The 230,686-nt window shown below is 63.5% G+C and carries 225 protein-coding genes, 1 tRNA gene, 4 pseudogenes, 1 riboswitch and 1 other annotated feature (1 of these 232 only partly in view); of the genes and pseudogenes, 128 read left to right on the top strand and 102 right to left on the bottom strand.

Features of this window, described 5'->3' with window-relative positions:
* The 3 genes from R2823_04510 to R2823_04500 all read right to left on the bottom strand — a co-directional run.
* Positions 1–4,296 carry the 5' portion of a 2-oxoacid:acceptor oxidoreductase family protein gene (locus R2823_04510; GenBank protein MEZ5175450.1) on the bottom strand. 384 nt of this gene lie to the left of the window's left edge, so only the first 4,296 of its 4,680 coding nucleotides appear in the window; its start codon is at positions 4,294–4,296; its stop codon lies off the left edge, out of view.
* A 63-nt stretch (positions 4,297–4,359) separates the two neighbouring features.
* A complete protein-coding gene (locus tag R2823_04505) occupies positions 4,360–5,331 on the bottom strand; it encodes a DUF4268 domain-containing protein (protein MEZ5175449.1) in 972 nt (323 codons plus the stop codon).
* Between the two features lie 54 nt (positions 5,332–5,385).
* Positions 5,386–5,952 carry a 1-acyl-sn-glycerol-3-phosphate acyltransferase gene (locus R2823_04500; protein MEZ5175448.1) on the bottom strand — a complete coding sequence of 189 codons (567 nt, stop codon included), beginning with the start codon at positions 5,950–5,952 and terminating at the stop codon, positions 5,386–5,388.
* Between the two features lie 88 nt (positions 5,953–6,040).
* Here R2823_04500 and R2823_04495 point away from each other — a divergent pair, with 88 nt between their 5' ends.
* Entirely contained in the window at positions 6,041–7,312 is a 1,272-nt protein-coding gene (locus tag R2823_04495; protein MEZ5175447.1) for a hypothetical protein, read from the top strand.
* Here R2823_04495 and R2823_04490 read toward each other — a convergent pair.
* On the bottom strand, positions 7,304–7,729 hold the full coding sequence (locus tag R2823_04490) for a c-type cytochrome (protein ID MEZ5175446.1): 426 nt from the start codon (positions 7,727–7,729) through the stop codon (positions 7,304–7,306). The genes R2823_04495 and R2823_04490 overlap by 9 nt on opposite strands.
* Before the next feature lie 97 nt (positions 7,730–7,826).
* On the opposite strand from R2823_04490, the gene R2823_04485 reads away from it, so the two are divergent.
* From R2823_04485 to R2823_04465, 5 genes are all read left to right on the top strand, one after another.
* The gene (locus tag R2823_04485; GenBank protein MEZ5175445.1) at positions 7,827–9,041 is read left to right on the top strand and encodes a cysteine desulfurase-like protein; all 1,215 of its coding nucleotides are present in this window, start codon (positions 7,827–7,829) and stop codon (positions 9,039–9,041) included.
* A 102-nt stretch (positions 9,042–9,143) separates the two neighbouring features.
* The gene (locus R2823_04480; protein MEZ5175444.1) at positions 9,144–9,458 is read left to right on the top strand and encodes a hypothetical protein; all 315 of its coding nucleotides are present in this window, start codon (positions 9,144–9,146) and stop codon (positions 9,456–9,458) included.
* Between the two features lie 81 nt (positions 9,459–9,539).
* Entirely contained in the window at positions 9,540–10,259 is a 720-nt protein-coding gene (locus R2823_04475) for a sulfite exporter TauE/SafE family protein (protein ID MEZ5175443.1), read from the top strand.
* Positions 10,260–10,361: 102 nt separating this feature from the next.
* On the top strand, positions 10,362–12,095 hold the full coding sequence (locus R2823_04470; protein MEZ5175442.1) for a VanW family protein: 1,734 nt from the start codon (positions 10,362–10,364) through the stop codon (positions 12,093–12,095).
* Between the two features lie 59 nt (positions 12,096–12,154).
* Complete coding sequence (locus R2823_04465) at positions 12,155–13,843, top strand: winged helix-turn-helix domain-containing protein (protein ID MEZ5175441.1); 1,689 nt, start codon at positions 12,155–12,157, stop codon at positions 13,841–13,843.
* A 16-nt stretch (positions 13,844–13,859) separates the two neighbouring features.
* Here the strand turns inward: R2823_04465 and R2823_04460 are convergent, their stop codons facing one another.
* Complete coding sequence (locus R2823_04460; protein ID MEZ5175440.1) at positions 13,860–14,777, bottom strand: hypothetical protein; 918 nt, start codon at positions 14,775–14,777, stop codon at positions 13,860–13,862.
* Between R2823_04460 and R2823_04455 the strand changes: the two genes are divergently transcribed.
* The 4 genes from R2823_04455 to R2823_04440 all read left to right on the top strand — a co-directional run bounded on the left by R2823_04455 (position 14,776) and on the right by R2823_04440 (position 20,078).
* Entirely contained in the window at positions 14,776–14,994 is a 219-nt protein-coding gene (locus R2823_04455) for a hypothetical protein (protein ID MEZ5175439.1), read from the top strand. The two genes, R2823_04460 and R2823_04455, sit on opposite strands and share 2 nt — an antisense overlap.
* A gap of 224 nt (positions 14,995–15,218) precedes the next feature.
* Positions 15,219–16,598: a tryptophanase gene (locus R2823_04450; GenBank protein ID MEZ5175438.1), complete on the top strand. Its 1,380-nt coding sequence runs from the start codon at positions 15,219–15,221 to the stop codon at positions 16,596–16,598.
* An 85-nt stretch (positions 16,599–16,683) separates the two neighbouring features.
* A complete protein-coding gene (locus R2823_04445) occupies positions 16,684–18,351 on the top strand; it encodes a TM0106 family RecB-like putative nuclease (GenBank protein ID MEZ5175437.1) in 1,668 nt (555 codons plus the stop codon).
* A gap of 116 nt (positions 18,352–18,467) precedes the next feature.
* Entirely contained in the window at positions 18,468–20,078 is a 1,611-nt protein-coding gene (locus R2823_04440; protein ID MEZ5175436.1) for an LCP family protein, read from the top strand.
* A 110-nt stretch (positions 20,079–20,188) separates the two neighbouring features.
* Here R2823_04440 and R2823_04435 read toward each other — a convergent pair whose 3' ends face one another.
* The 8 genes from R2823_04435 to nosZ form a co-directional block, all read right to left on the bottom strand.
* Positions 20,189–21,778: a plastocyanin/azurin family copper-binding protein gene (locus R2823_04435; GenBank protein MEZ5175435.1), complete on the bottom strand. Its 1,590-nt coding sequence runs from the start codon at positions 21,776–21,778 to the stop codon at positions 20,189–20,191.
* A 152-nt stretch (positions 21,779–21,930) separates the two neighbouring features.
* Entirely contained in the window at positions 21,931–22,338 is a 408-nt protein-coding gene (locus R2823_04430) for a cytochrome c (GenBank protein ID MEZ5175434.1), read from the bottom strand.
* A gap of 12 nt (positions 22,339–22,350) precedes the next feature.
* Positions 22,351–22,893 carry a nitrous oxide reductase accessory protein NosL gene (locus tag R2823_04425; GenBank protein MEZ5175433.1) on the bottom strand — a complete coding sequence of 181 codons (543 nt, stop codon included), beginning with the start codon at positions 22,891–22,893 and terminating at the stop codon, positions 22,351–22,353.
* Positions 22,893–23,756, bottom strand: coding sequence for an ABC transporter permease subunit (locus R2823_04420; protein ID MEZ5175432.1), 864 nt, complete (start codon positions 23,754–23,756; stop codon positions 22,893–22,895). Before R2823_04420 ends, R2823_04425 begins: the two co-directional genes overlap by 1 nt.
* Positions 23,753–24,607, bottom strand: a complete 855-nt coding sequence (locus R2823_04415) for an ABC transporter ATP-binding protein (protein ID MEZ5175431.1) — start codon at positions 24,605–24,607, stop codon at positions 23,753–23,755. The genes R2823_04420 and R2823_04415 overlap by 4 nt, the downstream gene beginning before the upstream one ends.
* Positions 24,604–25,998 (bottom strand): nitrous oxide reductase family maturation protein NosD, encoded by a 1,395-nt coding sequence (locus tag R2823_04410; GenBank protein MEZ5175430.1) that lies wholly within the window; start codon positions 25,996–25,998, stop codon positions 24,604–24,606. Before R2823_04410 ends, R2823_04415 begins: the two co-directional genes overlap by 4 nt.
* A gap of 4 nt (positions 25,999–26,002) precedes the next feature.
* The gene (locus tag R2823_04405) at positions 26,003–26,656 is read right to left on the bottom strand and encodes a cytochrome C (protein MEZ5175429.1); all 654 of its coding nucleotides are present in this window, start codon (positions 26,654–26,656) and stop codon (positions 26,003–26,005) included.
* A 20-nt stretch (positions 26,657–26,676) separates the two neighbouring features.
* Positions 26,677–28,695, bottom strand: coding sequence for a Sec-dependent nitrous-oxide reductase (nosZ, locus tag R2823_04400; GenBank protein ID MEZ5175428.1), 2,019 nt, complete (start codon positions 28,693–28,695; stop codon positions 26,677–26,679).
* 526 nt (positions 28,696–29,221) lie between these two features.
* Between nosZ and R2823_04395 the strand changes: the two genes are divergently transcribed.
* The 3 genes from R2823_04395 (at position 29,222) to R2823_04385 (ending at position 31,852) form a co-directional block, all read left to right on the top strand.
* Positions 29,222–30,418: an aminotransferase class V-fold PLP-dependent enzyme gene (locus R2823_04395; GenBank protein MEZ5175427.1), complete on the top strand. Its 1,197-nt coding sequence runs from the start codon at positions 29,222–29,224 to the stop codon at positions 30,416–30,418.
* Positions 30,419–30,511: 93 nt separating this feature from the next.
* Positions 30,512–31,066, top strand: coding sequence for an HhH-GPD-type base excision DNA repair protein (locus tag R2823_04390; protein ID MEZ5175426.1), 555 nt, complete (start codon positions 30,512–30,514; stop codon positions 31,064–31,066).
* An 81-nt stretch (positions 31,067–31,147) separates the two neighbouring features.
* On the top strand, positions 31,148–31,852 hold the full coding sequence (locus tag R2823_04385) for a hypothetical protein (protein ID MEZ5175425.1): 705 nt from the start codon (positions 31,148–31,150) through the stop codon (positions 31,850–31,852).
* A gap of 66 nt (positions 31,853–31,918) precedes the next feature.
* Here the strand turns inward: R2823_04385 and R2823_04380 are convergent, their stop codons facing one another.
* A complete protein-coding gene (locus R2823_04380; protein MEZ5175424.1) occupies positions 31,919–32,881 on the bottom strand; it encodes an NAD-dependent deacetylase in 963 nt (320 codons plus the stop codon).
* Positions 32,882–32,985: 104 nt separating this feature from the next.
* Here R2823_04380 and R2823_04375 point away from each other — a divergent pair, with 104 nt between their 5' ends.
* Positions 32,986–33,474 carry a helix-turn-helix domain-containing protein gene (locus R2823_04375; protein MEZ5175423.1) on the top strand — a complete coding sequence of 163 codons (489 nt, stop codon included), beginning with the start codon at positions 32,986–32,988 and terminating at the stop codon, positions 33,472–33,474.
* 40 nt (positions 33,475–33,514) lie between these two features.
* Here the strand turns inward: R2823_04375 and R2823_04370 are convergent, their stop codons facing one another.
* The 5 genes from R2823_04370 to R2823_04350 form a co-directional block, all read right to left on the bottom strand.
* Positions 33,515–34,927, bottom strand: a complete 1,413-nt coding sequence (locus R2823_04370; protein MEZ5175422.1) for an amidohydrolase family protein — start codon at positions 34,925–34,927, stop codon at positions 33,515–33,517.
* 48 nt (positions 34,928–34,975) lie between these two features.
* Positions 34,976–35,356: a type II toxin-antitoxin system VapC family toxin gene (locus R2823_04365; GenBank protein MEZ5175421.1), complete on the bottom strand. Its 381-nt coding sequence runs from the start codon at positions 35,354–35,356 to the stop codon at positions 34,976–34,978.
* Positions 35,350–35,631 carry an AbrB/MazE/SpoVT family DNA-binding domain-containing protein gene (locus tag R2823_04360; protein MEZ5175420.1) on the bottom strand — a complete coding sequence of 94 codons (282 nt, stop codon included), beginning with the start codon at positions 35,629–35,631 and terminating at the stop codon, positions 35,350–35,352. The genes R2823_04365 and R2823_04360 overlap by 7 nt, the downstream gene beginning before the upstream one ends.
* A 76-nt stretch (positions 35,632–35,707) precedes the next feature.
* Positions 35,708–37,339, bottom strand: coding sequence for an ATP-dependent DNA helicase RecQ (locus R2823_04355; protein ID MEZ5175419.1), 1,632 nt, complete (start codon positions 37,337–37,339; stop codon positions 35,708–35,710).
* A gap of 45 nt (positions 37,340–37,384) precedes the next feature.
* Positions 37,385–37,927: a hypothetical protein gene (locus tag R2823_04350; GenBank protein ID MEZ5175418.1), complete on the bottom strand. Its 543-nt coding sequence runs from the start codon at positions 37,925–37,927 to the stop codon at positions 37,385–37,387.
* Positions 37,928–38,050: 123 nt separating this feature from the next.
* On the opposite strand from R2823_04350, the gene R2823_04345 reads away from it, so the two are divergent.
* The 7 genes from R2823_04345 to R2823_04315 all read left to right on the top strand — a co-directional run bounded on the left by R2823_04345 (position 38,051) and on the right by R2823_04315 (position 42,915).
* The gene (locus tag R2823_04345) at positions 38,051–38,734 is read left to right on the top strand and encodes a response regulator transcription factor (GenBank protein MEZ5175417.1); all 684 of its coding nucleotides are present in this window, start codon (positions 38,051–38,053) and stop codon (positions 38,732–38,734) included.
* Positions 38,731–40,044 (top strand): HAMP domain-containing sensor histidine kinase, encoded by a 1,314-nt coding sequence (locus R2823_04340; protein ID MEZ5175416.1) that lies wholly within the window; start codon positions 38,731–38,733, stop codon positions 40,042–40,044. The genes R2823_04345 and R2823_04340 overlap by 4 nt, the downstream gene beginning before the upstream one ends.
* An 85-nt stretch (positions 40,045–40,129) precedes the next feature.
* A complete protein-coding gene (locus R2823_04335; GenBank protein ID MEZ5175415.1) occupies positions 40,130–40,744 on the top strand; it encodes a hypothetical protein in 615 nt (204 codons plus the stop codon).
* Entirely contained in the window at positions 40,744–41,106 is a 363-nt protein-coding gene (locus R2823_04330) for a hypothetical protein (GenBank protein ID MEZ5175414.1), read from the top strand. Before R2823_04335 ends, R2823_04330 begins: the two co-directional genes overlap by 1 nt.
* Positions 41,103–41,453, top strand: a complete 351-nt coding sequence (locus R2823_04325; GenBank protein ID MEZ5175413.1) for a hypothetical protein — start codon at positions 41,103–41,105, stop codon at positions 41,451–41,453. The genes R2823_04330 and R2823_04325 overlap by 4 nt, the downstream gene beginning before the upstream one ends.
* The gene (locus tag R2823_04320) at positions 41,450–42,292 is read left to right on the top strand and encodes an FAD:protein FMN transferase (GenBank protein ID MEZ5175412.1); all 843 of its coding nucleotides are present in this window, start codon (positions 41,450–41,452) and stop codon (positions 42,290–42,292) included. The genes R2823_04325 and R2823_04320 overlap by 4 nt, the downstream gene beginning before the upstream one ends.
* Positions 42,289–42,915: a ferric reductase-like transmembrane domain-containing protein gene (locus tag R2823_04315; GenBank protein MEZ5175411.1), complete on the top strand. Its 627-nt coding sequence runs from the start codon at positions 42,289–42,291 to the stop codon at positions 42,913–42,915. The genes R2823_04320 and R2823_04315 overlap by 4 nt, the downstream gene beginning before the upstream one ends.
* A gap of 17 nt (positions 42,916–42,932) precedes the next feature.
* Here R2823_04315 and R2823_04310 read toward each other — a convergent pair whose 3' ends face one another.
* Together R2823_04310 and R2823_04305 are read right to left on the bottom strand one after the other, a co-directional pair.
* Complete coding sequence (locus R2823_04310; GenBank protein MEZ5175410.1) at positions 42,933–44,567, bottom strand: MFS transporter; 1,635 nt, start codon at positions 44,565–44,567, stop codon at positions 42,933–42,935.
* Between the two features lie 75 nt (positions 44,568–44,642).
* On the bottom strand, positions 44,643–47,483 hold the full coding sequence (locus R2823_04305; GenBank protein MEZ5175409.1) for a hypothetical protein: 2,841 nt from the start codon (positions 47,481–47,483) through the stop codon (positions 44,643–44,645).
* A 63-nt stretch (positions 47,484–47,546) separates the two neighbouring features.
* Between R2823_04305 and R2823_04300 the strand changes: the two genes are divergently transcribed.
* Together R2823_04300 and R2823_04295 are read left to right on the top strand one after the other, a co-directional pair.
* Complete coding sequence (locus R2823_04300) at positions 47,547–47,879, top strand: hypothetical protein (protein ID MEZ5175408.1); 333 nt, start codon at positions 47,547–47,549, stop codon at positions 47,877–47,879.
* Positions 47,876–48,322: a septum formation family protein gene (locus R2823_04295; protein ID MEZ5175407.1), complete on the top strand. Its 447-nt coding sequence runs from the start codon at positions 47,876–47,878 to the stop codon at positions 48,320–48,322. The genes R2823_04300 and R2823_04295 overlap by 4 nt, the downstream gene beginning before the upstream one ends.
* Before the next feature lie 11 nt (positions 48,323–48,333).
* Here R2823_04295 and R2823_04290 read toward each other — a convergent pair whose 3' ends face one another.
* Both R2823_04290 and R2823_04285 read right to left on the bottom strand, forming a co-directional pair.
* Entirely contained in the window at positions 48,334–49,536 is a 1,203-nt protein-coding gene (locus tag R2823_04290; GenBank protein ID MEZ5175406.1) for an MFS transporter, read from the bottom strand.
* Between the two features lie 64 nt (positions 49,537–49,600).
* A complete protein-coding gene (locus R2823_04285; GenBank protein MEZ5175405.1) occupies positions 49,601–50,632 on the bottom strand; it encodes a GNAT family N-acetyltransferase in 1,032 nt (343 codons plus the stop codon).
* A gap of 149 nt (positions 50,633–50,781) precedes the next feature.
* Between R2823_04285 and R2823_04280 the strand changes: the two genes are divergently transcribed.
* Positions 50,782–52,779, top strand: a complete 1,998-nt coding sequence (locus R2823_04280) for a M13 family metallopeptidase (GenBank protein ID MEZ5175404.1) — start codon at positions 50,782–50,784, stop codon at positions 52,777–52,779.
* Between the two features lie 138 nt (positions 52,780–52,917).
* On the opposite strand, the gene R2823_04275 is transcribed toward R2823_04280, so the two are convergent.
* Complete coding sequence (locus R2823_04275) at positions 52,918–53,553, bottom strand: NifU family protein (protein ID MEZ5175403.1); 636 nt, start codon at positions 53,551–53,553, stop codon at positions 52,918–52,920.
* A 54-nt stretch (positions 53,554–53,607) separates the two neighbouring features.
* Here R2823_04275 and R2823_04270 point away from each other — a divergent pair, with 54 nt between their 5' ends.
* Positions 53,608–54,873, top strand: a complete 1,266-nt coding sequence (locus tag R2823_04270; GenBank protein ID MEZ5175402.1) for an ATP-grasp domain-containing protein — start codon at positions 53,608–53,610, stop codon at positions 54,871–54,873.
* Here the strand turns inward: R2823_04270 and R2823_04265 are convergent.
* The 9 genes from R2823_04265 to R2823_04225 all read right to left on the bottom strand — a co-directional run bounded on the left by R2823_04265 (position 54,840) and on the right by R2823_04225 (position 61,206).
* A complete protein-coding gene (locus R2823_04265) occupies positions 54,840–56,039 on the bottom strand; it encodes a cyclopropane-fatty-acyl-phospholipid synthase family protein (GenBank protein ID MEZ5175401.1) in 1,200 nt (399 codons plus the stop codon). The genes R2823_04270 and R2823_04265 overlap by 34 nt on opposite strands.
* A 27-nt stretch (positions 56,040–56,066) precedes the next feature.
* Complete coding sequence (locus R2823_04260) at positions 56,067–56,426, bottom strand: hypothetical protein (GenBank protein ID MEZ5175400.1); 360 nt, start codon at positions 56,424–56,426, stop codon at positions 56,067–56,069.
* Between the two features lie 85 nt (positions 56,427–56,511).
* Complete coding sequence (locus tag R2823_04255) at positions 56,512–57,039, bottom strand: hypothetical protein (GenBank protein MEZ5175399.1); 528 nt, start codon at positions 57,037–57,039, stop codon at positions 56,512–56,514.
* A gap of 115 nt (positions 57,040–57,154) precedes the next feature.
* Positions 57,155–57,457 carry a hypothetical protein gene (locus tag R2823_04250; protein ID MEZ5175398.1) on the bottom strand — a complete coding sequence of 101 codons (303 nt, stop codon included), beginning with the start codon at positions 57,455–57,457 and terminating at the stop codon, positions 57,155–57,157.
* Positions 57,458–57,493: 36 nt separating this feature from the next.
* Complete coding sequence (locus tag R2823_04245) at positions 57,494–58,363, bottom strand: HisA/HisF-related TIM barrel protein (GenBank protein MEZ5175397.1); 870 nt, start codon at positions 58,361–58,363, stop codon at positions 57,494–57,496.
* Between the two features lie 99 nt (positions 58,364–58,462).
* Positions 58,463–58,687, bottom strand: coding sequence for a translation initiation factor IF-1 (gene infA / locus R2823_04240; GenBank protein ID MEZ5175396.1), 225 nt, complete (start codon positions 58,685–58,687; stop codon positions 58,463–58,465).
* A gap of 670 nt (positions 58,688–59,357) precedes the next feature.
* The gene (locus R2823_04235) at positions 59,358–59,510 is read right to left on the bottom strand and encodes a hypothetical protein (protein ID MEZ5175395.1); all 153 of its coding nucleotides are present in this window, start codon (positions 59,508–59,510) and stop codon (positions 59,358–59,360) included.
* A 67-nt stretch (positions 59,511–59,577) separates the two neighbouring features.
* Positions 59,578–60,684, bottom strand: a complete 1,107-nt coding sequence (locus R2823_04230) for a DUF4214 domain-containing protein (protein ID MEZ5175394.1) — start codon at positions 60,682–60,684, stop codon at positions 59,578–59,580.
* Between the two features lie 93 nt (positions 60,685–60,777).
* Complete coding sequence (locus tag R2823_04225) at positions 60,778–61,206, bottom strand: hypothetical protein (protein ID MEZ5175393.1); 429 nt, start codon at positions 61,204–61,206, stop codon at positions 60,778–60,780.
* A gap of 157 nt (positions 61,207–61,363) precedes the next feature.
* On the opposite strand from R2823_04225, the gene R2823_04220 reads away from it, so the two are divergent.
* The 3 genes from R2823_04220 to R2823_04210 all read left to right on the top strand — a co-directional run bounded on the left by R2823_04220 (position 61,364) and on the right by R2823_04210 (position 64,810).
* Complete coding sequence (locus R2823_04220) at positions 61,364–62,281, top strand: hypothetical protein (protein MEZ5175392.1); 918 nt, start codon at positions 61,364–61,366, stop codon at positions 62,279–62,281.
* A gap of 70 nt (positions 62,282–62,351) precedes the next feature.
* Positions 62,352–63,704 carry a dipeptidase gene (locus R2823_04215; GenBank protein MEZ5175391.1) on the top strand — a complete coding sequence of 451 codons (1,353 nt, stop codon included), beginning with the start codon at positions 62,352–62,354 and terminating at the stop codon, positions 63,702–63,704.
* A gap of 104 nt (positions 63,705–63,808) precedes the next feature.
* The gene (locus tag R2823_04210; GenBank protein MEZ5175390.1) at positions 63,809–64,810 is read left to right on the top strand and encodes a hypothetical protein; all 1,002 of its coding nucleotides are present in this window, start codon (positions 63,809–63,811) and stop codon (positions 64,808–64,810) included.
* A gap of 21 nt (positions 64,811–64,831) precedes the next feature.
* Here the strand turns inward: R2823_04210 and R2823_04205 are convergent, their stop codons facing one another.
* Together R2823_04205 and deoD are read right to left on the bottom strand one after the other, a co-directional pair.
* Entirely contained in the window at positions 64,832–65,419 is a 588-nt protein-coding gene (locus R2823_04205; protein MEZ5175389.1) for a DsbA family protein, read from the bottom strand.
* 43 nt (positions 65,420–65,462) lie between these two features.
* Positions 65,463–66,185 carry a purine-nucleoside phosphorylase gene (deoD, locus tag R2823_04200; GenBank protein ID MEZ5175388.1) on the bottom strand — a complete coding sequence of 241 codons (723 nt, stop codon included), beginning with the start codon at positions 66,183–66,185 and terminating at the stop codon, positions 65,463–65,465.
* 226 nt (positions 66,186–66,411) lie between these two features.
* Here deoD and R2823_04195 point away from each other — a divergent pair, with 226 nt between their 5' ends.
* The 3 genes from R2823_04195 to R2823_04185 are packed head-to-tail and all read left to right on the top strand — an operon-like array spanning position 66,412 to position 68,532.
* Positions 66,412–67,647 (top strand): FAD/NAD(P)-binding oxidoreductase, encoded by a 1,236-nt coding sequence (locus tag R2823_04195; protein MEZ5175387.1) that lies wholly within the window; start codon positions 66,412–66,414, stop codon positions 67,645–67,647.
* 43 nt (positions 67,648–67,690) lie between these two features.
* The gene (locus R2823_04190; protein ID MEZ5175386.1) at positions 67,691–68,008 is read left to right on the top strand and encodes a TusE/DsrC/DsvC family sulfur relay protein; all 318 of its coding nucleotides are present in this window, start codon (positions 67,691–67,693) and stop codon (positions 68,006–68,008) included.
* Positions 68,009–68,019: 11 nt separating this feature from the next.
* Positions 68,020–68,532: a DsrE/DsrF/DrsH-like family protein gene (locus tag R2823_04185; GenBank protein ID MEZ5175385.1), complete on the top strand. Its 513-nt coding sequence runs from the start codon at positions 68,020–68,022 to the stop codon at positions 68,530–68,532.
* Between the two features lie 39 nt (positions 68,533–68,571).
* Here R2823_04185 and msrA read toward each other — a convergent pair whose 3' ends face one another.
* The gene (msrA, locus tag R2823_04180) at positions 68,572–69,207 is read right to left on the bottom strand and encodes a peptide-methionine (S)-S-oxide reductase MsrA (GenBank protein MEZ5175384.1); all 636 of its coding nucleotides are present in this window, start codon (positions 69,205–69,207) and stop codon (positions 68,572–68,574) included.
* 76 nt (positions 69,208–69,283) lie between these two features.
* Here msrA and R2823_04175 point away from each other — a divergent pair, with 76 nt between their 5' ends.
* From R2823_04175 to R2823_04155, 5 genes are all read left to right on the top strand, one after another.
* On the top strand, positions 69,284–71,314 hold the full coding sequence (locus R2823_04175) for a chloride channel protein (GenBank protein MEZ5175383.1): 2,031 nt from the start codon (positions 69,284–69,286) through the stop codon (positions 71,312–71,314).
* Positions 71,315–71,354: 40 nt separating this feature from the next.
* Entirely contained in the window at positions 71,355–72,728 is a 1,374-nt protein-coding gene (locus tag R2823_04170) for a mannose-1-phosphate guanylyltransferase/mannose-6-phosphate isomerase (GenBank protein MEZ5175382.1), read from the top strand.
* Between the two features lie 5 nt (positions 72,729–72,733).
* Entirely contained in the window at positions 72,734–73,105 is a 372-nt protein-coding gene (locus tag R2823_04165) for a hypothetical protein (protein ID MEZ5175381.1), read from the top strand.
* A 60-nt stretch (positions 73,106–73,165) separates the two neighbouring features.
* Positions 73,166–73,284, top strand: a riboswitch (SAM riboswitch).
* Positions 73,285–73,350: 66 nt separating this feature from the next.
* Entirely contained in the window at positions 73,351–76,809 is a 3,459-nt protein-coding gene (gene metH, locus R2823_04160) for a methionine synthase (protein MEZ5175380.1), read from the top strand.
* Positions 76,793–77,593 carry a hypothetical protein gene (locus R2823_04155; protein ID MEZ5175379.1) on the top strand — a complete coding sequence of 267 codons (801 nt, stop codon included), beginning with the start codon at positions 76,793–76,795 and terminating at the stop codon, positions 77,591–77,593. The genes metH and R2823_04155 overlap by 17 nt, the downstream gene beginning before the upstream one ends.
* Before the next feature lie 44 nt (positions 77,594–77,637).
* On the opposite strand, the gene R2823_04150 is transcribed toward R2823_04155, so the two are convergent.
* Positions 77,638–78,474 (bottom strand): hypothetical protein, encoded by an 837-nt coding sequence (locus tag R2823_04150; protein MEZ5175378.1) that lies wholly within the window; start codon positions 78,472–78,474, stop codon positions 77,638–77,640.
* Between the two features lie 101 nt (positions 78,475–78,575).
* Here R2823_04150 and R2823_04145 point away from each other — a divergent pair, with 101 nt between their 5' ends.
* Positions 78,576–80,888: a DUF87 domain-containing protein gene (locus R2823_04145; protein ID MEZ5175377.1), complete on the top strand. Its 2,313-nt coding sequence runs from the start codon at positions 78,576–78,578 to the stop codon at positions 80,886–80,888.
* A 55-nt stretch (positions 80,889–80,943) separates the two neighbouring features.
* On the opposite strand, the gene R2823_04140 is transcribed toward R2823_04145, so the two are convergent.
* Complete coding sequence (locus R2823_04140; GenBank protein ID MEZ5175376.1) at positions 80,944–81,993, bottom strand: sigma-70 family RNA polymerase sigma factor; 1,050 nt, start codon at positions 81,991–81,993, stop codon at positions 80,944–80,946.
* A gap of 236 nt (positions 81,994–82,229) precedes the next feature.
* Here R2823_04140 and R2823_04135 point away from each other — a divergent pair, with 236 nt between their 5' ends.
* The 6 genes from R2823_04135 (at position 82,230) to R2823_04110 (ending at position 88,751) form a co-directional block, all read left to right on the top strand.
* Positions 82,230–82,874: a LysE family translocator gene (locus tag R2823_04135; GenBank protein ID MEZ5175375.1), complete on the top strand. Its 645-nt coding sequence runs from the start codon at positions 82,230–82,232 to the stop codon at positions 82,872–82,874.
* A 248-nt stretch (positions 82,875–83,122) separates the two neighbouring features.
* Positions 83,123–84,022, top strand: a complete 900-nt coding sequence (locus R2823_04130; GenBank protein ID MEZ5175374.1) for a hypothetical protein — start codon at positions 83,123–83,125, stop codon at positions 84,020–84,022.
* A 42-nt stretch (positions 84,023–84,064) separates the two neighbouring features.
* Positions 84,065–86,014 (top strand): LCP family protein, encoded by a 1,950-nt coding sequence (locus R2823_04125; GenBank protein ID MEZ5175373.1) that lies wholly within the window; start codon positions 84,065–84,067, stop codon positions 86,012–86,014.
* 1 nt (position 86,015) lies between these two features.
* On the top strand, positions 86,016–87,251 hold the full coding sequence (locus R2823_04120) for an LCP family protein (protein MEZ5175372.1): 1,236 nt from the start codon (positions 86,016–86,018) through the stop codon (positions 87,249–87,251).
* Positions 87,252–87,318: 67 nt separating this feature from the next.
* Positions 87,319–88,203 carry a hypothetical protein gene (locus R2823_04115; protein MEZ5175371.1) on the top strand — a complete coding sequence of 295 codons (885 nt, stop codon included), beginning with the start codon at positions 87,319–87,321 and terminating at the stop codon, positions 88,201–88,203.
* A gap of 38 nt (positions 88,204–88,241) precedes the next feature.
* Complete coding sequence (locus R2823_04110; GenBank protein ID MEZ5175370.1) at positions 88,242–88,751, top strand: hypothetical protein; 510 nt, start codon at positions 88,242–88,244, stop codon at positions 88,749–88,751.
* 36 nt (positions 88,752–88,787) lie between these two features.
* Here R2823_04110 and R2823_04105 read toward each other — a convergent pair whose 3' ends face one another.
* From R2823_04105 to R2823_04095, 3 genes are all read right to left on the bottom strand, one after another.
* The gene (locus R2823_04105) at positions 88,788–89,192 is read right to left on the bottom strand and encodes a hypothetical protein (protein ID MEZ5175369.1); all 405 of its coding nucleotides are present in this window, start codon (positions 89,190–89,192) and stop codon (positions 88,788–88,790) included.
* Entirely contained in the window at positions 89,189–90,016 is an 828-nt protein-coding gene (locus R2823_04100) for a hypothetical protein (GenBank protein MEZ5175368.1), read from the bottom strand. Before R2823_04100 ends, R2823_04105 begins: the two co-directional genes overlap by 4 nt.
* A 75-nt stretch (positions 90,017–90,091) precedes the next feature.
* The gene (locus R2823_04095) at positions 90,092–90,619 is read right to left on the bottom strand and encodes a helix-turn-helix transcriptional regulator (GenBank protein MEZ5175367.1); all 528 of its coding nucleotides are present in this window, start codon (positions 90,617–90,619) and stop codon (positions 90,092–90,094) included.
* Between the two features lie 86 nt (positions 90,620–90,705).
* Between R2823_04095 and R2823_04090 the strand changes: the two genes are divergently transcribed.
* From R2823_04090 to R2823_04075, 4 genes are all read left to right on the top strand, one after another.
* Positions 90,706–92,529: a long-chain fatty acid--CoA ligase gene (locus tag R2823_04090; protein ID MEZ5175366.1), complete on the top strand. Its 1,824-nt coding sequence runs from the start codon at positions 90,706–90,708 to the stop codon at positions 92,527–92,529.
* A gap of 212 nt (positions 92,530–92,741) precedes the next feature.
* A complete protein-coding gene (locus R2823_04085) occupies positions 92,742–93,845 on the top strand; it encodes an FkbM family methyltransferase (protein ID MEZ5175365.1) in 1,104 nt (367 codons plus the stop codon).
* Positions 93,846–93,875: 30 nt separating this feature from the next.
* On the top strand, positions 93,876–95,084 hold the full coding sequence (locus tag R2823_04080; GenBank protein MEZ5175364.1) for a class I SAM-dependent methyltransferase: 1,209 nt from the start codon (positions 93,876–93,878) through the stop codon (positions 95,082–95,084).
* Entirely contained in the window at positions 95,084–97,279 is a 2,196-nt protein-coding gene (locus R2823_04075; protein MEZ5175363.1) for a glycosyltransferase family 1 protein, read from the top strand. The genes R2823_04080 and R2823_04075 overlap by 1 nt, the downstream gene beginning before the upstream one ends.
* A gap of 1 nt (position 97,280) precedes the next feature.
* Here R2823_04075 and R2823_04070 read toward each other — a convergent pair whose 3' ends face one another.
* Together R2823_04070 and R2823_04065 are read right to left on the bottom strand one after the other, a co-directional pair.
* Positions 97,281–98,531 (bottom strand): hypothetical protein, encoded by a 1,251-nt coding sequence (locus tag R2823_04070; GenBank protein ID MEZ5175362.1) that lies wholly within the window; start codon positions 98,529–98,531, stop codon positions 97,281–97,283.
* Between the two features lie 151 nt (positions 98,532–98,682).
* Positions 98,683–98,774: transfer RNA gene (locus R2823_04065), tRNA-Sec, on the bottom strand.
* A gap of 168 nt (positions 98,775–98,942) precedes the next feature.
* Between R2823_04065 and R2823_04060 the strand changes: the two genes are divergently transcribed.
* A complete protein-coding gene (locus tag R2823_04060; GenBank protein ID MEZ5175361.1) occupies positions 98,943–99,251 on the top strand; it encodes a ferredoxin in 309 nt (102 codons plus the stop codon).
* 54 nt (positions 99,252–99,305) lie between these two features.
* Here R2823_04060 and R2823_04055 read toward each other — a convergent pair whose 3' ends face one another.
* The gene (locus R2823_04055) at positions 99,306–99,737 is read right to left on the bottom strand and encodes a CBS domain-containing protein (GenBank protein ID MEZ5175360.1); all 432 of its coding nucleotides are present in this window, start codon (positions 99,735–99,737) and stop codon (positions 99,306–99,308) included.
* Positions 99,738–99,842: 105 nt separating this feature from the next.
* Between R2823_04055 and R2823_04050 the strand changes: the two genes are divergently transcribed.
* The 5 genes from R2823_04050 (at position 99,843) to R2823_04030 (ending at position 104,498) form a co-directional block, all read left to right on the top strand.
* Positions 99,843–100,610 (top strand): enoyl-CoA hydratase/isomerase family protein, encoded by a 768-nt coding sequence (locus R2823_04050; protein ID MEZ5175359.1) that lies wholly within the window; start codon positions 99,843–99,845, stop codon positions 100,608–100,610.
* 64 nt (positions 100,611–100,674) lie between these two features.
* Positions 100,675–101,958: a branched-chain amino acid ABC transporter permease gene (locus R2823_04045; GenBank protein ID MEZ5175358.1), complete on the top strand. Its 1,284-nt coding sequence runs from the start codon at positions 100,675–100,677 to the stop codon at positions 101,956–101,958.
* On the top strand, positions 101,958–102,950 hold the full coding sequence (locus R2823_04040) for a branched-chain amino acid ABC transporter permease (protein ID MEZ5175357.1): 993 nt from the start codon (positions 101,958–101,960) through the stop codon (positions 102,948–102,950). The genes R2823_04045 and R2823_04040 overlap by 1 nt, the downstream gene beginning before the upstream one ends.
* On the top strand, positions 102,940–103,773 hold the full coding sequence (locus R2823_04035) for an ABC transporter ATP-binding protein (GenBank protein MEZ5175356.1): 834 nt from the start codon (positions 102,940–102,942) through the stop codon (positions 103,771–103,773). Before R2823_04040 ends, R2823_04035 begins: the two co-directional genes overlap by 11 nt.
* Positions 103,770–104,498 carry an ABC transporter ATP-binding protein gene (locus R2823_04030; GenBank protein MEZ5175355.1) on the top strand — a complete coding sequence of 243 codons (729 nt, stop codon included), beginning with the start codon at positions 103,770–103,772 and terminating at the stop codon, positions 104,496–104,498. The genes R2823_04035 and R2823_04030 overlap by 4 nt, the downstream gene beginning before the upstream one ends.
* Positions 104,499–104,579: 81 nt before the next feature.
* On the opposite strand, the gene R2823_04025 is transcribed toward R2823_04030, so the two are convergent.
* Positions 104,580–105,911 (bottom strand): ABC transporter substrate-binding protein, encoded by a 1,332-nt coding sequence (locus tag R2823_04025; protein ID MEZ5175354.1) that lies wholly within the window; start codon positions 105,909–105,911, stop codon positions 104,580–104,582.
* Between the two features lie 143 nt (positions 105,912–106,054).
* Between R2823_04025 and hflX the strand changes: the two genes are divergently transcribed.
* Entirely contained in the window at positions 106,055–107,395 is a 1,341-nt protein-coding gene (gene hflX, locus R2823_04020; GenBank protein ID MEZ5175353.1) for a GTPase HflX, read from the top strand.
* Between the two features lie 33 nt (positions 107,396–107,428).
* On the opposite strand, the gene R2823_04015 is transcribed toward hflX, so the two are convergent.
* Together R2823_04015 and R2823_04010 are read right to left on the bottom strand one after the other, a co-directional pair.
* A complete protein-coding gene (locus R2823_04015) occupies positions 107,429–108,796 on the bottom strand; it encodes a hypothetical protein (GenBank protein MEZ5175352.1) in 1,368 nt (455 codons plus the stop codon).
* A 116-nt stretch (positions 108,797–108,912) separates the two neighbouring features.
* A complete protein-coding gene (locus R2823_04010) occupies positions 108,913–110,250 on the bottom strand; it encodes a PhoH family protein (GenBank protein MEZ5175351.1) in 1,338 nt (445 codons plus the stop codon).
* Between the two features lie 95 nt (positions 110,251–110,345).
* Here R2823_04010 and R2823_04005 point away from each other — a divergent pair, with 95 nt between their 5' ends.
* On the top strand, positions 110,346–111,347 hold the full coding sequence (locus R2823_04005) for an NAD(P)H-dependent glycerol-3-phosphate dehydrogenase (GenBank protein MEZ5175350.1): 1,002 nt from the start codon (positions 110,346–110,348) through the stop codon (positions 111,345–111,347).
* A 29-nt stretch (positions 111,348–111,376) separates the two neighbouring features.
* Here the strand turns inward: R2823_04005 and R2823_04000 are convergent, their stop codons facing one another.
* From R2823_04000 to R2823_03985, 4 genes are read right to left on the bottom strand one after another with little or no spacing between them, the layout of a single operon-like run.
* Positions 111,377–111,964: a DNA-3-methyladenine glycosylase I gene (locus tag R2823_04000; protein ID MEZ5175349.1), complete on the bottom strand. Its 588-nt coding sequence runs from the start codon at positions 111,962–111,964 to the stop codon at positions 111,377–111,379.
* On the bottom strand, positions 111,964–113,031 hold the full coding sequence (locus tag R2823_03995; GenBank protein MEZ5175348.1) for a chorismate mutase: 1,068 nt from the start codon (positions 113,029–113,031) through the stop codon (positions 111,964–111,966). The genes R2823_04000 and R2823_03995 overlap by 1 nt, the downstream gene beginning before the upstream one ends.
* Positions 113,032–113,056: 25 nt before the next feature.
* The gene (locus R2823_03990; GenBank protein MEZ5175347.1) at positions 113,057–114,106 is read right to left on the bottom strand and encodes a phosphotransferase family protein; all 1,050 of its coding nucleotides are present in this window, start codon (positions 114,104–114,106) and stop codon (positions 113,057–113,059) included.
* Complete coding sequence (locus tag R2823_03985) at positions 114,097–115,203, bottom strand: heme o synthase (GenBank protein MEZ5175346.1); 1,107 nt, start codon at positions 115,201–115,203, stop codon at positions 114,097–114,099. Before R2823_03985 ends, R2823_03990 begins: the two co-directional genes overlap by 10 nt.
* A 280-nt stretch (positions 115,204–115,483) precedes the next feature.
* Here R2823_03985 and R2823_03980 point away from each other — a divergent pair, with 280 nt between their 5' ends.
* Positions 115,484–116,254, top strand: coding sequence for an alpha/beta fold hydrolase (locus tag R2823_03980; GenBank protein ID MEZ5175345.1), 771 nt, complete (start codon positions 115,484–115,486; stop codon positions 116,252–116,254).
* Here R2823_03980 and R2823_03975 read toward each other — a convergent pair.
* On the bottom strand, positions 116,222–117,082 hold the full coding sequence (locus R2823_03975) for a 3-hydroxyacyl-CoA dehydrogenase family protein (GenBank protein MEZ5175344.1): 861 nt from the start codon (positions 117,080–117,082) through the stop codon (positions 116,222–116,224). The genes R2823_03980 and R2823_03975 overlap by 33 nt on opposite strands.
* Positions 117,083–117,266: 184 nt before the next feature.
* Between R2823_03975 and selD the strand changes: the two are divergent.
* Together selD and mgtE are read left to right on the top strand one after the other, a co-directional pair.
* Positions 117,267–118,268 (top strand): annotated as a pseudogene (gene selD, locus R2823_03970) (selenide, water dikinase SelD).
* 193 nt (positions 118,269–118,461) lie between these two features.
* Entirely contained in the window at positions 118,462–119,877 is a 1,416-nt protein-coding gene (mgtE, locus tag R2823_03965) for a magnesium transporter (GenBank protein MEZ5175343.1), read from the top strand.
* Here mgtE and R2823_03960 read toward each other — a convergent pair whose 3' ends face one another.
* From R2823_03960 to R2823_03935, 6 genes are read right to left on the bottom strand one after another with little or no spacing between them, the layout of a single operon-like run.
* Positions 119,878–120,381: a hypothetical protein gene (locus tag R2823_03960; GenBank protein MEZ5175342.1), complete on the bottom strand. Its 504-nt coding sequence runs from the start codon at positions 120,379–120,381 to the stop codon at positions 119,878–119,880.
* Positions 120,382–120,403: 22 nt separating this feature from the next.
* Positions 120,404–120,823, bottom strand: a complete 420-nt coding sequence (locus R2823_03955; GenBank protein MEZ5175341.1) for a hypothetical protein — start codon at positions 120,821–120,823, stop codon at positions 120,404–120,406.
* Complete coding sequence (locus R2823_03950; GenBank protein ID MEZ5175340.1) at positions 120,811–121,641, bottom strand: aminotransferase class IV; 831 nt, start codon at positions 121,639–121,641, stop codon at positions 120,811–120,813. Before R2823_03950 ends, R2823_03955 begins: the two co-directional genes overlap by 13 nt.
* A 2-nt stretch (positions 121,642–121,643) precedes the next feature.
* Positions 121,644–123,356 carry an NAD+ synthase gene (locus R2823_03945; GenBank protein MEZ5175339.1) on the bottom strand — a complete coding sequence of 571 codons (1,713 nt, stop codon included), beginning with the start codon at positions 123,354–123,356 and terminating at the stop codon, positions 121,644–121,646.
* Positions 123,353–124,489, bottom strand: a complete 1,137-nt coding sequence (locus R2823_03940; GenBank protein ID MEZ5175338.1) for a carboxylate-amine ligase — start codon at positions 124,487–124,489, stop codon at positions 123,353–123,355. Before R2823_03940 ends, R2823_03945 begins: the two co-directional genes overlap by 4 nt.
* Before the next feature lie 36 nt (positions 124,490–124,525).
* A complete protein-coding gene (locus R2823_03935) occupies positions 124,526–125,569 on the bottom strand; it encodes a prephenate dehydrogenase/arogenate dehydrogenase family protein (protein MEZ5175337.1) in 1,044 nt (347 codons plus the stop codon).
* An 81-nt stretch (positions 125,570–125,650) separates the two neighbouring features.
* Here R2823_03935 and R2823_03930 point away from each other — a divergent pair, with 81 nt between their 5' ends.
* The 5 genes from R2823_03930 to R2823_03910 all read left to right on the top strand — a co-directional run bounded on the left by R2823_03930 (position 125,651) and on the right by R2823_03910 (position 130,100).
* Entirely contained in the window at positions 125,651–126,592 is a 942-nt protein-coding gene (locus R2823_03930; GenBank protein ID MEZ5175336.1) for an NAD-dependent epimerase/dehydratase family protein, read from the top strand.
* Positions 126,589–127,821, top strand: coding sequence for a 1-acyl-sn-glycerol-3-phosphate acyltransferase (locus tag R2823_03925; GenBank protein MEZ5175335.1), 1,233 nt, complete (start codon positions 126,589–126,591; stop codon positions 127,819–127,821). Before R2823_03930 ends, R2823_03925 begins: the two co-directional genes overlap by 4 nt.
* An 85-nt stretch (positions 127,822–127,906) precedes the next feature.
* Positions 127,907–128,248, top strand: a complete 342-nt coding sequence (locus R2823_03920) for a helix-turn-helix transcriptional regulator (protein MEZ5175334.1) — start codon at positions 127,907–127,909, stop codon at positions 128,246–128,248.
* On the top strand, positions 128,245–128,793 hold the full coding sequence (locus tag R2823_03915; GenBank protein ID MEZ5175333.1) for a hypothetical protein: 549 nt from the start codon (positions 128,245–128,247) through the stop codon (positions 128,791–128,793). Before R2823_03920 ends, R2823_03915 begins: the two co-directional genes overlap by 4 nt.
* Positions 128,794–129,083: 290 nt before the next feature.
* On the top strand, positions 129,084–130,100 hold the full coding sequence (locus R2823_03910) for a hypothetical protein (GenBank protein MEZ5175332.1): 1,017 nt from the start codon (positions 129,084–129,086) through the stop codon (positions 130,098–130,100).
* Positions 130,101–130,136: 36 nt separating this feature from the next.
* Here R2823_03910 and R2823_03905 read toward each other — a convergent pair whose 3' ends face one another.
* From R2823_03905 to R2823_03885, 5 genes are all read right to left on the bottom strand, one after another.
* Positions 130,137–130,541: a DUF4332 domain-containing protein gene (locus tag R2823_03905; GenBank protein MEZ5175331.1), complete on the bottom strand. Its 405-nt coding sequence runs from the start codon at positions 130,539–130,541 to the stop codon at positions 130,137–130,139.
* 73 nt (positions 130,542–130,614) lie between these two features.
* On the bottom strand, positions 130,615–131,199 hold the full coding sequence (locus R2823_03900) for an NTP transferase domain-containing protein (protein MEZ5175330.1): 585 nt from the start codon (positions 131,197–131,199) through the stop codon (positions 130,615–130,617).
* A gap of 52 nt (positions 131,200–131,251) precedes the next feature.
* On the bottom strand, positions 131,252–131,716 hold the full coding sequence (locus tag R2823_03895) for a DUF2017 family protein (protein ID MEZ5175329.1): 465 nt from the start codon (positions 131,714–131,716) through the stop codon (positions 131,252–131,254).
* Positions 131,713–131,991, bottom strand: coding sequence for an ATP-dependent Clp protease adapter ClpS (gene clpS / locus R2823_03890; protein MEZ5175328.1), 279 nt, complete (start codon positions 131,989–131,991; stop codon positions 131,713–131,715). Before clpS ends, R2823_03895 begins: the two co-directional genes overlap by 4 nt.
* The gene (locus tag R2823_03885) at positions 131,988–132,224 is read right to left on the bottom strand and encodes a helix-turn-helix domain-containing protein (protein ID MEZ5175327.1); all 237 of its coding nucleotides are present in this window, start codon (positions 132,222–132,224) and stop codon (positions 131,988–131,990) included. Before R2823_03885 ends, clpS begins: the two co-directional genes overlap by 4 nt.
* Positions 132,225–132,392: 168 nt before the next feature.
* Here R2823_03885 and R2823_03880 point away from each other — a divergent pair, with 168 nt between their 5' ends.
* The 6 genes from R2823_03880 (at position 132,393) to R2823_03855 (ending at position 137,535) form a co-directional block, all read left to right on the top strand.
* Positions 132,393–133,316, top strand: coding sequence for a DivIVA domain-containing protein (locus R2823_03880; protein MEZ5175326.1), 924 nt, complete (start codon positions 132,393–132,395; stop codon positions 133,314–133,316).
* 202 nt (positions 133,317–133,518) lie between these two features.
* A complete protein-coding gene (dnaK, locus tag R2823_03875; protein ID MEZ5175325.1) occupies positions 133,519–135,354 on the top strand; it encodes a molecular chaperone DnaK in 1,836 nt (611 codons plus the stop codon).
* A 41-nt stretch (positions 135,355–135,395) separates the two neighbouring features.
* Entirely contained in the window at positions 135,396–136,010 is a 615-nt protein-coding gene (locus tag R2823_03870) for a nucleotide exchange factor GrpE (protein MEZ5175324.1), read from the top strand.
* Positions 136,003–136,908: a DnaJ C-terminal domain-containing protein gene (locus R2823_03865; GenBank protein ID MEZ5175323.1), complete on the top strand. Its 906-nt coding sequence runs from the start codon at positions 136,003–136,005 to the stop codon at positions 136,906–136,908. Before R2823_03870 ends, R2823_03865 begins: the two co-directional genes overlap by 8 nt.
* Positions 136,905–137,309, top strand: coding sequence for a helix-turn-helix transcriptional regulator (locus R2823_03860; protein ID MEZ5175322.1), 405 nt, complete (start codon positions 136,905–136,907; stop codon positions 137,307–137,309). Before R2823_03865 ends, R2823_03860 begins: the two co-directional genes overlap by 4 nt.
* Positions 137,310–137,379: 70 nt before the next feature.
* Positions 137,380–137,535: a hypothetical protein gene (locus R2823_03855; protein MEZ5175321.1), complete on the top strand. Its 156-nt coding sequence runs from the start codon at positions 137,380–137,382 to the stop codon at positions 137,533–137,535.
* 8 nt (positions 137,536–137,543) lie between these two features.
* Here R2823_03855 and hisC read toward each other — a convergent pair whose 3' ends face one another.
* The 3 genes from hisC to R2823_03840 form a co-directional block, all read right to left on the bottom strand.
* Positions 137,544–138,629 carry a histidinol-phosphate transaminase gene (hisC, locus tag R2823_03850; protein MEZ5175320.1) on the bottom strand — a complete coding sequence of 362 codons (1,086 nt, stop codon included), beginning with the start codon at positions 138,627–138,629 and terminating at the stop codon, positions 137,544–137,546.
* A 65-nt stretch (positions 138,630–138,694) separates the two neighbouring features.
* Complete coding sequence (locus R2823_03845) at positions 138,695–139,339, bottom strand: hypothetical protein (protein ID MEZ5175319.1); 645 nt, start codon at positions 139,337–139,339, stop codon at positions 138,695–138,697.
* Positions 139,340–139,373: 34 nt separating this feature from the next.
* The gene (locus R2823_03840; GenBank protein ID MEZ5175318.1) at positions 139,374–139,874 is read right to left on the bottom strand and encodes an isoprenylcysteine carboxylmethyltransferase family protein; all 501 of its coding nucleotides are present in this window, start codon (positions 139,872–139,874) and stop codon (positions 139,374–139,376) included.
* 59 nt (positions 139,875–139,933) lie between these two features.
* Here R2823_03840 and clpB point away from each other — a divergent pair, with 59 nt between their 5' ends.
* Positions 139,934–142,516, top strand: coding sequence for an ATP-dependent chaperone ClpB (gene clpB / locus R2823_03835; protein MEZ5175317.1), 2,583 nt, complete (start codon positions 139,934–139,936; stop codon positions 142,514–142,516).
* On the opposite strand, the gene R2823_03830 is transcribed toward clpB, so the two are convergent.
* Entirely contained in the window at positions 142,513–142,782 is a 270-nt protein-coding gene (locus tag R2823_03830; protein MEZ5175316.1) for a hypothetical protein, read from the bottom strand. The genes clpB and R2823_03830 overlap by 4 nt on opposite strands.
* Between R2823_03830 and R2823_03825 the strand changes: the two genes are divergently transcribed.
* From R2823_03825 to R2823_03800, 6 genes are all read left to right on the top strand, one after another.
* Entirely contained in the window at positions 142,769–143,467 is a 699-nt protein-coding gene (locus R2823_03825; GenBank protein MEZ5175315.1) for a hypothetical protein, read from the top strand. The genes R2823_03830 and R2823_03825 overlap by 14 nt on opposite strands.
* Before the next feature lie 133 nt (positions 143,468–143,600).
* Positions 143,601–143,948, top strand: coding sequence for a PadR family transcriptional regulator (locus tag R2823_03820; protein MEZ5175314.1), 348 nt, complete (start codon positions 143,601–143,603; stop codon positions 143,946–143,948).
* Positions 143,929–144,717 carry an NfeD family protein gene (locus R2823_03815; protein ID MEZ5175313.1) on the top strand — a complete coding sequence of 263 codons (789 nt, stop codon included), beginning with the start codon at positions 143,929–143,931 and terminating at the stop codon, positions 144,715–144,717. The genes R2823_03820 and R2823_03815 overlap by 20 nt, the downstream gene beginning before the upstream one ends.
* Positions 144,718–144,740: 23 nt before the next feature.
* Positions 144,741–145,676 (top strand): SPFH domain-containing protein, encoded by a 936-nt coding sequence (locus R2823_03810; protein ID MEZ5175312.1) that lies wholly within the window; start codon positions 144,741–144,743, stop codon positions 145,674–145,676.
* A gap of 76 nt (positions 145,677–145,752) precedes the next feature.
* Positions 145,753–146,091 (top strand): metalloregulator ArsR/SmtB family transcription factor, encoded by a 339-nt coding sequence (locus R2823_03805; protein ID MEZ5175311.1) that lies wholly within the window; start codon positions 145,753–145,755, stop codon positions 146,089–146,091.
* The gene (locus tag R2823_03800) at positions 146,075–146,530 is read left to right on the top strand and encodes an SRPBCC domain-containing protein (protein ID MEZ5175310.1); all 456 of its coding nucleotides are present in this window, start codon (positions 146,075–146,077) and stop codon (positions 146,528–146,530) included. The genes R2823_03805 and R2823_03800 overlap by 17 nt, the downstream gene beginning before the upstream one ends.
* Position 146,531: 1 nt before the next feature.
* Here R2823_03800 and lgt read toward each other — a convergent pair whose 3' ends face one another.
* Positions 146,532–147,401 (bottom strand): prolipoprotein diacylglyceryl transferase, encoded by an 870-nt coding sequence (gene lgt, locus R2823_03795; protein MEZ5175309.1) that lies wholly within the window; start codon positions 147,399–147,401, stop codon positions 146,532–146,534.
* On the bottom strand, positions 147,398–147,745 hold the full coding sequence (locus tag R2823_03790; protein MEZ5175308.1) for a carboxymuconolactone decarboxylase family protein: 348 nt from the start codon (positions 147,743–147,745) through the stop codon (positions 147,398–147,400). Before R2823_03790 ends, lgt begins: the two co-directional genes overlap by 4 nt.
* A gap of 122 nt (positions 147,746–147,867) precedes the next feature.
* Here R2823_03790 and R2823_03785 point away from each other — a divergent pair, with 122 nt between their 5' ends.
* Together R2823_03785 and R2823_03780 are read left to right on the top strand one after the other, a co-directional pair.
* Entirely contained in the window at positions 147,868–149,019 is a 1,152-nt protein-coding gene (locus R2823_03785; GenBank protein MEZ5175307.1) for a M20 family metallopeptidase, read from the top strand.
* Between the two features lie 29 nt (positions 149,020–149,048).
* Positions 149,049–149,444, top strand: coding sequence for a VOC family protein (locus R2823_03780; protein ID MEZ5175306.1), 396 nt, complete (start codon positions 149,049–149,051; stop codon positions 149,442–149,444).
* A gap of 38 nt (positions 149,445–149,482) precedes the next feature.
* Here R2823_03780 and R2823_03775 read toward each other — a convergent pair whose 3' ends face one another.
* The 5 genes from R2823_03775 to R2823_03755 form a co-directional block, all read right to left on the bottom strand.
* Complete coding sequence (locus tag R2823_03775) at positions 149,483–150,250, bottom strand: amino acid ABC transporter ATP-binding protein (protein MEZ5175305.1); 768 nt, start codon at positions 150,248–150,250, stop codon at positions 149,483–149,485.
* Between the two features lie 22 nt (positions 150,251–150,272).
* Positions 150,273–152,108, bottom strand: a complete 1,836-nt coding sequence (locus R2823_03770; GenBank protein MEZ5175304.1) for an amino acid ABC transporter permease — start codon at positions 152,106–152,108, stop codon at positions 150,273–150,275.
* Between the two features lies 1 nt (position 152,109).
* On the bottom strand, positions 152,110–153,654 hold the full coding sequence (locus tag R2823_03765; protein MEZ5175303.1) for an ABC transporter permease subunit: 1,545 nt from the start codon (positions 153,652–153,654) through the stop codon (positions 152,110–152,112).
* Positions 153,655–153,828: 174 nt separating this feature from the next.
* Complete coding sequence (locus tag R2823_03760) at positions 153,829–154,929, bottom strand: amino acid ABC transporter substrate-binding protein (protein MEZ5175302.1); 1,101 nt, start codon at positions 154,927–154,929, stop codon at positions 153,829–153,831.
* Between the two features lie 142 nt (positions 154,930–155,071).
* The gene (locus tag R2823_03755) at positions 155,072–155,335 is read right to left on the bottom strand and encodes a hypothetical protein (GenBank protein ID MEZ5175301.1); all 264 of its coding nucleotides are present in this window, start codon (positions 155,333–155,335) and stop codon (positions 155,072–155,074) included.
* Between R2823_03755 and R2823_03750 the strand changes: the two genes are divergently transcribed.
* A complete protein-coding gene (locus R2823_03750) occupies positions 155,334–155,708 on the top strand; it encodes a four helix bundle protein (GenBank protein ID MEZ5175300.1) in 375 nt (124 codons plus the stop codon). The two genes, R2823_03755 and R2823_03750, sit on opposite strands and share 2 nt — an antisense overlap.
* 31 nt (positions 155,709–155,739) lie before the next feature.
* Here the strand turns inward: R2823_03750 and R2823_03745 are convergent, their stop codons facing one another.
* Complete coding sequence (locus R2823_03745) at positions 155,740–156,264, bottom strand: secondary thiamine-phosphate synthase enzyme YjbQ (GenBank protein ID MEZ5175299.1); 525 nt, start codon at positions 156,262–156,264, stop codon at positions 155,740–155,742.
* A gap of 156 nt (positions 156,265–156,420) precedes the next feature.
* Between R2823_03745 and R2823_03740 the strand changes: the two genes are divergently transcribed.
* From R2823_03740 to purB, 4 genes are read left to right on the top strand one after another with little or no spacing between them, the layout of a single operon-like run.
* On the top strand, positions 156,421–157,692 hold the full coding sequence (locus tag R2823_03740) for an adenylosuccinate synthase (protein MEZ5175298.1): 1,272 nt from the start codon (positions 156,421–156,423) through the stop codon (positions 157,690–157,692).
* 3 nt (positions 157,693–157,695) lie between these two features.
* Positions 157,696–158,958: a phosphoribosylamine--glycine ligase gene (gene purD, locus R2823_03735; protein ID MEZ5175297.1), complete on the top strand. Its 1,263-nt coding sequence runs from the start codon at positions 157,696–157,698 to the stop codon at positions 158,956–158,958.
* Positions 158,955–159,401, top strand: a complete 447-nt coding sequence (gene purE, locus R2823_03730) for a 5-(carboxyamino)imidazole ribonucleotide mutase (protein ID MEZ5175296.1) — start codon at positions 158,955–158,957, stop codon at positions 159,399–159,401. Before purD ends, purE begins: the two co-directional genes overlap by 4 nt.
* Positions 159,398–160,693: an adenylosuccinate lyase gene (purB, locus tag R2823_03725; GenBank protein ID MEZ5175295.1), complete on the top strand. Its 1,296-nt coding sequence runs from the start codon at positions 159,398–159,400 to the stop codon at positions 160,691–160,693. The genes purE and purB overlap by 4 nt, the downstream gene beginning before the upstream one ends.
* Before the next feature lie 92 nt (positions 160,694–160,785).
* Here the strand turns inward: purB and R2823_03720 are convergent, their stop codons facing one another.
* The 3 genes from R2823_03720 to R2823_03710 form a co-directional block, all read right to left on the bottom strand.
* Entirely contained in the window at positions 160,786–161,457 is a 672-nt protein-coding gene (locus tag R2823_03720; GenBank protein ID MEZ5175294.1) for a hypothetical protein, read from the bottom strand.
* Between the two features lie 13 nt (positions 161,458–161,470).
* A complete protein-coding gene (locus R2823_03715) occupies positions 161,471–162,022 on the bottom strand; it encodes a peptidoglycan-binding domain-containing protein (protein MEZ5175293.1) in 552 nt (183 codons plus the stop codon).
* A 184-nt stretch (positions 162,023–162,206) separates the two neighbouring features.
* A complete protein-coding gene (locus tag R2823_03710; protein ID MEZ5175292.1) occupies positions 162,207–162,614 on the bottom strand; it encodes a YjbQ family protein in 408 nt (135 codons plus the stop codon).
* Positions 162,615–162,722: 108 nt separating this feature from the next.
* Here R2823_03710 and R2823_03705 point away from each other — a divergent pair, with 108 nt between their 5' ends.
* From R2823_03705 to R2823_03665, 9 genes are all read left to right on the top strand, one after another.
* A complete protein-coding gene (locus R2823_03705; protein MEZ5175291.1) occupies positions 162,723–163,610 on the top strand; it encodes a phosphoribosylaminoimidazolesuccinocarboxamide synthase in 888 nt (295 codons plus the stop codon).
* 2 nt (positions 163,611–163,612) lie between these two features.
* Entirely contained in the window at positions 163,613–163,858 is a 246-nt protein-coding gene (purS, locus tag R2823_03700) for a phosphoribosylformylglycinamidine synthase subunit PurS (protein MEZ5175290.1), read from the top strand.
* On the top strand, positions 163,855–164,547 hold the full coding sequence (purQ, locus tag R2823_03695) for a phosphoribosylformylglycinamidine synthase subunit PurQ (protein ID MEZ5175289.1): 693 nt from the start codon (positions 163,855–163,857) through the stop codon (positions 164,545–164,547). The genes purS and purQ overlap by 4 nt, the downstream gene beginning before the upstream one ends.
* On the top strand, positions 164,544–166,730 hold the full coding sequence (gene purL / locus R2823_03690) for a phosphoribosylformylglycinamidine synthase subunit PurL (protein MEZ5175288.1): 2,187 nt from the start codon (positions 164,544–164,546) through the stop codon (positions 166,728–166,730). The genes purQ and purL overlap by 4 nt, the downstream gene beginning before the upstream one ends.
* A gap of 168 nt (positions 166,731–166,898) precedes the next feature.
* Positions 166,899–167,759, top strand: coding sequence for a rhomboid family intramembrane serine protease (locus R2823_03685; protein MEZ5175287.1), 861 nt, complete (start codon positions 166,899–166,901; stop codon positions 167,757–167,759).
* Between the two features lie 31 nt (positions 167,760–167,790).
* A complete protein-coding gene (gene purF, locus R2823_03680) occupies positions 167,791–169,227 on the top strand; it encodes an amidophosphoribosyltransferase (GenBank protein ID MEZ5175286.1) in 1,437 nt (478 codons plus the stop codon).
* Positions 169,224–170,240 (top strand): phosphoribosylformylglycinamidine cyclo-ligase, encoded by a 1,017-nt coding sequence (purM, locus tag R2823_03675; protein ID MEZ5175285.1) that lies wholly within the window; start codon positions 169,224–169,226, stop codon positions 170,238–170,240. Before purF ends, purM begins: the two co-directional genes overlap by 4 nt.
* Positions 170,241–170,278: 38 nt before the next feature.
* The gene (locus R2823_03670; GenBank protein ID MEZ5175284.1) at positions 170,279–171,064 is read left to right on the top strand and encodes an ATP-binding protein; all 786 of its coding nucleotides are present in this window, start codon (positions 170,279–170,281) and stop codon (positions 171,062–171,064) included.
* On the top strand, positions 171,061–171,672 hold the full coding sequence (locus R2823_03665; protein MEZ5175283.1) for a DUF4389 domain-containing protein: 612 nt from the start codon (positions 171,061–171,063) through the stop codon (positions 171,670–171,672). Before R2823_03670 ends, R2823_03665 begins: the two co-directional genes overlap by 4 nt.
* A gap of 7 nt (positions 171,673–171,679) precedes the next feature.
* Here R2823_03665 and R2823_03660 read toward each other — a convergent pair whose 3' ends face one another.
* Complete coding sequence (locus R2823_03660) at positions 171,680–172,639, bottom strand: DUF4349 domain-containing protein (GenBank protein ID MEZ5175282.1); 960 nt, start codon at positions 172,637–172,639, stop codon at positions 171,680–171,682.
* Between the two features lie 93 nt (positions 172,640–172,732).
* On the opposite strand from R2823_03660, the gene R2823_03655 reads away from it, so the two are divergent.
* On the top strand, positions 172,733–173,584 hold the full coding sequence (locus R2823_03655) for a crotonase/enoyl-CoA hydratase family protein (protein ID MEZ5175281.1): 852 nt from the start codon (positions 172,733–172,735) through the stop codon (positions 173,582–173,584).
* Between the two features lie 195 nt (positions 173,585–173,779).
* Positions 173,780–175,054 (top strand): aminotransferase class III-fold pyridoxal phosphate-dependent enzyme, encoded by a 1,275-nt coding sequence (locus R2823_03650; protein ID MEZ5175280.1) that lies wholly within the window; start codon positions 173,780–173,782, stop codon positions 175,052–175,054.
* Positions 175,055–175,399: 345 nt separating this feature from the next.
* Here R2823_03650 and lnt read toward each other — a convergent pair whose 3' ends face one another.
* Positions 175,400–176,887: an apolipoprotein N-acyltransferase gene (lnt, locus tag R2823_03645; protein ID MEZ5175279.1), complete on the bottom strand. Its 1,488-nt coding sequence runs from the start codon at positions 176,885–176,887 to the stop codon at positions 175,400–175,402.
* Positions 176,888–176,955: 68 nt separating this feature from the next.
* Here lnt and R2823_03640 point away from each other — a divergent pair, with 68 nt between their 5' ends.
* Positions 176,956–177,747: an inositol monophosphatase family protein gene (locus R2823_03640; GenBank protein ID MEZ5175278.1), complete on the top strand. Its 792-nt coding sequence runs from the start codon at positions 176,956–176,958 to the stop codon at positions 177,745–177,747.
* Positions 177,744–179,312, top strand: a complete 1,569-nt coding sequence (locus R2823_03635; protein ID MEZ5175277.1) for an amidohydrolase — start codon at positions 177,744–177,746, stop codon at positions 179,310–179,312. Before R2823_03640 ends, R2823_03635 begins: the two co-directional genes overlap by 4 nt.
* A gap of 30 nt (positions 179,313–179,342) precedes the next feature.
* Here R2823_03635 and R2823_03630 read toward each other — a convergent pair whose 3' ends face one another.
* The 3 genes and pseudogenes from R2823_03630 to ilvD all read right to left on the bottom strand — a co-directional run bounded on the left by R2823_03630 (position 179,343) and on the right by ilvD (position 181,969).
* A complete protein-coding gene (locus R2823_03630; GenBank protein ID MEZ5175276.1) occupies positions 179,343–179,990 on the bottom strand; it encodes a phosphoribosyltransferase family protein in 648 nt (215 codons plus the stop codon).
* 38 nt (positions 179,991–180,028) lie between these two features.
* A pseudogene (locus R2823_03625) lies at positions 180,029–180,247 on the bottom strand (Rdx family protein).
* A 54-nt stretch (positions 180,248–180,301) separates the two neighbouring features.
* Positions 180,302–181,969, bottom strand: coding sequence for a dihydroxy-acid dehydratase (ilvD, locus tag R2823_03620; GenBank protein ID MEZ5175275.1), 1,668 nt, complete (start codon positions 181,967–181,969; stop codon positions 180,302–180,304).
* 50 nt (positions 181,970–182,019) lie between these two features.
* Between ilvD and R2823_03615 the strand changes: the two genes are divergently transcribed.
* Complete coding sequence (locus R2823_03615; GenBank protein ID MEZ5175274.1) at positions 182,020–183,063, top strand: LCP family protein; 1,044 nt, start codon at positions 182,020–182,022, stop codon at positions 183,061–183,063.
* 6 nt (positions 183,064–183,069) lie between these two features.
* On the opposite strand, the gene R2823_03610 is transcribed toward R2823_03615, so the two are convergent.
* The gene (locus tag R2823_03610; GenBank protein MEZ5175273.1) at positions 183,070–184,242 is read right to left on the bottom strand and encodes an aminotransferase class V-fold PLP-dependent enzyme; all 1,173 of its coding nucleotides are present in this window, start codon (positions 184,240–184,242) and stop codon (positions 183,070–183,072) included.
* A gap of 191 nt (positions 184,243–184,433) precedes the next feature.
* Here R2823_03610 and R2823_03605 point away from each other — a divergent pair, with 191 nt between their 5' ends.
* The 6 genes from R2823_03605 to R2823_03580 are packed head-to-tail and all read left to right on the top strand — an operon-like array spanning position 184,434 to position 187,799.
* The gene (locus tag R2823_03605; GenBank protein MEZ5175272.1) at positions 184,434–184,820 is read left to right on the top strand and encodes a PPOX class F420-dependent oxidoreductase; all 387 of its coding nucleotides are present in this window, start codon (positions 184,434–184,436) and stop codon (positions 184,818–184,820) included.
* 24 nt (positions 184,821–184,844) lie between these two features.
* Positions 184,845–185,285, top strand: a complete 441-nt coding sequence (locus tag R2823_03600; GenBank protein ID MEZ5175271.1) for a Fur family transcriptional regulator — start codon at positions 184,845–184,847, stop codon at positions 185,283–185,285.
* 34 nt (positions 185,286–185,319) lie between these two features.
* On the top strand, positions 185,320–186,000 hold the full coding sequence (locus R2823_03595; protein ID MEZ5175270.1) for an energy-coupling factor ABC transporter permease: 681 nt from the start codon (positions 185,320–185,322) through the stop codon (positions 185,998–186,000).
* Positions 185,997–186,305, top strand: a complete 309-nt coding sequence (locus R2823_03590) for a PDGLE domain-containing protein (GenBank protein MEZ5175269.1) — start codon at positions 185,997–185,999, stop codon at positions 186,303–186,305. Before R2823_03595 ends, R2823_03590 begins: the two co-directional genes overlap by 4 nt.
* A gap of 1 nt (position 186,306) precedes the next feature.
* Entirely contained in the window at positions 186,307–187,071 is a 765-nt protein-coding gene (cbiQ, locus tag R2823_03585; GenBank protein MEZ5175268.1) for a cobalt ECF transporter T component CbiQ, read from the top strand.
* Positions 187,068–187,799: an ABC transporter ATP-binding protein gene (locus R2823_03580; protein ID MEZ5175267.1), complete on the top strand. Its 732-nt coding sequence runs from the start codon at positions 187,068–187,070 to the stop codon at positions 187,797–187,799. Before cbiQ ends, R2823_03580 begins: the two co-directional genes overlap by 4 nt.
* Before the next feature lie 57 nt (positions 187,800–187,856).
* Here R2823_03580 and rsgA read toward each other — a convergent pair whose 3' ends face one another.
* From rsgA to R2823_03550, 6 genes and pseudogenes are all read right to left on the bottom strand, one after another.
* Positions 187,857–188,834: a ribosome small subunit-dependent GTPase A gene (rsgA, locus tag R2823_03575; protein MEZ5175266.1), complete on the bottom strand. Its 978-nt coding sequence runs from the start codon at positions 188,832–188,834 to the stop codon at positions 187,857–187,859.
* Entirely contained in the window at positions 188,827–190,005 is a 1,179-nt protein-coding gene (locus tag R2823_03570) for a cystathionine gamma-synthase (GenBank protein ID MEZ5175265.1), read from the bottom strand. The genes rsgA and R2823_03570 overlap by 8 nt, the downstream gene beginning before the upstream one ends.
* Positions 189,999–190,925 (bottom strand): annotated as a pseudogene (locus R2823_03565) (pyridoxal-phosphate dependent enzyme). Before R2823_03565 ends, R2823_03570 begins: the two are co-directional and overlap by 7 nt.
* Before the next feature lie 33 nt (positions 190,926–190,958).
* Entirely contained in the window at positions 190,959–192,950 is a 1,992-nt protein-coding gene (locus R2823_03560; GenBank protein MEZ5175264.1) for an ABC transporter ATP-binding protein, read from the bottom strand.
* The gene (locus R2823_03555; GenBank protein ID MEZ5175263.1) at positions 192,950–194,680 is read right to left on the bottom strand and encodes an ABC transporter ATP-binding protein; all 1,731 of its coding nucleotides are present in this window, start codon (positions 194,678–194,680) and stop codon (positions 192,950–192,952) included. Before R2823_03555 ends, R2823_03560 begins: the two co-directional genes overlap by 1 nt.
* Before the next feature lie 3 nt (positions 194,681–194,683).
* On the bottom strand, positions 194,684–195,280 hold the full coding sequence (locus R2823_03550; GenBank protein ID MEZ5175262.1) for a TetR family transcriptional regulator: 597 nt from the start codon (positions 195,278–195,280) through the stop codon (positions 194,684–194,686).
* Positions 195,281–195,386: 106 nt separating this feature from the next.
* Here R2823_03550 and R2823_03545 point away from each other — a divergent pair, with 106 nt between their 5' ends.
* The 3 genes from R2823_03545 to R2823_03535 are packed head-to-tail and all read left to right on the top strand — an operon-like array spanning position 195,387 to position 197,898.
* Positions 195,387–196,319, top strand: a complete 933-nt coding sequence (locus tag R2823_03545) for an ABC transporter ATP-binding protein (GenBank protein MEZ5175261.1) — start codon at positions 195,387–195,389, stop codon at positions 196,317–196,319.
* Positions 196,319–197,095: an ABC transporter permease gene (locus R2823_03540; GenBank protein ID MEZ5175260.1), complete on the top strand. Its 777-nt coding sequence runs from the start codon at positions 196,319–196,321 to the stop codon at positions 197,093–197,095. Before R2823_03545 ends, R2823_03540 begins: the two co-directional genes overlap by 1 nt.
* Positions 197,092–197,898 carry an ABC transporter permease gene (locus R2823_03535; GenBank protein ID MEZ5175259.1) on the top strand — a complete coding sequence of 269 codons (807 nt, stop codon included), beginning with the start codon at positions 197,092–197,094 and terminating at the stop codon, positions 197,896–197,898. The genes R2823_03540 and R2823_03535 overlap by 4 nt, the downstream gene beginning before the upstream one ends.
* 27 nt (positions 197,899–197,925) lie before the next feature.
* On the opposite strand, the gene R2823_03530 is transcribed toward R2823_03535, so the two are convergent.
* On the bottom strand, positions 197,926–200,958 hold the full coding sequence (locus tag R2823_03530; protein ID MEZ5175258.1) for a BTAD domain-containing putative transcriptional regulator: 3,033 nt from the start codon (positions 200,956–200,958) through the stop codon (positions 197,926–197,928).
* Between the two features lie 79 nt (positions 200,959–201,037).
* Here R2823_03530 and R2823_03525 point away from each other — a divergent pair, with 79 nt between their 5' ends.
* A complete protein-coding gene (locus R2823_03525; GenBank protein MEZ5175257.1) occupies positions 201,038–201,358 on the top strand; it encodes a YdhR family protein in 321 nt (106 codons plus the stop codon).
* A 15-nt stretch (positions 201,359–201,373) separates the two neighbouring features.
* Here R2823_03525 and R2823_03520 read toward each other — a convergent pair whose 3' ends face one another.
* Positions 201,374–201,685, bottom strand: a complete 312-nt coding sequence (locus R2823_03520) for an HNH endonuclease (GenBank protein MEZ5175256.1) — start codon at positions 201,683–201,685, stop codon at positions 201,374–201,376.
* A 71-nt stretch (positions 201,686–201,756) separates the two neighbouring features.
* On the opposite strand from R2823_03520, the pseudogene R2823_03515 reads away from it, so the two are divergent.
* A pseudogene (locus R2823_03515) lies at positions 201,757–202,745 on the top strand (IS3 family transposase).
* Positions 202,059–202,172: a sequence feature (AL1L pseudoknot), on the top strand. Its footprint overlaps the pseudogene before it by 114 nt.
* On the opposite strand, the gene R2823_03510 reads toward R2823_03515, so the two are convergent.
* The 4 genes from R2823_03510 to R2823_03495 all read right to left on the bottom strand — a co-directional run bounded on the left by R2823_03510 (position 202,690) and on the right by R2823_03495 (position 207,042).
* On the bottom strand, positions 202,690–203,010 hold the full coding sequence (locus R2823_03510) for an HNH endonuclease (GenBank protein ID MEZ5175255.1): 321 nt from the start codon (positions 203,008–203,010) through the stop codon (positions 202,690–202,692). The pseudogene R2823_03515 and the gene R2823_03510 overlap by 56 nt on opposite strands.
* A gap of 945 nt (positions 203,011–203,955) precedes the next feature.
* The gene (locus R2823_03505; GenBank protein ID MEZ5175254.1) at positions 203,956–204,744 is read right to left on the bottom strand and encodes an enoyl-CoA hydratase-related protein; all 789 of its coding nucleotides are present in this window, start codon (positions 204,742–204,744) and stop codon (positions 203,956–203,958) included.
* 49 nt (positions 204,745–204,793) lie between these two features.
* Positions 204,794–205,822 carry an aspartate-semialdehyde dehydrogenase gene (locus R2823_03500; protein MEZ5175253.1) on the bottom strand — a complete coding sequence of 343 codons (1,029 nt, stop codon included), beginning with the start codon at positions 205,820–205,822 and terminating at the stop codon, positions 204,794–204,796.
* Positions 205,822–207,042: an aspartate kinase gene (locus R2823_03495; protein ID MEZ5175252.1), complete on the bottom strand. Its 1,221-nt coding sequence runs from the start codon at positions 207,040–207,042 to the stop codon at positions 205,822–205,824. The genes R2823_03500 and R2823_03495 overlap by 1 nt, the downstream gene beginning before the upstream one ends.
* A gap of 79 nt (positions 207,043–207,121) precedes the next feature.
* Here R2823_03495 and R2823_03490 point away from each other — a divergent pair, with 79 nt between their 5' ends.
* The 13 genes from R2823_03490 to glpX all read left to right on the top strand — a co-directional run bounded on the left by R2823_03490 (position 207,122) and on the right by glpX (position 217,912).
* On the top strand, positions 207,122–207,289 hold the full coding sequence (locus R2823_03490) for a hypothetical protein (protein MEZ5175251.1): 168 nt from the start codon (positions 207,122–207,124) through the stop codon (positions 207,287–207,289).
* Entirely contained in the window at positions 207,286–208,140 is an 855-nt protein-coding gene (locus R2823_03485; protein ID MEZ5175250.1) for a PHP domain-containing protein, read from the top strand. Before R2823_03490 ends, R2823_03485 begins: the two co-directional genes overlap by 4 nt.
* A 152-nt stretch (positions 208,141–208,292) precedes the next feature.
* Positions 208,293–209,228: an ATP phosphoribosyltransferase gene (gene hisG / locus R2823_03480; GenBank protein MEZ5175249.1), complete on the top strand. Its 936-nt coding sequence runs from the start codon at positions 208,293–208,295 to the stop codon at positions 209,226–209,228.
* Entirely contained in the window at positions 209,225–209,809 is a 585-nt protein-coding gene (gene hisB, locus R2823_03475; GenBank protein MEZ5175248.1) for an imidazoleglycerol-phosphate dehydratase HisB, read from the top strand. Before hisG ends, hisB begins: the two co-directional genes overlap by 4 nt.
* A complete protein-coding gene (hisH, locus tag R2823_03470) occupies positions 209,806–210,417 on the top strand; it encodes an imidazole glycerol phosphate synthase subunit HisH (GenBank protein ID MEZ5175247.1) in 612 nt (203 codons plus the stop codon). The genes hisB and hisH overlap by 4 nt, the downstream gene beginning before the upstream one ends.
* The gene (hisF, locus tag R2823_03465) at positions 210,414–211,169 is read left to right on the top strand and encodes an imidazole glycerol phosphate synthase subunit HisF (GenBank protein ID MEZ5175246.1); all 756 of its coding nucleotides are present in this window, start codon (positions 210,414–210,416) and stop codon (positions 211,167–211,169) included. Before hisH ends, hisF begins: the two co-directional genes overlap by 4 nt.
* Entirely contained in the window at positions 211,166–212,431 is a 1,266-nt protein-coding gene (gene hisE, locus R2823_03460; protein MEZ5175245.1) for a phosphoribosyl-ATP diphosphatase, read from the top strand. Before hisF ends, hisE begins: the two co-directional genes overlap by 4 nt.
* Positions 212,428–213,678 carry a histidinol dehydrogenase gene (hisD, locus tag R2823_03455; GenBank protein MEZ5175244.1) on the top strand — a complete coding sequence of 417 codons (1,251 nt, stop codon included), beginning with the start codon at positions 212,428–212,430 and terminating at the stop codon, positions 213,676–213,678. The genes hisE and hisD overlap by 4 nt, the downstream gene beginning before the upstream one ends.
* Positions 213,679–213,727: 49 nt before the next feature.
* A complete protein-coding gene (locus R2823_03450) occupies positions 213,728–215,035 on the top strand; it encodes a HAMP domain-containing sensor histidine kinase (GenBank protein ID MEZ5175243.1) in 1,308 nt (435 codons plus the stop codon).
* A gap of 23 nt (positions 215,036–215,058) precedes the next feature.
* The gene (gene mce, locus R2823_03445; protein ID MEZ5175242.1) at positions 215,059–215,469 is read left to right on the top strand and encodes a methylmalonyl-CoA epimerase; all 411 of its coding nucleotides are present in this window, start codon (positions 215,059–215,061) and stop codon (positions 215,467–215,469) included.
* A complete protein-coding gene (locus tag R2823_03440) occupies positions 215,462–215,710 on the top strand; it encodes a hypothetical protein (protein ID MEZ5175241.1) in 249 nt (82 codons plus the stop codon). The genes mce and R2823_03440 overlap by 8 nt, the downstream gene beginning before the upstream one ends.
* Positions 215,711–215,744: 34 nt before the next feature.
* Complete coding sequence (locus R2823_03435; protein MEZ5175240.1) at positions 215,745–216,923, top strand: acetyl-CoA C-acyltransferase; 1,179 nt, start codon at positions 215,745–215,747, stop codon at positions 216,921–216,923.
* A 2-nt stretch (positions 216,924–216,925) separates the two neighbouring features.
* Positions 216,926–217,912: a class II fructose-bisphosphatase gene (gene glpX, locus R2823_03430; GenBank protein ID MEZ5175239.1), complete on the top strand. Its 987-nt coding sequence runs from the start codon at positions 216,926–216,928 to the stop codon at positions 217,910–217,912.
* Positions 217,913–218,075: 163 nt separating this feature from the next.
* On the opposite strand, the gene R2823_03425 is transcribed toward glpX, so the two are convergent.
* From R2823_03425 to R2823_03415, 3 genes are all read right to left on the bottom strand, one after another.
* Positions 218,076–218,930 carry a hypothetical protein gene (locus R2823_03425; GenBank protein ID MEZ5175238.1) on the bottom strand — a complete coding sequence of 285 codons (855 nt, stop codon included), beginning with the start codon at positions 218,928–218,930 and terminating at the stop codon, positions 218,076–218,078.
* Complete coding sequence (locus R2823_03420; GenBank protein MEZ5175237.1) at positions 218,927–219,478, bottom strand: SigE family RNA polymerase sigma factor; 552 nt, start codon at positions 219,476–219,478, stop codon at positions 218,927–218,929. Before R2823_03420 ends, R2823_03425 begins: the two co-directional genes overlap by 4 nt.
* 83 nt (positions 219,479–219,561) lie before the next feature.
* Positions 219,562–219,891 (bottom strand): hypothetical protein, encoded by a 330-nt coding sequence (locus tag R2823_03415; protein ID MEZ5175236.1) that lies wholly within the window; start codon positions 219,889–219,891, stop codon positions 219,562–219,564.
* A 55-nt stretch (positions 219,892–219,946) separates the two neighbouring features.
* On the opposite strand from R2823_03415, the gene R2823_03410 reads away from it, so the two are divergent.
* Positions 219,947–221,140, top strand: coding sequence for a DUF222 domain-containing protein (locus tag R2823_03410; GenBank protein MEZ5175235.1), 1,194 nt, complete (start codon positions 219,947–219,949; stop codon positions 221,138–221,140).
* A gap of 59 nt (positions 221,141–221,199) precedes the next feature.
* Here R2823_03410 and recR read toward each other — a convergent pair whose 3' ends face one another.
* Both recR and R2823_03400 read right to left on the bottom strand, forming a co-directional pair.
* Positions 221,200–221,793: a recombination mediator RecR gene (gene recR / locus R2823_03405; protein MEZ5175234.1), complete on the bottom strand. Its 594-nt coding sequence runs from the start codon at positions 221,791–221,793 to the stop codon at positions 221,200–221,202.
* On the bottom strand, positions 221,793–222,119 hold the full coding sequence (locus R2823_03400; protein MEZ5175233.1) for a YbaB/EbfC family nucleoid-associated protein: 327 nt from the start codon (positions 222,117–222,119) through the stop codon (positions 221,793–221,795). The genes recR and R2823_03400 overlap by 1 nt, the downstream gene beginning before the upstream one ends.
* Before the next feature lie 104 nt (positions 222,120–222,223).
* On the opposite strand from R2823_03400, the gene dnaX reads away from it, so the two are divergent.
* From dnaX to R2823_03370, 6 genes are all read left to right on the top strand, one after another.
* A complete protein-coding gene (dnaX, locus tag R2823_03395; protein MEZ5175232.1) occupies positions 222,224–223,972 on the top strand; it encodes a DNA polymerase III subunit gamma/tau in 1,749 nt (582 codons plus the stop codon).
* Positions 223,973–223,974: 2 nt separating this feature from the next.
* Positions 223,975–224,523, top strand: a complete 549-nt coding sequence (locus R2823_03390) for a hypothetical protein (protein MEZ5175231.1) — start codon at positions 223,975–223,977, stop codon at positions 224,521–224,523.
* Positions 224,524–224,597: 74 nt separating this feature from the next.
* Positions 224,598–225,698 (top strand): phosphate/phosphite/phosphonate ABC transporter substrate-binding protein, encoded by a 1,101-nt coding sequence (phnD, locus tag R2823_03385; GenBank protein ID MEZ5175230.1) that lies wholly within the window; start codon positions 224,598–224,600, stop codon positions 225,696–225,698.
* A gap of 70 nt (positions 225,699–225,768) precedes the next feature.
* Complete coding sequence (gene phnC, locus R2823_03380) at positions 225,769–226,521, top strand: phosphonate ABC transporter ATP-binding protein (protein MEZ5175229.1); 753 nt, start codon at positions 225,769–225,771, stop codon at positions 226,519–226,521.
* Positions 226,514–228,922, top strand: a complete 2,409-nt coding sequence (locus R2823_03375; protein MEZ5175228.1) for an ABC transporter permease subunit — start codon at positions 226,514–226,516, stop codon at positions 228,920–228,922. Before phnC ends, R2823_03375 begins: the two co-directional genes overlap by 8 nt.
* Before the next feature lie 22 nt (positions 228,923–228,944).
* Positions 228,945–229,943, top strand: coding sequence for a deoxyguanosinetriphosphate triphosphohydrolase (locus R2823_03370; GenBank protein ID MEZ5175227.1), 999 nt, complete (start codon positions 228,945–228,947; stop codon positions 229,941–229,943).
* A 10-nt stretch (positions 229,944–229,953) separates the two neighbouring features.
* On the opposite strand, the gene R2823_03365 is transcribed toward R2823_03370, so the two are convergent.
* Positions 229,954–230,613: a nitroreductase family protein gene (locus R2823_03365; protein ID MEZ5175226.1), complete on the bottom strand. Its 660-nt coding sequence runs from the start codon at positions 230,611–230,613 to the stop codon at positions 229,954–229,956.
* Positions 230,614–230,686 lie beyond the last annotated feature (73 nt).

The raw sequence follows: 230,686 nt of genomic DNA, 5'->3' as shown, positions 1-230,686 counted from the left end.
CAAATGCCGCCGGAAGCGCGCCTCGGTCGCGGCGAAGTGTGCAACGGTGTACTGGAAGGTGCGGTCCGTCAGTTTCGAGGTGATCTCGGTCCAGTCGCGGTCACGGTTCGGGTTGCCGGAGATGTCGAGAGCCTCTTGGTAGGTCTCCCCGAGCTGCGGGTTGAGCACGAACTGGGGCATCCCCCTCGAGTCACGGACGAGACCCGCCTGGTGGGTCGACAGATCGTCCGCGACACCGTGTTCGGGCTGGCAGGTCGTGTACGACTGGATGAAGGCGGTTCCCCGATAATCGAGCGCATCGAGGAGGGACTTGTAGAACTGTGCTGTGTTGGCCATCGACACCTGGGCAACGAACGGCGAGCCATGGCCGGAGATGAACGACTCGGCGACTCCCTTCTTCTCGGTCATCTTCCCCTCAGAAGCAGGACCGAACTGGTTCATGTCCCCACCGCCCGGCATCGGCGTCGAATCCGAGTTCTGGCCACCGGTGTTCGAGTACACCTGGGTGTCGAGCATCAGCAGCTTGACATTGGGACGGTTCTGGAGCACCACCTTCGACACATTCTGATACCCGATGTCGCCCATGCCCCCGTCGCCACCGATGGCCCACGCCTTCGGGAGTTCCCGAATCTCGCGGTCGGTCATGACACGGTCGGTCATGTGGAGCATCTCGAAGTACTCGTCGTTCGACAGGCCGACACCGAGGCTGATGTAGTCCGCGAGGCGCTCGGGGATGACGGACCGCCTCGCGTGATCGGCGATGAAGCTCTCACCGAGGAGCCATGTGACGGTTGCGCCGTCCTGGAAGAGCGAGTTCATCCACGGATAGGGATGCGGGTTGTTCGGCGGGGTTGATCCGTACACGGTGTTGCACCCCGTATGGGCCCCCATCGCCATCACCGACATGCCGTTCGGGATGGTCCCGTCGAGCGCCTGGAGGTCGCGGTGGTTGAACGCGTCCTGGCGCATCGTGACAACAAGGGCGTCGATGAGCTCCTTGTCGGTGGGGTCTCCGTGCGCTGCGATTCTCGTCGCGGTGTCGTCCGCCGTCTCGCCGCCGAGTCCCATGATGGAGTGGACGATCAGTGTCTTGATGCGAAGATACGAGTCCAGGTCGAGCGCCGCGACCTCAGAGAGCATCTTGAGGCCGTGCTCCTCCAATGCGAGCGCTTTGTCGTCGAGGCGATCGGCCTTCGCGTGGAAGAGCGGACGCATGTACGCCTCGGTCAGGGACGCAACGGCGTGCAGCACGCTCTTTTCGCCGCAACCTGCGCACGCACCATCACCGCTCACGAGGGCCTCATAGTTGGACTGCACCATCAGGTGGTTCTTCAGATGTGCTGCCGTCGATGCGATCGGATCGTCCGGATCGAACCGCCCGAGGTACTTGGCGGGAGTGTCGGGGATCATGTCGAGGAAGTTCGTTCCCGACACATGGTCTGCGTTGAGTTCAGGGGTCTCGGGAGCCATCTCGAGTGCCTCCCACGGGCACTCGAAGACGCACTCGGCGCAGCCCTTGCACAGGTCCGACACCATGATCGCGAACAGCCCGCCCTCCCCTGGCGTGGACCGCTCCAGCGAACGGAACAGGTGGGAGGTCTTCGTGTAGGCAAACGGGACTCGTTCGAACAGGGCCATGAACTCGTCCTTTGCGACCTCACCCACGGTGTCGATCGTTGCGACATGCTTGCGGAGGATGTCAACGAACGGGACCGACTTCTTCGCCTTGACGACCTCGAGCATCTCGGCACGGATCGACGCCTCGAGCCCGGGAAGGGCTTCGACCATCTTGGCGCGCTCATCGAGATCGAGGATGTACGCGCGGGCAGCCGTCCCCAACACGACATCGATGTCCGCAGCCACATTGGGGAGCGCCGTGTCCGGACATGCCGTGATGCAGTCCATGCATCCCGTGCAGTTCTCGGCGATCCACACCGGCGTGTCGCGGCGTGCCACATACTTCGACGCCGTGCGTCCAGACCCTGCGGCCATCATCGACACCGACGAAAGCGGTGTGGAGGGCTGGTTGTAGCCGAGGCCCGCCTTGAACTCCTTGTTGAAGGTCGAGGCAAGCGTGAGGGGGATCCTCGTCTCCTGCTGTTTCGGCGCGACGGCGGCGGGGACCTCGACGCTGCACGAACCGCACGCCGCCAGGGCGGAAAGTCGCATACTGGAGCGATCCGGGGCATCGGGATCACCGTGTTCGATCTCGACGACTTGGTCGAAGCCGTCGGTCATGACCTTCATGTTCGATTCGACGACGGCATCGCCGAAGCGACCGAACTTCTTCGTGTACTGGTTGCGCACCAGCTCTCGGAAGCGGGAGTCCGACACATCGTATTCCTCGAGGATGCCCGACACACGAAAGAACGCTCCCAGAAAGGCGTTTCCCTGCATGCGAAGCTGGAGGTCGGGGCGGTCCGTTGCTTGCCGTGCGATGCGGAACCCGGCGAGCGTCACGACACGGATCTTCTTGTCGATGATCTCCTTCCGGTACGCAGGCGGGATGCGTTGCCAGACCGTCTCGGGATCCTCCTCTGACTCCCACACGAAGGTGCCACGGTCGTTCATACCGACAAGCGGGTTCGTGTGGGTGAAGATCTTCGGGTCGCAGCACAGCACCACATCGACATGGTGCAGGTCGCAGTTCGGATGGATCCGTTTCGGCGCCGCAACGAGGAAGTACGAGGTCGGGGCGCCCTTCTTCTCGGACCCGTATTTCGGGTTCGCGGACACATGGATGACCTCTTGGAGCCTTCCGAACTCGTCGGTTTCGGTCTGGTGCGCGAGGAGGTCATCGCCGATGGCACCGATCACCTCCGAGAGGTTCTTGCCGGTGGTGATCATCCCCCAACCCCCGATCGAGTGGAACCGAACGGCGATCGCGCCGTCCGGGAGAAGCGACGGGGTCCGGTCGGCGACGACGGCATACGGGTGGTCGATACCGAGCGTGAAGTAGGTTTCGCCGTCGGTCACTCGGCGTCCATCCTGCCGGGCCCGGGTTCCCGTTGCGTACTCGTAGGCGCCGATAATCGCCTCAGGTCGGAAATCGCGCGATCCGAGCCCGTATGAACCCGACAGGATCAGCGGCATGTCCTTGTCGGTGAGGGGCCGAAGGTGGGACGCGAATCCGGCGAGACCCGCTTCGAGGGCCTTGCTGAGAACGGCTCGCAGCTCCCGGGTCAGCTGGTTGTCGCCCGAAAGCCCGTCGTCGACCCGTTCGAGCACGATGACGCGCTTCTTGCCTGCCAAGGCTTCGACGAGCGCGGCTTCCGGGAAGGGCCGCAGCACATTGATGTGGACGGAACCCACACTGGCGCCGTCTTCGGCACGCAGATAGTCGACCACGGCTTCGATGTTCTCTGCGGCCGAACCGAGCGACACGAAGACCGTCTCTGCATCCTCGGTTCGGTACTCGGTGACGAAGCCGTAGTGACGACCGGTGAGAGCAGCGAAGTCCGTGTAGGCCGCATCGAGCATCGGGAGGATGTCCTCAGAGAAGTTGTTTCGCCGTGCAAGAACACCGTTCATGTAGTGCTCCTGGTTCTGCACGGGACCGAGCAGCATCGGGTTTTTGAGGTCCATCATGATCGGGACCCTGCGTCGGGTTGCGCCGAAGAGAGCTCGCTGGGCCGCGGTCGGGGTGTCGATGATGTCGTCGTGGGCGCCGAGGTACTCCCTCAGGAGTTCGCTCTCGTGCTTGTAGAAGGTCCGTTCGAGGTGTGATGTGAGGAAGCCGTCCTGGATGTTCATGCCGGGATTGAGCGACCGTTCGGTGACCCGCCTCAGGATCAGCGCCTGGTCGGCTGCCTGTTGGGCATCTTTTGCGAACAGCATGATCCAGCCGGTGTCCATCGCCGAGTAGATGTCGTCGTGACCGCAGTGCACATTGAGCGCATGCTTGGTGAGTGCACGGGCTGCAACCTCGACCACCATCGTCGAGAGCTTCCCCGGGGCGTGGTAGTACTGCTCGAGCCCGTAGACGACCCCTTGACCCGAGGTGAAGTTCACGGTTCGGCGCCCGGTCATCGAGTAGGCGATCGCACCGCCTTGTGCTGCGTGCTCGCCTTCGGCTTCGATCGCGATCTTGGAATTGCCGAACACATCGAGGACGCCCTCGGCGTACGCGAGCTGGTAGCTCTCACCCATCTCGGTCGATGGCGTGATCGGGTAGAAGACACCCGCTTGGGTGATGCGGGCTTCGGTGTGGTAGGAAACGAGCTGGTTGCCGTTGGTCGTGATCCGAATCCCGGGGTACTTCGGTGTTCCCATCTCGGCAGCCACCTCGCTCAACATGCGCGTTTCTTACCCCCACATGCTAGTTGACGGAGCGACACCGGAGCCCGACTCCGGGCGCGATCACCGCGCCGATCCGAGGTCGACGAAGGTGGCGATGGCCCGTCGCATCCGCAGGCCCGTGTCGATGAACCACTCGATGTAATCCCCGTGCTCGTCCGTTCGCGAGATGTGACCGTCACGGTACTCGGCGATCCGTACCGCACCGCGCTCACGGGCTGGTTCTTCGAACTCGAGTGGCCTTCCGTAGACGGACTCGATCGCTTCGCGGTGATCACGGATCCGGTGCAGCATCGCGACGCTGGCTTCACGCGAGCCGCGGCTGATGGAGAGCCCGTGGCGAAGCAGCCGGTTCCGCGCGAAGGACGCCTCGAGTGAAGTCCCCTTGATTCGCGACGACATCGTGAAGGAGTTCCTCGGCTGGGGTCGGCGGTCATCGACCCATGGCAACCCTCGGTTGGAGACCTTGGTCGCGTAGTCGTCCCAGAACTCGAGATACGCAGCGGTCCGCAGCTGTGGGCCGCGCCAATCGCCCGAATTCCGGGTCTCGTGCGGTCTGTGTTGCGCGCTTGGCTGAGCGAGCTTGCGTGCAAGAGCCACAACCGTTGCGGCATCGGGCGGACTGAGGTGTGGCAGCAGGACCCGGAGTTCCGCCTCCGCCGCCGACGGACTCAGGACCGCTGGCGCGTGGTGTGTCTGCGGCTGGTGTGGCCGACCCGCACCCTCACTGATCCGGTCGGACCCAACCGCGCCGGGCTCCGTTGGGGAGCTCGGTTGAGCCGTGATGTCCGAGCCGACCGCACCGTTGGCCGCTGCGAGAAGGTCGATCGCGGACACACCGAGGACTTCGACGATCGCAGCTTCGACGCGAGGGCTCGGGAACCGGTCACCCGATTCGATCGCAGACAGGTACGAGTAGGAGATGCCAGCGTCGAGCGCCAACGAGCGGCGATCGAGCCCGCATTGCAGGCGGAGTCCTGCGATCGCCTCGCCGTACGCAGCGAGAAACCCGGGATCGGTCCTCGGCAGGGTCATCGTGCCACGATACCATGGGGATTACTCTGCCCGGTGTTACTCTGCCTGGAGGAGTTACCCCGGTGTCTCGGATTGGAGGATCATCGGCCCTCGTTGCAAGCGGTTGATGCCCTCCATCCCGGCATAGAATTTTCGTGCGGCGTCCATCCACCCGTGCGGATCACCGCTGATCTTCCTTACCGGGCCGAAGCCGGTCGTCTTGGTTGCCGCATCGACGAAGCCCATGTACACGGGAAGATCGAGCGCATCGGCGATCCTCCAGAAGCCTGACTTCCACACCCGCGCCTTGCCCCGGGTTCCCTCCGGTGTGATGACGAGCAGTACCTCGTCATGCGTGTCGAAATACCGAGACACGGAGTCGACCATCGCACGGGGACGGGAACGATCGACCGGGATCCCACCCCAGCGACGCATCAGAACACCCAGCGGCCCTCGGAACAGCGAATCCTTGCCGAGGAATCCGACGCTGAGCCTGAAATGTCTCGCGACGGCACGGAACACGAGGAAGTCCCAGTTCGAGGTGTGCGGGGCCGCGACGATCACCGCCTTTGGCTCCTCGGGAGGTGATCCGACGAATCGCCATCCGCGCAGCAACAGATACCAACGGGCAAGACGGGACATGACCCCGAACGCTAACGGATCGCGTCGGCCTCGCGCGCTATGATCGTGCCGCTGGGCATCAGTCTGGGCACGACCTCGGGAGGTACGAATGTCCGACAATGTCCACCGATCCCCCTACTGGCCAGCAGCGCGCATCACCTTCGTCGCGGCGCTCGCCATATTCGCGGTCACGATCGTCATCGGGATACTGAACGGGCTCGACCTGTACGAACCCGACCACGACACCCTGATCACCCATGTCCATGCCGGAACGCTGGGGTGGATCACCCTGGCCACCACCGGCGCGGCCCTGCTGATGTTCTCCGACGCGCACAACGACACCGAACAGGACCGGCGTAAGGCACGCACCCTGTCTTGGGCGATGACGGTCGCGATAGCGCTGTATGTACTTGCCTTCTTCGCCGGTGACCGGATTCCCGGCGATCGGATCCAGCGTCCCATCTTCGGGACCCTCCTGCTGATCGTCGTGGTGTGGTTCGCCGTGTGGCTCTTTGCGACGAACAAGCGGGTGGAAACCAGCTCGGTCGCACGCCTCGGACTTCTCCTCGCATGGATCTCCCTGATGATCGGCGCCATCTTGGGCGTGCTGCTCGGGATCTACACCTCACAGGGTGAGATCCCCGGTCTCGATGACGACACCGCAGCAGCCGTGAGCGAGGGACATCCTCCTGCGATGGTGATCGGGTTCTTGATCCTCGCGGCGATGGCCGTCATCGAATGGTTGTTCCGAAACCACACGCCGTCGTCGGAGGATCGCCTCGGAACTGCCCAGATGTGGATCCTGTTCCTCGCTGGCCTGCTTGCGAATGTGGGATTCCTCGCCCAGCTCGAGGAGGAGCTGCTCGGTCCGGCGAACCTTCTCATGATCGTCGGCGTGATCATTCTCCTGATCCGATACCGCAGCGAACTCCTCCCGTCAGGTTGGAGGGATGCCGGTACGGGTGCCTATGTGCGCCTGAGCAGCCTGTTCCTCGTCGTGTACCTGATCCTCGGCACGATTCTCATCATGGGCGTCGTCAGCGGGAGCATCGACATCGATGCCATGACCGAGTCACAAGAAGGGCTCATCCTCGGCTTCGACCACACCATGTTCATCGGCGTCATGACCAACCTGCTGTTCGGTGCCGTCGTGTTGGGTGGGATGCAGCGACCTGCGCTGTCGGGCACCGATCGAATCGTGATGTGGGGCGTCAACCTCGGCATCGCCGGGTTCGTCATCGGATTGCTCACGGTGAGCCCGGTCGTCAAGCGCATCTCCACGCCCGTGATGGGTTTCGCTCTCCTGGTTGGCATCGTCGCATACATCGCCGAGATGAGCAGAACCGGCGCGCTCGAAGGGGGAGCGAGACACTCAGCCTGACGAAGTCTCCACGCCGCATGCATCGAGCGTGATCGCCTCGTCCGCGTTTCCGTAGAAGACCCGCTCGTATGCCGCAACGGCGGCGATCTGGGCAGCGGTGAGGGTTCCGCCTTGGCCGGGCATCACATCTTCGATCGGTGCGTCGTTGGCGCCGTAGGTGTCGCCGTGGACGAGCTTCCACTCCTCGGAGCCGAGCGTCACCCACTCGATGTGGTCGTCACACGACGGGAAAGTCTCGGTGACGGCGCTGAGGGAGGGCCCGATTCCTCCCTGACCGGTCGAACCGTGACACGCGGAGCAGATATTCCCGTAGACCTCCCTCCCCTGTTTGAGGGGAGTGTCGTTCGAGCTGTCACCGCCACAGCCCGCCACCATGGCAAAGGCGAGAACACCCACAACAATGTACAGACTCCGCATCGCCGAGCGATGCTACAAGTCCAACGACGACCATGCCGCGATCATCACCCCGCGTTGCCACACCTCGTGGCGCTACCGTCTTCCGCCTGGAGTGGCGATGATCGACATCGAACAGACGAGGAGCGGCTTCCCTGCACTTGCCCGCGAAGTGAACGGCCGGGTCGCCGCGTACCTCGACGGACCCGGAGGAACGCAGGTCCACGGATCCGTGATCGCTGCCATGGCGAACCACATGCAGCGCGGGGGCGCGAACCTCCACGGCGCCTTCGTGTCATCGGTCGAGACCGACGCGCTGGTCGGCGCAGCGAGGGACGCTGTGGCGGATCTGCTCGGCTGTCGACCCAGCGAGGTGGTCTTCGGCCAGAACATGACATCGCTCACCTACGCCATGTCCCGAGCGTTGGCGCGGACCTGGCCGACGGGCACCAACATCGTGGTCACGAGGCTCGATCACGACGCCAATGTCGCACCGTGGCTCCAAGCCGCGGCGTCGGTCGGCGCGGAGGTCCGCTTCGCCGACTTCGATCCCGGCAACGGATGCAGCCTCGATGTCGACTCGCTTCGTGGCGCCATCGACCGCAACACGGCGCTCGTGGCATTCACCCATGCCTCGAACGCCACCGGAACAGTCACACCGGTCACCGAGATCGTCGACATGGCACACGCCGTAGGAGCCCTGACCTATGTGGATGCTGTGCACTATGCCCCCCACGGGGTCATCGATGTCGCCGCGTCGGGAGCGGACTTCCTCGCCTGTTCGGCGTACAAGTGGTTCGGGCCCCATACCGGGATCATGTTCGGGAAACAGGAACACCTCGAGGCCATCGCCCCGTTCAAGTTGCGGCCTTCCCCCGATACGGCACCGGACCGGTGGGAAACGGGTACGCAGTCGTTCGAGTCCCTCGCCGGCGTCACCGCGGCGGTCGACTACATCGCCTCACACGGGAACGGTCCTTCACGCCGCGACCGGATCGTGGACGCCTTTCGCAGCATCAGCGCCCACGAGGCGGGTCTCGCGTCGCGGTTCCTCGCCGGGATCTCGCAGATGCCGTCCGTGACCCTGTTCGGCCACACCGGAACCGGGGCGCGTACGCCTACCTTTGCCATCGACATCGAGGGCGTGGGTCCCGACGCCGTTGCGCAATCGCTCGGCGAACAGGGCATCTTCGTGTGGTCGGGCGACTACTACGCCTATGAGGTCATGAAGCGTCTCGAAAGACCCGATGGCCTTGTCCGTGTCGGGTTCGTGCACTACAACACCCTCGACGAGGTCGACCGGGCCATCAAGGGAATCGCCGAGCTTCATCCTTGATCCGACGACAAAGCAGGGCGCCACGGTCTCATTGCGATGGCGACCAGGTAGGACACTAACTTCAGGACCTCAGGTCAACCCGCCACAGCAGGAGGAGTCATTGTGTATCTCGTTCGGCGCATCTATGACATCGAGCCCGGACAGGCTCGCAAGGCCGCAACCCTCATCGACAGGATCGGGAACGCGTACGAGGAAGCAGGCTCTCGGTCCGCGAGCAGGGTCTACTTCAACTCGGGCACAACACCGGGCGACAAGAACACCGTGGTCATGGAATGGACCGACCCGTCGCTCAGGACCCCATACCGAGAGGATCGCATCCGCGCCGATCTCGGCGACCTGTCAACCGATCTCAACGAACTCGTCATCGATTCCCGCATCGAATTCTGGGAACTCATGACCGACGACAAGCACCTGTGAGCTCGATGAGTTCCTCCTGAGCCGAGATCGCGGCGCAGGGACGGATTCCGGGTCGCGCCGGCGCCGTGCGACAATCCAACGATGTCGATTCTCATCTGGGCCGTCGCGCTCGCCGTCACCGCCGCAGCAGCGACGGTCCAGGGGATGGTCGGGGTCGGCTTCGGGATGGCTGCTGTCCCGATCCTGTCCCTCCTCCACCCAGACCTCGCCCCGGTCCCCCAACTCCTGATCGCGCTGCCGCTCACGGTCGCGATGGCGATGCGCGAATGGAGGGCGGCTGAACTCCGCGGTGCAGGGTGGATCATCGTCGGGCGGCTTCCCGGAGCACTGCTCGGTGTCTTCCTCCTCGGGATCGCAACCGAAAGGATGCTCGACACGATCATCGGGCTCATCGTCCTCGGTGCGGTCGTGGTCGTCGGAACGGGTTATCACATCGCGAGGACGACCGCCGCCAAGCTCGCAGGGGGGACCATCTCGGGTATCACGGGAGTCGTTGCCTCCATCGGCGGTCCACCGGTTGCGTTGCTGTACGCCCGGGACGAATCAGACACGATTCGGGCGACCCTTGCGGTCGTGTTCTTCTTCGGGTCGGTGACCTCGGTGTTCTTCCGCTGGGTGAGTGGGAATATCACGATGACCGATGTGCGTGTCGCGGCAGTGCTCCTGCCTGCGGCGCTCGCAGGCCTCTGGCTGTCGTCGGGGATCAACGACCGGGTACCCGAAGCCACCGTTCGGCGTGGCATCCTCATCGTTTCGGGCGTTGCAGCCACCGTCCTGATCGTGCGGGCCGCCGTCGGCTGAGGCGACATCGGTCTCGATCCGTCTCTCGACGATCTCCTTGGCTAACCGTGCTCAACCCATAGAATCTGCGGACCGCACGGAACGACCGGTCAGGGGTGGATGGTGCGTCGCTACATCACGATTGCTGCGATCGCACTCCCGGTGTTGGTCATCCTCGTCGTGGTCGGCCTGTATGCGTCCGACGAGATCCTTGCCGACGATCGGGTGAGCCACGGGGTCAGCGCCGAACACATCGACCTGAGCCGGATGTCGCGTCCCGAGGCCGAAGCGGCGATCGCAGCCTACGAAGAACAGCTCGCCTCACAACCCGTCGAGGTGATCGTTGAGGGAACCACCCTGACTGTCGATCCACACGACATTTCCTTCGGCATCGATGAGTCCGCAATCGTGACCAAGGCGCTCGCAGTTCGCCGGTCATCGAACGGGTTCGTGAACTTCGGTCGGTGGATCGGCAGCCGGTTCAGCCGGGTCGAGCTGTCCATCGAACCGACGATCGACGCTGACGCGCTCAACGCGCTCATGACGAGATGGGACCGCACCGTGATCGATCATCCCGCCTATGACGGTGCCGTGATCATCGACAACGGTTCCCCGGCACCCGAATATCCCCAACCAGGAACGCGGATCGACCACGACGCAGCATCGATGCTGATACTCGCAGCCGCATCCACCGAAGACCGGGATTCGGTGGAGTTGCCGCTTGTCGACATCGAGCCGTCGGTCACAGGCGATGATGTGGACGCGGCCGTGGCGCTCGCCACGACCCTCGTGTCGAAACCGATCGTATTGCGCCCCGAAGGGGAGACCGCGGCGCTGGTGTTTTCCCCTGCCGGGCTCACCTCCGCCCTTCGGAGCCAGATCGTCACGAACTCGCCTCCGACGGTTGTGCCGTATCTCGATCGCGAGGTCATCGGAGCGATCGCTGCCAGCCAGGCAGCCGCGTTCGAGGTGCCCGCACAGGACGCGTCATTCCGGTTCGACGAGCAGACCAAGGAGATCTCGGTCGTGCCGTCCCGTAATGGTCGCACCATCGACCTCGACGCGATCCCCGATGTCGTCGATGCGGCCGCCCGCGGAAGGCGATCCGGCACCATCCCGATGAAGGTTGGGGCGTTGCCGAACCTCACCACCGAAGCTGCCGAGGCCATGGGGCCGTTCGGGGAAGTGTCGACCTTCACGACGAGGCATCCGTGCTGCGAGAACCGCGTCGTCAACATCCAGCTGCTCGCCGATGAGATCGACGGGCATTGGGTGATGCCGGGCGAGACCTTCTCGATCAACGAGACTGCGGGGAAGCGCACCACCGCCGAGGGCTATCGGCGTGCCGGGGCAATCATTGGCGGCGAGGTCGTGTGCTGCGACAGCCCGGTCAATGTCGGCGGCGGGACCAGCCAGTTCGCGACCACCTTCTACAACGCGGTGTTCTTCGGCTGCTACGAGGATGTCTTCCACCAGCCGCACAGTCTCTACTTCTCCCGCTACCCCTATGTACGCGAAGCGACCCTCGGCTATCCCATGCCCGATGTCATCTTCCGCAACGACTCGGCGTCGGTGATCTACATCGAGACGAGCTACACGCCGAGTTCGATCACGGTCACCTTCTATGGCAACAACGGGGGGAGGACCTGCGAATCCGAGCGCAGCGGCAACACCATCACCCGAGTGATGACGCACCCGGACGGCTCGGTCACGAAACAGAGCTGGACCTGGTCCTACCGGTCCAAGACGCAGAGCACGACGACCACCACGCGTCCCGGCACCACCACGACCACGACCGGGCCCGGCACGACTACGACCACGGCGGCGACCACCACGACGGTGACGACACCCCCATGAGCCGTCCTTGCAGGTAGGGTTCTCTGGCGACACCTGTTGCTCGACATCCGGGGAGTACCGTGGATCGTTATCGCATCGGGAACCTCACCCTCGACATTGACACCTCAACGATCAGGGCTGATGACTCAGCACCTGATCCGGGACCGGTCGACATCTCCCCTACCGCCGTTCGCGTCCTCGCCGAGTTGATCCGATCAGCTCCACATGTATGCCGGAACCAAGACCTCCTCGACCGGGTTTGGGTCGATCGCTTCGTAGGTGAACAGAATGTCAGGCAGCGGATCTATCAGCTCCGACAACTGCTCGAGGGGTCGGATGTGACCATCGAGACCGTCCGGGGCATCGGCTATCGACTCGCCGGGCATTGCGAACTCGTGCAGGCCAGCGACGCTGACATCGGGCCCTGGGACACAGAAGCCGAGCGACTGTACCGCGTCGCTTCCGGCCTCATCGACGAGATGCAGTTCGGAAGAGCTATGTCTGTCCTCGAAGAGGTCTGCCGGCGTGAGCCGTCTCGTCCTGGCCCCCGCACGCCCCTTGCCTGGTCATACATGTGGATGGGGAACCATGACCTCGCACACGCTGAATTGGCGGCCGCGATGGACTGTCTCGCTGGAGCCTCCCAAGCCGTACGGCTGATCGTCGAAGCGACCCACGCGTCGTTCAAGGGAGACGCCGCGGGCGCCATCGACCGTCTCCAGCTGTATGTCGCCGACCATCCCGACGCGTATTGGCCAAGAGTCAATCTGATGGGTTTGTACTGGCTGACCGGCCGCGACAGCGCAGTCACAGCTCTCATCGATGAGCTGGAGGCGATCCGACCTGGTTTCTATCTGACGGAATGGCAGCGGGCATTCCATGAACTGACCTCCCATGGGGATGTCGTCGCTGCGTGCGCGGCGTTCACCGAAGTGAAGCGCCGAAAACCTGATGCACCGCTGCCTCTCGCCATCTTGGCTCCGGCACTCCTTGCCTGGTCCCACGGTGACCTTGAATCGGCGCTGTCCGATGTTGACGACTTCCTCGCAACTGGCGCCACCGGGATGGGGCCGTCAGCCCAGGACCAGGCATTGGTCATGCGCTCAAGGATGCTTGCTGACATGGGCGATTCCGTGGGAGCCGTTGCCGATGTTCGGCGAGCACAGTCCCAGTACTCCGAAACCAGCGCGTGGTATGCCCAGCACACCCTCGAATTGGGACTCCTCATGGTCGACTGCGACGATCCCGACGGTGCCGGGCTTCTCGAGGGGATTGCCGAGCACTTCTCACCGCTACATCGTGCGCAGGCTCACGGATGGCTTGGCATCGGTCGGGCGTTGATCGGCGATGCCGACGGAGCCGAGCTCCACCGCAAGCAGATCGCGGCCATGGTCTACGACGGTGGTTGGGAATGGGGGTATCCGACGGGTCCGGCGTTTAGCCGTGCCCAATCAGTTTTCCCGGTCTTGATTGCCGGGTATCTGGCTCTCAGTCGTGGCGACCATCTCGCGGCACATCGCCTGTTTGGTCGGGCCCGGCGGATCGCCCCAAAACGAATGGTTGTCATTCCCGTGGTGTCGCTCGACGGTCGGGCATACCTGTCCGCAACCGAGGGTCTTGCCAGAGCAGCGTCTGCCCTCGGCTGGTTCGACGAGGCCGAGGAAGCGACAGCGTGGCTTGCAACGCATCTCCTCGAGACCTCGATCCTCAGTCAGGCCGGTGCTGGTTTCCGGCATCGGGCGATCAGTCAAACGAGCGTGTCCGCTTGACCCGCCGTCAGGTCGACTACCCGACAGGGACGGCTTCTGCAACACCGATCGAGAAGCTCAGACCGCCATTGGTGCCCGAGTAGTAGAGCAACACCCGCCCATCGGGCAGCGTGACCACAGAACCCGCCACAACATCGAGCGAGGCCCACTCCTGATCCCGAGGCTCCAGGAGCGGATTGTTCGTGGCCTTCGCCCACACGACGCCGTCGCTACTCGATGCGTAGCCGATCGCCTCTCCCGTCAGCTCCTTTGGGTCGCCCGTATAGAACGCTGCCAATCCGTTCCCCAAGGGGAAGACGGCCGCCTCCCACGAGTAGTGGCCGTCCCAACCTGTCCCATGGTCGATGACCGGACGGCTCTCCTTGGTGAAGGCCTTCGTGTCGACCGAGCGTGCGAGTCCGGTGGCGGTCGGCCCAAATGTCGCGTAGTCAGTCCCGCCCGAGTAGAACAGCTGAACCCCATCTTCTGAGGCGATCGCTGCCGCTGGAGAAACAAACCCGGAGTCCCACGCAGCCGCGTTGCCGGTTCGAACGACCGCTGACGGTCCAGCCTTCCACGGTCCATCAGGACTCGGTGCCGTCGCCCTTCCGATGGCTGGTCCAGGGCCGGGACCCGGTTCCTCCCTGGCGTTGTAATACATGATCCACACGCCATCGATCTGGATCACTCTTCCCTCGGCAACCGAAAAGGCATCGAAGCCCGACCCGTCCGCCTCGAGGGCGGGAGCAGGATCAACGACCCACTCGAAACCGTCGATCGATGTCGCGTGGTAGATCGCAGTCGGGACCGTCGACCAGCTGGTGGTCTGCGTGAACCACATGTGAAGGAGGTCATCGACCAACAAGACCGCGGGCAGCATCGAACCGCCCGTCTCTGTTGGCTGCTGAATGATTGGATTCGCTGCGTACGGTTCCAGAGCGAACGGACTGGTCATGCTCGGAACCTCCGTCGTTGTGGTTAAGTGGATCGTCGTTGTCGTGGACGACGGAGCATTCGGTGTGGTCGTTGCCTGCTGCGGCAGTGTCGTTGGCGGATCCACTCCCACTTCGGAGCTACAGGCAGCCGCGAGCGACATCACCACGGCCAACGCCGCCAGTTCGACGAATAGGTGGATTCGGTCGGACCTGATCGATGGTCGCGCCATCGCTTGACCCTCCTTGGTGGCTCCAGCCATCTTTTCAGCTCACGGAATCGGTATGTCATGCGTGTGTCAATCCTGGATCATTCCCTGGCGATCTCATCACCGTCGACACCCCGGCCGAACCGGACATAGGATCCACGGATCCGAGCGAGGAGGAAGCCGTTCGCTTTCACCGTCGGTAATCAGTCACCCCCTCATCCGCCTTCTGACTTGTTGCCTCGGTACCCTCCCCCTATGGAATCCCGTACGATCATCGAGCCGTTCCGCATCCACACCGTTCAGGCGATCGACCTCCCAAATGCCGAGCAACGCGAAGCCGCGCTGATCCGGTCCGGCTACAACCTGTTCGGGCTCCACGCAGATGAGGTCATCATCGATCTGCTCACCGACTCGGGCACGGGCGCCATGTCGTCGCGGCAGTGGGCGGGCATGATGCTCGGTGACGAGTCCTACGCAGGAAGCCGGTCGTTCTTCCGCTTCGAATCCGCCGTAAAGGGCATCACCGGCTTCGACCATGTGATTCCGACCCATCAGGGCCGCGCCGCCGAGAAGATCCTGTTCTCCGTTGCGGTCAATCCCGGCGATGTGGTCCCCAACAACACCCACTTCGACACGACTCGGGCCAATGTCGAGTACCGGGGAGCCGAGGCGCGGGATCTCGTGGTCGCCGAGGGGCGCAACCCGTCGGCGATCCTGCCGTTCAAGGGGAACATGGATGTCGCAGCGCTGCGGGCCACGATCGACGAGGTCGGTGTCGACCGGATCCCGATGGTGATGGTGACCGTGACGAACAACTCAGGTGGGGGCCAGCCTGTCTCGATGGAGAACATCCGGGCGGTTCGAGCGGTGTGCGACGAGCATGCCTTGCCGCTGATCTTCGATGCGTGTCGCTTCGCTGAGAACGCGTGGTTCATCAAGCTGCGCGAGGAGGGTTACGCCGACCGCACGCCGCGTGACATCGCGAAGGAGATGTTCTCGTACGGCGACGGCGCCACGATGTCGGCAAAAAAGGATGGGCTTGCCAACATCGGCGGCTTCCTTGCCCTCAACAACGCCGAATGGGCAGCGAACGCCCGAAACCTCCTGATCCTCACGGAGGGGTTCCCCACCTATGGCGGGCTTGCAGGATACGACCTCGAAGCCATCGCCGTGGGTCTCGAGGAGGTCCTCGACGAAAACTATCTGCGATACCGCATTCGATCGACGGAGTACCTCGCCGACAAGGTCAACGACGCAGGTGTCCCGATCGTGCTTCCTGCCGGTGGACACGCCGTGTACCTCGACGCCGCGGCGCTGCTCCCGCACCTTCCGGCGCACCAGTACCCGGCGCAGTCGCTCGCCATCGAGCTGTACCGGACCGGCGGCGTGCGCGGTGTCGAGATCGGCACGGTCATGTTCGGCCGAGCGACGCCGGACGGCGATCCGGATGAGCCTGCAGCGATGGAGCTCGTGCGTCTTGCCATTCCGCGACGGATGTACACCCAGAGCCACATCGACTACACGGCCGAGGTGGTGATCGATGTGGCGAGTCGTGCGGCGGGCCTCCCCGGCTACCGCATCACCGAACAGGCGCCGTGGCTCCGCCACTTCACCTGCCGCTTCGAACCCGTATAGGGAGACCCCGGATCGACCACGGGATCGAGATGAGTGATCGTCGACGGAGCCGGGAAGTGTCATACCGGCCCGGTAGGTTGTCGGCATGGGAGCGGACGCTGTGACGACACAACACCACCGAGGAGGGGCGATCGGGGGTGGCGAGGTGGGTTCGTGTCTCACGAGGATCCACCACGATCGCTTCACCGATGCCCACGCCGTTGCCGATCCGGTGCGTGAGCGTCGAGCAGCGATCGGCTTCGCCCATGAGGTCTCGGTCATCGCCGCCCTCGACGCGGCCAATCCCGGAGCCGTGGTCCACATCGGCGACCAGGCGGATGCTCCGACCCGTACGCTTGAGGCCCTTCGGGACCGAGCAACGATCATCGTCGGTGGTCGTATCGCATCGTTGGATGGCTCGCTGGTCGGCGCCCCGGATGTCCTTGTCCGGTTTCCGTCCGGCTACGCACCGGTCGAGATCAAGAGCCATCTCGTCACGAGACGGAACGGGATTCGAACCGTTGCCACGCCGCTCGACGCGATGGGCACGGCGGTGCGGGTACACCATCACGATGAAGCTGGCAACGAGCCGGATGAGGACGCTCCGGATCCGATTCGGTTTCGATCGAACCGCGTGCGTGACCTGTACCAGGTCGCCCACTACTGGCGAATCCTCGATGACTTCGGCGAAGCATGCAACAGGCCGCTTGGAGGCGTGATCGGTACCGAGGATCCTCTTGCATGCGCATGGGTCGACCTCACCGATTCGCGGGGAAACGGCCACGACACGATCCTCGACGAGGCGGTCGCATGGACCGAACAAGCGGTCGACGCCCTCCGCCGCGGTGACGACCACCCGGAGCACCCCGCGATCGCCCCGTGGTGGCGTTCGGAATGCAGCCAGTGTCCGTGGAGGCTCGTGTGCCGGTCCGTGCTCGAAGAGATCGGCGACCCAACGATGCTCAGTGGTGTCGACGCTGATGTGCGAAAGGCCCTCGCGCTCGACGGTGTCGCCACGGTCGACGACATCGCCGCCCTCGATCTGGCCGATGGTCGCTTCGTCAACGCCACAGCGGTTCCCCAGGCACGGGCCATGGTCGCGGGCACATTGCTACGGCGCGCCGGGGTCGACCCGCCTCTGGATGTTCCCCAACCGGCCCGAGCCGTGGATTTCGATATCGAGACCTTCGACAACCGCATCTACCTCGCCGGATTCCTCGTATCCGAGGACGGTCAGAGCACCTACGACTGGATCGCTGACTGGGAGTGGACGGACCGCTCCGAACGCAGCTTTGTGGAGCGACTGTTTGCAAAGCTCGCGGCCTTTTCCGACCGTGGAACGCGGGTGTTCCACTGGACGGAGTACGAACGGACGCAACTCGCGGCGGCCTCTGCACGGTACGGCATGTCGATCCCGGGCTTCGCAATGATCAACGACTGGTTCAACGAACATGCCACCGATCTCCACCGTTGGACGAAAAACCATTTCATCTCCCCCGACGGATACAGCCTCAAGACCGTCGCTCCCCTGTGCGGGTTCACCTGGCGCGATGACGATGCGGGGGGTCAGCAATCGGAGCTGTGGTTCGAGGCGATGCTCGGAGGCGATCCATCCATGCAACGGCGTCTTCTCGAATACAACGAGGACGATGTCGCCGCACAACTCGCCATTCGTCGATGGGTCGTCGACAACGACGATGGCTCTGGTTCGGGATCGGCCATACCGTCCGTCAACGAGGTGCCGGTTCGCAGGCGTCGCCGTCCCGTGCCCTGAACGAGGCGGTAGTCGCTGATCACAAGGGTCGAGCTTTCGGGCCTGCAATCCTGATGCGCCGGTAGGCTCAGCACCGCGAACCATCCAGAGTCGGATGATGCGTCATCAGAGGGGACATGAGCGGTCGACCGATCATCGCAGCACTGCTGTCGGCGCTGATTCCGGGTGCCGGACAGCTCTACGCCCGCCGACCGGCGCGGGCAGCCTTCTTCTTCGTCCCAACCCTCGCGTTGGGCATCGGTGCCTTCATGTTCGTCGACATGGGAACGATCGGCATGGCCGGCCTTCTCGTGCGGCCGTCGTTCCTCACGGGTCTGCTCATTGCCGATGTCGTGTTCCTCGCGTGGCGCGTGGCGGCTGTGGTCGACGCGGTCGCCATCACATCGACAAGCGGGGAACGCGGATGGCTCGCGGTCCCCGTCAGCTTGCTGCTGCTCGCGGTGGCGATTCCGCACGCCATTGCATGGAACTACGGCACGGACACCCTTGACGCGCTCACCACGACCTTCGTCGCGACGCCGCTGAGTGAACGGTCGGTCGTTCCTCTCAGGGCCACCACCGCGACGACGACGCCACCGGAGGCAATCCCCACATCGGTCCGGGCCGTCTATGAGGAGTTCGACCGGCCCGCGATCTATGTGCCCGGTTTCGGGGAGCCCGAAGCCATCCGTGTCTGGTCCGAGCTCGCCGCTGCGGAGATCACCCCTGCCCCATACCAGCCACAGGAAGGCCCTCTCGACCGGGAACGGCTCTCGATCCTCCTCGTGGGGGGCGACGCTGGCCCCGGAAGGGAAGGGCTTCGCACCGATTCGATGAATGTGGTCACGATCGACCTCAACACCGGCGCGACCGCCCTGTTCGGCTTTCCCCGCAACTTCAAGTTGATGCCACTCCCCGACCGCTTCCGCAACTCGTTCATCGGCCTTGAAGAGGTGGTGATCGAAAAGGACCTGACGGATGCGGACGAGGACGGCTTTCCCGACACCTGGTACGACCAGGACGGCGACCTGATCCCAGACGAGCCACCGTTCGAGTCGTGCTACTGCTTCCCCGACATGCTGAACACGGTCCACCAGTACACCCTCGATTGGACCAGCACCTATCCCTACTCGCCCGACCCTGGGCTTTCCGCGCTCAAGGAGATCATTTCCAATGTGATGGATCTCCCCATCGACTACTTCGTGATGGTCGACATGGCCGGTTTCGTCGATGTGATCGATGCGATCGGCGGTGTCGATGTGAATGTGAAGCAGCCATACCATGTCACGGTGTCGTCCCCAGAGGCCGGCAAACCGAAGGCAACCATCAATGTCGAGCCCGGCATGAACCACCTCAACGGTCTCGAGGCCCTTGCGTACACGCGGTGGCGACGGGGATCGTCGGATTACCACCGGATGGGACGGCAACGCTGCCTGATTCGTGCCGCTGCCACCCAGACCGACACCCTCGAGCTGATCAGGGTCTATCCGACACTGCTCGACCTGATGCGCGAGTCGATCACCACCGACATTCCGCTCGATGCCCTCCCCGACCTCGTGTGGGCGGCGGGGCAGATCGACCTCGAACAGGTCGCCACGGTCGGATTCGTTCCGCCGACCTACAACTCGGGCCGTACCCCCGGCAAGTACCCGATCCCGGATGTGTCCAAGATCCGGTGGAAGGTCAACGACATCCTCGAAAACGGGGTCAGTGCCCAGTCCCGCTCAGGCGAAAGCGAATGCGACTAATGCGGCCCCGTCGTTCCGTGGGCCAGAGTTGACCTTTCTGTTGAACTGGAACCCTGGGTTCGCGTGCAACTAAAAGGTGAACTCTGGCCCACGGAACGGGAGGGGGTCGGTTACCCGGCCGCTGTGACCGTGACCTTGCCGATCATCCACGGATGGGGCGTGCAGAAGTAGTCGAAGACCCCTTCTTCGGTGAAGGTGTACGACCAGGTCGCTCCCGGATCGAGGAACCCGGAGTCGAACCTCCCGTCGGGTGTCCCTACATTGTCAGAGGACATGCCCGATGTCACGGTGTGCAGCACGGTGTCGTTGTTCGTCCATGTCACCGTCGTTCCGACCTCGACCGTCAACTCGGACGGGCTGAACGCGTCGGCCGCGTTGGCAGGATCGAGCCAGCCATCCTTCGTGATCGATACCTGGACAGCCTCGGCGGGTGGTGGTGTCTCCCCACCACCGTCACCGCCGGCCTCCTCACGCGCGGCGAAGATCTCGGGGTTGAGTTCGCCGGAGATCTCGATCATGCCCAACGCCCCCTTGTAGAAGGTACGCGACAGCGCGTGATCGACCAGAAGGACCGTCTGGGGGATCTGTCCTTCGATCTCGACAACCGTTCCCCCACCGGCAGGGATCAAGGTCGTCTGGGATCCTCGAATGATTGGGTTCCCCGGCGTCGTCGCACCCTCGGGATACACCGCATCCCAGTGTGACCCGATCGGATGGAAACTCGAGATGAGGTTCAGACCCTCATTCACGAAGTAGATCCGTGCACGCTCACCCACATTCATCTTCAGGGCGTTGTCCCCCGCAATGGCGCCGACGGTTCCGTTGAACACCACATAGGTCGGGTTCTCGTCGGTCAATGCATCCTTGTCGATATCGACGAGCCCATCGGCGTCAGGCTCCGTGACATACCATTCGGACTGCATCACGGTCCATTCGTGATCGACCTCGGGGAGCGGCACCTCGGGGTCGACGATGAACATGCCATACATGCCGTGCATGATGTGGACAGGAACATCCCCGTAGGCACAGTGGTACATGAACGCCCCCGAGTACAGGAGCCGGATATCGATCGACACCGTCTCCCCCGGGACCGCGGTCAGGTTCTCGGCTCCGCCGCCCTGGCCGGTGACCGCGTGGAAGTCGATGTTGTGCGGGTTGGTGTTCTCGGCGAGGTTGGTGAGGGTGATCGTGACGAAGTCACCGACCCGCCCGCGCAAGATGGGTGCCGGGGTCCCACAGACGACTTCCGAGTCGCCCTCGATGCGGTATCCCCACATGTCGATCCTGACACCGTTGTCGGCATCGATCTCACAGACATTCTCGAGGACCTCGAGCCGGATCTCATACTTCGCCTGATAGTCACGAGTGATTGGCATTCCCGCGTCGGGCGCGTACACGACATGCACCTCTCCCTCAGGCGCTGGCTGGAGGTCCGCGACCGGGGTCAACTCCGGGATGACGCTGTGGCTGGTATCGACCGAGCCAGCTCCGCCGGTTGGTATCTCGAGGTTGTCGACGGCATTCTGCACGAGGAGATCGGCAGTGTCCTGATCCATCGACGGCCTGATGGCGGTGATGGTGAGGGCGATCGTCGCGATGACGAGCGCCAGCCCGACACCGGCGACCGCGATCGCCGTCCAGACACCGAGCACCGAATGCGTGTGATCGGGCGCAGGCGGAAATGTTTGCTTCTGTGACATTCACTCTCTTCCCTTACGAGGAGACGCGGCATCTCGTGCCGGCTCGTTGCTGTGAGCTTCCGCTCAAGTGACCACAACAATGGGTCCGGCAGCTCCGGACCCATTGTTTAGCGTGTTGAGTGGGTAATTTGACCGGGGTCGCGTCCCTCTCGTCAGTTGAGGGACTTGATGTACGCCGCGACATCGTGGAGATCCTCGTCGGTCAACGACGGGTTGCCTCCCTTTGGCGGCATGTCGACACCTTGCGTGTTGGCGGGATCCCCTGCGGGGCGCCCCACCTTGATGAACGCGACGAGCTCGTCCTCGGTGTTCGATGTCACGAACTCGCTCGGCGCGAGCGGCTTGCCGAGGCCGTCGATGCCGCCCGCGGTCGGTCCGTGACATGCGGCACAGGTTCCCTGGTACACCTCCGCACCCTCCGAGGGATCTCCCGAGCCGCCACCGGTCGCAGCCGTTGTGGTCGCCGAACCTCCATTGTCGCCGTCGCTGCTCGATCCGCCGCAGGCGGCGAGTACAAGGCCGAGAACAGCCACGGCGATCAGCACCTTCTTCAGTGTCATGTCATTCCTCTCTCATCCGTTGTGTTGGTGGTCGGACCCACCTGGGGCCGAGCTCATATCCATGTTTTGATCCATATCCGTGTGGTGGTTACCAACGAGCCCGTCGACCACCGGAAGCTCCATCACCGTGCTCCATGTGATGACCTCCCCATCCACATCAGCGGCAAACGCCTCGGCCCGGTCCCGGTCGGCAAACGACACAATGCTGTGGCCCATCGGGCTGGTCACCGACAATGTCGGGACGAAGTACGCATCTGCCGCGGCGACCCACTCCTCGGTCTCGTAGTCGTGCACCCATGTGGTTCCGGGGTCGAGGCTATCGGCCGTGGAACGCTGATGGATCAAGAGGCCCCCCACATCGTCGAAGATCTTCTGCGTACCGTCGTCGAGCCGGTACGCAGCCGCGAATCGGGCTTCGTTGATGATCATCCCGCATTCCACGCAGATGTCCCTGCCGTAGTTGATCTCGGGCGGCCCCGAATCGTCAGGTGTGCCGCACGCAGCGGCGAGCACTCCGGTCAGCAGAATCACCGTCAAGCGCATCGCGTGTTGCATCACACATCACCACCTTTTGCGAATCGGAACCATGCGATCGTCGTGGGCACCACGGCCCAGATCGCCACCACTCCGAGGAGCAACGCGTCAAGGGAGTCACCAAGCGAATCGACGGCGTACTGGCCAGCTGGTCCCAGGACATCCAACGACCCGTCGAAGGCCGTGAGGGCCGCAAGCCGGAAGGCCTCGACGGGATTGAACACGGCGGAGATGAACAGAGCCGATGTTGGCATACCGGTTGCAACGGCGGTTCCCATCACGCCGAGATCGCCGAGGAAAACAAGGCCGAGCCACACAAAGACGGAGGTCCCGATCGCCGACGAGCCGCTTCGCGTGAATGTGGAGATGAGGAGCCCGATCCCGAGCATGGAGACTGCAAGCAGCCAGGAGAGGATCGCAATCCGGATGTAGCTCGCGGCGTCGGCGCCTCCGCCCCGTGCCGCCGTGATGATGCCGGCAAGACCGAACCCGCCGAAGACGGTCGCGAACAGAGCGGTCGCGAGACCGATGTAGGTTCCCCAGAAGGCTTCTGTGCGGGAAATCGGGTGGCTCAACAGGAAGCGGAGCGCTCCGTTCTCCTTCTGGCCCGCGAGACTGTACGCACCGAGCGTGAGCCCCATGAGGGGAATGATGATCTGGGCTAGTGCAACGAGCGACGCAGCAGTGCGCCCGAACGATCCATAACCGGCAACCTGGGATCCGGGCAGTGCAGACGATGCAAGGATGGCCGCGAGGATCGCGAAGGCGCCCGCCCAGAGCCAGAACCATTTGCTCCGGACCGCCTCTGCGATCTCCTTCCGTGCAATGGTTACGACGAGACCCAGCTCGGGACGCTCGGTGATCTGCGGGAACGCGGTGGTCATCGCCACACCTCGAGGTCTTCGATCAGGATGTCGGCTCTGTGCAATGCAGCGACCGCCTCTCCCTTTCCCTGGGCCGAGACCTCGACGAGGACACCCCGCGAGTTCATCTTGGCGTCGAACCCGCTCTTCGTGAGCACCTCGAGCGCCCTGGCTTCCGAGCCGGTCGGGAGGACGAGGTGGAGCCACGCCCGAAGTCCGAGTTCGTCTGCGAGGTCGGTTGGATCGCATTCGGCGGTGATGCGCCCGTTCTCCATGGCCACGACGCGGTCGACCAGCATGCCGACCTCTTCGATGTGATGTGAGGTGACAAGGAGGGTTCGGCCGTCGTGACGCAGATCCTCGAGGATCCCGATTGCGGTGTCCCTCGCTCGCGCATCAAGATTCGATGTCGGCTCATCGAGCAACAGAATGGGAGGGTCCGGAAGCAGCGCCGAAGCGATCCCGAGACGCTGCTTCAGACCCCCGGACAGTTCCCGTACCCTCTTCGATACATGGTCGGTCAGCCCGACGACTTCGGTGACTTCGTCGACCCGGTCAGGACCGATCCGGCGCAGTGCGGCGGAGTAGTCGAGGAGATCAACCACACGCATGTCGTCATAGAACGACAGCTCCTGCGGGACATAGCCCATCTGGGACCGCACCTTCTTGCCAGCAGACCGGGCGTCGGCTCCGTTGACGGTGATCGCCCCTTCGTACGACACGAGTCCGAGCAGACAGCGCACAACGGTGGTCTTGCCTGCCCCGTTCGGCCCCCACAGCGCAACCGATTCGCCTTCCGGAACGGTGAGATCGAAATCGTCGACAACGGTCGACTTCCCGTATCGCTTGGTGAGGCCCGAGATCGTGATCATCTTCGTGCGCTCCCGATGGTTACGGTGCGGCGCCGCCGAGAAGGGAAGGCAACTGCGACGGCGCCGACCGCAAGCATCAGGATCGAAACAGCCACGAGTGCGCGGCCTGTCGACCCTGGTGCAGATATGGAGATCGGTGCCAGCGGGGGTCGGTCGACCAGGGGATGGTCGTCCTGGAAGAGTGGTTTCGGCCGGAGGACCGGAAACATCGTTGCGGCGAGGCTGATCGCTTTGGCCGCAGGCGTCTCCTGGAAGAACACGAGCTCTGGGTGGTCGTCGGTGATCGAGTTGTACAGGTCCTGCCCACGGTATGGGATGTCCCCGACACCGTCCGCCTCGGCGTCGAAGCCTGCGAAGTCGCTCCAGTAGTTGCCCATTCCGTCGACAGACCAGTCGTTGCCCGTGAAGTTCCCGGTGCCGGTGACACCGACCTGTTCGGTGTTGTCGATGAAGGTGTTCATCGTCATCTCGTTGCGGCTCACCGACGGATGGAACAGCAGACCGGTACGGTTGTACGCGAGGAGGTTGCCCTCGACTCGCCCGTTCGCGTCGACGGACCATGGGCTGTTGTCGAAGTAGATCCCGGCCCGGTTCGCGATGAGGCGGTTGTTCTCGATGAGGACATTGTCCATGTCCTTGAGCCCGATGCCGTAGCCGCTCGGCCCGGAGTTGTTCGCCATGAGGTTGCCAGCGATGTGGGTTCGGCGCGAATACATGAGGAATGCACCGACCGAGTTGTCTGACAGGTTGTTCCCCTCGATGCGTGCGTCGTCGGAGTACATGAAGTGGAGGCCGTAGCGACCGTTCGTGACGGTGTTGTTCGTCACGACGATTCGGTCGGTGAACCAGAAAACGAGGTCGCGGCCGCCGTTGACGGTGTTGTTGTCGACGACCGTTCCTTCGCACTCCCACAGCCGGATGCCGTCACCCTTGCGTGCCGTGTCGACAGCTTTCGACCCGATCGTGTTGCCTGACACGAGCGAATCGGGTGCGGTGCGCAAGAACACCCCGAACAACACATTCTCGAGCGTGTTGTCGACGACTGAAACCCTGGGAACATCAAGCGAGGTCACCCCGGAGTCCTCGCGGTCGAGCGAATCGCCCGAGTTGCGAATGATGAGGTTCTCGATGGTGACATCGGGGGCCGTCACCGTGATCACCGAGCCGGTGTTGTTGCCGTCGATGATCGCATCACCTGCCGAGGTGATGGTGATCGGCTTGTCAACAACAACACTGCCTTCGTAAATGCCCGGTTCGAGCATCAGCGTCGATCCGGGTGCTGCCGCGTCGATCAGGGGTTGGAGCGACAGCTCCGATGATGCCGCGACCGAAGGAGCCGTCCCGAGCGTCATGGCGATAGCGACCGCTGCGATGATCGGAAGGGCGCGCATCGGATCACACGGCCCCTGCGGAATCGATGAGCGGTTTGAACGCCTTGCGGTGAAACCACAGTCCGACCCCGATGAGCACGCTCGCGATCATCGCGAGGATCAGTCCCAACCCCGGGAGGGCGAGCGTGTCGAACTGCGCGATCTCAGCCGATCCGAACACGGGGGGCGTGAACTCCCCGACCGCTGCTGCGAGCGGAGCTCGCGGGTCGAGGTTGTTACCGAAGTTCCACAGCCAGAACTGCAGGTCTGCGAGGAACACGATCGGAAACAACAGGCCGGGCAGGACAAGCAACAGCACCCAGCGGCTGTGGATCAGGAGGGCCGCAACCAGTAGACCGGCGAACACGATCACCGCCATGATTGCGACGCTTCGTTCGAACACGGCTGCGTCCTCGAACGACTTGAGGCCCACATAGTGGTTGAGGCCCTCCAGCTCCACGACATCTCCTTCGAGACGGTTGACATAGGCGCGAACCTGCAGTCCGTCCGGAAACTGGGGTGCCTTCAGGTTGAGAACCCAATATGGCAGGAGCAGGGACACCATCAGCAGCAGCGCTGCTGCGGTGAACATCCACTTCGGGAGACGGTATCTCGCCGCCTGCTCCCCAAGCTCATCCTTGGGGATCCTTGGCCCCAGTATCCGGTCGAGGACTGACATGATTCGTTCGCTTTCGCTACCTACTCGGTTGGCTCAACAAGGAAGTACCCGGCCATCTCGAGGTGGAGGGCGGAGCAGAACTCGGTGCAGTAGTACGGGAAGACCCCGTCCATGTCTGCAACGAACTCCACCGTTCCGGTCTCGCCCGGCTCGAGGCTCAGGTTGATGTCATACGCAGGGATCGAGAACCCGTGGGTTGCATCGAACGATGTGTCGATGTTGGTGACATGCCAGGTGACATGGTCGCCCTGCTTGATCGTCACCCGATCCGGCGTGTAGTGGCTTCGCACTGCCGTCATCCAGATCTCGACTTCGTTGCCGTTGCGCTCGATCCGTTCGTTGCCCGCCACGGGGGCGTTCGAATCGACGGACATCGTTGCGGGGTCGTACCCGATCTCAGGGTAGACCGTGAACGGGTTCAGCTTGTCGGCCTTGATGATCTGCGCGTAGTGCGGTTCACCCATGCCGATCGGCATGTCGTACATCACCGTCATACCGCCGGTTTCCGGCTTCTCGGACGGCTCTGGGACCGTATCGATCAGCTGGAAGTTCTGCGGAAGCAGAGGCCCTGGCGGCAGGAACCGGTCGATCGACCACTTGTTGAGCGCCACGACATAGCCACCGTCTGGGCTGACTGTGTCGCCTTCTGGTGCCACGAGGTGTCCGATGTTGTAATGCACGGGGACAGCCCCTTCGAGCTTCCAGCCGTCATCACCGCGATAGTTCTCGCCACCGAGACTCCAGCGCGCAACCGTGCTGTCGAGGAAGAGGCTCGTGTACGCGTACCCCTTGTCGTCGAACTGCGTGTGGAGCGGTCCGAGACCGAGCTCGACCTGAGCCTCCATCACCGCATCGAAGTCGAGGACGGGAACGCCGTACTCGTCCGGTACCCAATTCTCAGCCTCAATTGCGGCGATCATCTTCTCAAACGAGTAGATGGTCGTGTGCGGATCCAGCTTGCCGGACACGACCATGTAGTCGCCGTGTGGCGCGATGTCGACACCGTGCGGGCTCTTCGGCTCCGGGATGAAGTACAGCACGCCTTCATCGATGAGCGTCTGGAGTCCGATCACGGGGAATCCGTTGACATCGAAGGTGTTGCCCGCGGCGGCGAGCTCGACGGCCTTGTCGAGGTTGATCGCGTGCATGTAGTCGTTGTCGCGAGCCGAGGCACCGGCCTCGAAGTTCTCGCCGGATCCGTCTTCACCGGCGCCCGTTGCGAGCTCGGTGTTGAACGAGTTGCAGAAGATCCACCCCTCTGAAACGAGCTTCCCCGCATCGCAGAGGTCCTGCCAGTACGGCGGGAGCTCGAGGGCAAAGGACTGCGATTCGTCGACGCGTCCAGCCGCTCGATCGAACTTCCAGATCGTGACCATGCCCTTGTAATCGGTTTCGTAGTTCTCGATCGGTGCGTACTCCCAGCCATGCGGCGTGGCGTACTGGCCACCTTCGATGATCCACTCCGTATCCGGTGTCACGAAGGTGCCACCATGGTCGTTGATCGCGATCGGGTTCTTGATGATCTGTTTCGTCTCGAAGTCCCTCAGATCGATGACCGCGATACGCGCGTTCGCCTTGTCGTTGATGAACACGAACTGACCGTCGTAGTCGCCGGCCGTTTCGGACAGCGCAGGGTGATGCGTGTCTGCCCATCGCACTTCACGGTCGCCGATGTTGCCGGCGTCGAGAACCTCCTCGGTCCCAACATTGCCGAATCCCCAGCCCTGCCAGGGTTCGGGCGTGAAGACACCGATGGTCTTGAGCAAGCGCATCGACGGCACTCCGATGACGAACACCTGACCAGCGTGGCCACCGGATGCAAACATGACATAGGGGTCGTGTTCACCCGAGGGCAGATAGGTCAGCCCGGCAGACATGAGCTGTTCGTCGGTCAAAGGCTCGAGTCCAGCTGCCTCCCTGCGTTCATTGATGTCCGCGGTCCCCGCACCGTCACCGTCGCCGCTTGTGCACGCTTGGAGCACCAATGCGAAGACTGCGAAGAGGGCCACGACGGCGAGGAGTGATCGATTGCGCCACATGGACGAGTTCGACCTTCTACTCATTGTCTACTCTCCCTTACTCGGAACCCGCGAGATCCACATCTTGTGGCTCGAACGGGTTCGGTCTGCAGAGCTCCTCGTGGCGCGGTCCGACGAGATGCGAGACACATGCTCAGGATCGCGCCGTGAGGGCTCTCGTGCCGATCCGGCCGGAGTGTCCGGCGCTGGACGGCAATGAATGTCGATGCTTGCAACTCCGTGGGAGCTCGAGGCAGGACTTGGGGGACCGTGGGTGAACACCCCTCGGTTGTTCGCAGCGCCTTCCGCCGTGAAGGACCTTCCCCTGTCCACCATGGTGGATCCTCAGCTCCTTGTGATCGCTTTCACAAAGTATAGACCACTTTGTGAAATTTGTCACTATCAAACTTCGGAATCCGGGAAAGTCCCACGAAAACGGGCAGAAGCGGCTCCTCATACGACTTGAGAAGCACCCACCGACGGTCGGTCACCCACGGGACCCAGCACCCCCGTTCACGATCGACCGGTTGATGGGTATGGTCCGCCGATGGCTCGCCGCACCGCCATCCCATCCGATATTCGGCAACTCATCGACGAAGGTCGGTGGGCGGACCTGTGGTTGGGAAGCGGTGACATTGCCCTCACCAACCACGGATCCTTTGGTCGACCGTTTGCTGCGGTCCGGGCGGCCCACGCCGCCCTCGAGCAGGAGTTCGATGCCGACCCTGCCCGGTTCTACCGTCACGACCACCACCGCAGGGTCGAAGCGGCAGCCGACATGATCGGTGAATGGCTCGGTGTCCCCGACACGATGGCGACGGCCTTCACTCACAACGCAAGCACCGCAGTCCTCGACGCTGTTACCCATTTCGCGCGACCGGGAGGGCCCATCCTCGGCACGAACCTCGGTTATGGGGGCATCGCGTACGGACTCCGGGGACTTGCCACACGGCTCGGCACGACCTTTGAGGAGATCGAGCTGTCGTCGATCGACGAAGCGACCGAACTCGGGCGGCTCGTCGCTGGCGAAGTCGGACGACTCGGGGCCTCCGTGGTTGTCCTCGACCAAATCTCGTCTGCGACAGCCCTCAGGCTGCCCATCAAGGACATCATTGCCGAGATCCGGAGTGCGTCGCCGAGGACCCGCATCGTCGTCGACGCCGCTCACGCCGCGGGCATGGAACCAACGCCGATCGTCGCTGATGCCGATGCGTGGGTCACCAACCTCCACAAGTGGGTCTGCGCGGCGACGGGAGCGGCGGTCATCGTGGCACCTCGTGGGTCCGACATGGCACCCGCGTTGCGGTCATGGACCGGAGACGAACCGTTTCCCCATTCGTTCACATGGCAAGGGACGGACAGTAAGGCCGCGTACCTGACGGCACCCCTTGCCACGGCAATCCTCGACGCGCTCCTCACGGCAGGTCTCGATGCCCACATCACCAACCTCGTCGGGGCGGCCGGCGACATGCTCGCTGAGGTATGGGGCGTTGCACCCGAACCGCGGCCACCGGCGATGGCTGCGCGCTGGATGCGCCTCGTCGGTGTTCCCCTCCCACGGCCCCTCGCGCAGGACGAACTCAACGACGCGTGTCTCACCGTGCGAAACCGGCTCGGGGCCGACATCATCCTGACCCAGTTCCAGGGATCGACCTACCTGCGGCTTTCGGCGCACGCCTACAACACTCCCAGTGACTACGACCGCCTCGTCGATATCCCGAAGGTGCTCGCCACGACGACCTGATGATCGAACGGCGCCAGTTCGGGGTGGACCGGATCCCACAGACGGGACGATCGCACCGCAAGGGACGCCGCTCACCTCTGGTACCTTCCCTTGATGGCCGCCATCTACTTCACAACCGACCCCGAAGCCAATGCGCTCCTCGACAACGACTACGCGCTCGTGGTCGGGCTCACGCTCTACCAACAGATTCCGACGGAGAAAGCCTTCTTGGGACCGCTCGTGCTTCGTGAACGGCTCGGCGGTGTTCTCGACGCCGACACGGTCGCTGACATGGATCCCGAGAAGCTGGAACGAGTCTTCCGTGAGGTACCCGCGATCCATCGGTTCCCTGCGAGCATGGCCAAACGGGTTCAGGCCGTGTCACGGTTCATCGTCGACGAGTACGGTGGTGATGCCTCCGCTCTCTGGGCCAATGTCAGGACCGCGCAAGAGCTCCACGACCGCCTCACAGCGATTCCGGGCTTCGGCGACTACAAGGCGCGGTTGACGATCGGCGTCCTCGCATCCCACCGGGGTGTCAAACCGAGCGGGTTCACGAAGTACCTGCCCGACGGGCCGTCCATCGTCGACATCAAGAAGCCGGAGGACCTCCCAGCGCTCAGCGCTCGCAAGAAGGCTTGGAAACAGCAGCATCCCGCCGAAGTCTGAGCCTCCCGACCTTGCGTCGGGACCGGCACCGGCGCAGCGCCCACTCCCGTCGACCATACTCGGGGTACGCAACGAGAGGGAGTGACAACCATGTCATTCATGGACAACCTCGTCGAAGAGCTCAAGCTGCTCGGCGAAAACATCGCCGAATGGGCGATACTGATCGTCGCGGCACTCATTGTGCTCATTGTCGGTCGGTGGATCCTGAAGTGGGTTCGGACGCTGATCGAAAAGGCGATGGGACACACGGTGTTCGACGGCGTGTGGGCAACATCTGGTGTTGCGAGGGCGCTCGAACCGAGCGGGCAGACACCCGCCAAGCTCACGGCAGCGATTGCCTACGCATACCTGTCGGTGATGCTGTGGCTGGTCGTGGTGCGCATCGTGCGCCTCGACACGATTGAGGATCTCCTCGAGCGGCTGCTCGCGTGGATCCCGTTGATCCTGGTCGCCGGTGTCATCGTGATCATCGCGGCGGCAGTGGCCAACTGGGCAGCGGACCTTGTGCGGCCCTTCGCGGTCGACAAGTCGGTCCCATGGCTGACATGGCTTGTGCGGATCGCGATCATCGTCTTCGGCCTGCTGTTCGCATTCGACATTCTCGCGATCCGTTTCGCGGAGGATGTCGTGAAGATCATCGTCTTCGCAACGGGTGTCGGGCTGGCGATTGCCTTCGGCGTCGGCGGTATCGATGCAGCGAAGCTCTGGTGGGCCAAATACGGCACGCCGGGGAGCGCGAAGCGGAACCTTCAGGGCGACTCCGGTTCGGGGCACAGCGGCCCATAGGACAAGCGATCCCTGAGCGATGGTTCCCGGTCGGCACCCGCTGGCCGGGAACCATCAGCGCGACCGCTATGCATCTTCCCCATCGAAATCCGGCGGTTCTGGGTCGCCTTCAGCGAGACGACGGCCGATGGCAGCAGCGAGTGCGGGCAGGGCTTCCGTTGCGGCTGCTTCGATGTAGCCGCCGTGGCGGATGGCGAGTTGGCGTAGCGGGTTGTCCGCGGTGTTGACATCGATCAAGCTCGCTCCGGCTCGTGCCGCAATCCCGGCGAGCCGTCCCGCGATCGGGACCCCTCCGGAGGTGCCTGCGGTGATGCACAGCGAGGCTTCTGCTGCGGCCCTCTGCGCAGTGGCGAAACCATACGACGCCTCGTCGTAGAACTCGTCAAACCACAGGACATGGGGGCGACTCGGGCCACCGCACAGAGGACACGCAAGAAGAGCGAACTGCGCATCGGTCAGCCGGTCGGTTCGGCCCCAGTCATCGAGCGCCGCCGGGATCGGGAACACGCCTTGGCATCGTCCCCGACATCGCATCCCCTCCAGGTGACCATGGAGCTCCACCGTCTCCTCAGGTCGATTCCCTGCCCGCAAGTGGAGCCGATCGACATTCTGGCCGATGAGCATGAACCGCCCCACCAGCAGCCTGCCGATGTCGGCAATGGCGATGTGGGCGGCGTTGGGTTGCGCGACCCTGATCTCGGTTCGCTTGCTGAGATTCCACTCCCAGCTCTCGCGAGGGTGCTCGACGAAGAAGGACGCCGTTGCCATCTGCATCGACTCAACGCCGCCTTCGGTCCAAATGCCGTTCTCGCCGCGATACACCGGAATCCCCGATTCGGCAGAGACACCCGCACCGGTGACCACGACGACTCTGCCGCCCTTCCGAAGGCCCCAGGCGATGGCGGCATCGACCTCTTCATCGAGGGTCACGGCGCCCCCGCATGGAGCGAGCCGAGACGCAGGGTCCGTTGGGTGTTCCGTGCTGACTTCCCTTCCCGTTTCTCGGGTTTGCGTGACCATTGACTTCATCTCCTGCGCTCGATAGATCAGGATAGTAGCAAAACTATGCTTATGGTGTCAATATCTGGTCTATTTGGAGAGGGTCCTGAGGCGTCGGCGTTATGATGCATTCGATGTCGGAAACACCCGCAGGAGACACCCACACATGGGCGATGGCGCTTGGCCATACGATCAAGGTGCGTCGGACCGAGCTCGGCATGAGTCGAAAGCAACTCGCCGAGGCGTCGGAGATCTCGTACTCGTATCTGTCTGCCATCGAGAACGGGACGAAGGTCCCCTCGACCAACACCTTGCGTGTGATCGCTCGAAGGCTCGGTGTCGAGTCCTATGTGATCCAGGCCGAGGCGGAGGGACGCATCGCGCGCGGTTTGGACCGGGTCGCTGCCGATGACAGCATCGACGCCCTCGTCGCCCAGCAGGAACGACGATTCCTCGAGCGGCAGCAGGCTCGTGTTGCCGCCGGTGGATTCGGCGCCGACTCTGCCGCAGACCGAAGGAAGCTCGCCAGCTTGATCACCTCGCTCGACGACGACGACATCGCAACACTGGCCCGGGTCGCCGAGGGCCTGGTGCTCAGACGACGGGACCCACTCACACCGTAGAGATCCGAAGACCCCCCACCGACCTGAACGACCCACGGGGTCAGGCCTCGGCACACCACCGTTCGGCACCGTCGGCGCAATACTCGGTGCGTCCGCCGATCATCGTTGACACGACAGCGACCGACGGCAGCTCGTCGATCGGGACGGTCAGAGGATTGTCGGTCATGACGACAAGGTCTGCATGCTTGCCGGGTGTGAGCGAACCGACCTCATCGTCCCTCCCGAGAGCATACGCACCGTTGAGGGTGACCATCGGATAGGCCTGTTCGATCGTGACGCCTCCGGTGGCGAACCAGTCAGGGGCAGGACAGATCGAGCCATCTTCAGCGAAGTCGGCTCTTGTGACCAGCGAGTACATGTCGAGGATCGGCGACACCGGTGACACCCACGGGTCATCACCGTGCCATGCCACCCGGATGTCGGGATTCGCCCGCACCATGTCGCCCGGACGATCACCGTTCCGACGGTAGAACTCCGTCCACGGAGCGTCGGGCGAACACGAGCTCCCAAGCGCAAACACGACCGGTACCAGGTTCAGCTCCGTGAACCGGGGCAGGAGGTCTGGCGTCGGAATCGAGTTGTGGTCGATTCGGTGCCTGAGCGGATTGTCATTTCCACCGAGCACCTGCTCGTAGGCGTCCTGGGCGCCGCGAATCGCGAGGTCACCCTGGGCATGTACGACGACTTGGTAACCGGCCGCGTCCGCAGTGTTGATCCATTCGACCAGCGTCTCGACCGAGTGGTACGGGGCACCGACCTCGTACCCGTCCACAAATGTCTCGGATCCCGCAACTTGGCCACAGACGCCACCATCGTCAAAGATCTTGATCCCCTGCACCCGCAAACGATTCCCGGGCTCGGACCCCGCCGGATGCGCGAGATACCAGTCGTCGCTCGGCACTCCACATGGATCGGTCTTCCCGAGGTACATACTTGTCCGAATCCGCAGCTCATCGGACTGGGCCGCAGTCACGAGCTGGTCATAGGCGTCGGGCTCCACCGACGCGTCACCCAACGATGTGATCCCATGCCTGAGAGCAACCCGCTGGCCCTCGGCGAAGTCACTCCAGTCGGTGAGGATGTGAGTATGGGGATCAACGAACCCCGGACCGACCGCGCGCCCCTCGAGGTCGATCACGATCGTTTCGTCACCGATGTACGGCTCGATCTCGGCTTGGCTCCCGACTGCAACGATCCGGTCGCCGCTGATCGCCATCGCTTGCACGATTCCGAACTCAGGATCCATCGTTACCACATCACCGCCGGTGAACACGACACCGGCTGGCGCCACGGTGGGGACGGCGACCGTCGTCGTTGTGGTTGTCCGAACAGGTGGCGCGGTCGTCGAGGTGGTTGTCGCAGGCACCGTGGTGGTCGTCGGATCCGAGCTGCCCGTACACGCAACCGTCACGGCCACAAGACCGACGAGCACGAAAACGATACGGGCATTCATCCGCCGGAAGCTAGCAATTCGTCGCCAAATAGCCAGCCAATCGGCCTCCTACCGGATACTGATGACCTCGATGTCGAGACCGAGAGAAGTCCAAACGCGATCAGCGGTCACAACAGGACAGCTCATTGCTTCACCGGTTGCCAGACATGCCCTGTCACCGAGACTCAAACCAGCAACGGATGTCACGGCGTCGAGTTCGGCGGCGAATCCGGCAAGCCGGCGTGTAAACGGTACAACGGTGATCTCAAGTGAGTCGACCAGTCCTTCACCGATGAGGAACGGGATTCCCTGCCGCTTGAGTCCATGAAGCACCTCCGCGTGGTTGACGGCCGACATCCACGCATCCGCAAGAAACGGCGCCACCTTTGGAGCACCGATTTCAGACAGTGCGACCGCAAGCACCGCGCTCGCATCGAGAACGGCTACCACTCCTTGGCCGCCTCAGCACGACGGTCTGCGATCAAGGCGTCGACGGCTGAACCGTCCGTATCCACATACTTGGCAACAACGCTCTGAACATAGGCAACAGCATCCTCGATGGTGCCGACGGTGAGGGTTCCATCCTCGTATCGGAAGAACAGGTCCGCCGGAGCCTCGATCCCCATTGCCTTTCGGATCTCAACCGGGACGACGACGCGACCTTGCGTGTTCATCGTGGCTGATTTCATGATTGCCGATGGGGTGGTCGTGGATTGGGTGGTCATGGAGCCATGGTGCACAACTGTCACTCATCTGTCAAGGTGTCATTACCATCAAGTAGCGAGGGCTTCCAGAACCTCGTCAGTTGTTCAGGGCGTCGATCGCATCCAGAAAGATCGAGCCGTACGCCTTGAGCTTGGCAGCCCCCACACCGGGCAGGGAAAGAAACTCGGATTCAGAGGTCGGGCACGCGTCTGCCATGGCACGCAGAGTCGCATCGTTGAACACGACATAGGCTGGCACGCCCTTGGAATCCGCAAGCTGCTTGCGAAGGACGCGAAGGGCCTCGAACACCTCGGTGGCTTCGCCGTGAAGACCATCGGGTGTCGAGGGAGCTCGGCTGGATCTCGGTACTTCCATCGAGTGGAAATCCAACCCGAAGTCGGTGCAGTTGTCACAGCTCGAACCACACACCGACATCTGTTCGCCGAAATACCAGGCGAGGCCCATGTGGCGGCACCGCTCACCCTCGGCGAACCGATACATCAACCGAATGTGCTGTTCGTAAGTTCGCTGGTTGTCGCTGCCCGACACCATCCGTTCGAGCTGGATCACATCGGCCCATGAGTAGAACAAGTAGCAATCCGAATCGAGCCCATCACGGCCCGCACGACCGATCTCCTGGTAATAGCCCTCGATCGACTTCGGCATGTCGCGGTGGATAACGAACCGAACATTCGACTTGTCGATCCCCATACCGAAAGCGACCGTGGCACACACCACATCGATGTCGTCCCGGATGAACTCATCCTGCACCCGCGTCCGGTCGTCTGTCTCCATGCCGGCGTGATAGGAACCGGCTCTGATGCCGAGCGAGCGAAGGTACTCGGCGGTCGAATCGGCACTCTTTCGCGACAGGGTGTAGACGATCCCGGACTCGCCCTTGCGATCGAGGCAGATCTTCCCAATGGAGTCCTTCACCTTGATCCGGTTGGGCCCTTCACCGCCTTTCTTCCAAACATGGATTCGCAGATTGGGTCGGAAGAACGAGGTGCTCACGACGACGGGATCCTCAAGGTGGAGCTGCGCGACGATGTCGCGCCGGACCCGTTCGGTCGCCGTAGCAGTCAGCGCGAGGATCGGTGTTCGCCACCGCGTCTTGATGTCTGCGAACTGGCGATAGGCGGGCCGAAAGTCGTGACCCCACTGGGAGATGCAATGAGCTTCATCGACGGCGACGAAACGCAAATTCGTTCGATCCAGTACCGGTCCCAAGGAAGACACAAGACCCTCGGGAGCTGCGTACACGAGCCGATACTCACCTCGCTCCAACCGCTCGATCCGCTCTTGCCGCTCGTCTGATGCGAGGCTCGAATTCAAGAATGTGGCTGCAATACCCACCTCGTTCGCTGCATCGACCTGGTCCTTCATCAGCGCGATCAGCGGAGACACCACCAAGGTGGTCCCGCCGATCAGCTCGGAAGCCAACTGATAGGTGAGAGACTTCCCTGACCCCGTCGGCATCACCGCCATACAGTCCTTTGACGCGAGCGCGGCCTCGATCACCTCGCGTTGGCCGTCGCGGAACTCGTCATATCCGAAGGTGCCTTTGAGCTGCGCGAACAGCGTCGAATCGTCGACCACGACCGGATCGCGGTCCGGGATCAGCCGGGCTTGTCTGCCGCCGTGGGAAGGTTCATGCGGTACACCGTCGCCGATCTCGCTGGCAAGGCTCGACCAGTATGCATCGTCGAAGTCGTCGCCGCGGGTCACGATGCGAGCATACGCCAACCGTGCGGAGGCTCGACGAAACTCGCCTCAGTGATCGTCGATCGAGATCTTGAGCCGACCCTGTTCGAACTCGGCCTTGAACTCGATCTTGTCGTCCCCATCGTGGTTCTGCTTGAACCGGACCTTGACCTGCTCTGGACCGGCGTCTTCGACCTCGATCTTCCAGCCCGGATTCGGAACCGCGCCCGAAAAGGACACCGACTCTCCGCTGATCTCGATGCGAACCGTCCCCCCGTCCGTGTTGTAGGTCTTCGTTGAGGTCGTCGGTTGGGAGGCCGGAGGAGGAGGCAAGGGGACCGAGGTCACCGTCGCACCTGATGTTTCGGGAATCGAAACAGAGGTCGACGGGGATGACGCTGCTGTGGTTGGAGAACTCGTCGATAGATCACGAGAGATCGCCGTTGTTGTGGCAAGCGCATCAGCAGCGAGCTCAGTCACCCTCGGTGAACCGAGCGCCGTCGGCTCCTCCGTGACTTGGGATCGGACACTGCCGACCGCCGCGGCGGCGATCGCCACCGAAACTGCGGTGGCGCCGATCCATGCAACCGATAGTCCAAGCCCGCGTCTCATGGGCCCAGTTTCCCTCCGGCTGCGAGCTACTGGACTAACGGCGGGTTAACGGTTCCCCATGTCTTGGGTAACGAGGGTTCCGGGCAGTACCAGCATCGGTGTCGGGGTCGGTATCGTGACGACATGGCAGCGATCCTGATCATCGAGGACGAGCAGAGGATCCGCGAATCGCTTGCGAAACGGCTCGCCGAGCGCGGGTACGACATCGAAACATCGACCAACGCCATGAACGGTATCGAGCGTGGCGTCTCTGGCGACTTCGATGTGGTCGTCCTGGACCTTGGGCTTCCCGACATCGACGGAACCGAGGCTCTCCGGATGATCCGCGCCGTGAGCGAGGTACCTGTCGTTGTGGCGACGGCACGCGACGACGAATCGGACATCATCAAAGCACTCGACGCCGGGGCCGACGACTATGTCGTGAAGCCCTACTCCGCGGATCATCTGGCAGCGAGAATCCGCGCGGTCATGCGCCGCACCTCCGAGGCGCCCGAGGACCGGGTCGTGGTCGTGGGCGGTCTACGCCTCGACCGCGACAGCCACGAAGCCACGCTTGACGATGTGCCGCTTGTACTGACCGCACGGGCATTCGACCTCCTCGCCTATCTCGCGTCGAGGCCGAACAAACTCGTGAGCAAACGCGAACTGATGGCGGAGGTGTGGCACCAGCCGTACGGAGGCGCCGACAAGACGGTCGATGTGCACATGTCGTGGCTCCGCAAGGCGCTCGGAGAGACCGCGACCAAGCCTGTCTACCTCCACACGAAGCGCGGCGTCGGCGTCCGACTTGTGGATCCGACGAGGTGAGACGCCACCTGATTCTCCTCACCCTTGCGGTGACGGGAATGGTGGTGCTCGCGTTCGTTGCCCCGCTCTTCGTCCTTGTTTCGGATCTGGCCCGAGACCGAGCCATCGCTGCCGCCGAACGCGACGCCGAGAGTCTGGCGCGAGCACTGTCGGTTCTGACCGTGAACGAAGACCTCGCCACGGCAATCGATGTCGTCGGCGAGGACCGGATCGTCGATGTGAACGGATCGGTGATTCTCCCTGACGGAGATGTCGTCGGTGTCCCACTCGCAGAGGACTCCGACGATCACGGCTCAGACGATGAGGATCTCACCCTCGCCGAAGAGGGAAACTCGTTTGTCGCTTCAGTCATCGGCGGTGCCGCGGTCTATGTTCCGGTTGTCACATCAGACGAGACGGCGGTCGTGCGCGTCTTCGTTCCCGATAGCGAGATCCATGCAGGGGTGGCCCGCAGTTGGATCATCCTCGCTGTGCTCGGCATCGTTCTCGTCGCTCTTGCGGCGTTGGTCGCCGATCGGCTCGGGCGCTCGATGGTCATACCGGTCAGGGAACTCTCCGAAACCGCTGAACGACTGAGGGAAGGTGACCTGACCGCTCGGGTCAGACCTGCTGGACCGCCCGAAATCGAAGAGGTCGGCCTCGAGTTCAATCGCCTCGCGAACCAGATTGGGCAATTGCTCCAGCAAGAACGGGAGACAGCCGCCGACTTGGCACATCGCCTTCGGACTCCCCTCACGGCGGCACGCCTCACGGTGGACGGCCTCGACGAATCCGCCGAGAAGCTGCGGCTTTGGTCGGATCTCGATGAGCTCCAGCGCACCACTGACTACATCATTCGTGAGGCGAGGCGCCCTGTGCGGCACGATGGGGACGCCCGGTGCGACCTCGGCGCGATCGTCACCGATCGGGCCCGATTCTGGGAACCACTCGCAACCGAACAGGAACGAATCGTCACGGTGTCCGTCCCGGATCGTCCCACCCTGGTCGCGGTGCCATCCGTCGACATCGAAACTGCGATCGACGCCCTCATCGAGAACATCATGTCACACACGCCGTCCGGCGTCCCGTTCTCGATCACCGCCACCGATGCCGGGTCATCGGCGCGGCTGACGATCGAAGATGGCGGAGCCGGGCTACCGGAAGGCTTCAGAGTCGCGCGGGGTACCTCGCATGACGATTCCACCGGATTGGGTCTTGACATCGTCAGGCGGACCGTCGAGTCCGTCGATGGGTCGCTGTCGATCGGGCGGTCCGAGACGCTAGGGGGCGCCTCGATCAAGCTTGACCTACCGCTGTCACACACGCCATAGATCCTTTTCCATTCATTTGCGGTTGCTTAGCGCGGCGTTATCGGGGCTTGCGGCATGGTGGAACCGGCCAATCAGAGGAGCTGCCATGTCCAACAGTCAGAACCACCGGAAGATCACAGGATCGCTCATCGCGGGAGCCCTGCTTGTGCCGCTGACCGCGATCGCGGCCGCGGCACTGGTCGGGTCCGTCATCCACGCACAGGATGCCGAAGCGACAGCTGAACCGCTGGCAACGACGATCACTGCGCCGCCCACGACATCGACGCTCCCGACGAGCGGCTCCGATGCCGAGACCACCGCCACTGCCTGCACATCGGGAGCCGAACGGCTCCTCGCCGCGGAACGCGATGGAACGATCGATCCGCTCCAGATCGCTGCACTCGATGCATTGCGCCACATCTGTGAGGAGGAGGGGCTACCGATTACAGGCCCGCCTGCTCCCGATCCGGTCGTCCAAGTCGTGACCGTCGCAGAGCACGCGTCTGACAACGGACTGCGCGTCGATACCCGGTGCGCGATCGATGACGACTCCGACGATGACGACCACGCCGGCGATGGCAGCGAGGTCGAAGACGATGATGCGTACGACGACTGCGACGACAACGACCACGCTGATCATGACGATCACGACCACGACGACGACCACGACGACCACGACGACCACGACGATCACGACCACGACGACGAGGTGGACGACTGATGAGATGGCTCAACACTGTCGGAGGGTTGCTCGTCGCGGCGTGCGCGCTCGTTGTGCTCGCAGTGATCGGCTCGACCCGGGTGGAATCCGCTGCCGAACCAGCCGTGGCGGTTCCTTGGTCCGTAATGCCGGCTGCGGTGTTTGGACCACCAGTCACGGACTCGCGGTCCTCGCTCACGCCACCAGACCTTCCGGGGGTGCCGCCCGAGGTTGCGGCCACCCTCGGGTCCTCTGGGTACTCAACATATGCCACGGCCGCCGAGGTCGACCGACTCCTGACACCTGAAGTCGTGGCGACCCTGGAGAGCCACGGTGCAGTCCTTGTGGTTCCTGAACCAGCCACCACGACGATCGGCCGATGATGGCCGGTCGAATCACCGTGGGTCGCATCGCCGGTATCACCGCATGGTCAGCCGCGGCGGTTGCCTGGGGAACTGCCGCCGTTGCATTCGTCGCTGCGAGCGCCCCGGCGACACCATCCGCGAACACGCTGGTCCCGCCTTCACCGCTCGCTCCGGCCCGAGCAAGCCTCACTGACACCGTGACGGATCCAAGTGGCCCGCTTCCCACATTGCCCGACACCGGCCTCGTGATCGTCCGCTACAAGCCGATCGACCGCCCCGAGCCAGAAGTCCTCGTCGAACGAAGGGTCGTTGCCATGACCACACCGAGCGTTCGGGCGCCGCGCGTCAAGAGTTCCGGCTCATGATCGTCGACACCTTCGCGGCCATGGGAACCACGATCGAAGTGCACACGGCGACCCGAGAGGATGTGGCTCGTGTCCGTCAGGATTTCGCCGAGTTCGAAGCGCGGTTCAGCCGATTCCTCACGGCGAGCGAGCTGACTCAGATCAACGCATCAGCTGGAAGTTGGCACGCCCTCTCCGAACCGATGGGCCGTGTGTTGCGGGCGGCTGCTGACATCAGGAATCGGACCGATGGGCTCGTCGATGTAGGACTCGGCGGTCTGGTCGTGTCGTGGGGATACACCGTTCCATTCGACGATCTGCCATCCGACATCGAACGCGGAGGCCACCCAGCGGCAACCGAGTGGGAACTCCGCGATGGCGCCGTGCGATTGGGTATCGGAACGAGGCTCGATCTCGGTGGTATCGCCAAGGGCTGGGCATGCGACGAGATCGTCGCGTCGAACAAGGCTCGGGTGGTTTCTGCCGGCGGTGACCTTCGATCGTCCGATCCCAACCTCGTGGTGGAAGTGGTGGATCACCTCGACAAGCCAGTGGCAGACATATGCGTCGGTCGAGGAGCCCTCGCAACGAGTTCCAGAATGAAGCGGGTGTGGATGACCGCTTCGGGCGCAGCGAATCATCTGATCGATCCGCGGACCATGCAACCAGTGTCGTCCCCGGTCACCCAGGCCACCGTGGTCGCCGACACGGCGGTCCATGCAGAAGCCGGTGCCAAGGCAGTACTGCTGCACGGTGTTGACGGATTGGCATGGGCGGACCGCCAGGCTTGGATTCGTCAGGCGGTGGTCGTGTGGCAGGACGGATCGGTCTTCGCCACCCGGGATCGGCGCGCCGCGTGAACATCACCTGGTTCATCGTTCGAGGCTCTGGTGTCGCTGCCATCGTCCTTCTGAGCGCTTCGATGGTGTGGGGTCTTTGGATCTCGACGAAGACATTCGGGAGAACCGTGAAAGCGAAGGGGCTCCAGTGGCTCCACGAGTCACTCGGCCTTGCTGCTCTCGGTGCCACGATCATTCATATGGTGGCGCTGTCGGTGGACGAATTCGTCGAGTTCAGCTGGTGGGACATCACTATCCCGGGTATCGCGGAATGGGAACCGCTGGCCACATCGTTGGGTGTCGTCGCGTTCTGGACCATGCTGCTCGTGTCGGTGAGCTTCTATGCGAAGAGGTGGATCAGCCAGAACGCTTGGAGGTCGATCCACTATCTCTCGTTCGGGGCATTCCTCGCAGCCATGGCGCATGGCGTGATGGCCGGCACCGATTCCCGCACTCCGTGGATGGCCGCCGTCTATGCCGGTGCGGGAGTGACGGTCACGGCTCTGACTGCAATGCGCGTCGTGGCGGCGTCACGACAATCGAGTGCTCGCCCCAACGATCGACCCACGCAGCCTCTCACCGAGTCGTCCCCCATGGGATCGGGGCCCACCATCGCCGTGTCGGGCCGCGCATCCTCGAAATAGCGGGGCCTTCAGCGCAATCAGAGGTCTTCCATCTCGAACTGGAGCTTCGCGATGGCGGGTGTCCGAACGACCTCTTTGATCGTCGTCTCGACCGACGCGTCAGAATCGAGCCTATGACGGGGGAGGAAGAACGCGAGACCCGCACCGATGAGGGCGACGATGCCTCCAGCAAGGATGGCACCCTGGAAGCCACGGGTCATGGCGGTGTTCTGAATCGTGCGGATCTCGGCCTGCTGGTCGGACGGCAAATCGGACAACGAATCTTCGAGGGCGTCGATGTCGGCCTCGACGAGCGGGCCCTTGATCACCGCGATGATCTCGGTCTTGGTGTCCGACGGAAGCACATCCGAAGCTTCGACCTGATTGGTGATCGACGCGAACGATGCCGACAGGATGACCGTCCCGATGACTGCCGTTCCGAGGGCCATGCCGAGATTCTGGAAGGTCCCCTGGAGACCAGAGGCCTCGCTCGCCTCGTGCTGCTCGACGGACGACAGGATCAGATTCGGGAGCTGCCCGACGATGAGGCCGATACCGATACCGCCGACCAGCAGCCCGAGCGCCATGTCTGCGCCGGTGGTTGCCCCATCGAGGGAAACCGCAAGCAGATAGCCACCGATGAACAGGACAACGAGACCTGCCTGGATGATGTACTTGGGGAAGAGCTTCCGCCCGAGCGGTGGTGTCACGATCGATGTCACGAGAACCCCGAACGACAGCGGCAGCAGCGTCAAACCGGTCTGGAACGCGTCGAATCCCAGCATGGACTGTGTGAAGAGGGGGATGAGGAACAGCAGTCCTGCCTGAGCGAACAGCTGGGTCGCGAGGATCGGAAGCCCGAACGAGATCCCTCGGTGGCGGAAGATGGATGGACGGAACAATGCCGGAGCCCCCGCATGTTCACGACGATGAATCCACAGGACGAACGCAGCGAGCACGGCAAGTCCGCCAACGATGAGGGTGAGTACGAGCGGGTCGGTCCAGCCGCGGCTCGTGGTTTGGAGTACCCCGAGAACGAAGGCTGCCATCCCGACCACCGACAGGACGACACCGACCGCGTCGAGTCGCGGTTTCGGGCTCACCTTCGGGGCGTCGACGAGAAGGCCCGAGGACAGCAGGACCAGAAGGACAATGACGGCCTCGCCCGCAAATGCGTACCGCCAACTGAACTCGGTGGTGACCCATCCCCCGATGAGGGGACCGAACGCCGCACCTGCCGCCGCAACACCGAAGAGCACGCCGTATGCAGAAGCTCTCCGACTCCCCGTGTAGTTCGCCCGCACGAGCGTGTTGATCGCGGGAACGATCAGGGCGGATCCGAGCCCTTCGAGAATCGACCACCCGATCATGACGAACCCGATGTTTGGGGCAAGAGCGGTCGTGGTGGTCCCGATGCCGTAGACAACCAGCCCGATGCGGAAGGCTCGCTTTGAGCCCCAGATGTCGCCGAGCTTTCCACCCGTGAGCATGAACGCTGCCATGGTGAGCGTGTACAGCGTGATGGCTGCCTGTACCCCACCAACCGTTGTGTCGAGGTCGTCGACGAGGGCCGAGATCGACACATTCATCAGCGTCGTGTCGATCACATAGACGAACATCGCCGCGCTCAAGACGACGAGAACCGCAAGGCCCTTCTTGTCGGTCTGGGGCATCCGGGTCATAGTAGACGCGGCCGCATCACTCGGACCGTTGTTCCGAGTGGCCGAAGTCCCTATGACGGCGGGCGGTCATGCCGACCCGAGACATGCGTCGAGGGCCCGCTTGGCAGCGTCAGCCTTCGCGCAGGCATCGGTCGCCTTCTGCCTCGCATCGGCCGCAGCCTTGTTGGCGTCGGCGACCTTCGCCTCAGCATCCTTGATCGCCTTTTCCCGTGCTGCCTTGAGGGGTCGGGCATCTTCGACTTTCTGGAGCTCGTCTGCCGCGAAGTCCGCAGGGGGATCCTGACCCCACCGATCCGAGGCCTCCTGGGCCGAGATCTGCTCGGTCTGGTAGTCGACCCAGACCTGCTCCGCCCACATGTTCCGAACATAGAGGTCGCTTCGCGTGATGCGGGTCTCGGGCTTGCCCGCTTCCTGGATCCATGCTTCCTCTCCGCAGAGGGGCGGATACTCCTCGCAGAGATCCTTGAGCGCCTTGGTGGCCTCCTCGAGTGCCTTCTGGGCATCGCGGGCGGCCTGTTCAGCCTTCTGCGACGCGTCCGTCGCTTCGTCACAGGCCTTCTTCGCGGCGTCGTACGCCTTCTGCTGCGGCTCGCAGTTCTTGCCGCCTGCTTGCTCTGCACCAGCGACCGCCGCTCCGGCCGCGGCTCCCGCCATGCCGCCCACTGCTGCACCCGCAGTCGCTACCGCGGCGGTGTCGCCGGCGGCGGCTGCCTTGCCGATGCAGGCGTCGTACGCCTTCTTCGCGGCGGCGGCCTCGTCGCATGCCTTCTTTGCCGCTGCTTCGGCCTTGTCGGCGGCAGCGTCGGCGTCCTGCTCTGCCTGTTTGGCATCCTTGATGGCCTGATCCAGCTTGGGGGTCTTGGCCTTCGCCGCCTCCAAGTCCTTCAGGGTCTGCGTGCGGAATTCATCCGTTGGACCGTTGTTCCAGTCGTCCTGGACATCTTGGGCCGACTTGGTCTTGTTCTTGTACCCGGCCCATGCAGCAGCGTTCCATGCGCGGACGACATGCAGATCGTCCCGGGTGACGGTTCGCCCGCCGGATGACGCTGATGCGGGCGGACCGCACGCTGGCGGGTATTGCTTGCAGTGGTCCTCGCGGTCCTTCTCCGCCTTCTCGCGTGCCTTGGTCGCATCGTCGGCCTTCTGACGCTTGTCCGCGGCGTCCTTCGTTGCCTTGTCACACGCCGCCTTGGCGACCTGCCATGCCTCGTACAGCTCTTTGCACGGGTCCTTCTTGGCTCTGAACAGGAACCACCACAACCCGCCGACGATCGCGAGGATCACGAGGGCGAGGAGGAGCCAGATGAAGAAACCTCCCCCGCCGTCGGCTGGTGTGGAAGTCGCGACGGTGGTCGTCACGCCTCCGGTCGCCGTGTCTTCGGCGGTGGTCGTGGTCGCGGCGGTCGTCGTCGTGGTCGTCGCAGCGGCGACGCGCTCGGCGGTCACGGTCGCCATCTCCTCGAGGAGCGAAGCGTCAGTTCCGTCAAGCACCATGCCCGGATAGACCTGCGTGCCCTCATCGTTGGTGTAGGTGTATTCGATGTCTCCCGCGGTGACATCCCATTGCTCCGAATAGCCCTCGCCCGAGCCTTCGAGCGTGCCTGAATACGAATCGGCGTCTGCGTCATATGTCAGGATTCCGAACTTGAGTTGGTAGGTGCCGAGCTGGATCGCCATCGCGGAGAACTCGTTCGGCTCCCCGACCTCGTCCTCAGTGTCGAGGAGGAGCCCATAGTTGTCCTGGAACCCTGCACTTCCTGTATCGGACTCACCGAACTCGTAGGCGACCGGGTGGAGGGCCGCACCCGGCCATGGATGGTTGATGAAGGTCGTCGGCATCTCGTGGCTGTGCAGCGAAGGAAAGTTCGGGAAGGTGGAGAAGCCCGTCGTGTCGGGTTGGAAGGGGTTGTCCGACGGGGTGATGAATCCGCCGATCCTCGATCCGGTGCTGTCGATGATCTCGTCGTTCGGAATGATCTGCATGAATCCGCCGGGGAACCAGACCGAGCTTGCTCGGCTTCCTTCCGGCTGGAAGCTCGATCCGTTGGACCGCAGCCATTGGGTGGGTTGGATCACGCCATCGACACATCGGCTCACATGGGCCTGGCGCAGGTCGGTGAAGACATCGTTCGGCGCGAAGTCGGCGGGTGTCCAGCCCTGTTGCCCCATGATGGCGTCACCGGAGAAGAACTCAACAATGGTTCCGTTGCAGTAGCCGTTGGGAAGCGGTTCGCCAAAGACGGCTCCTCGTATGGTGAGCGGCTGATCCATTGGAGTGGGCACGCCGCCAGCCGGTGGTACGAGAATCGCGCCATCCACCTCGAATGGCTCACCCTGACCGAACATCGGGCCGAAGTCAGGTGGCAAGTCGATGTCGAAGAACACATCGAAGAAGGAATCCACGGTGAAAGGGGCGCCTTGATCGAGCGGTGGAATCCAACCCTGCTGGAGCGGCAGGTCGACGAGCTCGGTCGTCACCGCCCCATTGTCCGCGTTGGAGATCAGGATCTCGGTGCCCATCGGGGCGAAGTGGGTGTACCGCTGCCCGGGGAAGACCTGGAACTCGATCGTCGAGGCGATCCTGACCTGGTCCTGCATGTCCATCGGGAGCTGGCTCGGACCGCCGAACGGCGACAGGACATCGACATCATCGGGGTCGGTGACCTCCACATTCGGGCCGGTCACCTGGGCGTCACGGAACGCACGGATCAGCTTGGCGAGCTCGGACGGTTCCTTCGACTGCGCCGAGGCTCCACCCACCGACGCGACCATGGTGGCAACCAACACCACCAGCATGACAAACCGCTTGTGCATCCGCTTCTCCTCCCCGAGACTCGCGTCGAGCGCGTTCGAACCTGCCCCAATGTACACGGTGGCCGGCCGGTCGTGCTGATGCGAACGGCTCATGCCTCATTGCCTCTACTGATTCCGCTCGCGGTAGCGTTGGGCTCCCAAGCGAATGGTCAACACATGTCGGACGCCATGAACATGCCAGATGGGAAGGACCTGATGCGCGGCATGGGATGGGAGTCGCTCCCGTTCTCATGTCTTGGACTGGTCAGACGCACGGGTGAAACCAAAGGCAACAGCATCTGGTCGTGGCTCATCCTCATCCCATGGGCGTCGGACGGCAAGCCGTGGATCGACGGGACCGAGATCGTTCCAGCGACGACCAAGTCCATCCCGCAGGAGCGTGAGCACATCCTCGCGAGGATGCGTGACATCCTCGACGAGCGCTATGGTGAAACGGTCGCCCATCGCGCGGTGGACGACTTCATTGCCGAGATCCTGGACAACCCATGACCGCTCACCTTCGACAGACGATCGGCTTCGCTGTAGTGGCGGTGGCACTCGTCACCTCGGCCTGTTCGGGCAATGTCTTCAGCCTCGCGGTCGGCGACTGCTTCGATGACTGGGAAGGGGCACTCTCGGATGCCACTTCGGAGGTGACCGATGTCGACCGCGTCGACTGCGACGATCCGCACGACAACGAGGTCTACGCCGTTGTTGCAATGGACGATGGCTCATTCCCCGGGGACGCCGCAGTGCAGTCCGAGGTCATCGAGGTGTGCAGCGTGCGGTTCGACACCTTCGTCGGGATCCCCTATGAGGACTCAAGGCTCGACTTCGGAGCCCTGTTTCCGCTCGCGGAGTCGTGGAGCGCCGGGGACCGCGACATCACCTGTTTCGTCTACGACATCGAGTTCCTCAAACTCACCGGAACGATGCGCAACGCACAGATCTGAGCCCGACCACTTCACCGGCGCGCCGCGGCACGGTCATTCGCGTATGACGACACGGACAGCTCGTTGAAGACACCAGCGAGCGCCGTTGCAACGACCAGAGCCACGAGCGGTAGGGTGTAGCTGCCGAGAGCGTCCCTCGCGACACCGATCAGGGTTGGCGCAATTCCGCCGGCGACCGCAGCAGCCGACCACTGCTTTCCCATCACCGAGCCGTAGTCGGCTCCTCCGTACCAGCCGTGCATGATGACGGGACGCAGCGGGAGGATGAACCCGAAGAAGAGCCCGAAGGCGACGAAGTAGGCGATCATGACGATCTCGGGCGAGCCGACGATGGCGAGAACAATCGCCACCACGAGGCCACCCACCCCCAAGGTGAGGATTGTGGTGGGGCGAATGCGCTCAGCGATGCGAGGCGCGAGATATCGGCCAGGAAAGGTGAGAACCCCCGAGATCCCGGCGAGAAGCGCAACGAAACCGACATCGAAGCCCTGCTCTTCGAAGATCGCGACGCGGTGGAACAGCATCGAGTTCATCGAGGCGAACAGCAAGACGACGGACAAGGATTGAAGCCCGAGCCTGCGGTCGGCGACAAACCTGCGCCAGGTCGCCTTCGGGATCGGAGCGTCACGGTGCACGATCGGTTTGTCGTCGGGCAGAAACGCGAGCGCGACGACCAACCCGGTCACGACCAACACGATCGCATAGCCGATCGTGGTCGATCGCCACCCGAAGTGCTCCACGGCGTAGCCCGTGACGGGCAGAAACACCGGCCCGGCGAGCCCGCCGATGACGGTGAGCAACGCGATCGCGCGGTTGCGGTGATTGTCCCCGACCCACAACCCCACGGCCACGAACGCAGGCTCGTACAGGCTCATCGCTTGCGCAGGGCCCAGCAACAACCAGAACGCACCGATGACCTGCCACGGGACCTGCGCGATCCCGACGAGAATCAGACCGCAGAAGCCGAGCACCGCACCGAGGATCGTGATCCCGCGCACGGAGTGGTGGTCAGCCCAGCGCCCGACGCGGGGAGCAGCAACGCCGGCGATGACGACGGACCCACCGAAGGCCAGCGACAGGAGCCCGATGGAGAAGTCCCCACCTGCCGCGTTCTCGGTGAGGAGGACCGACATCGCGTACAGCTCGATGCCGAACGCCACGAACACGAACAGGGAAAGGGCAACGACCGAAGAGCGCGGGTAGCGATCAGGCACGGGCGTCAGCGTAGGCCATCATCCCGATGTCAACGCGAACAGGAGTCCGTCATCGCGATGGCGCCTACCGCCGAGTCAGGTACGCAGCGATGACATCGGTGCTTGCCTGGTAGTCGAGCACCGTGTTGCGCTTCTCGAAACCGATCTCGTGATTGATGCCGAGCATCGCATCGTTGGAATGTGCGTTCTCGGTTTTGATCCGCACCGCGTCCGGCCAGCGTTCGACACCGCGCAGGATCGCAGCAGCCTTGATCCATTTCCCAAGGGCGTACCCTCGGTGGTCGCGGTGAACCACCGTCAATGCTGTCTGCATGGTGTGGGGATCCGAGAACCGATAGATGAGCTCACTGAAACCGACCAACTCACCACTTTCGATATGCCTTGGAACCGCGGTGATGAACTCCAAGACGCCTTCCGCGTTCGCCACCCACTCGCGAATCGTGTCCGCGGTTGTCTCGAGAGGATCGAATTCGAGGTCTTCCATCGGCATGTCCTCTTCGGCGATCCGCACGAGGCGTGCCAGCGCGTCGTAGCTCTCCGGCGGGTACGCATCGTCCCACACGAGCACCTCGTATCCCGGCGCCCGACTCGGCCCCTCGCCGCGCCAACGCTCAAGCATCGGCAAGTCGAGCGCGTCGATATCGACGAAGTTGATGTCTTCGCGCATACCGATATCGGCCCCGATCCGCTCGGCGAACAACGCACCGTCAGGCATCGACGCGAAGGTTTCGGCGGTCATCTTGGACCGACCGCTGTCGACGGCGAACTCGTGCGCCCTCGCGAGAAGTGCCCGCGCGATGCCCCTCCGCCTCGCATCCGGACGAACCAAGAGCACCAGCCACTGGAGATGCTCGTTGGAACCATCGACGAAGTGCGACGCTACGGCGAGACCGTTTGCAAGCCCGACATCGTCGATCGTCACGAAGTGCCTCGTGTCGATGCTCGACCGGTTGATACTCGACCGGTAGTCGGCCCCCGTGATGTGGCTCCGCTGCGGATTGAGCTCATCCCACACCGTGTTGTACACGGGCAGCATCATGTCGAGATCGGCATCACTCGTGAGCGGGAAGATCTCGCGGATTGTGCTATTGCTCATGGGCTCTTCGATTGACAAACCGCCAGCCTATCGAACCACGGCGCCCGAATGCCCAATGACGCACAGTTCGGTGGGATGCCGCGAGCTCCGGGCGCCGGTCCGCGGCGGTGCTCGACACCATCGCCCTATCGTCACGGGCTGATAGGAGGATGACCATCGAGCACCAACCCATGATTCCCACTGTTTCACCCGACGACCCGGTCTTCGATCCGAACGACATGGATCTGACCGCCACACCCGCCACCGACTTCTGGCGATGGGCGAACGGGGGGTGGCTCGATCGGAATCCGGTACCGCCCGACTATCCGGCATGGGGCGCATTTCACGAGCTTCACACTCGCAACGAAGCAATCATCCACGGCATCCTCGAAGAGGTGGCTGCCGCCGAACCAGCGCAGGGCTCAATCGAGCAGAAGGTCGGTGACTTCTACCGCTCCGGCATGAACACCGATGCCATCGAGGCAGCAGACCTTGGGCCCATCAAGGGTTGGCTCGACCAGATCGGGTCCATCGGGACCGTTGACGATCTGAAGCAGGTGTTCACCGATCTGATCAGGATCGGCGCGGGGGTCGGCTGGGACTGGCATGTGGAGCCAGACAGGGCCGATTCGAGTGCCAATCTCCTGTACATCGGCCAGGGGGGCCTCAGCCTCCCCGACCGGGACTACTACCTGCGCGACGATAGCCAGTCGACCAGCCTCGCGTCCGCGTATCGGGACCATGTCGCAGCGATGTTCGAGCTGCTCGGCCGGTCAGCGAACGACGCTGCGACCGCAGCAGAGACGATCTGGGGCCTCGAATCGCGGATGGCCGAAGCGTCGAACACCGCCGTTGAACAGCGCGATGTCGAGGCCACAACCAACAAGCTCACCCGAAGCGAACTCGGCGACCTCGCCCCGACGGTAGGCCTCACCGGCTGGCTCGACGCGATCGGTGCCGGGAACGAGTCGGCGGCCAACATCGACAACCCCGGTTTCTTCTCGACATTTGACGCCATGTTCAAGGAGGTCCCCATCGCTGACTGGCGGATCTACTGCACATGGCATCTCGTCAAGTCGACCGCGTCGGCGCTCCCGGAGCGGTTCGAGGATGAGGCCTTCAGCTTCTGGGGGGTCAAAGTATCCGGTCAGAAGGAACAGCGTGCACGGTGGAAACGAGTGGTGGGGGCAGCCGGTGGGAGCATCGGCCAGTTGGTGTCCCAGCTCTATGTGCGCGACCACTTCCCGCCCTCGGCAAAGGAGCGGGTGGAGGACATGGTTCGTCGCCTCCTTGTCGAAATGCGGTCCAGTATCGAGACGGTCGATTGGATGACCGACGACACCAAGCAACAAGCCATCGCCAAGCTGTCCGGGTTCGGCTACAAGATCGGCTACCCGGATGAGTGGAGGGACTACTCGGCACTGACGATCCACCCGGACCGGTGGCTCGGGAACCGCCTTGCAGCGAGGGCGTTCGAGTCCGATCGCAACATCGCGATGCTCGGGAAGCCGATCGACCCGAACGAATGGCTGATGCCGCCGCATGTCGTCAACGCCTACTACTGGCCGGAGCGCAACGAGATCGTCTTTCCCGCAGGCATCCTCCAGCCTCCCTTCTTCGTCGCCGATGCCGACGATGCCGTCAACCTCGGCGGAATCGGAGCGGTGATCGGTCACGAGATCACCCACGGATTCGACGACAAGGGTTCCCTGTTCGACGCCGATGGTCTCCTCCGAAACTGGTGGACCGCTGAAGACCGCACCGAGTTCGAGGCAAGGGCGAAGGTCATCTCCGATCAGTTCGCGGCGTACGAGATCGAAGAGGGGCTCAACATCAACGGTCCATTGACGCTCGGGGAGAACATCGCGGATCTCGCGGGTGTGACCCTTGCGCTCGCAGTCCTCGACAAGCTCATCGCCGAAGGGGGCGCCGCCGAGGTGGCGGGCCTGACCCCCGCACAGCGCTTCTTCCTCTCATACGCCCGGATCTGGCGTACCAACCTGACTCCGGAGTACACGAGGCTCCTTGTCAACTCGGACCCGCACGCACCGCCACGATTCCGGGTCATCGGTCCGCTGTCGAACATGACCGCGTTCGCGGCGGCGTTCGATCTTCCCGATGACTCCCCAATGATGCGCCCCCCGCAGGCAAGGGCCAAGGTCTGGTAGAAGCCAGAGTCCAGAGCCCAGATACCAGAGCCCAGATACCAGAGCCCAGAAGCCAGAACCCAGAGCCCAGAACCCAGAGTCCAGATACCAGAGCCCAGAGCCCAGAACCCAGAACCCAGATGGTCTGTTGTCTGATATCTACTTCTTTGCCTGCTCGTAGTACGGGTTCTCGCCTTGGGCGTGGTCGGTCACATCGATGACTTTGGCAATCTCGGGAACCAACTCGACGATCGTCGCCTCGATGCCTTGGGACAAGGTCACGCTTGCCATTCCACACCCGACACAGCCGCCGCCGAGACGCACATACGCCGTTGCATCCTCCACCGCCACCAGCTCGGCGCGACCGCCATGTGAGGCAATCGACGGATTGATCGCCTCCGCCAGCACCTTTGCAACCTTTTCCGCGACCGAGCCGGTGAGGTCTCCCTGCACCATCCCCGTCGCAATCGCCGGACTCGGCGTGTTCGGATTCTCGATCGTGAGGCCCGGCTTGAGGAGGTTCTTCGACTTGGTGAGGATGGCACCTTGGAGGTTCGCGGCATCCTCTTCGGCGACGATCACCGGGAGGGAACCATCGTCGTGGACGAGGTCGGTGTCGAGAGCGGAATCGACGCGCATGAAAGCGGTCCCGTAGGTGAACGCCCCGTCGTCCACCCCGCTGATCGAAATGACAAGCCCGAGATCAGCAGCATCCCCCTCGCGAGCGCGCACTTCGAGCAGCATCGGAAGAACGGACTCATCAACCGAAACGATCGGCTCTTCGATCAGGGGCATCGCTTCATGGTACGGCGCGAAACCATCGAACCGGAACGGGTGCATGATGCTGCCATGGATCGTGTCGTGATCGTCGCAAGCTGCGAGAGCTACCGCATCGGGGACTTCATCGCCGCAGCCCGCTCCCTCCGTGTCACGCCGGTGGTCGCCACCGACGCGGCATCGCCATTCGCAGCGGAAAAGGCACGCTCGATCGTCGTCGACCTCGACGACCCCGAAACAGCAGCTGCCGAGATCAAGGATTCCGTACCCCACGCAAGGGCGGTCGTTCCCGTCGATGATCAGGGCGTTCGCGTGGCGGCCGCGGCAGCCGGAGCTCTCGGTCTCCCGACCAATCCGGCACACGCCGTTGCGGCAACAAGGGACAAATTGGCCATGCGCACCCTGCTCGGCGCCGCAGGAATCCGCCAGCCGCGATTTGCCAGCGTTGCCGAGGGAACCCTTGGTGGGGTGGCCGACACCTTGGGCTACCCGATCGTTGTCAAGCCGACATCGCTCGCTGCATCGAGAGGCGTCATCCGGTTGGACACACCGAAGCTCGCAGGAGCAACCGAAGCACGAGTCCGTTCGATTGCCGTCGATGCGGGCATGGAGCGAGAAGCGCCGCTCATCGCCGAGGAGTACATCGGTGGGCACGAGATGGCAATCGAGGGCATCCTTATCGACGGAACCCTCGAGGTGCTTGCCCTCCTCGACAAGCCGGTACCCCTCAGAGGCCCCTATTTCGAAGAGACAATGTTCGTTTCCCCGTCGACGCAGCCAGAAGCCGTGACGAAACGAACGGTCGACACGGTGACTCGGGCCATCGCCGCCATCGGGCTGGTCACCGGTCCTGTCCATGCCGAAGTGCGCATCGACGAAGGAGGGGCGGTGTTCGTGATTGAGATCGCCGCCCGGTCCATCGGCGGCCTGTGCGGACGCTCGTTGACCTTCGGTTTGCTCGGAGAGTCACTCGAAAGCGTGGTCCTGCGAAGCGCCCTCGGCCGGGCGTCACACACCGATGAGCAGACCAGTCCGGCAACGGGCGTCCTGATGCTCCCGATCCCCGCAGCGGGGCTCCTCACCGGTGTCGAAGGTGTCGACGAGGCGCTCACCATCGACGGCATCGACAGCATCGAGATCACCATTCCGGATGGCAGGACCGTCGTTCCGCTCCCGGAAGGGGACCGGTACCTCGGGTTCGTGTTCGCAACCGGCCCGAGCCCGAGCGCGGTACGACACAGCCTCGCCGCGGCGTCACTTTCGATCCACCCGGTGATCGACGGCGAGCATGTCACGAGCGAAGGTCAGTCCGCTGCGGGGCGCTCCAGCAGGATCTGATAGCCGTCGATTCGTCCCGTGCGGAATCCCGCCTCGCAGTAGGCGAGGTAGTACCGCCACATGCGGTGGAAAGCCTCGTCGAAGCCCCGGTCCTCGGAAACCAAGCGCGGCCACGCTTCGTCGAATCGCTTCGCCCAACAATGCAGGGTCCGTGCATAGTCCAATCCATGGCTCTGCGCCGAGACCCAAGCGAGACCGGCATCTGCGACCAGCCCTTGGAGTACCTCAAGGGATGGCAGGGCGCCACCAGGAAAGATGTAGGTCTTGATGAAGTCGGTGTGGCTGATGAGCCCCTCATAGAACCGCTCGTCGATCGTGATCGCCTGCATCGCTGCCTTGCCACCCGGAGGGATGGCACGCGAAATGGCGTGGAACAGCGGCGGCCACAGCGTCTCGTCGACCGATTCGATCATCTCGATCGAGACCGCCTTGTCGTACATCCCTCGCTCGTCGCGGAAGTCCTTGAGCCTGATCTCGGTGCGATCCGAGACCCCTGCCCGTTCGAGGCGTTTGTTGGCGTACGAAGCCTGCTCGGTCGACAGCGTCAGGCCCGTCACATGGGCACCGTGGTTGCTCGCGGCATACTCGGCGAAGCCGCCCCAGCCACATCCGATCTCAAGGACCCGGTCACCGGGGACGAGCTCCAACAAGGCACAGAGACGCTCGTACTTCCGGTTCTGGGCAGCAGCAAGCGGTTCTTCGTCGCTGTCGAACAATGCAGACGAGTAGGTCATGGTCTCGTCGAGCCACTGCTCGTAGAAGTCGTTCCCGAGGTTGTAGTGGTCACCGATCTCTCGGATGGCGTCGCTTCGCATCCGGTGCGGGCGCCGATCCCAGAACCCGCGGAGGCGATCCACCCATCCCCCTCGGCGTCGTCGCGTCGCCCGTTCGTCGAGATTCCTTGCACCCACCTCGAGAAATGTCGGTAGATCCTCCGTCTCCCAGATCCCGTCGAAGTACGCCGCGGCGAGTCCCACCGATCCCTTGCCGACAAGGGCACGCAGAAAGCCCGTCTCGTCGTGGATCGTGACGGTTCCGTGCGGGCCGAGATGCGTTCCGTGGACCTGCTCGGTTGTCCCGTTGGACCATGTCACATCGAGACTTCCGATCGTGATCCGTCCAACAACACGCCGCAACACCTGCCGTGCAATCGAACCAGTCCTCATTCGCACGGAGCCTCCTCAGACACGAGACTATGTGATCGTCACGGAGATATCGCGATCGGGCCGAATCTCGATTCGGTACCGCCAATCCAGCCAACGGCGCCCAAAGGCCATCGAGGTTTCGATGTCGCCGGCAACGGATTCGTCCCTGAGGATGCTGCGTTGTCGAACCTCGCGCCACCGCCCCCTCACCGGCTCCGTGTCATCGATCTCGACGGTGATGGATCGTGGCAGTACCGTCCCGACATTCCGCACGATGCTGGTCCATTCACCCGCGGAGCATGCCCTCGTATCCGCCACCTTCGCGCCGCCGCTGACGATGGCGACCGTGGGAACCAGCACGGCGACCACGACAACGACAGCGACGATCACGATGATCGTGACGATCACGGCGTGCCCCCGTCCCGCGGGGCTCGCTCAGGTCGCATGATCCGTACAGGACAAGGGGACTCCCTCTCCCCGTGACCGTCCCTGGCTATGCCGGTGTCCCCGGAATGGCTGACTCGTCTGGTCGTGCGATCAAGGCGAGAACACCGCCGATTGCCGCAAGGGCACCGCCGATGATGAGCATGACCCACCCGAGCCCGATCGATACCGTGTAAGCCTGGTCGAGCTGGCCCTGCGCCGCCATCCCCGCGAAGGCCTCCGCGAGGTCGTTCGCGTCGTCGATCGCCGACTTGGTCGCGAACCCGCCGACCACGATCACGACGACGCCCAACACGACCATGATCAGACCGTTCATCCGTGACAAGGCTTCCCTGACCGGCGGAACGAAGCACAGCCCCAGAATTGCGACAAGCGCGATTGCAAGGATGATGGCTGCCCAAGGCTTGTCGTCCCAGATCCCGGTCCAGACATTGGAGAACTCGGCCGGTATGGCCCCACCGGTGGCTTCGTTCAAACTCGGCATCAAAGCTTCGGCTGCCGAACTCGCGGCTTTCAGGAACAACCCGACGGCTGTCACGATCACGCCGACAAGGGCAACGATCCTCGAATAATGCACGGTCTTCCTCCCGTTGGCTACGGTCGAAGCGTAGGAATCACGGGCGCAGGATTCAAGCCTGCCGGGCTGCCGTTGAGTGAATGAGGTTCAGCGGCTCCCCCAGCCTCCGAGCGGTCTACGCGGTCGCCGAATCGGTACCGTACGCCGCCGCTTCGTCATCGGTCGTGGCGTCCTCGGCGGCGTCGGCCGCAGAAGGGGTTGCCCGGGAAGTGCGCCGAACCCCGGCGATGGCTGCCTCTTGAATCGTTGCGAGCTGCTCATCGCCGACCCGCCCTTCCAGCTTCGAGGCCAGATAGGCACGGATCTCGTCGTCGCTCATGGCTTCGAGCCGCTTGCGGGCGAGGATCGATGCAACCGCCCCGGCGACGATACCTGCGAGCACCACCAGTAGCAGGAACTTGAACAGCTTCTTCATCATCACTCCAGTCTCGAAAGGCGTTGTTTGCGGTCGCGATCAGTTCGCGGACAGCCAGCTGATGAACTCCGAAAGTGTACGGAGGGCTTCGGGGTCTTCCACCGAGTCGGCGTAGGCAACGGCCGCGGTGTCGAGTTCAGCCCTCGTCCACGGCCCGAATGCGGGACCGGACCCGTCGGCCTTGAGGGCCTCGGCGAGCTCCTCCACCGTGAAACGCCCAGCGGTCACCTCGCGTCCGACAACGAGACCTGCAAGCTTCTTTCCGTTCGCCGTGATCGACAACAACCGGGCGACATCGTCGAGGTCTCGGACACCCCCCGCGGCGATGACCGGCTCATCGACCATGCGGACCGCCATCTCGAGCACATCGAAGTAGGGGGGCTCCTGCAGGGCGTCTCTGCCAACCTCGGTGATCATGAACCCTGCGGCTCCACCAGCTGACAGGTTGATCAGCGACTCCTCGAGGTACTCACCGGTTCCTTCTGTCCAGCCGTGGATGAGGATCTCGGTGTCGGGCTTGACATCGAGGGACACGACGATCCGATGTGGGTATTTTCGGTTGAGCTCCCAGAACAAAACCTGGTCCACGATGGCGAGCGTGCCGATGACAACCCTCCAAGCTCCCATGCCGAGCACCCGCTTGATTTCGCGCTCGGATCGGATACCGCCACCAACCTGGACGGGAACATCAACCGCCTTGATGATGTCGGCGATCAGCTCCCGGTTCTTGTAGTCACCGAACGCCGCAGCGTTGAGATCAGCGACATGGAGGCGGTCTGCGCCCTTCGCGATCCAGCCCCTCGCACGGTTGACGGGATCGTCGTCGAGGGGAATCGCCTCGGCGATATCGCCGTGTGGCAACCGCACGGCCATGCCGTCGAGAATGTTGACGCGCGCGTACAGATCCATACCATCAACCTATCAGATCCTGGGGGTGACAATGGAGGCGAAACGGCTCAAGGCCCGCATTGTCTGCCTCGCTCGAGGATCGTGGCAAGTGGCTTGCGACTAGCGGTACCGCCACACGATGCGCCCCATGGTCGGGTCATACGCCGAAACATCCACCTCGACCGAATCGCCCGGAATGATGCGGATCATGCGTCCCTTGCGCATCTTGCCGGATGCCCGAGCTGTGACCTCGTGGCCTGTCTCGAGTTTGACGCGAAAGGTTGCGTTCGGGAGGGTCTCAACCACGACACCCTTTGCCCTGAAATAGTCATCTTTGCCAGCGATGGGTGTACTCCAATCGTTCGACCCGCCGTGTGCCCACGGACACCGACCCTCGGGCCGTATCTGGGCTTCAGCGTACTGCGTCCGTACCGGTTCCGGCACATCGGTGCCGCTGAAACCTGAGCGCACGCTGCCCAACCGCGGTGCTCTCGTCCGGTAGCTTGCGTGTGGATGCGCAACCGGCTCACGGTACGCGGCGGTCCCGTCGAGTCATCGCACCCACCATGGTCGGCCCGCCGACATGACTCCTTCGTGAGGGCCGAATCGGTGTGCGGACACGGAACGGTGTTGAGTGTCGACGGTCTCCGCCGATCGACGGCGGGGACGAACGCTTCGTCCGGTCGCGGTCAGCGCAGGTGCACGACCGCTGAATGATGCGCCCGACCCACGGAACTGCCTATAGATAGGGCCCGAAACACCCGATACTGAGAGGAGGTGGGAGGCCGGCGAGGCAATTGTTCTCAGAACAAGGTGATCCGACCAACCAAGCCAGTCACCCACCCTCTCCAAGCACGAAGCCCCTGCCGCCCGGGGGCTTCGTCGCGTCAGCCGTACCGCGTCAGGCGTACCCAGGGTTCCAGTTCAACGAAAAGGTACTTCCTCGTCCACAGAAGCAGCCGTACCGTGGGCCACAGTTGACCTTTCAGTTGAACTGGAACCCTGGGTACGCGGATTAGTGGTGCTTGTCAGCCTTGGGCGTGACGATCCAGGTTGCCACCGCGGCGATCAGCATTACGGCCACGAGCATGGCGTAAGCAACGGTTGCGAGGTCGTCGCCTGGGGGTTCGACCGGGTGTGCTTCCGTTGCGAGTATCAGCGAGAACATGGTGACGAGAATACTCGGGTGGCGCACCCAAGCCGCCATCAGGACACCGGCGCCAACACCACGCCGGTCACGGGATGACGATCACCCTCGTTCCGATGGTTGCCCACTCGAAGACTGCCTTGGCATCGTCCCACATCTGGCGGACACAACCGCCGGAGCGGTGCGTACCGAGCTGGGCAGGGGTCTGCATAGGAACATCCCCTGGCCGAACAGGGATGGAGTGGAAGCCGTACGGCCACTCACCGCGGGCGAACCTGACCATGTACTCCATGGTGATGCCATCGTGTGGCGCCCACGCATACCGCGACATCGAATACACGCGGTAGCGTCCGACGCCCGGAATCCCTCGTCGGCCGGACACCTGATGCGTCTTGTACAGCTCCCCCGTATCGTCGATCAGCCAGATGCGCTGTCCACCGTTCGTGTAGATGATCCGGCGACCCGAGCCCACATCCGGATAGGGCAGAATCGGCTTCTGGGGAGCGACCGTTCCGGTGCGCAACACATACTCCCCGGACTCGGTCACCTGCACAACGGCGTTGCCCCGATGGATGTCACCGGATTCGATTCGATCGCCGATCGATCGGATCGTGTCGGAGCCAGCCGGCCTCCCCAACACCTTGTCGTACAGCACCGCGACGAGCTCCTCGTCCGACAGGACCCCGAATCGGTTCACGAACTCTCTCGAATGCGTGAAGGCTTCAGCGATGGTCACCAGCGGAAGGCCATTCCAGTAGCGACCGGCCCAGTACTCGAGCTCAAGGCTCGACGGCTTCCGGTCCATGAGCCCACAAAAGAGCCTCACGATCGAATCCGACACGGGCCGATCCGCGCGTTCTGGACCCTCGAAGACCGGCAGATCCCCGCGCTGCAACGCATCGGAACCGCCAAGGATCGTTGCCTGCGGATTCGTCTGGGCCGATATCCACAAGGCGGTCTCCCCTGGATAGCGAATCAGGGCGAGGGGGTTGTCGGCTGCGTCGGGGTCGTCATGATTGAAGGCCACATCTTCTTCCACGGCACCCGTTGGTGTGAGCGAGGCCCTCACGGCATTCGCGCCGGCCGATGTGACGCACGCCGACCCGTCTTCCGCTGCACCGACGGGTGACGCGACTCCCACCACAGCAGTGGCAAGCGCGACGAGAACCAGGACGGTGCGGTACGGCATCGACATCATCCGCAACGGTAGTACGAACCGGTCCGGATCCCAGCCACCAACTCACGGCACCACACACCTGCGTCCGAAACCACGAGGTCACCGCGGGATTCAGAGGCCTCGACGCTCGACTTCGCGGGCGATCGCATCGTCGCTGAAGGCAAGCAACGACGGATCCCACGGTCGGGCCTCGATCGGCGCGTCGTTCGCCTCGGCAAGGAGTTCGACGATCGGATCACGAAGCGTTCTCGCCCACGCCCTGCCTTTCGCCGCTGCGATGGGAGTGACCGTCGCGTCGGCGTTGACCCGCATCACGGATGCTTCGATCTGTGGGTTCACCCGTGAACCCCGCTCCCCATAGGCGAGGATGACCGAACCGATCGGGACATCCTGGATACCCCCGGTCGCGATGAAGTCCCCGTCGAACGCCCACCCGGTTGCGAGGCTCTCATCGACACCGGTGACGATCTTCGCCCAGTTCTTGCGCCGTTCATCGCCAACGATGGGAACCTCGACAGCGACCAGAATGGGTTCCTCCATCCCATCATCGTACCCCCGGTCGCGCGTCGGGAACAGGTGAGCTGCGCAGCACAAGTGTGCAAGTGCCCCGCCTGAGTGGGGCACTAGTCCGTTTGCTTGCCCAAGAACCCTCCTCGGGTCAGCACCCGCCCCGGTCGATGCTTGCAGTGGAGGATCGATGACAAGCGACCGGACGCACGCGATCGCAGCGAGCACCATCATCGGCAGTCTGATGGCGTTGATCATCGGTCTCGTCGCGGGCTCCTCCGACCTCGGTGCACAGGTGGCGCTGATGGCGATCCTGCTCGTCGTCGCTGCTGGCGGATCCTTCATCGGCGTGCTGTTGCATCAAGCTGGCCAACTGAAGCGTGACAACACCGCGCTGACCCGAGCCGCCACCACCGCGCGTGCGGCGGAGGCGGACCTGCGCACACAGCTGCGGTTTCCCGCGAGGGACGCCATCGCGAGCATCGTGTCCCTCTCGGATCAGCTCCTGACAGCCTCCGACCGGTGCGACGAGGCCGCAAGGACCAAGCTGCGGGCCATTCGCCACAGCGCCTCCGAGGTCGAACAGACCCTGGATTGCCTTGCGACCGACACGGCACGCAAACCTGTGGCGACGCCAGCACTCAACACGGTCGTTCTCCTCGATGAGGAGCTCGCGACCATCACGGCTTCCAACAAGGACCCCAATCGCCTGATCTTCGACCTCGACGAGGCGCGTGCGTTGGGTGATCCCGCCAAGGTGCGTCAGATTCTGCGCACCCTCGTCAATCTCTCGACCCAGAGCGAGGGTGCGCAGCTGACGCTTCAGACAATCCAGCGCGGGCCGTCTGCAACGGTCACGATGTCAGGGAAAGGTGCGATCCTGCCGTTGGCCGCCCGCGCCGGGTTGTCTGAGGAGCCATGGCTCGCCGCATACGACGACGGAATGTATGAGGCAGCGAGGACCGCACTCGGGAGTGCGCGGTCGATGAACGGCTCCGTTTCGTATGTGCAGGCGTTCGGAGTGTCGCATGTCCTGTTCACCCTCCCAGCACCCCAGATACCAGAAGCGCAGCGAGCAACCCGGGCGTCGGTAGAGCTCTCCGCATAGCCCTCGGCGGGCGTCCGATGGTGGTGTCGCGGTCGCCCACACGATCATGCCGAGCGGGTACGCTCGGCGCATGCATGACGACATCACTTCGGCGGTTGCCGCCGACTTCCCCCGCACCTGTGCAGAACTCGATGCGATGGTGCGCATCCCCTCCGTGAGCGCCGACGGCTTCGATGCCACTCCCGTTCGCCGATCCGCGCAGTTCGTCGCCGATTTGCTCACGGACGCTGGCATGGACGAGGTCCGGCTGCTCGAAATCGATGGTGCCCACCCAGCCGTCTACGGCGTCAAGCACGGACCCGACGGTTCGCCGACCGTTCTCTTGTATGCACATCACGATGTGCAACCGCCCGGTCCGGACCGCCTCTGGGACACCGACCCGTTCACCCCAACCGAGGTCAACGGTCGGCTCTACGGTCGCGGAACCTCAGATGACAAGTGTGGCGTGGCGATCCATCTGTCGACACTGCGGGTGCTCGGACCGGATCTTCCGGTCACCGTCAAGGTCTTCATCGAGGGCGAGGAAGAAGTGGGTTCGACGCATCTCGGCGCGTTCCTCGATGCCTATGCCGAACTCATCGCTTCCGACGCGATCGTGATCGCCGACGCAGGCAACTGGCGCGTCGGCACACCGGCGCTCGCGACCTCCCTGCGTGGCCTCGTCGACTGTACGGTCACCGTGCGCACGCTGTCCCACGGCGTCCACTCGGGCACCTTCGGGGGCATCTACCCCGATGCCCTCATGGTGCTGGCAAGGACGCTGGCGCGACTCCACCACGACGACGGATCGGTCGCCGTTGCCGGGCTCGTTCACGGCGACGCCGACCCCCTCGACTTCACCATCGAAGAAGCTGACGAACAGACCCTGCCGGTCGACGGACTGCACCAGATCGGCGCCGGATCCCTCACCGCGCGGACCTGGATGCAGCCCTCGATCTCGGTCCTCGCGATCGATGCCGTGCCGATCGCCGAGGCAATCAACCAGATCGTTCCCGAAGCCAGCGCAAAGGTGAGCATGAGAATCCCACCTGGTCAGGACGCAGACGAAGCCATGCACGCCCTCGCTACCCATATCACCGAAAGCGTCCCGTGGGGTGCCGAGGTCACCGTCACCCCCGGCGCCGTGGGAGATGCGTTCGCACTTGACACGACCGGAGCCATGTACGACGCATACCGGACCGGCATGAGGGTCGGATACGGAACCGACGCCCTCGAGGTCGGGGTCGGTGGTTCAATTCCGTTTGTCGCGGCCTTCGCTGACCGCTACCCAAACGCGGCGATCCTGCTGGTTGGAGCCTCCGATCCAACGAGTCGGTACCACGGACCGAACGAGAGCGTCGACCTCGCCGATCTCGAACACGCGATCGTCGCCCAGGCTGTCGCACTTCGAGCGTTCGGGAGCGCCGCCGCGTCTCGTCGCTGAACAGGTCGCCACACCACCACATGCCTCCGGGCATCAACCGTCGGATTCTGGTGCGGCGCGACCCCAAGTCGGCCCCATGTCGTTCGTGGCGATACCCTCCGGCGATGCGTCGCTCCAGTATCGCCCTGATCGTCATCGCCGCCCTCACGATCGCCGTTGTGGTGCTCGTGCGCGCCAACGATGACACCCCAGGGCTTTCGGCTTCACCTACGACGATGACGCCGATCACCGCCGCCGGAACCACGACAACGACCGCCACGACAACCACGACCTTTCCGCAAGGAATCGTGGTTCCAGCCGGATCAACGGTGTGTGAGCTGTACGGTGAGGTGACCGCCGAAGGGACGATCGGGAATCCCGCGCTTGTCGAGGCGTCAGGCCTTGCCGTGAGCCGCACGACCGAAGGGGTCTTGTGGTCCCACAACGATTCCCGCGACGGGCCGCGGCTGTATGCGTTCGGAATCGACGGGACCGATCTCGGGATCTTCGATCTGCCGGGGAGCTTCGCCTTCGACTGGGAGGACATGGCGGCGGGGCCCGACGCCGACGGTGAAGGCAGCTTCCTGTATGTCGGGGACATCGGCGACAACTTCGATATCCGCGACGGCATCGTGGCGCTCCACCGCGTCGAGGACCTCGATCCAACCAGCCTCGACGGTCGGTTCCCGAGTTCGGAGCCGCTCGCATTCGAGTACCCCGACGGTGTCCATAACGCCGAAGCGTTCTTCATCGATCCCATTGATCCCGCCGTGTACATCATCACCAAAGACAGGGAGGAGGCAAGGGTGTACCGCGGAGCCCTCCGGGTCGGGGAACCGCGCACGGTTCTCGAACCTGTGATCACGCTGCGCCTTGGGGCCGAGGTGTCGGGTGCCGACATGAGCCCCGACGGTTCCCTCATCGCGATGCGTGGCTACCGCACTGTTTGGATGTGGCATCGCGCTCGTGGCAGCACGGTGGCCGACACCCTCTCGCGTGAGCCGTGTGAAGCACCGAGCCCCGACGAACGGCAAGGAGAGGCGATCACCATCGACGCAGACCACACCTACTTCACCGTCAGCGAAGGTGCAACACCGGTGATCTACGCCGTACGGATCAAGGAATAGTCAGCGGCCTCGGTGGAGCGCTTACATCGGAAGTCGGGTTCGCTTGAACTCGTTGAGGTTGGCCCATCCGACCATGTCGAGCACCCGCTCGATGTCAGCCCGGTTGTGACGCTCCATCAACCGCACGAACACCGCCTCGCCATTACCGATGAAGGTAGGAACGCCGAAGACTGCGTGGGACGCGACCAGATCGTTGTGCTCCGCCGCGAGGGTTCTTGCGGGTTCGCCTGATGCGACTCGGGCCGCTACAGCATCCCCGTCAAGACCGACAGAAGCGGCGAGCTCTCGAAGAACGGACTCGTCGCCGATCTCCGAAAGGGTGTCGTGCTTGGCGGTGTAGACGGCGTGGTGAAACAGATGGAAGGCCTCCGAGAACGAGTCCCGCACCGCGAGGGACCACAGCAGCGCTCGCACACCTCGACATGACGGATCGTCGAGGTCACGCTCCCACGTCGGCACCGCACCATCCTCGAGATGGTTCTGCGAAAGCGAGAACGGCCGAAAGGTCACCTGCCACGGTGCTCCGTCGTCGAGCGCCTCGAGCACCGCTTCGTTTGCGATCCGTGCGAACGGACACAGGTAATCGTAGGTGATATCGAACCTGGCCACAGGACTCCTTTGTACCGAACGATAGGGTCGGTGCGAAGCGACCCTATCCGGGCTGTGCGTCGGCAACGAGAGCGTCGAGTGCGACGAGCACCATCTCGTCGAAGGATCGCTCCCGCTCATCCGGCGTGGTCTCGTCCGCGGTAACGAGGTGGTCCGACACGGTGAGGACGGCAAGCGCGCGCACCCCCTCTTCGGCGGCAATCGCGTACAACCCTGCGGCCTCCATCTCGACAGCGAGGATGCCCATCCGCTGCCATGTCGAAAGGGCATCGGCGACGGGGTTGTAGAAACTGTCCGAGGTGTGGACATTGCCCACATGCACACGCTGGCTCCTCGCGGCCGCTGCTCCCACGGCGGCGTTGAGAAGGCCGTAGTCCGCGGTCGCAGCGAAGTCCCAACCCGAGTACCTGAGGCGGTTCACGCACGAATCGGTTCCGGCCCCGATCGCGAGCACGACCGAGCGGAGCCCGACCTCGGGTGCGATGCCCCCGCATGATCCGACCCGGATAAGTCGCTTGGCCCCGTAGGTGCGAATCAGCTCGGTGATATAGATCGACGCTGACGGCACACCCATCCCCGTGCCCATGACGGATACCGGCATTCCCCGATACGAGCCGGTGTATCCGAGCATGTTGCGTATCGCGGTCACCTCGCGGGCATCGTCGAGGAACGAATCTGCGATGTACCTCGCACGAAGGGGGTCGCCGGGGAGCAGCACGGCTTCGGCGAATGCGCCGTCTGGTGCTGCGATGTGGGGTGTCGGCATGAGAGAAGAGACCTCCGTGTGTGCGACACACCTTACGGTGCGAGGGCTCGATCCGGGAACTCGATATTCGGCACACAACGCACACTGACACGACCGGATGGTGTCGTCGAATGGTCTTGGGACGGGACAGGAGGTAGATCGCGACCGAAAACCATGGGTTCCCTGCTCTTGTGAAATACTTCACAAAGTGCTATCCTCGCGTTGCATGGCAGAAAGGGATGGCAGCGTGCAGCGGATACTCATCTTGGGCGCAGGTACGGCAGGGACGATGGCCGCCAACCTCCTCCGTAAGGAGCTCGCGCCGACCTATCCGATCACGGTGGTGGATCAGGATCCTGTCCACTACTACCAACCCGGGTTCCTGTTCATTCCGTTCGGGACCTACGACGCTGCTGATGTGGTCAGGCCGACAGCGGACTTCCTCCGCGACGGAATCGACTATGTGAGCGGTGCTGTCGAAGCCCTCGATCCCAACAGCGGCACTGTCACCCTCGCCGACGGCCGTGTCCTCGGCTACGACCAGCTGATCATCGCTACCGGCACCCACCCGACACTGAGTGAAACCCCCGGCCTCGATTCCACCGAATACGGTCGGACGATCCACGATTTCTACCGTCTCGACAGCGCGGTGGCACTTCGTGATGCCCTCTCGGAGTTCTCGGAAGGTCGTCTCGTGGTCAACCTCATCGAGATGCCGATCAAGTGCCCGGTGGCACCGCTCGAATTCGCCTTCCTCGCCGACGCCCACTTCACCGACCTTGGTGTCAGGGACAAGGTCGACATCGTGTATGTCACCCCGATGAGCAGCGTCTTCACCAAGCCGGTCGCTTCCGAACAGCTGGGCGACATGTTCGAACAACGGGGGATCGACCTTGAGCCCGACTTCTACCTCGAGCGGATCGACCCACAAGCACGGCAGCTCATCTCGTACGACGAGCGCGTCGTTCCGTACGACCTCCTTGTGACGGTCCCCATCAACATGGGGGCGCCGTTTGTCGGCGACGCAGGCATCGGTGATGAACTCAACCATGTGCGCGTCGATCCAGGGACCTTCCAGTCCACCGATCATCCGAACATCTTCGCAATCGGTGACGCTGCGAGCCTCCCCACATCCAAGGCCGGGTCAGTTGCGCATTTTGCGATGGAAACCTTCATCCCCAACTTCGTCGACCATCTCCTTGGCCTTCCGCTGACCCACGAATTCGACGGGCACGCCAACTGCTACATCGAGACCGGTCACGACAAGGCGATGCTCATCGACTTCAACTACAAGACCCAACCCCTTCCTGGGAAGTATCCGGTGCCGGGGATCGGTCCGTTCTCCCTTCTCGAGGAGTCGAGGGTGAACCATCTCGGAAAGCTCGCCTTCCGCTGGATGTACTGGCATCTGCTGCTCCCCGGACGACACCTTCCCGTCTCGAGCGAGATGTCGATGGCGGGAAAGGTGACAGAACCATCGTGAGCGCCATACCAATGACCGCCACCGACACACATGGAGGTTCCCAATGCCAATCACCGCAATAGCGGACCGCGAGGTTCACATCGACGCCGAGGGATTCATGACCGAGTACGACGAGTGGGACGAGACGCTTGCGCGAGAGCTCGCAGCCCAGATCGGAATCGATGAACTCACCGATCGGCACTGGGCGGTCCTGCAGTTCCTCCGGGAGGACTACGCGGAGCGCGGCGAGACCCCGACCCTGCGCCGGGTCTCGACGGTCGGGGCCGTACCGACCAAGGAACTGTTCACCCTGTTCCCGAAGAAGCCGGCCCGGAAGATGGCGTATGTCGCCGGACTTCCCAAGCCGGTCGGCTGCATCTGAAAGGAGGATGCATGACCACCACTGAAACTGCCGCGGTCACCATTCCGGACTTCGGCGATGACGACGAGGGTCGCAAGATCGCGTTCGTGTGCTCCAAGGGGACGCTCGACATGGCATACCCCGCGCTGATCATGGCTTCGGGAGCGCTTGAACAAGGTGTCGAGACACACATCTTCTTCACCTTCTGGGGCATGGACATGATCAACAAGGAGACCATGGGTCATCTCAAGTTCACGCCTGTCGGCAATACGGCAACGCACATGCCGATGGCGCTCACGCCACTCCCCGGCGTGACCGCGATGGCAACGAGCCGGATGCGCAAGCAGATGGAGGCCCTCGATATCCCCGATGTGCCAGCGTTCTTGCGGCACCTGTCCGACATGGGGTGCCACCTGTGGGCATGCAAGATGTCCGTGGACATGTTCGACCTTGACGAGGAGGACATGATCGACGAGCTCGACGGGATCCTGAATGTGAGCGACTTCATCGAGATCATCGACGGCGCTCAAACGATGTTCATCTAGCCACAGCACCGCGGCGCCCGCAACGAAGCCAGCGTGCGATCAGGTCGCCGGGTACGCGATCTGACAGAAGCCGTGGTTGCAGTAGCCCCCAGGGTTCTTGGCGAGGTACTGCTGGTGGTACTCCTCGGCGTAGTAGAACGGCCCCGCCTGTTCGATCTCGGTGGTGATGGTCCCGAAACCGGAATCGCGCAGCCCGGCCTGATAGGCATCGCGTGAAGCCTCAGCGGCGGCCTGCTGGTCCGGTGTCGTCCAGTAGATGGCGGACCGGTACTGGGTTCCTCTGTCGTTCCCCTGCCGGTTGAGCGTCGTCGGATCGTGCTGCTCCCAGAAGTGCTTCAACAGGAGCTCGAGTGGTGTCTCGGCCGGGTCGTAGACAACCCGGACCACCTCGGCGTGCCCGGTTCTCCCCGAGCAGACCTCCTCATAGGTCGGGTTCGGGGTCGAACCGCCCTGGTAGCCGACAGCGGTCGTGACGACTCCCGGGAGCTGCCAGAAGATGCGTTCAGCTCCCCAAAAGCACCCCATGCCGAACGAGATCACCTCGGTTCCATCAGGGAAGGGTGGAACCATCGACGACTCGTCGACGAAGTGGATTCCGCTGATCGGAACAGGGTCCTTCCTCCCTTCGAGAGCTGATTCGGATTGGGGCGTGCTGTGCGACTTCCGTGGGAACATGTCAGTACAACACCGTAGTGCCCATCCGAGTTCCCGGAAGTGTGCTGATGCAACACCAGACCGGTACCGTGCCGATGTGAAGCGGTTTCTCCGGCGAATCCAGACGATGCTCCAAGGCAGGGGCGCCGCCGCCTTTCTCCTCGCGTCGGTGCTGCTCGGCATCATGGTGGGTCTCGCCACCGCGATCCTCGCCTGGGGGATCGACGGAGTCGAGTCGCTGACGAGAGAACTGTCGAACTGGGCAACCTGGGAGCGGGCCGTCGTGTTCGTCACGATCCCCATCGGGATCATGGTCTCGTGGTTGATCAACCGCACCTGGGGGCCGGGGATCTCCGGTGGCGGTGTGACCGAAACGATGCTCGGTCTCAGCCTCCACGGAGGCTACCTCCCGACCCGACTCGTCCCAACGAAGACCGTCGCGACGGCGGCGGTTCTCGGTACCGGAGGATCCGGAGGACGCGAGGGCCCGATCGTCCTCATCGGTGCCGCCATCGGCTCATCGTTCGCTCGATACACGCACTTCGATCACGACAAGATCCGCAGCCTCGTCGCGGCGGGTGCCGGTGCGGGGATCGGCGCGAGTTTCAACGCACCGATCGCTGGCATGCTGTTCGCGATGGAGGTGATCCTCGGTTCGTACGCGATCCGCCACCTCAATGCGGTCGTGATCGCATCGGTCGGGGCCGCCGTGACGAGCCATCTCCTGCTCGGCGAGGAGCTCTTCTTGACTTCGCCGCCCCACGAGCTCGGCAGCTTCGCCGAACTCGCCCTCTATGTCGCCCTCGCGGTCCTCACCGTCGCCTTCGGACTCTTGTACCTACGCACGCTCGACACAACGGCAGCGCTGACCATTCCCCGACCGCTTCCTCGCTGGGTCAAGCCGCTCGTCGCAGGAGTCGTCGTCGCGGGACTCGGCGTGCTCTGGCCCGAGTCGCTCGGTACAGGTCGGGATTTCCTTTCAGGATTGCTCGCCCTTGAATCTGCTGACCAGATCTCCCTCGGTGCCATCACGCTCCTCGTGATCGCGGTCGCCAAGATGGTCACCTCGGGGTTGACACGGTGGGGAGGCGGCTCCGCCGGTTCGCTGATGCCGAGTCTTGTCATCGGAGGTGCGGTCGGCGCCGGCTTTGCGATCCTCGTCGAGCCCATCTGGACGATCAGCGACCTGAAGCCCGGCGCATTTGCCATCGTCGGGATGGCATGTGCGCTCGCGACGATCGCGAGAGCGCCCATCACCTCGGTCATCATCGTGTTCGAGTTGACGGGCAACTACGAGCTGGTCCTGCCGTTGATGCTCGGCGCCGCCCTCGCCACCTTTGCGAGCGATCGGTTCCATCCCGACTCCGCATACACCATGCCGCTGCGGCGACGCGGTATCACCCTTCCCAAGAACGAGGACATCGACCTCCTCGACACCGTTGAGGTGCGGTCGGTCATGCAACCCCTCGATGAGGTCCTCAGACCGTGGAACACACTGGCCGAGGCTGCCGAGTTCTTCGATGTGTCATCACATCACGGGGCGCCGATTCTCAACGATCGGGAAGAGCTCGTCGGGATTCTCACCCTGTCCGACATTGCAGATGCGGGCGGGCCGAGCAGGTCGCTCACGGTGGTCGAAGCAATGTCACCCGATGTGATCACGGTCACACCCGACGCTCGTGTGTCGGACGCCCTCACACGCATGTCTTCCCTCGGTGTCGGCCGTCTCCCGGTCGTGTCCGCCGTCAACAAACGGGAGGTTGTTGGCATGTTCCGGAGGGCATCTGTGGTGGATGCCTATGACTCGGCACTGTCGATGGCCACCGGGCGTGAGCTGTACCGGGAACGCAAACGGATCCGGTCACAGCCAGGCGCCGACTTCTTCGAGGTCTCGGTGCCGGAGAACTCCGTTGCGGCGAATCGCACCGTTGCCGACATCGAGTGGCCGTCCGACAGCGTGCTCGTATCGATCCGTCGGAGTGCCTCGGTAATGGTTCCCCACGGCAAGTCGATCATCAGGGCAGGCGATGTGATCACGGGATTCGGCAGCGCAACCGCGCACGACCATCTGGCCCATCTGGTCGCGACGATCAGGGACACGCCCCATCGGAACGAGACGAGTCCCTGATCCTTCGCCTCGCGAACCAACGCCGGTACATTCCTGAGCCATGAGCCCCGACGAATCCCCCATCGTGCCCATCATCCTCTCAGGTGGGATGGGGACCCGCATGTGGCCCGCATCCCGCCGATCGCGGCCGAAGCAGCTGCTCGCTCTGATCGGGAACCGAACCATGATCGGAGCAACCGCTCGACGAGCGAAGGCACTCGGCCGTTCGGGTCCCGTCGTTGTCACCAACGAGGACCATGCCGGGGCCATCGCTGTCGAACTGGAAGAAGCGGGAATCGACAACCCTACGATCATCCTCGAACCGGTTGGGCGGAACACCGCGCCAGCGGTCACCGCTGCCGCCCTCGCAGTCACGACCGACGGTACCGATCCCCTCATGCTCGTCCTGCCTTCCGACCATGTCATCAGCAACGAAGCCGCGTTCGCTGAGGCCGTCACGCACGCCGTCGTCGCCGCGAACGAGGGGTATCTCGTGACATTCGGGATCTCGCCGAGCCGCCCTGAAACCGGATACGGCTACATACGGGTCGGCGACCGTGTCACGGAGGATGTCCGTACGGCATCCGAATTCAGGGAGAAGCCGGACGAGGCAACGGCGGCGAGCTACCTCGCTTCCGGAACCTATCTCTGGAATTCAGGGATGTTCCTGTTCAGAGCATCGGTCTGGCTCGAGGAGATCGAACAACACGCACCCGAGATCGCCGCTGGAACTGCGGCCGCATGGGACGCTTCGGTTCACACGCCCGCGGGCATCGCGCTCGGAGCCGCCGAGTTCTCCGCCATCTCCGGTGATTCGATCGACTACGCCGTCATGGAGCACACCGCGAGAGCGGCGGTCGTTCCCACCGATCCCGGCTGGAGTGATGTCGGTTCGTGGACATCGCTGTGGGACATCGCCGACCACGACACCGACGGGAATGTGCTGTCGGGCGATGTGATCACCGTGGGAGCGAAGAACTCGCTGATCTCAGCCGACTCACGGCTCGTCGCAGCTGTGGGAACCGAACGGCTTGTCATCGTCGAGACCGCTGACGCGGTCCTCGTCGCCGCGATGGACGATACCCAGTCAGTCAAAGATGTCGTTGACGAACTCACGGCGGCCGGACGACCGGAAGTCGAAGGCGTCACCCGGAACCCGGCAACGCATCGGCTCGCCGGATCCACTCCTCACCGCATTGAGCCGTCGCCACACGAGCGCCGGCTGGTGATCGTGTCGGGGACGGGAACGGCGACGATCGGGACGCTTCCGCATGGTCTCTCACCCGGCGTGACGGTCGCGGTGCCGGCCAGCGAGACGGGTTCGGTTGTGTCCGAGGGATCGGAGTTGCTTGAATTCGTGGAAATCGAGATCAGGCGACGGCCGGGCAGCGACGATATCAACCGCGGATGGCGGCTCGACACGGACGAGGAGTAGCACATATGGTGATTTGGTTCGTGATCGCAGGCATCGTTGCATTCGTCGCGTGGGCAATCGCCCTGTCACGACGACAATCCGAACGCAAGAAACAGGCGATCGCGTCGCTCCAAGAGGAACAGGAACAGCTCACACCGTTCGACATCCACGCCCTCGTGGACGCCGAGGTCGCCGACCTCGGCCTTCGAGCCATCGAAGGATCTGACGGGATTCCCTCCCCGATCCTGTTGAAGGTATGGAATACAAGCGCTGATGTCGTAAAGCGTTGCCCTTCTCGCGATTTGCTGCGGTTCGTCGTAGCGTCCGGCGTTGCAGCCGCCGAGGCCGCCGATACCGATGTGACGCTCGTCTGCGACGACACCGTGACGAACGAGTAACTGACGGTACCGTCGCGCCGCCGAACGCAGGCACCGTGCGGCTAATGTCCTTTCACGAAGCGCTCATCCTGAGCGGTGGAGGGACAGGCCCGATGAAACCGCGGCAACCGGCGTCACGCACGGTGCCAATGCCTGATCGATGGGACACGGGCGGTGCACCGCTCGATGCGCCATGAGCGTTTCGAGAGAGGAACCGCGATGGCCACAGCGTCGCCACAGCGCAATACCCACCACGGGGCGCTTCGATGGTGAGTTACCTCGACACCGTTGGCCGACGCGTCGTCGTGTTCGACGGCGCAACGGGAACATGGCTTCAAGGCCAGGAGCTGACCGCAGACGACTTCGGAGGCCCCGATCTCGAAGGCTGCAACGAGATCCTGAACCTGACGCGTCCCGATGTCGTGGATCGCCTCCATTGTGCATACCTCGATGTCGGGGCGGATGTTGTCGAGACGAACAGCTTCGGGGCCTTCTCGGTACCGCTCGGCGAGTACGGCTTGGCGGATCGGGCATACGACATCGCCGCTGCCGCTGCAACGATCGCCCGGTCCGCAGCCGACCGCTACGGTGACCGCTTCGTCGCGGGCTCAATCGGACCGGGGACGAAGTTTCCGACACTCGGGCAAATCTCATACGCCGAGCTACGCGACGCCTACGAGGTCGAGGCTTCCGGACTCATCGATGGTGGTGTTGACCTCCTCATTATCGAAACACAGTTCGATCTGCTCTCGGTGAAAGCGGCAATCAACGGTGCACGACGAGCGCTCCGCACCGCACGACAGGACCTCCCGATCCAAACCCAGGTCACCATCGAAACCACCGGTCGGATGCTTCCCGGGACCGAAATCGGTGCCGCCGTCGCGTCCATCGAGGCTCTTGGACCCGATGTGATCGGTCTGAACTGTGCAACAGGGCCGGTTGAGATGTACGAAGCGGTCCGGTATCTCAGCAGATACGCATCCCTACCCCTCAGCATCATTCCGAACGCGGGTTTGCCGAGTGTCGTCGCCGGGGAAATGCACTACGACCTTGGTGCGAGCGACATGGCGTCACATCTGGCAACCTTCGTCACCGAGTACGGAGTTGGGATCGTCGGGGGTTGCTGCGGTACGACACCTGAGTACATAGCAACGCTTGTCGAGCACATCCGACCGCTCGAACCAGCGAGCCGACAGCCCGAACACATCCCATCGCTGTCCTCGACCTATTCGCCCGTCCCGATCCACCAGGACGCTTCGATCCTGATCATCGGGGAGCGCACGAATGCCAACGGATCGAAAGCGTTCCGCGAGGCGATGCTCGACGGCGACACCGATACCTGCATCGCGATCGGCGAGGGTCAGGTCGCTGAGGGTGCCCACCTCGTGGATCTGTGTGTCGACTATGTCGGGAGAGATGGGACCGTCGACATCGACTCGCTCGCACAGCGCTTCGCAACCGAGATCACGGCTCCCATCGCCATCGACTCCACGGAACCCGAGGTGATGCGAGCCGCTCTCGAACGGATCGGCGGCCGTTGCGTCCTCAATTCGGCGAATCTTGAGGACGGGGAAGAAGAAGGCTCGCGGTTCGACCGTGTGATGCGCCTCGCAACCGAGCACGGATCAGCGGTGATCTGCCTCCTCATCGACGAGCGCGGCCAAGCGCGCGATCTTGCATGGAAGATGGAAGTGGCGCATCGGATCCACGATCTCGCCCTGAGCCGATACGGGCTCGCACCAGAAGATCTCATATTCGATGCGCTGACATTTCCACTATCGACCGGTGACAAGGACCTTCGTGACGACGCCGTAGCAACCATTGAGGCGATCCAGAGGATCAAAGCGGAACTCCCGGGTGTCGCAACGGTGCTTGGCGTGTCGAATGTGTCGTTTGGTCTCAAGCCTGCAGCCCGTCGCGTGCTCAACTCGATGTTCCTGCACGAATGCGTGGAAGTGGGCCTCGACGCAGCAATCATCCACGCAGGCAAGATCACCCAGCTCACCGAGATTCCACCCGACCAACAGGCGGTCTGTCTCGACCTGATCCACAACCGGCGCACTGCCGAGTATGACCCGCTGGCGGCCTTGCTCGAAATGTTCGAAGGTGTCACCACCGAGACGAACACGGTTGATCCGCTCGAAGGGCTCGGTGTCTCAGATCGGCTCGAGAAGCGGATCGTGACCGGCAACGCAGGAGGCCTCCAAGCCGACCTCGATGAAGCACTGGGTTCTTGTGCTGCGATCGACATCATCAACGATCAGCTCCTCGCAGGTATGAGAATCGTCGGCGAACTGTTCGGGACGGGACAGATGCAGCTTCCCTTCGTTCTCCGGTCCGCCCAAACCATGAAGGCCGCCGTTCGGTACCTCGAGCCACACCTCGACCGGATCGAATCGGCCGACCGCGGGAGCATCGTGCTGGCCACCGTACAAGGAGATGTCCACGACATCGGGAAGAACCTTGTCGACATCATCCTGTCGAACAACGGCTACCGCGTCCACAACCTTGGCATCAAAGTGTCGATCGCTGACATGATCGAGGCGTTCGAAGAACACCGAGCCGATGCAATCGGAATGAGCGGACTGCTCGTCAAGAGCACGCTCATCATGCGGGACAATCTTGATGAGCTGACCCGTCGGGGCTTGGACGCGATCCCGGTGCTGCTCGGTGGTGCCGCACTCACCCGATCCTATGTCGAGAAGGACCTGGCCGGCAGATACGCCGGCGACCTCATCTACGGGAAGGATGCTTTCGCAGGCTTGGCTGCAATGGAGTGGATCACCGGCAACGGCCCAAAGCCTGTGGCCCCCGAGCGCTTCATTCCTGAAGTTCAGGGGGTGAAGCGCCAGCCTGCAACAGTTCCGAGGCGCTCTCCTCACATTGCTGACGACGAACCCATTCCCCCCGCACCCTTTCTCGGGTCCCGCGTCGTCAAGGGCATACCGATCGATGCCATCACGCAGTACCTCAACACGACCGCGCTGCTGCGCAACCAGTGGCAATACCGGCCGGACAAGGGCGAGGACGACGCTGCCTTCAAGGAGCGAATGGCGCCCGAGATTCGCGCACGCGTCGCAAGCGCTCAGTCGCGTGGTCTCCTCCATCCCCAGGTTGTGTACGGCTATTTCCATGCGAGCGCAGACGGAGACGACATCGTGATCTGGGGCGACACCGACCGAACCGTCGAAGCCGCCAGACTGTCATTCCCCCGTCAACAGGAAACTCCCTGGCTGTGCATCGCCGACTACTTCCGCCCGATCTCGGACAAGGCCACCGATGTCGCCGCCTTCCAGATCGTCACCATGGGTCCAGCGATCTCAGACGAAGCGCACGAGCTGTTCCGCAAGGACCGCTACGAGGACTACCTGAAGCTGCACGGAATCGGGGTTGAACTGACCGAAGCGCTTGCCGAGTGCTGGCACGCGAGAGTGCGTTCCGAGTTCGGCATCGGGCAGACCGACGCGCCGACCATGCACGGTTTGTTTCGACAGGGCTATCAGGGCGGAAGGTATTCGTGGGGGTATCCGGCGTGCCCGGACCTCGAGGACAACCTCACGGTTGCCGAGCTCCTCGACGCCTCACGGATCGGGATCAAGGTCGGGGCGCAGACCGGATACCAATACCAACCTGAACAGACCACATCGGCGATCATTTGCCACCATCGACAAGCAAAGTATTTCATCGCCAGAAAGGCGAAGGATTCGCGTGCTGACATCGGCTGACCGATTTGTGAAGATCGCCGAGGTGAACCCACCCGAGCTTCCCAACATGTCGCACCTGTTGCTCGAAGGCGCATGGGACAATGTGCTGATCACGGACAATGTGTTCGGCCAGATCCGCGTGTCGCCGTACGCCTTTTCGGCCCGCGTAACCCACGATGTCCCATCGGTGACCCCGACCGTCGTGGTATCGACCCGGGACCGCAACATCCTTGCCATCGAGTCAGAAGTGCGAGGAGCACTCGGCAACGGGGTCCGGTCATTCCTCGTGGTGATCGGGGACACGATGCCCCAGGTGGACCATCTCGCGGACCACTACGAGATCGTCCGTCACTTGCGAAGACTGCAGGGTGATCTACCGGATTTCGAGGTCGGGATGCCGACTCGGTTCCAGGCGTGGCAGAAGCGTCGTCGGATCGACGCGGGAGCACAGTTCCTTGTTGTCGGCCCGGTGCTCGACCCGGCAACGGTCGAGCCGAACATCGCCGATCTTGACCTGCAACCCGACGATCCGCCGGTCTTCCTTATGGCTATTCCTCCGTTCAGCTCCAAGTGGAATAGCCGTATGGAGAAGCTCGGAGCGGTTCCCGCCAGCAAAGGTCTCAAGCATCGACTCAAGCACGCAGGCTCAGAGTCCGAATGCCGCGCCATCGCGTGGGAAGCCTCGCGACAGGTTGCCCGCGTCGCGAGCTCTTGCGGTGTATCAGGCGTGATCCTCATGGGCCTCAACTTCGACACCGTCATCGACGAAGCCGCGCTCGCCTTCCGCGAGATCGGAGTCAGGTAGCGCCTTTTGCGAGGATCGCACCCGGGCCATGACGCTGGCGGCAATCAGTCGCTTGTCGCGAGCCGCGACGGTGACGACGCGATTCTGAGCACCAGTCCGACAATGACCACGGCAAGGCCGATCATCAGCAACAGTCGTGACTGCGCCCTCAATCCAGCGGCAAGGTCGTGGAAGATGTTCGTGACGATCACCTCCACCCGGTCGTCGGAAACTGCTTCGATCACGACCCTCCGACCCCCGGGAAGGACGAACGAGGTCACCAATCCGGCGAACGCGACCGCGCCCCCGATCATCATCGTGGCGGTCGCTGCCCGCCGTGCAAGCAAGACGATGAGAACCGACAGGATCACGGCCAGCAGGATCGCTCCCCACAGGATGCGCCGGGCGATCGACGCGTAGGGCGATAGCTCGGGGAGCGAGCCCGGCTCAACGATCACGATCTCGGCGAAAAAGGACGATTCGATGGTGGCGGCGAACTCGGGGGCGAAGCGCTCGAGCGGTCCCATGATCAGGTCCTCCACACCGGTGAGGTCGACCACGATGCCCTCCGCCTGCCCGTCGAACAGCGCCGCGTGTAGCTGGGCAGCAACGGACACGAGCATCGGCTCGAGACGGGGCCGCTCAAGTATTCCGACGAGGGCCGACTCGAGCAGCGGGCTCACAGCGATGAGCACGGGCCGTCCATCGCTGAAGCGCTCGACCGTGATGGAAGCGATAGCTTCGGTCGATGACGGTTCGGCGAGGGCGCCGACGGCGATCTCGGAGAACCTCTGCGAGTCTGCAAGATCGCGGCGGGCGAACCAACCGAAGTTCGCAATGATCAAGGCAGCAGCCAACGCGGCCGTGGCGAGGAGGAGTGCTGGGTAGCGAACGGCGAACACGGTGTCCTATCGACGACGGCGCAAGCCTACCAATCGCACCCGCCTGTGATCGTTCCCCCGGGGACACGGTGCCCCGTGGCCGACGACTACGATCGACCGGCATGAGCTTCTATCTCGGAGCGCCCATCGATGCTCACGGAGAACGGGTCGAGGGCGCGTCCTACGCCTACGAACCAGCCGATCTCACCACCCACGGCGTCATCGTCGGCATGACCGGTTCGGGGAAGACCGGCCTCGGAATCGTCTTCCTGGAAGAGGCGCTCAAAGCGGGGATCCCGACCCTTGTGATCGACCCCAAAGGGGACATGACCAATCTTCTCTTGACCTTCCCTGACCTCGCGCCTTCGGATTTCGAGCCCTGGATCGACGAGGCGGCAGCGAACAGGGAAGGGATCTCTCGTACGGACAAAGCGTCCGCTGAGGCTGCGATGTGGCGGGAGCGACTCGGGACATGGGGGCTCGACACGGCAGCGATCGCTCACCTGCGCCGACAGGCCGACATGACGATCTACACGCCCGGGTCCGAAGCAGCGAACCCGGTCAACATCGTCGGTGACCTGCGGCCGCCCGACCTGTCGTGGGACACCGAAGCCGAAGCGATCCGCGACGAGATCGAGGGATTCGCCTCGGGTCTTCTCGGCCTCGTCGGTATCGACACCGATCCGGTGTCATCACGAGAGCACATCCTCGTCGCCAACCTCGTCGAGCGTGCCTGGCGCGACGGGACAACACTGGATCTGGCCGCCCTCATCACCCAGATCGCCGATCCGCCGATGCGCAAGCTCGGTGTGTTCGAGGTGGACCAGTTCTTCCCTGAGCGTGACCGCATGAAGCTCGCCATGCAGCTCAATGCGCTCCTCGCCTCCCCCTCGTTCGCCGCTTGGATGACCGGCGCCGATCTCGACATCGAAGAGCTCCTGTGGAAGGACGGAAGGCCCCGAGCGGCGATCATGTACCTCGCGCACCTTACGGAGACCGAACGCCAATTCGTGACGACAATGGTCTTCTCCCGGCTCGTCACCTGGATGCGTTCCCAACCAGGGAGCAGCAATCTTCGCGCGCTCGCCTACATGGACGAGGTGTTCGGGTTCGTGCCGCCAAGCGCCCGGCCACCTGCCAAGAAGCCGATCCTCACCTTGCTCAAACAGGCGCGGGCGTTCGGTGTCGGCGTGTTGCTGTCGACCCAGAATCCGGTTGATCTCGACTACAAGGCAATGTCGAACGCAGGGACCTGGTGCATTGGGCGACTCCAGACCGAACGCGACAAGGCCCGGATCATCGAGGCCCTGACAACCGCATCGGGCGCGATCGATACCGAAGCGATGGACACGACGATCTCAAGCCTCCCGAAGCGAGGGTTTGTGATGCACAGCACGAGAGAGCCAGCTCCAACGGTCATCACGACGCGCTGGGCCATGTCGTACCTGCGCGGCCCGATGACGCGCGAAGAGGTCGGCCGGTTCAAGGAGACGACCGAGCGGGCCGACGCGCCCGCCGCCGCGTTGAGTGATCAGGCTCAACCGTCATCGCCGTCGCCCCCGAAGGTCGCCGAGGGCGTCCGTTCGCTCGCGATCCATCCAGCCGCACCGTGGCGCGAACGCGTCGGAGACGACACAGCGGGCGATGTCTACCGACCGGTGTTCGCGGTGACCGTCGAGATGCGGTTCGACGAAGCACGGATCGGACTCGAACACATCGAGATGTGGGAAGCGATCGTCACGGACAGCGGCGTCGATGACCCCTCCGATGTCGTCGTCGTCGATCATGACGAGCGGGACTTCGTCGATCCTGATCCTGCCATACCGTTCGACTCGGCAGAGATCCCGATCTCGCAGTCCCGGTTCTTCGACGATCTCGTGTCGAACATCACGCGACATCTCGACGCCAACGAATCGCTCGAACTGGAACGCAACCGCGCTGTCGATCTCGTGTCACGACCCGGAGAATCCCAAGCAGATTTTCTGGCACGGTGCAAGGCAACCGCCGACGATCGCGCTGACGAGAAGAAGGCAACCGTTGTCAAGAGGTATGAGGCGACGCTCCGCAAGGTCAAGCGAGCCTATGACTCCGCCGTCGCGGACGCCGACCTCGCCGCGCAGGCCGCCGAGGATGAACAGCGGTCCGCCATCATCGACCTCGGCATGGACCTGCTGTTGCGGGGCCGCACGAGACGCTCAGACTCGCGGGTTCGTCAGGCGCGGGATCGTGCGCAACGGGCACGAAGCAAGATCGAGGCGAAGCGAAACGAGTACGAGGACCTGACGATCGACATGGAGAATGCCTGTGCCGAGATCGACGCCGAATGGGATGCGAAGGCAACAGATATCGGGCGCATTTCGGTCGGTCTCGAGAAGGACGATATCCGCGTCACGGACATCAAGGTCGTGTGGGTCAGAAGGCGGGCGACGCGATGAGCGGCAGCCGTGGTGCGACGGATTGCAGTGATCGATCAGCGGTGATGCTTGGCGATCAGATCAGGTCCTGTTCGCGGATGCCGAAGCTCGGGTGCCGGAGGCGACACAGGGCGAGCTTCTCGAGCTGACGGATTCGCTCCCTCGTGAGGTTGAACTCCTCGCCGATCTCTTCGAGCGTGCGGGGGATCCCGTCGTAGAACCCGTATCGGAGCGCGAGGATGCGACCCTCGCGTGTCGGAAGCCGATCGATCGACTTGCGGAGGGAATTCGCGATGTCGAGCTCCTCGGTCACACGGACCGGGTCCGCGGCGTCCTCATCCTCGATGAAGTCGCCGAGCTGGGCTCCATCCTCACCGATCGGCTGTTCGAGGGAAACCGTGTCCGCAACAGCAAGCGCCAGCTCGACCTTGGAGACCTCGACCCCGGCTTCTTCTGCGATCTCGTCCGGTTTCGGGTCGCGACCGAGCTCGGCCTTCAGCGACGCCTGCGCGGCACGCACCGCTGCGAGGGTGTCGTGCAGATGCACCGGAATGCGAACGGTGCGCGACTTGTCGGCGATGGCACGCGTGATGGCCTGGCGTATCCACCATGTGGCATAGGTGGAGAACTTGAACCCTTTTCGCCAATCGAACTTCTCGACTGCCCTGATCAAACCCAGGTTGCCTTCCTGGATGAGATCGAGGAAGTCGATACCGGATGTGTTCGCGTAACGGCGAGCATTCGCCACAACGAGTCGGAGGTTCGCCGTCAGGAACGCGTCCTTCGCTTCGCCACCGCGCCGGACCTGGCGCTTGAGCAGGATTTGTTCGGCCTTCGTCTTGTAATCGCCGGCATCGAGACGCTCAGCAGCGGCCTGGCCAGCCTCGATCTTTTGCGCGTAGTCGACCTCGTTTTCGGCCGTCAGGAGCTCGAACTCGCCGATCGAGGTCAGGTACTGGGAGACGAGATCGGTTGTGAGCCTTCCGCGATCGTCGGTGAGCTTCGAACGGTCACGATCCCTGAGTGTCCGGCTCAAGGTGTCGCGATCCATGCGCTCCTTGGCCTCTTCACGCTCGCGCTCGGCCTTGTCGACGATCGCCTTTCGCGGCTTGGAACCTGTCGTCATCCACATCCTCCAAGGTGACTCGACGGTCGGCGCTCGTCATGTCCTGGCCGATCGGCAAACGGGGCACCAGCCCGTGCCGCTTGACCACTATCACACAGCAAGCGGGTCTTGTGAACCCACAATCTCGTGGGTCGGAAGGTAGGAACGGCCATGTGGTACCTGCACATGCGACCGTCACGCCCCCGAGCCGTGGACGGCCCTCGAGCCGGACCGGGCGGGTTCTCTATGCTCACACGATGCCCGACGCCCGGACCTTGGCCCTGTTCGCTGCAGCGTCGTTCGTGCTGGTCATCATCCCCGGACCGGCGGTCATCTACATCCTGACCCGCAGCATCAGCCAAGGACGCACGGCAGGCATCGTTTCGGCGCTCGGAGTCAACATCGGCACCGGGGTACATGTGCTCGGAGCCGCTGCTGGACTGTCGGTTGTCCTTGCGAACTCCGTCGCCATGTTCAACGCCATCAAGTGGGTTGGTGTTGCCTACCTGGCCTGGATCGGCATCCGAACCATCCGAATGGATGACACCGTGTTCACGACGGAGACCCGGGATCCAACCGCCTTGCGCAGAGTGTTCACCGAGGGCGTGATCGTCAACATGCTGAACCCGAAAGTCGCGATCTTCATCCTCGCGTTCCTCCCCCAGTTCGTCGACACCGCAGCGGCGAACCCCGCCGCACAAACGATCGTGCTCGGTGTCACCCTCATCGCTGTCGGCGTCGTATCTGACAGTGCCTATGCGTTCGCGGGTGGACACTTGGGGCGACTGCTGCGAAGGCGACCCCACGCGGCTCGAACTGCCCGCATCGGAGCGGGTGCGACCTATCTCGCCCTCGCCGCCGTCGCCACCTTCACCGGGACACGATCCAGCCCCGGATCGTGAGGACACCACCGCGAGACCCGACCCGACCGGGTGATCACCGATCCGGCATCGAGCGCTGAGGATCTCCGGCCGACCAGCAAACACCGATCCCCCGTGTCCAAATCCGTGCGGTTGCATGGGCACGCCTTATCCTGACGCCGATGCCACGGACATCCTCGAACCTCCCCATCTGTATTCATTGCGGAACCCCACGGCCAGCGGACGAGACCCGGTGCCCCACCTGCGGCAAGCCCTGGATCGATGTCCGAGTGGAACCACCCAGCGACGCTGCCCCCAAACAAGTCCCTCCCCCCGCCGGATCAACCACACCGGCCGATGAAGAGGTTGCCGCGGCCGACACAGCCGATGCGATGCCTCCGCCGCTTGTGCCCATTCACGACACCGGCGAGTTCGGCATGGACGAGTGGACCCTGCCGCCAGAACCGACCCGTTCGAAGGCGGTGTGGCTGCTGCCGATCGCTTTGCTCGCTGCCGTTGCTGCGTTCTGGGGATTCGTTTGGTTCGGAGGGGATTCCCCAACACCCACCACCGTCGCCGCTGCACCCGAGACCACGACAACATCGTCGCCGTCCTCCACCACGACAACAACCGGGGCTACCACGACAACGAGCTCATCGACCACAACGACCACCGTCCCGTATCCCGCGGCTTCGGACTGGGAAGGCAACGGCAACAGCATCGCGCTCACCGAGCTTCCGCTCAAGGCCGCGGGTATCGGAGAGCTCGCGTTCGGAACACCGATCGACGAAGTGGCGGGCACGCTCGTCGCAAGCATCGGAACTCCGGACGCCGCAGGTGACAGCGACCTGTGTCAGCCGGAGGAGGCATACTGGCTCCAGTGGGGACCACTGCGCGCCGTCTTCGATGGCTGGGAGTCGGATGCGTCCTTCGTGTCCTACCGATACGAGGACCGGGACGAGGGAACCACCGATGTGGTCCTCAGAACGCTGTCGGGTCTCGAAGTCGGACACACGGTCGAACAGCTCAAGTCGACCTACGGTTCGTTCACGGTCACCTTCGAGGTGATCGACGCGCAAAACTATTTTCGGCTGGTCGACGGTGGCGAGCTCCTGTTGTGGGGCCCCGTCACATCGACCGATGACGACGGCACCGTGGTGGGAATCTACTCCCCGACACCTTGCCCGTAGGGCCCGTGGCGACCCGGGCAAGTACTCTTGGGTCTGGTTGACATGAGCAACGAGACAACACCGTCTTCGACCCCCCGTCTTCGCCGTCGGATCTTCAACGCGCCAACGATGCTGTCGTTCGTCGCCGCGGTTGCAGTGTTCATCCTGGTGTCGACGATCGTATCGACCAACCTCGGGGTCGCGGTCGCCATCGGAGCAGGAGCACTCGCTGGCGGACTGATCTGGTGGTCCTTGTCGTCAGTCGCACGACACCGCCAGCTCGCGACCGTCCTGACGAACCTCCCCGATGTCGGGCCGATTCCGACCCACGAAGCACTCGCCCCTGCCATCGGCGACGGGGACGCGGCCACCGCGTACCGCCTCGCGGCGCAAGGCCTCGAGGAACGCACAACCGGCCAGATTCTCCTTTTCACCAGCCCGGTCCCTGGCTGGGGAACCACGACGGTGGCCCTGAACACGGCAATCGCGGCGAGCCGTCTCGGACGACGCGTCGTGTTCATCGATGCGGACCTCACCTGTCACGGAGCATCCCGATTCCTCTCGACGGGACCTGAGCCCGGTCTCTCAAGCCTTGCCGATGGCACGGCAACGCTCCCCCAGGTCGCCCGCCTCCTCACGGTGAGTACTGATGTGCGGCTCCCGGTGATCCCACCGGGAGGACCCATGGACGACGAAGCACTTCTCGCGGGGCCCGAGATGGGCGCCGCCATCGACACGATGGCGGCAACGGCGGATTTGATCATCATCGATGCTCCTCCTGTTGGCTGGTCCGATACGACTCCGCACCTCGCAGCGCACGCGGATGGCTCGGTGCTCGTGGTCTCCCCCAAGGCAGACCCGGCAACAACCGTCGCGACCGGGGAACGACTCGCCGACATCGGTGCGCCGGTCCTGGCCTATATCACCAACCGGTCCGAACGCGTCATGACGCCACTCGGGTCAGTTTGGAAGTCCCTCATCATCCGGACGGTTGCCATGGCGGTGCTCCTCGCTGCGGCGTTCACGCTCTTCACGAGCGGGCAACTGTGGGCTGCGTGGGCCGGAATCGACCGCGAGGAGTTCTCACTCGCCGACGCCAATGTCGCCCTCGATGCAACCACGACGACGGTGAACCCGGGGGCGCTGCCTGCCGTCGATGGAGCTCACACGACAGCACCGGACCCGGCACCTGACACCGAATCCCCCGAGATGTTCGAAACGTTCCTCGTCATCGGCGGCGACGAAGACTCGGGGTCAAGCGATGTCTTGCTGTACCTCGTCCGGCCAACCGACGGCACCGATCCGTTCATGATGTCGTTTCCCCGTGACCTGTATGTCACCAACCCGTGCACCGGCACGAAGAGCCGAATCAACGCCCTGTCGCACGGGTGCCCCGAAAAGGACATCAACGGGCCGACGCTGCTCGCCGTTGAGATCTCGCGCCTCACCGGCATCGATGTCGACCACTTCGCGGAGTTCACCTTCGAAGGATTCGTCGACATCATCGACGCCGTCGGGGGCGTCGAGATCTGCGTCGGTGACTACGATGTGCGGGATCTTGGGGAAGCGCAACTCCGCCTCCCGGCAGGCTGCACCACGGCAAACGGAACCCAGGCGCTGTCGTGGGTCCGGTCCCGCAAGACGGAGCGCTACAAGGATGGTGTGTGGGGCCGGATGCCAGGGACAAGCGACCTGATGCGCAACGAGCACCAACAGGATGTCATCGTCGAGCTCGCGAAGGAGTTGAAGGGCTTCGACTCGCCCCAGGCGCTGACGCAGATCGTCTCGAGCGTCGCCGATGCATTCACACTGAGCGACACCCTCGGCCTTTCGGATGCCATCTCGCTCGCCTGGTCGATGCGCGGTATCGACATCGAGGACATCCACCGCATCGAGATCCCGGTCGAGCTCTCACGGTCACCGTCGAACCAGTCGATCCTCGTATGGACGACACCGCCGCGCGAGGTCATCGAAGACTTCTACAAGGGGACGCTCCCCGAAGGGAGCTCCTGACATGCACCACGCCAGACGCCGGCGGCTGCAACGCGTCGTGAACCCCCAAACCTCGATCTTTGCGATCGTCACCATCGTGGTATTCGTGTTCCTGCTCACGCTGTCGACCACCCCTGTCCTCGTCGTCGCCGCGGCGGTGTCGGCAGCCGTGGTGGGAGCTGCCGCGGTCGGTGTGATGTCGATCAGCAGCGGAACGACCCTCGGCGGGCGGATGCTCGTGGCCCATGTCCTCGCGGGGACGATTGCTCTCCTCCTCGGCTACGGGATCGTCACCGGGGCGCAAGTGTGGGCGTCGTGGAACGACATCGACCGCAAGACCTTTGCGCTCCACGATGCACGCTCGGCGCTCGTCGACATCGACGACACGACCACCTCGACTTCCTCCCCTTCGGCAGAACCAGTTGGCCAAGTCACGACGACGGTTGGTCTCCCCGACGAGGCCTTCGTCACGATGCTGCTCATCGGCGGCGATGCGGACTCCGGTGCCGGGGATGTGATCCTGTACCTCGTCCTCCCGACCAACGGAGCCGACCCGTTCATGATGTCGTTTCCCCGTGACCTGTATGTCACCAATCCGTGCACACGCAGCAAGGGCCGCATCAACACCCTGGTGAGGGGATGCCCATCGAAGGGGATCAACGGTGGCACCTTGCTCGCTGTGCAAGTCTCGGACATGACCGGCATCGATGTGGACCACTTCGCCGAGTTCACCTTCGAGGGATTCGTCGACATCATCGATGCCGTCGGAGGTATCGAAATCTGCGTTGACCATGCGGTGCGAGATCCGAAAGCCAGCCTCGACCTCCCGGCCGGATGCACGGACGCCAACGGGGCCCAGGCGCTGTCGTGGGTCCGGTCCCGCAAGACCGAGGAATACCGCGACGGTGTTTGGAGAAGTGTTCCCGGTCGGGGTGATCTGATGCGCAACACGCATCAGCAGGATGTCATCCTCCAACTCGCCCAGCGCATCAAGTCCTTTCAGACTCCGAAGCAGCTCACCGACACGGTGGCTGCCCTCTCGGACGCATTCGTTCTTTCCGACACCCTCAGCCTCACCGACGCCATCGGCCTCGCATGGTCCGTCCGCGATATCGACATCGCTTCGATCAACCGTCTCGAGATTCCGGTCCGGCTCTCGCGTTCACCGACGAACCAATCCATTCTGATCGCGACCACTGAACCGTCCGAGATCATCGCCGCGCAGTACGGCAACCAACTGCCCACCGAGGATCCATGATCGTCGATTCCGGTGCACATCGGGCGAACCGACATACAATGCCACAGACCCGACAAGGACCGATGGAGTGAGCGACCCGAGGGATCCCTTCGACAACCCGCCAGGCTGGACCGACCCGTACGGCGACTTCTCTGCTCCCGCGCCGGCACCAACGGACCCGGCACCGGCAGGGCCACGAGTTCCCCCGCCCGGGCAGCCACCCGGAACACCGCTTCTGACCGGTCTCATCGTCGGCCTTCTCCTGGTCGCGCTCTCCGTCGCCGTCTTCCAACTGTTCGGGTCCGATGAGGGAACCGCGGCACCGAGTGACACCACGACCACGCTTGGCGGGGAGACCACGACAACCCTTGGGGACGGCACGGACACCACGACCACGACGCCAACCACGCTCCCGTCGACGGATCCTTATGCACCGGTTGACCCGCCGATCCCCGCCGAGGACCTGAAGATGAAGACCGACGGACTGCGCGTGAACGACAACGACATTCCCGACATCGTGTTCGGTACGGACGCCGATGTCGCGATCGGCCGGCTCGTTGCCTCCTTCGGGGATCCTGTCGATACCGGATGGCAGACCTCGACCGACCAATGGGGAGTCTGCGCCGGTGACCTTGAGCGGATTCTCACCTTCGAGACCTTCGCCGCGATCGTCACCAAGACAGGTGGCCAGGAGATCTTCAACGGCTATCGCAACGACCTGAACTACGGAGACATCCAGTCGCCGCCGTCGGAGATCGCGACGCTGAGCGGACTGAAGATCGGCGACACCGTCGGAGATCTGCAGGACATCTACTCGGGTGAGGTAGTCACCTTCGGCACCAACCCGAAGCTCGGCTCCACCTTCACGGTCACGAGCTCGTCCGGGACCGTCCTGTTGTGGGGGCCGGTGCAAGGTGAGGATCCCGACGATCGGGTCATCGGGATCTACGCACCCGATGTCTGTTCCCGCTGAGAGCCTCGCCGAACCGTAACGCCGTTACACTCGCCGCCATGAAGCCGAGTTACACGATGTCCCTCGTCATCGGCGCGGTAACGGGTGTTGTCATTGCGCTGGCCCTGTTCACCTTCGTCGCAGCATCAGGAGCCGTCCGAACGCTGATGACCGAACTCGACGGAGCTGATGTGGTCCCCACCTTCGCTCCGTCGGCGTCTGCGACCTGGATCATGGTGATCCTCGCAGGCCTCGCCGGGGGTGCGCTCATCGCAACGGTCACACGAACCGCCTCCCGCGTCATTGATCCGGGGACGCCCTCGGCCCCCGGCGCGATCATCGTGTCGTTGGGTGCCGTGATCGGAGCGACCATCGCCATGGTCGTGTATCCACTGGGTATCACCGTCCTCGGCTCGATCACGGAGGGCAACGCCGTGATCGGTGTCGCCGATTTCGTGGTGCTCACCGCGGTGGCTGGGCTCATCGCCGGCGCGGGTGTCGCCTGGTTCTCCTATATCCTTGCGCGGCCATCTGCACCCGCGGAGGACCCGGAGCTGCTCGCACGCTGAGACCGCGGCCATATTCCGGCCCAGCTGCCGGTCATCTCAAGCATCAACATCGATGCCGTGGGCGTCGCCACTGTCCAGAGTTGGCGCATGATGCTCGTCATCGGAAGATTCGTGCTCGATCAGCACCGCGGTCATTTCGCCTGAAGGCGACTCTTCGAAGGTGACCGTGACCCGCTGCGCGGTGATCACATGATCCCGCAGATGAATCAGCGGTCCCCCATAGAACAACAAACCGGGAGCGGGACGGAACAGGTGGCTGTCGCCATCGTCGTCGAGGACCACGAACGACTCGACCACGGTGAGATCGCCCGTGACCTCGGTCACGATGCCAGAAACGGTGTGCTCCGATTCGTCATCGGCGTTGCCGCACGCCGCCACCAACAGCATGCAGCCAAAGAGCAGACACCCGACCCGCGACCATCGTTTGGTCCTCGCGATCACGATGCGTTCAGAATCGATTCAAGCTCACCATCGCCAAGGACGCCTTCGATGCGTGCGATCACGATTCCCTCCTCGTCCATGACATAGATCCACGGTTCGTTCAGCAGGCCGAATGCCGTCACCGCAGGGGAGAGATGGTCTCCATCAGAAACGAATCCCTGCTCGTGAAACCCCAGATAGACCTCGATGTGAACGAAGTCGACATCGGGGAGTGATGACATGACCGTCTTGGTTTGGTCGAGCAACGGGCCACAGGCGGCAGAAACGCAGAAGGCTGGCGTTGCGAAGACCGCGACGGTCTTGCGACCATTCCGAAGCAGCTCGTCGAGCGAATGCTCGTACAACGCCGGCTCGGGATGCTCATCGGTGGTGATCTGATCGATCGGGCTGTCGGCGAGTGTCGATGTGGCAACGAGCGGCGCTGGTTCACCAATGCCGACCGCAACCGGGGACTGCTGCACATCGACGAGAAACGGCTCCGTCGGTTCGTCAGTCGAGATCGCGAAGTCGATCTGCCACAAACCTGCTCGATCGAACGGGATCGTCGCGCGATACAAGCCAACGGCACCCTCGACGATCCAGGTGAACACCGCCGTTGCCGTTTCGTGGCGCGAAGGGTCCTCGAGCGGAGTCGCCGTGACCGTCACCACCTCAGAAGGTGAGCCTCGTCGGGTACCGTCGACCTCGTTGACGGCGAAGAGCAGACGGCTGTCGCCGACCGCGGTGTCAGACGACACCCGCAGGCCGATGAGGGGCTCAGTGTCAGACCCACAGCCCGTACCGACCACGGCAACAAGGGCGACAAGGCACAAGATCCGTCGCATCCCCGAAACGGTACGCACCGCGACCCGATACTTCACATCGGGTAGACCCCAGCTGGGCGGGCGCGATGGTCCCTGTCAACCGAGCGCTGTTTCGGCATCGAACGAATCCCAGATCTCCTTGATGCCGTCCCACAACCCGCCGACAGCCCACACCAGGATGACCAACATGATCACGAGAAGGACAGCCGTAGCGATCCCCCGCACCCACGGGATCCACGCTTCCCGCTGGGCAAAGACGGTGTTCCACAGCTCTCCGAAGAACCCCACCGGGGCCCGCTCGACCTCTCGATCCGGTGCCGGCTGGCGCGAGGGAACGGCATCCTGTTCGATGGTCGAGCCCGTTCGATCACCTCCGGCGGTGTGTTGGTCGGAATCGTCCTCACCGTATTGGGGATAGCGCCTCGCCTCAAGATCGGCGACATCTATCTGAAGCGCTTCAGCGAGCCTCGGCATGATCGCAATCGCGGGTGCCACCTCGTCGCGTTCCCAACGACGCACCGACGATGAGGATCTGCCGATTGTTGAGGCCAGCTGACCGAGCGACATCCCGCGACGCAATCGGGACTCCCGAATGAGCCGTCCGAGTGACTCAGAACCCTCCATGCTCGGCATGGTATCGGCGTTTCGCCATTCCACACGACCTCCGGTTCGGTAGGCTCAAGCCCACACCCGCAGGAAAGGACGCCACCATGCCATCGGAGATCACGACGCTCGCCGAACTGTACGCGCAGAGCGTGGCTGCGTTCCCTGACAACCCTCTCTTCGGCCAGCGAACACCGGACGGTTCATGGGACTGGATGACCTATCGCGAATTCGGCGAAGCCATCGACAAGGCGCGAGGGGGCCTTGCCTCCCTCGGCGTCGGAGCCGGGGACCGCGTTGCGATCATCTCGGACAATCGGCCCGAGTGGGCCGTCGGGGCGTATGCGACCTATGGCCTCGGCGCAGCGTGGGTTCCGATGTACGAGGCCCAGACGCAGAAGGACTGGAAGTACATCCTCGAGGACTCCGGCGCCAAGGTCGCCTTTGTTGCGACCGACGGCATCCGCGCCCAAATCGAGGAGATCCAGGATGACATCGCATCACTCGAGACCCTGATCGTCATCGACGACCCGGCCGGTGGTAACGCTATCGACTATCTCGAACTCCTCGCCCGCGGGGCAGACGCTCCCGCGACCGCTGCCGTGGTCAGACCCGACGACCTCGCCGGGCTCATCTACACCTCGGGAACAACGGGGAATCCGAAAGGAGTCATGCTCTCGCATGCCAACATCGCGTCGAATCTGAACGCGGTCGCTGAGATCTTTCCGCTCGAAGAGGAGGACCGCTCGGCGTCATTCCTGCCGTGGGCCCATTCGTTCGGTCAGACCGTCGAGCTCCATGCGCTGATCTTCTTCGGGTCATCGACGGGTCTCACCACGGCCAAGACCCTCATCCGCGACATGCCGGAGATCCAGCCGACCCTCCTCGTCGCGGTCCCGACGGTGTTCAACAAGGTGTATGACGGGTTGAACAAGCTGATGGAGTCCGAAGGCGGAATCAAGGAACGCATGTTCAACGCCGCGATGGCCAATGCGCACAAGCGGTCGGAGATGGAACGGCGCGGCACGACGAGTCGTTTGGTCGAGTTGAAGAGTGCGCTGTTCGACAGGCTGGTGTTCTCCAAGGTGCGGGATCGGTTCGGCGGCAAGGTCAGATATGCGTTCTCCGGAGGTGCCGCCATCTCGACCGAGGTCGCCGAGTTCATCTCAGCGGTCGGGATCGTGGTGTACGAGGGGTACGGGCTCACCGAGACGAGTCCGATCGCCACCTGCAATGTCAAGGGGGCGAGAAGGGTCGGATCGGTCGGGCGACCGATCCCGGGTGTCACGGTCACGATCGACACCGATGTGACCGGCGACAAGGAGATCGGGGAGATCGTGATCCACGGCCCAAATGTCATGCAGGGCTACTACAACCTCCCCGAGGCGAACGCAGAGGTGTTCACCGGTGACGGCGGCTTCCGCACCGGTGACCTCGGCCACATCGACGCCGACGGTTACCTCTACATCCGGGGGCGCATCAAAGAGCAGTACAAGCTCGAGAACGGCAAATATGTCGTGCCGTCACCCATCGAGGAGACCCTGATGTTGTCGGGGTACATCGCCCAGGCGATGGTGTACGGGGAACAGCGACCGTTCAATGTCGCCGTGATCATCCCCGACTTCGAGTACCTCGGGCAGTGGGCGGCCGAAAACGGCCTCGGCGCTGCCAGCCGCGAAGAGCTGATCGCCGACGAACGCGTGATCGACCTGTTCAAGACGGAGATCAACCGCGCCCAGCGCGACATCAAGCATTACGAGCGGGTGCGGGATTTCATCCTCGGCACCGAGGAATGGACTCCCGAAGGTGGCATGCTGACACCTTCCTTGAAGATCAAACGCAGAACGATCATGGCGGAGTTCGGAAACGCGATCAACGATCTCTACTCCGGCGACGACCCGCTCTTGGGCCGAGACACACAAACCCAGTAGCCAGGTGACACCGCGTACCCAGGGTTCCCGTTCAACGAAAAGGTCACTTCTGGCCCACGGAATGAGCCTCGTTCTATGGGCTGATTCTTACCTTTTCGTGCAACGGGAACCCTGGGTACGCGTGTACGGATGGTCAGGGGGAGCTCGTGTTGGTGGGTGAGTTTTTGGCTATGGCGGTGTCGGATATGGGCAGGGTGGTGAGTTCGCCTGGGGTGACCGTTGACGGCACGGTTGATGCCGATACGGCACGATTCCGTTCCTGGGAGGAATACGACTGGGTGGTGTTGGAAGCCGAGTCGATGCAAGGTCAGGACCGGTCGTTCTACGAGCGTGTGATCAGCGAAATGCATCCAGTCTTTGGTTCGAGCGGCATGGTGGTGTTTTCCAAACACGAGATGCCTTTCACGGGTGACACCGCATCGGTTGATGTGATACACAACCGCCTCCATCAACTACGGGCTGCCTTCTTGGAAGCCCACGCTCCACTCGAATTCGGAGGCACATCGAGAACAACGGCCTATCTGGGAGACCGCCGTTTCCTCACCGAGCTGATCTGGGGCCAAGCCCTCATCGTGGATCCACAAGATATCTCCACATCACCCGTGTTGATCCGTGACGGCTACTTCGAACTCGAAGAATCCCGACTCTTCCGCGCTTCGCTGTTTCCTGGCGCCACCGTGATCGACATTGGAGCCAACTATGGCTACTACACGGTTCTTGCCGGCGAAATCGTCGGACCTACCGGAACCATGTATGCCATCGAACCCAACCCCCACATGGTGGCCTACCTCAAAGAGAACATCCGCATCAACGGCTACGACAACATCACCACCGTGACTCCCAAAGCCGCCCACTCCCACACAACCACCGTCACCCTCTTGGTCTACTCCCGGCTCCACGGATCGTCTCTGCTGGACTCCCTCAGGGAGAGAATCGGTCTCAGCCACTCCGCTCTCGAAGAGTTCGAACAGGACGAGATACGACCATTGGAGGTAGGCACAACATCGCTCGATGAGTTGTTGCCCCGAGGGACCCGAGTCGATGTCATCAAATCCGACACACAGGGATCCGAACCCCTCATCATCAGAGGAGCCGACCGGGTCCTGCGCGAGAACCCTCACATCAAACTCTTTATCGAGTTCGCCCCGTCGCTTGTCGCTGCGACCCTGCCGCCCAGCGACTTCATCATCGAACTCAGAGAGCTGGGCTTCGAGATACGCCGCATAGAGCCAGGCGGCCCGCTGAGCTCGCCCTCGATGGATGCGCTGATGGCGCGAGCCGTGAGCGATCTGTATCTTGATCGATCCCGGACCTGATCGTTCTGCACAGCCAGAGGAGATGACATCATGCGCAGCTTCCTGAAGAGCCTCCTCCGACCATTTGTCCGTGTGCTCCGGCGCCTGTGGCAACCCACGACAGATGCCGTCGCGGTTGGCATCGATCAGACCCGCGAACTGGGCGTCATGGTCGAACGCGCGATCATGGCCGCCGAATCGGGCTCCGTTTCCCGAGACGAGCTCATGAATCAGCTCAACATGATCTGGCTGGAGGTCAATCACCTGGTTCGCGGCCCCGGCAACAACCAAGAGGCAACATCCCAGCGCAGCCAGATCAACAGTCGACTCAATGAGCTCGAGGTGTTGATCAAGCGCCACGGTGAGACCCATGCTGAACTCAGCGCCTATACCGGACACAGGCTGCGGGATGTCGCTGACCATTCGCTCCTGGCTCGACAGTCTCTTGAGGACCTCCGAGCAGAGCTCGATCGTCTGCGGTCCGATATGGACCCGGCCCGGGTGACCAAGATCAGCGACTTGAGCCAATCGCAAGCCGCCTTCCTGAACTATGCCGATGGGCCTTGGGGTTTCAAGGCCCAGGCAGGAGTCTGGTTCAACTGGCCTTTCAACATCGAGCACCAGATCGGCGGCGCAGTCATTCGGGAGGTGAACGAGCGGATTGTCGAGCTGCCCTTCGTCTACGCCAGCATGATCGGCCTCAAACCCGGCGCCCATGTTCTCGACCTCGGCTGTACCGAGAGCCCTGTTGCATTCTCCCTCGCCTGCCTCGGCTACAACGTCGTGGCCATCGATTTGCGCAACTACCCGTTGTCGCATCCGCGACTGACAACCGTCATGAACTCATTCGAAACCTGGGACCCCCCGCAGACACCGTTTGATGCCGTGATTTCGCTGTCGTCAATCGAACATTTCGGTCTGGGAGCGTACGGCGGGCTCGAATCACGCGAGAACGAGGCCGACCGGAAGGATGCCGATCGGAAGGCGATGGCGAAGCTCCACGCCATCACGGCCGACGACGGGCTGTTGGTACTCACCGCGCCGTTCGGCGTCTACGGGGTCGACGAGCTGCAAAGAACCTACGACCTTGATCACCTCATGGCCCTCCTCGAAGGCTGGGCGATCGAGGAGGCAAGCCTCGCCCGTCGCGCATCTTCGTCGCAATGGGAAGTCATCGGGGGGCTCGATCGCTCAGATGACATGATGCAGGAGGGAGCCCGGGGTGTTGCGATGGTCCGGGCGCGGCGTCGGCCCCGTTGATGGGAACAGAAGACCAGCTGCCGCTCATACTCGACATCCAGGGCGCTCAGAGCCAGCTTCACCCGGAACGAGGCATCGCCCGCTATGTCTTCGAATTGTCGAAGGCGCTCTGGGAATCGAATCCCGAACGGATCCATGCGATCGTTGCCAACGCCAGACTCGGCATGACAGACGCTGTTCGCTTCTTCGCCGGCACAGGGAAACTCGCTTGGAACAACTCTTCGGGCGACCACATCATCCCGCCGAGGCGGAGATTCGGGTATTACCAGATGTCACCATTCGAATTGGCTGGGTTCGAGGAGCAGCTTCCACGCTACGCTCGAAGTAGCGAAGCCCTGACGATCGTCACAGCTTTCGACTTCATTCCACTGCGATTCCCAGAACAGTACCTCTCCGACCCTGACTGGAACGCGCGATACACCACTCGGCTATCCATGGTCAGGGATGCAGACGCCGTGCTCGCTATCTCGGAATCAACAGCTCGAGACACGGTCGAGCTCGTTGGCGCCACGGAGAATCGGGTTTCGGTGATCGGGACCGGTGTCTCCACCCTGTTCCGACCATCCGCCGATAGGGCACAGGCGTTGGCGGAGTTACAGGACGGGCTCACCGGAATACGACCCGGTTTCATCTTCAGCGTTGCGGGAGTCGACTCGCGAAAGAACCTCGGTGGACTCCTCAAGGCCTACTCCGGCCTCCCCCGCTCGATGCGTCAGGACCACCAGCTGGTCGTGACCTGCAGGCTCAGCGACCAACAGCGCGCTGACATCTTGGCCACTGCCTCGGACCTCGGGATCGAATCGGACCTCCTGCTGACGGGAACCGTCGCCGACGGCACGCTGCTACGCCTCTATCAGACGACGAGGTTGTTCGTCTTCCCTTCACTCTGGGAAGGGTTCGGACTGCCCTTGGCGGAAGCCCTTGCCTGCGGTGCACCGGCCATTTGCTCTGATCGGGGCGCCCTGCCAGAGGTCCTGCCTCGTCGGGAATGTCAGTTCGATCCGGAAAACAGCACAGAGGTGACTGAGGCGATTGCCAACGCGCTCCAGCGTCCCACCGATCAATTGGAGAGCAAAGAGCTCGGTGACACGATCGTGGAACGCTTCAGCTGGCAACGCGTGGCGACGAGGGCGTTGAAAGCGATCGACGAGATGCAGGCCGATGCCCAGCGCCGCAGGTTCACCGTTTGGAACCCCCACCCTCGATGGGCGTTCGTGATGTCGACGCAGTCTTCGATGGAACTCCGCAAGAACACGGAGTTGGCGAAGGCGATTGCTCAACATGTCGACCTGGATGTCTTCGTGGCGGACCTCGACGACACCGACGCGCCTGGCCCGTATGTCACCAGGAGACTCGCTGATCTGGCGGCTTGGGATTCCTTCATGCCCTACGACGCCGTTGTGTACTGCAATTCGGCGGATGAGATCCCGACTGCCGTGCACGAGGTGATGGGCCGAAGCCAGCGAAAGCTCACGCTCGTGAACCGTGAGCTGCCGCATGAGACCGCAGATCATCTGCTCAGCCTCGGAGGTCTCATCGGAGTGTTCTCCTCGTTCTTCGCGGATCACCTCACCATGAGTGGGGCCCAGGTCCGAGTCGTCGAGCTCCCCGTTGGGCTCGGCAGCCCATCTGGCTTCCGACCCCCTCGCATCCCAGGGCTGATCGCGCTGTTGGGTCAGCCTACGGCCGATCGATTGGGTCTCATGGCCGTGAATGCGGCACGGGGCGGGGCATCAGCTGACCCTCCTCTCCGGTTTGTCATTTCGTCGGTGGGACGGCAAACCGAAGTGCTGATGGACACCGTGGAGCAGAAGGCAGCGAGCGGCCGGGTCGAGTTGATCGACGATGGGGCATCGCCGGAGAGGCGGCTATGGATGAACCGAGCGGCTGGCGCCATCCAATGGTGGGATCCGAAATCGGCCGACTCGGTCCAACAGATCGAAGACTGTTTGAGTAGCGCCCTGCCGACGATGGTGGTCTCCGCCGACGGAACAAGCCCATTTCCCGAGGGCGTGGTCCGAAACATCAACCTTCCCTCCTCCACGGAGGAGTTCCGAGTAACGGCCGCGGGCTTTGTTGCCGATCGAAGAGCTCTCGCGGAACTCGCCGACGGCGCCAGGGGCTACGCGCAGCAGAACTCATTCGATGCCCTCGCGGACCGCATCATCGACCTGCTCGAGCTGTCGACGGTCTGAACTAGCTTTCACCCTTGCGGATGATGAGCCCAATCGAGGTTGTAACGAATCCCTCAAGAGCAAGCTTCAGATGTGGTTCGGTGCGATACGGAGGAAGGTCCACATAGCGATCGAGGAGTCCGTTGCCAATGTCGAGATCGAGGGGCTCCACCTCATGTCCCGACGAACGAATCCGATCCATCAGGGCCGCCAGATCGAGTGCGCGGTACAGGACGGTGGGTCCTGTCTCAACGGTTCGCAAGGGGTCCAGTGTGTATTCAGTCGTATGCACCGCGACCCCGCCGGGAACCAGACACTCGATGGATCGCTCGACGAACCGGGCGCCAGCGTCGAGGGAACCCAGATGCTCGAAGGCACAGGACGACCAGGTGAAGTCGAACCGATTGGCAAGGTCGCTCGGGACCTCATTCATGTCGACCGCGCGAAAGCGCACCCGTTGGAAGAAGGTGTCCGGATCGCAAATCTCGTCGTAGCGCAGCGAACCGAGTCCGTCTGCGGCGTATTGCACCGAACTGTCAGCCCAGCCGGTCGCCTCAGCGTGATCGAAAGGAGCGTCGGTAGCAACGACAGTGCATCCGAGCTGTGCAAAGAGGGCCGGAAGCCTCTCAATGCCCACGCCGAAACCAAGCCCGCTGTGGCCTGGCGCTAGCAATCCGCGTTCCCACAGCGCCTGACAGATGAATGCAAACTCCCACCATTTTCGCCCGTATTGGGGAAAGATGTCGAGCTGAACGCACCAGTAGGTCAACCAGTCAGTCGCAAAGTCCTCTTGTCGACAGACCGATGACTGAAGAGGGACCTTGGCCACAGGTGCTGTTTCCGGGCGCTTCCCAGCGCGCCACTCGTCGGCATCGAACATCGGCGACCATGCGTTCTCCGGGGGCATGAGCAGATTGGAAAGACCGAGGTTGGTGTTCTGGATTTGGCGAAAGACATCAATGTTTCGATCAAGCAATTGCCGAAGCACCTCCAGCTTGTGTTCGGCACGGTCCGCAGCGGCGCGTTGAAGGTCTCGCTGGATGCCATCGAGCTTGCCATCGATCGAGACTTCCGGGCCATTGCCCGAAACACCGTGAACGACAGTCGCGAGGTCTTCTTCCAACCGAGCCAGTCGCGACTCGATCGCTGGCAAGACTGAAACGAGATGATCCGTTACACCGTTGAGTTGTCGCAGCACCTGAGCAAGATGGTCGAGGATGGTCGATTGCTCATCCACATGTACCCCCAGTGAGAAGCATCCGTCGAGGATCATAGGGCGAACCTCACCCCGTCGCCGCGCAGGCCGCGTACCCAGGGTTCCCGTTCAACGAAAAGGTCACTTCTGGCCCACGGAATGAGCCTCGTTCTATGGGCTGATTCTTACCTTTTCGTGCAACGGGAACCCTGGGTACGCGTGTACATCGCGGAGGCGGACGGGAATCGAACCCGCCAGGGAGCTTTCGCCCCCTCGTCGGTTTTGAAGACCGCGGCGTCCACCAGGCACGCAGTCGCCTCCCTCGGGTGGAGGGTAGACCCGTGCATCTCGGAAGGCGCCGGAGTTCCCAGGTGGAGGCCTGTTGAGTCCGCGCATCCGGACGCCGCTTTCGATGCCGGTCCCACGGTCTCAGTCCCCTGAATCCTCGCTAAGCTCCGAACCGCACGCACGAGCGACACGAGGAACGCCATGGCTGACGCTTCATTGATGGTGTGGATCGACCAGGATCTGTGCACCGGAGACGGGATCTGCGAGGAGATCGCTCCCGATGTCTTCATCGGACGAGACGACGGGCTCTGGGTGGTCAAGGAAACGGCCTCGAACTGGGGAGCCGACATCGTCTTCGACGGCAACCAGGCGCCAGACGGCAGCCGTGGTGTTGCACGAGTCCCGAACGACCAGGTGGACATCGTCGTGGAGGCGGCCGAGGAGTGCCCCGGCGAGTGCATCATGATCGAGCCATTCGATCAGGAGACCTTCGACAAACGCGGGGCGTAGCCAGCAGGCTCGGACACCGCGTGACACCGGCGGCTGCCGACACGAGGGCCTGCGCTATCCGGTGATGTATCCCTCGAGTTGATCGATCACGAACTCCTGTTCGTCGATCACGGCTCGAACGACATCGCCGATCGACACGACACCGTAGAGGGTGCCACCGTCGACGACCGGGAGGTGACGGAACCGGTTCGCCGTCATCAGCGCCATGCACTCGCGGACGGTCTTGACCGGCGTCACCGTGACCGGATGCTGCGTCATGATGTCGGCAACGGGCGTGTGCCGCGATTCGCGACCACGGAGAATGACCTTCCTCGCATAGTCGCGCTCCGAGATGATGCCGACCAGCACGCCGGCGTCAATGACGACAAGGGCACCGATGTTCTTGTCCGCCATGAGCTCCAGTGCGTCAAAGACCGATGTCGCGCTGTCGACACTCCAGACCTCCCTTCCCTTATGGGAAAGAATGTGTGCGACCGTTGTGCGCATCGAGTCCTCCTCCGCCCCCACTCCTCCGCCCCCAATGTACCAACCTCCACTGAATCGTGCGCCGACGCGCACGCGCCTACGATGGTCGTTCCCGGGAACAGGCCGATGGACTATCAGAATCTCGACATGTGGCGCGATGGCGACATCGGCTTCATCGCGCTCGACCGACCACACGAGCTCAACGCCCTGTCGTTTGCAATGCTCCGCGAACTCATCTCGGCAGCGAATCAGATCGCGTCATCGGACCTGCGCTCGGTCGTCATCGCGGGGAACGGGCGCTCCTTCTCATCCGGATTCGATGTGTCCGCCCTCGAATCCGTCCTCGTTGCCGAAGCCGACACCGCGCAGCGCTACGAAGCAGCGCAGCTCGGCGGCGCGGTCGCCGACGCGATCGAGGCACTGCCACAGATCACGATCGCGGCACTCCACGGACATGTCGTCGGCGGAGCGGTCGTCCTCGCGGCAGCGTGTGACCTGCGCGTCGCCGATCGCGATACCGTGTTTTCGATCCCGGAGGTCGACCTCGGCATTCCCCTTGCGTGGGGAGGGGTCGCCCGCCTCGTACGGGAATTCGGGTCAGCGATCGCCAAGGAGCTGATCTTGACATGCCGGCCCTTCACCGCCGAGGAGGGGCGGATGGCTGGCTTCCTCAACGCGATCACCGAACCGGGCTCGGCCATGGATACCGCAAAGGAATTGGCTATGCACATCGCGGGCAAGCCCCGCCTCCCCGTGGTGACGACGAAGCGCCATGTCGCGGAGATCCTCGCAGGCGATCTGTCCCGGGACGACGCCCTCGGACTCATCTCGGCCCTCGACGACGATGAGTCAACCACCGCCAGAAACGCCTACCTTGCCCGGTTCCGCCGGTAGAGCGATCGCTCGGGTCGCCGCCGTACAAGGCTCCGGTGGCGTGCTTCGCCTACAATCCTCCACCGTGCTTCGTGTCATCAAGGGTCTCGCCTGTGTTTGCACTGTGGTTGTCGCGGTGCTCGCCTTCACGGGCTCGGCGTTCGCAGAAGGAGAGGGCATCGGCGGAACGCTGATTGCCGTGACGGGTGACGAGCGCGTCCCCGTCGAGGGCGTGCGGATTGCGGTCTCACAAGACGGTTCGGTCATCGGCGAGGGAACGAGCGACGCAGATGGCGTGTGGTCCGTTCTCGTTCCCGGGCCCGGCGCCTACACCGTCGAACTCGACACCACGACTCTCCCCGAGGATGTCTCCCTCACCGACCCTGACCGATCGACCCTCGACGATATCGTCGTGCAACAGGGACGGCAACGCACCGTCCTGTTCCCCCTTGGCGAAAGCACGGCAGGATCGTCGCCCGCCTATCAAAGGGCCGGAGCCCTGTTCTTCGCGGGCCTGAAGCTCGGCGCTGTGATCGCACTCAGCGCGGTTGGGCTCTCGCTCATCTACGCGGTGACCCGACTCGTCAACTTCGCGCACGGCGAGATGGTCACGATCGGCGCCGTGCTCGCCTACTTCTTCAGTACCTCCGTCGCAGGGCCCGGATGGAGTCTTGTGGTTGCCGGGCTCGTTGCGGTGTTGCTCGGAGCAGGTTTCGGCCTGGTGCAGGACCGTGGGATGTGGCGGCCGCTTCGCAAACGGCGGATGGGTGTCGTGTCGATGATGGTCGTGTCGATCGGCTTGTCGTTCGCGCTCCGCTACCTCATCCTCGTGATCTTCGGAGGCACACGGCGTTTCTACGACGAGTTCACCGGTCAGTCCCCGATCGACATTCTTGGTATACCGGTCGTCCCAAAGAACCTCGCGACGATCGTCGTCGGTGTGGTCGTCCTCGGGCTCGTCGGCTTGTTCCTCCAGAAGACGAGGACTGGAACGGCGCTCCGCGCCGTCTCGGACAACCCGGACCTTTCCGAGTCATCCGGTATCGATGTCGACCGGGTCGTGACCCTGACTTGGACCATGGCGGGCGGTCTTGCGGCGCTCGGCGGCGTGTTCTTCGGGCTGACCGAAGCGGTCCAATGGGACATGGGCTTTCGCCTGCTGCTGTTGATCTTTGCGGCAGTCGTCCTCGGAGGCCTCGGCACCGCGTACGGCGCGATGCTCGGGGCCTTCGTCGTTGGTATCGCCGTGGAGATGAGCACCTTGTTCTTCCCGTCGGAGCTCAAAGCAGCCGTCGGTCTCATCATCCTCATCATCATGCTCTTGATCAAGCCACAGGGGCTGCTCGGCACCCGCGAGAGGGTCGGTTGATGGATGTCGTAGCGATCCTCCGTGACGGGGTTCTCGCCATGATCGGCCCGGTGACCGCCGCGTACGCAGTGTCGGCCATCAGCCTGAACCTCCAGTTCGGATACACGGGTTTGCTCAACTTCGGCCAGGTTGCATTCATGATGGTCGGTGCGTACGGAATGGCCATCACCGTCGAGGCAGGTGGCTCTCTGTGGCTCGGTATCCCGGTCGGGATCCTTGTCGCTGTTGTCCTCGGACTCGTTCTCGGACTTCCGACCCTCCGGCTGCGGGCTGACTATCTCGCCATCACAACGATCGCCGTCGCAGAAGCGCTGCGGCTCATCGTGCGGTCCTCATGGGCAGAGCCGTTGACGAACGGGGTCTTCGGCATCCAGGGCTTCGCCAATGCATTCTTCGACTTGAACCCGTTCCCCGGAGGCGCCGTGTACGGGTTTGGGCGCTGGACGGTGACGGGAAGGTCGCTGTGGATGATGATCGTCAGCTGGGTTGTCGTGTGTCTTCTCGCGCTCGTCGTGCGTCGCCTGATCAAGAGCCCATGGGGCAGGGTCCTTCGGGCGATCCGTGAGGACGAGGACGCAACGAGCTCCCTCGGCAAGAATGTGTTCGGCTACAAACTGCAGTCACTCATGCTCGGTGGCGCCATCGGCGCAGTGTCGGGCATCCTGCTTGCGATCGAGCAGCAGAATGTGACACCCGATGCCTACCTGCCGCGGCTCACCTTCATCCTGTATGTCATCGTGATACTCGGCGGGGCAGGCACCATTCTTGGACCCATCATCGGCGCGCTCATCTTCCAATTCGTCTTCTTCGCGTTCGACGGGTTCATGTCCCAAGCGCAGGCGAACATCGACTGGGTTGGGAACCTCCTGACACCGGCGGAAGCGGGACAGGTCAAGCTCATCCTCGTCGGGGTGGGACTGATGGTGTTGATGATCTTCCGCCCGCAGGGCATTGTTGGCGATCTGAATGAGAGCCTCATCGATGACCACTGAACGCCACCACCGGCTCGATGGCGTCGAAGCCGTCCCGGGCGTGCCAAAGCCCGATCCGATCGTCACGATCGACGGGCTGCGCAAGTCCTTCGGCGGGCTCCACGCGGTCGATGTGCACCATCTCGAGATCGAGCGGCACACGATCACCTCCCTGATCGGTCCGAATGGAGCAGGGAAGACCACCTTGTTCAACCTCATCAGCGGATTCGATGACCCCGACCACGGACACTGGGACCTCAACGGAGGACCGCTCATCGGAATACCTGCCTATCGCGTCGCGCGTCGCGGCATGGTCCGTACCTTCCAGTTGACGAAGTCCCTCGCGCGGTTGACCGTCATCGAGAACATGCATGTCGCCGACCAGAAGAACCCCGGCGAGACGCTTCGGGGAGCTCTCTTTGGGGGTTGGGCCCGGGCCGAGCGCGCCGCCACCGACAAGGCACGAGCGTTACTCGACCGATTCGGGCTGGCACACATGCAGGACGAGTTCGCCGGATCCCTCTCGGGGGGGCAGAGGAAGCTCCTCGAAGTTGCCCGCGCCCTCATGGTCGACCCTGAAGTGATCATGCTCGACGAACCAATGGCTGGGGTGAACCCGGCCCTGACCCAGTCGCTCCTCGGGCACATCACGAGCCTCCGTGACGACGGCATGACGGTGATCTTCATCGAACACGACATGGATGTCGTGCAGGAAATCTCGGACTGGGTCGTCGTCCTCGCCGAAGGTGAGGTCATCGCAGAGGGTCCGCCGCGGGCGATTGCGAACAACGAGATGGTGATCGACGCATACCTCGGTCGACAGCATGGGGAGGAGGCCACATGACGGATCCGCTACTGACCGCGACCAAAGTGCGTGCCGGGTACATTCCGGGGGTCGATGTGCTGCGTGGCGTCGATCTCCATGTCGATCCCGGCGAACTCGTTGGCATCATCGGGCCGAACGGTGCAGGGAAGTCGACCCTCATCAAGGCCGTGTTCGGCCTTGTGAGCGTACGCGACGGCGAAGTGCGTCTCAACGGCGAGGACATCACGAACCGGGCCGCGCACGACCTCGTCAGGGCGGGTGTCGGCTATGTGCCGCAACGGGCGAATGTCTTCCCGTCCCTCACCGTTCAAGAAAACCTCGAGATGGGCTTGTTCACCGATCCCAAGCGATGGGATGAACGGATCCCGACCGTTGAACGCCTCTTTCCGCTTCTTGCGCAACGGTCACATCAGAAGGCAGGTTCGCTGTCGGGGGGTGAGCGCCAGATGGTGGCCATGGGCAGGGCCCTGATGACGGCGCCGTCCCTCCTCCTCCTCGACGAGCCGTCGGCAGGTCTCTCGCCAGCAAATCAGAGCCTTGTCTTCCGCCGGGTCCGAGAGATCGCCGATTCGGGAGTGTCGGTGCTGATGGTCGAGCAGAACGCTCGACGGTGCCTCGAGATCGCGGACCGGGGGTATGTCCTCGACCAGGGAGCCAACGCGTACACCGGTACCGGCCACGAATTGCTCCACGACGAGAATGTCATCGGCCTGTACCTCGGCACGCTCGGGCGAACCGACTGATGTGACGAGACCACGAAAGGACAGACCACGCGAAGACGGGGCCCGTTGCCGGACCCCGTCTCGTCTCGGACGACTCGTCGACTAGATCGAACCGACGATCTGGTCGAAGGTCTGAGGAGCGCCTTCGGCGTCGTACTCAAACAAGTCGTATGTTCCGATCGTCGGTTCCCCGTTCGGACCGAAGTCCAACGGACCGGACGCACCGTCATAGTCGATGTCCTTGCCCTCTTGGAGCAGCGCGAAGCAGTCCGCGAACGAAGTGCACTTCTCGCCATCCTTCGTGACCGTGATCATGTTGTTGACGAACACGGTCGGGTCGTTCGTCTGGGCCTCCTGGGCGGCAAGAACCGTCACGATCGCGCAGTCGTAGAAATGCGCTGAGAAGATCGTCGGGGTGCCAGGCGAGAAGGCCGCGAAGCGGTCAGGGAAGGTTGGGTCGCCGTTTTCGGGAGCCGACGATGGCGCCGTACCCCGGATGCCCTCGAGCAGGGCGGCGTTGCCACCCACCGAGTCGACCGTCACATTGTCCTTGAATCCGTCCGCCACATAGATCTGGCCATCGAATCCTGCGCCCTGGAGATCCTGGAGGATCTGGGCACCCTCATCGAAGGTGATCATGACGAGAGCAGTCGCACCCGAATCGACAACCGAAGCCGCAACATCGGAGAACGATGCGGCGTTGTGGTCGTAACCCTCGGCGAGGGGAACCGTTGCACCACTGTCTTCGTGGTACTTGGCGAGGGCCTCACCGAAGCCGCGCCCGTACTCGTCGGATCGCCACACGACCGCAACATTCGACTCACCGTCCCCAAGCACGAGGTCACCAAGAGCCGGTGCCTGGATGTTGTCAGACGGAGCAGTCCTCGTGTAGTACGGGTCGTAGGTCGCCGCTGACAGTGCAGCACCGGTGTTCGAACCCGAACACATCGGCAGCTGGCTCTCGTTGATCTTGTCGAACACGCCGAGCGTCACACCGGTCGCCGCCGGACCAAGGATCGCCTGGTGGTTCCCGGTCAGGAACTGGTCCAGATTGGTCGAAGCGATCGCCGGGTCAGTGCCCGTATCGGCGTATTCGACGGTCACGAGGCCCGCCGAAACCGCATTCATCTCGTCGACCGCCATACGGATCGGTTCCTCGAGTGCGGCAACGATCGCCGACAGACCACCGGTCTGCGGCATCATCGCGCCGATCGCAAGGGGAACCGGCTCGAACACAACCGGAGCCTCGGTTGACGAGGTCGTCGTGTCTGCCGGTGCCGTCGTTGTCGTGTCAGCCGGTGCTTCGCTTGTCGTCGTGGTGTCCGCCGACATGTCGTCGTCATCTCCACCTGACAGTGCAATGATCACAATCACGATCACTGCAACGGCCGCGACCGCGATCCACGGCAGCCATTTCTTCAGATTCTCATTCACTTGAATGCCTCCAAGTCGTTCTCAGGACGCGGCAACAGAGCGCCGCGTCACTCCAAGCGTAGACACCCTCGGGCGCGACCGGCAAGATTCCATCACATCACCGCTTCGAATCGTGGACTCGACACGGGAGTAGCGTTACGACCATGGCCGACTCGACCGATGCCCATGTCGCCCGCCAGCGACAGCGTCTCACCGCCTCAGTCACCGATCTTGATGTCGCCCGACAGCGGGCGCTCCTCGTCGGAGTCGCCCGGTCCCGCCGCGACGAGGAAGCGGGCTGGGTCAGCCTCGCCGAACTCGGACTCCTTACGGACACCGCTGGCTCTGACCCAGTCGATGCCGTCCTCGTGCGGCGGGAACGACCTGATCCCGCGACCTTCATCGGGAAGGGCAAGCTCAACGAACTGGTTACAGAATCGCGTGCAGCCGACATCGATGTCGTCGTCTTCGACAACGAACTGTCGCCCGCCCAGCAGCGGAACCTCCAGCAGGCGTTCCAATGCGATGTCGTCGACCGGGTCGCCCTGATCCTCGACATCTTTGCTCAACATGCGCACACGCGCGAAGGACGGCTCCAGGTCGAGCTTGCCCAGTACCGCTACCGGCTCCCGAGACTGCGCGGCAAGGGTGTCGAGCTCTCACGGCTGGGAGCAGGTATCGGGACGAGGGGCCCCGGCGAGACCAAGCTGGAGACCGATCGCCGCCGGATCCTCGATCGGATTCGTACGATCGAACGCGAGCTCACCGATGCACGCCGTTCCCGCGCGACGCGAAGCAAGCAGCGACAGCGATCCGGTAACCCTGTCATCGCGATCGTCGGCTATACGAATGCAGGAAAGTCGACGCTGTTCAATCGTCTCACCGACGCCGGAGTCCTCGTGGAGGACCGTCTCTTCGCGACCCTTGACTCGACGATTCGCAAACTGGAGCTCCCACACGGCCACAATGCCCTCCTATCAGACACGGTCGGATTCGTTCGGGATCTGCCGCACGAACTGGTGGAGGCGTTCCGGTCGACGCTCGAGGAAGTCGCTGATGCGGATCTGCTCTTGCATCTCGTCGACGCGTCGGACGCCCAATTCGAGGAGCACATCGCCACGGTGCGACTCGTCCTCGATGACATCGGCGCCTCAGATGTCCCCGAGCTGATCGTGTTCAACAAGATCGATGCTCTCGACCACACCGCGATACGCCGTCTTGAGGCACTGCATCCGGACGCCGTGTTCGTCTCGTCACTGACCGGGCACGGAATACCACAACTGCTCGAGCAGGTGGTGGTCAGCCTCGCCGCCCAAACGGTCGAGCTCGCACTCTCGATTCCGTACGCGCGGGGAGATGTCATCGCCGACATCCATTCCGTCGGCGATGTCCTCGAGCTCGGCCACACCGATTCGGGGACCGACCTCACGGTTCGACTCCCGAGCACCGAGGCACACCGGTTCCGCGCATTTGCGCCTGAAGCTCCGGCGCCAGCCGACATCTGACACTGTACACCTCGTTCACCTCGACACCTCGGTCTACAGCAGATCAAGGACCCCCGGCCCGTCGGCAGTTGGGGCTTCGGCTTCCATGGGACCGGCTCGTTGGGTGTGCGGCGATGTCGACACGGAAGCGGAGGCGGTTCGCTCGTCGGCGATCGGGAGCAGCACGAGACTGACATAGACGACCTGGATCACAAGAGCGACCACACCGGCCGAGAACAGACCGAGATCTCTCGGCCAGAACGGCAGGACCGGGATCAGACCTCCGATGACCCACGCGATCTGGAAGATCGTCTCAGCATTCGTGAACGCCCATGCCCTGTTGTCTTCATCAACAAGCACATGCATGATCCCGTCGAATGCGAACTTCGCCGTTCCCCACGCGAAGCCGGCAGCAGCGACGAGGATGGCGGCAGCCGTGAGGGAATCGAGTTGGGCGCCGATGAAGGCTGCGATCGCCTGGACCGCAAGGGCACCGACGACCATGGGTTCCTCCCTGACGCGGGATCCGATTGCCGGCGCTACCCATGCCGAAAGGAAGAATCCGAGCCCTGCGGCCCCCAAGAGCACCGCGAGGCTTCCGAATCCCGAATCCGCGTCCCGAATCGAAAAGGCAATCAACAGCACCAGATACCCGTTGAGGAACCGGACACCGGCCGTTGCAAACCGTGCGAGACGAACCGACCGTGGCAAACGGGCCCGTGGGCCGGTCACAACCTTGCGTTTGGGTCTCGGAACGGCGGGAAGTTGTGCCGCTGCAACGGCCGAGATCGTGTAGAACACGATCGACATCATCAGCACCGCGGTCGACCCGAACAGCACATTGAGCCCTGCTCCGACGGGGACAACCACCGCCCCCGCGATGACACCCGCCCTCGCGAGGCGGGCGTTCGCGTCGATGAGCTCGTTGGTGTCGCGCACCACCACGGGCAGCACACTCGACCTCGAGATACCGTGAAAGCGAGACAGCACGAGCGAAAGGAAGGCGAACGGGAACAACCACAGCGAGTCGATGGTGAGCATCAGCCCGAACGAAACACCGATTCGGCCGAGTGCGGAGATCGCGAGCCCTGCCCGGTATGCGCCAGGGGAACGCTCGAAGATCCTGCTCAGGACAGGGCCGATGAGGGCAAACGGGGCAAGCGTGATGAGCAGGTAGAGCGCAACATTCGAGCGGGCTTCGGTGGAGGGAACGGAAAAGAACAACGATCCGGCCAGCGCAACCGCAACGAGCGCATCCCCTGCAACGGACGCCCCGTGGGATTCGGCAAGCCGACCATAGCCATGGCCCCAGCCTCGGAACACCGAGGTGAACGCGGCGCCGAAGGACCGCACGACGCCCTCGAGGGCCGTCTCGGACCACACGACAACCTTCCGGTCTCCGTCGTCGCTCGTCGGTGGCATGGCGATCAGACTAGAGCACGACCATCAGCGCCCAAGGGCACCGCCGTCACCTCCGAGCGGACGACCGCGGTCCGGCTCCCGTCAGTCAGTCGCGCCAGCGATTGCCGAGGGGGTGATCACAACAGCTGCGTCGCCAACTCCGCAAGAGGACTCCGGACGGTTCGCTCCATCGTGATATGCCCGAACATCGGGTTTCCTTTGAACTTCTCGATGAGCGCGGCGAGCCCGCCATACGGGGACACATACGGATTGTCGATCTGGGTGAGGTCCCCACAGAAGATCACCTTCGAGTTTGCAGCCATGCGCGTGAGGATCACCTTGAGTGTGGGCAGTTCGAGGTTCTGGGCTTCGTCGACGATGACGAGCTCGTTGGTGATGGACCGACCCCGGAGATAGGTGACGGCGGCCAGCTCGAGGACATCGCGTTCGAACAGCTCCTCCACGGCGAGGCGCGGGTTGCCTCCGTCGGAATCGAAGAGCGCATAGAGGTTGTCATGAACCGCTGCCATCCACGGCTCGAGCTTGTCGTGAAGATCGCCGGGAAGAAAGCCGACCTCCTGGCGACCGAGCGCGATGAGCGGCCGGTACACCGACACGCGACGGTACCTCCCCGCTTCGACCACCTGCTCAAGGCCCGCAGCGAGCGAAAGAAAGGTCTTGCCGGTTCCGGCCATCCCCATGAGGCTCACCGCCGTCACTTCAGGATCGAGGAGGAGATCGGCCGCGAAGGCCTGGCGCGTGTCCTTTGTCTCGATGCCGAAGACATGCCGAATGCCAGGAACGCGGACAGCGATCGGATCGGTGCCTCCCTGGACGATCCTTGCGAGAGCCGACGACGATCCTGACCCCTTCAAGATCAGGTACTGGTTCACGATGCCTTGCACGCCTTCGATGGCCACCTTGCCGGATTCGTAGATCGCATCGATGATGCTCGTCGCAACATCGATCTGGCGGACACCGCTGTACGACTCATCGACCTCGACGGTGTCTCCCCGATAGTCTTCGACGACGATGCCGAGTTGAGCGCCCTTGATGCGGAGGGCGGCGTCCTTGGTCACGAGCACGGCACCGCCGAATTCATCGTCGATGTTGAGACATGTCGAGAGGATGCGGTGATCGGGCGTGGACGGGTCGAGGACTTCGGGGAGCCGCTTGGAGGAGATCCCGTTGAGTTCGATCCGCACCGAACCCCCTCCGGGGAGTGTTCTTGGGGCTCCGAGCCCGCCATCGCGCGAAGCGCCGAGGTCTTCGAGGAGTCGGATCGCCATTCGGGCGTTCGCACCGACCTCATCAACCCTCGACTTGTGACGGTCGAGCTCTTCGATGACGACCAATGGCAGCACAACCGCGTGTTCGTCAAAACGCAGAATCGCGTTCGGATCCGCGAGAAGGACACAGGTGTCGACGATGTACGAGGTGTGGCCCGGTGTCCGTTGCACGCTCGAGGGAAGCACGCGGCGAACCTAGCAGACCGCAGACCGCGTGCTAAGGACCGCAGTGCCTCGCATCTCAGCCGAAAAGCGTTGCACGACGGGGGTACGCTTCGCGCATGAAGTACACCGTTGTCGGGGCCGGATCGTGGGGAACAACCATCGGCACGATGCTCGCACCACGAGTCGAGACGGTGATCTGGGCACGCGACCCGGACATCGCAGCCCAGATCAATTCGCACCACCGCAACGACGCCTATCTCGAAGGGTTCGACCTTCCTCCGACACTCCAGGCAACCACCGATATCGAGGAAGCCGTTCATGGAGCAACCGTCATCGTGATGGGCGTGCCCTCCCACGGATACCGATCCGTCCTCATGAGATTCGCTGAGCTCGTCGACCGCACCACTCCCATCGTCTCACTCTCGAAAGGAATCGAACGCGAAACCCTGATGCGCATGACCGAGGTCACCCTCGATGTGCTTCGGCACCACGACCCGACCCGCGTTGGTGTTCTGACGGGCCCGAACCTTGCAAGGGAGATCATGGAGGGCCAGCCTGCGGCAACGGTGATCGCCTTCGAAGACGGCGTTACCGCATCCGAGCTTCAGCACATGTTCATGGGTCCGACCTTTCGGGTCTACACGAATCCTGATGTCGTCGGATCCGAGATCGCAGCCGCGGTTAAGAATGTGATGGCGATCGCGTCCGGCATGGCCGCTGGCAAGGGCTTCGGTGACAATTCGCTCGCGACGCTGATCACGCGGGCACTGGTCGAGATGACGCGGCTCGGAGTTGCCATGGGCGGAGACTTCCGAACTTTCGCGGGGCTTGCAGGACTTGGTGACCTGGTCGCGACCTGCAACTCGTCCCAGTCACGAAACCACCGCGTTGGTTTCGGGCTGGGTCGGGGGCGTACGCTCGATGAGGTGACCTCCGAGATGAACATGGTCGCCGAAGGCGTGAAGTCGACGGCGGGAGTCCTTCGGCTCGCGGAGCGCCACCGCGTCGATATGCCGATCGCACGACAGGTCGGTCGGGTCCTGTACGAGGATCTCGATGTCACCGAGGCACTGACCGAGTTGATGACCCGCGCGGCCAAGAGCGAGTTCAAGCGTTGACAGTTCCTCGACACATGAACCGCCGATGATCAGCTGCCTCGTGCTGCTTCGACAGCGGGCCGGACCCAGCATCCGGCGAGATGGTCGTTCACGAGACCCATCGCCTGCATGAACGCGTACATCGTTGTCGGCCCCACGAACTGCCAGCCCCGCTCCTTGAGATCGGCCGAAAGTGCCGTCGAGATGTCCGTTATGGCCGGAATGACGGTTGGTGCGGGCCGCCGTTCGGGTTCCCACATCCAGAAGTAGTCGGCGAGGGAACCGAATTCGGCTGCCATGTCGAGTGCCCGCGCAGCGTTGTTGATCGTCGCTTCGATCTTGCCGCGATGCCTGACGATGCCGCGGTTCTTGAGCAGCGCGGCGACATCGGACCGGCCGAAACCCGCAACGAAGGTCGGATCGAACCCGGCGAATGCCGCACGGAAGTTCTCGCGTTTGCGCAGGATCGTCAGCCAGCTCAGCCCGGCCTGGAATCCCTCCAGGCAGACCTTTTCGAACAGCCGAACATCATCGCGCTCAGGGAACCCCCATTCATGGTCGTGGTAGGGGCGATAGTCATCATCATCGGCACCCCACCAGCAGCGGGCTCTTCCATCATCGCCGACGAGGACATCCATCATGGGTCCCGCTCCCCCAGCGCCCGAACCTGCGCGGCCTTGGAGTGGTGGAGCACGACCCGCATGAGGTCCTCCACATAGTCGGGATCGAGCCCGATCTCGTCGGCATCGCGCCTGGCCTCCGCGATCAGCTCCGCTTCACGGTCGAGCGACTCCATGGCGAGGTTCTTCGATGCCTTGATGATCCCGATACTGACCGAATTGCTGAGTCTTCTTGCCAGCAGCTTGAGTAACTCTCGATCAATTCGGTCGATGTCGTCACGCAGCGACGGAATGCCGAGGTGGTCCATCAGCACAGCGAACGCCTCAAGGCCGAGGTGTCCACCGGCACGGAACTGAGCCCTATCGGGCTGGTTGTGAACCGCGACCATCAAGCCGTCGGCTCCTGCGATCCGAGCCGCGAGCGCAAGGGGGGCGATGAGATCAAGGGAACCGACGAGGGGAGCGGGGTTGACGAGGACTGGGAGGTTTGACAGCTGTTGGACAACGGCGACAGCCGAGATATCGATCGTCCCGGCCGTGCGCGGATCGTGGCCCTCCGACCCCCGTTCGCAGAGAATCACCGTACCTCCGGCGACCGTCACCGTCTCGGCCGACCGCAACCATTCGTCAACGGTCGCGCCCGCCGCTCGATGCACGATGGCGGGCTTCGTCGTCTCCCCTGCTGCGATGAGCAGATTCCGGTCATGCATGCGCGAAGGGCCGATCTCGATGAGGTCGACATGGTTCGATGCAAGGGATGCCTCCGTTGCCGTGAAGGCAAAGGTGGAGGTCGCAAGGCCGGTGCCCCGACTTGCGTGTTCGAGGAGCCACAGCCCTTCGGCACCAAGCGGCGTGAAGTCCCCGGCAAGTTCGGGCGGAAGGAAGGTTGCGGAACGAACGACGGCACCCCCGGCTTCGCCGACGGCTCGGGCCACGGTCATGATCTGGTCCACCGATTCGACCGCTCCCGGCCCGGCGAGGACCGGGAACGAGCCGTCACCGAAGCGCATCTCGGCGGCGCGCACAACCTCGGTTTCGATGTCCGGCTTGCGCTGACTCTTGAGATGCGGCTCGTCGTGTGACACAGCAACCCTTCGGTGGGAGACGATGCTACCCCTCGAGGAGGGCGCGGCAGGACCCCGCGAGCAGCGGGGCGATCGGCTCGAAGGACGCAAAGCGCGCATCTGAGGTCTGACCGGCCATGAACCGTGCATAGATCTGCTCGATGATGACCGCGATCCTGAACCTTGCGAGAGCCTCGTAGTACGCGATCTGCCCGAGATCCAACGCGCTCCGAGCCGCGTACCGTTCCACGACCTCAGCCTTCGGCATCACCTCACCAATGGCAACAGCGTGTTCGCCGAAGATCAGGTGGGTTAGATCGCCGGGTTGGACCCAATACGCGAGGAGGGTCCCCGCGTCGACGAGGGGATCCCCGCGGGTCGCCATGTCCCAGTCGAACACCGCAACGAGGGAACCCTCACCGGAAACCATCGTGTTGTCGAGCTTGAAATCGTTGTGGAGGATTCCGGTCCGCTGCGCGGTGGGCACCGACGACGCCAGCAGCTCAGCGGCACGCTCCATGTCGGGGACCGTCCGGGTCGCTGCTGCATCCCACCGTCGTGCCCAACCCTCGATCTGCCGGTCGATGAACCCGTCGGGTCGCCCCAGCTCGCCGAGCCCCACGGAGTCCGCGTCGACACAATGGAGATCGGCGAGGGCATCGACCAGCGAGCATGCCACGCGCCGTTGCACGGCTGGGTCTGTCAACGCCGACGGCCACCGGTCCCTGACGACATGGCCGTGGCGACGCTCCATCACGAAGAACGGCTTGCCCATCACCCCAGGATCGTCGCAATAGTGGAATGCCCTCGGTGCGAGCGGATATGCCTTCCAGATCCGGGAAAGGACTCGGTATTCGCGAGCCATGTCATGGGCATGTTCTGCCACCTCGCCCAACGGTGCGCGCCGCAGCACATATTCGTCGCCGGTACTCGCCACGGCCCGGTAGGTGAGGTTGGCGGCACCACCCGGGAACTGGTCGAACACGATGTCGTCGGTCGGAAACAGCTCCGGAAGCTCGGTGGCGAGGTACCGGGCGACCCCGGACTCGTCGAACCGTTCCTCGTCCCGGATGGGAGCCGTGTCCGTCACGGGCATGGCCCCACACAGATGGCAACGACCGACTGCCACCCCACGAGGACCATGACGCCGACGAACGCAACCGTCGCCCCGACCTCGATCCCATGGCGAAGCACCGAAATCCCGGGTGCGCGCATGCCCTTCCCGCTCTCGACCGACACCACACCAACCACACCGATCCCGACGATCGTCGATGCCACCGTCATCCACGCGTAGCTGTGTCCGAGCGAAGGTGTTGCTGCGAGGCGGTCGAGCATGATGGCAAGGAAGACCCCTGCCAGCACGAGGTTGGTGAACACGAAGTAGGGCATCGCCCGGTTGGGATTTCGCCGGAGCCGTGCTGCGAAGGCTACGGACAGGCCGCACAGCGTCACGGTGGTGGCCGCGTAGATCCATCCGAGTCCTCCGACCGGAATGAGCATGATCGCCACGCCGGCCATGATGACCGCATACCACAAGATGTTGGTGAGCGTCGGGCCGATGCCAACGACCACCGGCAACATCGGCACGGATGCGGCCCGGTAGTCCTCCTGGTACTTGAGCGAGAGTGCCCAGAAATGCGAGGGTGTCCAGAAGAACACCACCGCGAACATGAACCAGGCTTCCGGCGCCAAACCGCCCGTGTACACGGCCCACCCGATCAGCGCCGGAACCGACCCTGCGGCTCCGCCGAGGACAATGTTCTGCGTCGTCGAGCGCTTGAGCACCATCGTGTAACCAAGGACATATCCAATGAAGGCGGCAGCGGCAAGGATTCCCGCGAGCAGGTTCGCCCCGCCCGCGAGGACCACGAAGCCGCCGACACCGAGCGCGATACCGAACCAGGTGGCTTGCCGAAGCGACACTCGCCCGGTCGGAAGCGGCCGCTTCTGTGTCCGGGACATCGAGCGGTCGATGTCCGAGTCGTAGACCTGGTTGATGACATTCGCCCCACCGGCGGAAAGCGAACCGCCGATGAGGGCGACGAGTACCAGATCGAGGCCAGGCCAACCGTTGGCAGCGACCACCATCGCCGGAATCGTGGTGATCAACAGCAACTCGATGATCCTCGGCTTTGTCAGCTCGACATAGGCGCGAAGCGTCGAAGGTCGGGATGGTGCAAGCGGCCCGGTCACGGTACCGACACCACGCTGGCCGAGATGCTGCCCGGAACCGATGTGGCCCGACTGTGCTTCAGGAGCTTCGCTGACTTGACCACGAGCGGACGGATTGGGGCATCGGCGGACATGGCCAAGAGCGTACCGGGGACCGTTGCGATTCCCAGCGGGCAAGCAACACCCTCAGCTACGATTCGTGCCATGGCCAAGAAGATCATCGCGTTGGTCGCAATCGTCGCCATCGCAGCTATCGCGTACCGGATCCTCACCCGCGAAATACCCGTCGACGAGACCTGACATGCTCGCCGTCCGGCGGTTCGGCTCAGGCTTACCTCTTGTCGCACTCCACGGCTTCACGCACACCGGCAGCCAATTCGCCTCCCTGGCAATCCCCGGACACGAAATCATCGCTCCCGATCTGCCTGGCCACGGTGCGTCGGATGCCGCGTCCTGCGACGCTGGGGCAACGATTGCTGCGGTCGCTGGAATCATCAAGGGTATCGGCGACGAAACCCCGCTCATCGGATACTCCCAGGGTGCCCGTCTCGCGCTGTCCGTTGCCGCGACCACCGACCTGTCCCCATCGAGCCTGATCCTCATCTCTGGCACCGCAGGCATCGCCGATCGCGAAACACGCGCCGCCCGCCATCGACGAGATGTTGCACTCGCCCGCCAGATCGCTTCGATGACGGTTCCCGCCTTCATCGACGAGTGGACGACGAGGGGCCTGACGGCCACGACCCATCTCCCCGACTCGGTGCGCCTCGCCGACCGGGCTGTCCGCCTCGAGAACACATCCGCCGGGCTTTCCTCGGCCGTCATCGGCTATGGCCAGGGCAGCCTCGACCCGGTTTGGTGGAGGCTCGGGACGCTCGACATGCCGACGCTGATCCTGACCGGTGAACGGGACCCCACCTATTCGCGGATCGGGGCAGAGATGGCCCGTCAGATCGGGCCTCACGCTGAACACCTCGTGATCAGCCGAGCGCGACACAACCCGCTCACGGATACGCCGGAGGCGACGGCGGCGATCGTCTCAGGGTTCCTTGACAGGCACCGCGGTGCCTGAGGTCCAGTCGTAGAACCCGATGCCCGACTTCTTGCCGAGCTTGCCATCCTCCACCATCGACACCAGCAGCGGCGGCGGCTCGAACCGCTCGCCGTACACCGTTGCGAGGTGGCGTGCGATCCCGAGACGGACATCGTGCCCCACGAGGTCGCCGAGCATGAGGGGCCCCATGGGATGGCGATATCCGAGGGACATCGCCCGATCGATATCTGCTGGCGCGGCGACACCCTGTTCGACCATGCGGATCGCTTCGAGCCCGACGAGGACACCGAGGCGTGAGGTCGCGAATCCGGGTGCGTCGTTGATCACGGCCTGTTCCATGTCGAGGAATGAGGCAATCTCGGCGACGCGGGTGAGGGTCTCGTTGCTGGTCGCTTCTCCCTTGATGACCTCGATGAGGTGGATCGCCCAAACGGGATTGAAGAAATGCAGGCCAACGAAACGATCCGGTGCGGTGAGATCCCGTGCGAGGGCATTGATCGACAGGCTCGATGTGTTGGTGCCCAAGACGGTCGGATCCAATTCCTCGGCTGTCGCGAGCAGACCCCGCTTGAGGTCCATGTTCTCGATGACAGCCTCGATGACGACATCGGGACGGTGCGTCACATGTTCAAGGCTCGCGACCGCCGACAAACGAGCCTTGGCGTCAGTCGCAGAATCGAGCTTCCCGCGGCTCTCGGCCTTGTCGAGACTCACGCCCGTTCGCTCCACAGCGGCGCGTGCAGTCTCAAGGTCAATATCGGCGATCTCGACGGTTGCACCCTTCGCGGCGAACCGATGGGCGATACCGACACCCATCGTGCCCCCACCAACCACCGCTACGCGCATGTGTACCTCCGCTGCGCAGAATACTGCGGACCGCAACCCGACCTTCACCCCCCACCGCGCAAGCGTGAACCGTGAACCGTGAACGGAAAACCGCGGGCGAGGCTCGCCACCCACTACTTTTGCGGTCATGGACGATATCCGCCTCACCGCATTCAGCCACGGCGCCGGTTGAGGATGCAAGCTCGCATCTGACGAGCTGGCGCAGGTCTTGCGCCCCCTGCACGCCTCAAAAGCCACCAGCCACCCGGATCTCCTCGTGGGGATCGCGGGTCTCGACGACGCCGGCGTCTTCCGGGTTGCCCCGGACCGTGCCCTCGTGCAGACCGTGGACTTCTTCACTCCCATCGTCGACGACGCGTACGACTGGGGTCGGATCGCAGCGGCCAACGCCCTCAGCGACATCTACGCGATGGGCGCCGAACCGCTCACGGCCCTCCAGCTGATCGGATGGCCCCGCGACGATCTGCCGTTTGCGACCCTCAGCTCAGTGCTCGAAGGGGGGATGGCCATCATGGAAGAGGCGCGCTGCACGGTCATCGGAGGACACTCCATCGACGATTCCGAGCCGACATACGGTTTCGCCGTGACCGGGCTCGCCGCGCCGTCCGATCTCATGACCAACTCAGCCGCAACGCCTGGTCAGGTGATCATCCTCACCAAACCGATCGGTACCGGCATCATCGCGACCGCCATCAAACAGGGCAAGGCGACGGTGCGCCAGACACAGGCGGCAACGAACACGATGGTTGCCCTCAACCGGGCGGCGTCTGATGCAGCACGCAGGGTCGGTGTCAAGGCGGCAACCGATGTGACCGGCTTCGGGCTCCTCGGCCACCTGTCGGAGATCGTCCGAGGATCGCAGGTGAGCGCCCTCGTCGACCTCGACGCCGTTCCCCTCATCGACGGCGCACGCCCGCTCGCCGAGCGAGGATTCATCGCGGGAGGCACCAGAAGGAACCTGCGGTCCGTTGATGCCATGTGCGAGTTCGGGAAGGCAACCGAAATCGATCAGCTGATTCTCGTGGACGCGCAGACCAGCGGTGGTCTCCTCCTCTGTGTGGATGCGCCGCTCGAAGCCGCGATGCATGCAGCCCTCACCGATGAGGGCGCCACCGGCTGGACGATTGGACGCATCGTCGAGCGAGACTTCGCACACGGGCCGAGCGGCATCATGAGAATCGTCTGAGGCTCTCGGAGATTCCGGGTTGCTACGGCCGTGAAACAGGATATCCTCAGAGTGCTGGGTCGACTTGTCGACCCTTGTGGACCCCTCGTCCCCCCTGGGGGTCCACCAACCCCGCAGTAGGCCCCCACCCCCCTGGGGGCTTACTGCATTGCGCCAAAGCGATCAGCGACGGTGTCGGTAGGCTGTGCACGCTGTGAAGTTTCGTCTCCCGCGCCCGCGCCAGTTCGGCTCGTCCCTTCGGGATCTCGCGCGCCGGAACCCCACTCAGGCCGAGGAATACCTCGACAGACATCAGGGGGCATGGGAAGAACTCGCTGAGCAGGATCCCCACGACGCGGCCGACATTCTCGAGGCACTTCGGGAGGTCGGGGCAGCGAACCTGCTCTCCGAGCTCGATCCCGAGTCGGTCGGTGAGGTGCTCGATGAGATGCACCCCGAAGCCGCCGCTGACATCTTCGAGGAAATGGGCACCGAGGACGCAGCAGCAATGGTTGCATTGATGGAGCCCGATCAGGCTGCCGATGTCGTCGGGGCGCTCGAACCTGAGGAGCGAACGGCGATCCTCGCAGCACTCGACCACTCGACGGCGACCGAGATCCAAGAACTCCTCGTTCATGCCGCCGACACCGCCGGCGGCATGATGACCACGGATGTCGCGAGCCTCCCCGTCGACATAAGCGTCCACGCGGCAAACGAGGAACTGCGGCGGCTGCATGCCGAGCTCGGATCCAATCTGCTGTATGTGTATGCGGTCGACGCCGAGAATCGGCTCGTCGGTGTTGTCTCGTTCCGTGATCTCGTCTTCGCATCGCCGTCGGAGCGGCTCGGAGATGTCGTTGAGCCGACGCTGGTGACGGTCCATCCCGAAACGGACCGCGAACAGGTTGCAGAGCTCATCCACCGATATCGCCTGATCGCGATTCCGGTCGTGGAGGCAGGAGGAAGACTCGTCGGGATGGTGAAGTTCTCCGAGGCCATCAACGCCATCCAGGCCGAGATGTCCGAGGACATCGCGGTCATGGTCGGTGCGGGTGAAGAGGAATCTGTCTTCACGCCGGTTCGACGCTCCGTGCGGAGGCGTCTTCCGTGGATCGTCTTCAACCTTGCCGTCGGGGTCGTGATCGCTGGCGTCATCTCCCAGTTCCGATCGACGCTCACCACCTTTGCCGTGCTCGCGGCCTACATGCCGATGGTTGCCCAACTTGCAGGGAACTCGGGGGCCCAGAGCCTTGCCGTCATCATCCGATCGATGGCGGTCGGCGACCTGCCACATGGTCGGGCATGGCGGGCGCTGAGAAGGGAAGTTGCCGTTGGAATCGTCGATGGCACGGTGATGGCGCTGATCGCCGCAGCCATGGCGGCCCTCACCGTCGGGATCTTCGAGGGTGGCTCAGCCGAAACGATCCCACCCGTTGACCTCGCACTGATCGTCTTCATCGCCGTATGGGTCGCATTCCTTATCGCGGGATTCGTCGGGGCTGGCATCCCGGTGCTCCTCGGAAGGCTCGGCCTTGACCCCGCGCTGGCTTCGAATATCTTCCTCACCATGGTGACCGACTTCACGGGTTTCGCCGGGTTCCTCATCACGGCGACGCTGCTGCTGACCTGATCACGATCCGAGGATATTCGATCCTGATTCGGCGAGAGGACCGAGAAAGGTGATATGGAACCCGTTGTCGAGGCGTGCGAGATAATGGTCGGCGATCGTATCGAGCATTGCCTTGGTCGCCTCCGGATCGCCGACCACATTCGCCGCCGCAGGGTCATCGATGATGTGTGCGGTCGCGATCGGTGGGAACAGGTCGACGATCTCGGCGATGAGGTCCTGGACATCAATGTCGGTGATCGTGTCGTAGCTGGTGGGATCCAACAAGACGATCACGGTGTCACCAGTGTCACCGGGCGTGCGTTGAATGATCTGGTACTCCGGTGCGGAGAGGCTGTCGATCGGGGACAAGGTCGTCGTCGTGGCGATGGTGGTCGACGGCGGTGCGGGAAGGCTCAACAGCGACGAATCCCGGGTGGTCGTCGTTGCGTCGCTTCCGGATCCCTGACACGACGCGACCAAGACTGATGCGGTGAGCGCCGCAACGACACCGATGGTTCTTCGCATGAACAGAGCCTACCCTGCATCATCAGTTGCGCCCTGCTTGGAGGCGCCATTCGTCGTACTCGATGCCGTCGAGCCACGGCCGATGATGCACCAGTCTGAAGAGCCCGGCGACCGTTTCGAACAGCTCGGGATCGGGTTCATGTTCGAGCAGGCACATCGCAAGGTCGAGCACGGGGCGCCACGCTCTCGCTCCAAAGGACAGATCCACACGGGAACGCCACCCGATCGAAGCATCGGCGACCCGTCCGTCATCGATCCAGAAATCTCGCAGTCGCTCGCCGGTCCTCACGATCCGTCGCAGGTGCTTGGCTGAGTCCCTGTCGATCGATCCGGTGGCGGCGACGCTGTCGGCCCAGTCAGCGAAGCTCTGCGCTGTCCAGCCTCGGGGGTTCGTCACAACCCCCTCATAGAGCTGGTCGACCTCGGTGATCACCGGATGCATGCGGCCTCCACCATGGCAAGGAAGCCCGCCCGGAGCACAGCGGTGACCGGCCCGGGAAGAAAGTCGGTGTCAGCCACGCGCACCACCGGGCTCACCTCCCTGAGGGTCGACATCACGAAGATCTCGTCTGCTCGGAGAAGGTCCCGTGCAGGATATGAGCCCTCTCGAACCTCAAGGTTCTCTGCTCGTGCGACTTCGAGCGTCGCCGCCCTCGTGACGGACTCGAGGATGTTCGCATCGAGGCCCGGTGTCGAAATCGCCCCGTCACGCACCCACCCGATCGAGAAGGTCGGACCTTCGAGCACCGACCCCGAAACACCGATCAGGACCGCATCGTCGAACCCCCGAGTTCGCGCCGCGAGGGTCGCCGCGAGATTCGGGCCGTACGACAGCGTCTTGGCTCCCGTCAGCTCGCTGACATGGCCATCGGGATGCCACGGAGCATCGATGAGATCGAGCCTGAACACCTCCGGGATGTTGGGGAGCGGTTCCATGAAGACGATGACAGCACTGTTCGTCCCGGGATTCCCCATGTCGGTACCACCTGTCACGAAGACCCGCACGACCCCATCCCCTGGGGCTGCAACCCGCAGACACCATGCACGGATATCGTCGATGGCCGGAAGCCGGATCCTGAGATTGGCTGCACTGCCCGCCAGCCGGTCGAGATGCTGATCCATGCGGAACGGGACTCCGCGATACGAGCGCATCGCTTCAAAGCAGCCGTATCCGCGCTGGAACCCGATGTCGAAGACCGAGACCGCGGCAGAGGCCCGCTCGACAGGCTCACCGTTGATCAGCACCGGATCGGCCCCCATGGTCACGGAGTGAACCGGTTCGTAATCGGCAGCCGACGGTCGCGGCCGAAACCCTTCGTCGTGATACGCACACCCGGCGCGGCCTGCCGGCGTTTGTACTCGTTGCGGTCCACCATCGAGGCGATCCGCCTCACCAGCTCGCGATCGAATCCCGCTGCGGCGATCTCGTCTGCTGTCTTGTCGTCTTCGATGTAGCGTCGAAGCACCTCATCGAGTGTCTCGTACGGCGGCAGCGAATCGGCGTCGCGCTGGTTCGGACGCAACTCCGCCGACGGCGGCTTATCGAGGATCGATTGCGGGATCACCTCGCTGCCGGAGTTGCGCCAGCGGCACAGGTCATACACGGTGGTCTTGTACACATCCTTGAGGACGGCGTAGCCCCCGGCCATGTCACCGTACAGCGTGGCATAGCCAACGGCCATCTCGGACTTGTTGCCCGTCGCGACAACCATGCCGCCGAACTTATTCGAGATGGCCATCAGGATCGTGCCGCGGATCCTGGCCTGGAGGTTTTCCTCGGCGACATCGGCTGCGGCACCGGCAAACACCGGTTTGAGAGCGGTGAGGTAGTTCTCGAAGAGGTCGTCGATAGGGATCGTGTCGATCCGGATACCGAGCCTTGTCGCGAGATCGACCGAATCGTCCACACTGCCGCGCGATGAGTAAGGGCCCGGCATGGTGACGCCGTGAACGGCCGAGGCGCCGAGTGCGTCGGCCGCGATCGTCGCCGTGAGCGCCGAGTCGATGCCGCCGGAGAGCCCGACAACGACCTCCGTGAAGCCGTTCTTGTGGACATAGCCGCCGAGCCCCGTCGTAAGCGCGGTGTAGATCTCGGCCGTCGGTTCGAGGAGCGGCGTCACGGCACCGGTCGTGACGGGGGCGATTCCCTGCCGGGACTCCTCCGAGATCGCCACCACTTCCACCGTCGACGGACGCGGGCTGTTCTCGACAACGACCTCGACCACGAACCGATCCTCGACGAACTGGGGCGACCGGTGCCGGACTTCGCCTCGGTGATCGATCACCATCGAAGTGCCGTCGAAGACCAGCTCGTCCTGGCTCCCAACACTGTTGAGGTACACAATTGCGGCCTCCGTCGATCGAGCGCGGCGCTCAAGCAGATCCTGACGCTCGCGGCTCTTGCCGATGTGATACGGCGACCCGTTGATGTTGAGGAGGACCTCTGCGCCACCCCTTGCCTGCACGGTTGGCGGCCCCGAGTCATCCCAGATGTCTTCGCAGATCGAGATCCCGCAGGCGATGCCGGCAATCACATGGATCTGCGGTGGCATGCGACCTTCCGCGAAGTACCGTGCCTCATCGAAGACGCCGTAGTTGGGAAGCAGCTTCTTGTGGTAAACGGACGCCACGCGGCCGCGATGCAACAGTGCCGCCGCGTTGGCGACCCGCCGCGGCATCGAGTCGTCGTCGAACCGTGTGGTGGTGAGCCGGTCGACGAAACCGACGACAACGGCCATGTCCCCTGACATCGCCGCGAGTTCTTCGAGCGCGGCGAGGTTGCGATCGACGAACCCCTCGCGCAGAACGAGATCCTCCGGTGGATAGCCGGTAATCGCGAGTTCGGGGACGAGCAGGACATCGGCGTGCTGGTCCTCGGCCCAACGCATGGACTCGCCGATCTTTCCAGCGTTGCCATCGATATCGCCGACGATGAGATCCAGCTGAGCGCCAGCGACCCGCACCGCACGAGTCACAGACCCTCCACCGTCTCTGCGATGAGGTGGTCGACGACGGCGATGAGGCCATCTCGCGGTTCGGCTCCGCTGGCGATCGCATCGGCATAGACCCGTCGTTGTCGGTCGGCGCTCGTGCCCTCAGCAACGATCGTGCGGATGTGCTCCACATGGGATAGCGCTCCGATGTCGGAAGCGTCCTGTTCGATGATGTCGATCAGTTCGTTCATCAGGTCGCCGACCGGCACCAGCGTTCCCCTGCCGAAGTCGATGAGGGATTCGTCGACGCCGTAGCGCTGGGCCCGCCAGCTGTTCTCCTGGATCAACATCCTCGAGTAGATGCGCCAACGCTTGTTCTGCATCCGGAGGCGGTAGAGCGTTGCGAGGAGGGACTGGTAACAGGCGGCGATGGCAAGAGCGTCGCTCACCCTCGTGCAGATGTCGGTGGACCTCATCTCGAGGGTCGGATACCTCGCGGACGGTCGGATGTCCCACCACAGCTTCGAGGCATCCTCAATCACCCCCGTCCCGACGAGGACATCCACATGACGCCGGTATTCGGACCAGGAATCGAACTCGTCGGGAAGGCCGGTTCGTGGCATCGATCGAAACACCGTCGTCCGATAGCTCTTGAGGCCCGTGTCCTGGCCATGCCAGTACGGCGATGATCCCGAAATGGCGAGGAGGTGAGGGAGGAAGTAGGTGATCTGGTTCATCAGGTCGATGCGCAGATCCTCGTCGCTGATGCCGACATGGACATGCATGCCGCAGATCAACAGGCGCCGCACCACACCTTGGAGCGCCTCTTCGAGGAGGTTGTAGCGGGCCTTGTCGGTGTGCTGCTGCTGGCTCCAATCGGCGAACGGGTGGGTCGAAGCCGAGATGATGGCCATACCGTGTTCGTTCACCGTGTCGGCGACGAATCGCCGCATGGTTGCGAGGCACTCGGCCACCTCGGTCATGTCCTTGGCAACGGGCGTACCGATCTCGACCTGCGATCGGATGAACTCCGGGCTCGTCAACCCGATCGGAGGGTGGGCGAGGTCGTCGAGGAGTTCGTCGGGAAGGTCATCAACGAGGTCCCTCGTCTCGCGATCGACAACGAAATACTCCTCCTCGATCCCGACCGTGAAGGGTGGACGAACTGACGGCATGTCTTCCTCTCCAACCGACACGGTAGCGGGTCACCGTCAGGGTACGAGCAACAGTCCGGCGTCCTCGAGGGCGTGCGCGAGGGCACCTTCCTCGCCCGGTCTGACCGAGACGGTGAGCACACCGCCACCTCCATGTGGAGCGTGGCGCATCTGGATGTCGCGCACATCAACCTGCGATGCCTCCAATGCGTGGCCGACCTTTGCGAGTTCGCCCGGTTGGTCCGCAAGCGCAACCCGGACCGCCGTGACGGGGGCGCCGAGCGCGTCACGAGCCTCGCGTCCGGCGACGAGGTGTGCCATGAGGGTGTCGTCGTCGGTCATGAGGCCGGCTTCGAGAAGGGACAGCTGGTTCTTGAGAGCACCGATGGCAGCGAGCACGGCGGGAGCGTTCGCCTTCAGAAGTTCCACCCACGGGAGCGGCTGACTCGCGGCAACCCGCGTCAGGTCCCTGAAGCTCCCCGCTGCGAGGTCCATAGCTCCCTCCGTCCCGGCCGCCATCGCGAGGAGGGCTCCGGAGAGGATCTGCGGGAGATGGCTGATGGACGCAACCGCACGGTCGTGTGTCTGTGCGTCCATCAGGATCGGTCGCGCGCCGAGCGCATCGACCACGGCTTGCACGATTCCGACGGCTTCGGGGTTCCCGCCGTCGACGAGCACCCAGGTTGCTCCACGGAACAGCGCTGCACTCGATGCAGCCGGACCGGAGGTTTCACGACCGGCCATCGGGTGCGTCCCGACGAATCCGGGAAGATGCGCCGCCGCGTCCCGGATCGCGGTCTTGACGCCAGCAACATCCATGACAGGGCCATCCATCCGGAGTCCCGAAAGAATCTCGATGGTTGCACCCGGTGGTGCTGCCACGATGACGATGTCGGACCGTGCCCCGACGAGTTCGGGGATCGTCGCTGCGACCGCCGATACAAGCGAGCGGTCGGTGGTGAACCGGACGACATCCGGATCGGGGTCGTAGCCCGTTGTATGCCAACCCGCATCGACGAGCCCTGCGGAGATGGACGAACCGATGAGTCCGAGACCGATGATGCCGGCGGAGGGCGTCGACCCGTCAGCGTTGTCTTCCATGTGCGGTGAGGCTAGATGGATACCCGTTCGTGACGGGAGGGGGCGACCTTGGGGAAGTCGCAGGGCCTACGCTTGCCCGCAATGCACAAAGTGTTTGTCACCGGAGCCGCGTCGTGGACGGGTGGTCAACTCGTGCTCAGGCTCGAGCAACGGCGCGATGTGGAGGTGATCGCCGTCGACGACACCCAACCACGCATTCGGTTCCGCTCGCGGTTCGAACGGCTCTCCCTCGAGCGCCTTGCGGTGGCTCGGCTGATCCTCGAAGTCGAGCCCTCCTTCGTTGTTCACCTCCAGTCCGTCCACCGGACAGCCGAGGAAGGCCGAACCACCGAAGGCGAGGAGCGCATTGTTGGGGCTCTCGCCTTGTTCGGCGCCATCGAACGGCTCAAATCGGTGCGGTCGGTCGTCGTCAAGTCCGACACCGCCTACTACGGGGCGAGCCCGAGAAACCCGTCGGTACTCGCCGAGACGACCCGTCCCAAGGGGACACCGAGTCGGTATCAGCGGGACCTGACGGAGATGGAGCGGTTCGTCACCGAAATGGCGGACCGCCACGATCACATCCGATACACCATCTTGCGGTTCGCGCCGCTGTTCGGCCCCAGCATCGCGAATCCGTTCAGCCGCTACCTCACCCTTCCCATCGTCCCGACGCTGCTCGGCTTCGACCCGCGCATCCAGGTGACCCATGAGCACGATGCCGTTGCAGCGATCGAGCACGCGATCGACCGCGACACAGAGGGCACCTTCAATGTCGCCTCCGACGGCCAGCTCTACTTGTCGCGCGTGCTGCGGCTCGGGCGGCGGATACCCCAGCCGCTTCCCGGCAGGCTGTTCGACTCAGCACTTGGTGCCCTCGCTCGGGCCGACATCGTTGTGCCGAGCCATGTCAAGGCGGTCCTCAAGCACGGACGCGTTGTCGACACACGCCGGATGCGTTCCCCGTTCGGGTTCGAGCCCTCCTACACATGCCGCCAAACCGTCCTCGATGCATACGGTCGCACCGGGTCTCAGGCCTCATGAGGGAAGTCGACCTTGCGGCACTCACGAAGAAGGAACTGATGGGCATCGCGCGCGCACAGAGCCTCGCGGGCCGTTCAAACATGTCAAAGGCGGAACTCATCACCGCGCTCGCGTCGCCTGTGGGCGATACCGATCCTTCCGGCGGCGCGGGTGGCAGCGAGGACGGGGCACCCACACCGACCGAAGGGCTCGCGCCGATCGCCATCCCCGGGATCTCTCCCGAAGACAGGGCGCAGGCGCGGGCCCGGCGTCGGGTGATGTCGGACAGGCTCGCGTCCCTTGTGGACACAACGCGCCACTGTCCGTGGAAGACCATCGAGGGATACCCGTGCGGACTTCCCGTCGTGGTGGGGACAGCCCATTGTGGGCTGCACTCCGATGGTCTCATCTACGACCGCGCGATTCCATTGACCGGAAGCCTCGGCTTCGCATCATGGCCAACGCTGTGGCGACATCTCACGCTCGCGACCTATGACTCCGACGCCTTCGGGCTCGATCCCATCATCGCCGAGATGGCATGGCACCTGCTGAACGGCATGTACTACGACTACTTCCGGGTGGAGGTCGAAGGAATCCAACATGTGCCCATGCAGGGAGGAGCGGTTCTGGCTGCGAACCACGGTGGGGCGGCCCTGCCATACGATGCGGCGATGCTGATGCTGTCGGTCCTCAACGAGGCAGAACAGCCGCGACGCGTCCGGGTCATCGGGACCGAGATCTTCAACATGCTCCCGTTCGTGTCCCATTTGTACCGAAAGGTGGGCGCTGCGTACGCCGCGCGTGACGATGCACGGGAACTGCTTCGGCGCGGTCACCTCCTCGGAGTATTTCCCGAAGGTGAGCGTGGGTTCATGAAGCCCGTGTGGGAGGCATACCGGGTTGGCCGGCTCGGTCGGGGCGGATTTGCCGAAATCGCACACGCGGCGTCGGTCCCCATCGTTCCCGTTGCCATCGTCGGGTCCGAGGAGGTCCATCCGGCGGCGATGGTGTCCAAACGGCTCGCAAGGCTCGTGCGGCTGTTCTTCCCGGAACAGCGCGTCGATGAGGTCGCCGTTGCGCTCAACCCGCTCCCGCTCCCGATCCGCTGGCGAATCCGTTTCCTGCCACCCGTCATGCCGAAACCCGGCCCCACCGATGCTCTCGAACTGCTCGAGCACACCGAGGACATCCGCCACTCCATCCAACACGCGCTCGACGACATCCTCTCGGCGCGCAAGACCGCCTTCTGAGCCCGCCGGCGCTTCCGGGTTCGCGCGGAGATCTCACCTGACACAACTGCTAGCAATTGCAAGCACACTGCTGTATCATGCAACTATGAGGACGCCTTCGCTGCCCGATGTCGGGGCTTTCATCAAGGAACAGCGGGAACGCAGCGCACTGTCAATTCGCAAACTCGCCGAATTGACCGGGGTCTCGAATCCCTACCTGAGCCAGATCGAACGGGGCCTTCGCAGGCCCTCGGCGGACATTCTCAGATCGATTGCCGACGCTCTGTCCATTCGGACCGAGACGCTGTACGAAAAGGCCGGCCTGCTCGACGAGCGTGACGGCCCAGATGTGATCACGGCGATCGAAAGCGACAACCAGCTCACAACCAAACAGAAGCAAGCGTTGCGAGAGATCTACGCGAGCTTCACGGATCAGGAGGAATCATGATCGATATCGAAACACAGAAAGAGCAAGTGACCAAGGCCGCAAGGTCAATCGTCGATTCGACGGTCTCGGCAGGCAACAGGGCGGTGGACTTCTCCACCGGCGCGGCGACGACCGTCGCGGCCAAGGCGAAGGAGTTGCTCGGCCGCACGAAAGAAGCAGCCGAGGTTGGGATCGGCAAGGTCAACGCGGTGAAGGTCGGCGACAAGAATGTCGGAGAACGCGTCGAGGAAACCGTCGAGAGCGTGTCATCCGCGGTCGATGTCGACCAGATCACCGAACAGGTTGCCAAACTGCGCCAGCAGATCGATGGGCTGTTGAACTCGTGGAAGGAATCGTTCCGCCCGTCGAACGGTGCGACCTCGGGTGATGCGGTCGAAGCACCGCAGGCTCCGAAGACAGCGAAGAAGACCGCTCCGAAGGCCAAGACAGCCACGAAGCCGGCTTCCAAGGCCACCGCTTCCAAGAAGCCTGCTGCGAGCAAGGCGACAGCCTCCAAGTCCACCACGAAGACCGCCCCGAAGAAGTCAGCACCCAAGAAGAGCTAGCCGACAACGGGTGGCGTTGTCCCTCGCAGTTTGGTGTGGCAGTTTGGTGTGGCGTAGTTCGGTGTGATTGGCGGAGCCCTCCGCACGAGACGGTGAGTTGTCGGACTCACGACTCGTGAGGAGGGTTTACGCCCCGCCACGGTCTGTACATCCGAATCCGCCCCTCGTCGTAACTCTTCCCGTCTATGGTGGGTCGTCCATCGTCTGAATCGGGGCGAACGGACGAGTGCTCGGGATCGCGGTGACTCCGATTCCCGATGTGCGCGCTCGATGTGCACAATGACATCACGATGGCACGACGAATAGCTCGGTGGACAAGAGTTTCCGCGTTCGTCTTTCTCTCGTCGGTCGTGATGGTGACGGCCTCCGAACGGGTCTACTGGTATCTCGGCGGAGCCACTGCCGAGACCCTGGTTCTCACGCCCCTGTTCTATGTGATTCCTGCCCTTGTGGGTCTCTGGACCCTCGGAAGTGGCCCGTCGAGCCGTCTCCACCAGATCGTGCTGGGCGGAGCGGTCTTTGGGTTCATCGTCGAGGGTGTGCTCACGACAGAGATCTATCTCGATGGTCCACTGCCAGCAATGGCCGCACTCTTCGTCGGTTGGCACGGTCTCCTGTCCGTCGTCAGCTTCTGGTATCTGGCTCGGCGTTGGCTGCTCGATCGACAGCGCCACCGACTTGCGATCGGCGCTGGTCTCATCGGGGCCTACTGGGGTGTGTGGTCCATCGTGTATTCGCTGCCACCTGCCTTGACCGACTTCGAGGATCCTTACGAGATCATGAATCCAGCGGGCTTCGCTGTCTATGCGCTCATCGTCGGAGCCGTGTTCGCGGCGGCGCATTGGCTGTTGGGTTTCGTGTGGCCCGATCGTTTCGCACCCGGCCGGTGGGGCGGTCGAGGCATCGTCGCTCTCTGCGCCGGATATGCGGCCCTTGCCGTTCTGCCGGTGGTGATCTGGGCACCCATCAAGCTGGGTGTCCTACTCGGAGGAACCTTGTGGTTGCTCTCCAAGAGTCGGGAGTCGACACCCAGCGAACCGTCTGCGATTGCGTCCCTTCAGGGACGGGTACGGCCAGGCGATGTCGCGATCCTGATGATCATGCCCCTTGTCGCCATCGCGACCTATGGCGTGATGTGGAGCCTTGACCTATCGGTCGTAGGTCTCCAGACCGTGTACGGCGTAGGCACCGGCATCCAGATCGCGGCCGGACTCGTCGCGTACATCTGGGCGGCATACCGCTCACTGCGACCCAGCGAGCAGTTGACTCCCCTCGCAGGGAACGCCTCAGCGGAACCCAACGCATAGCGAACTGGCCACAGTTCGGTCGATCCCCGATGAGGCTCAGCTCCTCACGATGGGTTCGAGCTCATTGGCAGCGTCGATCCACCCCTGGATCATCTCGACGGTGGGAAGGCGTTGGACCCGGTGCCGCTTCCCGTTGATCTGGGTCAACGACACCATCAAGTTCTGCGCGTTCCGTCGACGGAGGGTCTTGATCGTGTCGACCCCTGCCGAACCGAGTAGGTCGGCGTATTCGGCCCCGACGCCGTTGACTCGCATCAGGTCTGCCTGCTGCGCCCACTTGAGGAGGTCAGCCGAAGCGATGCCGGTACGAGCGGAGATCGCCGCGCGTCCCTTGCGGGACGACGCTTCCCGAAGCAGCGCCTCGGTCGTCCGAACTCGGCCCTTGCGCAACTTCGTTGCGTTGCGTTGACCGATGGCTCGTATCGCAGATATCGAAGCCACATCGATCCTTCCATCTCGACTGCAAACGGCTCCGAACGAGCCTAACCCGATCGGTGCCGGTCGTGCGAGGCGGTCATCGCGTCCTGAGCCGGAGATCCTCATGTGTGGCAAGGACCGGAGGCGACAGGTATTCGAAATGGCACTCCTCGATGGTGTTGGCCTTGGTGGCGATCACATCGTGCAGGCGCGCGGCACCCTCGAGGGACAGCAGATGATCGAACCAGGTGCTGGCGACAAGCACCGGCCACCCCCTCGCGAAACGGTACTTGGGAACGACGGCATCGGCACCCGTGGCTTCCCAACGAGACAGCATCGATTCGACGACGGCGGGTGGGATCCCTGGCTGATCGCCGCGCGCGATAAGGCATCCCCGTACCGATCGGTCCATCGAAACCAGATCGAGCCCTGCGCGCAGCGGTGCCGACAAGCCCTCCCCCCACTCGTGATCGATCACGATGTCCACCTCGAGATCGGCGATGGCGTCGACGACCTCCTCGGCGTCGGGGCCCACGACGACGACCCGGCGATCGACACCCCACGGTACCGAGTCGCTGACCACGCGGCGAATCATCGGCACCCCATCGATGGCGGTCAGGTACTTTGGTTGATCGAATCCCTCGCCTTCGTCTGCGGCGAGGAAGATGGCGGCGATGGACATGGCGGTGTTCCCTCGAATCGGTGCCAGTTGGACGCTACCCGACGAACCCCCTCTACCGATCCGGCGGAACCATTGCCGCAAGGAGTTGGGACTCGACGAAACCGAGCCACGCGACCACGGCGAGCCGCTTGTCCGCTGAGATCCGGAGTTCCCAGCCGGGACCGCCGTCCATGGCGCCCGATCGAGCCGCGAGGGCGAGGCGTGCCTCGTTGAGCACCCGCAACACTCCCCGCGCCTCATCGTCGGTCATCGGCTCCGGTACCGCGAGAAGGCTCGCAAACCGGGAGCGGTCCTCGAACCGCTCCCGCTTGATTTGGGACTCCATGAGTTCTCGGAATTCGGCGCTCGCGTCACGGTCACCTCGATATGCGGGTCGATCGAGCACCGCGGCGGCGGGGTCGTTCTCCTTGGCACCGATGTCGTTGAGAAGCTCGGGAATCTCCGTGAGGAGCGCGCGGTCCTCGGCGGACAACTCAGCGCGGATCTTCTCGCCGACGCGTCGGAACATGGCTGTCATTGCTGCTCCATCGTGGCCCAGAGGCCATAGCGATGCAGCCGGTAGACGGCGAGCTCGGCAGGTTCCCTGAGACCTTCGTAGACGATCGCCTTGCCTTCGTTGTGGACCGCAAGCATGAGACGGGTTGCCTTGGCGGCATCGAACCCGAAGACATCCTGGAAGACGAACACGACATAGTCCATGAGGTTGACCGGGTCATCCCACACGATGACGATCCACGGACGGTCCGACTTGGTTCGCTCCTTGAGCTCCGGGGAACGGACAGGTGTCGTCACGACTGTCGTCGGGCCCGTTCGGGTGTCTCGGTCGGTGCCCCAACGCCCCGGCGCTCGTTGATCCAGTTCTCGAAGTCCATTCGTGCTACCCGCCACTCCCTGCCGAACTTGACCGCGGGAAGCTCCCCGGAACGCAACACCGATGTCACCACGAAGGTCGATACATCCATGTAGTCGCAGATGTCGGCAACCGTGAGCCACGGCTTGTCGATGTCGACGCTGATCCTGTCCATGGAACCAGCGTAGAGCAGGAGGCATCCTCGTTCCAGAGGTGCAAGAAACCTCTTGCAGAGCGCGAAAGACGACCGTATCGTCGTGTAGCGCACAGTCACGACCACCCGGTCAAAGACGCATGGGTCGAAGGGGCCACAGCGGGCGTCGGTCCGGGAAGGTGACAGGACATGATCAGTGCATCAATCGCTCGGACCCACCGGTTCGGAAGGGTCAAGCGGAACGGATATGACCCTGCAGAGGTCGATGCCGTTGTGGGACGACTCGTCGATGCGGTAACGGACGCCGAGGAGCGTTCTCGTGACCTCGAGACGAAGCTCGACGACGCCCAGGTATCGGCTACGGCCATCGCGAGAACGCTTGCCGCCGTCGAAAAGACGCGTGACTCGATCCTCGCCGACACCGAAGCCGATGCACAGCGCATCATCGGCGAAGCCCGACTCGAGGCAGAGACTGTGGCCGTGATCGCCTCCAACCTCGGGGCCGAGATCTCGGCACGAAGGGATGCCATCCTCACCGAGGCGTATCAGGAGGCTGATGCGGTCGTGGCTCGCGCCGAGGCCACCGCCGCGGCGAGAGAGTCTGAATCCGCTGCGAGTGCTGCGACAACGATTGCCGATGCGGTCGCCGAGAGCGACGCCGTTCGCCGCGAAGCCGCCACCGAAGTTCGCAACATCACCACGGGTGCCGTGTGGGCGAGCCACAAGGCAGCCATCGCCTCACAACAGAGGCTCGACGAGGCACGCGCCGCGGCTGCAGCAATCATCGAGGACGCTCGACACGAGAGCGACCGGCTCCGCGAACGCATCGCGAGCCTCAGGACTGCGGTGGCAACGCTACAAGCGTCAGCAACATCGCTCGCAAGGGAAGCAGTTGCCGGTGCCGAGGTCATCGACCTCAATGCCATCGAAGCGATGGATCGGGGTCCCGACGAGCCGGCGCCGATCCGCCCGGCGGAACCAACCGTCAAGGTCGCGGCGAAACCGGCCGAAACGAAGACAGACGACCGCACAGATGACGGTGTCGCCACCTACTATCAACGGCGAGCAGGCAGCATCCGTGAGCGGATCGAGATCGCCCGACTGGTCAACTGACCGGTCGGAGCGGGCGGAGCGACAAGGGCACCGGTGGGATCCCCACCGGTGTTTGTCGTTGGGCAGTTCACTGTGAACAGTTGACAGTGAACCGTGAACGGCAAACCGTGAAAATTGATATGATCAGACTCAGGTTATACTGAGCGTCTCGACTCAAGACATACGGAGCGCCGGGTGCGCTCGCACACGACAAGGAGAAGTCATGCCACGAGCCGTGGGAATCGATCTCGGAACAACCAATTCAGTCATTGCCGTCCTCGAAGGCGGGGAGCCGAAGGTCGTTGCAAACGCCGAAGGAAACCGGACGACCCCGTCGGTGGTCGCGTTCGCCAAGAACGGTGAAGTGCTCGTCGGGGACCAGGCAAAGCGCCAGGCGATCACCAATCCCGATCGCACGGTTCGGTCGGTCAAGCGCCACATGGGTACCGACTGGTCGATCGCCATCGACGGCAAGGACTACACGGCACAGGAGATCTCGGCACGGATCCTCCAGAAGCTCAAGGCCGATGCCGAAGCCTTCCTGGGCGAGACGATCACCAAGGCGGTGATCACCGTCCCTGCCTACTTCGGTGATGCCCAGCGACAGGCCACCAAGGAAGCTGGCCAGATCGCCGGACTTGAGGTCGAGCGCATCGTCAACGAGCCGACGGCCGCGTCCCTCGCATATGGACTCAACAAGGGATCGGCAGACGAACTCATCTTGGTGTACGACCTCGGTGGCGGAACCTTCGATGTGTCCGTGCTCGAGATCGGCGAAGGCGTCTTCGAGGTCAAGTCGACCGCGGGCGACACCCACCTCGGTGGCGACGACTGGGACCAGGTCGTGATGGATTGGCTCGTCGACGGTTTCAAGAAGGAGAACGGAATCGATCTGTCGAAGGATGCGATGGCGCTCACAAGGCTCAAGGAAGCCGCAGAGAAGGCGAAGATCGAGCTGTCATCGGTCCAGCAGACGGAAATCAACCTGCCGTTCATCACGGCGAATCAGGACGGTCCGATCCATCTGCTCAAGTCGCTCACGCGCTCAGAGTTCGAGCGCATGACAAGCGAGCTCGTGGAACGAACCCGCGAGCCCTTCGAACGCGCCATCAAGGACGCGGGTGTCGAGATCGCCGAGATCGACCATGTGATCCTCGTCGGTGGAACGACCCGCATCCCTGCGGTCCACAAGCTCGTGACCGAACTTGCAGGCAAGGAGCCGAACAAGAGCGTGAATCCCGACGAGGTGGTCGGGCTTGGTGCCGCGATCCAAGCCGGTGTCCTCACCGGCGATGTGTCCGACATCCTCCTCCTCGATGTCACGCCGCTCACGCTCGGCATCGAGACCAAAGGCGGCGTTGCCACGACCATGATCGAGCGCAACACGACGATCCCAACCAAGCGTTCCGAGATCTTCACGACGGCGGCCGACAACCAACCCGAGGTCGACATCCATGTCGTCCAAGGTGAGCGCGCCATGGCGCGAGACAACAACAGTCTTGGCCAGTTCAAACTTGACGGCATCGCCCCGGCTCCGAGCGGCATTCCCCAGATCGAGGTCACCTTCGACATCGATCGGAACGGCATCGTGTCGGTATCGGCGAAGGATCTCGGCACCGGTCGGAGCCAGCATGTGACGATCACCGGCGGGACCGCCCTTGACAAGGACGACATCGACCGCATGGTCAAGGATGCAGAAGCCTACGCGGCCGAGGATGCCGAACGAAAGGAAGCAGCAGAGGCGCGCAACGCGGCCGACCACGCTGTTCATTCGGTCGGCAAGCAGCTCGCCGAACACGGCGACAAGCTCGACGAGGCCGAAAAGGAGCCCGTGCAAGAAAAGCTCGATGCGCTCAAAGTGCTCCTCGACAAGGAGGACGCGGCGACGGCCGACCTCAAGACGGCGACGGGCGAGCTGCTCCAAAGCGCACAGGTCATCGGCGAGAAGATCTATGCGGCTGCCCAGGCGGAGACAGAGGCGGCCAGCGGTTCCGATGGAACGGCCGGGTCAAACGATGAGGTCGTTGAGGCCGAGGTCGTGGAGGATGAGGAGGCTTAGGCCTTCTCATCGCTGCACGACACCCGAGAGACGAGAGCATCATGCACCGCGACATTGAATCCGCAGCCGAGGTTGCCGACACTGGGCTCCCCGACCAAGAGACCGCCGAAGCCGACATGAAGGAGATCGAAGGGATCGAGGAGGCAGCGACGGCAGCCGTACTCGGACTCAGTCTGCCCGAGGATCCGCACGAGGCACGCGAGATCCTCCTCAGGGAGCTGGTGGAAGCACGAGAAGAAGCCGGCGAGCTGTTGGAGAACCTCCAGCGCGTTGCCGCGGAGTTCGACAACTTCCGCAAGCGAACCGAACGAGATCAGGTGGAGAATGTCCAGCGTGCCGGTCAGCGAGTGATCGAATCGCTTCTCCCCGCACTCGACAGCTTCGATGCCGCCCTCGCCATCGAGGCAACCACCGCGGTTGAAGGGCGCATGCTCGCCGGGATGAAGAGCACCTACAACCTGATCCTCGATGCGCTTGCCCGCGACGGCTTCACGCCGATCGATGCGGTCGGAGCACCATTCGACCCGGCGTTGCACGAAGCGGTGTCGGTGAATCCGGGCGAAGGTGATCAGATCGTCGAACAGGAAGTACGAAAGGGATATCTGATGCGGGGACGGGTCATCCGCCCAAGCCTCGTCATCGTCGGACATGCGTAAGGAATGGCTCGAGAAGGACTACTACGCCACCCTTGGCGTGGCCAAGGACGCCTCCCACAGTGAGATCAAGAAGGCGTTCCGAGCCCTCGCGCGCACATCCCATCCCGACAACAACCCCGGCGATCCGACCGCTGAGGCCCGCTTCAAGGAGATCAACGAGGCGTACGAGACGATCGGGGATGAGGAGACCCGGAAGGAATACGACCATGCTCGCGAGATGGGCTACTTCGTTGGAGGGCCAGGCGGTGGACAGCAGTATGTCAGGGTTGATGATCTCTTCGGGGGTCGGGCAGGCTCCGCACAGGACCTCTTCGGCGGGTTTCAGGACCTGTTCTCCGGAGGAAGAAGTCGTCCGAGACAGGGTGCTGACGCCACAGGTTCCCTCAACCTCTCGTTTCATGAGGCCCTTGAGGGCGCCACACGGCAGCTCACGGTCAACGGCGCGCAAGTGAAGGTGAAGATCCCGAAAGGAATCGCCTCGGGCACCAGGGTCAGAGTCCCCGGCAAGGGCGGCCAAGGGTACAACGGCGGGCCCCCCGGAGACCTGTATGTCGAGGTCAGCGTTGGAACCCATCCGATCTTCCGTCGCGTCGGCAAGCGCGACCTCGCAATCGAGGTTCCCGTGTCCTATCCGGAGGCCGCGCTCGGGGCAACCATCGCGATTCCCACCCTCGATGGATCCACGAAGATCAAGGTCCCTGCCGGAACCGCCTCGGGCACCGCCCTCAAACTGTCCGGGAAGGGAGTCAAGACATCAAAGGGAACCGGTGATCTCCTCGTGACGCTCGCGATCGCCGTCAACCCCGATCCGGATGCCGAAGAGCGGCAGGCGCTCGCAGCGCTGCGCAGTGCCCAGTCCGATTGGGATCCGCGTGCAAGACTGGGGGTCACATCATGAGCGAGAGCAACGACGCCGTCTACATCATCTCCGTCGCAGCCGAGATCGTCGGCATGCATCCACAGACGCTGCGCGGCTACGAACAGAAGGGGCTTCTCGAACCGTATCGCACACCGGGAGGGACACGCCGCTACAGCAAGGCCGATGTCGAACGCCTGCAGCTCATCCAGGAGCTCTCGAACGCTGGAGTCAACCTCGAGGGGATTCGGCGGATCCTTGCACTGCGGAGTGACAACGAGCGGTTGGCGAGCCAGGTGGCCCGACTTCGAAGACTGCTCGAGGATGCCGAACGGCGACGCGGCCTCACGCCCGGCCGGCGCGTTGTCCAGTTCGGCCTCACCCGCCCCAGCCTTCCGGATGTGAGGAGAACGGACCCTTTCGATGAGTTCGCCTCCGACTGACGGCGACAGCCACTTCGTTGTCATCATCGGACATCGCGCCCGATTCCGCGCGAGTTACTAGGGTGCCTCCATGAGGGTGCTCTTCATGCTGGTACTCGCCGCGATCGTCATCGGACTGCTCTACCTCCAGCTCACCCACGAGGGCGGATTGCCGGGGGTGTGGGATGATGTCACCAACCGAAGCGCCCCGAGCGTCGAGATCGAATACCATCCCGTCGCTCCTTAGCGATCACTTCAGGCGGTCCGGATCGGCATCACCGCGTCGAGTGCCTCGACGAACCGCTCGTTCTCAGCCGGGGTGCCCACGGAGATCCGCAAGCCGGGGCCCAATGCCCGCACGATGACCCCTCTCGCCGTGAGATCCTCTGCGACCGAGGCCGCAGGGACCTGCGGCTCGAAGTACACGAAGTTGGCTTGGGACGCAGCTGGAGCGAGGCTGCGCTCCTGGAGAGCATCGAAGAGGTAATCCCGACCTTCGGCGTTCGCGATCACCCGTTCGGAAACGGAGTCCTGATGCTGGAGGGCCTCAAGTGCCGCTGTTTGGGCAATGGTCGTCACCGCGAATGGTGCTTGGGTGCGTCGCACCGCTGCGATCACTTCGGGCGCCCCGACCGCAAACCCGATCCTGAGACCCGCGAGCCCGTACACCTTGGAGAAGGTCCGCAGACAGAGCAGGTTGGGCCGATCGGGGGCAAGACGCAGCACGGATGCGTAGTCGTCTGCGGTGACATACTCGGCGTACGCCTCGTCGACGACGAGCAAGACTGATTCGGGAACTGCGTCGAGGAACCGGACGAGCCGATCGGCGACGAGGTGGCCGCCGGTGGGGTTGTTGGGGTTGCAGACATAGACCACCGTTGTGTCAGGGCGAATGGCGCCGAGCATGGCATCGAGATCGTGGCCGAACTCGCGATCGAGCGGTATCCGAACCGGTTGTGCACCGGCGATCAGTGTGTTGATCAGGTACAGGACGAACGACGGATCGGCGAACACGGCTGAGGTGTCAGGGCCGCCGAGGGCAAGTGCCACGGACCGAATGATGTCGCTTGATCCCGCGCCCACCCAGATCGCGTCGGGGTGAACGCCGTGGAACTCGGCGAGCGTGTGACAAACATCGTGGGAGGATGTGTCGGGATACCGATTGACCTGCCGGGCGGCGTTGGCGATCGCTGCAACGACCTCGGGGAATGGCTCGGTTGGGCACTCGTTGGAAGCAAGCTTGTCGATCGCCGTCAGACCGAGCTCGCGTGCAACCTCATCGATCGGTCTCCCCGGCGCGTAATGCGGGATCGACATCAGATCGGATCGAAAGGTCGGCACACGCGCCCCTCTCCTCGGTTGGATGACAGAATACCCCGCCCGGCACCCCCCGGATCTCCGGCCATCTATGCAACGATCGACTCTTCGTCCGGTTGCTGGAATACGAAAGCGACCACGAGCGAATCACGGTCCGGCCAGCCGGACAGGGTGTCGGCCGCAGTTGCATTGGCATACGAGCGGAACTGTGGCCACGACATCATCGGTTGGGGGACAACTTCCAGGTCGAGGCCAGCGATCGCAGAGGCGGCATCTCCCGTGAGCTCCAGACCTTCCATCTCGACGACGGCGAGATCGAGTTCCTCGCATCGTGCAATGAACGAAGCTGCCACATCCCTTGGAAAGAAGCCCTCCCCCTCATCGGTTCGGAGCGCCACCCGCTCATCGAACTCCGCAAGGAGCTCCGCCGTTGCGGGGTGCACATCATCCCAGTCGATGTCGTCTCCGGCAACGACTCCGGCATGCAGGCGGAGATCTCGGAACTCATCATCGACAGCGTCGGGATCAACGATGCGCACAGCAGTGTCGAGCAGGATCTGGAGCTCGGCGACCGAGAGATCCTGTACATCGCCGTCGCCGTCGGGATACACCTGAAGAATCGCCTCGTCACCGTCGAAGAACACCATTCCGACGAAGTCATCCCCACGCCAGAACTCGACGATCGGGCCATCGAAGTCGTCGCGTCCGGTCTCGACCAGTGTGATGGGCAACATATCGGGAGCGTACCCGGTTCCCGCGATCGGTGGATCACACGATGCGCGGGATGAGTCTCCATGGAACTTCGCTGCGATACCTCCGGTATCCGGGAACGAGGGCCACCAGCATCTCTTCTTCACGCGCGGTCTTTGCAACGAAGAACACGAAGAACATCGGGGCGGTGAGCACGGTGGCGGGGCTCGCATACGCCACCCCGGTTCCGAGCGTGAACGCGATGATCCCCGAATACATCGGATGGCGAACGAACCGGTATGGGCCTCCTTCGATGAGCCTTGCGTTGGACACCGGACGAGGGAATGGCGACAGCCGCGCACCGTGCTGGATCACCGACCACGCCGAGACGCCTGCCCCGAAGCCAGCAACGAGAAGGCCCGCCGCCCGGACATAGACGAGGACGCCTCCACCGTCGAGCCGGTTGCCCCACACGAGTGCCATGATGAACAGCACAAAGAGGGCACCCTGGAGAACCACCCACCAGGCACCACGACGATTCTCCTGATCTGAGTCGTATCGACTAAAATTTTCTGGCATAAGTGATACAATATTGTGGTTGCATCGAGTGGAGCCGACGGGAGACCGACCGCAACATCATGGACATCGAGCACTTCACCAAACGATCACAGCAGGCAATCCTCGCCGCGAGGGATCTCGCCGCGCGGTCCAAGCATCCGACGGTGGGTCCCGCCCACCTGCTGGCAGGGCTGTTCGCACAACCCGACAGCATCGTGTACTCCATTGTCGACAGCGTAGGAGCCCGCATCGGGGATGTGCGTGCATCCCTCGACGGCATCCTCAACAATGAGCCGCGGATCCACGGGGGAGCCGAGCCGGCCTTCTCTCCCGCCGCCGTTGCCGTGTTGGACGAAGCGGAGCGAATCAGGGACAGGCTGGATGACGCGTACACCTCGGTCGAACACCTGCTGTTGGGCCTTGCCGTCTCCGACTCGCGGACCGGCGAGATGCTCAGAGCCGCCGGAGTCGCCGAACAAGCCATCACCGGTGTCCTGACCGAGGTCCGGGGATCGCAGAGGATCATTTCACAGGATCCCGAGGACACCTTCGCACCGCTGGAACAGTACGGACGCGACCTCACGGAGGCAGCCCGGAAGGGTGCCCTCGATCCGGTGATCGGTCGCGACGACGAGATCCGGCGAGTGATCCAAGTTCTCTCACGCCGCACCAAGAACAACCCGGTCCTCATCGGTGAGCCCGGTACCGGCAAGACGGCCATCGTCGAAGGCCTCGCACAGCGCATCGCCGACGGCGATGTTCCCGAGAGCTTGAAGAACCGCAGGCTCGTGGCGCTCGACATCGGAGCGATGATCGCGGGTGCCAAGTACCGAGGCGAATTCGAGGAACGCCTCCAGGCCGTCCTGAAGGAGATCACAGCAGCCGAAGGGCGTGTGATCACCTTCATCGATGAGATGCACACGATCGTCGGCGCCGGCGCGAGCGAAGGCTCGATGGATGCGTCGAACATGCTCAAGCCCTTGCTTGCACGGGGCGAGCTCAGGATGATCGGCGCGACGACCCTCGACGAGTACCGCAAGTATGTCGAAAAGGACGCAGCGCTCGAGCGACGATTCCAGCCGGTGATGGTCGACGCCCCGTCCGTCGAAGATACGATCGGGATCCTGCGCGGCCTCAAGGAACGATACGAGGTCCACCACGGGGTGCGCATCACGGACGCCGCCCTGATCGCGGCGGCAACCCTTTCGGATCGCTATGTCACGGGGCGTCACCTTCCCGACAAGGCCATCGACCTCGTCGACGAGGCCGCCTCCAAGCTCAGGATCGAGATCGACTCGATGCCAGACGAGATCGACACGCTCGAGCGCCGCCGCCGCCAGCTCGAGATCGAGCGCCAGGCACTCAGCAAGGAGGACGACCCGGCATCGACGGCTCGCCTCGATGCGATCGCAGAGGACCTTGCCCAGATCACCGAGGAACTCGATGCGTTGACCGCTCACTGGCAGCGCGAGAAGGATGCCATCGAGCAGATTCGCGCAACCAAGCAGGCCATCGACGATGCCCGAACGAACAGCGAACGCGCCGAGCGGGCCGGTGACCTCGAACGCGCCGCGGAGCTGCGCTACTCCACGCTGCCGGGGCTCGAACAGCAGCTCACCGATCAGCAGCTCCGCCTCGACGAGATGCAGTCCCAGGTCAAGATGCTCAAGGAGGAGGTTGACGAGGAGGATGTCGCGGAGGTGGTGAGCCGATGGACCGCGATCCCGGTCACCAAGCTCATGGAGGGTGAGATGCACAAGCTCATCCGGCTTGAGGACCATCTCCATGAACGCGTTGTTGGTCAGGACGAAGCGGTCTCTGCCATCGCCAACGCGATTCGGCGCTCGAGGGCGGGTCTCGCTGATCCGCATCGTCCCATCGGGTCGTTCCTCTTCCTCGGTCCCACCGGCGTCGGGAAGACCGAACTCGCCCGGGCCCTTGCCGTGTTCCTCTTCGACGACGAGCGCGCGATGCTGCGCATCGACATGTCCGAGTACATGGAGAAGCACGCCGTTTCCCGCCTGATCGGCGCCCCACCAGGCTATGTCGGGTACGACGAGGGTGGTCAGCTGACCGAGGCGGTACGGCGCAGACCGTATTCCGTCGTCCTGTTCGACGAGGTCGAGAAGGCGCACCCGGATGTTTTCAACACGCTTCTCCAGCTCCTCGACGATGGAAGGCTCACCGATGGCCACGGTCGGACCGTCGACTTCACGAACACGGTGCTGATCATGACATCGAACCTCGGTTCGGAGCTCATCGCGCCCGGTATACCCGACGAGATCATCGCTGAGCGTGTGCAAGGTGCCGTTCAGGAGCACTTCCGTCCCGAGTTCATCAACCGGATCGATGACACCATCGTCTTTCACCGACTCACCCGAGAGGACCTCGCCAGAATCGTCCAAATCCAGTTTGGCATCCTTGAGTCGAGACTCCAGGAGCGGGAGGTGAGCGCATCGTTGACCGACGAGGCCACCGCATGGCTCGCAGACCATGGATATGACCCGAGTTTCGGGGCCCGCCCCCTCAAGCGACTGATCCAGACCGCGGTCGCGGATCCGATCGCGATGCGGCTCCTCGAAGGCTCGATCATCGACGGGGACCATGTCACGATCGGAGTCGATGGGGATGAGCTGACCTTCGCGCCCGACCGGCCCGGTTAGACCACGAACGGAACCACCACAGCGGCATGGCCGATATGCTGCCGCCGGATGCTCGTCAGAACCACTGTGCTCGTCTCGCTCGTCGTCGCGTGTGCCGCTTGCACCGGCAGCGGCGGAGCCGCCATCCTTGCGACGAGCACGACCAGCCCTGCGCCGCTGACCACACTCGTCTCGCCATCCAGCTCTACAACCACGACGACGCCGACTCCTGTGACCACCACGACCGAGGCGCCGCCAACCAACGACTGTGTCGTGGAACCGCGCACGAGCATCGATGGGTACGCGAAGGGCTGCGATGTTCTCGGCATCGAGATTCTCGCCGCAGACGAGGTCGATCCCGATGCCGTCGTTCAGCTCTCTGACCGCATCTTCAACATGCTGATCAACCGCCCCGATCTCAACGCCGCACTCGTTGCGGCGGGTGTCAACGCGCGGGTGATCGGCAAGGACCAGCGCCTTCCCGAGCTTCCTGAGTTCGGGGAGCTCTACGACCTGTATCCGGGTACCGACTGGAACCGTGCTGCTCGGTCGTTTCCCGGAACAGACGCCATTCCGCTCGTTGCCGGCGCTGAGGAGAACCTCCTGTGTCTCGACGGTGACCGCTACGAGGGTGAGGACTCCTTTCTTCGCGAGATGGCCATGGCCATCAGACGATTCGGCATGATCGCGGTCGATCCGACGACCGATGCCCGCATCGAGCAGGCCTATGCGACCGCGATCGCGCGGGGCCTGTGGGTCAACACGCTCGCGGAGATCAACTCCGACGAGTACTGGGCGGAAGGCACCCAGAGCTACTTCGACAGCAACCTCGAGGAACCCGATGACCGGCCTCCCAACTCGTCCCACAACCAGATCGACACGCGAGACGAACTCCGTGAGTACGACCGCTTCCTCTCCGACACGCTCGTATCGGTGTTCGACGCCACCGGCTGGCGCCCCACCTGCCCATAGCCGCCGTCCAACGGTCTTCCAGTTCCACAGGATCTGTCGACGGTCAACCGTAAACTGCTCCACCTCTTGACGACCCTCGCTATGCCTGATATCTTGTTTCGCATAATATTGAGGTACGCAGTACATGACTCGTATGGATCACCGATCCCAGGTTCTCAAGGGGGTACTCGACATGTGCCTGCTCTCGTTGATCGACGAGGAGCCGAGCTACGGTTACGAGATGGCGAACAAACTCTCTGAACGGGGTCTCGATCTTGTCAGCGAGGGGTCCATCTACCCGACGCTGTCCCGTATGCAGCGATCGGGGTTGATCGAAGGCTATTTTGTCGAAGCGGAGGGTTCAGGGCCACCGCGCAAGTACTACCGGATCAGATCTGCGGGCAAGAAGCAATTGAAGCTGTGGAAGAAGGAGTGGTTGTCCCTGAGCGAGGGAGTGAACCAGATCGTGAAAGGAGCAACGCGTGGCCGATCTGACGAGTGAGCAAGTTGTTGAGCGGTGTCGCACCTACTGGCTCGGCTCCGGCGTCGACCGCGACATGGCGTCGGACATGGCGATCGAGTTGCGGTCCCATCTCCAGGATGCCATGGGGGCCGGGAAGCGTGTCGAGACGGTTGTCGGCCCTGACCTCGAACGCTTCGCCGAGGAGTGGGCTTCCGCGTATCGGGAGCCGAGGCCGTCGGTGCCAACACCCCCGTCCCTGCCAAGAACCGGCTCCAACACGGCAACCATCGGCCTGTGGCTCGGTGCGGCCGCCATCATCATTCTCGTTGCAGGGGTGGCGTTCTTCGCGCCGGACGACCTCGGAATGGACGCGACGACCTGGGCAACCGTCTGGATCATCAGCGCCGGTGTGCTCGCCATCGGTGAGCTCCTGACGGCAGGTTTCTTCCTCCTTCCGTTCGCCGTTGCAGCTGGCGCGGCCGGGCTTCTGGCGCTCGCCGAGGTCGCCGTCGTCACCCAGATCATCATCTTCGTGATCGTGTCGATCGCCTTCCTGTGGCTGCTCCAGCGTTTCGCCGCCAAAGACATCAGGGGCGAATTGCTTCCGGTGGGAGCCGCCCGCTACATCGGTTCGACGGCGGTGGTGATCGCCACCGTTGATCGCCTGAGCGGGGGAGGAAGGGTCAAGATGGGGACCGAGGATTGGCGTGCCACGACCGATGGGAACGAGCCAATCGAGGTCGGAGTGGAGGTCAGGGTCATCGAGGTGCGAGGAGCGCGCCTCGTCGTCGAGAAGGTCAGCAACTAGCCAAGAGGAAGAAAGGGGTAGCCATGGAGGCAGCAGCAGCAGTCGTGTTCATTCTGATCGTCGTGCTCGTGATCTATGTCGCGCTCGCGATCAAGATCGTCCAACAGCACGAACAGGGGCTCACGGAACGGTTCGGTCGATATCGCAAGACACTCGATCCCGGATTCCACATGATCGTGCCGTTCATCGACCGGGTCCAGAAGATCGACATGCGTGAGCAGGTGGTCGATGTCCCGCCACAAGAGGTCATCACCAAGGACAATGTCGTCGTGACCGTCGATGCGGTCGTCTACTACCAGGCAACCGACCCTGTGAAGCTCGCGTACAATGTTGCGAACTTCATCATTGCTGCCACCAAGCTGGCCCAGACCAACCTGAGGAATGTCGTTGGCGACATGGAGCTCGACGCAGCGCTGACATCACGCGAGAAGATCAATACCGAGCTTCGGGTGATCCTCGACGAGGCGACCGATGTCTGGGGCACGAGGGTCGTGCGGGTCGAGATCCAGCGCATCGATCCCCCCGGCGATGTCACCGATGCCATGCACCGCCAGATGAAGGCCGAACGCGACCGACGGGCCATCGTGACCGAGGCCGAAGGTGAGAAGCGTTCGGCGATCCTCAAGGCAGAGGGCGTGAAGCAATCAAGGATCCTCGATGCCGAGGGGCAAGCCGAAGCGATCAAGACCGTTGCCGATGCTCAGAAGTACGAACGGTTGACGATCGCCGAGGGTGAAGGGCAAGCCATCGAGCGCGTGTTCGCGGCGATTCACAACGGCGACCCCACACCCGACCTGATCGCCATCCGCTACCTCGAAGCGCTCCAGCAGGTCGCAAACGGACAGGCGACGAAGATCTTCCTGCCAATGGAGACCTCATCGATCCTCGGAAGCATCGCGGCGATCGGCGAGGTCTTCGCTGACACCCAGAAGACGCCGGCGGGTGGGTCGACCGCGTAGCGGATCGGCCTCCGGGTCGATTGATCGTCTTAGATGGCGATTTGACTATTGGTAACTATCTAGTTACCATTTGAGAATGGTGACAGGAGTCAAGCTCGATCGGACATTTGCCGCGCTCGGGGACCCGGCGCGTCGAACCCTCGTCCGGATGCTCTCGTCGGGCCCGGCGACGGTCAAGGAGCTCGCCGACCCTTTCGCCATGACCCGACCTGCCATCTCCAAACACCTCCGAGTGCTCAAGGACGCCGGCATCGTGACCGCCACAACGCGGGGAAGGCAGAACTGGTACTCGCTGGAAAGCGGTGCCCTCGCCGAAGCAGATTCGTGGCTTGCCGAGGTTCAGAACATGTGGGCGGACGCTCTGGGGTCGCTCAAAGCCTATGTCGAGGAGGTCGAAGATGTCGATGGTGCGTGAGACGGTCAGCGTGAAGGCCGATCGGGCGACGGTCTTCGATGCCTATGTCAATGAGATGAGTGCCTGGTGGCCATGGAAGGGCAGGTTCACCTACTCGTTCGCTCCGGAGGGGACCTCGCCTGAATCGATCATCCTCGAAGGCCGGCTGGGAGGCCGCTTCTTCGAGCGATTCGCAGACGGCACCGAGCACCAGATCGGGACGGTGACCAGTTGGCGTCCGCCAGACGAGGTCGCCTACACCTGGGAGGTGGAAGGTTGGAGGAACCCTTCGACGATCACGGTTCGCTTTGTCGACGATGGTGACGCAACGACGGTCGTGGTCGAACACACCAGGCTCCCCGACGCTGAATCCGAACGCGGATACTCCGAAGGGCACAGGGAGATACTCGCCAAGTTCGCGGTGTACGCGTCGGCCCGATTCCCGGCGAATCGGGACTGAATCAGGACCCGTGCGCGGCAGGCTCGGTCTCGGGCTGCGGTGACAGGAGGGTCGGAGGGCTGACGAGGGTTCGTGGCTCTGCGCGACGCTGCATGTACCACCACCATCCCACTCCGAAGAGGAACACTGCGATCGACACCCACCCGTTGCGCGACATGCCGAGGAACCGGAAGGTCGTGTCGGTGCGCATCAGCTCCATCAGGAACCGGATGAACGCATACAACGCGACATAGACACCCCACGACGCTCCCTTGGCGAGCTTCCCCCGCTTCTCGAGCCACAGGATCACGGGGACGAGCACGGCGAGATTCCACAGCGACTCGTACAGGAAGGTCGGATGAAAGGTCTCGACTCCTGGATAGCCCGCCGCCGCGGCCTTGTCCGGATCGATCTGGACGGCCCACGGCAGATCGCTCGGGGTTCCGAACAGCTCCTGGTTGAAGTAGTTCCCCCATCGCCCGATCGCTTGGGCGAGCGGGATGCCAACCGCGACGGCGTCACCCACCGCGAAGACATCCCCCCGGTACCGGTTCAACAGATAGATGAAGGTGATCGCACCGAACAGGAGGCCGCCATACAGCGCGAGACCCCCCTCCCAGATGTACAACGCGGCCCACGGCCTTCCCTCGAATCGGTGGGTGTGGGTCACGACATATGCGGCCCGAGCCCCGAGGAAGCCGATGACAACGACCCACACGGAGATGCGCTCGAACATCTCCCCCGAGCCGCCGAATCGCACATACCGGTTGCGCGACACGACGATCGCCACGATGACGCCGATCGCGATCAGAACGCCGTACATGTGGATCGTCAACGGGCCGATCTCGATAGCGTTCTGGGACGGGGAGGGTATCGATCCGAGGAAGATCATCCGTACCGCCCCTCGAACTCCTTGAACGCCTCGAAGGCCTTTGCTCCATACACGGTGCCGGGCCCACCCTGCATCAGGATGGCGACCGACACCGCTTCAGCCACCTGCTCCTCGGTCACACCGGCGCGGGCTGCCCCTTTGGCGTGGCTCGCGATACAGGCTTCGCACCGCTCCGCAATCCCGTAGGCCATCGCGATGAGTTCCTTGACGCCTGCACCGAGCGCTCCATCAGAGACCGCTTCGGCGTGCATCTGTCGGTAGCCTGCATAGGTCCCCGGTATGTGCTTGCGGAGCTGGGCCGCCGTTGCGTTGTAGCGCTGCGCTTCATCGTGGTAATGGCCCATCAGCCCTCCTTGTGGCTCGCAAGGCTACGGAGACCTGCGACTTGGCGTTGCACGCCACATAGTGTTGTGCGGCGTCACAGAATGCGAACGACCGAACCCGACCCGCTATTCCGGGGGTGGAGATGACATCGCTCAAGCAGCGAGCCGAGGCCCGCTACACCGAGCATGCCGATGCGCTCCACGACCTCGCGCGCTGGATGCACGACAACCCGGAACTCGCGTACGAGGAGCGCTACACGAGCGAACGGATGGCGAAGCTCCTCAAGAACGGCGGGTTCACCGTCACCCATCCTGCCTTCGGTCTCGAAACCGCATTCGAAGCCACGGTCGGCGATTCGGGGCCGAGGATCGTTGTGTGCGCGGAGATGGATGCCCTCCCGGAGGTCGGTCACGCCTGCGGGCACAACATCATCGGGGCGGCGGCCCTCGGCGCCGGCCTCGTCCTCGCTCCGCTGGTCGACGAGATGGGGATCCGAGTCACGGTGCTCGGGACACCGGCAGAGGAACACTACGGCGGCAAGATCGACCTGATCGAGGCAGGGGCATTCACCGACGCAGCAGCATCGATGATGATCCATCCCAGCTCGCGGGATGTCGTCGACCCGGTCTTTCTCGCCATCGAGCATCTCGCGGTGCATTTCCACGGCAAGGCCGCGCACGCCTCGGGAGCGCCGGACCAGGGACGCAACGCGCTCGACGCAGCCGTCCTCGCCTATACCTCCATTGCCGCTCTCCGCCAGCACATCCTCGACGACGATCGCCTCCACGGCATCATCTCCCACGGTGGCGCAGCGCCCAATATCGTCCCCGACCACACAGCGATGGAGTGGTATGTGCGTTCAGCGACCGACGAACGCCTCGACATCCTGATGGGGAGGGTACGAGACTGCTTCGAAGCGGCAGCGCTTGCAACGGGGTGCACCTTCACGATCGAAGCGGCAGGTCACCGCTATCGGGACATCCGCAACGATCCCGTGATGACCGAGTTGTATCGAGCAAACTCCGAGGCGTTGGGAAGGCCGATGCCGAGGTATCGCGACACGGACGGAACGACATCGGGATCGACCGACATGGGCAATGTCTCGCATGTCGTTCCCGCGATCCATCCGATGCTCAGCCTCGACTGCGAGCCAGCTGTGAACCACCAGCGAGAGTTCGCGGCCGCAACGCTCACGCCTGCGGGGCTTCGCGCCATTCGCGATGGGGCGCTCGGGATGGCGTGGACCGTTATCGACCTCGCGCAAGGCGACCGGTGGGGAGAATTGGGCAAGTAGCCTCCGGATCGAACACACAACAGGACCGCATGGACAAGTTCGTACCCAAGGCCGTCACCCAGATGCTCGTCGTTTCAGATGCCGCGGCGAGCCGCGACTGGTACACCGAGGTGCTCGACGCATCCGTCTACGCCGAGTACGGCGGCACCTCGGTCGTCCTCAGTCTTGCCGATACCTGGCTGCTGCTCGTCACCGGTGGCGAACCCACTCCGGAAAAGCCAACGATCACGATGACCACGCCTGACGACCTGAACCGAGTCAGCGCTCAGATTGTCTTCCGCGTCGACGATTGCACCGCAACCCATCGGCTGCTCACCGATCGCGGGGCTGACTTCCTCACCCCGCCCCTCGACCGTGGCAGCGAAACCAGGGCATTCTTCCGAGACCCCGATGGTCATCTGTTCGAGATCTCCGAGCTGACCTGAGGGCACCACCCAGGAAAACGAAACCGGTCGACGCGCCGCTACAGGATTTGACTCAGGAACAGCTTGGTGCGGTCGTGTTGCGGGTTGGTGAAGAAGTGCTCGGGAGTCCCCTCTTCGACGATCGTCCCGTAGTCGAAGAAGAACACGCGGTCGGCTACCTCGCGTGCGAACCCCATCTCGTGCGTCACCACCATCATCGTCATACCGGACCGCGCGAGTTCCTGCATGACATCGAGCACCTCTTTGATCATCTCGGGATCAAGCGCAGATGTCGGCTCGTCGAAGAGCATGATCTTGGGCCGCATGGCAAGCGACCGCGCAATGGCCACGCGCTGCTGCTGGCCGCCGGAGAGCTGGCCGGGATACTTCTCCGCCTGCTCCGGAATCCCGACCCGTTCCAGAAGCGCCATCGCGTTCTCCTCTGCCTCTGCCTTTGGCTCCTTTCGGACCCACTGCGGGGCAAGCGTGATGTTGTCGAGCACCGTGAGATGCGGAAAAAGGTTGAACTGTTGGAACACCATGCCCACCTCAGAACGGATCTTCTCGACATTCTTGATGTCGTTCGTGAGCTCCGTTCCATCAACGATGATCGTGCCCTCCTGATGCGCCTCGAGGCGGTTGATGCACCGGATGTAGGTCGATTTCCCGGAGCCGGAAGGTCCGATGATCACAACGACCTCGCGCTCACGAACCGTGGCCGTCACGCCCTTGAGTGCCTGGAAGTCCCCAAACCACTTCTTGACACCTTCGGTCACCACGATGGGATCACCAAGGACCCTCTCGGCAGGGATTCCGTTGTCTGACATGCTTGGCTCCTTGGTAATCGTCCTAGCGCTCGCCGACGCCGAGGCGCTTCTCGAGTCTCAGCGAAATGCGGCTGAAGGTGAAGGTGAACATCCAGTAGACAAGGGCGGCGAACAGCAGCGGCTCCTTGAACACGCCGATGAAGTTGAAGGGCTGGCCCTGCTGCGGAATGACGGCGCGCGCGATGTGGAGGAAGTCGGCAAGGCCGACGATCGTCACGAGCGAAGTGTCCTTGAACAGGGAGATGACCTGACCGACGAGGGCGGGGATCACGGCCCGAAGTGCCTGAGGGAGGACGATGAACACCGTCGTCTGCATCACCGTGAGCCCCATCGCCTGGGACGCCTCGTACTGTCCCTTCGGAATCGACTGGAGGCCACCGCGTACATTCTCGGCGAGGTACGCCGCCGAGAACATCGTCATCGCACCGATCGCCCTCGCGACGCTTCCGATGTTGATCCCCTCCGGAAGGGCTACCGGCAGCATCACGAACCCCACGATGAGCCATGTGATGAGCGGCACGCCACGAATCAACTCGATGTAGGCCGTGGACATCAAACGGAAGATCGGCATCTTCGACGATCGGCCGAGCGCGAGCACGATTCCGATCGGGAATGAGAGCACGATCGAGACCGTCGCAAGCAGGATCGTCAGGAGGAGTCCGCCGAACGGCGAACCGCCGCCGGGAATGTCGAGCGTCGACGGGGCCGCGAGCAGCATCACGAAGAAGGTGATCGAAGCGGCTGTTCCTGCCCACGCGGCGAGGAAAGCTCGGCGACCATCCCCTTTCCCGCCGAAGGTCGGTGCGGCAAGTGAGAACACGGCGAGCGCCAGCAGGGACCACCGGATGATGAACTCAACCGAGAACAGGAACAACACAAAGGCGAGGATCAGCAGGACGGCTCCGGTGATCCTGCCGATCTCGCCACGGGTGTCGGCGACGAACTGCAGGATCAGCCCTCCAAAGATGATGAACCCGACGGCAACGGGGAGGTACCAGGTGAAGATTCTGCCCGTGTCGAGTCCGGGATCGCGCAGAACAACGAGGAACAGAACCGGGAACGACAGGATCCACAGCGTGGTGAGGGTTCTTCTGAACGAATCGGGGAGCCGGTTCCTGACCAATGAGACGCCGAGATAGGTGGCCACGGCGAGAAGGAAGATCACCGTCCACGGAACCTTGGTTGTGATCGCGATCGGTTCGCTCACCACGATCTGCGTCCCTTCCGCATCGCGCGCTGGCCACGGAACAGAGATGGTCCACATGCCGATGAGTGCGACGATCAGCACACCCAACACGACCCCCATCACCGGGATCGACTCGTTCTGCGCGCGGTCGCCTGCGACCCTGCGTATGAACTGGCCACCGACGAACATGGCAGCACCGGCACCGAAGGTGATGAGGAAGGTGTCGGCGGTTTGGACACCGAGCGGGTCGAACACGAGCCCCCACGGGCCAAGCAGACCGGCAAGCATGAAGAAACCACCCACCGTCGAGGTCATGTTTCCGACCCTTCGCGGGGTCGTCCTTCCGGTGATGCGGTAGTAGGCGAAGGTGGCGGCCGCAAGGATCGCGACCACCGCAACGGATAGCCACACCCGGGTGAGCTGTCCCTCCGGGTATGCGCGAACCATCAGCAGGCGCGTGTTGTAGGTGACGGCCTCCCAGCGACGCGCGTCGGCGAACACGAAGCCGAGGCCCCCGCGGAGCGAAAGCAGGCCGATCAACGCGAAGATCACCGTCAGAACGGCACTCGCCGGTGTCGAGAACAGGTTCTGCCGGAGCCATACCTTCGGACCTCTCGGTGGTGGTTCCGGGGCAAGTTCCGGGACATCGGGGAGCTGGATCGAGTGGGTCATCTCAACGCTCCACCAGCTTCAGCTTGCGGTTGTAGTAGTTCACGATGGCCGAAATGATCAGGCTGCCGGACAGGAAGAACGCCATCCAGACCAGCACGATCGGAAGGGTCTGGCCGTTCTTGTTCAACAAGGTGAATCCGACGCCAACAATCTCGGCGAATCCGACAGCGGTCCCGAGTGAGGTGTTCTTGAACAGGTTCAGGTACTGGTTCCCGAGCGGTGGCAACACGATGCGGAACGCCTGTGGCAGGATCACGAGACGCAGCAGCTGTGACCGCTTCAGGCCCATCGCCTGCGCGGCCTCGGTTTGCCCCCTCGGGACTGCGAGGATTCCGCCACGGACGATCTCGGCGATGAACGACGCGGTGTACAAGGTGACGGCGAACCAGATGGCGAAGAACGGGACCGTCATCACCGTTCCGGTGTCGCCGAACTGGATGAAGTTGCCCTGCTCGACCACGCTGGCCTTCGAGAACATGAGGGGCTGACCGCCGTCATTCCCGAAATCGCGTCCGAGCCAATCGAAGATGTTGGCGATGCCCGTGCGAATCAGCTCGGCAACGGACTGGATGTCTCCTTGGACGGTTGTGACCTCAAACCCACAGAAGATGAAGGCGACGACGGCGATGAGGATCCCGAGGAAGCCGGCGAAGATCACACGGAACCAGTCGTCGTCGGTGATCTTCCCGAATCCTGCCGGGGTGCGTCGGGACTCGAAGAAGTTTCTGATCCACCATGCTGCCGTGACCACCGACGCAAGGGCGATCACCGTTGGGATGACGATTGCGGGAACGCCGTCGATGACATCAGCAATTCCCGAAAGGATTGGCTCGACAAAGGTCAGGATCGGCCACGCGAACCAGCCGATGATCCCGAACACGGCGACGGTGCCGAGCGTGAACCAACCGGTACGGGCTGGCTGACCTGTCTCCTCCTGTGTGCGCACACGCCACCGCTTCACGAAACGACTGACGATGAACCCGATCAGCAGGAAGGTCAGCCATGGGAAGAACCCGCCATCCCATGACATCCATGCGAGCCCGAATCCCTTGTTCGACGCCTTGAACCAGTAGGTGCCAAGGTCAGCCTCGGTGAGGGAAGGAAGCGTGAAGACGACAGCCTGCCAGAAGAAGATCTGGACGAGCAGCGGGATGTTGCGGATGGTCTCGATGTAGATCGCAGCGAGCTTCGTGACGATCCAGTTGGTGGAGAGTCGTGCAATCCCGATGATGGTCCCGAGGATCGTGGCGACGATGATGCCGGCGATCGAGACGCGCAGCGTGTTGATGGCGCCGACGGTGAGGGCCCTGATACCACTGTCAGGATCGAGATCGATTCCTTCGCGTATCAGGAAATCAGACGGGGCGGTGAGCCAGCGCCAGTGAAAGCTCGTGCCTCGTGCGGTGAAGTTGGTGAGAGCCCGATTCCCGAGGACAGCGAAGAAGCCGATGGTGATGGCAAGGACAAACAGCTGGGTTCCCCACTTCAGGAACGACGCGTTTCGCCACAGCGGGGTCTTCTGTTGCTGCCTGACCTGCACCGTCACGCGTTGCCTTCCTCCTCGACATGATTCGGTCACATGTCCAGCGGCACCCTAGAGGTTTCGCCTCCCGCATGCCACCGGTGGTCAGCCGTCATGGAGTGGCGCTGCACCTGATGGCTCTGGGCGCGACGGGGGACGCCCATATGGGCGTCCCCCGTCGTCTCGTTCGGTTTCGGCTCAGCGGAACGGCGGTGCGTAGATCAAGCCACCGTTGTACCACTGTTCGTTGTAGGTACCGGCACGCTTGAGACCGATCGCTTCGATGTTGCGATCGTAGATCTCGCCGTAGTTGCCGACGGCCTTGATCGCGTTCGCGAAGGCGTCAGCGGACAGACCCATGGCCGTTTGGACCTCACCGTCGCCGCCGAGAAGACGGCTGACTTCGCCCCCGACATCCATCATGGAGTCCACATTGGCCTGGGTGACGCCGAGTTCCTCAGCGGCAAACAGGGCGAAGGTGGTCCACTGCACGACATCGAACCACTCGGAGTCGTTCTCGCGAACGACGGGGCCCAGCGGCTCCTTCGAGATCGGCTTCTCGGGGAAGATGACCCAATCCTCGGCACCAGGAGTACCCGCAGCGATGTTCGCCGCGCGGTGCCCGAACAGGCCGGAACCGTCGGTTGTGACGATGTCGCAGGTCCCTGCGATGAACCCGTCGATCGCCTCAGTGAAGGTCTCCACGGTCTGAAGGGTGATCTCCACACCTGCCTGCTCCGCGCCTTCCTTGATGTTCTGCTCCGTGGTCGTGCCGGCATTGGTGCACACAATGGCTCCGTCGATGTCGGCGAAGCCTCCCTCGACCGTGAGCCCTGGCAGATTCGCCGGGTTGCCCATGATCTGCTGACCATCGAAGAAGGTGGTTGCGGTGAAGTCCTGGTTCAGATCGGTGTCACGAGTCTGTGTCCAGGTCGTGTTCCGGATCAGGACATCGATGTCGCCGCTCTCGAGAGCCGCGAATCGCTCCGCTGCCGTTGTCGGTCGAAACTCGACCGCATCGCCGCTGCCAAGGACGGCGGCTGCGATGGCGCGACAGGTGTCGACATCGATACCGGAATATGTGCCGTCAGGAGCGATTTCCGTGAAGCCGGGGGCACCGGTTGATACCCCGCAGTTCAGCACTCCTCTGGCTTGCACAGTTGCGAGCGTTCCACCCTCGACGCCTTGACCGGTGTCAGGTTCGGTGGTGGAGGTTGTCGTGTCTTCGGCGCCGTCGCCGCCGCAAGCTGCGGCCACAAGAGCGAGAACGGCGAAGAGCACAGCAAGTCGCTTCAGCATGCTGTTACCTCTCATTTCAGTTGCTTGTTGACGCGATGAGGCTCACCGCGACGCCCCGACCGTGGTCGGAGGCTGATCCAACATAGCCCGCCATCCGACCCACCGCCAGCAGACAGAGATGACAGATGCCAGATGCCAGATGTCAGATGTCAGATGCCAGATGCCAGATGCCAGATGCCAGATGCCAGATGCCAGATGCCAGATGCCAGATGCCAGAGGCCAGATGTCTGATGTCTGTTGTCTGATTCCAGATGCCAGAGGCCAGAGGCCAGAGGCCAGAGGCCAGATGCCAGATGTCTGATGTCTGTTGTCTGTTGTCTGTTGTCTGATTCCAGATGTCAGATACCAGACTCCAGCGGATGGAGCGGGTTCCATCGCGCTTGAAGATTTGGTAGTGGTTGGACATGCACAATCATCGCCGCCTCACTGTCTGGCAACGATCCATGGACCTTGCCCAGTCCATCTATGGCGAGTCTGAGTCGTTCCCCAGGTCGGAACGCTTCGGATTGGCGGGCCAGATGCGTCGGGCGTCGGTGTCCGTCGTATCGAACATCGCAGAAGGCGCATCACGCCGAACCGCAGCCGACTTTCGCCGCTTCATCGACATCTCCTTGGGATCGGCATCCGAACTCGACACGCAACTCGAGCTTGCGAAATGGATCGGCCTGTCGTCATCTGAGCGAGCCGATAGCCTGATGGCCCAAGTCAGCGAGATCCGAGCGATGCTGGTTGGTCTGAGGCGGTCACTTCACGACCAGCCCCCCGAATCTGACATCTGATATCTGGCATCTGACATCTGTTATCTGGTTCTCAGGCTCCTTGGGCGTGGATGAAGAGCCTGCGGTCGCGGGCCTGATCGAGTTCGGCGAACAGCACCCGCTGCCACTGGCCAAGCAGGACCTCACCGTCGACGATCGGAATCGTCACCGACGGTTGTCCGGTAAGGAGCTGACGCACATGGGCATGCCCGTTGATGAACTCGTCCTCCTGGAGGTTCTCCGTGCGGAGCTCGTGATCGTCGTGCTCGTAGTACTCGTCGACGGGAACGAGCCCTTCGATGGTCCGCCGGTAATCATTGAGGAAGCCGGTCTCGGACTCGTTGATCAACACGGTCGTCGTGGTGTGGGGCGAATACACGACGATCTGGCCGTGGGTGACACCCGACCGCTTGGCGACCGCGCGGACGGTGTCCGTGACATCCCAGAACTCGTTCGCTGCAGTTGTCGAGATGTGCAGCGCTTCGGTCCGCACCGGCGGCACCGTCGACGACGCGAGCACGACAGGCTGACTGGCTGGCTCAAGGGTTGCTTTTCGGGTGACGATGTGCTCGTCCACGCAGGCTCCGATCGCGTCGATGTCACGGGCACGCTAACCGAGCCGAAAGACTAGCGCCGTCGTCCATCTTCACACCGCCCATCACGAACGCGGCATGTTGGGCGTGCCCCACAGCCGGTACACTCGCGCCCGAACCGATCATCGGAAGGGACGGACATGCCCGCGTCTGTAATCCTCGGCGCCCAGTGGGGCGACGAGGGCAAGGGCAAGATCACCGACCTGCTCTCCGAGCAGGCCGACATGGTCGTTCGGTATCAGGGCGGCAACAACGCAGGCCACACGATCGTTGTCGGCGACGACAAGTTCGCGCTGAGTTTGATCCCATCGGGAGTGCTCTATCCGACCGTCACCCCGGTCATCGGGAACGGCTGCGTGGTGGATCCGAAGGTGCTCCTCGATGAGATGGACACCTTGGTGCGCCGAGGCATCGACCCGACGCGGGTGCTGGTGTCGGGGAACGCCCATTTGATCATGCCGTATCACCGGAAGCTCGACGCGGTGATCGAGCGGTATCTCGGCGACTCCATGATCGGCACCACGAAGCGTGGCATCGGCCCTGCCTACATGGACAAGGTTGCACGCTTCGGCATCAGGGTGCAAGACCTCTTCGACCAGAAGATCTTCCGCAAGAAACTCGAGGTTGCTCTCAAGGACAAGAACAAGCAACTCGTGAAGGTCTACAACCAGCTCCCTCTCGATCTGGAGGACATCTACCAGGAGTACCTCGGCTACGCCGAGCGGCTCGCAGACCATGTCACCGACACCTCGCTTGTCGTGTGGCAGGCCGTCCACGACAACAAGCGGGTCTTGTTCGAAGGCGCGCAGGGGACGCTGCTCGACATCGACCACGGCACCTATCCGTTCGTGACTTCGTCGAACCCGACGGCGGGTGGCGCCCCGGTCGGTTCAGGGATCGGCCCCAAGGACATCGACCGGGTGATCGGGGTCGTCAAGGCGTACATCTCGCGCGTCGGGACCGGACCATTCCCGACCGAGCTCGACGACGACATCGGCGATCGGCTCATCGACATCGGGGGCGAGTACGGAACGGTGACCGGTCGGAGGCGACGCTGCGGGTGGCTTGACACGGTTGCGCTCCGGTATGCGGTGCGGGTCAACGGACTCACGGAGATTGCGCTCACGAAGCTCGATGTGCTCTCCCATTTCGATACGATCAGGATCGCAACGGCATACCGATCCGAGGGCGAGGTGTTCACGGAGATGCCGCGCCAGCAGCGGGTCCTGTACGACTGCACCCCCGACTACGAGGATCTCCCCGGGTGGAGCGAAGACATCTCCGCTGCAACCTCATACGACCAGCTCCCGGATCGGGCCCGGTCCTATGTCGAGCGCATCGAAGCGACCGCGGGTGTCCCGATCAAGACCGTTTCGGTCGGACCGTCGCGGGCAGCGACCCTGAGCCGGTAGCCGATGAAGGTCCTCCTCGTCGGTGGCGGCGGCAGGGAGCATGCGCTCGGCACGAAGCTCGCGGACAGCCCGCTGTGTGGCGAGCTGCTGTCCTGCCCCGGTAATCCCGGCCTCGCCGAGCTCGGGCGGGTCGTCGACGACATCGACATCTCGGATCCGGCCCGGGTGACCAACCTCGCGGTGGGGGCGTCGGTCGATCTCGTCGTCGTCGGCCCAGAGGCGCCTCTCGCCGCCGGAGTTGCCGATGCTCTCGGCGGGCACCGCATCCCGGTCTTCGGCCCGACGAAGGCCGGAGCACGCATCGAGTCCTCAAAGACCTATGCCAAGGACATCATGGCGGCGGCCAAGGTGCCGACGGCCGAGTCGGCGACATTCACGCGGGCGGACGACGCGCGGAAACACCTCTCGTCGGTTGCATCGCCGTATGTGGTCAAGGCCGACGGGCTCGCCGCAGGCAAAGGCGTTCTTGTCACCGAGTCGCTCACGGACGCCACCGCATGGGTCGACGAGTGCCTCGACGGTCGATTCGGCTCCAGCGATGCCTCCGTCGTCATCGAAGAGCACATGGATGGCGACGAGGTCTCGGTGTTCTTCCTGTGTGGTGGCGGCGCCGCGGTTCCGTTCGAGCCGGCCCGGGACTACAAGCGGCTCAACGACGGTGACCTCGGCCCGAACACCGGGGGCATGGGCGCGTACTCCCCCGTCGATGACCTCCCGGATGGACTCGTCGCGTGGACCCTCGACCGTGTTGCTCACCCGACACTCGCCGAACTCTCCGAACGCGGCATCGACTACACCGGGTTCCTCTATGTCGGGCTCATGCTGACGGCCACCGGACCACGCGTCGTTGAGTTCAACGCCCGCCTCGGGGATCCCGAGACCGAAGCCCTGATGCCTCGCCTCTCGTCCGACCTCCTCGCCGCGATCGTCGCAGCGGTCGCGGGGGACACGAACGGCATGGGGCTGACATGGAACGATCGGGCAACCGTCAATGTCGTGCTCGCTGCCGAGGGTTACCCGTCGCGACCTCGGTCGGGAGACAGGATCACGATGACACCCTCCACGAACGCGGTGGCGTATCACGCCGGGACGGCGATCGTGGACGGTCACCTCGTGACGGCGGGCGGTCGCGTGATGAATGTCGTCGGGATCGGTACCACAATCCAAGAAGCGCGGGTGAACGCGTACCGGGCGGCGGACCGAGTCGAGTTCGAAGGCAAATATCACCGCACCGATATCGGGGCGACACGGGAGGACACCAGATGAAGGTTGCAATATTGATGGGATCGAGCAATGACATGGGCAAGATGGAGCCCGCAGCGGCGGTACTCCACGACTTCGGAGTCGAGCACGAGGTCCATGTCATGTCTGCACACCGGACACCGGACAAGGTCACCGCATTCGCGGCAGGCGCAAGGGACAACGGCTTCGGGGCGATCATCTGCGGAGCGGGCAAGGCCGCTCACCTCGCCGGCGTGGTGGCAGCCCATACGACCGTTCCCGTGATCGGTGTGCCGATCGCCGCGGGCGGGCTCGGTGGCGTCGATGCGCTCTATTCGACGGTCCAGATGCCGACCGGCATTCCGGTTGCCACCGTCGCGATCGATGGATCGGCGAATGCTGCCTACCTTGCAGTGGCGATCCTGTCCGTCGGGGATCCGGCCCTCGCCCAAAAGCTCGACGACTACCGAAGGGAGCTCGCTGGATGATCGAGCGCTACTCCACCGACGAGATGCGGTCGGTGTGGTCCAACGCTCGCAAGCTCGCCGTGTGGAAAGAGGTCGAGACCCTTGTCGTCGAGGCATGGGTCGACCTCGGAATCGCACCCCGAGAGGCGGCGACGGCTACCCGCGCCGCTCCCGAGGTCGATGAGGCGGCGTGGCTCGAGCGGGAAGCGACCACACACCACGATGTCGCGGCGTTCGTCGATCTCCTCGCGGAGTCCGTCGGTGAGGGCGCCGAGTGGATCCACTTCGGATTGACCTCGTCCGATGTCCTCGATACCGCCAATGGGGTGCTGCTCAAGGAATCCGGCGAGCTACTGACGGCGGCGCTCGCAGCCCTCTACGAGACGGTCAAGGCCCGGGCGTTCGAGTTCCGCGATGTGGCCATGATCGGGCGAACCCACGGGATCTGGGCGGAACCGACCTCGTTCGGGCTCAAGCTCGCCAACTGGGCATTCGAACTCCAGCGAGACCACGAACGGCTCACCGCCGCCGTTGCCGGCGTCTCGTATGGGGCGATCTCGGGGGCAGTCGGAACCTATGCCCACACGCCAGCATCGATCGAGGCATTCGTGTGTTCCCGCCTCGGTCTCGGAGTCGAACCGGCAAGCACCCAGGTCGTCCCCCGTGACCGCCACGCCCACTACCTGTCGGTGATTGCAGGGATCGGCGCTTCGATCGAACGGTTCGCAACCGAGATCCGGCATCTCCAGCGGTCCGAGGTCGGAGAGGCACGCGAAGCGTTCAGCGCCGGACAGAAGGGATCGTCGTCGATGCCGCACAAGAGGAACCCGGTCGCTTCTGAGAACCTCACGGGGGTGGCCCGCGTCCTTCGCGGCTACGCCGTGGCCGGTCTCGAGAATGTCGCGCTCTGGCATGAACGCGACATCAGCCACTCGTCGGTCGAACGCATCGTCATCCCGGATGCAACGATGCTGCTCCACTACGCGTTGCAGCGGGCGAACCGACTCATCGGCAATCTCGTGGTCGACACCGATCGCATGGCTGAGAACCTCGCTGCGACCCGCGGCCTCGTCTACTCCCAGGCCGTGCTGCTCGCGTTCGTCGAGAAGGGCCTGACGAGGGACGAGGCATACCGAATTGTCCAACGCAACGCGATGCGCACCTGGGACGAAGGCGGGACGCTCCAAGAGCACCTCGCCGCCGACGACGACACGCCCCTCGACGCTGGCGATCTTGCAGCCTGCTTCACCAACGAGCGATTCCTCGTAAACGCGGGTGTGGTGTTCGAGCGGCTCAGCAAGTCGGCGTTGTAGCCAGCCGGATCAATCGCAACGACGCCGGTGACTCCGACATCCAACGCGTCCAGTAAACAAGGTATGCCAGTGTTCTGAACTCGGAGCATCGGCTACCCAGCGAGGGCGGTATAGATTTCCAGCGCGATCGGAGCGATCCAATCGACAGGATAAGCGGGACGATTCTGCGGATTGTTCGCCTCCGGTCCTGCCACGATACTTGCCAGGAATCCGTCACCGACTATCAGACCTTGCGTGAAGTTGGGACCCGTGTGAAAGATCAACTGACCGCCATCTGCGGTCTCTTCAACCGCGTCACCGGCCTGCACCAGTTCAACTGGCCCAGAGGCATTCAGCACCTGCCACCAGACCGTGATCGATTCACCGAACTCGGTCAAGAATTGAGCCTCCTCGTGGTAGGCGCCAGCAACATTGGGCCCGGAGACGAAGCTTGTGAGAACCGGCTTCCCTGGCAGCGCAGCAGCCAACCGACGCATCTCGTCAGTCAGCTGGGAATCGGCGGACAAAGACGCCGCCGGGTTGCCGAATTCGAGTTCGTCCACACTGCGATTCCCTGGGAAGACAACGACTCCGGGCGTGCCATCGTCCACATCACGGATACTCGTGTCTTCGCTTTCGCCAATCGACCGAACTGTTGCGTTGTCGCCCGCCCGGTTAACCGGCGAGACTCTTGCCACCATGCCAGATGCGACGCCGACCACACCCAGGGCGATGGTGAGGAAAAGGCCGCCGACTGCCAGTCGCCCGGCTGATCTACCTCGCACCAAGGGAGCCTCCTTACGCAGGGCCACTCGTCCAGAACTTGACATATGTTGAACTCGTACCGAGCTTGCGCCCATACCAACGATCCGGACTTGGACCAGTGTCTTTCATCCATGACTGGCTGTAGCCGTTCGTCTTGTAGAAGATCAGGGTCCCATTCTCGTCAACCCCGCTTGCGAAGAGCTCGTTGCGGTACAGGCTCCAAGTGGCTGGCCCCACGAGACCGTCGCTGGTTGTGTGCCGAAGCGTCTGATAGCTCTTGACATCCTGCTGCGTTCCCGAACCGAAGTACCCGTCAACCGTGCTTTGCCGATAGCCGAGGCCCCAGTTGATGCGCTGGATGCCAACCGTGTACTCACCGTTGAGATCGCATGTCGTAAACGAGCTGTATCCGACCAGGTAGTTGTCATCCCATGTATCGCCGTCTGCCCATGTATCGCCAGAACAACTGATCGCGTGAGCCGGGGATACGACAAAGAGAGAGCACGCCAGCGCCAGCGCCAAAGGGATTGCCATCCAGGACAGGAGGACTCTCACGGTTTCGGCGCCTCCGACGATATCCACCATGCTACATGTGGGCGTCCGGTGCGACAATGACACAACTGCATCAAACCCACCGCTGCTCCATAGGCGAGCCATAGGGAAGGACGGTTGACCCTCGGCAGCCACGGTCCGCTTCGGCGTGACCTCCTCATCGTCGGACCGCTCGTCGGTCGGATTCCGATTCTCGCCCCTGATCGCCTCCCGCTAACTATCCGTGAACGAACGACAGGCGGACCGTGCGGTCGGTGTTGTCGATGTTGGTGTCGATCAACACGACCGACTGCCAAGTACCGAGCTGGGGCTGGCCGTCGATGACCGGCACCGTGATCGACGGTGCGACGAACGCAGGCAGCACATGGTCTCGGCCGTGCCCGGGGGTGCCGTGCTCGTGGCGCCACCGGCGCGGATCGCGGGGAAGGAGGTCATCGATCGCTGTCAGCACATCAGCATCAGAACCGGCACCGGTCTCAAGGATCGCAACACCGGCGGTGGCATGCGGCACAAACACCGAGACAAGGCCGTCTCCTTCACCTGCGCAGAAGCGCACTATCTCCTGCGTGATGTCAACGACCGTGGCAGCCGAACCCGTGGCAATGGTCAGCGTCTCGGACTTCATCGTCATGTGGCGAGGATATGTCGCACCGTCGATCACGCACCCATAGCCCAGATCGAAGACGCCGTACGCTGAACCTCCGAGATCCTCGACCGCGTTACCATCTGCGATGTGAGGGCGCTCGAGCACATCGGTTCGGGGAAGGTTCGGGAGATCTTCCGGGTCGACAGCGATCATCTCCTCATCGTTGCGAGCGACCGTATTTCCGCCTTCGATGTCGTGCTGCGTGAGGAGATTCCCCACAAGGGACAGGTACTCACCGGTGTGTCGCTGCATTGGTTCGACATGCTCGACACGCCTCACCACCTCGTGTCGTCAGACACCGGTGCAATGGACTTCCTCACCGCCGACCAGCAGGAGGCGTACGCGGGACGAGCGATGTTCGTGCGCTCCGCGGAGGTCATCCCGATGGAATGCGTCATCCGCGGCTACCTGTACGGCTCATCGTGGAAGGAGTACGCCGCAGGTGGCGGCCCAACGACGGAACACCTCCCAGAGGGCCTCCAAATGGCGAGCAAGCTCGACGAACCGATCTTCACACCTGCCACGAAAGCCGACAGCGGACACGACGAGAACCTCAACGAAGCCGATGCAAGGGCATTCGTCGGCAACGACCGGTACGAAGAGCTGAAGGCTCGGTCACTCGCCATCTACCGCACCGGCGCCGAGTACGCAGCCCAACGCGGCATCATCCTTGCGGACACCAAGTTCGAGTTCGGCGTGGTCGACGACGAGATCATCCTGATCGATGAGGTCCTCACTCCCGACAGCTCCCGCTACTGGCCAGCGGACGCCTGGTCCGAAGGTGCCACGATGCCGTCATTTGACAAGCAGCCGGTTCGTGACTGGCTCGAGGACCAGCCTTGGGACAAGACACCGCCGGCACCGTCGATGCCCAATTCGGTGATCACCCGCACGAGCGATCGCTACATCGAGGCCTATGAGCGCCTCACCGGAACCGCCTTCGCTGATTACCTCTCCGCGATGGGCGCCTTGTGACGATGCACGAACTCCGCGTCACGATCACCCGCAAGCAGGGGCTCTCCGATCCGGAGGGAACCACGGCAAGGCGGGCACTTCACGATCTCGGTTTCACCGGTGTGGGAGAGGTCTCCTTCGGCAGGGTCATCGCGATCGAAGTCGACGCCACCGACGAGGCAGCAGCACGAAAGCAAGTCGACGACATGTGTCGGAAACTTCTCGCCAACCCGGTGATCGAGCACTACCACATCGAGTCGGGGCCATGACGATCGCGGTCGTCGTGTTCCCGGGGACCAACTGCGAATACGACATCGCCCACGCGCTCGCGCTCGCTGGAGCCGACACGGAGATCGTGTGGCACACCGACACCGACCTCGCCGGTGCGACCGGGATCGTTCTGCCGGGGGGATTCGCCCACGGCGACTATGTGCGAACTGGAGCCATCGCACGCTTCTCTCCCATCATGGCGGAGGTCGAGCGCCTTGCCACGACCGGCATGCCCATCCTCGGCATCTGCAACGGGTTCCAGATCCTGTGCGAAGCAGGGCTCCTCCCCGGCGCCCTCGTCGCCAACAGGGACCTCAAGTTCATCTGCAAGCCAATCCATCTGCGCGTCGAGTCGACAGACAGCATCCTGACGCGGGCGGCGGCGGTCGGCCAGGTCATGGAAGTGCCCCTCAATTCGTACGAAGGCAACTTCGTGGCATCCGACATCGACGCGATCGAAGCCGCTGACGAGGTGATCCTCCGCTACTGCGATCCCTCCGGCAAAGTGTCGGACGCCTCCAACCCGAACGGTTCAACGAACGCGATCGCTGGCATCACGAACCAGCATCGCAACATCGCCGGGCTCATGCCGCATCCGGAACGGGCATCAGAGCAGATCCTCGGATCCTCTGACGGCATGGTCATGATCGAGAGCTTCGTCGCATCTGCCGCTTTGGTGCGGGCGTGACCACAGCCGAGCAATCTGCCCACGCGAAGCTCGGCATGACGGACGACGAATACCGGGCGGTCGTCGAGCTTCTCGGCCGGGAGCCACGGGACGCCGAACTCGCCATGTATTCGGTGATGTGGTCCGAGCACTGTTCGTACAAGTCGTCCCGTATCCATCTCGGGAAGTTCCGTTCCGACCAGCCGTGGGTGGTGGTCGGGCCAGGCGAAAACGCCGGTGTGGTGGATATCGGTGACGGCTGGCTCGCAGCGCTGCGCATCGAGAGTCACAATCATCCGTCGTTTGTCGAGCCCTATCAGGGTGCTGCGACCGGCGTCGGGGGCATCTTGCGGGATGTCTTCACGATGGGAGCACGGCCGGTTGCCGTATGGGACCCACTCCGGTTCGGTGCCCTCGACGACCCCCACAACCGCTACCTCTTCGAAGGGGTGGTGTCGGGGATCGCGGGCTACGGCAACGCCGTGGGAGTTCCCACGCTCGGTGGCGAGGTGGAGTTCGGTGATCACTTCTCCCGGAACCCGCTGGTCAATGTGATGGCACTTGGCCTTCTCAAGAGGGATCAGCTCGTGCTCTCGGCAGCGTCCGGCATCGGAAACCGGGCCATCCTGCTTGGCAACGCCACCGGCCGCGACGGCATCGGAGGAGCATCCATCCTCGCGTCGGCGTCGTTCGAGGAGGGTGACGAGGAGAAGCGTCCGAATGTCCAGATCGGTGACCCGTTCGAGGAGAAGAAGCTCATCGAGGCGTGCCTCGAACTCTACGAACGCGGTCTCGTCGTTGCGATCCAGGATCTCGGCGCGGCTGGCATGTCGTGCGCCACCTCCGAGGTTGCAGGCAACGGTGGCGTGGGAATGGATGTCGACCTCGACCGGGTCCATGTTCGTGAGGAAGGGATGACGCCGGGCGAGATCCTGATGTCCGAATCCCAGGAACGCATGCTTGCGATCGTCACCCCGCAACACGAAGCCGAGGTCCTCGCACTCGCAGACCGGTGGGAGATCGACGCGTCGACGATCGGAACCGTCACCGAAGGACCTGAGCTTCGTGTCTACGCGGGCGGGGAACTCGTCGCTGAGGTCCCCGCGGCGTCCCTCGCCGACGATGCCCCCGTCTACGACCGTCCGGCCGCCCGGCCCTCCTACCTCGACGGCATCTGGGCCCACGAACCCCTCCCGCCCGAAGGAGGCGATATCACCGAGGCGCTCCTGCAGCTGCTCGATGATCCCGCCATCGGGGACCGCTCGTGGATCTCGAACCAGTACGACCACATGTTGTTCCTCAACACCGTGATCGAACCGGGCCACGACGCATCGCTGATGCGCATCAAGGGCACCACGAAGGGCCTCGCCGTGTCGACCGACGGGGATGCACATCGGTGCTGGCTGGATCCTCGGAGGGCCGCTGCCCGGATCGTGTTCGAGGCGGCGCTCAATGTCGCCGTGACCGGTGCAGCTCCCTATGCGGTGGTCGACAATCTCAACTTCGGATCTCCGGAGAATCCCGAGGTCATGTGGCAGTTCATCGAAACCGTCGAGGGGATGGCGACGGCCTGTGCGTCGCTCGACATCCCTGTGGTCGGCGGGAATGTGTCGTTCTACAACCAGACCGACGGCGTCGACATCTATCCCGCGCCGGTGGTCGGCATGCTCGGATTCTGCGATCCGATGCCCTCGGCACCACCACGCCTCGACCGCGCAGAAGACGGCATGACGATCTGGCTCGTCGGCCCCGACGCAATCGGTGACTTCGCGGGATCGGCGTATGACCGCATCGTGCACGGCCATACGACGGGTCGACCATCGGTAGCCGACCCTCGTGTTGCCCGGACCGTCATCGGTGCGGCAACGACGCTCGCGACCACCGTCCCGGTACTCCACGACATCTCGACCGGCGGTCTCGCCGTGGCGCTCACCGAGATCGCCATCGCTTCCAACACGGGATGTGCCGTTCACGGACTCGACGCGGCCGAACTCCTCGACGAGACCCCGCTGAGGTTTCTCGCGGTGGGTTTTGGCGACGACCTCCCAACCGAGGCTCCCCATCGGCAGGTTGGAACGATGGTCGGCTCCACGATCGACTTCGGCCCCGCGGGATCCATCAGCCTCGCCGAGGCACGGGCCGTCTGGGCGAACGCCATCCCGCGCCGCATGGGACATGAGCGGAGCATCGACAGCAAGGCGTGACAACCGGCAGTACCAGACTGCACATCCTGTCACCGAGGTGCGAACGAAGTACCAAGGCGCTGGCCACCGATCGTGTCGCCGGACGCGCCGATCCCCTTTCCGTGGGCCACAGTGCACCTTTTCGTTGAACGGGAACCCTGGGTACGCGTTGGTCGTTACGGTTCTGGGATGACCGACTCCACCGCGACGACTTGCTACCGGCATCCGGACCGGCCGACCCGACTGTCGTGCACAACCTGCGGAAAGCCGATCTGTGTCGAGTGCAGCCACGACGCGTCCGTCGGACAGAAGTGCCCGAGCTGCGCCAAGACCGACCCAAGAGCCCGCGTCGTGCGCGCGAGGACCGCCCTCGCCGGACCTTCCTTTGCCACGACCCCGGTCTCGTTCGGCATCATGGTCGTGACCGGCGCGATCTTCGTCATGGGTTTCCTCTCCCCCGAATTGCAGACATGGCTCTATCAGGTGTTGGCGCTCGTCCATCCCCCTGCTGCGGTGATCGGCGGGGAGCTGGTCGAACCCGATGTGTACCGCATCTTCACCGTCGCGCTGGTCCACGGAGGCTTGATGCACATCCTGTTCAACATGTACGCCCTGTACCTGTTCGGACCGCGGCTCGAGCAGCAGGTCGGATCCGTTCCCTTCGCAGCGTTGTACCTCGCATCCGCAGGCGCCGGCGGGTTCGCCTCGATGGCGTTCGGAAGCGAATTCGGATGGGCGGTCGGTGCGTCAGGGGCGATCTTCGGACTCTTCGGAGCCTGGATGTTCGTCGCGTGGAAGATGCGCCATTCACCTGGCGGGCGCGCCATGTTCAACCAACTCGGGTTCCTCATGGCAATCAACATCGCCCTCCCGTTCCTCGTCGGGGGCATCGACTGGCTCGGCCACCTCGGCGGGTTCGTCGCAGGGGTCGCGATCGCCTTCTTGTGGTCGCTGTTGGCCGTCGGTCGCCACCGCGCCCGCGAGATACGAACCGTGATCGCCGCAGCTGCGACGGTTGCGGCTGCCGTCGGCAGCTTCCTTGTGATGTGACCCTGCTCGAGGGACGGGTACACTCGCCGCTGTGACCGAACAGCAGCTGGCAGATCCCATCGTGAGGTCTCCCACCGATCGCGCTGGTGAGTCATGCGGCGTCTTCGGAATCATCGGACCGACCGTCGAAGCGGCAAGGCACACCTACTTCGGGCTCTTCGCCCTCCAACACCGGGGCCAGGAGAGTGCAGGGATCGCGGTCAGCGACGGAGAGAACCTCACGGTCTACAAGGACCTCGGGCTCGTCGCCCAGGTCTTCAACGAGGCCATTCTCGCCGGGCTTCCCGGCTCCCTCGCCATCGGACACACTCGCTACTCGACCACCGGTTCGAACTCATGGGAGAACTCCCAGCCGGTGTTCCGACATCTCGGATCAAACGGGATCGCGCTCGCCCACAACGGCAACCTCACCAACACCGCCAAGCTCGCTGCTTCTGCGGACGCCGGCGCGGCCACGACCGATTCGGAGCTGATGACCGATGCGATCGCGACCGCAATGTCGGAGAACGATCTCGATCTCCCGGATGCCCTCGAAGCCGTGCTTCCCACCTTCGATGGGGCCTTCTCGCTCGCGATCATGGACCGCTCGACCCTCGTCGGCGTCCGCGACCCGCACGGCTTCAGGCCGCTGTGCCTCGGTCGGATTGGCGACGCCTGGATCGTCGCGTCGGAAACGGCCGCTCTGGATGTCCTCGGTGCTTCGTTCGTTCGTGAGATCGGACCGGGCGAACTCGTCATCATCGACGAGAACGGACCCCGGAGCCGCTACCCGTTCCCGGAAGCCACAACCGACCTGTGCCTGTTCGAATTCGTCTACTTCGCCCGGCCCGATTCGACCCTCCTCGGCGAGACCGTCCACACCACCCGACAGCGCATGGGCGAACTTCTCGCCCGCCAAGCACCGGTGGACGCGGACATCACCGTTCCGGTACCGGAGTCCGGGATCCCTGCCGCACAGGGTTTCGCGGCGGTGTCCGGGATCCCGTATGTCGATGGGCTCGTGAAGAGCCGCTACATCGGACGCACCTTCATCGAACCCGCGCAGTCGATGCGCGATCGCGGTGTCCGCATGAAGCTCAACGCCATGCCGGGGGTCGTGAAAGGCAAGCGGGTTGTGCTCGTCGATGACTCCATCGTCCGCGGTTCGACAACACGCCAGCTGGTCGCCATGGTGCGCGAAGCGGGCGCCACAGAGGTCCATCTGCGCATCTCGTCCCCTCCGTACCGGTGGCCGTGCTTCTACGGCATGGACACCGGCGACCGTTCGACGCTCCTTGCGGCAGGTCGATCCGTTGATGAGATCGCCGCCCATCTCGGGGTCGACTCGATCGTCTACCTCGACCTCGACCAGCTCATCGACGCGACCGGTGCAGGATCTGATGCGTTCTGCACGGCTTGCCTTTCTGGCCGGTATCCAACGGAGGTCCCCACGGCCGACGGCAAGTTCCTCCTCGAGCGTGCGCCATGACCAGCTACGAGGATGCCGGCGTAAACCTCGACGCGGCGGACGAATTGGTCGAGCGTATCGAGTGGAGGGTCACCTCGACCTGGACGGATGATGTCGTCGGTGGCTTCGGAGGCTTCGCCGCAGGCATCGGGATCCCGGTCGGCTACCGGAATCCTGTGCTGATGATGACGACCGACGGCGTGGGAACCAAAGCCGATCTCGCCCGGCGGGCCGGGATCGTCGGTGGGCTCGGATACGACGCGGTCGCGATGGTCGCGGACGACCTCGCTGCCGTCGGCGCCACTCCGATCGCGTTGACGAACTACATCGCAATCGGCCGTCTCGATGTCGACCGAGTCGAGGAACTGATCGGGTCGGTCTGTGACGCATGCTCCGCTGCTGACATCGCCGTCCTCGGAGGCGAAACGGCCGAACACCCGGGTGTGATGGGACCCGACCAGTTCGACTTGTCGGCCACCGCGCTCGGCATCGTTGAACTCGGTGAAGAGATCGATCCCACCACCGTGGCACCCGGAGATGCCCTTGTCGGTATCGGCAGCCCGAACCTGCGCTCGAACGGCTTCTCCCTCGTTCGGGCGATCATCGGCACCAAGCTTGCGCTCGATGGCACCTTCCCCGATACCAAGCGCTCGACCGTCGAGGTGCTGCTCGAGCCGTCCGTGGTGTACGCGCCCGGTATCGGAAACCTCCTTGCGAGGGTCAAACCACACGCACTCGCCCACATCACCGGTGGCGGACTTCCCGGCAATGTGCTGCGAGTCTTGCCGGAAGGTCGGAGGGCCGTCATCGACCGCACCACATGGGAGGTACCCCATGTCTTCGGTGTCCTCCAGCATCTCGGAGCGATACCGCTCGGTGACATGTTCAGAACCTTCAACATGGGGATCGGCTTTGTGGCAATCGTCGCGAGCGACGATGTCGCAGCGACGCTCAAGGCCATGGAGGTGAGCGAACTCGATGCCGCGGTCATCGGCGAGGTGGTCGACGGCGCCCGGGGTGTGGAGATCTCCTGACCAGCGGCCGGTTCTCCGGTGTCGGTAACCTCGGCGTGATGGAAACGAGCCTCCTCATCTTCGGGATCCTCGTCGCCGGTCTCGTCCTCGGGAGCACAGCTCGGTTCGTCATCCCCGGGCGCCAGAGCTTCACCATCGCCGAGACCACGCTGATCGGAATCGCAGGAGCCGGGCTTGGCAGCATCCTCGTCAACCTCGTCGCCTCCGATCGCCCCCTTGTCGACATCGGGCTCACCACCGTGGTGGGGGGCCTCGTCGGGTCGGTCATCGTTCTCGTTGCGGCCGAGTTCGCCGCAACGCGCTTCGGGTTCCGATCGCAAGACACGGCACCGATTCCCATCGAAGCGATCCTCGCCGCTGGCGAATCGGCTTCGGTGGAGTTCAAGTCGACCGCCCGTTGGAACCTGCACACCCAGACCCGCGACGAGCGAATGGAGCTCGCAATCGCCCGAACGGTGGCAGGGTTCCTCAACGCCGAGGGTGGACTCCTCGTGATCGGAGTCGACGATGACGGATCCCCCGTGGGGCTCGCAAACGACCTTGCGCTGATGAAGGAGCCGGATCATGACCGATTCGAGCTGTGGCTCAACGACTATCTCCAAGAGACCCTCGGCAAGCCGGCGCTTGCGAGCGTCTCGACCCGGTTCGAACCCGCTGGGGACGAACATGTCGTCGTCGTGCGTGTGGAACCGTCGGACCGCCCGGTGTTTCTCGACGAACCCGGCGGGCAACGAACTGCGGATTTCTATGTTCGTATGGGAAACTCGACGCGGAAGCTCTTGACGGACGAGTTCGCCGAATACCGGCAGACGAGGTGGAAATGACGGAAAAGGCCAGCTACCCGGTGGAGTTCGTGTCGCCGGTGGACGACGAGCAGCGAAGCCGAGGACTTGCAGCACTCGGGGTGCTGCTGATCAAACCGATCCTGTTGCTGCCGCACATCATCTTGCTGTTCCTCTACAGCATCGCCGTCGTCGTTGTGGTGTGGATCGGCTACTGGTACATCCTCTTCACCGGCGGTAAGCCCTACTGGGTCGAAAACATCGAATTGATCTTCCTCGAGTGGATCAGTCGATCCTTCGCATGGTTCACCGGCACGACGGATGCATATCCAACCTTCGGAACCGATGAGAACCATCCGGCCCAGGTCGAGGTCGTGGAGGCCCCAGAGCCGCAGAGTCGCGTCCTCGCCTTCTGCGGCATCGTGCTCATCCGGTGGCTCCTCGCGGTGCCGCACTTCTTCGTACTCGCCTGGCTGACCCTCGGCACCATCATCGTTGCGTGGTTCGGCTTTGTGTGGGTGCTCGTCACCGGCTCCCTCCCGTTGCCCCTCCACTACTACTTCGTCGGGTTCCACCAGTGGTGGGCCCGTGCGTGGGCGTACGGTGCAGCCCTCACCGACCGATATCCACCGTTCTCCCTGAAGGTGTAGTCGACGCTCAGCCTTCGGCGGGGCGTTCCTTGCGGCGAGGGTTGAACAGGCGGAAGATCAACCAGACGAGCAGCGCGAGCATCGCAACCGGAATCACCACGGCAGCGGCGACGATCAGGAAGGCCACGGTTGCAAGCAGCACCTCACCTGCCTGCTCGAAGGCCTTGGCGATCGTTCCGGGCTCGGTGACGACCGGCGGCGCAACCTCGTCGGGCACTTCGGTGAGTCCCACGGTAAGGCTTGCGAATGAAGTGCGACCGTCGAGGTACTGGAGCTGCCCTTCGATCTGTTCGATGTTGAGCAGCACATCCTGCATCTGGACCTGGATGGCGACGAGATCGTCGATGTCTTGAGCTTCCGACAGGAGACCCGTGTAGAAGACCTCCTGCTGGCGCCAGTAGCGCAGCCGACCCTCGAGATCGACATACTGGTCCGAGACATCCTGGCTCGACAGCGACGACGAGATCCGCTCCCCGAGACCTTCGACTCTCGCGACGGCAGCTTCGAAACGCTCGGATGGGATCCTCAGGGTGAACCAGCCAACGGCATACCGGTTCTCCTCGAGTTCCTCGAGATGGCTCTCGCCAGACGAGACATAGCCGCCGAGCTCGGAAGCGAGCGCCCGCAGGTCCGACCCCCGGACATCGAAGGACCCTTCCGGGATTCGGATGTCGACGCGGCCGTCGCGAATCACCTTTGCGTCAAACATGGTGCTTTCGCCGGTGGAGTCGTACCGTGCGGCGAAAGCACTCGTCGTCTCAAGACCGATGTCGGGCACGGCCATTGTCCCTGCGTCGAGCGCAGGCTCACCCGTTCGGCCATCAAGATCGGCAAGGTACTCCCCGGCGGGTATCTCGGATGCCGAATCGTTGCTCGACGAGCAGGCCGCAATGATCATCGACGCGACGAGGACCAGGGGCGTCACCTTCCACCATCCGGGCCGTCGCATGATTCTCGTGGTGTCCATGTCCGCCTCCTCAATCGCTCGCGCAGCGGTTCCGGTTGTACGACGCCCACGCCTCCCGTTCCGGTTCCCGAACCGGAACTACGCTTGGCCACCATGACGACCTACCACCACTCAGATGTGCTGACCGTCGAGATCGAAGGTTCCGTGGCGACCGTGTGGCTCGACCGTCCCGAAGCACGCAACGCGTTCGCCCTGGAGTTCTGGGAGGACCTTCCCACGATCATCGGACAGCTCGGGGACGATCCGGAGATCAGAGCTGTCGTGATCGCCGCGCGAGGCGAGGCGTTCACCGTCGGCATCGACCTCAAGGTGTTCGGTGGGTCACTCATCGGAGGTGCCGGACTCGCGGAAGGCTCTGCAGCGCCCCGGTCCGATGTCGATGCCAAACGGGCGCTGTACGCATCGGTCAAGCACCTGCAACGAGCCATCACCTCGGTTGCCGACTGCCCGAAGCCGGTCATCGCAGCGATCCACGGCTACTGCATCGGTGCGGGGGTCGACCTCATCACCGCCTGCGACATCCGATTCGCGGCGGACGACACCGTGTTCTCGGTACGCGAGACCAAGATGGCGATGGTCGCAGATGTCGGAACGCTCCAACGCCTCCCCGAGATCATCAACCCGGGCCGGGTTGCCGAGATCGTGTACACCGGAGAGGATTTCGGTGCCGACGAGGCATTCGAGATGGGGCTCATCAGTCGCATCGCAGGCGATGCCAGTGAGGTCCACCAGCTGGCATGCGATGTTGCACGGGCCATCGCAGCGAACTCCCCACTCGCGGTGCAAGGTTCAAAGGCGGTCCTGAGGGCAGGGCACGGCCGGACCGTCAAGGAGGGCCTCGACTATGTCGCCCTCTGGAACGCGGCCTTCATCACCTCCAACGACCTCATCGAAGCCATCACCGCCTTCCACGAGAAACGCCCACCGGAGTTCACCGGGACTTGACCCGTCGCGGAACACACGGCACAAACCGCTGCCCGGGTCGGCCCGAGCGTGACGAACGCCGTGGGATGGGGCACGGTTGAGCGCTAGTATCTCGGCATGGCAACCGCACCACGCACCGATCGGCGTCATCTCTTCGCAGCTCCGTAGCGGTCGACAGTTCCGCAAGACATCCACCTCGCGTTCCAAGGAGCAGCCATGACCAGCCTTCAGAAACGATTCCACGACATCATCGCACCAGTGATCACCCTCGACTCGGATATCGAGATCGTCGATGGGAAGGGCAGTTGGGTGACGGGCGCCGATGGCAAGCAGTACCTCGATTTCGCATGCGGGATCGCCGTGACCAACCTCGGCCATCGACCCGACGCCGTCGTTGGCGCCGCCCAAGCCCAGCTTCACAAGCTCTGGCATGCGGGGGGCGCGTTCTTGTACGAACCGATCGTGACGGCGGCCGAAGCAATCGTCGGCATCGCTCCCGATGGGATCGACAAGCTCTTCTTCATGAACTCGGGCGCCGAGGCCGTCGAAGCCTCGATGAAGCTCGCTCGTAGGGTCACCGGCCGGCAAGGGATCATCACCTTCCGGGGCGGCTTCCACGGAAGGACGATCGGTTCGGTCACCTACACCACCTCGAAAGCCAAGTATCGGCAGGGCTACCACCCGCTGCTTCCGTCGACATTCGTCACGCCGTATCCCCACCCGTACGCATGGCGCATGTCACAGGAGGAAGCTGACGCCTACGCGCTGCGCGAGCTCGAATTCAAGTTCCGCCACGAAGTGACACCGGGCGAAGTCGCCGCGTTCCTTGTCGAGCCGATGCAGGGCGAGGGTGGCTACTACCCGGGCGGCCGTGCCTTCCTCGGCGCGCTGCGTACGATCGCAGACGAGCACGGGATCCTGCTGGTCTTCGACGAGGTCCAAACCGGATTCGGCCGCACCGGGGACTGGTTCACCTCTCAGGTGTACGACATCAAGCCTGATGTCCTGGTGATGGGCAAGGCGATCGCAAACGGACTTCCGCTGTCCGCCGTTGGGGCATCGGCCGACATCCTCGATCAGTGGCCACCGGGATCGCACGGAACGACCTTCGGTGGAAACCCCGTCTCGTGCGCGGCAGCTGCCGCCACCGTCGAGGGACTCATGGAGGTCGTCCCAACCGTCGGTGAGGCCTCCGCACATGCATTCGACCGATGGAACGAGCTGCGCGAAACGCACCAAACCATCGGTGATGTCCGTGGTCTCGGCCTCATGATCGGGATCGAACTCGTCACGGCTGACGGTTCACCGAACGCTGAAGCCTTCACGGCGATCGCTGCCCACGCACGGGATGCCGGCCTGTTCATCCTCAACTGCGGTCCCGGAGCGAATGTCATCCGGTTCATTCCGCCGCTCAATGTCTCGCCGGAGGATCTCGACCGGGGCATCGACATCCTCGCAGACGCGATCAGGACCTACGAGAAGAACGGTTGACCGTTGGCGGTCAACTGCGGCTTTCACTCCTCTGAGGTGAGGACTCCTCGCAGGCGCGGGTAGCGCACCGGGCGGTGGGTGTGGCAGAACTCCGCACGGTTGTATCGGGACAGTTGCGTGGTGCAGCCAGACACCGCACAGGTGCGGTCCTCGTCGTAGGTTTTCGGACGACGGGAACGGCCCTTGGGCCGCGATGCTTTCAGGATGTCAGACATGGTTGGTCTGGGTGCCTTTCTTCTTGTTGCTGACATGAACCGTGGCGCGCCTGCGGACACGCGGCGGCACCACCGGTGAATCTTCGGTCGCCCGATTGTATGTCACAGAACCGAATCGTGCAAGACCAGATCAGGATTTCCCGCGCGAACCCGCAATCGGCGTGACACCACGCTCCCCCGGCAGCGCCACCACGCCGACCCCTGCCGCCATCGCCAACACGGCAAGCCAGTCACCAAAACGCACCCAGATCGTCTGCGGCCCGACCCGGAACTGCAACGATCCGTAATGCACAACCTCCTCGAGCTGGTCGGTTGTCGGCCCGACACCGCCGTCACCGGTGATGAAAGTCGACTTTCCGGTGATCGCCGCAAGCCCCGTGTCGAGGCCGATCGCGGCGGCGTTCACGCGAGCGAGCGCGATCAACTGATCCGTCGCCGAGGACCGGCCGTAGCTCGACTCGTTCGTCGCGATCACCATCGTCTCGGCGCCCGCTCTTGCTATCTCGCGCATCGAGCGCGCGAAGGCACCCTCGAACGAGATGACCGACCCGACGATCCCTTGATCAGTGGGGAACACCACCGGTTCGGTACCCGAAATCATGTCACGAGGGACCTGATCGAGCTGAGGAACGAACCCGAGAAGGCCGCGCAAGGGCACGAACTCGCCGAACGGGACGGGGTGCTGCTTCTGGTACTCCCCGAGCTTGACGCCGTCGGGTGAGTACATGATGTTGAAATTGACGAATTCGGTGTCCGATACGGTCCGGGTTCCGGAGATCAGCATGTACGCGTCGAGCCTTCGGGCCTGTTCGACGATCTCGGTCCGAACGGTCTCGTTCTCATCGGGTTCGTACGGCGTTCCCGTGGAATTCTCGGGCCAGATGACGAACTCCACGGTCTCAACCGGAATGGACCGGGTGAGCTCGAGATGTGACTCATAGATCCGTTTGTTCTCGTTCTGGCAGTGGGTTTGCGGACACGGGCTTCCGCCCTGCACGATCGCCGCTCTCCACACCTGTGCCGATGGGGCGGGTGCGAACAGGCTGCCGGCGACCGCCATCAGCATCACCACGACCGCCGAATCGATCGCCATCCGCCACTCCTCGTGGTTCTCGATCACGAGGGTGGCGCCAGCCGCGAACGCGACGACAAGCACCGTCCATCCGGACGGGCCGATCCACTGCACCGATCCGACCGCCCCCGGCAGACCTGCTGCCGGATAGCCGATGTCGCCCCAGGGAAAGCCGCCGAAGGGAAACCGTCCCCTCACGAATTCGAGCAGGGTCCAGCCCCCTGTTGCGATCAGCCACCACCGCCACGGACTCCACAGGCGAAATGCCCACAGGAGCAGGGCATACACGGCGGTGAAGGCCCCCATGACGATCGTGAGGGGAATCCACGCCACGAAACCCAACGCGATCAGCCAGGTGAGGAGCAGACCGAAGAAAGCCGCACCCCACATCCAGCCGAGCATGATCGCCGTCGACGCCCGCTCGACGCGTCTGAGGGCAAGGAACATCGGAACGGGTGCGACGAACGCCAACGGAGCGAGGCCGATTGGGGGGAACGCCGCCCACATCATCAGCGAGCTCGCGGCAACGAGTGCGATCGGCACCATGGGCGTGCAGGATAGGTGACACGGCCGCTACGGAAGGTTCCTGACCCGATACCGATAGCATCGACCGCGTGGATGATCTCGCTGTCGCCGTCGAAGCCGCTTGGGCGGGAGCCGATGTCATCGCAAGGCACTTCGGCGCACCACCGGCAGCGAGATACAAGGGTCGGTTCGATCCTGTCACGGAAGTCGACCGTGACGCCGAGACCGCCATCATCGCGGTCCTCCGCCGGCACCGCCCGCACGACGCTGTCCTCGCAGAAGAGGGTGGCGGGACACTCGTTGAGGGTCGACACTGGATCGTGGATCCCCTCGACGGGACCGTCAACTTCGTCCACTCGATTCCCCAAGTCTCCGTGTCGGTGGGCCTCTACGACGGTGAAACCGGGTTGGTCGGCGTGGTGTGCGATCCGCTCCGTCGCGAGCTCTTCACGGCGAGCTCCGGTCGCGGAGCGCACCTCAACGAAGATCCGATGCGGGTATCGAGCACCCGCGAGCTGTCGCGTGCGGTCGTCGCAACCGGTTTTCCGTACGATCACGACATCCATGCCGATGCCCTGTCGGTGCCGGTCCGAGAGATGCTCAGGCACATCAACGGGCTACGACGATTCGGCTCCGCGGCGCTCGACCTCGCATGGGTGGCAGCGGGCCGCTTCGACGCATACTGGGAACTCGGGATCGCACCGTGGGACGGTGCAGCCGGCATGGTGCTCGTACGCGAAGCCGGTGGCATGGTGACGGATCCCGGCGGTGTGGACTCGACGCCCTCGAAGCCGCTGGTGGTGGCTTCGAACGGCTACCTCCACGATGCCGTTCGAAGCATCATCGAAGAACACCTCCCGCCACATCTCGCATCCCGATGAGCACGGTGCTCGCAGGCGAGGCGGTCCTCACGGGCCGGGGCCGTGTCGGCAACGCGATCATGATCAGGGATGGGGTTGTTGCCGGAGTGGGCGCAGCGGAAGAACTCGCCTCACACCCAGATCGGATGATCCGCTATCCGGGTGGCTTCATCGTCCCCGGCTTCCGTGACGCACACATTCACGCCATCCCGTATGCAGGGCTCCTCACCGGATGCTCCCTCCACGCAGCATCGTCGATCGATGACCTGCTGAACCGGCTTGCCGCATTTGCGAACACGCTGCCGCCGACCGCGCCCGTTGTGGCGTCACGCCTCAACGACGAGTCCCTTGCCGAAGTACGCCTCCCGACTCGGGAGGATCTCGACCGTGCGGTTCCGAATCGCCCTGCCGTCATCTACCGCTACTGCGGCCACATCGCCGTGGCAAACTCGACGGCCCTCCAAGCGTCGGGTATCACCGAGATGACACCCGATCCACCGGGAGGCGTCATCGATCGCGGGACGGACGGCCAGCCGACCGGTGTCCTTCGTGAGACCGCAACCGGACTCATCGCCGATGCCCTCGCCCGTGGAACCTCGCTGGCATCGCCCGGCCTCCTCGACGGCCTTGCCCGTCTGGGCGGGCTCGGCATCACCTCGATCGGCGCGATGATCGGCTACGGGGAGCGTCCCCACCACAAGCTCGCCGCCGAAGCAGAACTCCTCCGGGGTATCGCCGGGAACCTTCCGCTGAAGGTTCACGCCATCTCGATCGCAGGCTCGGCGGAGGATCTCGACCTCTCAGCCCGGGTCCTGTCGGGCGGCGCGCCTCGGTTGCGATGGCTCGGCGTCAAATGCTTCGCTGATGGAAGTCTCGGCGGACACACGGCGGCGATGGAGACCGAATACGACGACACGCCATCGGTCGGAACCTACCGGCTCACGGATCTGGACATCGACCTTGCGCGTCACAGCCTTGCCCAGGGCGGCATGGTGGCGATCCATGCCATCGGTGACCGGGCGATCGGCGGCGTGCTCGACGCATTCGAGGAGTTGATCGCAAACGGCGCGAAGCCGTCTGACCTCCGGATGGAGCATGTGTCGATCGCTTCGCCCCACCTCGTCTCGCGCTTCGCAAGGACCGGGACGATCGCGGTGGTGCAACCGTCCTTCCTTGCCTCGGAACATGGGTGGCTCGGCAAGCGACTCGGTACGAGTCGGCTGGAGTGGGCGTACCCGTTCCGGTCCATGGCACGCGCCGGCATCATCCTCGCGGGATCCTCCGACAGCATCGTCGAGCCTCCTCATCCCCTTTGGGGCATCGCAGCAGCGATGGATCGACACGGGATCGCTCCCGACGAGGCGATTTCGGGCCTCGAGGCCCTCGCGATGTTCACGGATGGAGGGGCCGTCGCGTTGCGCGAACCGGTCCCCCTCGCGGTTGGTTCGCCCGCCGACATCGCCGTCATCGACATCGACCTGCGAACCGCAACAGCACCTGAGATCCGGAAGGCGACGGTGCTCGACACATGGATCGACGGCGAACGGCTCGAGGTCGACCGCAGCCTGCCTGTGTGGGTCGAGTGAGCCCAAGGGTGCAACCTTGGGCGCGGCCGCTCAATCCTCCCCGAGAAGTTCGAGCACCTTGCGGTCGTCGACCTGGGTGAAGTCGTCGTAGAACGCCCCGACCCCGTGGAAGACCCGCGGTGACATCAGGCAGATCACCTCATCCGCAACATCCCCGAGGTCAGCTGCGGTGTCACGCGGCGCCACCGGGGCGGCAACGACGACCCGGGCTGCTCCGAGCTCCCTCGCCACCTTGCACGCGGCTCGCACGGTGGAGCCGGTGGCAATCCCGTCGTCGATGATGAGTGCGGTCCGCCCCGTAAGAGAGACACGGTCTCGCCGTGTGCGGAGCTGGCGGACCCGGTGTTCGAGGGTCCCGGATTCACGCTGTTCGACCTCGGCGAGCTGCTGCGGGGTGACGCCCACCCGCTGCACGAGATCATGGTCGAGGATGCGCACACCGCCTTCGCCGAGCGCTCCGAGAGCGAGCTCCCGATGCCATGGCACACCGATCTTGCGCACGACGATCACATCGAGCGGCGAGCCGATCCGCTTCGCCACCTCGGCCGCCACCGGCACCCCGCCTCGAGGGAGTCCGAGCACCACCGTCTCTGGCCCTCCGATGCCTCGCGCCTCGATGTGGTCGGCGAGCATGCGTCCGGCATCGCGACGATCGGCGAACCTGAATCCTTCAACCATCGGCTGTGGCTTGGCGGCGCCCACGACGGTCCGCGAGGTCAGTGCTCCCCGACGGGTTCGGGAACCGGTCCGATGATTGCATCGGCTGCATCGAGAACCTCCTGGATCTCGGCATGCCTACCCAGCTCCTTTTTTGAGAAGATGCGCGTGTTGTCGACGGTCACTTCGAAGACGCCGCCACTGGATGGGATGACGGTCACATCGTCGATGTAGTGCTCGAACTTGCCGAGGAGTGCTTCCACCATGCGCACGGCACGGTCCGTGTAGCCTCAAGCAGCGCAGTATTCAACGGTCAGATGCATGACCGTATCCTAGGACAGGACGGCGCCCGACTCTGCCGAACCCACCAGCTTTGCGTACCGTGCGAGGGCTCCGGTGGTGTATCTCGGGTCGTTCGGGACCCACTCGCTGCGGCGTCGGGCCATCTCGTCGTCGCCGATCAGCAGATCGAGGCGACGATTGGGGATATCGATTCGGACTCGGTCGCCTTCGGCAACGAGCCCGATCGGACCACCGTGGGCCGCCTCGGGTGCGACATGGCCGACACACAGGCCGGTCGTTCCGCCAGAGAATCGACCGTCGGTGATCAGCAGCACATCCTTGCCGAGACCTGCCCCTTTGATCGCGGCGGTGATCGCGAGCATCTCACGCATGCCCGGCCCGCCCTTTGGTCCCTCGTAACGGATCACGACGACATCCCCGGCATGGAGGTCATGGGCCCACATGGCCTCGAGGGCGTGCTGCTCATCGTTGAACACCCGAGCCGTCCCCTCGAACACATCGACATCGACACCGGCGATCTTGACGACCGCACCCTCGGGAGCGAGCGAACCACGCAGGATTGCGATGCCTCCCTCGCTCGCGAGTGGCTTCTCGACGGGATACAGGACATCCTGGTCGTCCGGGATCGTGACATCCGCGAGGTTCTCGGCCATCGTCCTGCCCGTCACCGTCATCACATCTCCGTTGAGCAGCCCCGCGTCGCGCAGCGCCCTGAGCACTACGGGAACCCCGCCGATTCGGTCGAGGTCGACCATGTGGTACTTCCCGAACGGCTTCATGTCGCCGATGTGGGGTGTCGCGCGAGAGATCGCATCGAAGTCCTCGAGGCTCAGGTCGACCCTCGCCTCATGTGCCATCGCCATGAGGTGCAACACGGCGTTTGTCGATCCCCCGAGTGCCATGACGACGGTGATGGCGTTCTCGAAGGCCGCTCTCGTCATGATGTCGCGGGGCCGGATGTCCCTCTCGAGCAGGGCAACGACCGCTTCGCCCGATCGTCGTGCGTAGTCGTCGAGCCGCGCGTCCACCGCAGGAACCGATGCTGACCCCGGAAGGGACATGCCGATCGCCTCACCGACGGAGGCCATCGTGTTCGCCGTGAACATGCCCGCACAGGATCCGGCGCCCGGGCATGCATTCTGTTCGATCGTCAGCAGCCGCTCGTCGCTGATCGTCCCCTGGGAGTGGGCACCGATGCCTTCGAAGACATCGACAATCGAGATGTCCTTGCCATCGACGGTACCCGGAAGCGACGACCCCCCATAGAGGAACACCGATGGCAGGTTGTGCCTCGCCGCGGCCATCAGCATGCCGGGAAGCGACTTGTCGCATCCTGCAATCGAAACCATCGCGTCGAACCGTTCGCCGTGCATCATCAGCTCGACGCTGTCGGCGATGACCTCACGCGACACGAGCGAGGCGCGCATGCCCTCGTGGCCCATCGCGATGCCATCCGACACGGCGATCGTGGCGAATTCCAGGCCGACCGCTCCGGCTTCGCGGACACCGATCTTGGCGAAGCCTGCGAGTTTCGGACCGGTCACATTGCATGGTGTGACCTCATTGCCTGCCGATACCACACCGACCTGAGGCTTCGCGAAATCGCCCTCACCGAGCCCCACGGCCCGAAGCATGGCTCTCGCCCCGGCTCGTGCCGGCCCGATCGTGACATCCTGGGAGTGAATCTTGTTTGGCATCGGGCCAGTTTAGTTCTGTACCGGACCGCCACTTCTAGTCTTCCTCTCCGATGCCGAGGACCACCGAGACCTTTCCCGAGATCCCCGTCACGCCCGAACCTCCGAAGCGCCGAAAGCGCAAACGCGGATGGAGCGTGCCGCAGAAGATCGTCATGACGCTGCTCATCTTGTTGGTGGTCGGCGTCTTCGGCGGATACGGATTCCTGCGATACACCGAGAGCAAGATCGACCGGATCTCGGCAAGTGAGCTGACCTCCCTCGATCAGGTCTCGGTGGCAGACGGTGACACCATCAACTTCCTGATCGTCGGGGTCGATGACCGGTCGACGCTCCCGGCTGACTGGGAGGACAACTTCGGCGACTTCTCCGGGCGGCGCACCGATGTGTTGATGGTGGCCCATATCACCGATGCCGGTATCCAGATGCTGAGCATCCCGAGAGACTGGAGGGCAAACATCCCCGGCCATGGCGTGAACCGCATCAATGCCGCCTATGTCGTCGGCGGGCCCGATCTGCTGGTGCAGACCATCCAATCCGAAATCGGGATCCCGGTCCACCACTATGTCGAGATCGATTTCGCGGGGGTCGGCGCCGTCGTCGATTCTCTCGGAGGGGTCACCTTGGATTTCACCTATCCGGGACGCGACGGGAAGTCCGGATTCGAAACAGACGCCGGACGCCACACCCTCGATGGCGAACAGGCGGTCGCGTACGCGCGATCCCGGCACTACGAGGAAAATCGCAACGGCTCATGGGAGTCGACCGGCGGAGGTGACCTTTCGCGGACCGGCCGCCAGCAGCAGATCCTCATTGCGTTGTTCTCCCAAGTCACGTCACCGTCGAGTGCTTTCAACCTCCCCAGTTTCCTTCCGACCTTCGCCGATCAGATCACCGCAGACGAGGGGTTGACGCTCGGGCTGATGGCGGATCTCGGCCGCAAGGCCCTCACGATGGACTCGCGGAATATCGACGCGGCAACCCTCCCGGTCAAGTACGAACGGGGATCGGACGGGCGGTCCTATGTCGTGCCGGTTGCCGCAACGGAGGGCGTCATCGCTGCGTTTCGTGCTGGGGAACCGCTCACGACCGAGTGACCGCGGTCACCCGACGATCACATCCATGGCGCTGAGGAAGGCGTCCAGTTCGTCGTCGGATGTGTAGGCGTGCGGGGACACTCTCACGAGATCATCGATGCCCCGGGATCGCATGTCGACGGGCGCCGAATTCACGGTTGCATGCGACACATTGATGCTGCGTTCGCGCAGAAGCTCGCGCACCTCGATCGAAGGGCGGCATTCGACACGGAGCGTGACGATCGCGCCCATGACCGAACCGCGATCGAGCACTTCGACGCCGTCCATCACCCCGAGCTCCCTGCGCAGGATGGCTGCGAGGTTCCTTGCGCGTTCCCAGATCGCGTCGATTCCCACGGCGAGCGCATACTCGGTGGCAGCTCTCAGGCCGGCCACATTGATCCAGCTCTTCTCCCATGTCTCGAAGCGCCTCGCGTCGTTGCGGAACTCGATGGTGCGATCGGTGACACGGGCCGCGTGGTTGTCGACGACAAAAGGGTCGAGCAGGCCCATCGACGACGACCTGACATACCCGAAACCGATCCCCCGCGGGCCGCGGAGGAACTTGCGCGAGGTGCCGGTGAGAAAGTCGCATCCGATGTCGTCGACATCGAGCGGCATCTGACCCACCGTCTGGCACGCGTCGAGGAGATACGGGACGCCTGCGGCCCTCGCGATCTCGCCGACCCGACCAGCAGGGTTGACGACACCGCCGTTGGTCGGCATGTGGTTGAGGGCGATGAGGGTCGTTCGGTCGTCGATCGATGCGGCAAGCTGCTCGAGATCGATCTCTCCGGAGGGAGCATCACCGACCACCACCGTCTCGACGCCGAAGCGCTCTCCGAGCTGGAGGAAGGCGGCCCAATTCGATCCGTACTCGGTGGTCGTTGTCAGGATCCGGTCGCCGACGCGATGTCGGAGGGAGTACACGACACGGTGCCAGGCCTGGGTTGCGGAGTCCGAAAGGGCGATCTCTGATGGGTCGCTTCCGACGAGGGCTGCCAGGGATGGGTAGATGCCGTGGCTGATCTCACGGGCGCCTTCGATCGCCTCGTAACCCCCAAGCAGGGTCTCGGCGTCGAGGTGGTTCCGCATCGCTTCGATCACCGGGGTCGGCATCAACGCGGCGCCAGCGTTGTTGAGGTGGACAACACGGTCGACGCCCGGCGTGTCTGCCCGTAACGCTTCGACATCGATCATGGGATGAGACGATCCACCATCAACATCCGCCGATCGACCGGCCCATCCTTCGGCATCCGGGCGTCGCTCCATCCATGGACTCGACCTTAGGTGCCACTCGGCGAGTGACAGCCGAAGTTGGGGAAATCACGCCGGTGGGCCCGATACGATCCCGAGCGAAGCACAACGAACAACGAAGGAGTGTGACGACGATGGAGCTGCCAGACAACATCAAGGCGGTGCTCGACGAACGGGTCTACCTGCACCTCGCGACCCTCAACCCGGACGGCTCACCTCATGTCTCGGTGGTGTGGGTCGACCACGACGGCGACAAGGTGCTCGTGTCGTCTGCGACGGGCCGCGTGAAGCCGCGCAACATCGCGCACGATCCGAGGGTTGCGCTATCCCTCACCCCGCCATCCAAGCCGTACACGAACATCACGATGCAAGGCCGCGTCACCAAGACGGCAACCGACGGGAAGTGGCTCATCAACCGGCTCAGCGAGAAGTACCTCGGGAAGCCCGAATACGAGGGGGCACCGGGCGAGGTACGCGTCAACTACGAGATCACCATCGACAAGGCGAGCACATGGGGATGACGCGGTGACGACCGGAGGGCGCGGGTGCACATCACGGCCGAGGATCTGATCGCAGTCCTGAGGGCCGAGGGTCTTCGCATCACCGAGCCTCGACAGCGAGTCTGCACGGTCATCGCCGAACGCCACGCCCAGCATCTCACCGCGAGCGCGATCCACGATGCAGTTCTGGAGGCGGACGGGGGCGACCTCGATGTGGCGACCGTGTACCGGACGCTCGAGGTCCTCGAAGCCGCGGGAGCGATCGTCCACGGCCATATCGGGCATGGGCCGACGGTCTACCACCTTGCCGATGATGCAGACCACCAGCACCTCGTCTGCTCTCTGTGTGGTGCCACAACCGCCATCGCCGCCGACGACATCGCCGTGCTGTTCGAAGGTATCACCAGCCAAACCGGCTTCATCCCCGACATTGAGCACTTCGCCCTCTCCGGCCTGTGTGCCAACTGTGCAGGACAAACGCGCTAGTCTTATTGCGAACGGTTCGCAGTAAGGACAGGGTATGCACATCCCGGACGGATTCATCGGACCCGGCGCTTCGGCAATCGCGGGCGTCGGCGCAGCCGGGGGCTTCGCGGTGGCGGTCCGACAGGCCAAACGCTACCTCACCGACCGGCTCGTTCCTCTCGCTGCGTTGTGCGCAGCATTCGTCTTTGCAGCCCAGATGGTCAACTTCCCGGTTCTGCCAGGGATGAGCGGCCATCTCATCGGCGGCGTGCTCGCGGCCGTGCTCGTCGGTCCCGCAGCCGGCTACCTCGTGCTTTCCATCGTGCTCATCGTGCAGGGGCTGGTGTTTGCGGACGGTGGATTGTCCGCTCTCGGGCTCAACATCATCAACCTCGCGGGGGTCGCCACCGTCGGCGGATACTGGATCTACCGACTCGGCCTCGGACTGACCAGCCGATCGACCCGCGCCGTCGTGATCGTCTCGGGCGTCGCTGCCGCGATTTCGGTGCCCCTCGCCGCTTCAGGCTTCGCCATCGAGTTCGCGCTCGCTGGGACGACCGAGTCGGTGTCGCTTGCATCCGTCCTGTGGTCGATGATCGGCGCCCATGTGCTCATCGGAATCGGGGAGGGAATCATCACCGCAGGCGTCGTCGCGGCGGTGATACGCTCCCGGCCAGACCTCGTCCATGGCGCTCCCACCTACACGGGGCACCGCACCGAGGATCTCGTCGCATGAGGCGCAATACGACCATCGCGATCGGCGCCCTCGCGGTGATCCTGCTCACCGGGGTCGTCCTCAGCCAGTTCGCGTCCTCGAAACCGGACGGGCTCGAATACATCGCAGAGCAGGAGGGCTTCGCGGATCAGGCACAGGATCATTCCCTCGCCGACACCCCGCTCGCGGACTACGGCGGCGACGGGGCGTCGCGTGCCGTCGCCGCCGCGATCGGGATCGCTGTCACACTCGGTGTCGGCTACGGGCTGTTCCGACTCCTCGGACGCTCGTCGACCACACCACAGCCCCCGCCACACGAGGACTGAAATGGCCGACGGCCATGTCCACGCGCTGTACCTCCATGGGCATTCGCCCATCCACCGGATGGCCCCTCAGATCAAGATCGTGACCGCCTTCTTGTTGGTCATCGGGATCGTCATCACCCCGCGGGAGGCATTCTGGGCCTTCGGCGCCTACCTCGTGGCTGTGATCGGGATCGCTGCCATCGCAGGAATCGGGCCACGATTTGCCGGGCGCCGCATGCTCATCGAGATCCCGTTCCTGCTGGTTGCCGTGCTGCTCCCGGTTCTCGGCGGGGAGCCCAAGGTTGAGGTCTTCGGTATCGCGCTGTCGGAGCCCGGCTTGTGGGACGCGTGGAACATCATCGCGAAGGCGACCTTCGGGCTCGCCGTCGCTGTCATCCTCGGAGCGACAACGCAGGTGCCCGAGTTCCTCGCGGGCCTCGACGGTCTCCGAATGCCCTCGATCGTGACCGCGATTGCCGGCTTCATGGTGAGGTACATCGATGTGGTGATGTCGGATTGGTCCCGGATGAGGACCGCGATGGCTTCTCGGGCCCACGATGCGCGGTGGTTCACGCAGATCGGCCCGATGGCGAGAACGCTCGGTGTGATGTTCGTACGAACCTACGAGCGGGGTGAGCGCGTCTACCTGGCCATGCGGTCCCGGGGATACCGCGGGGCCATGCCGGCCTCGTCGATACCTGCAACCCCTGCGCAGGAGTGGGCAATCGGGCTCGCCGCGATCGGATTCGTCTGGCTCATCGCCACCGCCGCCCTGGTGGGTGTATGACGACGCCTGTCATCGCGGTCGATCACCTCTCGTACCGGTACCCGGATGGGACGGTCGCTCTCAACGATGTGTCGCTCCACATCCACCCCGGTGATCGACTCGCGCTGTTGGGCCCAAACGGGGCGGGGAAAACGACGCTGGTCCTGCACATGAACGGCATCCACATGCCACAAGTCGGATCCGTGCAGGTGTCGGGCATCGTACTCGATGCATCCTCGGTGATGGATGTGCGGCGACGGGTGGGCATCGTGTTCCAAGACCCCGACGATCAACTGTTCATGACGACCGTCCGCAGCGATGTCGAGTTCGGGCCGAGGAATCTCGGTCTCGAAGGTGCCGACCTCGATCGCCGGGTCGATGCTGCGCTCGCCGCCGTCGATGTGGCCGACCTCGCGGAGCGTCCCCCGAACCACCTCTCGTTCGGCCAGAAGCGTAGGGTTGCCATCGCCGGCGTCCTGGCAATGGAACCCGACATCATCGTCCTCGACGAGCCAACCGCGAACCTCGATCCCGCGTCCCGCTCCGAACTCACGGCGATTCTCGACTCCCTCGATGTCACCCAACTGATCGTGACCCACGATCTGCTCTACGCCAATGAGACCTGCGACCGGGCGATCATCCTCGACCAAGGGAGGGTGGTTGCCGACGGGGAGATCACCGAGATCCTGCGCGATGAGGGCATGCTGGCCCGGCACCGGCTCGCACTCCCGAAAGGCGCGAGGATCTGAGGCAAGGCGACTCGTGCGCCCCATGGCTGGCCGCCGCGTGGTTGATGTGGCAGAGCCTCACGAGCGAGACCTCCGCTGCTTGAGCACGGCGCGCCGCGAAGCTCCTTCCTGTTCATCGATGAACCGTGTATACGACTCCCACCGATGTGTGTCGAGGTCGCCCGCTTCGATCGCCGCGCGGACAGCACACCCGGGCTCCTCGCGGTGGGCACAATCGCGGAACCTGCACGAAGTCCCGACCTGTTCGATGTCGGAGAAGAGCTGCTCGACTCCTTCCCCCTCTGCCCACAGGCCAAGAGCGCGAACACCGGGGTTGTCGATGATCATTCCCCCTCCGGGAAGCAGGTGGAGCTCCCGATGCGTGGTCGTGTGGCGACCCTTTGCGTCGCGGTCCCTCACATCGCCGATCCACGCGACCTCGTCCTCCATGACGGCGTTCACGAGCGAGGATTTGCCGGCACCTGACTCCCCGATCAGGGTCCCCGTACGGCCCGCGAGGAGCTCAAGGATCGTCTCGATGCCCGAACCGTTGGTGACGGAAACCGGAACGATGTCCACATCGCCAACCCAGGTCCGTACCCGGGAAACGAGAGAATCGACATCGGTCCGCAGGTCGGTCTTCGACAGCACGACAACGGGCTTGGCCCCGATGTCCCACGCGAATGCGGCGAACCGCAGCACCTTGGCACGGCGGAGGGGGCGATCCACGCCGAAGACGACCAACACAAGGTCCACATTCGCTGCGATGACCTGTGGACCTCCTTCGGTGCTCTCCCGAACGAGCTCCGAGGATCGTTCGAGGGCGCCGGTCACGGTTTCGTTTTCGATGAGCACCCAGTCCCCGACGGCGAGGGACAGCGATCGTGAAAAAGTCGCATGGCGCAGCGAAACCCCGTCCGATACGAGCACCTTGACACCGTCGTGGCGCACGACGCGAGCAGGATCGCCCGACGCCTCGTGCGCTGCGCGGCGTTGCTCCCAGTCACCGAACCACCCGAGCGAGACGATGCCCTGCGGATTGGCCGGACTAGCCAAGTGCCCGGTCAAGGTCGGAGATCAGGTCGTCGATGTGTTCGATCCCGACCGACAGGCGCACCAACGACGCAGGGACCTCGAGATCCGTCCCGTCAACGGAGGCGTGGGTCATGATCGAGGGAACCTCGATGAGCGACTCGACACCGCCGAGCGACTCGGCGAGAAAGAAGAGCTTGGTTCGGGTGACGATCTCGCTCGCTGCGTCGGTGCCGCCGGTCGGGGTGAACGAGACCATGCCACCGAAGCCGGTCATCTGGCGCACGGCGATGTCGTGGCCCGGATGTGACGCGAGGCCCGGATACCAAACCGCTTCGACCCTCCGATCGCCTTGGAGGAAGGCCGCAATCGCTGCGGCGTTCTCGCAGTGTCGGTCCATGCGCACGCCGAGCGTCTTGATCCCGCGAAGCACCAGATACGAGTCGAACGGCCCCGGCACGGGCCCGACCGCGTTCTGGAGGAACCTGAGGCGTTCGAACAGGTCGGCATCGTTGGTCACGATGGCACCCCCAACCGTGTCGGAGTGGCCGCCGAGATACTTTGTCGTTGAATGGACGACCATGTCCGCACCGAGTCCGAGTGGCTGCTGGAGGTAGGGGGTCGCAAAGGTGTTGTCGACGGCAACCAGCGCTCCGACGGACCGAGCCACCTCGACGACCGCGCCGATGTCGACCACCTTGAGAAGCGGATTCGTCGGTGTCTCGATCCACACGAGGCGTGTGTCAGGAGTCAGGGAGGCCTCGACGGCTTCCGGGGATGACAGGTCAGCCGCCGTCCATGCGATCCCGTGCTGGGCGAGAACGCGAGCGATCAGCCGGAAGGTGCCTCCGTAGGCATCGTCTGGCAACACGATCCGGTCCCCCGGGCTGAGCAGGTACCCGATCAGGGCCGTCGCGGCGAGTCCGGACGAGGTCGCGACCGCCCCACCATCGTCGGAAGCATCGACGCCTTCGAGGGCGGCAAGCTGGGTCTGGAGGGCGGTCCGAGTCGGGTTGTCGGTGCGCGAGTACTCGTATCCCTTGTGCACGCCGGGTGATTCCTGGACGAAGGTGGAGGTTGCGTAGATCGGTGTGATCGCGGCGCCTGTGGTCTGGTCGGGTTCCTGGCCTGCATGGATGGCAAGGGTTTCGAAACGGTGCTCGGTCACAGGCTGAATCCTTCCGCCGTCATCCATTCGTCGTTGAAGATCTTCGACAGATAGCTGCGACCGGAGTCCGGGAGGATGACGACGACGAGGCGGTCGGGGCTTCCCGCGGCAACCCGCATCGCTCCTTCGACGGCCATGCCGCACGACCCCCCGACCAGGAGGCCTTCGGTGACGGCGAGGCGCCGCGTCATCGCGAAGGCCTCTGCATCGGTCACGACCTCGTACCGATCGGTGAGGGAAGGGTCGTAGCTCTCCGGCCAGAAGTCCTCGCCGACCCCTTCGATGAGGTAGGTGGTGACATCGCCCGGTGTGGCCGCGGTGTAGATGGATCCTTTCGGATCGACGCCGACGACCTCGATGTCGGGGTTCATCGACTTGAGGTACCGGGCCGTCCCGCTGATGGTCCCGCCTGTCCCGACCCCCGCAACGAGAATCCCGACCGTTCCGTCGGTCTGTTGCCAGATCTCGGGCCCGGTCGACTCCACATGGGCTTGGGGGTTCGCAGGGTTCGAATACTGGTCCGGCCGGAAATGGCCGGGACGGCTCGCAAGCTCGTTCGCGACCGAGTAGTACGAGCGGGGATCGTCGGGCTCGACATCCGTTGGACACAACACGACCTCAGCCCCGTACGCAGCAAGGAGATCCTGTTTCTCCTTCGATTGTTTGTCCTGCATGACACACACGAGTTTGTAGCCGCGGATCGCGGCAACCATTGCAAGTCCCACCCCCGTGTTGCCAGAGGTCGGTTCGACGATCGTGTCGCCGGGAGCAAGCCAACCGTTGGCTTCGGCGCGGACGATCATGCCGAGCCCGATGCGGTCCTTGATGGAGCCTCCCGGATTCATCGACTCGACCTTGGCGACCAGGTTGCCTTCGGGATGGAGGCGCGCCAAGCGCACCAGTGGCGTCCCGCCGATCGCCTCGACGATGCTGTCGTGGATCTCCATTGACAGGAGCGTACCGTCAGCACGCACCCGGAATCAGCGGCGAACCGGAACCGCCGTGTCGGGTCGCGGATCGATGAACTGCGCGTTGTACAGGGCCGCGTAAGCGCCGCGCAGCGCAAGGAGCTCATCGTGGGTGCCGCGCTCGACGATCCTTCCTTCCTCCATGACGAGAATCAGGTCGGCGTCGCGGATCGTCGACAGCCGGTGTGCGATCACGAAGCTCGTCCGGTCGGACCGAAGCGCTGCCATCGCGTGTTGGACGAGCAGCTCCGTTCGTGTGTCGACGGAACTCGTCGCCTCGTCGAGGATCAGGAGTGCAGGCTGGGCGACGAATGCCCTTGCGATGGTGATGAGCTGCTTCTCGCCTGCCGAGATGTTGGTTCCCTCATCGTCGATGACCGTGTCGTACCCGTCCGGCAGGCTGTGGACGAATCGATCGACGAAGGTTGCCTTCGCAGCCTCGAGGATCTCGGCGTCGGTGGCCTCAGGGTTCCCGTAGGCGATGTTGTCGCGAATCGTGCCCTTGAACAGCCAGGTGTCCTGGAGGACCATCCCGATCCGGGATCGGAGGTCGGCGCGAGGCATGCGAGCGATGTCGAGGCCGTCGAGGGTGATGCGCCCCGCGTCGAGTTCGTAGAAGCGCATGATGAGATTCACGAGGGTCGTCTTGCCCGCACCGGTGGGTCCGACGATGGCGACGGTCTGCCCCGGCTCGACGATCATCGACAGATCATCGATGAGGGGCTGGTCGGGTTCGTATCGGAACGAGACATCCTCGAATGCGACACGACCGCGGGGGTTCTCGACCATTCTCGGATGGTGATCCGTTGGCTCCTCCTCGTGTGCATCGAGCAGTTCGAACACACGCTCGGCGGATGCGACGCCTGATTGAAGCAGGTTGACCATCGAGGCGATCTGCGTCACGGGATGCGTGAACTGGCGTGAGTACTGGATGAACGCCTGCACATCACCGAGGCTCATCGTCCCGCTCGCGACCCTGAGGCCGCCGATGACCGCGATGATCACATAGTTGAGGTTCCCGACGAACATCATGATCGGCATGATCAGGCCCGAGAGGAACTGAGCCGAGAAGCTCGCCCGGTACAGGTCGTCGTTGTCGACCTCGAAGGACTGCTGCACTTCCTCCTGTCGGCCGAAGACCTTGACGAGCGCGTGTCCCGTGAAGGCTTCCTCCACCTGGGAGTTGAGCGTTCCCGTGCTGCGCCACTGTGCCACGAAATGCCGCTGGGACCGTTGCATGATGAGCCCCGCAACGACCATCACGACCGGGATCGTGATGAGAGCGATCAGGGCGAGCGTCGGAGAGATCAGGAACATCATCGTGACCACGAACACGACTGTGAGCAGTGAGGTGAGGAGCTGACTCATGGTCTGCTGGAGGCTTTGGGACACATTGTCGATGTCGTTGGTGACACGCGAAAGGAGCTCGCCGCGGGGTTGACGATCGAAGTAGCTGAGGGGGAGTCGGTTGATCTTGTCCTCGACCTGGGATCGCAACCGATACACGGTGTCCTGGACGACATCGTTGAGCAGGTAGCCCTGGAGGAACGAGAGCAGCGCCGACCCCACATACAGGGCGATCACGACCAGGAGCACCGCACCCACAGCGCCGAAGTCGATGCCTTGGCCCGGCGTGACATCCATGCCCGAGAGCATCTTCGCGAACTGCTCGTTGCCTGCGCTGATCGCCGCGTCGATTGCTTGCTGCTTGGTCAGTCCCTGCGGCAGGAATCCACCAATCGCCCCCGAGAAGATGAGATCCGTCGCACGACCAAGGACGCGGGGCCCGATCGATGCGAGCGCAACGCTCACAACGGCAGCAATGAACACGAAGACCACCTTGAGGCGTTGCGGTTTGAGGTAGTGCAGGAGCCTCCGACCCGATTCTTTGAACGAAAGGGGCTTTTGGGCGATCTGCCCTCCCCCCATGCCCCGCCCGGGGCCGGGCTGGGCAACGATTCGTTCGGTTTTCTTGAGGTCGCCGGTGGTGGGACGGTCACTCATCACAACACCTCCGCCATCTGCTGGGAGTCGACGATCTCGACATAGGTCGGACAGGTTTCGAGGAGCTCGCGGTGCGTGCCAGAGCCGACGATCACACCATGGTCGAGAACGACGATCCGGTCGGCGTCCCTGATCGTCGAGACGCGTTGGGCAACGATGATCACGGTTGCGTTGGTCGTCACCGGTTTGAGCGCCCCCCGCAGCCGCGCGTCGGTGGCGAGATCGAGTGCAGAGAACGCATCGTCGAAGAGGTAGATCTCGGGGTCCCGGATCACCGCTCGTGCAATCGAGAGCCGCTGGCGCTGCCCTCCCGACAAATTGGTCCCACCCTGTGAGATCGAAGCGTCGAGGCCCTCCGGCATCTCCTCGACGAAATCACGGGCCTGTGCGATCTCGAGCGCGCGCCACATCTCTGCTTCGGTCGCGTCCGGCTTGCCGTGCCGGAGGTTCGAAGCAACGGTTCCTGTGAACAGATACGGGCTTTGCGGGACATAGCCGATGCGGCTCCACAGGAAGTCCGGCTCGAGGCTCCGCACATCGATGCCGTCGACAAGCACGGTGCCGGCGGTGGCATCGAACAGGCGGGGAATGAGGTTGACAAGTGTCGACTTTCCCGCTCCGGTGGAACCGATGATCGCTGTGGTCTGTCCGGGTTTGGCGGCGAAATCGATGTTGCGCAGCACGGGATCGGTTGCACCCGGGTAGGTGAACTCGACCCGACGGAACTCGACCTCACCCCGCCGATCGGCCGCCACGACCCCATGCTCGGGTGGAACCACCGACGAGTTCGTTTCGAGGACCTCACCGATACGGTCCGCGCTGACCGCTGCGCGCGGCACCATGATCAGCGTGAATGTCGCCATCATCACCGACATGAGGATCTGGATGAGATAGGTGAGATACGCGGTGAGTGCGCCGATCTCCATCGATCCGGCGTCGATCCGCAGACCGCCGAACCACAGGACCGCCACGCTTGCAAGGTTCAGAACCAGCAGAACGATGGGGAACATCGCCGCCATCCACCGGCCGACGGTCAGCGACACCTCCGTGAGCTCGCGGTTGGCGTGTTCGAAGCGTTGCGTCTCGTACGGCTCGCGCACGAAGGCTCGGAGCACCCTGATACCGCTGAGCTGTTCGCGAAGGACACGGTTGACGGTGTCGATCCGTCGCTGCATCGTGCGATACGCGGGGATCATCCGGGAAATGACCAAGGCAAGCACCGCGGCGAGGAGCGGAACCGCAACGGCCACAAGCCACGAAAGGCCGACATCCTCGCGCATTGCCATGATGATGCCGCCGACCATCATGATCGGTGCCATCACCATGAGGGTGAAGGTCATCATGACCAGCATCTGGATTTGTTGGACATCGTTGGTGTTGCGGGTGATCAGCGACGGCGCACCGAAGTACGACATCTCGCGCCTCGAATACGACGCCACCTTGCGGAAGATGGACGACCGCAGGTCGCGTCCGAACGCCATCGCCGTCTTGGCCCCGAAATACACCGCCGCGATCGATGCGAGGACCTGAAGCAACGAGACGGCAAGCATGATCGAGCCCTTTGCGACGATGTAGTCGGTGTCCCCGGTGACGACGCCCTTGTCGATGATGTCCGCGTTGAGGCTCGGAAGGAGCAGCGAGGCCATCGTTGCAACGAACTGGAACGCAACGATGACGACGATGAGGCGCTTGTAGGGCGCGAGGTGGCTCCTCAGGATGCGCAGTAACACGGCCTATGACCCTTCTCTGATGGTGACACCCCGCAGCAGCACCGCGACGGCTTCGTCCACCGTGAGATGAAGCTCTTCTGGCAGCAAAGGATGACGGGCCGACAGGACGAGGCCACGGAGGGCTGAAGCCACCCGCTTCGGTTCGATGGCGAGTTCGCCCGCGTGGGGTGTGATGAGGTCCGTCAGGCTTGCGGTCACCGCCACTTCGGCATCGGCGACGAACTGGTGACCGCGGCTGCTCCCGTCGGTGGCCCCCGGTATCGACCGGAGGGCATCGAAGAGCGCCATGACTTGTTCGATGCGTTCGACGAGCACGCCAGCCGCTGCGAGGAGTTTGCCTTCGAGTCCGGCTTCGGGATCGATGGCGCTGAACGCCTCCTGCACCACGACAGGATCGAGCGCTGACCTCACGGCTGCGATGATCAGCGACCTCTTGTCTGGGAACACCGAGTAGATCGTTCCCTCAGCCACACCAGCCGCCTCCGCCATCGCCGCCGTCGTGACGCCGGATCCGTACGCGGCGATGAGCGGGGTGACCGCGGCCACGATCGCCTTCTGGCGCTCCTCGGTCGGCATCGGTTTGGCTCGGGTCGTCTTCACCCCACCAGACTAATACTGAGTGAGCACTCACTCACACGGTGACCTTGGCATCCGACGAGTCGGGCGTCAACCGCCGAGTGTCGGATCGTGTCGTCGCTATCTTTCCATGCCCATGTCCGAAGCGCTCATCACGGCCACCAACCTTCGCAAGACCTTCGGCGACTTCGTCGCGGTTGACGGTGTGAGCTTCGAGGTTCGGCAGGGTGAGTCGTTCGGTTTCCTCGGGCCGAACGGTGCAGGCAAGACCTCGACCATGCGGATGATCAGTGCACTGTCCCCGATCTCGGGAGGCACGCTTTCGGTTCTCGGGCTCGACCCGACCACCGAGGGCCCTCGATTGCGTTCGAGGCTCGGTGTGGTTCCCCAGGAGAACAACCTCGACGAAGAACTCACGGTCCATGACAACCTGTACACCTACGGGCGCTTCTTCGACATCCCGAAGACCGAGCTCAACGCTCGCATCGACGAGTTGATCGATTTCGTCAAGCTGACCGACAAGCTCCATGCACCGGTCGACGCGCTGTCGGGCGGGATGAAACGCCGTGTCACGATTGCACGCGGCCTCATCAACGATCCCGACATCTACATCCTCGACGAGCCCACGACCGGACTCGACCCCCAAGCCCGACATGTGCTGTGGGACCGCCTGTACCGGCTCAAGCAGCGAGGCATCACCCTGCTCATCACGACCCACTACATGGACGAGGCCGAGCAACTCTGCGACCGGCTCGTCGTGATGGACAACGGGCACATCGTCGCCGAGGGATCGCCACGGGCATTGATCGACGAGTACACCCCGCGCGATGTCGTCGAGCTCCGCTTTCCGGTCGGTGTGCTCGAAACCCTCGACGGCAGGATCGAGCAACTGTCCGACCGTACCGAGATCCTCGCCGATCGTGCCCTCGTATACACCGAAGACGCCGAGCGGACGATCGCCGCCGTCCACAGCGAGGGCATGCAGCCCGAGACGGTGCTTGCGCGCCGATCGACCCTCGAGGATGTCTTCTTGCGACTCACCGGCCGAACCCTGGTCGACTGATGGCAGTACCCCTGTCGGTTCGAGTCGTCGAGTCTGAGCTGCGTGCGTACCGGCGAACCTGGCGTGGATCGGTGTTCACCGGCTTCCTCAATCCGGTTCTGTACCTGCTCGCGATGGGACTCGGGCTCGGAACTCTCGTCGATGAGAACCTCGCTTCGGGTGCCGAGGGCATCTCCTACCTCGCGTTCCTCGCGCCGGGCCTCCTCGTCGCTACGGCGATGCAAACCGGCGCGGCCGAAGGCGCATGGAAGGTCATGGCGGCGATCAAGTGGCGCCAGACATGGCACGCAACCCTTGCAACACCGGTGGGGGTCAGAAGCCTCGCCCTCGGTCAGGTCGCGTGGTCGACGATTCGTGTCGCGATGGTCTCGGTGTCGTTCGCGATCGTGATGGTGGCGTTCGGTGTCGCATCCCCGCTTGGATCGCTCGCATCGACCGTACCCGCGGTCCTCGTTGGAGCAGGCATGGCGGCCGCGACGACGGCATTCACGGTCCGTCTCAGAACCGATTCGGCCCTCGCGACCTACTTCCGGTTCGTCGTCATACCGATGTTCCTGTTCTCCGGGGTCCTGTTCCCGATCACCCAGCTTCCCGGATGGCTTCAGCCGGTTGCATTCGTCACACCGGTCTTTCACGGTGTCGAACTTGCTCGCATGATCACCCTCGGATCGACGCCGATCGTACAGCCATGGATCAGTTGGGCCTTCCTCGTCGCGATCGTCGTGGTCGGAACGGTTCTCAGCGTCGGGCCGATACGCAGGCGGTTGACGCCGTGAACCGATCGGGCTTCGCGCCGCGCGTGATTCCGCCGCTTCCGCGAATGTGGCGCGGCAGGTTCCTCCTCGAGCGCAACCTCGTCGCGATGCGCACGATCTGGCCCGTCCTCCTGTCGGGGTTCTTCGAACCGTTTTTCTATCTCATCGCGATGGGTGTCGGCCTCGGAGACCTCGCGGGTGAGGTCGACTTCGCCGGAAGCCCGGTCGAGTATGTCGCGTACATCGCGCCGGCAATGCTGGCCGCTTCGGCAATGAACGGCGCCGTGTTCGAGTCGACGGGGAACATGTTCTTCAAGCTCAGGTACGGCAAGATCTACGACGGGATCCTCGCAACCCCGGTCGAACCGACCGATGTGGCGTCCGGCGAGATCGTTTGGACACTCTCGAGAGGAGCAGCGTATTCGGTTGCCTTCATGATGGTCATGGCCGCGATGGGCCTGATCGAGTCACCCCTCGGCATTCTCGCGTTCCCCGCTACGGTCCTCATCGGCTTCGCATTCGGCGCCATGGGCACCGCCGGAACCACCTACATGCGTACCTGGCAGGATCTCGACATCGTGGCGTTCATCACCGTGCCTCTCTTCCTGTTCTCCGCCACCTTCTACCCGCTCTCGGTCTACCCGGTCCCTCTCCAGGTCGTGGCTTGGTTCTCACCGCTCTACCACGGAGTCGTCCTCCTGCGCGGTCTCACGCTCGGCGTCCTGAGCTGGACGATGCTCGTCAATGTCGCCTATCTCGGGTTGCTCGGTGCGGTCGGATCCGTGATCACCGCTCGCCGCATCGATAAGATGCTGCGGGTCTGAGGCAGCCCATGAAGCTGGCCTCGTTCCTCAGGCACCATCTGCGATCGTCTCGGCGAGTTCGAGGGCAAACGGAATGAGATCCGCGATGGGCTCCGTCGTCGGACCCTCGATCCCGACGGACCGCGCGACCTCGCGATGCGTGGCGGCGTACCAGTCCGTGAACCTCATCTCGCCGCGACCCAATCCGCCATCAACGGCGGCGACGAGACGCCTTGCCTGCGCCGAGCGGTTCGTCACATGCGCCAAGCGTGCGAGACGGTCGAAGTTGGCTCCGATGTGCGACCAGCGTGAGAGCCGTTCTGCTATCCGAATGGCTTCTGCGTACCACCCCGCTGCTGGGCCGATCTCACCGCTCCGCTCGCTCAGATCTCCGAGGAACCCGACCGCCGAAGCAAGGCATGCATCATCACCGATGCGGCGCAATCGATCGGCCGCCTCCAGGTACCGCGTCGTCGGATCCCCCGCTTCCTCTTGGAAGTCGCAATGGGCGAGGCCGTTGAGCCCGTGGGCGTGCCACACCGGATCCCCGATGTCCTGTGCGATCCGCATGCACCGTTCGAAGTAGGGGCGCGCAACGCTTGGCCCGTACGCATTGTTCACCAAGAAGAAGTTGGCGAGGTTGTGAAGACCGTAGGCGGTCGACCACAGGTCACCCATCTCCCGAAAAGCCGAAATCGACAACAGTTGAACTTCGATGGCATCGTCGCTCATACCGGCAAGGCCAAATGCGTCTCCGAGGTATCGATCAGACCACGCGACCTCCCATGGCCGGTCGAGTTCCACGAAGATCTCACGAGCGGTCTCGATCGGTCGTCGCGGGTCACCAGCCTCGTCATAGATGTGCGCATGACCTCGCAGGTGCACGCACCATGCCTCGTAGTACCGGTCACCTTCGGCCCTGCACACCGCTTCGGCGGCTTCGATCCTCGTCGCCGCTGGCTGTACATTGACCCGGATGACCTGGATCCCATCGGCGCGTGCAATGGCCCTTGCTCGGAGTAGCGGATGGTCGTCACCAGCCGCATCGAGTGCCGCATCGAGCCACAGCGACACCTCGCGCCAATGTCCCGCCATGAACCAGAACCATGCACAGGATGCCACAAGCCCGAGCGCGATGTCGCCGCGTTTGGCATCGACCGACCACCGCAGTGCCTTCCGAATGTTGTCATGATCTGCCCGCAAGCGAGCAAGCCAGTCGGTCTGCTCTCGGCCCCGCAGACCTTCGTCGGCCCTGCCACACACCTCGAGGAAACGAAGCGCGTGGACCAGGTCGAGATCGGCCGCCATCTCGGAGGCATGGAGCTGCTCCCGGGCAAACTCACGGATCGGTTCCAGGAACCGGTACCGAACCCCGTGTTCGCGGTGGACCTCGACCAGCGACTGATCGACGAGGGAAGCCACGATGCCGGCAACCTCATCCAACGGGACGATTCGGCCCCCGAGAACAGCCTCAGCGTCCGCGAGTGTCCAGCCGCCGAGAAAGACAGCGAGCCCAACGAAGGCCCGTCGCTCGTCACCGGTCAGCAGGTCCACACTCCAGCCAATGGCCGCCTTCATGGAGCGGTGGTGTGCAAGCTCCGTGCGACCCGCGCCGAGCATGCTGAGTCCTCCTTCGAGGCGTTCTGCGAGATCGGCGAGACCGAAGGCACCGATCCGGGAAGCAGCCAACTCCACGGCGAGCGGAAGCCCGCCAAGGGCAATGCACAGGGCCGAGATCGTCCGCATGTCGTCACCTTCGAACGAAACCTCGTGTGCGGCTTCTCGAGCGCGCACGACAAAGAGCCGAACCGCCTCGGTCGCCACTTGAACCTCCAGCTCATCGTCAAGATCCGGAAGCTGAAGGGGGGGAACCAGCCAGATCGTCTCGCCAGGGACCCGAAGCGCGACGCGGGAGGTGGCGAGAATCGTCGTGTTGGGGCATTCGGAGAGGATTCTTCCGACGAGCATCCCGACGGCGTCGACCATGTGCTCGCAGTTGTCCAACAAGAGGAGCATTCGCCGGGTACCAGCCAGCGAGACGAGGGCATCGGTCGGATCTGTGGCGTGGCTGGCAGGCTCACCCATCGCAATGCACACCGCGGCTGGTATGTCGTCGGGATCAATGAGCGAGGAAAGCTCGACGATCCAGACACCGTCGGCGTAATCCATCAGGGACCGACTCGCCTGCTCCCTCGCGAGGCGACTCTTGCCGGATCCCCCCGCACCTGTCATCGTCACCAACCGCGAATCACCGAGGCTCCTTGCAAGGGAAGCCAACTCTCGTTCCCTTCCGACGAACGATGAGACGGAAGCAGGGAGATTGTGCGGTCCTGTCGGAACCCGCAGGTTGAGCGTCTCATCTTGGAGAACGACCGAACGCTCCAGTTCCCGCAGCTCAACGGAGGGGCCTATGCCGAGTCCCTCCCCGAGCACGGTCGAGGCTTCCCGGAACACATCGAGGGCATCTCCGGCGCGACCCGAGCGGTAGAGCGCGAGCATCAACTGCGCCCAATACGCCTCGTGGTATGGGTGTTCCGTGGTGAGTACGCGCAACTCAGGGATGAGATCCCGATGGCGTCCGATCCGGAGACCGGCATCCATCGCGTGCTCGGCGGTCCTGATTCGGCGCTCCTCGAGGCGCCTCGCTTCCCCGTCAGCGAACGCAAAGGCGCTGAGATCGGCGAGTGCCGGTCCGCGCCACAGCGCGAGGGCTTCACGCGCCGTTTGCCACCGACGAATGGGATCGCTCGCGAGCCTGCTTGCATCATCGGCGAGTGATTCGAACCGTGCGGCATCAATGATATGGCCGTCCAACGCGAGTCGGTAGCCCGGTCGTTGCGTGACGATGGTCGTTGTGCCGCCGAGCGAGCGACGCAAGCGCGATACATGGCTCCGCAGCGACTTCGTCGCTGTTCTCGGTGGCGTGTCGCCCCACAGTTCGAACACCATTCGATCCGCGGAGACGACGGTTCCGGCCTCAACGATCAGGAGGCCGAGAATGGCGCGCTCCTTTATACCGGAGATGGTGACCGTTTGGTCCCCATCCCGGATCTCGAGCGGACCGAGGATCCCAAACTCCACCGGTCAATCATACGCGCCGCAACCTTTCGGCAACCTCGACTTGATACGAATGGGTGAGCCGCGACACCAGGAGGTTAAAATGCATGCGGTCTTGATCACATTCCGAACAGATGCAACGCTGGAGGACCTCGTTGATCCGTTCACTGACTACGCGCACGCCATGCAGGGCGTGGCCGGGTTGGTGTCCAAGACATGGATCACCGACGGTGATCTCGTTGGTGGCTTCCACATCTTCGAGTCGACTGCCGCCGCTGATGATTATCTCGATTCTGAGATGGTGGCGAGCCTGACCGGCAACGACACATTCCACGGTTTCGAGGTGAGGCGATTCGACATCCTCGACGAGTTGAGCAGCATCACCGGGAGCCCGTCGGTGGCCCTCCAATCGAGTTCGCTCTGATTCCAACACACATCGTTAGCCCGACAAGGGAGGCCCTCGGCGGCTTGGGCGAAGGAGGCGGCGCTTGTGCGGTGGTGATTCGGTGTCGATGCGAAACCCGTTGCCGTGGATCGCGACATGATGGTGGTACCAGCACAGGGTGGTCAGGTTCGATGGATGGTGTGTGCCGTGTTCGGATCGGGGAATGATGTGATGCGGTTCAAGGCGGTATCGGCTGTTGCAACCATCGATCGTGCATCCACCGTCGCGAAACAGCACCGTATCGCGGATCGCCGGAGGGATCGCCCGGGTTGCTTGTGACGCGAAGACCGGATTGTCGCCGTCCATTCCGACAACCCGGACGGTCCTGAATCGCCCTGGGATTCTTGGAGGCTCTTGAGTGTGGAAAGATGAGAGTCATGTCAAGGGAAATCACACCAGGAAGGCCGACGACTCGTCGGTATACGAAAGAGGAGAAGGATCAGGCTGTCCGGCTGGTTTTCGAGCTCCGTAAGGAGCTTGGGACGAGCCAGGGCACGGTGGTTCGCGTCGCTGACCAGTTGGGGTATGGCCCCGAGTCTGTGCGTCGTTGGGTAGCTGACGCTGAGATCGAAGCAGGGGATGCCCCGGGCATGTCTGCTTTTGAGCGGGCAAAGATGAAGAAGCTGGAGCAGGAGAACCGTGAGCTGCGCCGTGCGAACGAGATCTTGAAGCGGGCTTCGGCTTTCTTTGCGGCGGAGCTCGACCGCCCACACAGATAATGGTCAAGTTCGTCGACGAGAATCGTGACGAGTTCGGGGTCGAGCCCATCTGCACCACGCTGGAGGTGGCCCCCTCAACGTATTACGACAACAAGAAGCGGCCCCTGTCCGCGAGAGCGCTGCGGGATGCGGTGATGATGCCGATCCTGTTGGCATTGTGGATCTCGAACCGGAAGGTGTATGGGGCTCACAAACTGTGGAAAGCAGCCCGGCGTGCCGGCCATGACATTGGCCGTGACCAGACGGCTCGTCTGATGAAACAGCTCGAAATCCAAGGTGTGTCACGGCATCGACGGGTTCGTACAACACGACCCGACGAGTCAGCCACACGCCCCCAAGACCTGGTGGATCGTGACTTCACCGCGGCTCGTCCGAACCGTCTGTGGGTAACAGACCTCACCTTTGTGTCGACCTGGTCGGGGGTGGCATATGTGTGTTTCATTGTTGACGCATTCAGCCGACGGATCGTTGGGTGGAGGGTTGCTTCCAACATGCGCACCCAGATGGTCCTCGACGCACTCGAGATGGCACGCTGGTCAAGAGGCACCCGCCTTGAAGGCCTCGTTACGCATTCCGATGCCGGATCTCAATTCACGAGCGTCCGATACGGTGAACGTCTTGCCGAGATCGGAGCGGTGCCTTCGATCGCTTGTGCGGTGGTGATTCGGTGTCGATGCGAAACCCGTTGCCGTGGATCGCGACATGATGGTGGTACCAGCACAGGGTGGTCAGGTTCGATGGATGGTGTGTGCCGTGTTCGGATCGGGGAATGATGTGATGCGGTTCAAGGCGGTATCGGCTGTTGCAACCATCGATCGTGCATCCACCGTCGCGAAACAGCACCGTATCGCGGATCGCCGGAGGGATCGCCCGGGTTGCTTGTGACGCGAAGACCGGATTGTCGCCGTCCATTCCGACAGCCCGGACGGTCCCACCACAGAGAACCGCTTCGAGCACATCGGGACCGACCCGTGGACCGAAGGCCACCTCCACAACCGGACCATCAGAGGCGGGAGATCCCGTTGACTGCCCATCGGTTCGAGCATCGACGGTTCGGGCGTCGACAAACACGGTGATGTGGCCCAACGAACCCGCCGAGGACCCGACATCTGATTCTCCAGGGTCGCTTTCGAGGGAGTCTTGCAACATGGCAACCAACGCATCAGCCTGACGCTGCGCCCTCGTCGATGCCTCGGCACCTGGAATCAGACGCAGTTCGTCGGCTTTCTGAGTGACTGCCTTGTCAACGATCCTGCCCATCACCCCCGACAAGCGCCCCGAAACGGTCCACGCTGATTCGTCAAGAGTTGGCTGAACCGAAAAGTACCGCTCAGCGAACACTCTGCGCTCATCAACCGGCTCCGTCCGACGCCGCCGTGCAATGAGCTTGCGGACCTGCTCGAGGTTCATCGACCTCGTATCCCTCGCCTCATGCTCTGACATGCCGGTGGAGATCAGCTTGTGGGTTGCCACGGCCCGATCAAAAGTGGTCGTGGTTCCAAGGTCTCGCTGCACATTGCGGCCGGTATCCCTGCCGCCTCGTCCTGCAACCACAAGGGCCCGGGCGGTTTCACGGCTGACATCGAGATGCGACTGCAACCACTCACCAAGCGTACGAGACGCATCACTGCGATGCGCCTTGGCTTTGTCCAACTCGTTGACAAGACACGCCTGCCACGCTCGGAGCTCACCAATCCGGCGCTCAATACCAACCAAACGCTCCTCAATATCCGAAATCCTATGAGGACCAAACAAACTGCTCATACCAAACAACGTATCAGCCCGGTACGACAGAAAATGGGCAGCGATCAGGGCGTGGATTGCCAGCTACGCACCTCTTCGGTGCCGGGTTTCTGATCAGCTGCCGACGAAGTCGGGGCGCCGTTTCTCGATGAAGGCGGTCACGCCCTCGTAGAAGTCCTTGGTGCTCCCTGCGGCGAGGATCGAGGCCGCCTCGTCGGCCATCTGCTGTACCGGCGTGTTGCCGAACGACGAGCGGATCAGCTCCCGTGCCCGCACGAACGCTCGGGTCGGACCCGCGGCGAGCTTCGTGGCGAGCGCCTCGACAGCCCCTGAGAATTCGGCATCGGGGACCGCTGCGTTGACCAGACCGAGCGTGACCGCCTCGTCGGCCGACAGGCGCCGATTGGTCAGGATCATCTCCATCGCAAACCGGGTACCGACCATCCGAGGGAGCCAGAAGGTGCTCGAGCCGTCAGGGGAGACACCGATGCCGGTGTACGCCATGGTGAAGACGGCCGCCTCCGACGCTATCGCGAGGTCGGTTGCGAGCGCGACTCCCATCCCCGCCCCGGCCACGGTGCCGTTGATCGCGGCGATTGTGGGGAAGGGGAGATCCATCAGCACCTGGACCGCTCCGTGGAGCCCGTCGAGCACCTCGCCCATGACCTCGGTAGGGTCGTCCCTGTGATCGTAGAACGACTGCACATCTCCCCCGGCACAGAAACCCCTCCCGGTTCCGGTGACCACGAGCGCCCGGATCGACGCATCCTCCCCGAGTTCGATCAGGGCATCCTTGAAGGCGTTCGCCATCGGCACCGACAGCGCGTTCAAGGAGTCCGGCTCGTTCAATCGAACCGTTCCGACGCTCCCGTCCTTCGACACCACAACGAGCTGCTCGGTCACGATCTCTCCTGTTCGGCTCGGCACCACGATAGGTCCACTGGCAAGGCGTTCAATCGACGAGGAGTTCCGCGAGCTCGACGGCGTTGAGCGCGGCGCCCTTCCGGAGGTTGTCCCCGATCGCGAACAGCGAGATCCCTCCAGCGGTTCCCGTCGTTTCCCGAAGGCGGCCGACAAGGACATCATCGATTCCAGCCGAGTCGAGCGGTGTCGGGACCCTCCGGTCGTCCCACAACTGGATCCCCCGTGCGGTCCCGAGGATCGCGACGGCTTCGTCGAGATCCATGCGACGATCGAACCACATCGTGGCCGCGATGGCGTGTCCGACGAGTACGGGGACCCTGACACAGGTGGGCTCGATCGCGATCGTTTCCCGCTCGAGGATCTTGCGGGTCTCGTTGACGAGTTTCCACTCCTCGTCGGAGTATCCATCGTCAGTGATCGCACCTGCGAGGGGAACCACATTGAAGGCGATCGGGCGTGCATAGACCTCCCCACCCGGATCCTCCCAACCGCCCGTGGTGAGGGCCTCATGACTGTCCGCGAAGAACTCCACCTCGGTCTCGAGCTGCCTGATGCCGGTCTGCCCGGTTCCCGACACCGATTGGTACGAGGTGGCCATCAGGAACTTGAGACCGGCGGCGTGGTGCAACGGACCGGCAGCCATCAGCAAGGTCATCGTCGTGCAGTTCGGATTCGCCACGATCCCTTTGTGCTCTTTGATTGCGGCGTCGTTCACGCCTGCCACCACGAGGGGCACATCTTCCCGCATCCGGAACGCGGAGGAGTTGTCGATCACGGCGGCACCGGCGTTGACGAAGCCCGGCGCATACTCGAGCGATCGGGCGGCGCCAGCCGAAAACAGCGCGATATCCACGCCTGCGGGATCGGCGAGAGCGAGATCCTCGATCGTCAGCTCACCCCACGGCGTTCCAACCTTCGTCCCTGCGCTGCGGTGCGAGGCCATGAGCCGGAGATCCGAAAGGGGGAAGCCGCGCTCGGCAAGGATCGCAAGCATGGTGGTTCCGACGGCACCGGTCGCCCCCACGATCGCGACCCGCGCCGCCGCATGCCGGTTCATCAGCCCGGCCCGCCGTCGAGGCCAAGCCCCGTGTGAAGCGCCTTGACCGCGTCGGCGACGCGGTCGTTCCTCACGACACACGAGATCCGGATCGGTGAAGTCGAGATCATCTCGATGTTGATTCCCTGATCCGACAGCAGCCGGAACATCCGTGCCGCCACACCGGACTCGGTCTTCATGCCGAGCCCGACCACCGAGATCTTCGCGATGCCGCGGTCCACCGTCACACCCCCCGCACCGACAGCCGCGGCGACCTTCTCGGATTCCTCGGTCGCAGATCCCAACGACAGCTCAGGAACGGTGAAGCTGATATCCGTCGATCCGTCATGGCTGACATTCTGGACGATCATGTCGACATTGATCATGGCGTCGGCAAGCGCCTCGAAGAGGCTTGCCGCGACCCCCGGTGTGTCCGGCACCGCGTAGACGGTCACCTTGGCTTCGGATTCGTCGTGGGCGATACCCCGAACGACAGCTTCTTCCATTGTCTCCTCCTTGACCCAGGTCCCGTCGCCATCGTGAAACGACGACCGGACATGGATGGGAATGTTGAACCGCCGCCCGAACTCCACCGAACGGGGCATCAGGACCCCTGCACCCGCCGATGCAAGCTCGAGCATCTCAGAAAAGGTCACCTCGTCGAGTTTCCGCGCGGTCGGAACGAGCCGAGGATCCGCGGTGAAGACCCCGTCGACATCGGTGTAGATCTCGCATCGCTCCGCTTTGAGAGCCGCGGCGAGAGCGACGGCGGTTGCGTCCGACCCTCCACGGCCGAGCGTCGTCACATCCCTCGAATCGGGGTTCACGCCTTGGAAGCCCGCAACGATGACCACCTTGCCCTCGTCGAGCGCACCACGCACCCGGTCTGCTTTGATCTCGACGATCTCGGCTCTTCCGTGTCGGCCGGTGGTGAGGATTCCCGCTTGGGAGCCCGTGAGCGAGGTCGCGGGGACATCGAGATCCTGGATCGCCATCGCCACGAGGGACATCGTGACGCGTTCGCCTGCCGTCAGGAGCATGTCGAGCTCCCGTGGATGCGAGCGATCGGATACCTCTGACGCAAGCGTCAGCAGATCGTCGGTTTGGCTGCCCATTGCGCTCACCACCGCGACCACCGCATGTCCGGATCGAACCGTGTCGACCACGCGGTGCGCCACGCTCCTGATGCGGCCTGCGTCGGCGAGCGAAGTTCCGCCGAACTTCTGGACTACAAGGGTCATGCGGCGCGAGTGTAGGTGCCCGGTTCGATGTCCCATGCTCCCACGGAATCGATCACCGTCAGTCGGTACAATCACATGCATGGCCACCGACAAACGCGAACGGCAGCGGGCGAACCGTGAACTGAAGAAGGAAGAGCAGGCCAAAGCCGGCCGCAAGCAGCATCGCATCGATGTGCTCAAGCGCTATGCGGGGTACACCGTCATCTTTGCGATCGCGCTCATTGCGCTCAAGGTCTTCTTCGGTTGAGTGGACTGATCGATCTCCACCTCCATTCCACCAGATCCGACGGGACCGACTCGCCGGAACAGCTCGTGGAGCTCGCGGCATCGTGCGGTGCGTCCGCCATTGCCTTGGTCGACCACGATGTCCTCGATGGTCTCGGCGAGGCTCGCTCTGCGGCCAACCGACTCGGGATCGATTTCATACCCGGAACCGAACTCTCCGTTGAACACAATGGCACCAAGATGCACATGCTCGTCTACTTCGTCGATGACGAACCGGGGCCGCTCCAATCCAAGCTCGCCTGGCTCAGGGCCGGCAGGCACGAACGCAACGACGAGATCATCGCACGGCTCAACGGCCTCGGGTACACGATCGGGATCGACGATGTGCGCCGATGGGCGAAAGGGAAGTCGATCGGCCGGCCCCACATCGCAGATGCCCTCATCGAGACCGGAGCGTTCCACAGTCGCGATGAGGTCTTCGAGCGGGTCCTCGGCGACGGCGGACTTGCGTATGTCGAGCGGATACGCCTAACCGCCACGGACGCCATCGAGCTTGCGCGCCGCAGTGGCGGCGTCCCCGTCGTTGCTCACCCCTTGACGATTCCCCTCGGCGCCGCCGAGTACGAACGCCTTTTCCGCGAACTCGCCGATGCTGGCCTCGGGGGAATCGAAGCTCACCACGCGTCCCATACCCGGGACCTACGCGAACACCTCACCGAACTCGCACACTCCCTCGGCCTCGCCGCGACCGGGGGCTCTGACTACCACGGTGACCGTGCCCGCGACTTCCGGATCGGTGTCGGCCTCGGAGACCTCAAGGTGCCGCACACGGCAATCGACGAACTCGGGGCCCAGCGCGGCGAACGGAATTGACACAGCAGGGCAAAGGCGTGCTAGCGTTGTAGGTCCATGCAGATCCAGACCGTCCACGCGCATCATCACCACCACCCATCGGTGGTCGGTTGATGGTGGACGCCTGAGGAGAGCAGAACCCACACGCCGACCCGCAGCGGTCGGCGTTCCTGTTGCCCATCGGGCCCCCGGATCACACGGCCGAACGGATCGGCGGGAAAGGACTCCCGTTGATCGTCAAACCGAAAACCCCAGACACCGTTCGTTTCGCCTTGCCGAAGGGCCGTACGGAGGACAGCGTGCGGGCGTTGCTCGCCGACGCCGGGATCAGCCTCCGGTCGGGCCCTCGCGGGTATCGCCCGATCCCTTCCGTGCCGTGGCTTGAGGCCAAACTGCTGAAGCCACAGAACATCGTCGAGATGCTCGCAGCCGGAACCCGCGATGTCGGATTCGCGGGCGCAGATTGGGTCGCGGAAAAGCAGGCAGACCTCGTTGAGCTCATCGACACCGGCCTCGACCCCGTCCAGGTCGTTGCCGCTGCACCGCGCGACCTCCTCGACGACGGGGTCCTGCCCGACCGCAGGCTTGTCGTCGCGTCTGAACTCACACGGCTCACCACCGAGTGGGTCACACGACGCGGCATCGATGCCGACATCATCCGCTCATACGGTGCAACCGAGGTCTTTCCCCCTGAGGATGCCGATGTCATCGTCGACATCAGTGCAACCGGCGAGACCCTGTCCGAGCACCGGCTCGTCGTGATCGATCTCGTCATGGATTCGTCGACGAGGCTCTACGCGAGTCGTGAGGCCATGGCCGACCCCGCAAAGAAGCAAACCATCGAGGGGCTGGTGCTCAGCATCCGGTCGGTCCTGGAGGCAAGGACCCGGGCGATGGTCGAACTCAACATTGCCGTCGAGATGTCAGAGGCGCTGTTCCGGATTCTCCCCGCGATGCGCGAACCGACCGTTGCCCCACTCCACGGCGGTGACGCCCTCGCTGTCAAGGCAGCCGTGCCGCGCAGCGACCTCCCTGACCTCATTCCGAGTCTGAAGGAAGCAGGAGCAACCGACATCGTCGTGTCGAGACTGGAGCAGATCGTTCCATGAACAGGCAAGTACCCATCCTCCGTGAAACGGCAGAGGTCAGGATTCAAGGCATGCTCGATCTCGATGGATCGGGCGTCGCAACGATCGCGACCGGGCTCGGATTCCTCGATCACATGCTCACGGCATTCACGCGCCACAGCGGCATCGACCTCGAGCTCGCCGCTGACGGGGACACCCACATCGACGACCATCACACCACCGAGGACTGTGCGATTGCGCTCGGAAGGGCACTCGACACGGCGTTGGGGGACCGGTCCGGCATCGAACGGTTCGGGTCGGCCCATGTCCCCCTCGACGAGTCCCTCGCAAGAGCCGCCGTCGACCTCTCGGGTCGCGGCTGGCCCGAGATCCACCTCGCATTGCAGCGCGACATGATCGGCGATGTCGCCGCAGAGAACCTTGTCCATTTCCTGCGCACGCTGTCGATCGAGGGTCGCATGGCGCTTCACATCGATGTGCTCCGCGGGGACAACGACCACCACAAGGCCGAGTCGGCGTTCAAGGCGACGGCGCTCGCGATCAGGGCGGCCATCGTGCGGGACGGGGATCGGGTGCGCAGCACGAAAGAAGTGCTCGGATGACGCCGGAGATCGCCATCGTTCCTACGGGAACCGCCAACCTTGCATCCGTCCTTGCGGCCTTCGGGCGTCTCGGTGTCACCGCCGAGGTTTCGACGGATCCCGAAGTGGTGCTCGAAACGGACGGTGTGGTCCTTCCCGGAGTCGGGGCATTCGGTGCGGCGATCGGCGAGTTGGATCGTCTCGGCCTTCGACACGCCCTCGTGAGCCGCATCGAGCATGATCGACCCACCGCGGCCATCTGTGTCGGTCTCCAACTGCTCGCGCAGTCGAGCGCTGAGAGCCCGATGGCCCGTGGGCTCGGCGTGATCCCGGGCCATGTCGATGCCCTCCCATCGTCGGTCGTTGTACCACAGCTCGGGTGGAACCAAATCGAGGTGCCGAACGAAGCACGGTTCCTCAACCCCGGATGGGCCTACTTCGCGAACTCCTACGCCCTCGAGGAGGCACCCGATGGCTGGACGATCGCGACCGCCGATCATGGAGGGAGCTTCATCGCCGCAATGGAACACGGCAATGTTCTCGCGTGCCAGTTCCATCCGGAGCTCTCAGGATCGTTCGGGCTCACGGTGCTCGACGCTTGGCTCACCGTCGCACGGGAGGCCGCTTGATGCTTGCACCACGAGTGATCCCGTGCCTCGATGTCAACGACGGGCGCGTCGTGAAGGGCATCCGATTCGCCAACCTGCGAGATGCCGGAGACCCCGCCGAGGCGGCTGCCGAATACGAGCGTCAGGGCGCTGACGAGATCGTCATCCTCGACATCTCGGCGACACCGCAGGGGCGGGCCAATGCGGTCGCCACGGTGCGCGCCGTTCGGAGTGTCCTGACGATCCCGCTGACGGTCGGCGGTGGTATCAGGACCGCCGACGACGCCGGTCGACTGCTGGCGAACGGAGCCGACCGGGTGGCGGTGAATACCGCGGCGGTCGAACGCCCGCAGCTCATCGCGGAGATTGCGGAGCGGTTCGGGGCGCAGTGCGCGGTCGTCTCGATCGATGCGAGCCGCCGAGATGGTGGTTGGGAAGTCCTCACCCACAGCGGCACGAACCGCACCGGCCTCGATGCGGGAACATGGGCACAGACATGTGCGCAGCTCGGTGCAGGCGAGCTGCTGGTCACGAGTTGGGACCGCGACGGGACCCGCGACGGATACGACACCGACCTCCTTGCCGCGATCGCCGCGAAGGTCACGATCCCGATCATCGCCTCTGGGGGTGCTGGGGCGGCATCGGATCTCGTCGAGGCCATGGACGCCGGTGCGTCTGCGGTCTTGGTTGCCTCACTGCTCCACGATCGGGAACTGACCGTTGCGGACCTCAAGGCGGAGATGGCCGACCGAGGCTGGGAAGTCCGACGATGATCGTGCCGTCGATCGATCTCGTGTCCGGCAACGCCGTGCAGCTGGTCGGCGGCGAGACCCTCGCCATCGACGCCGGTGACCCGCGACCGCTGATGGAGCGTTTCTCGCTTGTGGGTGAGGTCGCCGTCATCGACATCGACGCCGCAAGAGGCGACGGTGACAACGCCGATCTCATCGCCGAGTTGTGCGCGATGGGGCCTGTCCGGGTTGGTGGAGGGATCAGGGATCGGGAGACAGCTCTCCGATGGCTCGCCGTGGGAGCCGACAAGGTCATCATCGGTACCGCTGCGACACGGGAGCTGCTCGAGACCCTGCCCGCCGACCGCGTGATCGTGGCGCTCGACGCCCGCGACGGCGAAGTCGTCACCCATGGGTGGCGGACCCGGACCGGAACCGCTCTGTTCGATGCCATCGCCGAGGTGCGTGGCCTGTGTTGCGGGATTCTCGTGACCTTCGTCGAGCGGGAGGGTCGTCTCGCCGGCACGGACCTCACACTCGCCCAACGGGTCGTTGCAGCCGCTGGCGAGGGATGCCGCGTGACGATCGCAGGAGGTGTCACCGACTCTTCCGAGGTTGCGGCGCTCGATCACATCGGTGCTGATGCCCAGGTGGGAATGGCTCTGTACAACGGTCAGCTCCCCCTTCACAAGGCCATCGGTGCGATCCTGACATCTGACCGGGAGGACGGACTGTGGCCGACGGTCGTCGTCGACGAGGCAGGGGTTGCGCTCGGGCTCGCCTGGTCCGACCCCGAGAGTCTCGAGGAGGCCATCGACACCCGCACCGGCGTCTACCACAGCCGGAAGCGTGGAACCTGGCGAAAAGGAGCCTCATCGGGAGCTACCCAGACACTCGTTCGGGTCGATCTTGACTGCGACCGTGACGCGATCCGGTTCACCGTCCGGCAGTCCGATCCTGGGTTCTGTCACACCGCCGAGAGGACATGCTGGGGTGAAGACGCCGGCATCGGGAGGCTCGCACGACGGCTCGAGCGAATCCGGGAGCAGCGCCCAGCGGGATCAAACACCGTACAGCTCTTCGACGATGCCGATCTGCTCGCGAGCAAACTCGTGGAGGAAGCACACGAGCTTGCTGCGGCGACGGGACCCGAGGCGGTCGTCCACGAGGCCGCAGACCTCATCTATTTCACGGTCGCCAAAGCCACCGCAGAAGGCGTGCCGCTGACGCGGATCGCCGCGGAACTGGACCGCAGGGAACGGCTTGTCGGGCGCAGACCCATGACCGCGAAGGAGGACAGGTGATCCCCCGAATCGACCGGTCGGAGGTGGGAGCTGTCGCGAGGCGCCACCGACGCGAGGACGCCGACACGATGCGGCGTGTCGCAGCCATCGTCGAGCAAGTCAGGGCCGGAGGCGCCGAAGCCCTTCGCCGTCTCGGTGTCCGGTTCGGCGATATCGACGAGACCGAACCGCTCGTCGTGACCCGCGACGAGATGGGACGCGCCCTCGACCGGCTACCCGACCGACACCGTGCCGTCCTCGAAGCGGTCGCCGACCGGATTCGGCGGTTCGCGGCGGCCCAGCGGGCTGCCCTGACCGACCTGACCGTCCCCGTCCATGGCGGCACGGCCGGGCATCGGTGGATACCCGTGGAGCGGGCGGGCGCCTATGCACCGGCTGGGCGGTACCCGCTTCCGTCGTCGGTGCTGATGACCGTCATTCCCGCCCGGGTGGCCGCAGTGGATCAGGTGTGGGTTGCGTCCCCGAGACCGAGCGACCTTGTTCTCGCTGCGACAAGCATCGCCGACGCCGATGCGCTGATTCCCGTCGGTGGGGCGCAGGCAATCGCAGCGCTTGCGTTCGGCACCGTTGGGCCCGCATGCGACCTCGTCGTTGGTCCCGGCAACCGATGGGTGACGGCCGCCAAGCGGTACCTCTACGGCGAGATCGGTATCGACGGGCTCGCCGGTCCGAGCGAGATCCTGGTCATCGCGGACGACGAGGCAGACCCGGACCTCGTCGCTTCCGATCTCCTCGCCCAGGCCGAGCACGATCCTGACGCCGTCCCGATGCTCGTCACGCTGAGCTCCGAGATGGCCGATGAGGTCGTCGACCGGGTCGAGCACCAGGTCGTGGATCTGACAACCGCAGACATCGCGGGAAAGGCTGTCGGGAACGGATTCTGCGTCGTCGTCGACACGATCGACGAGGCCGCTTCGGTCTCGGACGAGATCGCACCGGAGCACCTTGCACTCCACATTCGCGATGCCGAGCAACGACTCGAAGACTTCGGATCCTACGGATCGGTCTTCGTCGGAGCGACCTCCGCGGAGGTGTTCGCCGACTATGGCGCCGGGCCCAACCATGTTCTCCCCACCGGCGGTGGAGCCAGATTCCAGTCCGGTTTGTCCGTTCTGACCTTCCTGCGGTCCCCGACCTGGCTCGTCCTCGACGAGCCCGACCGGCTGGTTGACGACACGGCACTGCTGGCCTCCCTTGAGGGCCTTGTTGCCCACGAGACAGCGGCGCGACGGCGCTCCGGCATGTAGTCCTTCACCGATTCGTGAACCGGGCCGATAACGGTGCCAAGGAGAACCGATGTTCCGACTCTCGGCGCGTGCGCCCATCTCGTACGATGAGATGCGCGGCCCGTACAACATGCTGCGCATTGCTGGCGCGTTCGCATTCATCTGTGCCGGTGTGGTCGGAGCGGTTGCTCTCAAGAGCCCCGCCCCCCTCCTCCTCGCCGCGACCGGCACGGTAACCGCCGCCGATGCGCTGATCCGCCTCCGGACCAGGGCGTCGGTGTTCGGCGGCTTCGTCGTCGACACCACCGCATTCTTCGTGCTGCTCGCCGGGCGAGGCGCACCGCCCGCGACCTGCGCGATCGTCGTTCTGTACCTCATCGTCGCAGCCTCGCTGATCCTCCCGATGGGCTACGCGGCACTCGTTGTGGGCTATGCGACCGTGCTGTGGGTCGTCGCTGCAACCCTTGAGGATCTCGGCGTCGGTGGCCCCGTCGGGCTCCTTGAGCGTGCGGGGTTCACCGTGGCGTTCGATCGGACGGTGATCGTGGTTTTCACCCTGTCGGTCGCGATCGCCATGCTCGGCGCGATGAGCGCTCTCCTGCGGGCCCAGGACCAGCAGGCAGAAGCACTCGCCCAGGAACGCAGGGCGGCCCAACTCAAGAACGAGTTCGTGTCGATGGTCAGCCACGAACTCCGCACACCCCTCACGGGGATTGCCGGGTTCACCGACACCCTCGGCGAGAACTGGGAGACACTCCCATCGCGGGAGGTCGACGAGTTCCTCGCAATCATGCGCAAGGAGACCGACCATCTCGCCAACCTCGTTGAGGACATCCTTGTCATCCCGAGGCTGGAAGCGGGGCAGCTCCGTCTCGATCCGGTCGCTGTGGACCTCGCGACCGAGACGCACTCCGTTGCCGAGTTGCTGTTCGGAAGTCAGAGGGACTATGCCGTTTCGATCCCTGCCGGCGTCACGGTCCTCGCCGATCGCACAAGGCTGCACCAGATCCTGCGGAACCTCCTCGAGAACGCCCGCAAGTACGGAGGCGATCAGATCCTCATCGAAGGGGAGCTCGCCGGACCGGGGGTCTACCGCATCGCGGTGTCGGACAACGGCGGGGGCGTCGCTCCCGAGGACCGAGACCGGATCTTCGAGCACTTCGAACAACTCTCGAAGGGAGACGGTCGGATGGAGCAGGGGGTCGGCCTTGGCCTTCCGATCGCTCGCACACTGACGCGAGCCATGGGAGGCGACCTGTGGTATGAGGATCGGTTCCCGGTCGGTGCACGGTTCTGCTTCTCGGTTCCGTTGGCAGACGCGGCGGCCCCTCGCACGACCGATACGGAGGTCGACGACCTCGCCCCGACCTCGAGCTGAGACCATCGCGGTACGATGCGTTGGTGCTCCCGTACAACATCCACCATGTCGCTCTTGCGGTCGACGATCTCGATCGTGCCATCAAGGGGTTCCGTGGCCAGTACGGCTTCGAGGTCCTGTCCCGTGAGAGCATCGAAGACCAAGGCGTTACCGAGGCGATGATCGCCGTGGGCGGGTCGCACCTCCAGCTGCTCGAACCACACGACGAAGCGTCACCCGTCGGGCGGTTCCTGAGTCGGAACGGGGAAGGGATGCACCACATCGCGTTCGCGGTCGCCGACATCGACGCCGCGATCGAACATCTGAAGCAGCAGGGCGTCCGGCTGGTTGACGAGAAGCCACGCATCGGTGGGGGCGGCCACCGGATTGCGTTCGTGCACCCGAAGGCGCTCGCAGGTACGCTCATCGAGCTTGTCGAGGTACGAGATGGCTGAAGTCACGAGGATCACCGGCGGTGCCGACCCCGCCATCGCCGCTGCCATCGCGGCGGTCGTCAACGCGATCGAACGGCAGGAGCAGGAGGCCGCCGCTGTGCGTCCGAGGCCGATCCGTCAGAGCCAATGGGTGCAAGCCGGCCGCCCACTCGAACGGCGTGCTCCGATGACCTCGGCCGAGTACGACCGCCTTCCGGGCCACAGCGACATGGATGAGCTCGATTCGGCCGGCTTCGTCTGATTCCGGTGGCGTGGGAGCGAACTACGCTTGGAGCATGAATCCGGTCATCTGTTCCATTGCCCGCACACCGATCGGACGCTTCAACGGAGCGTTCTCGCAGCTTTCGGCGGTGGATCTCGGCGGTGCCGCGATCGCTGCGGCGATCCAGCGTTCCGGGCTCGACGCCAGCCAGCTCGATGAGGTCATCTTCGGTCATGTGATCCAGGCAGGTCAGGGGCAGATCACCTCCCGACAGGCTGCGGTGCGTGGCGGTGTACCCATGACGGTGCCTGCGACCACCATCAACAAGGTCTGCCTCTCCGGGATGACGGCGATCCAGGAAGCGGCAAACCACATCAGGCTCGGTGAATCCACCTTCGTCGTCGCTGGCGGGATGGAGTCGATGACGAACGCGCCGTATGTGCTTCCGGGAGCGAGGGCGGGTCTCAAGATGGGAGACGCGACCCTTGTCGATACGATGACCCACGACGGCCTCTTCTGCGCGTTCGACTCGTGCATGATGGGCGAATCGTCAGACGCCAAGAACACGGAGCTCGGCATCGACCGCTCCACCCAGGACGCGTGGTCTGCTGCTTCTCACGCTCGGGCGGCCGCCGCAGCCGATAGCGGGGTCTTCGATGATGAGATCGTGCCGGTCACGGTCCCGCAACGGCGAGGTGACGCGCTCGTCGTCGACACAGATGAGGGCATCCGGAGGGAGACCACGCTCGAATCGCTCGGCGCCCTCCGTCCCGCCTTCGACCCTGACGGAACGATCACGGCGGGAAACGCGTCCCAGATCTCGGACGGTGCGGCCGCAGTTGTGGTCGCCGATCGGAGCGCGGCGGAGGCAGCTGGGCTTCCGATCCTTGCCGAGATGGTCGCCTACGGACAGGTCGCAGGGCCGGACGCGACGCTCCACGAACGCCCCGCGGAGGCGATCAGGGTGGCCATGAAACGGGTGGGTGTCGGTATCGACGACATCGATCTGTTCGAGATCAACGAAGCGTTCGCATCGGTTGCGTTGCACTCGGCAGACATGCTCGGGTTGGACCACGATCGGGTCAACATCCACGGTGGTGCCGTCGCGCTCGGGCATCCGCTCGGTGCGACCGGGGCCCGCCTGGTCGTCACGCTTGTCAACGCCCTCCGATCGACGGACGGCAGGATGGGTGCCGCGGCGTTGTGCGGCGGTGGCGGCCAGGGTGACGCGATGATCATCAGGATGGTGTGACCATGCAAGTTGCAAGCTACCTCCCGGATCGAAACCTTGCTCTCGAACTCGTTCGGGTGACGGAAGCCGCCGCGATCTCGGCCGCCCGTGTCCAGGGGCGTGGGAACAAGGAGATCGTCGATCAGGCAGCCGTCGACGCCATGCGCCAGGTTCTGTCGCGGACCAGTCTCGATGGGATCGTGGTGATCGGTGAGGGGGAAAAGGACGAGGCGCCGATGTTGTACAACGGCGAACGCGTCGGCAACGGGAGCCTCCCCCAGGTCGATGTCGCCGTCGATCCGGTCGACGGGACGCGGCTGACGGCCGAGGGCCGCGGGGGTGCGCTTGCGGTGATCGCCCTCGCCGAGCGGGGTTCGATGTATGCACCCGGCAGCCTCGTGTACATGGACAAGCTCGCCGTCGGAGAGGCCGCGGTCGGCAAGGTCGACATCAACGCTCCGGTCGAGCACAACCTCGCCGCCGTTGCCAAGGCGCTCAACAAACAGATTTCGGATGTGACCGTGGTGGTATTGGACCGTCCGCGCAACCAGCCATACATCGACGCGATCAGGGCTGCCGGTGGGCGAATCTCCCTGATCGGGGACGGCGATATCCAAGGGTCGATCTCTGCCGCGCTGCACGGCACGGGGATCGATATCCTGATGGGGATCGGCGGCTCGCCGGAGGCGGTGACCTCAGCGTGCGCCATGGCCGCGATGCGAGGGGAAATCCAATGCAAGCTGTGGCCGCGTGACGATTCGGAACGCCAATACGCCGCCGAGCACGACCTGGATCTCGACAAGGTCCTCACCACGAGGGACCTCGTCAATTCCGACGACACCTTCTTCGCGGCGACAGGGGTGACGACCGGCTCGATGCTGAACGGCGTTCGGTTCGGCGGTGTACACACGACCACGCATTCGGTCATCATGCGGTCCCGCTCCGGCACCATCCGCTTCATCGAAGCCGACCACCGCGTCGAGTGGATCGAAGGCGACATCAAGCCATAGCGCGTGCGCGCGTACACGCGTACCCAGGGTTCCCGTTCGACTAAAAGGTACATTCTGGCCCACGGAACACCGCATTCTGTGGGCTGCTCGTTCTGTGGGCTGTAGTTGACCTTTCTGTTGAACGGGAACCCTGGGTACGCAGATACACCGTGGTCGATCGTGGTCAGCTGCCGTCCTCCACCATCGTCGTGGTCGTGGGGTACTGCTCGCCGGTACCGGCGACGGCATCCTCATAGCCGTAGAAGATCTCGTTCCACTCCCAGTCCGACACTTCGGTGATGGCGCCGACGATCCGGGTCGCCTCCTCGAACGAGTCGACGAATGCGGTGACTACGGCAACGCTCGTCGCAGAGGATCGCCACACAAAGGTGAAGCCGGCTGTCCCGGTGTTCAAGTCGGTGGTCGCGTAAGCCAGAGCCTCGGCTCTCGTTCCCGTCATCACGATGCCGAGATCCTCATTGTCGCTGTATGAGGCAACGGCCTGGTCGAAGAACTCTCCCGGTTCGGATCCGGGCTGGTCGCTGATCACCTCGATCACGACTCGTGGCCCTTCCTCGCCCTGCCCGTTCTCGCCTTCGTTCCAGGCTGCCGCGGATACGCCCTCGCTGTAGACGAGGCTCCACGATCCGTCCCCACTCCCGTCACCGGCAACCATCACCACCGTCCAATCCGTCAAGCCGAGCGCCAGCTGAGGTGCGTTCGGGATGCTCGTCAACGGTTCGGTCGGTGGCACCGTCGTGGTGGTTGCCCCGGTCACATCCGATGCCTCCGTGCCGAGCGTGGTCGGCGGGGCAACGCCTCCCGCACCGGGAGCCAGCCCGGCGTCCACCTCGGTTCCGATGATCAGGGCGGTCGCGGCGAAGGCCCCAAACACCATTGCGGTCGCTGTCGCACCCGCCAGCAGGCGCTGTCGACGCCTTTGAGCGCGCACGGTAGCCACTGGCCGGGGTTCGGTCGTCTCGACGGCGGCTCGGGCTTCTCGGCTCGCCTCGGTCAGTCGGTCTTCGATGGTCCTCATTGCGTGTCCCTTTCTGTGAGTGCTTGGTTGAGCGCGCGTCTGGCGCGTTGGAGATGGGTCTTGACCGTGTTCTCGGAACAGTCGAGCATGTGCGCGATCTCAGCGATCGAGCTGCCGTCGTAGTAGCGCAACGCGATCGCCTGGGCTTGACGCTTCGGAAGGCTCCGCACGGCTGCCCAAGTCGCGGTCGCATCCGGTGACAACTCAGGGATCGCGCGCTGGGACGAGCCGACTCGAAGCATGGCCCGCGCCTCGGCCTTCCGTCGCCGCCACGCCGACACCGCGTGGTTGGCCACGACGGTTCTCACCCACGCTCCGGGATTGTCGTAGCGACCGACTTCGTCCCATCGGCGATACGCCTTGGCAAAAGCGTCCTGGGCGAGATCCTCGGCTCCAGACCTGCTTCCCGAGATGACGAAGGCAAGCCCTACGACCGGTCGGAACTCCCGTGCGTAGAAGACCTCGAAGTCCTCGAATACGGCGCCAACAGGCATGGCGAAGTCGTCAACGGGCACAAGATCGCTTCTGGTGTCGTCATCGATCGTCAAAGAGCCCTCCGCAAACGCATTCTCATGTACTGAGACGCACATCTCCACCAAAACGGGTGACAAGGAATCCCCGCAAGCTGGCATCAGCGGAGGAGGGGGCGTCGACAACACACCCCAAGGCTTCGTCGGAGGGCCGGGGCAACCACGAACCAGTCGTACCGTTTTACGAGGTGGGTGAGTTCGACCTGATCGGAAACATCGATCGCCGAGCCTCGGTGGTCTTTCAGTTTCAGGAGCAGGGCCCGACAGTAGATGTACCACTTCTCGAGGTCGAGGTCGGTCCAGGTGGCGACCTGGCTCCGAAACGAATACAACCGGGTGAATGTCCGCAGGTCGTCGCGGTATTCGTCTTGTTCTTCCTCGTCGAGGTCCTCGAACCGGTCTACCGCAGGGTTCAGCGCCGCTTCGGTCAACTGGTGCCTCCAGAGCCCTCTTGACAATCGAACATATGTTCGATACCATACATGCATGAAGACTCAGACCCGACCATCGGGTGAGCTCTTCGGAACCGGCAGCTTCCCCGCTCGGGACACGACGCGTGATCTCGAAGCGCTCAACGAGGAACTCGCCGTCGTATCGGACATCGATCTTGAAAACTCGATCGTTGCCCTGAAACAGCACATAGACGCCAGCCACGCCGAATGGCTGTTGCGAATTGCCGAGTACGACCGCCGTGGTATCGCCGATGTCCGGCACGGACTCACCACCACAGGGTGGCTCCGGAGGGCGGCACGGGTGACCGGACGCCTCGCATCACAGTGGGTTCGTCGCGCACGAGGACTGGTCCGCATGCCCACTGTTGCCGCCAACGCGGTGGCAGGCACCGTTTCGGAGAACGCTATCGGTCAGCTTGATCAGGCAAGACGCCGCCATCGCGACGACTTCGCAGCCCATGAGCCGGTGTTTGCTGACATCGCAACGTATCTTGATTCCACCGAGTTGCGGCAAGCAATCGGGCACTGGGAACAACAGATCGACTACCCATCGGCGGTGGCGAAAACCCGTGACCAGCGTCGTCGGCGACGCCTGTCGATCAACCAGCTCTTTGACGGCATGTGGGCCATCAACGGCGAACTCGACCCTGAATCCGGTGCCCTCGTCAACAAGGCGATCGAAACTGTGTCTCGCACCGGGTATCTCGACCGCGACGACATGCGGGCACCGTGGCAGATTCGAGCAGACGCAATCACCGACATCTGTGAACAGTCGCTGCGCAAAGGCACCACGACCTCAAAAGGCGTCAAACCCCATCTAACGGTCACCGTTGATGCCGAAACGCTCCTGGGTTTTGAATCCGGGTTCGCAACCATCGAGGACGCAGCGATCCCACCCGAAACCCTCGAACGGATCGCATGTGACGCCACCATCGTGCGGATCCTCACCACCAGAAGCGGGACCCCGATCGATGTGGGTCGTGCCACCCGTGTTATCTCACCGGCCCTGCGCCGAGCCCTCGACGCCAAGGACCGAGGATGCCAGTGGTCGGGATGTGACGCCCCGCCGGACTGGTGCGACGCCCATCATGTCATCTCGTGGTACATCGGCGGCCCTACCGAACTCGACAATCTCATCCTGTTGTGCCGCACCCACCACACCAGAACCCACGAAATGGCAGACCGCCGTACCCCCGAAACCCGCAAGCACCCCACCCGAGCACCCTGATCAAAGGAGCGCACCCCGCCCTCGGAACCCGCGCGCTAAGCCATCGTGCAGCGCTGGCCTCAGAGTTGCTGGCGGCCGGCGATGGCCCGGCCGAGGGTGACCTCGTCGGCGTAGTCGAGGTCGCCGCCGACGGGGAGACCGCTGGCGAGACGCGTCACGGTCACGCCGAGTGGCTTGAGGCGCCGAGCGATCGTCATGGCCGTGGTGTCGCCTTCGAGGGTCGGATTCGTCGCGGCGATGACCTCGGTGATCCCTTCGATCTCGACCCGGTCGATGAGTTCCTTGATGCGGAGGTTCTCCTCGTGGACGCCGCCGATGGGGTTGATCGCGCCGCCGAGGACATGGTACCGGCCCCGGAAAGACTGCGTCCGTTCCAGCACCGGGATGTCCTGCGCCCGCTCGACGACACACACCAGCGTCGTGTCACGCCGCAGATCGCTGCAAATCGAGCACTCGACCTCGGCGGTGATGTTGTAGCAACGCTGGCAGAGCCGCACCGAGGTTCGCATGTCGGTGATGGCATCGGCGAGGCGCTGCGCGTCTGCCTCTTCGACATTCAGGAGATGGAACGCGATCCGCTGGGCGCTCTTGTGCCCGACACCGGGGAGCCTCGCGAGTTCATCGATCAGCCGCTGGACGGGAGGCTCGAACATCACCCGAGCATGCCGCCGAGGTCGAGGCCCGTGGTGGCACCACCGAGCGCGGTCTGCGCATCTGCGTGCATCGCACCGAACGCCTGATTCAGTGCCGCGACGACGAGGTCGCCAACCATTTCGGGATCCTCAGGGTCGAGGGCCGCGGGATCGATATCGACCGAAAGGACATCACCCGTTCCCTTGACGATCACCGTGACGACGCCGCCGCCAGCGGTTCCCTTGTAGGTCTTCGCGGCGAGCGCCTCTTGGGCAGCCGCCATCTGCGCCTGCATTTGCTGGGCCTGCTGCATGAGCTGCTGCATGTCTTTGGGCATCCGGGGCATGACCTCAGGGTAGTGACCCGACAGCCCCGACCAACGCACCCGACCCCGCGAAAGCGGACCCTGTCGGGTTCTGTCTGACACACCAGCGGTCTACTGTTGCAGAGATGCAGTATCAGGCCCTCTACCGCAAGTACCGGCCACAACGGTTCGACGAAGTCATCGGCCAGGACCATGTGACGGCAACCCTTGCACGGGAGGTCATCGATGACAAGGTCGCCCACGCGTATCTCCTGACGGGACCGCGAGGGACCGGCAAGACAACGACCGCACGGCTCCTCGCCAAGTCGCTGAACTGCGCAAACCGCTCCGACGACGGTGAACCCGACAACGAGTGTCCTTCGTGCATTGCGATCATCGACAGTTCGTCCCTCGATGTGATCGAACTCGACGCAGCATCGCACAACAAGGTCGAAGATGTGCGAGAAATCCGCGTCAATGCGAGCACCGTCACCGCCGTGGAAGGATCGAGGCGGGTCTACATCCTCGACGAGGCCCACATGCTCACCCGCGCAGCGGGCAACGCACTGCTCAAGATCCTCGAGGAACCACCAGAGCATGTGATCTTCGTACTCGCGACGACCGAGCCCTACAAGCTGCTCGACACGATCCGTTCGAGGGCACAGCGCTTCGACTTCCATCCGGTCCCGAGCGAGACGCTCATCACCTACCTCGAGACCATCGCCGCACAGGAAGGGTTCACGGCCGACCGCGGAGCCCTCGAAGCCGTCACCGCGCACTCTGGCGGCTCGGTTCGCGACGCCATGAGCCTCCTCGAACAGGTCGCTGCTCTCGGCGCGGGAACGGTCACCGCGACCGGGGTCTCAACCGCACTCGGGCTCGCCGACCGCGAGGTCTTCTCCGAACTCGTCACCGTGATCTCCGAAGGCGACAGTGCCGGGGCGCTCGCCCTCACCGGGAGACTCGCATCGCGAGGGACCGATCTCCGGCGCTTCGTCGCGGATGCGATCGCCCACTTCCGCGGCATCTTCCTCGCCCAGTACGCAGCGAACATCGAAGAGATCGTCGATGCATCGTCCGAAGCCATCGATGTGTGGAAGCAACAGGCGACCGTCCTGTCCAGTCACGAAGTCCTTCGAACGATCGACGAGCTGTCCGCAGCTCTTCTCCAACTCCGCGAAGGGCGAGAAGAGCGGCTCGTCGTGGAGCTGTCGATGATCCGGCTCACGAGACCCGAAACCGTTGAGTCGATCGAAGGGATCCACGCCCGGATCGGAAGGCTCGAACGACACCTATCCGAACTGGGGACGTCCGACCGCGCCCCCGCCACCCTCACGGTCCCACCGGCCGTGGACACGGAATCGTTGGCCGACGATCGACCCTTCGAGGAGCCAACAACGACACAACCGGCGCAGGTGACCACCACACAGCCAGCGGCGGCACCAGACGAACCGGCCACGAGCCCCGAGCCGGTCGTCGATCCCGGAGCGAACACCATCGACCTCGAAGCCTTCCTCGAGGCGTGGCCGGCGATCATGGCAGACATCCGCGATGCCGTCGGACCCAGACGCCAAGCACTTCTGCGCGAAGCGGCGCCGCGACATCAGGAAGGTTCGACCATCGTTTTCGAGGTTGCCGCACACATGCACTTCCACCTCGAGCAGCTCAAAGCCGACCGCGACATCGCGGCGGCCATCACGACCGCGACACGCCAGCATCTCGGTGCCGACATCACCGTCGCGTTCCGATCGGCCGACGCAGAGCCGGTGCTGACCGAGTCACTCCCTCTCGAGGTCCCCGACAAGGACGACCTCATCTCCGCCGACGAGGACGGTGCAGTTGACCCGGTCGCCGTGGTCGCCACCATCCTCGACGGCCAGATCATCGACGAGTAGCGATGCGCCTCGGCATCGACCTCGACGGCGTGGTGGCCGACTTCAACTCGGGGTGGATGACACGGTTCAACACGGAAAGGGGAACCGACCTCACCCCCGACCTCGTCGACCACTGGAACGCCATGGTCGACCTCGCAGGCTTCGTCGACGAGCAGGACTTCTGGGAGTGGGCAAGAAACGGTGACGGTCCCGGGCTGTTCGCGACACTTCCCGTGTATCCAGAAGCGCTTCCCGCGCTCCGGCGGCTCGCCAAGAACCACCAGATCGTCATCGTGACAACGAAACCCTCGTGGGCCGTCCCCGAGACCTTCGGGTGGATCGCTGACAAGCGGCTTCCCACGCGGGAGGTCCACATCGCCCGCCGCAAATGGACGGTCGACTGTGACATCTACCTCGACGACGGACCACACAATCTCGAAATGCTTGTCGAACGGCGACCCGACCGAACGGTGTGTCGGTTCGTCCGGCCATGGAATCATCCGGTGCCAGGAGCGATCGATGTCGACGGCTGGGATGCCTTCGAGGCACTCGTCCACGAAACGGCCCGCTGACCGAACATCGCAACCAAGTCATCGCTAACATGTCGCCGGTGAGAGCGGGCTCTCACCGGAGGGAGATCAAGACAATGAAGAAACGATATGGATTGATGCTGCTCGTCGCGTTCGCGCTCGTGATCGCGGCGTGTTCAAGCGACAGTGACGACACGACGACCACGGGTGCACCCGAGGCCACCACAACCACGGCGGCACCGACCACAACAACGACAACGGAAGCGCCAGGACCGGCGGTCGGTTCACCCGACAACCCGATCAAGGTGCTGTTCGTTCCTTCGGTGAGCGCCGAAGAGATCATCGCCGGTGGCGAGATCCTCAAGGAAACGCTCGAGGAAGCGACGGGCTTGACCTATGAGGTCAGCGTCCCGACCTCGTACGCGGCGACGATCAACGAGATGTGCGCATCGCCCGAGAACACGATCGGGTTCATCCCGGCGACGGCATATGTCCTCGGAAACGACCTGTGCGGCATCGAGGTGGCCCTCAAGTCGCTGCGTTTCGACTACACCGAGTACTGGGCAGAGTTCATCGTCCAACGCGACAGCGACATCGAGACGCTCGCCGACCTCGCCGGTCTGAAGTGGGCGTACCCGGATGCGGGTTCGACCTCCGGATTCCTGGTTCCCAGCGGCATGCTCGGCCAGAACGGCATCGAAGCAGGTGAGACCTTCGAAGCCGGGGGCCACTCGGCGGTCGTGCGGGCCGTCTACAACGGTGAGGCCGATTTCGGAACCGTGTTCTTCAGCCCGTCCATCGACGGAGACGACGAAGTCATCTGGGACGGCACGACCGCTGGCGCTGATGTACCCGCGGAGAATGTCGCTGCGTGTGCCCTCGATGGGGACGGTCAGATCGACTGTGACGGGGTGTTCCCGAGAGACGCTCGCCGGAACATCAGGGAAGAAGCTCCCGATGTGATCCAGAAGGTTCGCATCCTCGAGCTGAGCCAGCCGATCCCGAACGACACGGTCAGCTTCGGTCCCGATGTCCCCCAGGATGTCCGGACACAGTTCCTGACGGCACTCGCCGCGTTCGCGGCCAACGATCCGGATGGCTTCGAGACGGCATTCGACGCCTATTCCTGGGACGGTGTCTTCGAGACGAACGACTCGGAGTTCGACTACATTCGTGCGCTTGTCCAAGAGCTCGACCTGACCGTCGACGACCTCTAACCGAGGATCACGATCGATGAGAACGGGCGGGGGATTGTTCCCCCGCCCGTTTTCGTAGACGGGACCATGCATGCTCAAGGTTGAGAATCTCACGAAGGTCTACGAGGGCGGGACCAAGGCCCTCGACGAGGTCTCGTTCGAGGTTGACCGTGGCGAGTTTCTCGCCGTCATCGGGCTGAGCGGATCGGGCAAATCAACGCTGCTGCGTTGCATCAATCGACTCATCGAACCGACATCCGGCACCATCACCTGGGATGGCATCGACATCACGCAGGCATCCCAGGAGGAACTCAGGCGGGTGCGGAGACGCATCGGCATGGTGTTCCAACACTTCAACCTCGTCAGCCGGTCCAAGGTCCTGACGAATGTGCTCTCGGGGCGCCTCGGGTATCTGAACCCGGCACTCAGCGTCGTCAATAGGTTCCCGAAAGCGGATATCGACAAGGCCCACGCCCAGCTCGCACGGGTCGGTCTCGAAGCGAAGTGGAATGCACGCGCCGACGAGCTGAGCGGCGGCCAGCAGCAGCGAGTCGGCGTGGCACGCGCCATGATGCAGGATCCCGAAATCATGCTTGCGGACGAACCCGTCGCGAGCCTCGACCCGGTGCTTGCGCGCAGCATCATGCAGTACCTCCAGCTGATCAACGACGAAGACGGCGTCATGGTGATCTGTTCGCTCCACTTCCTCGATCTCGTGCACGAATACGCCGACCGTGTCATCGCGCTCAACGAAGGCAAGCTTGTCTTCGAAGGGACGCCGTCGCAGATCGACGACGACAAGTTCAAGGAGATCTACGGCAAGGAGGCCGAGCGCATTGGCTGACTCGCAAGCCACCGGCCCGATTGCCTCGAACGGCAAACGCAAGGGGTGGCGCCGGGCCCTCATGGTCACGATCGTCATCCTGACGGTGTTCGTCGTCTACGCATTCGCCTTTGCCAAGACCGATGTCTCCCTCGATGAGATCCAGTCCGAGACGCGCCAGGAACAGCTCTTCAAGATCCTTCGCGCACTCGCCCATCCCGACCTGATCCACTACGACAAGCGCGATGTCGTGATCGACACGGATGTCTTCGTACCGTGTGATGGGCAGGACCCCGAACCAGCGCCTCCGTCAGCCGAAGGCGGGACGGTGGCCGTCACCCCGAACTGTGCCAACCCCGGTGACGAGATGACCGTTCGCGGAACCGGCTTCCAACCGGGACAGCGGGCGATTATCGATTTCGTGCCGATCTCGGACTTCGACATCGTCCTCCCGATGGGCCGTGTCGACATCCTCGATGACGGCACCTTCGAGCTGGCGTTCCTTGCACCCGAACGCGAGTCCCCCGACCCCCAGATCGTCAGGGTCACGACCCAGACCAACATCGGATCGTGGACCTCGCGCGAAAAGGTCTGGACCGACACGAACGCCAATGGGATCCGCGATGACAGCGTCCTTCCCGACAGCGACAGCGACCTGTCGACCTACGAGATCGTGCTTGCCGGATTCGATGTCAGGGTCCCCGGCGGTGTCACGATCATCGACGAAAACAACAATGTGCTCGACTTCATCAGCTGGGGCGGAGCATTCGAGGCAACGACCGGATCCGGGAAGGGGCTCACCAGCACCGACATCGGCCACGACCCGATCCTTCCCGATGGCAACGACTCGATCCAGCTCACGGGAACCGGTTCGATCTCGCAGGACTTCGCGTGGCAAGGACCGAGCCCCCAGAGCTTCGGACTCGTCAACGCCGACCAGACTCCCACCGATGCGACCGATGATCTGTTCTTCAACGAGGTTGCCTTTGCCGAAACGAACCGTCTCGAAATCGCAGGGGCCCCCGGTGCGTCCCTTGACCATGTCTCGCTCGTGTTCTTCGACGGAACCGACGGCACCCAGTACCGGATCGTGTCGGTCGCCGACCAGACGGACCTGTCGCCACGCCTCTCTGACAACGCAATCAACACCTGGGACCGCATCGTCGAGACGGTGATGCTTGCGCTCCTCGCGACCACGGCTGGGACCATGCTCGCCGTTCCGTTGAGCTTCCTTGCGTCCCGGAACCTGATGCGAGATGTCACCGTTCCGGTGGTCAACCTCGCCATGTCCCTCATCGCCCTTCCGATCGGCGTCGTCATCGGCGTGCTCGGCTCGAGCTGGGCGAGATCGCTCGACGGGCTCGCCGACGCCAACGCGCTGACCCTCCTTCTCGCACTTGCCCTCATCGCGGCGGTGGTGTTCTTCCTCCTGCGCTGGGCCTTCCCACCCGAGGATCCCGGAAGACCCTCTCGTTCCATCAGGACGCTTCGGGCGGCAGCGCTCGTCACCGTCGGGTTTTTCGCCCTCATCGGCGCGTATGTCGTGGCGGACCTGTTGGTCGTGATCGGTGACTGGATGATCGACCTGATCCCTGGCGCTACCTTCCTTGGGAGTTTCGTGGTCACGCTCGGTGAGATGGGCGACATCCTCATCCCGGTGGGTTCCGCTCTGATCGGCGCCCTCGCATTGGCGCTTGCGGCGAGCAAGCTCGGCTACGCACTCAACGCGAAGCTGTCGCGGCGGGCCGTGAACGGCCTCACCCTCGTGCTGTCCGCGGTGGCAGGTGCACTGGTCGCCATGGCGATCGGGGCGATCGTCGATTGGTTCTACCTGCTCGAGAATCCCCTCGCGACGGTCTATATCCCTGCCCTCATCGGTGCCGTCATCGGGATGTGGTTGTCCGTCAAGGCAATCCGAAAGGCCGAGTCCCAGAACATCGGGCTCACGGTCTACTACCTGTCACGAACCGTGTTCAACGGCCTTCGGTCGATCGAGCCGCTGGTGATGGTGATCATCTTCGTCGTCTGGGTCGGGATCGGCCCGTTCGCTGGTGCTCTCGCCCTCGCACTGCACACCACCGCGGCCCTCGCCAAGCTGTATTCCGAACAGGTCGAGTCGATCAACAGCGGGCCGATCGAGGCCGTGAGGGCGACCGGCGCCACACGGCTCCAGACCATCGTCTACGGGGTGATCCCCCAGATCGTGCCGCCGTACATCTCGTTCACGATGTACCGGTGGGACATCAATGTCCGGATGTCGACCATCATCGGATTCGCCGGAGGTGGCGGAATCGGATTCCTCCTCCAGCAGAACATCAACCTGTTGCAGTACCGGGCTGCCGCTGCCCAGATGCTTGCGATCGCGATCGTCGTCGCAACGATGGACTATGTGAGTTCCCGGCTGCGTGAACGCTTCATCTAGTGCCGCCGACCCTGGCACCCCGATGAGCCAGTTCCGCCTCCGCACACGACCGATCGCCGAGGCCGAGGAAAACCAGCTCCTTGCCCCGGGGGCGACGAGATCATCGACCGCCTCGCCACGGGCACAGGTCGAGGAGCCCGACCCGTGGCGAACCGCCTTCGAACGGGACCAGGACCGCATCATCCATTCCAAGGCCTTCCGCCGCCTGAAGCACAAGACCCAGGTGTTCATGAACCCGGAGGGCGACCACTATGTCACCCGCATGACCCACACGCTCCAGGTGACGCAGGTCGGAAGGGCCATTGCGAGAGCGCTGTCGCTCAATGTGGCGCTCGCGGAGGCGGTGTGTCTCGGGCACGATGTCGGTCACTCACCGTTCGGCCACACGGGGGAGGATGCCCTGTCGGAGTTCGTCGACGGTGAGTGGCGGCATTCGGAGCAATCCGTCCGGATCTTCCAGGTCCTCGAACCGCTCAACCTCACTCCCGAGGTGCTCTCGGGGATCCGAACGCACCCGTGGAAGGTGTCGGAGCGGGCGACCACACACGAAGGTGATGTGGTCAAGTACGCCGATCGGATCGCCTATCTCGCGCATGATGCCCTCGACGCGATCAGGGCGGGGGTGCTCGAAACGAGGGACTTTCCATCATCGGCCCTGGCAGCGTTCGGGGAGCCGGGAAGGGACTGGGTCGGAACGATGGTCGAAGCGGTCATCGACGAGTCCTACCGGCAATCGAGGATCACGATGGAGCCTGACAAGCTCAACGCGATGCACGAGCTGCGGGCGTTCATGTTCGAGCGGGTGTATCTCCGGCGGGAGGTCCAGAACCAGCAGCGACGCGCGAAAGAGATCGTCCGTGATCTCGTCACCTACTACCTCGAGCATCTCGACGAACTCCCCGCGTCGTATCAGCATCCCGAAGCCGACGATCTCACCCAAGTCATCGACTTCGTCGCCGGGATGACCGACCGGTACGCAATCCGGACCCACGATGAGCTTTTCCGCCCGCGTCTGTTCTGAGACGCCGGTACTACTCGCTGTTGTCCGGGTTCCACAGCGGCTCATCGACCGTCCACGCCGGAGGATTCCCCCACGATTCGGCGTAGGTGACGCGATGGGCCGGAGGACGCTTCGCGACACCCCAACGACCGAGGGGATAGCCACAGGCCACGGCAGCGGCGTTCACCCAGCCCTTCTCGGTCGGCACGCCGAGCAGATCCGCCACCTCGGCATGCTTGAACAGGCCGAGTACGGTTGTCAGACAGGTGCCGATCCCGTGACCCCGTGCGGCGAGCATGAGGCTCCACACCGCCGGGTAGATCGATGCACCGGTCGGGTCGTTGCGGTGATACGGCAACACCACGAGGGGCACTGTGTCGAAGTTGTCGGCGAGCCACTGTGCCGATTTCAGCACGCGGGTTGTCGTCTTGTCCCCGGACGCTGCCGCCTGCTCCGCCTTTCCCGCATAGAGCGTCTCGGTGAGCTGGGCCCACGCCGCGGCGTACAGGACGCCAAGTTCGCGCATCGTTGCTCGGTCGGTGACGGTGAGCCACCGCCAGTTCTGCGCGTTCCCGCCCGACGGTGAACGGATCGCCGCGTCGAGCATCGAGCGGACGACTTCGTCTGGTACCGGATCAGAGGACACCCGGCGCATCGCCCGGGTCGTGTACAGCGCTTCGGTGAGGTCCATAGGTGAGAGGCTACGACTTTTTCAGATGGCAGAAGCCAGAAGCCAGAAGCCAGAAGCCAGAAGCCAGAAGCCA

Source organism: Acidimicrobiia bacterium, from assembly GCA_041393965.1.
Classification (GTDB): Bacteria; Actinomycetota; Acidimicrobiia; order Spongiisociales; family UBA5794; genus UBA5794.
This window is presented reverse-complemented; position numbering and strand designations above follow the sequence as displayed.

What these genes read in the sequence shown, in the direction of transcription:
- purE (MEZ5175296.1), top strand. Translation starts at nt 158,955, where the DNA reads ATGAAGGTTGCAATATTGATGGGATCGAGCAATGACATGGGCAAGATG.
- R2823_04075 (MEZ5175363.1), top strand. Translation starts at nt 95,084, where the DNA reads ATGGGAACAGAAGACCAGCTGCCGCTCATACTCGACATCCAGGGCGCT.
- R2823_04215 (MEZ5175391.1), top strand. Translation starts at nt 62,352, where the DNA reads ATGCATGACGACATCACTTCGGCGGTTGCCGCCGACTTCCCCCGCACC.
- R2823_04460 (MEZ5175440.1), bottom strand. Translation starts at nt 14,777, where the DNA reads ATGACCAGTCCGTTCGCTCTGGAACCGTACGCAGCGAATCCAATCATT.
- R2823_04035 (MEZ5175356.1), top strand. Translation starts at nt 102,940, where the DNA reads ATGACCACTGAACGCCACCACCGGCTCGATGGCGTCGAAGCCGTCCCG.
- R2823_03590 (MEZ5175269.1), top strand. Translation starts at nt 185,997, where the DNA reads ATGAGGCGCAATACGACCATCGCGATCGGCGCCCTCGCGGTGATCCTG.
- R2823_03710 (MEZ5175292.1), bottom strand. Translation starts at nt 162,614, where the DNA reads ATGAAGTCCGAGACGCTGACCATTGCCACGGGTTCGGCTGCCACGGTC.
- R2823_04230 (MEZ5175394.1), bottom strand. Translation starts at nt 60,684, where the DNA reads ATGTCGATGCCGTACCGCACCGTCCTGGTTCTCGTCGCGCTTGCCACT.
- R2823_03560 (MEZ5175264.1), bottom strand. Translation starts at nt 192,950, where the DNA reads ATGAGTGACCGTCCCACCACCGGCGACCTCAAGAAAACCGAACGAATC.
- purQ (MEZ5175289.1), top strand. Translation starts at nt 163,855, where the DNA reads ATGACGATCGCGGTCGTCGTGTTCCCGGGGACCAACTGCGAATACGAC.
- cbiQ (MEZ5175268.1), top strand. Translation starts at nt 186,307, where the DNA reads ATGGCCGACGGCCATGTCCACGCGCTGTACCTCCATGGGCATTCGCCC.
- R2823_04250 (MEZ5175398.1), bottom strand. Translation starts at nt 57,457, where the DNA reads ATGATGAAGAAGCTGTTCAAGTTCCTGCTACTGGTGGTGCTCGCAGGT.
- R2823_04165 (MEZ5175381.1), top strand. Translation starts at nt 72,734, where the DNA reads ATGGTGATTTGGTTCGTGATCGCAGGCATCGTTGCATTCGTCGCGTGG.
- purM (MEZ5175285.1), top strand. Translation starts at nt 169,224, where the DNA reads ATGACCAGCTACGAGGATGCCGGCGTAAACCTCGACGCGGCGGACGAA.
- hflX (MEZ5175353.1), top strand. Translation starts at nt 106,055, where the DNA reads ATGGCCGACTCGACCGATGCCCATGTCGCCCGCCAGCGACAGCGTCTC.
- R2823_04140 (MEZ5175376.1), bottom strand. Translation starts at nt 81,993, where the DNA reads ATGACGACAGGTTCCAAGCCGCGAAAGGCGATCGTCGACAAGGCCGAG.
- R2823_03370 (MEZ5175227.1), top strand. Translation starts at nt 228,945, where the DNA reads ATGAGCCAGTTCCGCCTCCGCACACGACCGATCGCCGAGGCCGAGGAA.
- R2823_03390 (MEZ5175231.1), top strand. Translation starts at nt 223,975, where the DNA reads ATGCGCCTCGGCATCGACCTCGACGGCGTGGTGGCCGACTTCAACTCG.
- R2823_03940 (MEZ5175338.1), bottom strand. Translation starts at nt 124,489, where the DNA reads ATGCCGTCAGTTCGTCCACCCTTCACGGTCGGGATCGAGGAGGAGTAT.
- R2823_04345 (MEZ5175417.1), top strand. Translation starts at nt 38,051, where the DNA reads ATGGCAGCGATCCTGATCATCGAGGACGAGCAGAGGATCCGCGAATCG.
- R2823_04310 (MEZ5175410.1), bottom strand. Translation starts at nt 44,567, where the DNA reads ATGCCCCAGACCGACAAGAAGGGCCTTGCGGTTCTCGTCGTCTTGAGC.
- R2823_03495 (MEZ5175252.1), bottom strand. Translation starts at nt 207,042, where the DNA reads ATGACCCTTGTAGTCCAGAAGTTCGGCGGAACTTCGCTCGCCGACGCA.
- R2823_04190 (MEZ5175386.1), top strand. Translation starts at nt 67,691, where the DNA reads ATGCCAATCACCGCAATAGCGGACCGCGAGGTTCACATCGACGCCGAG.
- dnaK (MEZ5175325.1), top strand. Translation starts at nt 133,519, where the DNA reads ATGCCACGAGCCGTGGGAATCGATCTCGGAACAACCAATTCAGTCATT.
- purD (MEZ5175297.1), top strand. Translation starts at nt 157,696, where the DNA reads ATGAAGGTCCTCCTCGTCGGTGGCGGCGGCAGGGAGCATGCGCTCGGC.
- R2823_03975 (MEZ5175344.1), bottom strand. Translation starts at nt 117,082, where the DNA reads ATGCGCGTAGCGGTGGTTGGTGGGGGCACGATGGGTGTCGGTATCGCC.
- R2823_03845 (MEZ5175319.1), bottom strand. Translation starts at nt 139,339, where the DNA reads ATGTTGCCCATCACACTGGTCGAGACCGGACGCGACGACTTCGATGGC.
- R2823_04210 (MEZ5175390.1), top strand. Translation starts at nt 63,809, where the DNA reads ATGCGTCGCTCCAGTATCGCCCTGATCGTCATCGCCGCCCTCACGATC.
- R2823_03670 (MEZ5175284.1), top strand. Translation starts at nt 170,279, where the DNA reads ATGGAAACGAGCCTCCTCATCTTCGGGATCCTCGTCGCCGGTCTCGTC.
- R2823_03520 (MEZ5175256.1), bottom strand. Translation starts at nt 201,685, where the DNA reads ATGGACGGCGACAATCCGGTCTTCGCGTCACAAGCAACCCGGGCGATC.
- nosZ (MEZ5175428.1), bottom strand. Translation starts at nt 28,695, where the DNA reads ATGTGGCGCAATCGATCACTCCTCGCCGTCGTGGCCCTCTTCGCAGTC.
- R2823_03910 (MEZ5175332.1), top strand. Translation starts at nt 129,084, where the DNA reads ATGGCACGACGAATAGCTCGGTGGACAAGAGTTTCCGCGTTCGTCTTT.
- purB (MEZ5175295.1), top strand. Translation starts at nt 159,398, where the DNA reads ATGATCGAGCGCTACTCCACCGACGAGATGCGGTCGGTGTGGTCCAAC.
- R2823_03500 (MEZ5175253.1), bottom strand. Translation starts at nt 205,822, where the DNA reads ATGAACCGGCATGCGGCGGCGCGGGTCGCGATCGTGGGGGCGACCGGT.
- R2823_03880 (MEZ5175326.1), top strand. Translation starts at nt 132,393, where the DNA reads ATGATCAGTGCATCAATCGCTCGGACCCACCGGTTCGGAAGGGTCAAG.
- R2823_03540 (MEZ5175260.1), top strand. Translation starts at nt 196,319, where the DNA reads ATGGCAGTACCCCTGTCGGTTCGAGTCGTCGAGTCTGAGCTGCGTGCG.
- R2823_03820 (MEZ5175314.1), top strand. Translation starts at nt 143,601, where the DNA reads ATGGATCACCGATCCCAGGTTCTCAAGGGGGTACTCGACATGTGCCTG.
- glpX (MEZ5175239.1), top strand. Translation starts at nt 216,926, where the DNA reads ATGCAAGTTGCAAGCTACCTCCCGGATCGAAACCTTGCTCTCGAACTC.
- R2823_03810 (MEZ5175312.1), top strand. Translation starts at nt 144,741, where the DNA reads ATGGAGGCAGCAGCAGCAGTCGTGTTCATTCTGATCGTCGTGCTCGTG.
- R2823_04225 (MEZ5175393.1), bottom strand. Translation starts at nt 61,206, where the DNA reads ATGGAGGAACCCATTCTGGTCGCTGTCGAGGTTCCCATCGTTGGCGAT.
- R2823_04285 (MEZ5175405.1), bottom strand. Translation starts at nt 50,632, where the DNA reads ATGAGCAATAGCACAATCCGCGAGATCTTCCCGCTCACGAGTGATGCC.
- R2823_04280 (MEZ5175404.1), top strand. Translation starts at nt 50,782, where the DNA reads ATGACCATCGAGCACCAACCCATGATTCCCACTGTTTCACCCGACGAC.
- R2823_04425 (MEZ5175433.1), bottom strand. Translation starts at nt 22,893, where the DNA reads ATGCAACACGCGATGCGCTTGACGGTGATTCTGCTGACCGGAGTGCTC.
- R2823_03755 (MEZ5175301.1), bottom strand. Translation starts at nt 155,335, where the DNA reads ATGTCCAACCACTACCAAATCTTCAAGCGCGATGGAACCCGCTCCATC.
- R2823_04500 (MEZ5175448.1), bottom strand. Translation starts at nt 5,952, where the DNA reads ATGTCCCGTCTTGCCCGTTGGTATCTGTTGCTGCGCGGATGGCGATTC.
- R2823_03365 (MEZ5175226.1), bottom strand. Translation starts at nt 230,613, where the DNA reads ATGGACCTCACCGAAGCGCTGTACACGACCCGGGCGATGCGCCGGGTG.
- R2823_03450 (MEZ5175243.1), top strand. Translation starts at nt 213,728, where the DNA reads ATGTTCCGACTCTCGGCGCGTGCGCCCATCTCGTACGATGAGATGCGC.
- R2823_04445 (MEZ5175437.1), top strand. Translation starts at nt 16,684, where the DNA reads ATGGGAGCGGACGCTGTGACGACACAACACCACCGAGGAGGGGCGATC.
- R2823_04275 (MEZ5175403.1), bottom strand. Translation starts at nt 53,553, where the DNA reads ATGCCCCTGATCGAAGAGCCGATCGTTTCGGTTGATGAGTCCGTTCTT.
- R2823_03545 (MEZ5175261.1), top strand. Translation starts at nt 195,387, where the DNA reads ATGCCCATGTCCGAAGCGCTCATCACGGCCACCAACCTTCGCAAGACC.
- R2823_03655 (MEZ5175281.1), top strand. Translation starts at nt 172,733, where the DNA reads ATGACGACCTACCACCACTCAGATGTGCTGACCGTCGAGATCGAAGGT.
- R2823_03950 (MEZ5175340.1), bottom strand. Translation starts at nt 121,641, where the DNA reads ATGGGGGCCGATCCGGTGCTGATCAACGGTGAGCCTGTCGAGCGGGCC.
- R2823_03525 (MEZ5175257.1), top strand. Translation starts at nt 201,038, where the DNA reads ATGCATGCGGTCTTGATCACATTCCGAACAGATGCAACGCTGGAGGAC.
- R2823_04485 (MEZ5175445.1), top strand. Translation starts at nt 7,827, where the DNA reads ATGATCGACATCGAACAGACGAGGAGCGGCTTCCCTGCACTTGCCCGC.
- R2823_03935 (MEZ5175337.1), bottom strand. Translation starts at nt 125,569, where the DNA reads ATGGAAGACAACGCTGACGGGTCGACGCCCTCCGCCGGCATCATCGGT.
- R2823_04220 (MEZ5175392.1), top strand. Translation starts at nt 61,364, where the DNA reads ATGACAAGCGACCGGACGCACGCGATCGCAGCGAGCACCATCATCGGC.
- R2823_03800 (MEZ5175310.1), top strand. Translation starts at nt 146,075, where the DNA reads ATGTCGATGGTGCGTGAGACGGTCAGCGTGAAGGCCGATCGGGCGACG.
- R2823_04270 (MEZ5175402.1), top strand. Translation starts at nt 53,608, where the DNA reads ATGGATCGTGTCGTGATCGTCGCAAGCTGCGAGAGCTACCGCATCGGG.
- R2823_04095 (MEZ5175367.1), bottom strand. Translation starts at nt 90,619, where the DNA reads ATGGAGGGTTCTGAGTCACTCGGACGGCTCATTCGGGAGTCCCGATTG.
- R2823_04440 (MEZ5175436.1), top strand. Translation starts at nt 18,468, where the DNA reads ATGAGCGGTCGACCGATCATCGCAGCACTGCTGTCGGCGCTGATTCCG.
- R2823_04300 (MEZ5175408.1), top strand. Translation starts at nt 47,547, where the DNA reads ATGTCGGACGCCATGAACATGCCAGATGGGAAGGACCTGATGCGCGGC.
- R2823_03790 (MEZ5175308.1), bottom strand. Translation starts at nt 147,745, where the DNA reads ATGGGCCATTACCACGATGAAGCGCAGCGCTACAACGCAACGGCGGCC.
- R2823_04120 (MEZ5175372.1), top strand. Translation starts at nt 86,016, where the DNA reads ATGCACCACGCCAGACGCCGGCGGCTGCAACGCGTCGTGAACCCCCAA.
- R2823_03595 (MEZ5175270.1), top strand. Translation starts at nt 185,320, where the DNA reads ATGCACATCCCGGACGGATTCATCGGACCCGGCGCTTCGGCAATCGCG.
- ilvD (MEZ5175275.1), bottom strand. Translation starts at nt 181,969, where the DNA reads ATGCCAAACAAGATTCACTCCCAGGATGTCACGATCGGGCCGGCACGA.
- R2823_03570 (MEZ5175265.1), bottom strand. Translation starts at nt 190,005, where the DNA reads ATGGATGACGGCGGAAGGATTCAGCCTGTGACCGAGCACCGTTTCGAA.
- R2823_04335 (MEZ5175415.1), top strand. Translation starts at nt 40,130, where the DNA reads ATGTCCAACAGTCAGAACCACCGGAAGATCACAGGATCGCTCATCGCG.
- R2823_03780 (MEZ5175306.1), top strand. Translation starts at nt 149,049, where the DNA reads ATGGACAAGTTCGTACCCAAGGCCGTCACCCAGATGCTCGTCGTTTCA.
- R2823_03930 (MEZ5175336.1), top strand. Translation starts at nt 125,651, where the DNA reads ATGCACAAAGTGTTTGTCACCGGAGCCGCGTCGTGGACGGGTGGTCAA.
- metH (MEZ5175380.1), top strand. Translation starts at nt 73,351, where the DNA reads ATGGTGAGTTACCTCGACACCGTTGGCCGACGCGTCGTCGTGTTCGAC.
- hisH (MEZ5175247.1), top strand. Translation starts at nt 209,806, where the DNA reads ATGACGCCGGAGATCGCCATCGTTCCTACGGGAACCGCCAACCTTGCA.
- R2823_04110 (MEZ5175370.1), top strand. Translation starts at nt 88,242, where the DNA reads ATGAAGCCGAGTTACACGATGTCCCTCGTCATCGGCGCGGTAACGGGT.
- lgt (MEZ5175309.1), bottom strand. Translation starts at nt 147,401, where the DNA reads ATGATCTTCCTCGGATCGATACCCTCCCCGTCCCAGAACGCTATCGAG.
- R2823_04430 (MEZ5175434.1), bottom strand. Translation starts at nt 22,338, where the DNA reads ATGACACTGAAGAAGGTGCTGATCGCCGTGGCTGTTCTCGGCCTTGTA.
- R2823_04490 (MEZ5175446.1), bottom strand. Translation starts at nt 7,729, where the DNA reads ATGCGGAGTCTGTACATTGTTGTGGGTGTTCTCGCCTTTGCCATGGTG.
- R2823_04405 (MEZ5175429.1), bottom strand. Translation starts at nt 26,656, where the DNA reads ATGTCAGTCCTCGACCGGATACTGGGGCCAAGGATCCCCAAGGATGAG.
- deoD (MEZ5175388.1), bottom strand. Translation starts at nt 66,185, where the DNA reads ATGCCGACACCCCACATCGCAGCACCAGACGGCGCATTCGCCGAAGCC.
- msrA (MEZ5175384.1), bottom strand. Translation starts at nt 69,207, where the DNA reads ATGTTCCCACGGAAGTCGCACAGCACGCCCCAATCCGAATCAGCTCTC.
- recR (MEZ5175234.1), bottom strand. Translation starts at nt 221,793, where the DNA reads ATGTTCGAGCCTCCCGTCCAGCGGCTGATCGATGAACTCGCGAGGCTC.
- R2823_03750 (MEZ5175300.1), top strand. Translation starts at nt 155,334, where the DNA reads ATGCACAATCATCGCCGCCTCACTGTCTGGCAACGATCCATGGACCTT.
- R2823_03715 (MEZ5175293.1), bottom strand. Translation starts at nt 162,022, where the DNA reads ATGGTGGATATCGTCGGAGGCGCCGAAACCGTGAGAGTCCTCCTGTCC.
- R2823_04030 (MEZ5175355.1), top strand. Translation starts at nt 103,770, where the DNA reads ATGACGGATCCGCTACTGACCGCGACCAAAGTGCGTGCCGGGTACATT.
- R2823_04135 (MEZ5175375.1), top strand. Translation starts at nt 82,230, where the DNA reads ATGCCCGACGCCCGGACCTTGGCCCTGTTCGCTGCAGCGTCGTTCGTG.
- R2823_03785 (MEZ5175307.1), top strand. Translation starts at nt 147,868, where the DNA reads ATGACATCGCTCAAGCAGCGAGCCGAGGCCCGCTACACCGAGCATGCC.
- R2823_03925 (MEZ5175335.1), top strand. Translation starts at nt 126,589, where the DNA reads ATGAGGGAAGTCGACCTTGCGGCACTCACGAAGAAGGAACTGATGGGC.
- R2823_03990 (MEZ5175347.1), bottom strand. Translation starts at nt 114,106, where the DNA reads ATGCCCGTGACGGACACGGCTCCCATCCGGGACGAGGAACGGTTCGAC.
- R2823_03840 (MEZ5175318.1), bottom strand. Translation starts at nt 139,874, where the DNA reads ATGCCAGAAAATTTTAGTCGATACGACTCAGATCAGGAGAATCGTCGT.
- R2823_03775 (MEZ5175305.1), bottom strand. Translation starts at nt 150,250, where the DNA reads ATGTCAGACAACGGAATCCCTGCCGAGAGGGTCCTTGGTGATCCCATC.
- R2823_04325 (MEZ5175413.1), top strand. Translation starts at nt 41,103, where the DNA reads ATGATGGCCGGTCGAATCACCGTGGGTCGCATCGCCGGTATCACCGCA.
- R2823_04245 (MEZ5175397.1), bottom strand. Translation starts at nt 58,363, where the DNA reads ATGGATCTGTACGCGCGCGTCAACATTCTCGACGGCATGGCCGTGCGG.
- R2823_03605 (MEZ5175272.1), top strand. Translation starts at nt 184,434, where the DNA reads ATGGAGCTGCCAGACAACATCAAGGCGGTGCTCGACGAACGGGTCTAC.
- purS (MEZ5175290.1), top strand. Translation starts at nt 163,613, where the DNA reads ATGCACGAACTCCGCGTCACGATCACCCGCAAGCAGGGGCTCTCCGAT.
- R2823_03865 (MEZ5175323.1), top strand. Translation starts at nt 136,003, where the DNA reads ATGCGTAAGGAATGGCTCGAGAAGGACTACTACGCCACCCTTGGCGTG.
- R2823_03510 (MEZ5175255.1), bottom strand. Translation starts at nt 203,010, where the DNA reads ATGGACGGCGACAATCCGGTCTTCGCGTCACAAGCAACCCGGGCGATC.
- R2823_03660 (MEZ5175282.1), bottom strand. Translation starts at nt 172,639, where the DNA reads ATGGACACCACGAGAATCATGCGACGGCCCGGATGGTGGAAGGTGACG.
- R2823_03885 (MEZ5175327.1), bottom strand. Translation starts at nt 132,224, where the DNA reads ATGGACAGGATCAGCGTCGACATCGACAAGCCGTGGCTCACGGTTGCC.
- R2823_03440 (MEZ5175241.1), top strand. Translation starts at nt 215,462, where the DNA reads ATGGCTGAAGTCACGAGGATCACCGGCGGTGCCGACCCCGCCATCGCC.
- lnt (MEZ5175279.1), bottom strand. Translation starts at nt 176,887, where the DNA reads ATGGTGCCGATCGCACTCGTTGCCGCGAGCTCGCTGATGATGTGGGCG.
- R2823_03860 (MEZ5175322.1), top strand. Translation starts at nt 136,905, where the DNA reads ATGAGCGAGAGCAACGACGCCGTCTACATCATCTCCGTCGCAGCCGAG.
- R2823_04000 (MEZ5175349.1), bottom strand. Translation starts at nt 111,964, where the DNA reads ATGGATGTCCTCGTCGGCGATGATGGAAGAGCCCGCTGCTGGTGGGGT.
- R2823_04055 (MEZ5175360.1), bottom strand. Translation starts at nt 99,737, where the DNA reads ATGCGCACAACGGTCGCACACATTCTTTCCCATAAGGGAAGGGAGGTC.
- phnC (MEZ5175229.1), top strand. Translation starts at nt 225,769, where the DNA reads ATGCTCAAGGTTGAGAATCTCACGAAGGTCTACGAGGGCGGGACCAAG.
- R2823_03615 (MEZ5175274.1), top strand. Translation starts at nt 182,020, where the DNA reads ATGCCGAGGACCACCGAGACCTTTCCCGAGATCCCCGTCACGCCCGAA.
- R2823_04265 (MEZ5175401.1), bottom strand. Translation starts at nt 56,039, where the DNA reads ATGAGGACTGGTTCGATTGCACGGCAGGTGTTGCGGCGTGTTGTTGGA.
- R2823_03900 (MEZ5175330.1), bottom strand. Translation starts at nt 131,199, where the DNA reads ATGTCCATCGCCGCCATCTTCCTCGCCGCAGACGAAGGCGAGGGATTC.
- hisE (MEZ5175245.1), top strand. Translation starts at nt 211,166, where the DNA reads ATGATCGTGCCGTCGATCGATCTCGTGTCCGGCAACGCCGTGCAGCTG.
- R2823_03650 (MEZ5175280.1), top strand. Translation starts at nt 173,780, where the DNA reads ATGACCAGCCTTCAGAAACGATTCCACGACATCATCGCACCAGTGATC.
- dnaX (MEZ5175232.1), top strand. Translation starts at nt 222,224, where the DNA reads ATGCAGTATCAGGCCCTCTACCGCAAGTACCGGCCACAACGGTTCGAC.
- clpB (MEZ5175317.1), top strand. Translation starts at nt 139,934, where the DNA reads ATGGACATCGAGCACTTCACCAAACGATCACAGCAGGCAATCCTCGCC.
- phnD (MEZ5175230.1), top strand. Translation starts at nt 224,598, where the DNA reads ATGAAGAAACGATATGGATTGATGCTGCTCGTCGCGTTCGCGCTCGTG.
- R2823_04070 (MEZ5175362.1), bottom strand. Translation starts at nt 98,531, where the DNA reads ATGATCCTCGACGGATGCTTCTCACTGGGGGTACATGTGGATGAGCAA.
- R2823_03920 (MEZ5175334.1), top strand. Translation starts at nt 127,907, where the DNA reads ATGAGGACGCCTTCGCTGCCCGATGTCGGGGCTTTCATCAAGGAACAG.
- R2823_04380 (MEZ5175424.1), bottom strand. Translation starts at nt 32,881, where the DNA reads ATGAAGTCAATGGTCACGCAAACCCGAGAAACGGGAAGGGAAGTCAGC.
- R2823_03895 (MEZ5175329.1), bottom strand. Translation starts at nt 131,716, where the DNA reads ATGACAGCCATGTTCCGACGCGTCGGCGAGAAGATCCGCGCTGAGTTG.
- R2823_04410 (MEZ5175430.1), bottom strand. Translation starts at nt 25,998, where the DNA reads ATGCGCGCCCTTCCGATCATCGCAGCGGTCGCTATCGCCATGACGCTC.
- R2823_04005 (MEZ5175350.1), top strand. Translation starts at nt 110,346, where the DNA reads ATGAAGTACACCGTTGTCGGGGCCGGATCGTGGGGAACAACCATCGGC.
- R2823_03855 (MEZ5175321.1), top strand. Translation starts at nt 137,380, where the DNA reads ATGAGGGTGCTCTTCATGCTGGTACTCGCCGCGATCGTCATCGGACTG.
- R2823_04415 (MEZ5175431.1), bottom strand. Translation starts at nt 24,607, where the DNA reads ATGATCACGATCTCGGGCCTCACCAAGCGATACGGGAAGTCGACCGTT.
- R2823_04145 (MEZ5175377.1), top strand. Translation starts at nt 78,576, where the DNA reads ATGAGCTTCTATCTCGGAGCGCCCATCGATGCTCACGGAGAACGGGTC.
- R2823_04350 (MEZ5175418.1), bottom strand. Translation starts at nt 37,927, where the DNA reads ATGAGACGCGGGCTTGGACTATCGGTTGCATGGATCGGCGCCACCGCA.
- R2823_03435 (MEZ5175240.1), top strand. Translation starts at nt 215,745, where the DNA reads ATGAATCCGGTCATCTGTTCCATTGCCCGCACACCGATCGGACGCTTC.
- R2823_03665 (MEZ5175283.1), top strand. Translation starts at nt 171,061, where the DNA reads ATGACGGAAAAGGCCAGCTACCCGGTGGAGTTCGTGTCGCCGGTGGAC.
- R2823_03635 (MEZ5175277.1), top strand. Translation starts at nt 177,744, where the DNA reads ATGAGCACGGTGCTCGCAGGCGAGGCGGTCCTCACGGGCCGGGGCCGT.
- R2823_03740 (MEZ5175298.1), top strand. Translation starts at nt 156,421, where the DNA reads ATGCCCGCGTCTGTAATCCTCGGCGCCCAGTGGGGCGACGAGGGCAAG.
- R2823_03805 (MEZ5175311.1), top strand. Translation starts at nt 145,753, where the DNA reads ATGGTGACAGGAGTCAAGCTCGATCGGACATTTGCCGCGCTCGGGGAC.
- R2823_03400 (MEZ5175233.1), bottom strand. Translation starts at nt 222,119, where the DNA reads ATGCCCCGGATGCCCAAAGACATGCAGCAGCTCATGCAGCAGGCCCAG.
- R2823_04375 (MEZ5175423.1), top strand. Translation starts at nt 32,986, where the DNA reads ATGTCGGAAACACCCGCAGGAGACACCCACACATGGGCGATGGCGCTT.
- R2823_04495 (MEZ5175447.1), top strand. Translation starts at nt 6,041, where the DNA reads ATGTCCGACAATGTCCACCGATCCCCCTACTGGCCAGCAGCGCGCATC.
- R2823_04435 (MEZ5175435.1), bottom strand. Translation starts at nt 21,778, where the DNA reads ATGTCACAGAAGCAAACATTTCCGCCTGCGCCCGATCACACGCATTCG.
- R2823_04505 (MEZ5175449.1), bottom strand. Translation starts at nt 5,331, where the DNA reads ATGACCCTGCCGAGGACCGATCCCGGGTTTCTCGCTGCGTACGGCGAG.
- R2823_04455 (MEZ5175439.1), top strand. Translation starts at nt 14,776, where the DNA reads ATGCTCGGAACCTCCGTCGTTGTGGTTAAGTGGATCGTCGTTGTCGTG.
- R2823_03870 (MEZ5175324.1), top strand. Translation starts at nt 135,396, where the DNA reads ATGCACCGCGACATTGAATCCGCAGCCGAGGTTGCCGACACTGGGCTC.
- R2823_04450 (MEZ5175438.1), top strand. Translation starts at nt 15,219, where the DNA reads ATGGAATCCCGTACGATCATCGAGCCGTTCCGCATCCACACCGTTCAG.
- R2823_03425 (MEZ5175238.1), bottom strand. Translation starts at nt 218,930, where the DNA reads ATGAGGACCATCGAAGACCGACTGACCGAGGCGAGCCGAGAAGCCCGA.
- hisB (MEZ5175248.1), top strand. Translation starts at nt 209,225, where the DNA reads ATGAACAGGCAAGTACCCATCCTCCGTGAAACGGCAGAGGTCAGGATT.
- R2823_03490 (MEZ5175251.1), top strand. Translation starts at nt 207,122, where the DNA reads ATGGCCACCGACAAACGCGAACGGCAGCGGGCGAACCGTGAACTGAAG.
- R2823_04125 (MEZ5175373.1), top strand. Translation starts at nt 84,065, where the DNA reads ATGAGCAACGAGACAACACCGTCTTCGACCCCCCGTCTTCGCCGTCGG.
- R2823_03955 (MEZ5175341.1), bottom strand. Translation starts at nt 120,823, where the DNA reads ATGCATCCGGTGATCACCGAGGTCGACCAGCTCTATGAGGGGGTTGTG.
- R2823_04360 (MEZ5175420.1), bottom strand. Translation starts at nt 35,631, where the DNA reads ATGACCACCCAATCCACGACCACCCCATCGGCAATCATGAAATCAGCC.
- R2823_04475 (MEZ5175443.1), top strand. Translation starts at nt 9,540, where the DNA reads ATGTCGATTCTCATCTGGGCCGTCGCGCTCGCCGTCACCGCCGCAGCA.
- R2823_04090 (MEZ5175366.1), top strand. Translation starts at nt 90,706, where the DNA reads ATGCCATCGGAGATCACGACGCTCGCCGAACTGTACGCGCAGAGCGTG.
- R2823_03630 (MEZ5175276.1), bottom strand. Translation starts at nt 179,990, where the DNA reads ATGGTTGAAGGATTCAGGTTCGCCGATCGTCGCGATGCCGGACGCATG.
- R2823_03410 (MEZ5175235.1), top strand. Translation starts at nt 219,947, where the DNA reads ATGAAGACTCAGACCCGACCATCGGGTGAGCTCTTCGGAACCGGCAGC.
- R2823_04040 (MEZ5175357.1), top strand. Translation starts at nt 101,958, where the DNA reads ATGGATGTCGTAGCGATCCTCCGTGACGGGGTTCTCGCCATGATCGGC.
- R2823_03580 (MEZ5175267.1), top strand. Translation starts at nt 187,068, where the DNA reads ATGACGACGCCTGTCATCGCGGTCGATCACCTCTCGTACCGGTACCCG.
- R2823_04080 (MEZ5175364.1), top strand. Translation starts at nt 93,876, where the DNA reads ATGCGCAGCTTCCTGAAGAGCCTCCTCCGACCATTTGTCCGTGTGCTC.
- R2823_03685 (MEZ5175287.1), top strand. Translation starts at nt 166,899, where the DNA reads ATGACCGACTCCACCGCGACGACTTGCTACCGGCATCCGGACCGGCCG.
- R2823_04330 (MEZ5175414.1), top strand. Translation starts at nt 40,744, where the DNA reads ATGAGATGGCTCAACACTGTCGGAGGGTTGCTCGTCGCGGCGTGCGCG.
- R2823_04235 (MEZ5175395.1), bottom strand. Translation starts at nt 59,510, where the DNA reads ATGTTCTCGCTGATACTCGCAACGGAAGCACACCCGGTCGAACCCCCA.
- R2823_04100 (MEZ5175368.1), bottom strand. Translation starts at nt 90,016, where the DNA reads ATGCGACGGATCTTGTGCCTTGTCGCCCTTGTTGCCGTGGTCGGTACG.
- R2823_04395 (MEZ5175427.1), top strand. Translation starts at nt 29,222, where the DNA reads ATGGCTCGCCGCACCGCCATCCCATCCGATATTCGGCAACTCATCGAC.
- R2823_04295 (MEZ5175407.1), top strand. Translation starts at nt 47,876, where the DNA reads ATGACCGCTCACCTTCGACAGACGATCGGCTTCGCTGTAGTGGCGGTG.
- R2823_04185 (MEZ5175385.1), top strand. Translation starts at nt 68,020, where the DNA reads ATGACCACCACTGAAACTGCCGCGGTCACCATTCCGGACTTCGGCGAT.
- R2823_03610 (MEZ5175273.1), bottom strand. Translation starts at nt 184,242, where the DNA reads ATGATCGATGTCGAAGCGTTACGGGCAGACACGCCGGGCGTCGACCGT.
- R2823_04370 (MEZ5175422.1), bottom strand. Translation starts at nt 34,927, where the DNA reads ATGAATGCCCGTATCGTTTTCGTGCTCGTCGGTCTTGTGGCCGTGACG.
- R2823_04420 (MEZ5175432.1), bottom strand. Translation starts at nt 23,756, where the DNA reads ATGACCACCGCGTTCCCGCAGATCACCGAGCGTCCCGAGCTGGGTCTC.
- R2823_03980 (MEZ5175345.1), top strand. Translation starts at nt 115,484, where the DNA reads ATGCTCGCCGTCCGGCGGTTCGGCTCAGGCTTACCTCTTGTCGCACTC.
- R2823_04050 (MEZ5175359.1), top strand. Translation starts at nt 99,843, where the DNA reads ATGGACTATCAGAATCTCGACATGTGGCGCGATGGCGACATCGGCTTC.
- R2823_04305 (MEZ5175409.1), bottom strand. Translation starts at nt 47,483, where the DNA reads ATGAGCCGTTCGCATCAGCACGACCGGCCGGCCACCGTGTACATTGGG.
- R2823_04015 (MEZ5175352.1), bottom strand. Translation starts at nt 108,796, where the DNA reads ATGCCACCGACGAGCGACGACGGAGACCGGAAGGTTGTCGTGTGGTCC.
- R2823_03770 (MEZ5175304.1), bottom strand. Translation starts at nt 152,108, where the DNA reads ATGACCCACTCGATCCAGCTCCCCGATGTCCCGGAACTTGCCCCGGAA.
- R2823_03760 (MEZ5175302.1), bottom strand. Translation starts at nt 154,929, where the DNA reads ATGCTGAAGCGACTTGCTGTGCTCTTCGCCGTTCTCGCTCTTGTGGCC.
- R2823_04060 (MEZ5175361.1), top strand. Translation starts at nt 98,943, where the DNA reads ATGGCTGACGCTTCATTGATGGTGTGGATCGACCAGGATCTGTGCACC.
- R2823_04390 (MEZ5175426.1), top strand. Translation starts at nt 30,512, where the DNA reads ATGGCCGCCATCTACTTCACAACCGACCCCGAAGCCAATGCGCTCCTC.
- R2823_04320 (MEZ5175412.1), top strand. Translation starts at nt 41,450, where the DNA reads ATGATCGTCGACACCTTCGCGGCCATGGGAACCACGATCGAAGTGCAC.
- R2823_04170 (MEZ5175382.1), top strand. Translation starts at nt 71,355, where the DNA reads ATGAGCCCCGACGAATCCCCCATCGTGCCCATCATCCTCTCAGGTGGG.
- R2823_03960 (MEZ5175342.1), bottom strand. Translation starts at nt 120,381, where the DNA reads ATGCGAAGAACCATCGGTGTCGTTGCGGCGCTCACCGCATCAGTCTTG.
- R2823_03915 (MEZ5175333.1), top strand. Translation starts at nt 128,245, where the DNA reads ATGATCGATATCGAAACACAGAAAGAGCAAGTGACCAAGGCCGCAAGG.